Source organism: Berryella intestinalis (genome assembly GCF_000814825.1).
GTDB classification, from domain to species: Bacteria; Actinomycetota; Coriobacteriia; order Coriobacteriales; family Eggerthellaceae; genus Berryella; species Berryella intestinalis.
This window is the reverse complement of the sequence record NZ_CP009302.1, coordinates 1,206,869-1,437,554: the sequence shown is the minus strand read 5'-3', so window position 1 is coordinate 1,437,554 and position 230,686 is coordinate 1,206,869. Positions and strand designations below refer to the sequence as shown.

The window sequence follows — 230,686 nt, the reverse complement described above, 5'->3', positions numbered from 1 at the left end:
TCCCAGAAGTACACGATCGGCAAAAGACCCAGGGGAAGGCGGATGCCGCGTGCGTCGGGGTCTTCCTGGGCGGTAACGAATCCTGTACGTTCGCTCTCCATTTTGCCGTCGATCTTCTCGTATATTCTTGCTTGCAGGAATATGTTAAACCCAGCGATGCAGACGACGAACAGTACGAGGGTGAGAGTAACGTTCTGGATGGCTACGCGCCAAATGGCACGACGGCTGAGCTTGGATTGCCGTTCAGAGCCCGCCGCGATTACGGCTGTAGAAGCTCTACTGTGCATCCGACTCTACCTTGAGCAGATAACCCACTCCGCGGACCGTTGCGATGAGCTCGGCGTCGGGCATCGCTTTCCGAAGCTTTTTTCTCAGGTTGTGCATGTGGACATCGAGAATATCGTATCCCAGATCAGTATCGCAGTCCCAAAGCCGTTCGATGATTTGGTCGCGTGTAAGGATGCGGCCGTTGTTGATTAGTAGATACTCAAACAGTTCGAATTCCTTCTGGGTCAAATGAACGGCAGTTCCGTTGATGTCGAGCTCATGGGAGCGCGTATTGAGCTCGAGGCAGCCGTATCGAAGGATGTGGGCGTTTTGCTGGACGCCCGACGTTCTTCTGAGGAGCGCTTGGACGCGGGCCACGAGTTCCGAAAGGGCATAGGGTTTCACCAAGTAGTCGTCGGCTCCCGAACCGAGTCCTACAACGCGGTCCCGAATGCTGTCCCGTGCGGTGGTGAATATGGCAGGTACGGCAAAATCGCGCTCTCTGATAGCGTGCAGGACGTCGAGTCCGGAAAGGGACGGCATGACGATGTCGAGGATTACCAGGTCGTATATCTCTTTTGTTGCCAGGTAAAGGGCCTCTTCGCCATCGCCCGTCCCGTCGACCTCGTATCCTTCGCGTCGTAGAGCAGTCGTCACGGCGGTTAGGACCTGGATATCGTCTTCGGCTACAAGGATTCGCACAGCGTTACTCCCCTCGGTATCGAGATGGGCGCTCAGCGGCACGTTGGCCCGGAAAACCCAAGCGCTGTGGCGTCGGCTATCACGACTTCCTTTGCGAGCAGGGAGAACCCACGGTAGAAATCGGTGCGGGCTAACGCAAACGCTTCGTCGCACATCTGCGGGACCCATTGTAGCGGATGAGTGACGAGAAAATCCCTGTATCGTGCCTGCGCCGATTCGATGCTTTTGTCTTGAGTCTGCTGGATGTCAGATCCGTCGTTTTCGTTTCGTCGAGCTCTTTCGAGCGCCGCGAGAACCTTGTTTGAGAAATGCGCGAGCAGTAAGAACTCGGTGGAGACGTGGTCTTCGGGCGAGAGGTCTATCTGAGTCGGTGTGAGACCTTCTTTGCGCAGTATCGACAAGAGTTCGTCATAGGGTTTTTCCATCAGAGATTTTCTTCCACTTCGATAATACGATTCGTAGGGAAAGGCCCCTGTCAGATCTTTCCCGAACCCAAGAAAGATGTTCACGTAATCGGCGTTCAGGTCGCTTGGGGAAGGATCGGTGGAGACGCTGCGGTTGATGAGGTCGAAAGCCCGTTGGACAAGATTGCCGTCGGAGTCGCGGTTGACGACCAAAGGGCTCTCTTTGCCGATCGAACCTAGCGCCGTCCTGAATGCATCGTCCGGCTCGTGGCTGAATGCTCGGGCGAGAAGCAGGTAGATATCTGCTCTATATCGGTAATCGATCGCAAGGGACGTGCTCTCGGTGCCGTTCATGAGGTTCTCCTCGAAATGATCGGTCCGGTCCGTCGAGTGTGTTTTTGACGGGCCGGACGCATGTAACGTGCTAGTAGATGAAGGACTGAACACTTGTGGCGATGGCATACATTACGATGCGCACGGTTACGGATCCTATGAAGATGCCGGTCAGTCCCAGCGCGGCCGCTCCGAGACCTGCAGTTGCGTGAGAGTCGGGTTTTGCAGCGCAGTGTGCTCCGAAGGGAACGACCATACCGGCAATCACCACCCCTCCCCAGAATAGAGGTGCCAGATCACCGGTTGCGATACGCGCCACCGAGCGGGAGTAGTCTGGTTCGTAGGCCACTCCGACTGCGGAGAGCCACACGACAACTGAACAGGCGAATGCAGCGATTCCCGCGAGGGCCCATAGATGAGAACGTCTCAGCTCATCCGCTCCGGATTGAAAGACGCGGGCGAGCAAGGCTGCTGCCGAAGCCCCCATCGCAAGAGCGTTGCAGAGGAACAGGAAGGGCAAGGCCCAGGTGTTCAGAGCTGGACGGGCTTCCATCAGATAGGCGTGTCCCATGATAGCGGGCAGTGCCAAGCTCGTTACCAGGGCGAAGGAGGCAACGATGCGGCGAGTCGATTCCGAAGAGCCTTTCTTCTTCAGGGTGTAGAGCAAAGCCAGGGAAGCGCAGGTTGCTATAGCGGTGGCGATGAGCTCCTGGGAGATACCGCTTTCCAGATTGCTGAGCACGTAGAGAGCTTTATCAGGGTGGCCCATATGGGAAGAAGAGCATGCGCCGCCGACGAAGAGCAGAGCCAGCGAGGCGATGACGCCCTTATCGTTCAGGGTGCTTTCCATGCGTGCGAGGACATGGATGGAAACGTAGGTCAGAATCCCCATTCCCATTCCGCCGAAAACGGCGAATAGCAGTAGTGACCATTGTGTCTCCATAGCTTAGCTCCTCCAGGCCTGTCGGGTCAGAATAAACGCCTCGCCGGGTTTGTTTCCCACATCTGCGAGATGATGAACGCTTCCGTCACCTGCGGAAGCGATAGCTTGCGCTGCTTCCGAGGAGGGATCGTCGAGGTCTCCGAATAATCGCGCATGGCCGGGACAGATATCCACGCACGCAGGGGTTTTGCCTGCGTCGATCAGGTGGGAGCACAGTGTGCATTTTTCGATGACGCCGGTGTCGTGGTTGTACGACCGAACCCCATAAGGGCAGGCCATAGCACAGTATTGGCAACCGATGCAACGAGTATGGTCGACTAGGGTGATTCCATCCCCGCGTTTGTACGATGCCTTGGTAGGGCACACGCGTACGCAGGGTGCGTTGAGGCAATGCTGACATTTCACGGGGAGGAAGTATCGCTGCGCATGGGGGAACTCTCCGTAAGGACCCACCTCGAGCACTTTGGTGTAGCGCCTTCCGAGATCGACCCGGTTCTCCTGCATACACGCCACAGTGCAGGAGTCGCACCCCATGCAGCGGTCCAGGTCGATGACGATCTTGTTGTTGGCCATCTATTCCGCTCCTTTCGAGATAAACGAGCTGATCTGCTGGTCGGTTGCTCTGAACCTTTCCTGGATATCCCGCGGATTCTCTGCAATTCCTCGAGGAGGCCCATCGGGTGATTTGCGGATGCGGGCCATAGTTCCGAAGCAGTTCGTTCCGATGGCGGGATCCTGCGGGTTTTCGTAGGAGAACAGTGCATTGGGATTGGAATCATGAGCGCCGTGCAGTCCGTCGGCCGCTCCTTTTTCGGGATACCAGAAGTCGTGCTCAAGATGGATAACGCGAGGGTCGATCCCCGGAGTGATCTTTGCTTTCTGCAGGCATGACCCGTGTTTGCTCTCTATCAGCACCCAATCTCCCTCGGTGATGTCGTTGTCGGCGGCAGTTTTTGGATTGAGCTCGACGAGCGGATAGGGATGCACGTCGCGCATGAAGGGAGACTCATGGTATTCGGAATGGAAGAACTGGTGGCATCGACCGCCCGATATCACGATGTAGGGATAGTCGTTTGCGAGTTCGGGCTCGCTGAAGGGGTTTTCCACCTGCTCCCGATATGAGGGGAGAGGCCCGTGCCCGAACTTCGACAGCTCCTCTGAAAACACGTTCACTTTACCGGTAGAGGTTTGGAATCCGGGACGCTTATCCTTGCGCAGCAGGCCTTTCTCGTGCTGTTTGAACGGTTGCGGCGCAGGTTCGACGATGGTTGCTTCGCGGAACTGCTCGAAGGTCATCCCCGTCTTCTCGAGTGCCTTGTCGTATATTTTGTACTTGTCGATTCCTCCGTAGTCGATTCCCATGCGTCGGGCCAGTTCGAGCAAGATATCAATGTCGTCTTTCGCTTCTCCTTGAGGGTCGGTGAACGGTTGGCGGATGGTGACGGTGGCATTTGCTGGATAACAATGTCCCGACTGGGCGAATTCGATTCGGTCAACTTCGTTGGGGTGTGCGGCGGGAAGCACCACGTCTGAAAGCTCGGTGGCTGGATCCATCAGCAAAGAGACGTGGACGATGAAGTCAAGGTCTCTCAGCCCTTTTTCGATGCTATGGGAGTCAGCCGAACTCATGATGGGATCGGCGGTTTGCCCCCAGTACATATGCATCTTCCAGGGCTCTTCGGTCAGCAGGGCGGCGGTGGTGGTTCTCGAGGTTGCCCCCGGGTTGCCGTACAGGTAGAACCTGCCTGGGTTGATGCTGTGTTTGTCGGGGTCGTCTGCTATTTCTGCGGCGATCGGGGTTAGGGGCGTGATGGGGAAACGCGGTTGGGCAACTTTTTTGTTGCTCTGGGCGACGCTGTTGCCACCGGGTACTTCGTAGTTTCCGGCTATGGCCATCATGATAGTGAATGCTTGGGAATTTGCCGACGTGTTGTCGGAAAAGTCGGTTTTCTGACCGCGACTGAAGCACGACCCAGGGCTCGAGGAAAGATAGAGCTCGATCATTTCTTCCAGTTTTTCCTCGGGTACCCAGGTGACTTCCGAGGTTTTGGCGATCGTCCACTGAGCTGTCGAGTCGGCCAGTACCTGCAAGGCGGTTTTATACGAGGTTCCATCGATCTCGTATGCGCCGAACAGTGCGGGAACATGGTCTTCGGTCGACCACGAAAGCTCCTTGACGTTCCAGTATCCGACGGTACCCAGGGATTCATCCCAATAGGCTAGATTGTCTGCCGATCCTCCGTCGAGCAGATCGCTTTCACGCAGAAGCCTTTTCCCGTCCTGAGCGACCAAGAAAGGAGCTGTCGTCCACTCCCTGGTGAAGTCCTGATCGAAGCGCTTCGAGGAGAGCATTGCGTTGATGATGGCCAAAACGAGCGCCGTATCGCTGTGGGGGCGTGGCGCGATCCACAGGTCGGCTTTGTCGGCCGCGTAGGATTCACGAGGGTCGATGACGAGGAATTTGGCACCCTTTTCCTGGGCTTCCTTGATGTAGAGCCAATCGTAAGCACCCCAGGCGAACAAGCCGCGCGCCCACCATATGATGAGTTTGCTATCGGTGGGATTCCACCCTGTGAATTGGCAAGCCGAACCGATGGTTGCCTTTTTCTGAACGAAGTCGCCACCGATTTTGCAGATGTTTCCTACGCCGAAAGTAGCGGTGGAGCCGATCTGGGTCCACACGTCGGAAACCGACCAGATGAGGAATTGGTCTCGTCCGGTGCCGAAGTTGTGGACGATGCTTTTGGCGCCGTGCTTTTCGATGATCTCCTTTGTTTTGGGAATGATGATATCCCAGGCTTCGTCCCAGCTGATCCGCTCCCATTTTCCTTCGCCGCGTTCGCCGACCCGCTTCATGGGATAGCGCACGCGCAGGGGGCTGTTGATTAGCTCGGGAATGCTGAACGCCTTCGAGCACAGCGTGCCGCGGGAAAACGTTCCCGGTCGTCCCTCGACCTTGGTCACCTTTCCGTTCTTCACCGTTCCAATGAGGGAGCAGCGACCGTAGCACTGGCGACAGGCGCTCGGTACCAGTCGGGTATCCGCATCCTTGGGGTCATTCGCCGCCCGAGCTTCAAGTGGCTCCCAATTCGCACTGATCGCATTGCCAACGGCGGCAAGCGCTCCTGCAGAGGCGACGGATTTCGCGAACGATCTTCGAGAAATCGATTTCACTGGCTCCTCCTTCTAATTGTTTTCTTTCGATTGGTTTCGGCAGCGGCCCTTATCGATCACCGAGCCGCGAGATCCGCGTGTCCTTCTCGCGTTTTGATACCGGCTCTGGTTTTCGAAATGCGTTGTGGGGGCAGCTTCCCAGGCAGTTCAGGCACAGGCTGCAGTCCTCGTCGTTTCTGAGTCCCGTATCGAGAGCGGATATGCCGCTAGGGCAGGTGTTTTCGCAGGCTCGACAGCCCTGAGCCGATTTGCAGGTCGAAGCTCTTTTCGATGGGGCGAAACGTATGGGGCTGAAACGGCCGATCAGACTCGCGAGCGCTCCTATCGGGCACACCAGGCTGCACCAGCGTCTGAACAGTTTGAATTCGGCGAACAGAATTGCAGGAAAGACCAGCAGGTCCCAGGTGGGGGTATAGGCCGTGAGCGACTTCACAGTCGCGTATGCGAAGCCGAAGATCAAACCTATCGGACAGAATAGGCAAAACACAGGAAAGCCGACGACAAACGAGGCGGCGATGGTTCCAAGGACGAGAATGGCGGCCCGTTTAGGGCTGCTGACCGCCAGCAAGCTCTTAGAGTCCGCCTTTCCTGCGGGGTCGTTTGCCGTGTGCGATCGAGGAACGCCTGCCTTGCTCCCCTTTGGTTTGAAGGGGAGCAAATTGGTCGGGCACAGCCACGAACACAAGAACCGCCCGAAGAGAAGGGCGATTCCGACGAACGCTGCCAACGAATATATGAGCAGGGGCGGTACAGTGCGCGATGCGGCGGCTATCTGCGAAAGCCCGACTGGGCAATATCCACATAGCGTCCCTATGTCGAAATTGAACGCGAAGGCGATGATCGTTATGCCGATGGTCAGGCACGATATCGTGACGATACGCAGGATGAACAGGTGCTTCGGTGACCTCTTGGATCGCGTCGAGGTGGGGGCTATCCGTTTCATCTACCGACCACTTCCGACGCGGAGTCCTCATTGAGAACCGAGTTCCTCGGACGCAGTACGATGCCTTTTCCGTTTCCCGAAAGTAGGCTTGAGTTGCCGATGGATACTGACGGGCACTCGAGCTCGCACCGACCGCATCCGTCGCATGCGTCGAAAACGATGCTTGGTCGACCGAAGTCGTCTGGCTCTATGGCGTGCTGCGGACACAGATCGATGCACACGCGGCAGGCATCGCCGCTGAAAGCGATGCAGTTTTCAGCGGAGACCTTTGGAAGGGCTGATACTGTCGGCTTTTCCTCGGCGCATGAGAGGGCTCCGGTAGGACAGGATAGAGCGCAGCGGGGAATGCCACCGTTTGCTTCCTCGCAGAAATCGCAATAGCCGTGCAAGAAGGAAACTTCTGGAGTGCCCATTGCGGCCAGACCGTCGGCAATCGATACCGTTTGGATGATGTGCGCGTGGCATACATTTATGCATCTCTGACAGCGGACGCATAGGGTGAGGAACTTCGATTCGTCCGCAACGGTCGGAGGACGCATGCGTTCTTCTGACTGCGCAGCCTTCGCTACGCTGCCGGTTGCAAACAAGCTGCATACGGCGCCCATGCTGATGAGAGCGCTTCGGCGCGAAATATCAACCATCGGTCCCCCCTCGGTTTCGTTGCATCACAACGGTAGGGGACGTTTCTTAAGATTTCCTAAAGACGACGTCCGTGCCAGAGCGGCCCCGCTGGCGCCGCGAGGGGCCCGAAGCGCGCTTTACCACGGGAAAGCGGCCCGTTCGAGGTATAATCCTCTCTCATTCGTCTGATCGAGGGGAGTTTGAGCGTCGATGGTTGAAAACGACTTCTTCGTGCTGCTCGCAATGCTTCTGTACTTTATCGTGGTGCTCACGATCGGGTTCGTGTATGCGAAGCGGTCGAACTCTTCGGCCTCCGAGTACTTCATCGGGGGGCGTGGCGTGGGCCCGTGGCTCACCGCGCTTTCGGCCGAGGCTTCCGACATGTCCGGTTGGCTGCTCATGGGCCTTCCCGGCGTCGCGTACTTCACCGGGGCCTCCGACGCGCTGTGGACCGGTTTGGGCCTTGCCATCGGCACGTACCTGAATTGGAAGTTCGTCGCCAAGCGTCTGCGCCTGTACTCCGAGCGCACCGATTCCATCACGCTTCCCGACTTCTACTCCAAGCGCTTCGGCGATCGGAAGAACATCATCTCGACCGTCGCCGCGATCATCATCGTGCTGTTCTTCAGCGTGTACGTGGGCAGCTGCTTCGTGACGGTGGGCAAGCTGTTCGCCACGCTGTTCGGCCTCGATTACGCCACGATGATGATCCTCGGGGCCATTATCGTGTTCCTCTACACCCTGGTGGGAGGCTACCTTTCGGTGGTGGTGACCGACTTCGTGCAGGGCATGCTGATGTTTTTCGCCCTCGCCGTCGTCGTGGTCGGCTCGATCGCCTGGGCGGGCGGCATCGACAACACCGTTGCCTTCATGCAGGCCATTCCGGGGTTCCTCAGCGGTTCGCAGATCGCGGTGCCCGCTCTTGACGAAACGGGCCGCCAGCTGGTCGCAGACGGCAGCCCGGTGTTCGGCCCCCCGGCCGAGTACGGTTTCGTCACCATGATCTCGATGCTCGCCTGGGGCCTGGGCTACTTCGGTATGCCCCAGGTGCTCGTGAGGTTCATGTCCATTCGGGACGCCGAGGAAGTGAGGAAGTCGCGCATCATCGCGACTACCTGGGTGGTTATCTCCATGGCCAGCGCGGTGATCATCGGGTTGGTCTCGCGCGTGATCCTTCCCACGTACTTCGGCACCCAGGCCGAGGCCGAAAACGCCTTCATCGTCCTTGCCCAGATGATGCTGCCGTCGTTCATCTGCGGCGTCGTGGTGTCGGGCATCTTCGCCGCTTCGATGTCGTCCTCTTCTTCGTACCTGCTCATCGCAAGCTCGTCGGTTGCGGAGAACATGTTCCGAGGCGTGTTCAAGCGCGACGCCAACGACCGCCAGGTCCTCATCGTGGCGCGCTTCACGCTGATCGTGGTGTTCCTGTTCGGCATTTTGGTGGCCTACGACGAGAATTCGTCCATCTTCTCGGTGGTGTCGTATGCGTGGGCCGGCCTGGGCGCTTCGTTCGGCCCGCTCACGCTCACCAGCCTCTACTGGCGTCGCACGACTATGCAGGGCGCTCTCAGCGGAATGGTGGCCGGCGCGCTGTCCGTCCTCGTGTGGCACAACCTCGTCAAGCCCCTCGGAGGCGTCTTCGGGATCTACGAGCTGCTTCCCGCGTTCGTCATCGCCTTGGCGGTGAATGTGGTGGTTTCGCTGCTCACCAAGCCGCCTACTGACGAAGTGCAAAAGCAGTTCGATACCTATATGCAGTCGGGGGAGGGGAGATAGCGCGTTTCCCTTCGGGGAAAGTTTTCGGGCTTTTCTCGGACGAGTTTCCTTGGATGCAGCGAAGCATCCGTGTCAACAGGGGAAACTTTGCTCCGAAAAAGACACGCCCGGTAGCGTGTAAACTGTTGACACGCTGAAATCCATAGCGTATTATTCATCTGCTCATGCGCGAGAAACGCCTTTCGAGCATGGCAGGCAGCTTGAAAAGTACACATGAATTTGAGCGAGTCCTTATGGGAGTGTGCCCGAGTGGTTAAAGGGGACGGGCTGTAAACCCGTTAGCTATGCTTACCAAGGTTCGAATCCTTGCGCTCCCACCATCTTGCCCGTGTAGCTCAGTCGGTAGAGCACTTCGTTGGTAACGAAGAGGTCACCGGTTCAAGTCCGGTCGCGGGCTCCATTCGGCGGTGTAGCTCAGTTGGTTAGAGCACACGGTTCATACCCGTGGCGTCACTGGTTCGAATCCAGTCACCGCTACCATTTCTAAATCAAGCATCCTCGTCGAGGGTGCTTCTTGTATATATCGGTTAAAATCGCTGAAAGCGATGGAAATAACTAGGAGGATGATTTTCATGGCAAAGGAAAAGTTTGACCGTTCTAAGCCGCATGTAAACATCGGTACCATCGGTCACGTTGACCATGGCAAGACTACTCTGACGGCTGCTATCTCCAAGACCCTGTCCGACAACGACGGCTCTCACGGCACCGCAACCGCCGACTTCACCGCTTTCGAGGACATCGACAAGGCTCCCGAAGAGCGCGAGCGCGGCATCACCATCTCCATCGCTCACATCGAGTATCAGTCCGATACCCGCCACTATGCTCACGTTGACTGCCCCGGCCATGCCGACTACGTCAAGAACATGATCACCGGTGCTGCCCAGATGGACGGCGCTATCCTGGTTATCGCCGCTACCGACGGCCCCATGGCCCAGACCCGCGAGCACATCCTGCTCGCCCGTCAGGTCGGCGTTCCCTACATCGTCGTCTTCCTGAACAAGTGCGACATGGTCGACGACGAGGAGCTCATCGACCTCGTCGAGATGGAGACCCGCGAGCTGCTCTCCAGCTACGAGTTCCCCGGAGACGATCTGCCCATCATCCGCGGCTCCGCGCTGAAGGCCCTCGAGGGCGACGCCGAGTGGCAGGGCAAGATCTGGGAGCTCATCGACGCCGTTGACGAGTACATCCCGACTCCCGAGCGCGACACCGACAAGCCCTTCCTGATGGCTGTCGAGGACACCATGACCATCACCGGCCGCGGCACCGTTGCCACCGGTCGCGTCGAGCGCGGTGTTCTCCACCTCAACGACCCGATGGAGATCGTCGGCATCCGCGAGACCCAGAGCACGGTTTGCACCGGCATCGAGATGTTCCGCAAGCTGCTCGACCAGGCCGAGGCCGGCGACAACATCGGCTGCCTGATGCGCGGCATCAAGCGCGAGGACATCGTCCGCGGCCAGGTTCTCTGCAAGCCCGGTTCGGTTACCCCGCACACCGAGTTCAAGGGTCAGGTCTACATCCTCACCAAGGAGGAGGGCGGCCGTCACACCCCGTTCTTCACCGGCTATCGTCCTCAGTTCTACTTCCGCACCACCGACGTTACCGGCGTTGCGAACCTGCCTGAGGGCACCGAGATGGTCATGCCCGGCGACAACGTCGAGATCACCGCTCAGCTCATCCACCCGATCGCTATGGAGCAGGGTCTCCGCTTCGCTATCCGCGAGGGCGGCCGCACCGTTGGCTCTGGTCAGGTTACCGAGATCATCAAGTAGTTCTCGTTCCTACTCGCTTGTTTCGGAGCCCGCTTTCAACGCGGGCTCCGTTATGAGATTCATGTGATACCCAAGCATTGCAATTGATGTAGAAAAACATAGAGGAGAATTCTATGCGTACCTTGGTCACCTTGGCATGCACCGAGTGCAAGCGCCGCAACTACACGACCAACAAAAACAAGCAGACCACTCCTGATCGTCTCGAGATGAAGAAGTACTGTAAGTGGTGCGGTAAGCACACGTTGCATCGCGAGACTCGATAGTTTAGGATGACAAGCATAGGCCAGTAGCTCCAATTGGTAGAGCGGCGGTCTCCAAAACCGCATGTTGGGGGTTCGAGTCCCTCCTGGCCTGCCAGCTTGTATAAGCAGCTTGCTTTCAGGTTACTTGCTTTATATAGCAACTTGAAGCCAGGCTGCTTGTTTGGTGTTTAATGGCATGTGTTTCCGTCTTTAGAATTAGGTAGTTTATGGCGCACAAATCGAAGACTCAGCGAGCGAAGGCATCCGCCGCCCGGTCCGCCAAGAAGGCAGAGCGGGCAGAGCAGAGCTCCGTCGCCTCTTCCGAGCCTATGGCTGCGGCAGAGAGCACCGAGGCACCCAAGAAGGGACTTTTCGCAAAGTCCGAGAAGAAAGAGGCCGCTGCTGCGCAGGATAAGCAGACGAAGGCCAAGAAGGTTGAGAAGGAGACTCCCAAGAAGTCTCGTTTTGCGTTTTTCAAGGACGTTAAAGCCGAGCTGAAGCGCGTCACGTGGCCTTCCCGCCAAGACGTCGTTCAGTGGAGCCTGGTCGTTGTGGCCGCGCTGCTGTTCTTCGGCCTGTACGTCGGCCTTCTCGACAACGTGATCATCACGCCGCTTCTGGTGGCGATTTCTGGGTTGGGGGCTTAGTCGTGGCTAAGAAATGGTACGTGCTCCATACGTATTCGGGATACGAGAACAAGGTCAAGCAGACGCTGCTTCAGCGCGTCGAGCTCATGGGGCTTGAGAACAACGTGTTCGCCATCGAGATCCCCACCGAAATGGTGACCGAGATCAAAGAGGGCGGCCGCCGCGTCGAGACCGAACGCAAGATCTTCCCGGGCTACGTGCTGGTTCGCATGGAGCTCGACTCGCGCAGCTGGGCCGCCGTGCGCAACACCCCCGGCGTCACCGGTTTCGTGGGAAGCCAGGGCAACCCCGAGCCGCTCACCCGCGCCGAGTACAACAAGATCATGGGCATCGGACGCAACGTCCCCGGCGCCCCGAAGAAGACCTCGACGGACATCGAGGAGGGGCAGGCGGTCAAGGTCGTCTCCGGTCCCCTCGCCGAGTTCGACGGCGTGGTGTCGGAAGTCCATCCCGACGCCGGCAAGGTCAAGGTTATGGTTTCTATCTTCGGTCGCGAGACCCCGGTGGAGCTTTCCTTCGACCAGGTTGCTAAACTGGACTAAGCGTTTTTCTGCTGGGTGCGCCCGCGTGGACCGGGGCTTCTCGTGCACAGCGTTTTCGATAGAGTTATTCAGCATTGAAGCATTTGAAAGGAATCGATCATGGCCCCTAAAGCTAAGAAGGTCACCGGTTTCGTGAAGCTGCAGATTCCTGCAGGCGCCGCTAACCCCGCTCCTCCCGTCGGCCCCGCGCTGGGTGCCCAGGGCGTCAACATCATGCAGTTCTGCCAGGCGTTCAACGCCCAGACGCAGGAGCAGTCCGGCACCATCATCCCCGTCGAGATCACGGTGTACGAGGACAAGTCCTTCACCTTCGTGTGCAAGACCCCTCCCGCGGCCGTCCTCATCAAGGAGAAGCTGGGCCTGAAGTCCGGCGCCGCCATCCCGCAGCTCCAGACCGTCGGCACGCTCTCCGAGGCTCAGCTGCGCGAGATCGCCGAGATCAAGATGCCCGACCTCAACGCCAATACCATCGAGGCGGCTATGGAGATCATCGCCGGAACCGCTCGCTCCATGGGCGTGCGCATCGAGGGCCGCGAGATGAAGAAGAAGTACGTCCCGTCCAAGAAGCTGGCCGAAGTCCTCAAGCAGATGGGCAATTAGTCGGGGCTTTCCCGCACGAACGGATCTTTCACGGCCCTCGCCGTGAGGATATAGGGTGGAAGAGCCGTCCAGGCTCGCTACGTACCACGAAAGGAAACAAGCATGGCTAAACTCACCAAGAAGTACCGCGCTGCGGTCGAGAAGATCGACAAGGAGCAGTACGCTCCCATCGAGGCCTTCACCCTGCTGAAGGAGCTCGCAAGCGCCAAGTTCGACGAGACCGTCGAGGTTCACTTCCGTCTGGGCATCGACACCCGCAAGGCCGACCAGCAGCTGCGCGGCACCGTGTCTCTGCCCAACGGTTCGGGCAAGACCGTCCGCGTTGCCGTCTTCGCCGAGGGCGACGCCGCGCGTGCGGCTGTCGAGGCCGGCGCCGACATCGTAGGCTCCGACGACCTGGTCGCCGACATCCTCGCCGGCAAGATCGAGTTCGACGCCGCCGTGTCCACGCCGGATCAGATGGCCAAGGTCGGCCGCCTGGGCAAGGTGCTGGGCCCCCGCGGCCTTATGCCCAACCCCAAGCTGGGCACCGTCACCCCCGACGTCGCCAAGGCCATCACCGAGCTCAAGGGCGGCCGCGTGGAGTACCGCGCCGACCGTTACGGCATCGCGCACGTCATTCTGGGCAAGGCCAGCTTCACCGCCGAGCAGCTCGCCGAGAACTACGGTGTCGTCTACGACGAGGTTCTGCGCATGAAGCCCTCCAGCGCCAAGGGCCGCTACGTGAAGAGCATCACCGTTGCTTCCACGATGAGCCCGGGCCTGAACGTCGATCCTTCCGTTCAGAAGGGTTATACTCAGCCTGTCGCTGAATAAGCGCTCACTCTATCGAATGAAAGGGCCTCGCTTGCTGAAGCGGGGCCCTTTTCGCTGTACGGCGCTGTGCGGTTCGGCCTGTGATGCGTATTCACCAGGTGTCCGACGGGGTGCGGCCGGGGAAGGAGGCTGCGGTGATCATCAAGAAATCGCCGGAACAGATAGAAGCCATGAAGAGATCGGGCGCTTTGTCGGCCCGGGTGCTCAGAGAGATCGGAGCGCGATGCCAGCCGGGGGTCTCTACCTGGGATCTCGACGTGTTCGCCGAAGCGTTCATACGCGATAACGGGGGCGTGCCCACGTTCAAGGGGTACTGCGGGTACCCGTGCTCGATCTGCGCGTCGGTAAACGACGAGATCGTCCACGGTATTCCCAGCAAGAAGCGCATCCTGCGGGAAGGCGATATTATCTCCATCGATACCGGGGCCACAGTCGATGGCTGGGCGGGGGACAATGCCTGGACGTTTGCGGTGGGGGAGGTCTCGGCGCAGGCGCAGCGCCTTCTCGAGGTCACCGAGGCGTGCATGTGGGCGGGAATCGAAGCGGCGCGCGCTGGCGGCAGGGTGGGCGATATCGGATATGCGGTGTCGAAGGTGGCCCGAGCGGCGGGAATGGGCGTGGTGCGGGAATACACCGGTCACGGGATCGGCAGGAGCATGCACGAGGACCCCGACGTCCCCAATTTCGGTCTCAGACGCACGGGTCCCCGGCTCGAAGCGGGGATGGTGCTCGCCATCGAGCCGATGATCACCCTCGGGTCGCACAAGACGCGCGACGGAAGCGACGGCTGGCTGGTCTCGACGCGTGATGGGAGCCTGGCGGCTCACTTCGAGAAGACGGTGGCTATCTCGAATGACGGCCCCGTGTTGGTTTCCGATTGATCTTCCGGCCCAGCTTCGCCAAAACGGGCTTGAGGCGATCCATCTCGGGCACGCGGAACAGGAACGCGAGGCCGAACGATACGACCAGGCCCACGAGGCCGCATATCACGAGCTTCACGAAGCCGTCGAGCATCGATCCTTCCCCCGCCAAGCCGGGCATAACCGTGCTGAGCGCATAGGCCGCAGCCGCCCCGATCAGCGAGGCGGGAAGGATGCGCAGCGTAGAGGAGAGGACGAGCCTGATGCCGAAGGACCCGATGTAGCGGCGCAGAAGCAGGGTGAGCACGATGCTGGTGACGCCGTAGTACACCAGATCGGCTATCGGCACCCCGTAGAGCCCCAGCACGTCGGGCGAGCACAGCAGGGCGTACATGCCGCATTGGACCGCGACCATGGCCGTGCAGATCAGCGCGAAGTGCAGGAACTTGCGCAGGCTGGCATACACGTTGTACATCAGCATGGTCACCGAGTAGAAGGGCAGGCTGATCACCCACAGCGCCAGGATGGAGGCGACGTAGTCGACATCTTGGGCGCTGAACGCACCGGCGCGAAACAAGCTGATGAGCGGCGTGGAAAGGCCGCATATCAGCCCGGTGAAGGGAACGGCCATCACCACGGTGACGGCGATGCCCGCGCGCGTGAGGCGGCGCATGGCGATCCGGTCGCGCTTCGCCACGGCGGCCGACATCTCGGTGAACAGCGGGCGCGAGAACGACACGATCAGCACGCCGTAGGGAAGCTGGTACCACGTCCACGCGTACAGCAGCGTCGCGGGGCCCTCGTCTCCCGCCTGGAGGGAGAAGGCGTTTCTGCACGAGAACGCGATCATGGTCCCAACCACGTAGATCAGCGTGGGGACGGCGATCCGTATGGCCTCGCGCAGGGCGGGATCTTTCAAATCGATCGAGAACCGCCATTTGAAGCCTTGCTTGACCAGGGCGGGAATCTGAATGAGAAACTGAAGGGCCACGCCGAGGGACGTGCCGAAGGCCAGCACGGCGATGGCGAGGTGGGGATCGACGTCTGACAGCGGTATGTAGACGAGGAACGCGACGATGACGGCCACGTTGTTCAGGGCGGGCGCGATCGCCGTGATGAAGTACACGCGGTTGGCGTTCAGGATTCCGGTAACCACCCCCCCGATCCCGTAGAACAGGATCTGGATGGCGAAGATGCGGAAGAATTCGACGGCCAGTTCGGTGACCTCGGCCGAGTTCCCCACGGTGAACGTCTGGGTGGCGATGACCTGCGGTGCGAACACGGCCGCTAGGACCGACATGGCGCCCAGCACCACGATGCCCAGATTCAGCAGGTTGTTCGCGAAGCGGTTGCCCGCCGCCTCGCCGCGGCGCTCCTTCTCGGAAAGGTAGGTGGGCAGAAACGCCGCAGCCAAAAGGCCCCCGGCCACCAGTTCGAAGATGACGTTGGGCATATTGTTCGCAACCTGGTACGACGAGGTGACGAACGTGTTTCCCAGGGCGAAGGCCATCACCCAGGTGCGGACGAGGCCCGTTGCGCGCGAGCCGAGGGTCGCAACCGTCATCAAAGCCGTGGAGCGCGCGATCGAGCCGCTCGATGTTCCTTCGCTCAAAGCGTTTCCTTTGTTCTTGAAGATAGGCGAAACGGGCGCCGTCTCGGGGGTCGAAAACGTACAATGCTTATAATGAACCATGTCGGGCAGGGCCTCGGCCATTTTCATTAGATGTACCAAGTGGATTCGCGCGCGGAATCGCTTGCGCGCGCTTGAAGGGATGCGGATCTCATGAGGATTCTGCTTGTCGGAAGCAAGAACAACCCCCAGGCGGTTGATGCGCGGTTCCAGCTGATGGCGTACTTCCAGTCGCAGGGGATCGGCTTCGAAAGCATCGACATCGACGATCTGCCCGATTGCACCTTCGTCTATTCGGGGCAGACCCTCGAACAGCTCGACCCGCGTTTCGCGGGAGGGTTCCAGATGGTCGTGGCCCTGGGAGGCGACGGCACCATCCTGCGCACGTCGCGGGTAACGGCGCTGCTCGACTGCCCGCTTTTGGGGTTGAACTTCGGCCATCTCGGCTTTCTGTGCAATACGGTGGAAGGTAACCTCATCGCCACGATGTCGGAGGCGCTGGCCGGCGAGATCGCTGAGGAAAAGCGCGAGAACCTGTATATCTCGGTGGAATGCGAGGGCGACGACGAGGGGCTGGCCATCGAGGGTCCGCGAACGCTTTTCGCCCTCAACGAGATCACCATCGCGCGCGGTGCGTCCGGGCGCATCTTCAACTTCGACATCGATGTGTCGGGCGATCGCGTGGCCCGCATGCGCGGCGACGGCGTGGTGGTGGCGTCGGCAACGGGATCGACGGCCTACGCGCTGTCTGCGGGAGGGCCGTTGGTGGCTTCGGGGTATCGGGGCATGGTAGTGGTTCCGGTTGCGCCCCATACGCTCAATTCGCGCGCCATCGTCACGGCTCACAGCGATGTGGTCGAGATATCCATCGCAGACGACCAACCCAACGGACACGACATCTCGTTTTTCGTGGATGGGGACGTGGTCGAGTTCGAGCGGCCGGTGAGAAGCGTCGTCGTCAGCGCGAGTGATCGTCCCACGCGGCTTTTGAAGTACCGCCGGGAGGGGTTCTACAAACTCATCGCAAAAACGTTCTTCAACATGAACGATTAATCTACCTGGTGTTATGAGGTTCCCTTTACAAACATCGCGGAAAAGGGCGGCGCTGTGCTAGCATAGGTGACCGTAGCGCTTGTATAAAGGCGATGTTCGCTCAGGAGGGATCTGGATGGATTTCACATCACCGATGCTCACTCGACGCGCATTCGCGGGTTCGGCCGTGCTGTTCGGCGCGGCGCTGGCCTTGGCGCCCTCTCGCGCTTTCGCGGTTTCCGCAGCGGAAAAGCAGGCTGAAGCCGATGCGGTGCGTGCGCAGCTCGTGTCGCTCCAGGCCGATTTGGAGCAGGCCGAAGCTAATTACCATCGCGCCATAGAAGAGCGCGACGCAGCGCGCGCGGCTATGGACGAGCAACAGGTTCTCATCGACGCTTCAACCCGTCGCATCTCCGATCTGCAGCAACGTTTGGGAGATCGTGCGGTCAGCATGTACCGCACCGGCCCCACGGGCTTTCTCGACTTCATGCTGGGTGCGAAATCGTTTGACGAGCTCGCCCAGAACTGGGACCTGCTGAACCGCATCAACGACGAGGACGCGCGTCTGATCGAGGAGACCAAGCAGGAAGAGGCGCGGCTGGAGGCGGCGCAGGAGGAATTCGCGCACCAGGAGCGGATTGCGGCCGATAAGGCGGCTGAAGCAGAACGCATCAGCGCCGATGCCAATGAACGGGTGGAAAAGGCCACGGTGCTGCTGAACACGCTGGATGCAGAAGCGCGCGAACTGCTGGAGCAAGAGCAGGCGGCTGCTGCAGCTGAAGAGGCGGCGCGCCGTCAAACGATCGAGGAGAGGGCACCTGCCCCCGTTGCCGGCCCGATCGATCGGGGAGGGCAGACGTCCGATAATTCCGCAGCGGCCGACTGGGCGCTGACGAAGATCGACTGTCCGTACGTCTTGGGTACCGCAGGGCCCGATACGTTCGATTGCTCCGGTTTGGTGGTGTGGGCCTACGCGCAGATAGGCATTCACCTTCCGCATTTCACCGAGTCGCTTTACGCAGCGGCAAAGCGCGTGGTTCCCATCTCGCAGGCGCGGCGCGGCGATGTGCTGTACCGTTACTGGCACTGCGGCATCGCGCTCGTTCCCGGCGGATCGAAGTACGTTCACGCTCCCACGCGCAACGCCAGGGTGCGCGATACCGACCCCCTCTCGTGGTCGGAGTTCACCTGCGCGCTCCAGTTCTAAGGGGCTTCGGGTTTTCAACGCGCCGGCTCTTTCATCGAAGCGTTCGCGCATGCGCGGTCTGCCGGCTGCTTTTTCTGCACTATGCATAGCTCGAGGCGAGGCGCACCCCGTATCTTGGGGTGCGCCTCGCGTTTGCACTCAATGCATGGTGGTTTTGCTTGATATTTCGGATATTTTTTGCTTCCGATCTGCGGAAACAGTATCCTGAATTGTGAAATTCGCGGCTCTGTCAACCCAAAATGGGAAAAAACGTCCGAAATTGGCCTTCGTTGACGAAATACCGCAAATTCAAGCGATCTACCAGGTGATATGAAGTGAAGAACAAAACACAAACCTGAAAAAGCACGCGTGTTAGTATAGAGCGTGCAACGTCTCGATATGTACCCAATTGTTCGATCAGGAGGTTTCTATGAGCGAACAAGTAACGAATCTGAGTAGACGCGTGTTCATCGGTGGCGCGGCGCTGTTCGGCACTGCACTCGTGATGAACCCGAATCGCGCGTTCGCTGTCTCTGCCGCCGAGAAGCAGGCCGAGGCCGACGAGGTCCGCAACCAGCTGGTTTCGCTTCAGGCTGATCTCGAGAAGGCATCGAACGATTACTATGCCGCCCTCGAGCAGCAGCAGGCTGCACAGTCTTCCATGGAAGAGCAGCAGACCCTCATCGATCAGGCGTCTTCCCGCATCGATGAGCTGCAGACGCGTGTTGATTCCCGTGCCGTCAGCATGTACCGCACCGGCCCCACGGGCTTCCTCGACTTCATCCTCGGGGCCTCTTCGTTCTCCCAGCTTACTCAGAACTGGGACATCCTCAACCAGATGAACGAGGACGACGCGCGCCTGGTGGAGGAGACCAAGACCCAGAAGGAGGCTCTCCAGACCGCAAAAGACGAGTATGCTCGTCAGGAGCAGATCGCTGCCGACAGGGCCGCAGAAGCGGATCAGGTGCAGCGTACCGTTTCTTCCAGGATTTCTGAAGCATCGGCGCTTTTGGAGTCGCTTGATGCGGAGACGCGTGAGCTTCTCGAACAGGAGCAAGCTGCCGCTGCAGCTGCAGCGGCTCTTGAAGCCGCCGCTGCTCAGCAGCAATCCTCTTCTGATTCGGGAGCTTCCGATTCTTCGTCTAGTGCGGGGTCGGGCACGAGTGGCAGCGGCGCGGGATCTCAGGTCGTTTCGAACACTTCTGCACCCTCTTACACCGCTCCTTCCACTCCGTCGTATTCGGGAGGCGGATCGGCTAGCGATAATTCTGCGGTCGTCGGCTATGCGATGTCTCGCATCGGCTGTCCTTATGTCTGGGCGGCTGAGGGTCCCAGCTCCTTCGACTGTTCGGGTCTCGTGGTGTGGGCTTATCGCCAGATCGGCATGAACCTTCCGCACTACACCGAATCGCTTTACGCGTGCGCCAAGAATGTTGTTCCGGTTTCTCAGGCGCGTCCGGGGGATGTTCTCTATCGTTACCAGCATGTTGGCATTGCCGTTGGCTATGGCGGCGTCCCCTATGTTCATGCACCAACGTTCGGAGCCCAAGTGCGAGACACCGACGCGCTCTCTTGGTCGGGTTTCACGGCTGCGTTGCAGTTCTAGGTTGGTTGAGGTGACTCGTAGCGGGTCGCCTCTCTTTTGATCAGCGCCAATAGCGCTTCCGCCATCGATGAGCTCATTGCGCCTCATTCTGCGGAGATCAAGAATGGTTATATTTTCGGAGGGACAGCTGCGGTTAGTTCTGCAGTCGAAGCAAAGCTCAGAGCGGCTTAGTTTCCAGAAAGTATCGAGGAAAACGTGCGGTTCTGATCAAGCGCGGCAACCCAAATCGAATTCGGACAACTGGATCGGAGCGAGATGTTCCGGTCCAGTTGCCTATTAAGCGACGGGAAGCGGATTTCGGCGTCTCGGCCGTTTCAGGTGCTTTCGATTCGATCGTGTATCTGTCAAAAAACGGCAGGTTTGCATCGGCGTGTACGAAAATCGTCCCTGTCTGTCAAAAAACGATGCGTTTGCATCGGCGCACCTGTCACATCGATTCGGTGTATCATTCTTCACCTGGTATTTTGCAGGCTTCTAGAAGAATCATGTGCTCGAAATGCTCTTCAGGCTTCGGATAGCGAATGCAAACCTGCCAATTCTTGACACGGAAACGGCTTTCGCGCGCACGCCGATGCAAACCTGCTGTTTTTTGGCCGAGGGTTGCTTTGGGTGGGAACTCGGCGAGCTCGATCTGCGCGTGCAGGGGTCCGGCTCGAACGGGGATAATGCGCACGACCGCGCGCGCCACCGCGGTGGTTGGCAGGTGCGGACTGCGTGTGCGTTGACCCGGAGAATGCAACCTGCGGATACTTGCCGATCAACGGGTATCCGGCTCTCGCGCAGCCTCTTTCAGTTCGTCTATCAGCATTCGCGCGGTCTCGTCTTCGAGGAAATCCTTGCGGTACAGCACGTAGAAGTCGGTCTCGAACGGAAAGTCGATCAGGTCGAACGTTCGGCATTCTCTGCGGTTATCGATCCCGAAACGGGGAACCAGGGTCTCGGGCACGATTCCCACCCCTTGATCGAAATTGCGCCCGAAGTAATCGAAGTGGCTTTCGATGGGAACCGACTTCAGCCGCACATGCGCACCAGCTGCGGAGAAACGTTCGACCACTTCGTCGCGGATGTACCCGTCGTAGATGTCGGGCGGCGCGATTATCGTCTTTCCGTCCAGGTCGGCGGCTTGTATCGTTTCCTTGTTGAACAGGTCGTTTCCCTCGGTGACGTAGAAGTGGATGGGCTCTCGGCGAACGAAGAATCCCGCAAGTTCCCTCTCGTCAAGAGAAGCCTCCGCCTCCGACTTCGGCACCCATGACTTGATTCCCGCGACCACCAGGTCGTTCGATCCGTCTTCGAGTGCGCGGATATTGCTGGCGGCGCTGGGAACGGTCGCTATCTCGATGGTTTTGCGCTCGCATGCCGCGCCGAGGCTGCGGCAAGCCCTATGGAGCAGGCTTTCGATCCACGGAAGGTTCGTCGCCGAGATCTTGACCAGGAGGAAGTTGCCTTCGAGAGATTGGTACTCCGACACGGTTCTCCGAACGCGCTGAACCAGCTCGTCGGCATCGCTGACGAACCTCTTGCCCAAAGGGGTGAGCACCAGGTTCCGCCCCTCCTTTCTGAACAGGCGGCATCCCAGCTCGGATTCGAGATCGGCCATATGCTCGGCAAGCGTCGCCCGTGCGACGTACGTTTTCTGGGCAGCGGACGACCAGTTCAGGTCGTGTGCCAGCGCAAGAAACTCTTCAAGATGACGGGTATCCATGGCGTTCCTTTCGCAGTCGTTCTTATCAGGATATCTGATTTGGCCCCGTTGCGCTGCTGTGCGCAAAAGCGCATCGGGTGTCGGCGTTCCAACAGAGCCGTCGGTTTTCCTGCATCGAGGTCGAACTTCGACCGTGCGTTTTCGGCTTCGCGTTCATACCATGGAACCGAAGAGGTCGCTTGGGTGCGAAGGGGGCGTCCAAGCGGCGAGGGATGGAAACGAGAAGGAGGGTTTCATATGGCTATGGATCGCAGGAGCTTCCTGAAGGGTGCCGCCCTGGCGACGGGCGCAGGCGCGCTCGCGGGATTGACGGGCTGCGCCCAGCCCAAGGCAAAGGGGGAGGCGCTCGATGCGGCGTCGAAGGAGAAGGCCGCTTTCGAGGAGGCCGCCGCTCCCATCGAACCCGTCTCCGAGCCCAGCTCGTGGGATGAGGAGTTCGAGGTCGTGGTGGTCGGGTCGGGCGCTGGTGGTACCAATGCGTCGATCCGCCTGGCCCAGGCGGGCTACAAGGTCGTTATGCTCGAGCGCAACGAAGACCTGGGCGGAAACTCCAAGCACTCCTCGGTATTCTCCAATTTCGGCGGCCACAAGCAGGCCGAAGACCGCAAATGGGCGTATCCCAGCTACCCGTACGACGTCGACAACATCGTCGAGTTCATGCTCGATTGCCAGCAGATGACGGGGGATCCCGAGCTCATGCGCGCCATGGCGATCGAAGGGCCCAAGTGCATCGACTGGATGAACGAGAAGGCGGGTGCGAAGTGGGTTCCCATGAACCCCTCTCCTGCGGGCGCGGGGCTGCTTGAATGGGAGGGCATGTCGACGCCCACCAACGGCATCAACGTGAACCTCATCCCGTTTAAGCAGCTGGCCGCGACTGCGGAGGGCGCCGGGGTCGACATTCGCACCAGCAGCCCTGTGACGGCCCTGGTGTTCGACGGCACCCGCGTCACGGGTGTGCGCATCTCGTCGGGCGGCCGCGACAGGTTCATCCGGGCGACGCGGGCGGTGGTTCTCACTGCCGGGGGCATGGAGGTGAACCGGGCCATGATGGCCAAGTACAGCGCGACCTGCCTCGAGGGAATCGCCAACATCGCCACGCCCCCGAACGGCACCGGCGAGTGCATCCGCATGGGCCAGGGGGTCGGTGCGGCTCTGAGCGGGTTCGATTCGACGGGCGCGTTCGACGGCGGCGTGTGGTGGCGCGACTACAACGAGTTCGACACCGAGATGGACTGCCACATCAACAAGGACGGCAATCAGGCGTTGCGTCAGCCCTGGCTCCGCATCAACAGCCTGGGCCAGCGCGTTCCGTACATCTCGACGTCGGCGCGCAGCTTCCCGTACACCACCGAGGCTTCCCCCTCGTCTGCCGGCTTGTGCGACACGGCCGGTATCGAGATGGCGCAGCCCGGGGGAAAGACCTTCGTGTGCTTCGATTCCAAGTTCGACGAGCTGGTGACGAAGAATTTCTTCGGCCAGGTGATCTGCCGCAAGGCGAAGATCGTGGCTGCCGACGATCCCTACATCGATCGCGTTCCCGAGTGGCTGCGCGACTGGCATACCGGATTCCAACAGATGATCGACGGGGGAGCCATCAAGAAATGCGATACCGTCGAGGAGCTGGAGGAGGCGCTGGGGCTTGAGGCGGGGACGCTGGTTTCGGCGGTCCGCGCATGGAACGACGCGTGCGAGGCGGGCGAAGACTACGCCCTGTCGTACAAGTACCCGAAAGAATGGCTGATCAAGATCGACGAACCGCCGTTTTACGGGGCGAAGCTGGGCGGCCACGTGTTCGGTTCGAAATGCGGCCTGCTGGTGAACGGCCGCATGCAGGTGATCTCGACGTCGGGAGCGACGCGGCCATTCCCGGGCTGTACGCCGGATGGCATACCGCCGGCGGATCGGCGGGCGACGGCAACGCTGCCGGTAAGCCCCTGACCGGCATGTACGCCGACCTTGGCCTCGCCTTCGTCGGCGGTTACATGGCCGCGGGCGGCATCATGGCCGAGGACGGGAAGAGCGACCCGCAGTAAAGGTCGTGGCTCGTATGCGCTGAGCGGACAAAGCGTTTTCGATTCCGGCTCGCCCCCTGCTTCTTGGATTCGGGAAGCAGGGGGCTTGTTTTTTGCCGGGATTCCTTCTCGAACCGTGGGGTTCGGCTTGTGCATCGACGCGTTGCGCGCATGGCTGCGGCTTTGCCATCGTTGCGGAATCCCCAAAATCCTGCAAGCGAGTTTTGCGCTGCGGATCCGCAACTATAATGGTTCGATAGAGTTACTCATGGTCAGGAGGGGGCCATGTACGAACCGCATTTCATCGCTTCTCACGGATTCGTGTTGAGCGGCGCCACTTTGGCCGAGCTGTCGCGTGCGGAGATGGAACTTTCTCGTTTGGAGGCGCGCGTAGAGCTCGATCGCTCCCGAGAAGCGCTCTCGCAAAACCTCGCCCGTCTTGAGGCGATAGCCACGTTGCGCATCGACGGTGAAAAACCGCTGATAGAAGATCTGCTGCGCATATCCAGCCGATACGAGATCATGAATCTTGAAAACATTGAGGATGGAGGCGAGGGTCTGCGGATCGATGAGTTTCTTGCATTGGGCCAGCATGGTTTCAGCAGATCGGCGATCGACGCGTTCAAATATCTCGAAACGATCAAATGGATTGTGCGTACGGTTGACGAATCTTTTAGATTCACCCCCGACTTCCTGCTCGATATCCATTCGATGTGCCTGTTCGGGAACAGAGCCGCGCAAAGCGGGATCGCGTTTCGGAGCCGCCCCCATTCTTGCGGCAAGGCATCGCAGACCGTTTCCATGTCGTATCTGCCTCCCGATCCGTCTCGGGTTCTCGATTTTATAGACGACCTGTGCCTTTTTGAGAACCGAAACCTGTACTCGCCGATCGCTCAAGCGGCGCTTGCTCATTTTCAATTCGAAGGCATCAAACCTTTCAAAACCGCCCTTGACCGTACCGGACGGGCGATGAGCCATGCGATCATGAGGCGGAGGGGGTTCTTTCGGAAAACGGTTGTTCCCATTGCGCTCATGCCCGCCATCGATACGCGGGCTCACGCTATCCGTCTCCTTCCGTATCAGCGAGGCTCTGAGATGCAGGGGAGGTCAAAGGCCCATGTTTTAGACGAGTGGGTGAGGTTTTGCGCCCACAGCTCCCATGTTGCCGCCATGGCTATGCGCACCCATCTTGAGACGTGCACGGCTCTGGAGAGGCATTGGCGCAACCGTATGGGGAAGATAAGCAAAGGATCGGCTGTTGAAGAGCTGATCTTGGCGTTTATCGGCAATCCCCTCATGACGGTGTCCCATGCGTCCCGGCTTATCGGACGGGGGATATCCGCTACGAACGACGCGATGAATCGCCTACTCCAAGAGGGGATCGTTCATTGCGAAGAGCTCCCCGGCGCAAGAAATCGGTTATTCGTTGCCGATGAGTCCATCGTTTTGCTCGATAGGATGGAGCGTTGCATGACCCAGAAGGATCCCATATCTCGAGACGATGCCCTTTTCGACTTTTCGGGTGCGGTTTAGTCGATAGGCTCATTACGGAATCGCTATTTATCTGCAAACAAGTTGTAGGGGCGCTATTCGATGAGTAAGGTGTGCCGTAGAGGCTGGGGATGCGAGGGGGCTGACCGGATCAGAGGCGATGTCGCCTGGGCGCTGACCTATAGATCGATCTACTGAAAAAGGGTATTCGAAACCCCATCGGGGCTCTAGCTTGTCGTGTCTTTTTGTTCGGGAACAGGAGGATGGGAATGCAAGGTGAGAAGAATCCGATCGAAAAAAGCGTCGGGATCGCATGCTCTAGCGTAAGTCGTCGTCGGTTCCTCAGGGCGGCCGCCATCGCGGCCGGTTCCGTTCCGTTCGCCGGGTCGCTTGCTTCGTGCGCGCCCCGTACGGGGGAGGATGCGAAAAAAGGAGAGGCATCGGTTCAGTCTCCTTCGTATGACAGGATCGCTCGTACCGTGTGCGCTCCTAACTGCGTGGGGAGCTGCGGCGTCAACGCATTCGTCAACGATGACGTGATCGAAAAAATCGAACCGGCCGATTTTCCGGACACAGCGTACAACCGTATCTGCCTGCGCGGGATTTCCAACGCCATGCAGCGCGTTTACTCTCCCGATAGAGTGAAGTACCCGATGAGGTGCGTGGGAGAGCGGGGTTCTGGAAACTGGGAGCGCATCTCCTGGGATCAGGCAATGGATCTGATCTACGAGAAGATGCAAGACAACATAAAGAATTACGGCCCCGAGTCGAATGCCTGGCTCGGTATGACCGGCAATTATGCAGCGGTTCCTCAGATCTTCGGGACGCTTATGGCGATGTCGTACGGGGGGACCTCCTTGACGAATTTCGGAATCATGGGCGATTTAGGTGTGAACCTGGGGTTTTTACCGACACTGGGAGTGCATCAGGATGCGAGCGCTTGGGAGGATCTTGTTGGTGCGAAGAGCATCATCATGTTCGGGTGCAACTATGCCGAGACGAATATGCAGGAAATGCACTTCGTCATCGATGCTCAAGAAGCAGGGTCCAAGCTGGTTGTGATAGACCCGCGTTTCTCGCGGACGGCGTCCAAAGCGGATTGGTGGATTCCCATTCGCCCCGGCACCGATTCGGCTCTCATTCTCTCGATGATGAACGTTATCGTTAATCGGAAAAAGCACGATGAAAGCTACCTGCGTTCGAACACCAACTCCGCTTTCCTCGTCAATGTCTCTACGGGCAAACTCGTGCGCCAGGGCGAGGATTACCTGGTATGGGATGGCGAGGAAAACGCCTCCGTACCGGTTGCCGCGCTCCCCGATGAAACGAAGCCGCAGTACCCTTCGGTAAAAGTCGAGGGAGAGGTGCCTGAAAAGTGCCAGGTTCCGTCTACGGCGGTTCTCGAGGGATCTTTCTCTGTTCAGATCGATGGTGAGTCCGTTGAGGTCAAACCCGCATTTCAGCTGATACTCGAGTCGCTTGCTGCATACAGCCCGGAAGCTGCGAGCGAGATTTGCGAGGTTCCATCCGAAGATATCGTCAAACTTGCGGAGCTATATCTCGATGCGCCGTCCAACTTGCGTATCAGTCAGGGTACCAATCGTTACTGGAACGGGCATCTTCCAACGCGCGCAGCTATTCAGCTGGCTGCTTTGTGCGGAAACATCGGAAAGCCCCATGCGAACGTAAACTGGGCTGGCGGATCTCTCATGAGGTTTCTGTTTTCCCTGCCTCCCGAGGCGGTCATGCCCGTTTCGGGGAAGGCTGCGAAACAGCTCCCGGGTACTCAGTGGATGGATATCGTTGCTTCCGGAGAGCCGTACCCCATCAAGATGCTGTGGATCAACAATTACGGATGGGGAACGCAGGGGCCCGAACGGGAGAAACTTTTAAGCGAAGTTCTCCCTAAACTCGACTTCGTTGTAGTAAGCGAGCAGATAATGAACGAGGGCGTGAATTTCGCCGATCTCGTTTTGCCGGTCACTACGTATTACGAGGAGCCTTTCGAGGTGGTCACAGCCTGGTCGTCGCTTTACGTTCAAGTTCGAGAGCAGGCGATTTCCCCAATGTACGAAGCTAAAACCGATTGGGAGATCGGCCAGATGCTCGCAGAGCGCTTCGGGATAAAGAAAGGGAGCCTTTGGGAGCTCGACATCAAGGATTATTACCGCGACTATGTTTTCGCCCGCAATCTTGCACCCGAGTTCAGAACGATGGATTTCGACGAGCTGTGCGAGAAGAAGGTTCTCCGCGCAAATTTTGCCGAACCGCATATCGCCTTTGAAAGCCAGCGGTTCATGACCCCTTCTGGAAAGGTGGAGATATACACCGAGAGCCTTGCGGATCTAGGGGAGGGTGTCGCAACGTTTTACGAACCCTATGAGAGCAACCGTAACGACAAGGCGAAGACATACCCTCTCACGTTCATGAACTGCCGAACCGTTTACACCACGCATTCTCAGCACGTGAACCTTCCTTGGATCAGAGAAGTTGTCGCTCCTGAGCCATGGTTGGAGATATCGGTTGCGGACGCTGCGGAACGCGATCTTTCAACGGGCGATATGGCACGCGTCTTCAATGATCGCGGCGAATATCGGGTGAAGGTCCTCGTTACCGAAGAAATCAAACCCGGGTGCATTAACCAGCGGCAAGGGTGGTGGCCCAAACATTTCCCGGATGGATCGCACTACAGCAGTTTGTTGCATATGGAGCTCAATCCTGCTCAGGATGCCGTTATGGAAACCAATTTCGCACCGTATGACAACTTGGTGCAGGTAGAGAAGGCTTAAGGGGGCGTCATGACGAAATATGGTTTTGCAATCAACCTTCATCGCTGCGTCGGTTGTCGAACCTGCACTATAGCCTGCAAGATGGAGAACTCGGTGCCCGAGGGGATTCAGCATATGCGTGTGCTTAACGATCAGGGCGATACGGTGTACGACGTGCCTTCGGGCTCATACCCCGCCCTGTCGTTCGAATGGACGCCCGTCCCCTGTATGCACTGCGATTCGTCTCCCTGCCTTCCAGTATGCCCAACGGGGGCGACGTCGAAGCGAGATGACGGGATAGTCCTTGTCGACGAGGAGAAATGCATCGGCTGTCGGATGTGCATGGAGGCCTGCCCTTACGATGCCCGGTCATTCGACGAGTCTTCAAAGACGGTGGTGAAATGCTCTTTGTGCGCACACCGCCTCGATGCGGGCCTATCGAGCACTATGTGCCAGCTCTGTTGTCCGAATCGCGCGATCGTTGTCGGTGATTTGGATGACCCGGATTCTGCCGTATCTCGGACGATAAGGGAAAACGAGACGATTCGTCTCCTTCTCGAGCAGGAAACCGGCCCGAACGTGCATTATTGGCGATCGGTCAATCAGGGATTGTAGGAGGTGCGGAGCGGCCGCGCGGCCGCTCCATTTCGTTGTGAAGGAGGTTGCGATGGAGCTTGCCGTTGATTCCGCTTTCGCGGATGCGCGCCTGCTTGGTTCGATCGCGCGCGGCTTTTACCGCCCCGATGCCTGTTTTTGCGCAGATGTCCGGTCGGGGTCGTATTTTCGCGAATTCGATATGCTGTTTCCGTCGTTCGGGGAATCGGCCGCAGGCGGGGTCTTTTCGCTGTTCGATGATTTCTCTTTCCAAATCGCAGGATTGCCGCTCGAAGACCTTCGTCTCGTTCTTGAAACGGACTACAACCACCTGTTCGTGGGTCCCGGTCAGGTTGCAGCGCCTCCTTACGAGTCGTTTTACCTTTCGGCCCAGCAAAGCGGCCGCAGAGGGATCTTGCGCGGCAGCTTCGAGCGGTGCGTTACTGACTATTATTCCGACCACGGCTTTCGCCTAGTCGATGATTCCGAATTCTTTTCAGATCACCTTGCTGTCGAGCTCGAGTTCTTGTCGCAGTTATCGCTTCGAGAAGCTCGGTATCTGCAGCAAGGCCTCAATGAAGATGCGGATTTGCTTCGGAACGTGGGCGATCGCTTCTGCAGAGAGCATCTTTCGCTATGGCTGCCGTTATTCGCGGATCGGGTGGATAAAGAAGCGCGAACTTCGTTTTATAGGGCCCTCGCACGATTGTGTTTGGGGTTCGTGAACGGGGGCGATGCATCGGATGAGGGTCGATAGGACCTTAGCCTCATGGTTTGACGAGGTTGCCTTCCGGTTGTGAGGATGGTGCCTGCAGGGATGTTCGGGGTATCGTTGCTCGCGAGCTGTTGCAGCCGCCTATTCTTTCAGCTGCTTGCCGTCGGTGTCCCAATAGAAGCGTTTGAATTTGCGGATCTGGTTGAGGTGCATGATGCTCGACCAGATCCCGTGCATCATGGAGTCGGGGCGGTAGTGCAGCGGGTAGGCGTCGCGGGTGAGCCCGAGGGTGTCGAGGGCGCGCTTCAGAAGACCTTCGTCGCGGATGCTGCGCTTCAGCACGTAGGCGGGCACGCAGCAGTACAGGAAGGGCTCGTAGGCCTCCTGATAGGGGATCTGCTCGCCCAGCACGAACTCGCGCACGATAAGGCTCGCGAAGTTCACGCCGCCGAGGCTCATGTAGTAGGTGTTTCGCCCGCAGCGGGTGTTCACCTCGAAGAAGCGGAACGACCCGTCGCGGCTGTCGTATTTGATGTCGAAGTTCGCCATGCCGCGATAACCGGTGCGTTTGAGGAACCGGGCGGCGGCGTCGATGATGTCTTGCTGGCGCTCTCCCATGATGGCCAGGGGGTTTCCCAGTGCGGTGGGGTCGTGGTCTTGCAGGCACACCTGCCCGCCCGACACGACCCGGATGTTGCCCTCGGCATCGGAGAACGTGGTGAGCGTGCGGATGGCGTCGTCTCCGCCGGGGACGAAATCCTGCAGCACCAGCTCGGCGTTGTAGTCCGAGGTGCGGATGTCGTGCCATACCTGCTGCATCTCGTCGGGCGATTCGATCTCGTATATCTTGCGCTTGCGCGGAATGGAGGCGTCCTGGAACTGGGCGGAGTTCGAGGGCTTGGCGATAAGCGGGTAGCCGAACGTGTCCACCGGCAAGTCGGCGGGACCGTTCGCGCAGTCGAAGTACCGGGTTTCGGGATAGGGGATGTCCAGCTCTTCGCACAACTCGTAGAAGCGGCGCTTCTGCGTGATCTCGTCGAGCAGGGAAAAATCGATGTAGGGAACCGAGAACCCGGCGGCTTCCAGGCGCTGCTTTCCCGACGATAGGAGGCGTGCGTGCACGTCGTCGCAGCCCAGCACCAGCAGGTGCGCTTGGGGGTCGGACGCGCGGGCCTCGCGGGCGATCGATTCCAGGGCGGGGTACAAGACGTCTTCGCGCGTGGTGACGCCCTCGATGAGGCGGTAGTCGGTGAACTTGCTGCTGGACAGCATCTTGATGTCGCGGCTGGCCAACACGATGGTGCGCGCGATGCCGTAGGCGCGGTGGAGCTCGCGCACGTAGCTGTAGGCGAGGATGTCGCCTCCCACGACGACGGGAACGAGGTGCTTCGAGATATCGTTTTGTTGCAGGTTAACGTTCGCGTCTGCGCTCATGGTAGACTTTGCTCCTCAACGTGGGATACTGCGTGCTTCGTGACGCAGTCATTATTCCATACCGCGGGCTTTTGGGTTCCAGCGCGCCGACGGAGATGCGCGAAACAACGCAAGCGCCCCAAAAACGCGCGCGTCTTCGCGTTAGACTATCGTAAAGAGGAAGGTATATCCGCATGTGTGGATTCGTAGGCTTCACCGCGGTCGATTTCGACGAGCGGGCCAACCGCGACGTCGTCAAGGACATGGCGGACCGCATCATCCATCGCGGCCCCGATGACGAGGGCTATTTCGTGAACGACGACATCGCGATGGGATTCAGGCGCCTGTCGATCATCGATCTGGAGGGAAGCCGTCAGCCCATGCAGAACGCAGACGCCACGGTGACGGTCACCTTCAACGGCGAGATCTATAATTTCCAGGAGCTGCGCTCCGAGCTCCAGGGCATGGGCTACACGTTCGTCACCAACGGCGACACCGAAACCATCGTTCACGGCTACGAGGCGTGGGGAACGGGCGTCTTCGAGCGGCTTCGCGGCATGTTCGCCATCGCTATCTGGGACGATGCGAAGAAGCGCCTGGTATGCGCGCGCGACATCTTCGGCATCAAGCCCTTCTACTACCAGCATGACGGCGAGCGGCTCATCTACGGGTCGGAGATCAAGGCGTTTCTGGCGCACCCGAAGTTCCGCAAGGCCGTGAACCGCGCGATGCTGCCCCAGTACCTGTGCTTCGAGTACATGAACGACTCCCAGACCATGTTCGAAGGGGTCCACAAGCTTCTGCCCGGCCACTTCATGGTGTTCGAGCAGGGGCGCCTCGACATCGAGTGCTTCTATCGCATCACGTACAAGATCGACGAGTCGAAGAGCCTCGACGAGTGGGCCGACATCGTGCGCGACACCTTCGACGAATCCGTCCGCGCCCACGAGATAGCCGACGTCGAGGTGGGCAGCTTTTTGTCGGGGGGCATCGACTCGTCGCTTGCCGCCTACGCGATGGGCCAGCACCATGCCGAGGGCGTCAAGACGTTTTCGGTCGGATACGAAATCGGGTGCGAGGACAAGCTGGCCGAAATCGCCGAGCAGTCCGATTTCGAGATCAAGCTCGACGAGCTGGCCGATTCCAGCAGTTTCGCGGCGTGGGCGGGCCTTCCCAATTTCGAGACGCGCGTGTCGGCCAAGGAGTTTCTGGATATCGTCCCCACCGAGCAGTACCACATGGACGAACCGTTGGGAGCTCCGAGCGCCATCCCCCTGTACTTCGTGTCGCAGCTGGCGCGCAAGCAGGTGAAGGTGGTGCAGTCGGGCGAGGGCGCCGACGAGCTGTTCGGCGGATACTGGATCTACCACGACCAGTACGAGTTCTCGAAGTACCTGTCCGTCCCGCGCCCCCTGCGCGCCCTGGCCGGCGCCGTGGCCGAGAAGCTGCCGCCTTTCCATGGGCGCAGGTTCCTCATGCGCGGATCGGGAGGCCCCGAGAAGTCGTATCAGCGCACGTCGATGAACTACATGTGGGACGAGATCCCCAGCGTTTTGAAGGGCTATGCGGGTCCGTGCAAGCCGTGGGAGTGGGCGCGTCCCCACTTCGAGGAGGCGGCCAAGCAGAACACCGACATCATCACGCAGACCCAGTACGTCGACATGGTGAGTTACATGCCTTTCGACATCTGCCTCAAGGCCGACAAGATGTCCATGGCGCATTCCATCGAGCTGCGCGTCCCCTTCCTCGACAAGAAGGTGCTGGATGTGGCGCTTCAGCTGCCCACCGTATGTCGCGTGGACGATACGCACTCCAAGTACGCCCTGCGCGTGGCCGCCAGCAAGCTGGGATTCCAGAAGAAGGTCGCCAACATGCCCAAGCAGCCCTTCATCACGCCCCTGACGGTGTGGCTGCAAACCGACCTGTTCTACGATCGCATCAAAGAGGCCTTCACGGGTGAGGCGGCTCACGAGTTCTTCAACGTGGACTACCTGATGCGGATGCTGGACGACCATAAGAGCGCGAGCTTTTCCACCACCGAGGGCCGAGGCAAGCTGAAGATGATGCGTATCTGGAACATCTACTGCTTCTTGTGCTGGTACGAGGTGTTCTTCGGCGAGTCCTCGAAGAAGCTGGCTCCGAAAACCCAGGTTGCTTAAGGTTTTCACTCCCAGTACGCAAAACGGGACCGGCGTCGTCGCCGGTCCCGTTTTCGTTCGGGCGATAGGAGGCGGCCCTTCGACGAAGGGCCGCCGCGCCGTTTAGGCGTGGTAGTAGCGTCCCTGCTCGAACTGGGGTTCGCAGCACACGTTGATGCCCAGCGTCCGCAGGAGCTGCTCGTCTTCCTCGTGGAGGATGAACGAGAAGTGGGCATCGCATCCGCGCAGCTCCTTGAGGTGCGAGATGGCCTTTTCGGCATCGGGGGAGTCGATGGAGCTGGTGGAAAGGGCGATCAGCATCTCGAGGGGATGAAGCTGGGGAGTGCGCTGGTTCAGCTGGTTTTCGCGCAGGCTGCAGATGGGCTCGAGCGCGCGGTTCGAGATCACCCACGTTTCGTCGGCGATGCCCGCCTGCGCCTTCATGGCGTTGATGAGCACCGAGGCGGCGGCCCCCAGAAGCTCCGAGGACTTCCCGGTGATCACGCGTCCGTCGTGCAGCTCGATCGCCCCGGCTGCGCGCCCGGTTTCGGCGGCGCGGGTCAGCGCGGCGGCGCGCGACGGGATGAGATCGGTGTCGATATGGGCCTTCTTCATGAGAAGCTTGACCTTGGCCGCGTCGACGGCTTCGGTTCCCATGCGGCGCGCGGCCTCGGCGGCCTTGAAGTAGCGGCGCACGATCTCGCGGTTCGCAGCCGCGCGCACGGCCTCGTCGTCGACGATGGCCTTGCCCGCCATGTTGACGCCCATGTCGGTGGGCGACTGATAGGGGCTTTCACCCTGAATGCTGTCCAGCATGGCCTTCAGCACGGGGAAGATCTCGATGTCGCGGTTGTAGTTGACGGTGGTCTGCCCGTAGGCCTCCAGGTGGAACGGGTCGATGGCGTTCACGTCGTCGAGGTCCACCGTAGCCGCCTCGTAGGCGATGTTGACGGGATGATCCAGCGGGATGTTCCAGATGGGGAAGGTCTCGAACTTCGCATACCCGGCGGTGATGCCGTGCCGGTGCTCGTTGAACAGCTGCGACAGGCAGGTGGCCATCTTGCCCGAACCCGGCCCGGGCGCGGTCACGACCACCAGCGGCCGCGAGGTCTCGATGAAGTCGTTTTTCCCGTAGCCCTCGTCGCTTACGATGTGGTCGATGTCGTAAGGGTAGCCGGCGATGGGATAGTGCAGGTAGGTGCGCAGGCCCAGGGCGTTCAGGCGCTCGCGGAACTGGTCTGCGTTGGGCTGGTTGCGGTACTGCGTGATGACGATGCTTCCCACGAAGAACCCGCGGTCGTTGAAGGCGTCGACCAGGCGCAGGACGTCCTCGTCGTAGGTGATGCCCAGATCTCCCCTGATCTTGTTGCGCTCGATGTCGTTCGCGTTGATGGCGATGACGATCTCGGCCTCGTCGGCCAGAGCCTGGAGCATGCGCAGCTTGGTGTCGGGTTCGAAGCCGGGGAGCACGCGCGCGGCGTGGTAGTCGTCGAACAGCTTGCCGCCGAATTCGAGGTAGAGCTTTCCGCCGAACTGGTTGATGCGCTCCCTGATGTGGGCCGCCTGCAGCTCGATGTACTTCTCGTTGTCGAATCCTTGTCGCATTCCATCCCTCCTGGTGAATAAGGTATTTCAGCCGTTTGCCGAAAAACGCTCGACGGTTTTCGGGCGGTTTTCGGCAATAGGGAACAGTATAGATCACCCGCAGCGCCGCGCTCGGCGGGAAACGCCGCCGTCCGCCGAAATCGATGCGGGCAGCCGTGCGCTGCGTCGTCTGGAAGAAGGCTCGCCCCCGCGCATCCTCGCTCTCGACCCGGCTTCGGGGCTCGTCGGCGAAGTGCTTCCACCTGCGATGAAACATGCTGGAAATCTGGGCGTGTTCTAATTGCGAATTACCAGCCGACGGGGTGTTGGATGCTAGAATCGAAAGACGTTTGCAAGGCTTTCTCGGCGTTGCAGGCGTTTTTTATTTTTCAGCGACGCGGCTGTTCGGGCTGCGGATTCGGGAGGCGGATAGCGCGATGGCAAAGTACATTTTCGTGACGGGCGGCGTGGTGTCGTCTCTGGGCAAGGGCATCACGGCGGCTTCCCTGGGCCACCTTCTCAAAGCGCGCGGGTACAAGGTGACCATGCAGAAGATGGATCCGTATCTCAACGTCGATCCCGGAACGATGTCGCCGTTCCAGCACGGCGAGGTGTTCGTCACCGAAGACGGTCACGAAGGCGATCTCGACCTGGGCCATTACGAGCGCTTCATCGACGAGAACCTTTCGCGCGAGTCGAACTTCACGCAGGGCTCGATTTACCAGACGCTGATCGCCCGAGAGCGGCGCGGCGACTTTCTAGGGGGGACCATGCAGGTCATTCCCCATGTGACCGATGCCATCAAGCAGCGTATCCGCCGTGCGGCCGATCAGTCCGGCGCCGATTTCGTGATCTCGGAGATCGGGGGCACGATCGGAGACATCGAAAGCCAGCCGTTCATCGAGGCCGCGCGCCAATTCAAAAAGGAGCTGCCCGCAGGTGACGCGGTGTTCGTCCACGTGACGCTCGTTCCCTACATCGCCGCTGCCCACGAGGTGAAGACCAAGCCCACCCAGCATTCGGTGAAGGAGATGCGCTCGCTGGGCGTGCAGCCCGACTTCATCGTGTGCCGCTCGGACCACGAGGTCGATGCGGCCGTGCGCGAGAAGATCGCGCTGTTCTGCGACGTCGATGCCGATGCGGTGCTGGGCTGCGAGGACTCCCCGTCGATCTACGAAGTGCCCTTCAAGCTGTTCGAGCAGGGATTCGACGTCAAGGTGTGCAAGCGGATGGGGGTCCAGGCCCCTCCGATCGACCTCGGACCGCTTTCCGGGTTCGTCCAGGCGGCTCGCGCGTGCGAGGAGTCGTGCGATATCGCGGTGGTGGGCAAGTACGTGAGCCTGCCCGACGCCTATCTGTCGGTTACCGAGGCGCTGCGCCATGCCGGGGTGGCGCTGGGAGTGAACGTGAACGTCTGCCTGGTCGACGGGGGAGAGCTGTCCGACGACAACGCAGCGGAGATTCTGGGCGGGGCCGACGGCATCCTGGTTCCGGGCGGTTTCGGCCAGCGCGCGTTCGAGGGCAAGATCGCCGCCGCCCGCTATGCGCGCGAGAACGGGGTGCCCTACTTCGGCATCTGCCTCGGCCTTCAGGCGGCTGTGTGCGAATTCGCCCGCAACGTCGCCCATCTGCCGGGCGCTTCTTCGGCCGAGTTCGAGGAGGATCTCGCGCATCCCGTGGTCGATCTTATGCCCGAACAGGAAGACGTCGAGGACAAGGGCGGCACGATGCGCCTCGGATCGTACCCGTGCAAGGTCGCCCCGGATAGCAAGGCGTTCGAGGCGTACGGGGAAGAGGTGGTCTACGAGCGGCATCGCCACCGTTTCGAGGTGAACAACGCCTACCGCGACCAGCTGGTCGAGGCCGGCCTGCGCATCTCGGGCGTGTCGCCCAGCGGGCGGTTGGTGGAGATGGTGGAAATCCCCGATCATCCGTGGTACGTTGCCAGCCAGGCGCACCCGGAGTTCAAAAGCCGTCCGACGCGCCCGCATCCGCTGTTCACCGGTTTCGTGAAGGCGGCCTGCGCGAAACGCGGCTAGGTCGGCTGCCGGAAGGGGGATGGTATGGCGTTCGAATCGGTTCGCGCAGAGTACCTCGCGTACCTGCGCGTCGAGCGCGGCGCGTCCCCCCTCACCGTCAGCGCGTACGAGTCCGATCTGGCGGACTATGCGCGGTTTCTGGATCATCGGGGCGTAACCGAGCTCTCATCGGTGAGCCGCAGCGACATCGTGGGATACGAAACGCATCTGCTCGAGCAGGGCTATGCGGTGACCAGCATCGATAGGCACCTTTCGGTGGTCAAGGGATTCCATCGGTTCCTGGTGCGCGAGGGTCGTCTCGAATCGAACCCCACCTCGACGGTGAAGCTTCCCAAACCGCCCTCGCGCCTACCCGACGTCGTGTCCATCGACATGATCGCGTCCATGCTCGACCTTATGGACGGGACCGACGCGATCTCTCTGCGCAACCGCGCCCTCCTCGAGGTGCTGTACGGGTGCGGGTTGCGCGTCAGCGAGGCGGTGGGCCTCGATATCGATCGGATCGATTTCGACGAGGGGTTCGTGCGGATCGTGGGCAAGGGCGGCAAGGAGCGGGTCGCTCCGCTGTCGGGATGCGCCGCTGCGGCGCTTTCGGACTACCTCGAGCGCGCGCGGCCTCAGCTGGCCAAGCCCGCGGCGCCGTCCGCATCGGCGGTGTTCCTGAACGCGCGTGGATCGCGTCTGTCCCGGCAGAGCGCCCACAAGATAGTCTCGGATGCGGGGATGCTGGTGGGCATCGGCAACCTCCATCCCCATACCCTGCGCCACTCGTTTGCCACCCATATGCTGGAAGGAGGCGCCGATCTGCGCGTCATCCAGGAGATCTTAGGCCACGCCGATATCTCCACCACCCAGATCTACACGCATGTGAACAGGTCGCATATCAGGGAAGAATACCTCGCCGCCCATCCGCGCGCCCGCGCATAACCCTGCCGTCCCGCGCCCGTTCGCGCGGCTGTGCCGCCTGCTTCTCCGTCCGGTCATCTACCCGAAGCCCCGCGCGTCTGCTTGTGAGAGCACGGCCGATCCGGGCGGCCCCGCCGCGACCCTTCCGCCGCCCTCGGCGGCTTCCCTGCGCTCTTTCCAGCGCCCGCCCGTAGGACGTGTGGCGAAATTGTGGCCGCGCGGGTCCGAAGGCGCGCCGCCGCACCGGGGCGATCCTCGTGTCCCACTTTGCCCCACCGTCCCTTTTCCAAGGTTGTTTTCCCTACTTGCATCCCTATATTGTGTTGGTTCCCGAAAGACGACACCACATGATGTGGGACTTCATCCTCATAAAGCACCTCGTTCAGACGACCGTAGATTCAGGCTGGCTATGAACACTTTTTCGATCAGCGATTATTTCCCCAAACTGCATGATTATGTTGAGAAGTGGGGCAAAGTGGGGTAGTATGTGACGCGTCGACAGTAACGAACGGAACGGAGCGGGGAATGGCGGAAGAGGTGGGAAACGTCGTCGATCTGAACGGCGAATATCGCTTCAAAGCCGATTCCAAGGGCCGCGTGTCTTTGCCCGCTAAGTTCCGCAAGGTGCTGTCGAACGATCTCGTGGTAACCAAAAGCCTCGATGACCAGTGCATCTACGCTTTCGAGGTTCCCGCCTTCAACGGCTGGGTCGCCCAGTTGTTCGAGGATCGGTTCGGCGGTTACTCCGCTTCCAATCGGGAGCACAGCCGCCTGAGGACCGCCCTTAAGGCTCGGGCCTTCGACGTTCAGGTCGACAGCGCCGGCCGCATCATGATCCCCGCGGATCAGCGTGCGACGGCGGGTATCGACAAGGACGTGGTCATCGTCGGCAACACCGGCTACTTCGAGATCTGGGACGCCCAGCGCTACGACGCCATGAATTCCGAGATCGACCTCGGCGTTCTGTTCAGCTCGTAGGGTGAGGCGATGACAAACGAATATCGGCATACCCCGGTCATGCTCGCCGAGTGCCTCGAATATCTGAAACTCGAACCGCAGCACACGTTCGTGGACGCAACGCTCGGCGGAGCAGGCCATTCCTTCGAAGCTGCCCAGCGCTTGGGCTCGGGCGGAACGCTCATCGGCATCGATCAGGACGAGGTCGCCCTCGCGGCGGCCCGCTTGAAACTCGAATCGATACCGAGCGATCGTCGTCCCCGCCTCGAGCTTTTGCGCGGCAACTTCGGAAACATGGATGAATTACTCGTTTCAGCCGAGGTCCCGGGAATCGACGCGGTCTTGTTCGACCTCGGGGTTTCCTCGGTGCAGATCGATACACCGTCTCGCGGCTTCTCCTTTAAGGAAGATGGCCCCCTTGATATGCGGATGGATCCGGGCAAACAAACCCTAACCGCAGAAGAGATCGTCAACACCTACAACGCATCTGATCTCACTCGGATCATCCGTGCCTACTCGGACGAGCGGTGGGCGAGCCGCATCGCGGACTTCATCGTGAAGCGCCGCGAGAGCGCGCCCATCACCACGAGCGGAGAGCTGGTCGAGGTTGTGAAAGCAGCCATACCGGCCTCGGCTCGCCGCGCGGGAGGGCATCCCGCGAAACGAACGTTCCAGGCTCTTCGGATCGAAGTCAACTCGGAGCTCACCGTGCTGAAGTCCGGTTTGGACGCAGCGGTGCGCTGGCTGAATCCCGGAGGGCGGATCGTCGTGATCTCGTATCACTCGCTGGAAGACCGCATCGTCAAAGAAACGTTCAATTCCCTTGCGAGGCGCTGCACGTGCCCTCCGGACCTTCCGGTGTGCGTGTGCGGCAAGCAGCCGATACTCGAAATCGTCACCCGCAAGCCCGTTCTCCCCTCGGCGGGGGAGGTCGAGCGCAACGCACGGGCGCGCAGCGCCAAAGTGCGCGTGGCAACCAAACTCTAACCGCCTTCGGAAACGAGGGCGGGATGCACTGAAAACGCGAACTAAACGGACCGAAAACGAACCAGAGGGCAAACGTACATGGCTAGCGCGCAGACCGCATATCGTCTCAACGACTTCGAATACGCGCCCCAGCGCGCGTCGCGGCCCGATGTGCGCGTCGTTGCCGGAACACGCACCGACGCCGGTTCGCTTCCCCCTTCCATTTTCCTCGCCGCCAAGGTGATCGCCGTCGCGATGGTTGTATTCGCCCTGGTCGCGATGGTCCGCATCGGCCTGCAGTCGGCCGCCGTCTCCAGCGCGGTCGAAGGCCAGGAGCTGTCCTCGCAGATAAAGGAAGCCCGCTCGTACGGCAACGACCTGGAGATCACCCAGACCTCCCTCACCAATAACTCGACGCTCAGGGCGGTTGCCGCCGGCATGGGCATGGAGGCACCCGAATACACCTCGTCGATCGTGCTGGAGAAAGACGTGGTGGCCACCGACGGGTCCGGCAACCTCTCGCTTTCCCAGAGCGTGCGAAACTCCGTGGACGTCCGGGGGTAGCCCATGGCACGCAAGACGACCCGAACCGGGCGCGAGAGCGAAGCTGCCGACAGGTCCCCCAAGGGGGGCCGTCTTGTTGTTCGGGACTCGTCGCGCACGTACTGGGCGATCGTTCCGTTCCTGGCCATAGCCGCGGTGTTCTTCCTTCGCCTGTTCTATCTCGACGTGATCGTGGCCGACGAGTACTCGAGGCAGGCCCAGGAGGCGCGCACGTCGAAGATCGTCGTCGAGGCCCCGCGCGGCACCATTTACGATCGCAACCATAACGTGCTTGCCATCAGCGTCGATGCCACGACGATCTATGCGAATCCCTCCGAGATCGACGACGTGCAGGCAACCGCCGCCCAGCTGGCGACGGTTCTGGGGGGCCAGGCTGACGACTACGCCGCGAAGATGGGAAACCGCAACCTCCAGTTCTCCTACATCAAGCAGAAGGCCGACGTGTCGGTGGCCGACAAGGTGAGGGAGCTGGGGCTCAAGGGGATCTACTTCCTCGCCGATTCCAAGCGCTCGTATCCTTACGGCCAGGTCGGAGGCCAGCTGGTGGGCGCGTGCAACACCGAGGTGGACGAGCAGACCAAAGAAGAGTACCTCACGGGCATCTCGGGCCTCGAGTACTACTACAACGACGTTCTATCGGGAAAACCCGGTTACTACGAGGCGGAATACGCCCAGAACGGATCGCCCATCCCCGGTGCGGTCCATCAGTCGGTGGCCGCCGAAGAGGGCCAAGACATCGTCACCTCCATCGACATCGAGATGCAGCGGACCCTCGAGCTGAAGCTCGCCTTGGGACTGTACCAGGTGGGCACCGAATCGGGCACGTCGGTGATCATGGACGGGGGCACGGGCGAGATCTACGCCGCCGCGTCGTACCCGCTGTTCAACCCCGCGGACCGCTCGACGGTGGCCGAGGGGTCGATGCAGCTCAAGGCGGTCTCGCATCTCATCGAGCCGGGCTCGGTGTTCAAAACCGCCACGGCCATGGCGATTCTGGAAACGGATACCATGACCCCGAGCGACACGGTGTACGCCCCCGCCTCGATCTCGGCGGACGGCTACGTGATATCCGACGCGCATGAGCGAGGCGACACGGTGTACAGCCTGCGCCAGATCATGCAGTACTCGTCCAACGTCGGCATCTCGCTGTCGGCCGAGAAGATGGGCTTCGACAAGTTGTACGACCACATAAAGAAGTACAACCTGAACTCCCCGACGGGCGTGGACTACCCGGGCGAGCAGACCGGCTATATGGTGGACTTCGCCGACTGGAGCCGCGTGGTGGGCTACAACGTCAGCTTCGGCCAGGGCATATCGCTCACCCCGCTGCAGATCACGCGGTTCTACGGCGCCCTGGTCAACGACGGCGTCGAGTGCACGCCGCACTTCCTCATCGGCATGTCGAACGCCGAGGACATGCCCGATTGGGAGGGCCAGAAGGAGAAGGTGATCGAGAACACGGCCGCGATCGCCGATATGACCAGCATGCTGAAGACCGTCGTCACGGACGGAACGGGCAAGCGCGCGGCCATAGAGGGCTACAACGTGGCCGGGAAAACCTCGACGGCCGAGATCTACGACGAGGTGAACGGCGGGTACCTCAAAGGGGTGTACAACCTGTGCTTCGCGGGCTACATCGCCGATTCTTCCAGCCAGTTGGTATGTTTTGTGGGAGCCGACAACGTGCCTTCCGATAGCGCCGTTACCTTCATCTTTCACGATATAATGACCGAGGCTATCAATCGCTACAACATCGTATCTGAGTGAGGCGGCGCTATATCATGACCAAAACGTGTTCCCAGTTGTTCGACGGTTTCGAGCACACCGTTCTAGGAAACGCAAACGAGGAGGTCGCAGGGCTCGCCTACAGCAGCGGCAAGGTTTCGCCGGGGGATGCGTTTTTCTGCATCGTCGGCCTGAAGGTGGACGGCCACTCGTTCGCGCAAGACGCCATCGACCACGGGGCGAAGGTCATCGTGTGCGAGCGCAAGGTGTATTTGGCCGACGCGACCGACGTCACCGAGATCATCGTCTCGGACACCCGCAAGGCCATGGCGCATGCGGCGGCCCGGTTCTACGACGACCCTTCGCGCAGCTTCTCGCTCGTGGGCATCACGGGTACGAACGGCAAGACCACTACGACCTACCTGGTCGAGCAGATCGCCAAGAGCGCGGGCAAGCGCACGGGCGTCATCGGCACGGTGGGCATCCGCGTCGGGGCCGACAGCTTCAAAGCCGAGCACACCACGCCCGAATCGTCCGACCTGCAAAAGACGTTCGCCCAGATGCGCGAGGCGCGGGCCGACGTCGTGGCGATGGAGGTCAGCTCGCACGCGCTCGATCTGCTGCGCACCTGGGAGACCAGTTTCGCCGTCACGGCATTTTCCAACCTCACGCAGGACCACCTGGACTACCATCACACGTTCGAGGCGTATTTCGAGGCCAAGGCGCTACTGTTCTCGAAGGACTATCCCGCCAAGCGCGTGGTGTGCATCGACGACAAGTGGGGCAAAGAGCTTTTGCGCCGCTGCAACGCAAACGACGACAACGTGGTTTCGACGGGCTTCGATCCGTCGGCCCAGATCCATCCGGTCGAGGTGACCTACGCGCCCACCCATACCGAGCTTCTGCTCGACGTGCGCGGCCAGCGCGTGCGGTTCAGCTACCCGCTTGTGGGCAAGTTCAACGTGAGCAACGTGATGTTGGCGTTCGGTATTGCCCTTCAACTGGGAATTCCGGTCGAAAGCATCGCGCGGGCGCTGGAAGACGCGCCGCAGGTTCCCGGCCGCCTCGAGCGCGTGAGCGTTCCCAACGACGGGGGCGTTTCGGTGTTCGTCGACTACGCCCACACTCCCGATGCGCTGGAAAAGGCCATGCGCTCCATCGCCAACATCACCGAGGGACGCACCATCGTGGTGTTCGGCTGCGGGGGAAACCGCGACTCAGCGAAGCGCTCCATCATGGGCAAAGAGGCTCTGCAGGCCGACTTCGCCGTGGTGACGTCGGACAACCCGCGCAACGAGGATCCGCTGGCCATCATCGAGGACATCGTGCAGGGGATGGGGTCGGACCCGTCCGCCTATGCGGTCGAGCCCGATCGCCGCGCGGCCATCGCGCTGGCCATCGCGCATGCGAAGCCGGGCGATTCCATCCTGGTGGCGGGGAAGGGACACGAGGACTACCAGCTGGTGGGCGATCAGGTTCTGTCGTTCGACGACCGCGTCGTGGCCGCCGAAGAGCTGAAGCGCGCGTTCGGCGCGGAGCAGGGCGAGGCGTAGGAGCGCTATGCGGTGCGATATCGAGCGCATAGCGAGCGCGACTGAGGGGCGGATCGTCGAGGGCTCGGCGCTTTCCGCCGAGGTCGTCGGGATCACCTGGGATTCGCGTGCCGTCACCAAGGGCTCGGCCTTCGTCGCCCTGGTGGGACAGCGCGTCGACGGGCACGACTTCCTCCCGCAAGCGTTTGCGGACGGGGCGGCGTGCGCGCTGGTCACGAAAGATCCGAGCGAAGAGGCCCTCGAGGCCGCCCGGCGCACAGGCGGCGCCATCGTCATGATCGAAGACGCTCACCGTGCTCTTTCCGACCTGGCCTCATGGTGGCGCACCCAGCTGTCGGGCCTGGTGATCGGCATTACCGGGTCGACGGGCAAGACCTCCACCAAGAACATGGTCGCGGCCGTCTGCTCGTCGTGCGGCCCAACCGTCGCCACGCGGGGAAACCAGAACAACGAGCTGGGGGTTCCCAATACGCTTCTGTCCGCCGAAGCCGATACGCGCTTCGTCGTCGTCGAGATGGGCATGCGCGGCCAGGGCCAGATAGCCCAGCTGTGCGCCATCGCGCGTCCCGATTGGGCGCTGGTCACCAACGTGGGGGAAAGCCACATCGAGCTCCTCGGCTCCCGCGACGCCATCGCCTGCGCGAAAGCCGAGATCTTCCAGGGCATCGCCGCGAACGGCCTCGCGTTCGTGAATGCGGCCGACCAGTACGCCGACCGCCTGATCGAGGTCGGGGGGCACGAGGGGCGCGGCGCGCGGACCGTTTTCTTCGACGGGTCGCCCGATGCGGCGGCGCGGCGCCTTCGCGCGGGCGGGGACGCTCCTTGCGTATGGGCCGAAAACGTCGCGCTCGACGAGAACGGGTGCGCCCGCTTCGACCTGTGCGCGACGGGGTTTCCCCAGGACGGGCGCGTTGCGTGCGCCCTGTCCGTCCCCGGGCTCCACAACGTCGGCAACGCCTGCTCGGCGGCGGCGATCGGCTTCGCGGCCGGCATGGCGCCCGCCGATATCGCCCGGGCCCTGTCCCGCGTCGAGGCCGAAAGCGGCCGTCAGGAAATGCTGCGGACGCCCCGGGGCTCGCTCGTGGTCAACGACGCGTATAACGCCAACCCCGACTCGATGCGCTCGTCGCTGGACATGTTCGCGGCGCTCGATCTGGAAGGTCGGCGCATGGCCGTTCTGGGCGATATGGGCGAACTCGGATCGTTTGCCGTCGAATGCCACCGGCGGGTCGGCGCGCATGCGGCGTCGTGCGGGCTCGACCTGCTCGTCTGCGTGGGCGAGCTCGCCCGTTTCATAGCGCAGGGAGCGATCGACGCCGGTTTCTCCGAAGACCGGGTGCGCTGCGTCGGCTCGGCCGACGAGGCGTCGTCGCTTGTCGAGGGGCTTCTCGAGCCCTCCGACGCGGTTCTGATCAAAGCATCTCATTTCATGGGTCTCGAGCGCATCGCTCGAAGATTGGTTGGCTAGCATGTTATCGGCTCTTTTCGCGCATTACCCCACGTTCCTCGTGTTTTTGGCGGTGTTCGTCTCCATGGTCCTCACCATGGTGTTCATGCCGCCGTGGATCCGCTTTCTGCAGGGGCGCAACATCGGGCAGCAGGTGCGCGACGACGGTCCCCAAACGCACCTGGTCAAGCAGGGCACTCCCACCATGGGGGGCATCGTCATGCTCGCTGCGGTGGTCGTGACCATCCTTTTGGTGGGCTACCCGACGGTTGAGACCTACGGCCTTCTGGTGGCGATCATCCTGACGGGCTTCCTGGGGCTGTTCGACGACGCCTCGAAGGTCATGCACGAGCGCTCGCTGGGCCTGACGCCCAAGGCGAAGCTGGTCGGGCAGTTCGTGATCGCCCTGCTGTTCGCCCTTCTGGCCGTGAACTTCCTCGGCATCGCGCCGACCGTCGAGATCCCCTTCGTCGTCACCGTCGATCTGGGCGTGCTGACGACGGTGGTCCCGATCGCCGGGGGGATCTCCATCCCGTGGCTCTACCTGATCTACGTGAGCGTCTTGCTGGTTGGACTGTGCAACGCGGTGAACCTCACCGACGGCCTGGACGGTTTGGCGTCGGGGACCGTCATGATCGTCATGATCGTGATGGCGGCCATCGCGTACCGCACCGACCTGCTCGAACCCGCCATACTCGCCGCCGCCCTCGCGGGGGTCTGCGTCGGCTTTCTGTGGTTCAACTCGTTTCCGGCCGACATCTTCATGGGCGACACCGGGTCGCTCGCTTTGGGCATGGGCCTTGGGTGCCTCGCGGTGGTCACGAAGACCGAGTTCGTCGCCATCATCATCGGCGGCCTGTTCGTGGCCGAGGCCCTGTCGGTCATGCTCCAGGTGGCGTGGTTCAAAAAGACCCGCCGCCGCATCTTCCTCATGGCCCCGCTCCATCACCATTTCGAGAAGAAGGGATGGAGCGAGACGAAGGTGGTTATTCGCTTCTGGATCATCTCGGGCGTGTTCGCGGCCATCGGGTTTTCGCTGTACTTTGCCGAATCGGTGATGGTGGGGTAGCTGTATGGAACGGACGGAATTCATCGAGGGGCGCAAAAGCGCCCCCGTTCATCTGGGCCGCGTTCTCGTCTTGGGTTTGGGCAAGTCGGGGATGTCGGTCGTGCGCTACTGCGCCGGCCTTTTGGGCGGCCGCGTTTCGGATCTCTACGTCGCGGCAGGCGGGGAAACCGAGGCGTCGAGGCGGTTCCTCGCCGATGTGGGCATCGACCCGTCGCACATAGCGTTCGGGGACGACGGGGTGTCGCAGCTGATGCGCTCGTGTGGCATCGAGCGCTTCGACCTGTGCATTGCGAGCCCCGGGATCCCGTATTTCGAGCGGCTCTACGTCGAGGGGTCTGCCCATAGCGCCGAGCTGATAAGCGAAGTCGAGTTCTCGTGGCGCGAGAGCCGGACGGAAAGCGCGTGGGTCGCCATCACGGGCACGAACGGCAAGACCACCACGACGGCATGCTGCGCCGAGCTGCTCGCGAAGGCGGGCCTGAGGGCGTCTGCCGTTGGAAACATCGGCACGGTGTGCCTGGACGCGGTTCTCGCGGACGAGACGGACGCGTACGTGGCGGAGGTCTCGTCGTACCAGCTGGCTTCGACGGCGCGCTTTGCGCCTAATGTCGCCGTCGTGCTGAACATCACGCCCGACCATCTCCACTGGCATCGCACGTTCGAGGCGTATCGCGATGCGAAGTTCAAGCTGCTCGACAACCTCGCGTCGTCGGACGGGGCAGTTGCGGTGCTCGACGCCGCCAACGACGTGGTCCGCGAAAAGGTGCGCGAGCTCGCGCGGCTAAGCGAGGACGAGCGCGGTTTCTCCTACATCCCCCTGGGAACGTCGGAAGGCGTTCGCGGCGATATGCGCCGCCGCTGCGGCTCGCGCGATGCGGCGTTCGTCGCGGAAGACGGCATGCTCACCGTTGCCTTCAAGGGGGTCGAGACGCCGATCTGCCGGGTGGACGAGCTGCTGGTCAAAGGCGGGCACAACGTGGGCAACGCGCTGGCCGCCGCCAGCGCGGCCGTCGCGCTGGGATGCGACGGGGCCCGCATCGGCGAGGCTCTGAAGGCGTTCGCCCCGCTTGCGCACCGCATCGAGCCGTGCGGGACGATAGCGGGCGCCATCTGCTACAACGATTCGAAGGCAACGAACGTCGACGCCTCGGTGAAGGCGGTCGCGTCGTTTGCCCCCGTGCGCCCCATCGTGCTTCTGGGCGGCGACGACAAGGGAACCGACCTTTCGGAGCTCGTGTCGGCCGTGCACGCCCATGCGCGCTGCGCGGTTCTGTTCGGAGCCGCGGCGGACCGGTTCGAGCGGGCGTTTTCCCAGTCCTCCGACGCCGCTCCGGAGCGTTTCGAGGTGAAGCGGGCCCGCGGTTTGGAGTCGGCGCTGGATGCGGCCCTTTCCGTAGCGGGGCAGGGCGACGTGATCCTCCTGTCGCCGGCCTGCGCCTCCTTCGACGAGTTCGGCTCGTTTGAAGAGCGCGGGGACGCGTTCAAGAAGATGGTGGCCGCTCGGGCCGCGCGGGCGTAAGGACGGGCCATGTCGCTTCTTCGCCCGCCCCAGGACACATCGGCCCATATCGCCGGCCCCCGTCTGGCCATCCTGATGCTGACCCTCGCTTTGACCCTCATCGGGCTGGTGATGGTGTACTCGGCTTCGGCGCCTTCGGCCATCAGCGAGCAGGCGTCGGCGGCATCGTACCTGAAAGACCAGCTGGTTTTCGCGGGCCTCGGCATCGCTGCGGGGTTCGTCTTCTGGCGCTTCGTCCCGTACGAGCTGTGGCGCTCGCCGCTGTTCTACGCGGTGTGGGGCGTCGCCGTCTTGATGCTGGTCGCGGTGGCGGTTTCGGGAACGGTCAGCTTGGGCGCCAAACGCTGGCTCTACATCGGGTCCCACAGCATCCAGCCCTCCGAGTTCGTCAAGTTCGTCCTGGTCATCGGCATGGCTCGTCTGCTGAGCCGCCTGCGTTCGGGCGATATCGACATGAGGAAGTTCGCGGTGCGCCTGGTTTTGGGCCTGCTCGTTCCGCTGCTGTTCCTCTACAGGACCCAGTCGGATCTGGGGACGACGGCCATCATCGCGGCCGGTATCATCGGGGTCCTTTGGTTGGGCGAGGTCCCGTGGAAGGTCATCGCGGCGACCGTGGTCGTGGGGGCCCTTTTGGTTGTCGCGTCCATCGTCACCACGCAGTACCGCTCCGGCCGCATGCTCTACCTCGATCCGTGGAACGACGGGGAGGGCGGCCGCGGCGCGGGCTACCAGATCATCCATTCGTACTACGCGTTTTCCCAAGGGGGCCTGTTCGGCTCGGGACTGGGCAACTCGCGCGAGAAGTTCCTCTACCTGCCCGAGTCCGAAACCGACTTCATCTTCGCGGTGATCGGCGAGGAGTTCGGCCTTCTGGGCTGCCTGATCGTCATCGGCCTGTTTTTGGGCCTTCTCTGGGCGGGCCTGCAGGTGGCGCGCCACGCGCCGGACGACTTCGCCTCGATGGTCGCCGGCAGCCTGACGATGATGCTGGTGGCTCAGGCGTTCTTGAACATCGGCTGCGTCATCGGGGTGTTCCCCACGACGGGAAAGCCGCTCCCGTTCATATCCTCGGGAGGATCGTCGCTCATCAGCTCGTTCATCATGGTGGGAATCATCCTGTCGGTCTCGCGCGCTTCGGGCGAGACCGTGTACTCCAAACGCCGCGACAACCTGCGTATCGTGAAGACGGGAGGGTCCGCCGAAGCCGGCGGCGGCCGCGGGGGCGCCGCGCTGTGGGACTCGGTTGCCCGTTCGGTCGATCGCGGCCGAGCAACCTGGTCGGGCAAGCGCCCTTCCGCCTCGGCGGCGCTTGGGGGCGCGGGCGCGCGGTCGGGTGAGGGAAGCGTTTCGCCGCGGCGGTCGCGGCGGTCGGATCGAAGGGGTCGTTAGATGCGTATCGTTTTATCGGGCGGGGGCACGGCGGGCCACATCAATCCCGCCCTCGCGCTGGCAGAAACGCTGGAGGTGCGCGGGCACGAGGTGTTCTTCGCCGGAACCCCCCGGGGAATCGAGGCCCGTCTGGCCGTCGAAGCGGGCCTTTCCTACGAGGCGTTCGAGGCCAGCGGGTTCGACCGGGCCCATCCCGCGTCGCTTCCCCAGGGCATAGCGCGCATAGCGCGCAGCACTAAACGGGCCGTTGCGTGGTTCGACCGGATCGATCCCGACGCGGTGGCGGTGTTCGGCGGCTACGTGTGCATTCCGGTGGGTCGCGCCGCCCTCAAGCGCCGCATCCCCCTCGTCGTCCACGAGCAGAACTCGGTGATGGGCCTGGCCAACCGCTATCTGGGCAAGCGGGCCGATGCGGTCTGCCTGACGTACGGGGAGGCGGCCGAAGGGGTCAGAGGGCTCGGACCGACCGTCGTGACCGGCAACCCCGTGCGCGCCTCGGTGCTGTCGGCGACGCGGGAAGAGGGCAGGGAGATGCTGGGCATTCCCGACGATGCGCTTGTCTTGCTCGTAACGGGGGGCAGTCTGGGAGCCCGGCACCTGAACGGCGCCGTCGCGGCCCTGAAAGACAGGCTGCTGTCCCATCCGTCTCTGCACGTGGTGCACGTGACCGGGCCCAAAGAGCTCGATGCGGTCGGGGAGCGCCTCGCGCTTACCCCGGACCAGGCGCAGCGCTGGCACCTGTTCGGATACCAGAACGAGATGGGCAAGTGCATGGCCGCCGCCGATGCGATCGTGTCGCGCGCGGGAGCCACATCGCTCGCCGAGATCTCGGCTCGCGCGATCCCCGCCGTGCTGGTGCCGTTTCCCCATGCGACGGCCGACCATCAGACGATGAACGCCCGCTCGTACGTGGATGCGGGCTGTGCGCTGTGCATCGCCGACGATCAGGTCGACACCCCGCAGTTCGAATCGGCGCTCTGCCGTCTGATCGAGGACGAATCGATGCGCGCGTCGATGACGGCGGCGGCTCGGGGGCTGAACGCCGCGGATGCGGCCTCGCTTCTGGCCGACGCGGTCGAGCGGGCGGCGGCATCGCGGGCGCGCACGCGCGGCGCCGAGGGCTGATCGGCGCCTGACCGCTGCGGATCCGAAACCGCGGGCTACCGCTATAATGGCGGGGGATTTTTCAACGGAACTCAGACGAGGAACCAGGACATGGACGAAAGACGTATCGAATCGGTTCACTTCATAGGCATCGGCGGCGTCGGCATGAGCGGCATCGCACTCGTTGCCCACGACCAGGGTATTCGCGTTACCGGATCCGACATCAAGGACAGCCGCTACACCAAGCAGCTGCGCGAGGCGGGCGTCGAGGTGTTCATCGGCCACGCCGAGGATAACGTCGCATCCGGCGAGGCGGCCCCCGACGTGGTAGTGGTCAGCACGGCAGTCATGGAGTCCAACCCCGAACTCGCCTCGGCACGCGCGCGCGGCATCGAGGTGTGGCACCGGGCCCGCATGCTGGCGTATCTGGGCGTGGGGCTGGACACCTTGGCGGTTGCCGGCACGCATGGCAAGACCACCACGTCGTCTATGCTGGCAAGCGCGCTGGACGACATGGGCATGGATCCCACGTTCCTCATCGGCGGCATCGTGCGCGCCTACGGAACCAACGCGCATTCGGGATCGGGCCGTTTCTACGTGGTCGAGGCGGACGAGAGCGACAAGTCGTTCACGTACCTGTCTCCCGCTGCCGTTCTGGTCACCAACATCGAGGCCGACCACCTCGACCACTACCGCGACCTCGAAGAGATCAAGGAGAAGTTCGCCGCGTTCATCGGATCGGTGCCTGCGGAAAGCGGCATCGCGGTGGTCTGCGGAGACGATGCCGAACTGGTGCGCATCGCCCGCGCGTCGGGACGCGCCACCATCACCTACGGTTTCTCGGAGTCCTGCGACGTGCGCATCGAGTCGTACGAGCCGCATGGGGTCGGCAGCGCCTACCGTCTGGCGTTTCCGGACGGCCGCGTGCTCGAGGGGTCCGTCCCCCAGAACCCGGGGGCTCATAACGTATCGAACGCCGCCGGGGTCGTCGTGCTCATCGACGCGCTGGGATACGACGCGGCCGCCGCGGTTTCGGCCCTGTCCGATTTCCGCGGCGTCAAGCGCCGCTTCGATTTGGTGGGCGAGGCTGCGGGCGTCACCGTGGTCGACGACTACGCCCATCATCCCACCGAGATCGCCGCGACGGTCAAAGCGGCGTCCCAGCTGGGGTACGGCAAGGTCCACGTCCTGTTCCAGCCGCACCGCTACTCGCGCATCGGCCTGTTCGCCGAGGTTCTCCACGACGAGTTCAGCGTCGCGTTCGACGCGGCCGACACCGTGACGTTCATGGACGTGTACTCCGCCGGAGAATCCCCGGTCCCGGGGGTGAACGGCAAGGCGTTCCTCAACGTCGTGCTGGACAACCCCTCCCATCCCGAGGCGAGCTACGTGCCGCGGCGCATCGACACGGTCGGCGAGATGGTGGGCAAGGTCTCGGCGGGCGATCTGGTGATCACCATGGGAGCCGGCGACGTCACGGCCATAGGCCCGCAGATCATCGAGGCCCTGAAAGCGCGTGAGGGCTAGTGGCGCGCCACGCAAGCGAACTGCAGTCCCTGCTCGTCGACGAGTCGTTCGACGGCGAGGTGTACCCCAACGAGCCCATGGCCCGTCACACGACGTACCGCATCGGGGGTCCGGCGCGCTTCTTCGTGCAGGTCGATTCGGTCGGAGCGCTCAGGGCGCTGCTGGGCGTGTGCGAGAGCTCGGGCGTTTCCTGGTACGTCGTGGGAAAGGGCAGCAACTTGCTCGTCTCCGACGAGGGGTTTCCCGGCGTCGTCGTCACGCTCGGACGCGATTTCCGCATGCTGAACCACGACGAGGCGGCGCAGGTCGTCGCCGTGGGCGCGGGCCATTCCCTGTCGGCTCTGATCCACGAGCTGTTCCGCCGCTCTCTGGGAGGCCTGGAGTTCGCGGTGGGCACGCCGGGCACCGTCGGCGGCGCGCTGAGGATGAACGCGGGCACCAGGCGGGAATGGATCGGATCGAGCGTTCGAAGCGTCACGACGGTCCATCCGAGCGAGGGGTTGAAGCGCTATGCTTCCGACCAGCTGTTCTGGGATTATCGGCGCAGCAGCATACCCGTCGACGAAGTCGTCGTCGAATGCGAACTTTCGGTAAAGCCCGTCGACCCCTTTTACATTCGGGGTAAGATGGAGGCGTCCCTGTCGCGTCGCAGCAAGGCGCAGCCGCTGTCGCTGCCTTCGTGCGGAAGCGTGTTCCGCAATCCCGAAGGGGCATCCGCAGCGCAGCTCATCGAGTCGTGCGGTCTGAAGGGATGCCGCGTCGGAGGCGCCGAGGTCTCGGGCGTCCACGCTAACTTCATCGTGAACGCCGACGGTGCGACCGCATACGATGTAGTCCGTCTTATCAAGCAGATCCAGGCGAAGGTGCACGAAGTCCATGGCGTCGAATTACAACCGGAAGTCAGATTCCTCGGCTTCGCGTAGGCCGCGCGGCTCCGCGGCGTCTTCCCGCAGCCGATCGGGTCGCTCCGATTACCAGGTGATACCCGGCGGACGCGCGGCGTCTTCCTCCCGTGCGCCCCGTTCCGGCCGCTCTGCGCGCAACGGCTACGACTCGGTGCGCGTGGGAGATGTGGCGCGCAGCGAGCGGATGATGCGCGCGCAAGAGCGCTCGCGCGCCTTCGTCTTGCGCATCGGAGCCGTCGCCGCCGTCATCGCGGTGATCATGGTTGCGTTCTTCATCCTGCGCTCGTCGAGCGTCTTTTCCATCGACCAGGTGAGCGTCGTCGGCGTCGAGCATCTGACCGCAGACGACATGGCCAAGCTCGCGAACGTTCCCGCGGGCTCGACCCTGCTCGATGTGGATACGGCCGCCATCGAGGAGCGCGTCAGGCGAAACGCCTGGGTTGCGGGGGTGTCCGTTTCCCGCAAGTTCCCCCATACGCTCGAGATCTCCGTAACCGAGAGAACCGTGTCGGCGGTCGTCGAGGTTCCCTCGACCGACGCGAAATCCATCAAACAGTGGGCGATCTCGTCCGATCATATCTGGCTCATGCCCATCCCCGAGAAGGGCAGCGCCGGGGCGAGCACCACCAGCTCGAAAGTGTACGAAGATGCCGACGCCGCGCTCCACATCACCGACGTCCCGTTCGGAACCAAGGCCGAGATCGGTCAGAAGTGCACCGACAGCAACGTTTTGAACGCGCTCGACATCGTGGGCGGGATGACCACCGAGCTTGCGGGCAAGGTGAAGACGGTTTCGGCTGCCGGAGAAGAGGAAACCACGCTGATCTTGGACGATGGCATCGAGATAGCCTTCGGCAAAGCCGAGGGGATCCGCGACAAAGAGCGCGTCGTCTTGAAGATCATCGAGGAGAACAAGGGCAAGGTCTCCTACATCAACGTGCGCTCCGTTTCCAACCCCACCTGGCGCGCCCTTTCGTAGCGTTTCCGCGTTTTCGTGTGTTCATGTGCGGTTCAACGGGCCCGTGTTCGTTGCAAATGCATGATCATCGTGTAAAATTGGTCAGCAACAAGGCGTCTTGCGGGATGTCGCTCTAAGGAAACGCAGCTCAAAAGCAATTTAGGTGTGGAGGATACAATGCCCAACAAGGTTGGCTCTGATAATCTGGCGGTCATCAAGGTCGTCGGCGTCGGCGGCGGTGGCACCAACGCCGTCAATCGTATGGTCGAAGCCGGTGTGCGCGGCGTTGAGTTCATCGCGGTGAATACCGATCACCAGGCGCTTTTGATGTCCGACGCCGATCGCACCATCCATATCGGCGAAGACCTCACCCGCGGCCTGGGTGCCGGCGCCAATCCCGAGGTGGGATGCCAGGCGGCCGAAGAGAGCCGCGAGGAGATCCGCGCGGCGCTGGCCGAGGCCGACATGGTCTTCGTCACGGCGGGCGAGGGCGGCGGAACCGGTACCGGTGCCGCACCGGTCGTGGCCGAGATCGCGCGCGAGGAGATCGGCGCGCTTACCGTGGGTATCGTGACCAAGCCCTTCTCGTTCGAAGGCCGCACCCGTCGCAACCAAGCCGAGCAGGGCGTCGAGCTGCTCTCCCAGAAGGTCGACACCCTCATCGTCATCCCCAACGACCGCCTGCTCGAGGTGGTCGACAAGAAGACCAGCATGCTCGATGCGTTCCGCATCGCCGACGACACGCTGCGCCAGGGTATCCAGGGCGTCACCGACCTCATCACCATCCCCGGTCTCATCAACCTCGACTTCGCCGACATCCGCACCGTCATGAAGGATGCGGGAACGGCCATGATGGGCATCGGCATCGCGTCGGGCGAGAACCGCGCCCTCGAAGCCGCCACCCAGGCGACCAACTCCAATCTGCTCGAGGCCTCCATCGCCGGAGCCTCGCGCGTGCTGTTCTCCATCGCCGGCGGCCCCGATCTGACCCTTACCGAGGTCGACGCTGCGGCGCGCACCGTCGAGGCCTGCGCCGACGAGAACGCCAACATCATCTACGGTCAGATCGTCGACGAGAAGATGGGCGACACCATCCGCATCACCGTCATCGCGACCGGGTTCAAGACCGTCGAGAGCCAGTCGGCGATCGACTTCGCCCGCAAGGATCTCTTCGCCTCCACCTCGCAGGAATCGGCGGCCAGCGCCTCGGTTTCCGCGTACTCGTCGGGCGCGTCGGCCTATTCCACGCCGGCCTCCCAGCGCGGGACGCAGGGTGCGGGTGCGAGTCGGTTTGCCGACGAGGACTACATTCCCGACTTCCTCAAGCGTCAGCGCTAACCGACGAGCATGGAAGTTCCCTTATCCGGCTTGCCTTCTCCAACGCTCGATGCGCGCCTTCAAGGCGCGCATCGCATTGATGCGCTCACCGATGACGCCCTGTACGGCGCCGTCGGTGTGCGCATTGCTTTTACCGGCCGCAAAGGCGGCGCCAGCACAGGGCCGTACGCCGCGCTCAACCTGGGGTCCCATGTTTCCGACGATCCGTGCGCGGTCGACGAGAACCGTGCGCGCCTCGCTTCGGCCCTGGGGTTTCCCGCGGCTTCGCTGGTCGTTCCCCATCAGGTTCACGGCGACCGTCTGGTGTGCGTAGACGACGTCGCGGTGCGCGACCTCGATGGCGTGCGGGCCGACCTCGAATCGGGTTGCGACGGGGTCGTGTGCACGGCCTGCGGCGTCCCCGTCCTGCTGAACTTCGCCGACTGCCTGCCCCTTGTGCTGGTGTCCCCGACAGGTGCCTTCTCCGTCGTCCATGCCGGGTGGCGCGGAGCGCTTGCGGGCATCGCCGGCGCAGCGGCGCGGCGCCTCGCGCGCGACGACGCCGCCCTGGCTGCGGTGCCGGAAGATGAGCGCTGTTCGCTTTTCAACGCCTATATCGGCCCGTACATCCACGCGGCGGCGTTCGAGACGTCTGCGGACGTGCGCGACGCGTTCGTCGCGAGGTTCGGGCCGTCTGTCGCGCCCGATGAGCGCCATATCGATCTGGGGCAAGCGGTGAGGGCCGACCTCGTTTCGGCGGGCGTCGATCCGAAGCGCGTTTGCGATGCGGGTATCTGCACGTTCGATCGTTCGGACGAGTATTTCTCTTACCGCCGTTCGGGCGGTGTCTGCGGACGGCACGGGGCCGTCGCCTATCGGGAAGAAAGGTGATAGAGGTGAGCGCTCGAGAACGCTATCGAAGCGTACGAGAGGAACTTGAATCGGTTTGCGAGGATGCGGGGCGACCCTTCGAAACCGTCCATCTGGTCGCGGTGTCGAAGACGGTCGGCACCGACGAGGTCGCGAGCGCCATCGAGGGAGGGGCGTCCGACTTCGGCGAGAACCGCCCCGAGGGGCTTATCGAGAAGGCCGACGCCTTCCCCGACAAGCGCTGGCACTTCATCGGCAACATCCAGTCCCGCCGCATCGTGGACATCGTGGGCCGCGCATCGCTCATCCACTCCCTTTACCAGTTCAAGCACGCGCAGAAGATAAACGACGTCGCGCAGGAGAAGGGTATCGTGCAAGACGTCCTCATCGAGGTGAACGTCTCGGGCGAGGAGTCGAAAAGCGGGCTGAACCCGCGCGAGGTGGTTGAGTTCGCCCAGCAGCTGGGCGAACTTGACCACGTGCGGCTGCGCGGGCTCATGACCATGGCTCCCCAGGGAGACCTCGACCGCGCGCGCGAGGTGTTCGAAGAGCTGGCCTACCTCAAAGAGCTTCTGTGCTCCCAGCTCGACGACAAGATGGCGGCCGAGGTCGATGAGCTTTCCATGGGTATGAGCGAGGACTGGAGGGAAGCGGTCTACGCCGGGGCTACCATAATACGGGTGGGCCGCGCCATCTTCAGCGAAGAATTCTGAGGCCTGCGCCGAAGATAACGGTCGATGAGCGCGCCAGCTGCGTTAGACTCGTTTCTATCGTGAAACGCGGGTAAACGCAGCATTGAAACGAAAGAGACAGGTGATGGCTATGGCAGGCTTCAACGCTTCGGACGGCGACGGGGGTTTCCTCGGAACCATCAAGTCCCGCCTTGGGTTCGGCGATGAACCCGCAGCTCCCGCCCGCTCGCGCACGCGGACGCGCACGGCACGGTCGGAGCGTCGCACCGACGACGCCGAGTTCGCAGCCGATGAGGCGGTTGCCGAGGAGTTCGCGGAATACGGGCCGGGCTACCGTTATTCGGAGGACGCCTACGAACGCAGCGCCAACGCGCCTACCAGCGAGTTTCCCCCGCTGGTGTCAAAAAAGGATATGAAGCGCCCCGCGAGCCGCCTCGGGCACGATCCGCTCAAAGAGGCGGAATCCGTGCCGTCGGTGTCGGCTTCCGGCCGCATGATGGTCGATAACGCCGCCCCGGCGGCCTCGTCTCCGCGCGATCGGGTCGAGCGCAGCTCGGAAGCGCGCGCGGCGGGCGGTTTGAACAATCTGTTCTCGTCCACGTCTTCAGACGCCGCAGACAGAAAACCCGCTTCCGAACGGGTGCCTTCTTCCGGGGAAGCCCCCCGCGCCCCCAAGCGCGGCATCTCGGTGCTGCGGCCTTCCAGCTACGGGGACGTCGAGCGGGTCGCCAAGATCGTCCGCTCGGGCGACGTGGTCGTCATCGCCCTCAAGAACACGCCCGACGATCTGTCAAAGCGCATCCTCGATTTCTCGTTCGGCGTCAGCAGCGCGCTCGAGGCCCAGGTCGAGTATCCCGGGGACAAGGTCTACGCTATCTGCAAGGGGGCTGCGCTCACGTTCGCCGAGCTCTCGGCGCTGCGCAAGCAGGGTGTGCTGTAATGGCCCTTTCGCACGACGCTCGCATCGCCATCGTCGGTGCGGGCAAAATGGGGGAGGCGCTCGTCTCCGGTTGGCTCGACTGCTCTAAACCCCCGGCCGGTACCATCGGAGCGCGAAACCTGCTTGCGGTCAATCGGAGCCAGGAGCGCTGCGATCAGCTTCGGCGCGCGTACGGCATCGCGTGCACGCTCGACCTGTCCGAGGCGCTTTCGGCAGACATCGTCGTCATCGGCGTGAAACCGCAGGTGGTTCCCTGTGTCTTGGCTGATTTGAAGCGTGCGGACCCGACGGGCGACCGCATGCGCTCATCTGTGTTCGTCTCGATCGCCGCGGGGCTGTCCACCGCCGCGATCGAAGGCATGTTGTTCGAAGGCGCGCGCGTGGTGAGGGTCATGCCGAACATGCCCCTTATGGTGGCGCAGGGTGCGTCGGGCGTGTGCGGAGGCGCGGCGTGCGCATCCGAGGACGTCGCGTTCGTGCGCGATCTGTTCGGCTGCCTGGGGGTAGCGCAGATCGTCCCCGAATCCGATATGGATGCCGTGTGCGCGCTCAGCGGCTCGGGTCCGGCCTACGTTGCGCTCATGGTCGAATCGATGCGCGACGCCGCCATCGGAGAGGGCCTCGACGCCGAAACCGCCGAGCGTTTCGCGCTGCAGACCGTGTACGGGACGGCGCGCTACATGCTCGAGCGCCGGATCGGCCCCGAACAGACGCGCGCATCGATCTGCAGCCCCAACGGCACGACCGTCGCTGCGCTCGATGCGATGGTGCAAGCGGGCTTTCCCGAAGCGGTGAGAGCCGCCGTCGCGGCCGCCGCCCGTCGTTCCAAAGAGTTAGGAAATGTTCAGTGATCTCTCTCAAGTACCTTTTGGTGTCGCTTGCCGACGCCTACAGCACGATCATCTTCATCTACGTCCTCATGTCCTGGATTCCCACGTCGTCGGGAATCATCGGCGACATCTACCGCGTTTTGGGGAAGGTGTGCGATCCGTACCTGAACCTGTTCCGCAGGCTCATTCCCCCCATTGGAGGAATGGTGGATGTGACGCCCATTGTCGCCCTGCTTGTATTACAATTCGGGGTACGTTTGATAATCAGGCTTTTTTAACGTAGTCACGCTCGCGCAAGGCGGGCCAAACGAAGGGACTTTCAGATGGCCATTACTTCGGAAGACATCCATAACCAGAGCTTCTCGATCGATCGCAAAGGTTACGACGTCGACGAAGTGGACGTGTTCCTCGAACATGTCGCCGACGAGATCGGCGCTTTGAACGCTCAGGTGGAAAGCCTGAAGCTCCAGCTCGAGCAGGCGCGCGAAGACGTGGCGGAGCCCGGCCTCACGCAAGCGGTCGCCCCGGTTGCCGCTTCGGCCGCCTCCGACGCCGACACCGTCGTGCTTCAGGAGCGCATCGCCGACCTCGAGCGCAAGCTGGCCGAGAAATCGGCCAACGACACCGCTATTTCGCAGGCGCTCATCGTCGCGCAGCGCTCCGCCGACGACATCGTGGCCAACGCTCGCTCGCAGGCTTCCACGATCGTCCAGGACGCCGACGCCGAGGCTGAGCGCATCGTCAGCAAGGCGGAGGCCGAGCGCCAGAAGGTCGTCGAGTCCACGCGCGCGCTCGAGAACGCCCGCGAGAACGTGCGCGCCGATTACCGCAACCTCCTCTCCGACTTCATCGGGGATGCTTCGCGCAAGCTCAACGAGATCGACGAGAACGCCCCCCGCAGCGCATCGAGCTTCACGAGCGAGGTGGCTCCCCTCATCACCCCCGGAGCGCCCGAGGTGGCGAGCCAGCGCGCTGCGTCTCCCGCGGCCACCGCGGCCGCTGCGTCGTTTGCCGCAGGCGGGGCGGCTACCGCAGCCGGCGGATCTTCCTCTTACTTCGAGAAGGACCTGTCCGGTTTCGGTGACGCCGACGACGACTTCGATTTCGATGACCCCGACTAAGCCGGTTCCGTCTTTCAGCCAACTTAACTTCCTCGTCACGCCCCGTTCGGGGCGTGACGAGGTTGTGGGGCTCGTCATTAGGGCAGACGGTTCCCCTGAGGTCCGTGTGCGCGTCACGGCTCCCCCCGACAAGGGCAGGGCGAACAAGGCGGTGTGCAATCTGGTGGCCAAGCAGCTGCGCATCGGAAAGACCCGCGTGAGCGTCGCCTCGGGGGAGACGTCGCGGCACAAGCGCCTGGACATCCAGGTCGACGCCGAGGCTCTGCAAGGTTGGTTGGAAGGGCTGCAGGTGCTCGAGGGTCGCTGAGCCGTCCTGCCAGGGATCGAGTGGGTCGGTAAGCCGGGTTCTGTCGTTGGACGGCCATTTATCTAGGACGTGCGTCACCGCACGTATCGAGCGCGCAACCCGAACGCACGGAAGGGCGGCCGTATCGCGTTCCTATTTGCGTTTGCTCCAGGTGGGGTTTGCCAAGCCGCGCCGTTACCGACGCGCTGGTGCGCTTTTACCGCACCGTTTCAGCTTGTCTCGCCGCAAAACGGCGGGAGTTTTCTTTTCTGTGGCACTTTCCGTCGGGTCGCCCCGCCCAGCTGTTAGCTGGCACCTTGCCCTTGGGAGCCCGGACTTTCCTCATGCGATGCATGCGACCGTCTGACCCACTCGAGTATGCTATTCTAGCAAACCGATGGCAGTGCGCGCGGGATGCGTCCGATCAGGCGCAAACCTCCATGTTGCGCGCGTCGAAACCGATCGATTGGACCGTCCCCTATGAGCGTATGCGCAGTCGTTGCCGCCTCGGATTTCAACGCCGACCACTTCAAATCGCTTGACGATCAGGGTTTCTTCGATGAAGTGTACGCGGTTGATGGCGGTTGGGCCCACCTCGTCTCCCTGGGGCGCAAGGCCGATATGGCGCTGGGCGACTTCGATTCGCTCGGATACGTTCCCGATTGCGCCCGCGTTTCCAAGCATCCGGTCATGAAGGACCAGAGCGATCTCGAGCTCGCCCTCGAGCGCGTGAAGACGCGCCGCTATTCCGAGGTGTTCGTGTACGGGGCTTTGGGCGGGCGCCTCGATCACACGCTCGCCAACCTCCAGCTGTTCGCCAAGTTCGCCGAAGAGGGTATGGACGTGGTGGCGATCGATCTCGGTTCGGCCCTGCGCGTTTTGGTCGGTCCCGATGCGTTCGACTTGCCGAACCTCCCGTCGGGCACCGTCTCGGTATTCTCCGCCAGCGACGAGGCTCATGGCGTCATCGAGCGCGGTCTGCGCTACGCCTTCAACGACGAGACGCTGACGAACCGGACTTCGCGCGGCCTCTCGAACGAGCTTATGGGCGAGCCCGCCATGGTGGGCTTGGAGAAGGGGAGCATCTTCGTCTTCTATCCGCTGGGCTGATTTTTCCCTCCTTCGGCGCCGATCTTTTCGACCGGTTGCCTATAATCGTTGCATCCGCCTCGGGCGGACAGGGGAGCTCGCGTGCGCGATGGCGGCGGCGGGCTGAGAGGAGGCCCGCGAAACGGCCTCGACCCTCGACCTGATATGGGTAATGCCAACGAAGGGAGCATTATGACGCAGCTTGAGGCCGCGCGCGCCGGGAACATAACCGAGCAGATGCGCATCGTCGCCCGCAAAGAGCACCGCAGCCCTGAATTCATCAGGGAAAAGGTCGCTCAGGGAAGGATCGCCATTCCCGCCAACGTGAACCATCGCACGCTCGATCCCGAGGGGGTGGGCGAGGGCCTGCGCACCAAGATCAACGTCAACCTGGGCGTATCCGGGGACAGGGCCGACTTTCCCGAGGAATGGGAGAAGGTCCGCATCGCGCTCGAAAACGGAGCCGAATCGATCATGGACCTTTCCAATTGCGGGAAGACCCATCCGTTCCGCTCGGCGCTCATCGAGAAATCGACGGCGATGATCGGGACGGTTCCCCTCTACGATGCGATCGGCCACCTCGACAAGCCGCTCGAGCGGATAACCGCCGACGATTTTCTGTCGGTGATCGAGGCGCATGCCGTCGATGGGGTGGACTTCATGACCATCCATGCGGGCTTGAACCGGCGCGCCCTCGAGTCGTTCAGGGAGACCGGGCGCTCTTTGAACATCGTGAGCAGGGGAGGCTCGCTGGTGTTCGCCTGGATGCAGGCGACGGGAAACGAGAACCCCTTCTTCGAGCATTACGACCGCCTGCTCGAGATCCTGCGCCGCTACGACGTGACCATCAGCCTGGGCGATGCGCTGCGCCCGGGATGCATCGACGATGCGACGGACGCCTCCCAGATATCCGAGCTCATCGAGCTGGGCAAGCTGACGAAGCGCGCGTGGGACGGCGGCGTGCAGGTTATCGTCGAGGGACCGGGCCATATGGCCATCGACGAGATCGAAGCGAACGTCAAGCTGCAGAAGAAGCTGTGCCACGGAGCGCCCTTCTACGTGCTCGGCCCCCTCGTCACCGACATCGCGCCCGGATACGACCACATCACCTCTGCGATCGGGGGAGCCGTAGCGGCTGCGAGCGGCGCCGACTTCCTGTGCTACGTGACGCCGGCCGAGCATCTGCGCCTGCCGGATGCAAACGACGTGCTCGAAGGGGTCATCGCCTCGAAGATCGCGGCCCATGCGGCCGATATCGCGAAGCGGACGCCCTTTGCCCGCGAAGCCGATGCGAAGATGGCGAGCGCCCGCCGCGCGCTCGATTGGGATGCGATGTTCGAAGTGGCGCTCGACCCCGTCAAACCGCGCCGGTACTTCGAGAGCGCCCCTCCCAAGGTCGAGGGAACCTGCACGATGTGCGGGGAGATGTGCGCGGTGCGCACGGTGAACCAGGCGCTTGCGAACATGGAGGAGTGCTCGGACCTGTAAGGTTCGCGCACCGTCTGTCCGAAGGAGGCGGCATGAAGTCAGTGCTCAGCATCGCGGGGTCCGACTCGAGCGGAGGGGCCGGCATACAGGCCGACATCAAGACCATCGAAAGCCTGCACCTGTTCGCCCAGACGGCCATCACGGCCCTCACGGCGCAGAACACCTTGGGGGTCGCATCGGTGGCCGAGGTGGCCCCCCGGTTCGTCGAAGAGCAGATCGATGCGGTGTTCGCCGACATCAGGCCCGATGCGGTGAAGATCGGGATGGTGTCGAGCGCACCCATCGCCGCGTCCATAGCGCGCGCTTTGCGGCGCGCCGGCGCGGGAAACGTCGTCGTCGATCCGGTGATGGTGGCCACCAGCGGCGCGCGCCTCATCGACGAGGACGCGGTCGGAACCCTGACGGCCGAACTGTTCTCGCTGGCAAGCGTCATCACCCCCAACATCCCCGAGGCCGAAGCGCTTCTGGGCCGTTCGATAGAGGATGAGGAAGGCCAGGAGGGCGCCGCCTGCGCCCTGGCCGATCGGTTCGGGTGCGCCGTGCTGGTGAAAGGGGGGCACGGTCTCAACGACGCCAACGACGTGTTGGCGCAGTTCGGCGGCGGTGTCCGCTGGTTTAAGGCCGCACGCGTCGACAACCCGAACACGCACGGCACGGGCTGCACGCTTTCTTCCGCGATCGCCTGCGGGTTGGCGTGCGGATGCTCGCTGGAAGAGTCGGTTGCCGCGGCCAAATCGTATCTGACCGGGGCGCTTGGGGCTGGTTTGGATTTGGGCAAGGGTTCGGGTCCGCTCGACCACATGTGGAACAACCGCCTTGTCGGATAGGCGACGGGGCGGTTGCTTTCGCCCGCAGCCTCGCAAACCCGCGACCTTGCGAGCCCGGCAACCCGGCAACCCGGCAACCTTGCGAGCCTGCGGCTTTGCAAGCCCGGCAACCCGTTCGTCCCTCTAGGCCCTGCTGTCCGCATCCCTGTTTTGGCCTATAGCCCCTGTTTTGAAATCTCTGTTCGGGACAGACCGCACGGGGAAAAGAAAAAGCCAGCTTATGAGTGGATACCATGCTGCATATGGGTTAAAACAAACCGTTCATGTAAAGCGTCCTATACAGTAAATACGATCCATCTAATAGATTAGAACATCGTTATTCAATATAAATTCTACTTGCATTATCTATTCGTGGTGTCAATGGCTGATGGTGCATGGTGCACCTGCCGATAGATTTACTTTGTGTTAAGCAATGCTACAGGAGCTATCCAGAATAACTGAAAGATCGATAGCCTGGTCTCTTCGCAGGATTTGTCCTATTTGTCGTCTTTTTTGGATGACGACTGAGTGGTAGACTCAAAGGTGCCAAACATTTACGCAGGGAATTAATCCTCGCGCTGAAAGTACATATGCCGGAGGGCATCTGTCCGACCAGTTGTGTACTTTCACGCTGTGTAAATGTTTGGCGACATGGTGGATGCCTTCCACAGCTTCTATCGCCTGTGTGACGTCCGCTTAAACTTCGATAAACGGAGGTCGTCTAGCATGGGTAGTCACCTTAACGGTATTTCCGATATCAGCCTTGATGGATATTCTCGTTCTGTTCGATGGAAGAAGCTCAAAGGCTACCTAAGGGAAATGGCTCGAACCGATGATTTCATTGGTGATAGGCTCGCGTCTCTTAGGGAGGAGGTCGAACAGATCCGAGAAGATAACCTCAAGTTATCTGAGATGCTGCAAACACTTAGCGATCTTTCTGGTGAAGAGGAGCAGCGCGAGATTTCCTTAACCCTAAATGACACGGGTTATGAAGTTGTCGTTGACACGGCTATGAACCCATCTCCTCTTTCGCTTGTGGAAGCAAAGGTGGGGATGGGTGTTTCTTGCAATTTGGTAGAGGAGTTGAAAAAGCTACCAGGTATAGGAGATACAACTGCGAAAAGAATCGTTGAATACTTTCAAGGATCCGAACAAGACAAGACGCAACAGTTGGCACTTTTACTCTCTGAAATCCATCGCGACAAAGAACACCAACAGTCTCTCCCTCTTGAAAGAGAGGGCGAATAGCATGAATGGAAATAGCTTAGCGTCTATATTCGATGCGAGAAGAGCCAACCAATCTGCCGATCACAGCCCTGTTAACCATGAGCAAATTCAGAATGTAGACACATCTTCTCTTGGTCGCGAGCAGAAAACCATGTTTGATGTCATGGAAAACACGAATAAGAATATGTTTATAACAGGGAAGGCTGGGACAGGGAAATCATATCTTTTGAATTTCTTCGTTAACTATTCGCGGAAGAGTGTAGTAGTTGTTGCTCCAACTGGTGTTGCAGCTATCAATGTCGGTGGACAGACGATTCACTCTTTTTTTCGACTGCCTTTTTATGCTCCATTTAGTGAGGGGGACTTGGCTAAAAGCTTAAGTAGAAGAGATCTCTATCGCAGTTTAGACACGATAGTGATCGATGAGGTTTCTATGGTTCGTGCCGATATCATGGATGCCATAGATAAGGTGATGCGCAAAGCAAACGAGACGGACGAACCTTTTGGCGGCAAGCAAATGCTGCTTTTTGGCGATCTATATCAGCTTCCTCCCGTTGTTGCAGACTCTAAAGTGAGACATTACTTACAGGATACATTCGAGGGGATATTCTTTTTCAATGCTCCCGTGATATTTCAATGCAATCTTGAGGTGCATGAGCTTACGCATGTATTTAGGCAGAAGGATCCCACGTTTATCAGTATACTTAATCAAGTGAGGGAAGGTGTCATATCTAAGGAAGGCCTTCAACTTCTCAATCAGAGGGCGGAAGCATCCATACCAACTGAAGACGATAAGATGGCAATAGTCATTGCTCCTACAAAGAGCGTTGTTGCTGAGATAAACAAGGCAAAGTTGGACAGCATTGAGGATGAGCCGTTGTTTACTTATGAAGCTCAAGTGGAAGGGAATTTTACGGAGGGGGAATTTCCTACGCAAAAGGAGCTTAGCCTCAAGGTTGGTGCTCGTGTGATGATGTTGGTGAATGATCCTTTTCGAAGGTGGGTAAACGGGACGCTCGGTCAAATTTCGAGATTGTCTAAAGATTCGATTTGGATCATGATCAACGGAACGTCCTATCAAGTAGGGCGAGCCAAGTGGCCGAAAATGCAATACTTTTATGATAAGGCAAGCAGAAAACTTACTCGTAAACAAGTTGCAGAGTTTGTGCAGTTCCCTGTCACACTATCTTGGGCCATTACGGTACACAAGGCTCAAGGGGCTACGTACCAATCGGTTGGCGTGGATATGGATAGAGGTATGTTTGAGGTGGGGCAAACCTATGTCGCGCTTTCACGTTGCGTAGATATGAGCCGGCTTTATTTAACTCGACCAATAAGTAAGAATGATATATTGACGAGCAATGAAGTAAAGGAGTTTCTTGCTACCTGCCTTGTTGATATGCCGGACGATGAGGGTTAGTGCGGGAAGTGATTGTTTACGGCTTAGGAACCCATCGAATGATGAGGCAATTCCTTGGTTTGGGAGGAAGGCGTTTAGGATTTGACCTCTGAAACCTTGCGCGAAAGCCCCTACCAAGAAAGCTTGGATTGAGCACTCTCCTGGTGAAGAGCGTGTATTGTAAGGTCTTTTTCGGAAAGGGAGTATTTTGGGATGCAGTTTCTGCGACGACTGTTCTGAATGTACTGTGGGAGGCAAAATTGATTGTGATGGCTGGAGCGAGGTGGAGCGTGGAGAAGGGGAATACGGCAATAGCGGGCGCTCTTACGATTGGGATTATCCGTCTAGTGTTGAGGAAGATGGCGAGGAGGGGAGTTTGAGGGTGAGCGGAAGTCTGTATTGTGTGGGCTGTGGGGAACCAGTGCAGGCAGCCTGGAAATACTGTTTCAGGTGCGGAACACCCGTTCCCGAGAAGCATTGCGTGAATTGCGGGAGAGCCTTAAGCGTTGATTGGCAGTATTGTCCGATATGCGGAAGATCGATTTCGGAGATTGATGATGAAGCGTCGAGCACTTCATCCAAGTTATCTTTGCCCGAGCATCCGCAACTGTATTATCCTAGACCTTCTCCATATGACGAAGAAATACCGTTTTAAGTGCAGTTTATTCAGAGAGCCACGCACAATTATAAGTCGAAAAGGGGATAAGGGCGCTTTTCTGGAGCAATCAACAGCATGTTACGGTGTTATGTATGGAAGTCGATACACCCACCTGTTATTGCCCCCGGGTCGTTCTCCCTCCTTCGTTTAGTCTTGTGGTGCATTTCGACTCTCATCCCGTCGAAGAAACCTTCGTAGGTTGCGTTGTTCTTGTGTGATGCGGACCCCACATCACCTCCTGTTTCCACTCGCTGATTTGCTTGCAGGTGGCGATGTTGTTGTTGGTTCCGAACCTTTGCGGCAATCTCTCTGCTGGCGTTGTCAGAATCTTCTCGGCGGCTGGTCTTTTCGGTTTCTTGTTGCGTTACTTTGTCGGTTGCTCTGCTCGTTTCAGTTTTGGTCCGGAGCCTTCGATTCGGTCAAACAGTACGCGTCGCACGGGCGGATAAGTGTCCGTGGCATTTTCGCGCACGATTCAGCTTTGCTCAGACTCCTTGTAATCTCGACCTTCAGTAACCGAATCGGTGCGGTTGGCCGAATCGAACAGACTTAGGCTCACTTTCGTCTGAACATGCGTCCGTCTCTGAACGTGTTGTGCTGCTGCGTGTCGATTGGGCTGGCCGGGGGAAAGAAGGAGCGGATCCGCTGCATCGCCGAGTCCCTTCGTGAGTGTTGTCTTGCGCTTCAGGCATTATCATCTCCACGATCCTGTCTCCGTTTTGCCGAAACGCCTGGCGTTTTCCTTGTAGTAAGGGTGCTTGACCTTTCCCCATCCCGTCGCTGTTTTCCTGTTTTAGGCCTAAAGAAATCAAAATGGCATGTTTTCTACCACCGACCTGCGGAAGTAAATAGAATCAATAACACACTTAGCTGGATGGCGGCAAATATAAATGGATCTTGAATGGATTGACCTACGATGACGTCTCAAAACAGCAACACGTTTGGGGGGTATCGGCAAGAATATGTGTCCGGTTTGCCCTTGACACTGCAGGCCGGGCAAGAAAAAGCCGCCCGTTAAATCCTGTTGTTCAATTGCAGGATGAAGAAGATCATGTGCCCTGCGTGCAGGGGCGAGACGAAGCGCAACGGGCGGACGAGATGGCTCTACAAGTTGTGCGGCGCATCCACCACGCAAAAGTACGACGACACCGCCAAGCTGCTCAAGCTGTTCGTCAGGTGGCTAAGCCGCAGTCGGAGCTCGGCATGCCCGCGAGGACCCTCCGGGATCTGACGGCGCGCTTCTGGGAGTTATGGTCAGTGCTGCCGGTCGCGTGCACCGGCGACTTCGCGGTCGGCTGCCGCCTCGCACGCTCCGAGAACTCCAGGGACCGGGACTGCCTGATGTCGCGCATCGCTCCGCCCGACGTGCTCGTGTGCGACGGGAGCGGCGGTATCGAGAAGGCGAGGCGCGCGTATTGGCCCGGCACGCGCGTCCAGAGATGCGCCCTCCACGCCTTCGAGCAGGTGAGGCGATGCACGACGACGCGCCCGAAGCTGCAGTCCGGGATCGAGTTCTACGGAATCGCGAAGGACCCGCCGCGCGTCGCCGACCAGGACGGGGCCGCCCGCTTGCTCGTGTCGCTCAACGACTGGTGCGCCGGGTGGGGCGAGTTTTTCAAGGGGCGGACCATCGTCGGCGGCGGGAAGCAGTACAAGCACAAGCGGCTCAGGAAGGCCAGGTGCTTCCCGGAGAAGCTGTGCCGAGAGGGCGCGTTGCCCGCCTTCCTGGAAGACGACGTTGCCGCTAGCGGGCCAGTCCCGTCCACCAGCAACAAGATCGAGAGCAGCAACGCGCGGATGCGCGAGGTCCTCCGCAACCACAGGGGCATGCTGACCGGCACATAAAGGCCGGGTCTGGCGTGCTGCATGAACTCCGAGGCCACCATGCCCTACGGCGAGATGGCGGGATCGTTCCCGGATGACGGGCTTATAATGGAATAGTGTGGACGTGCCGCCGGTACATACACAGTATCTGACCTGCGACGATAGCCTGGTTTACCAACACGTTTTGGCCTATAGCCCCTGTTTTGAGATCTCTGTTCGAGACACCGCACGGGAAAAGAAAAAGCCAGCCGACGAGCGGCTGGCTTGAAGTTCCTGGTAGCTCCGACCGGATTCGAACCGGCGACCTCCGCCTTGAGAGGGCGGCGTCCTAAACCGCTAGACGACGGAGCCACAGAGGCATTTGCGCTGTTTACCGAAGAATGGCTGGGGTGGAAGGAGTCGAACCCTCACATACGGCACCAGAAACCGCTGTCCTGCCATTAGACGACACCCCATCGATTTCTCGATGTGCACTTGAGAAAACTCAAGTTGCAAGCGCGGGTTGTAATATTACGCACTCATGCCGCATACGTCAAGCATCTTTTTCAGAATAATCCGAAGCGATGTTCTCGCCGCGGCGGGGCTACCGCGAGCTTACCCAGGACTCCACGAAAGCCACCAGCTCGTCGAGGGAATTGCCCACCTCTTCCTCGATCACGGCGTCGAGCGCGGCGTCGAGCGCACAGGCGACCTCGGGCCCGGGCGCAACCCCGAGGGCGATGACGTCGTTGCCGTTGATGGCAAGGCCCTCGCGCGTGAAGGGTTCCTCGGCCGCCAGGATCTCGTTGAGGATCTCGAGCAGGGACTCGCAGGTTTGGGCGCGCATCCGGTATTCGGGCGCCTTCGCCATGGCGTCGGCTCTTTTCAGTTGGCACAGGGCTATGAACAGAGCGGTATCCCCATCCAGATCGCGCAGGGCGCTCCTCACGGCTTTGCGCGTGGCGGCGATGCGGTCGTCGTGGCGCTTCACCAGGCTCAGAACCTGCTCGGTGAACTTCGAGGAGTAACCCAGCCGCTGAAGCAGGCCCCGGCCGATGATGATGCTGATTTCCGGATGCCCGCGGAAATGCCGCGCTCCGTCGGATTCGTAGCAGGCGGCCGGCTTCCCGATATCGTGAAGCAGGGCCGCCCATCTCACCAGCGGATGGGCGGGGGTGTTGTGGACGACCCAGGCGGTATGCTCCAAGACGTCGTAGCAATGGAACACCGACTTCTGGTCGAATCCTTTGAGGGCCACCAGCTCGGGAAGGACCGCGGCGAGCACGTCGATGCAGCGGAGCAGCGCATCGTGGACATGGCTGCCGGTTATGAATAGATCGATCTCGTGTGATACGCGCTCGCGGGACAGCGAAAGCGTTTTCGACTTCGCGGCGCACATGGCCTCGAACGTGACGGGGTCGAAATCGAATCCGAGCTGCGAGGCGAACCGGCACCCGCGCAGGATGCGCAGGGAGTCCTCGCCGAACCGGCGCAGGGGCTCGCCGACCGTTCTGAGGATCCCGTCCTCGATATCGGAGAAACCCCCGTAAGGGTCGATCAGCCCCCGCCGCGGATGGTAGGCGAGCGCGTTGACGGTGAAATCCCTTCGCGCGAGGTCATCTTCGATCGTGGAGGCGAGCGATACCGTGTCGGGATGGCGCGAGTCGGTGTACATGCCGTCGATGCGGTAGGTGGTTATCTCTATCGCATGCCCATCGACGACCACCGTGACCGTTCCGTGGTCCGTCCCCGTCTCATGAGCCGAGAAGCCGGCTTCCACGAAGGCCCGCTTGGTTTCCCTCCATGTCGCAGACGTCGCCATGTCGATGTCGCGCGCGTTGTCCGAGCGGCCCATGAGCGTGTCGCGGATGAACCCGCCGACGATCCACGCCTCGAATCCCGCGGATTCCAGAATTTCGAAGGCGGTTTGGGCGTACGGCGGGATATCGATGAACGTGTGGTCCAGTGACATAACATACCCTTCTTTTCCTGGGGAAAATGTAACATAAATCGAAGGCTTCGAATCCTCCTATATATAGAGGGGGAGGAATGAGCGCGGGGGCAAGGCTCGCTCGACTCGCCCCTCCCTCCCCCCGTTTGTGGAGAAGCCTCCACAAACGCCGGGACCCCGTTGCGCCCGGGCGGCGGGGGGCGTATAGTAGCAACCCGCGCTCGGGGAGGGCGCGCCCCGAGAGGGGGCCCGCAGGGCCCCGGCGAGGGGGAAGAGAGGGGTTGACGGCTCGCGCCGGATGCCCTAGAATCACTCCCCGCGCCGAACGCGGGAGCGGGAGGCGGGCCAGGGCCGGGAGGCCCCGGCCGGAACCTTGAGAACCGGATACTGGATACGGAAAGATCGAATCGAGAAAGATTCCGATGGATCAGACGGACCACGTCAGCCCGTCCCCCGCAGGGGGAGGGGCGGTTACTTTAGTTTAGAGCTTACTTCGAACGGAGAGTTCGATCCTGGCTCAGGATGAACGCTGGCGGCGTGCCTAACACATGCAAGTCGAACGGTTAAGACGGCTCCGGCCGTGAATAGAGTGGCGAACGGGTGAGTAACACGTGACCAACCTGCCCTCCGCACCGGGACAACCGGGGGAAACCCCGGCTAATACCGGACGATCCCGGGGCCCCGCATGGGGGCCCGGGCGAAGCCCAGGCGGCGGGGGATGGGGTCGCGGCCCATTAGGTAGACGGCGGGGCAACGGCCCACCGTGCCGACGATGGGTAGCCGGGTTGAGAGACCGACCGGCCACATTGGGACTGAGATACGGCCCAGACTCCTACGGGAGGCAGCAGTGGGGAATATTGCGCAATGGGGGCAACCCTGACGCAGCAACGCCGCGTGCGGGACGACGGCCTTCGGGTTGTAAACCGCTTTCAGCAGGGAAGATCGTGACGGTACCTGCAGAAGAAGCCCCGGCTAACTACGTGCCAGCAGCCGCGGTAATACGTAGGGGGCGAGCGTTATCCGGATTCATTGGGCGTAAAGCGCGCGCAGGCGGCCCGCCAAGCGGAACCTCTAACCCCGGGGCTCAACCTCGGGCCGGGTTCCGGACTGGCGGGCTCGAGTGCGGTAGAGGCAGGCGGAATTCCCGGTGTAGCGGTGGAATGCGCAGATATCGGGAAGAACACCGATGGCGAAGGCAGCCTGCTGGGCCGTTCACTGACGCTGAGGCGCGAAAGCTGGGGGAGCGAACAGGATTAGATACCCTGGTAGTCCCAGCCGTAAACGATGGGCGCTAGGTGTGGGGGGAACCGTCCCTCCGTGCCGCAGCCAACGCATTAAGCGCCCCGCCTGGGGAGTACGGCCGCAAGGCTAAAACTCAAAGGAATTGACGGGGGCCCGCACAAGCAGCGGAGCATGTGGCTTAATTCGAAGCAACGCGAAGAACCTTACCAGGGCTTGACATGCTAGTGAAGCGGCGGAAACGCCGTGGCCGGAAGGAGCTAGCGCAGGTGGTGCATGGCTGTCGTCAGCTCGTGTCGTGAGATGTTGGGTTAAGTCCCGCAACGAGCGCAACCCCTGCCCCGTGTTGCCAGCATTCAGTTGGGGACTCGCGGGGGACTGCCGGTGACAAACCGGAGGAAGGCGGGGACGACGTCAAGTCATCATGCCCCTTATGCCCTGGGCCGCACACGTGCTACAATGGCCGGCACAGCGGGCTGCCACCCAGCGATGGGGAGCGAATCCCGTAAAGCCGGCCCCAGTTCGGATCGGAGGCTGCAACCCGCCTCCGTGAAGCCGGAGTTGCTAGTAATCGCGGATCAGCACGCCGCGGTGAATGCGTTCCCGGGCCTTGTACACACCGCCCGTCACACCACCCGAGTCGTCTGCACCCGAAGCCGCCGGCCGAACCCCTCCTAGGGGGCGGAGGCGTCGAAGGTGTGGAGGGTAAGGGGGGTGAAGTCGTAACAAGGTAGCCGTACCGGAAGGTGCGGCTGGATCACCTCCTTTCTAGGGAGACGCGCGAGCGTCCGACGGGGCAGCGCCCCGCCTGGATAGACAGACAAGGGCCGCCGTCCGGCCCCCGTACCCAGCATCCGGCTCCGAGGGCTCCGGCCCTCGGCCGGCGCACGCGCCGGCGGAGAGCACCTTGACAGCTGCATAGCGTTTCATCGAGAGAAAGATGATACTTGTAACCATATTCATTTATGGTTCTCCAAAGATACAGGCCGCCGCCCCCTCGCGGGGCGCGGCGGCCGCATCTGCGATCGCGATTTCAAGCGCGATATGCGATACGAACCCATCACATTTTTCATGTCAGGGGAACTGACAAGCGGAACGAAGCGAAGATGTCATGGGCGCACGGCGGATGCCTTGGCACAGGAAGCCGAAGAAGGACGCGGTAAGCTGCGATAAGCTGCGGGGAGGCGCAAACGGCCCTCGATCCGCAGGTCTCCGAATGGGGGAACCCGAGCGGGGTCATGCCCGCTCGCCCCCGCCCGAACCCATAGGGCGGGGAGCGGCAACCCGGGGAACTGAAACATCTAAGTACCCGGAGGAAGAGAAATCAACCGAGATTGCGCGAGTAGCGGCGAGCGAAAGCGCACCAGCCCAAACCGAAGACAGCATACGCCCTGGGGGGTTCGCTGCTTCGGGGTTGCGGGGCGCGCGAGGGGGACCCCCCAGGGTCCCCGCGGAGTCACAAAGGGAGCGGGTAGCGGAACGGCCTGGGAAGGCCGGCCGTAGCGGGTGAGAGCCCCGTACGCGAAACCCCCTCCCCTCCGCCGGCGCGTCCCCGAGTAGGCCCGGGCACGTGAAACCCGGTCCGAAGCAGGGGGGACCACCCTCCAAGGCTGAACACTCTCCTGTGACCGATAGCGAACCAGTACCGTGAGGGAAAGGTGAAAAGCACCCCGAGAGGGGAGTGAAACAGCACCTGAAACCGTGCGCCCCCAAGCAGTCGGAGCGGCTGGAAATGCCGTGACGGCGTGCCTTTTGTAGAATGAGCCAGCGAGTGGCGGTATGCGGCGAGGTTAAGCTTAGAAGCGAGCCGCAGCGAAAGCGAGCCTTTAAGAGGGCGATGCAGTCGCATGCCGCCGACGCGAAGCCGGGTGAGCTATCCTTGGGCAGGCTGAAGCGGGGGTAAGACCCCGTGGAGGGCCGAACCCACTTCGGTTGAAAACGGAGGGGATGACCCGAGGATAGGGGTGAAAGGCCAATCAAACCCGGAGATATCTCGTTCTCCCCGAAATAGCTTTAGGGCTAGCCCGGCCCGTTCAGCCGCGGCGGTAGAGCACTGGATTCCCTAGGGGGCTTCACCGCCTGCCGAAGGAAACCAAACTCCGAATGCCGCGGCTCCAGAGGGCCGGAGTCAGAGCGCGTGGGCTAAGCTGCGCGCTCGAGAGGGAAACAGCCCAGACCGCCCGCCAAGGCCCCCAAGTCCGTGCCGAGTGGCAAAGGATGTGCGCTCGCCCAGACAGCCAGGATGTTGGCTTAGAAGCAGCCATGCATTCAAAGAGTGCGTAACAGCTCACTGGTCGAGTGGGAGCGCGCCGACAATACACGGGGCTAAGCACGGCGCCGAAGCGGCGGGCCGGACGCGCATCGCGTCCGGCGGTAGGGGAGCGTTCCCGGAGGGGCGAAGCGGCAGGGGCGACCCGCCGTGGACTTCCGGGAAGCGAGAATGCTGGCATGAGTAGCGAGAGACGAGCGAGAAACTCGTCCGCCGCAAGCCTAAGGTTTCCTGGGCGAGGCTAATCCCCCCAGGGTCAGTCGGGAGCTAAGGCGAGGCCGCGAGGCGTAGCCGATGCGCAACGGGCGGACATTCCCGTACCGCCCGCAGCGCGCCCGAGTCCCAGCGGCGACGGAGAAGGATACGCGGGCGTGGTTCTGGACGCCCACGTGAAAGCATGTAGGCCGGCCGGCAGCGAAGTTCGCCGGCCGCCAAGGCCGAGACGCGAGACGAAGCCCCTAGGGCGAAGCCGCGGATTCCATGCTCCCTAGAAAAACCGCGGGGACGAGCGCTGCGGGCGCCCGTACCAAAACCGACACAGGTGGGCAGGTAGAGCATACCGAGGCGATCGGGGGAACCGTGGTCAAGGAACTCGGCATAATGGCCCCGTAACTTCGGAAGAAGGGGTGCCGCCGGGGGTGGAGGGACGAGCTCCCCGAGCCCCTGGCGGCCGCAGCGGATTGGCCCAAGCGACTGTTTACCAAAAACACAGGACTCTGCCAAGCCGCAAGGCGACGTATAGGGTCTGACGCCTGCCCGGTGCCGGAAGGTTACGCGGACGCGTCAGCCGCAAGGCGAAGCGCCGAAGCCAAGCCCCGGTAAACGGCGGCCGTAACTATAACGGTCCTAAGGTAGCGAAATTCCTTGTCGGGTAAGTTCCGACCTGCACGAACGGCGTAACGACTTGGGCGCTGTCTCGACCACGGTCCCGGTGAAATTGCATTGTTCGTGAAGATGCGAGCTACCTGCGGAAGGACGGAAAGACCCCGTGAACCTTCACTGCAGCTTGGCATTGGCCGTTGGCCCGGAGCGTAGAGGATAGGCAGGAGGCTGAGAAGCCGGGGCGCCAGCCCCGGCGGAGCCGACCTTGGAATACTGCCCTCTTCGCGCCGGCGGCCTAACCCCCGGCCGTGATCCGGCGGGGGGACCGTGCCAGGCGGGCAGTTTGACTGGGGCGGTCGCCTCCCAAAGCGTAACGGAGGCGCGCGAAGGTCCGCTCAGGACGGTCGGCAACCGTCCCGAGAGCGCAAGAGTGCAAGCGGGCTTGACTGCGAGGCCAACAAGCCGAGCAGGTGCGAAAGCAGGTTCTAGTGATCCGGCGGCCCAGAGTGGAATGGCCGTCGCTCAACGGATAAAAGGTACTCCGGGGATAACAGGCTGATCTTGCCCAAGAGTCCACATCGACGGCAAGGTTTGGCACCTCGATGTCGGCTCATCGCATCCTGGGGCTGGAGTCGGTCCCAAGGGTTGGGCTGTTCGCCCATTAAAGCGGTACGCGAGCTGGGTTCAGAACGTCGTGAGACAGTTCGGTCCCTATCCTCCGCAGGCGCAAGAGGGTTGAGGAGACCCGCCCCTAGTACGAGAGGACCGGGGCGGACGGACCTCCGGTGCGGCAGTTGTCGACCAACGGCACGGCTGCTTAGCCGCGTCCGGCGCGGATAACCGCTGAAGGCATCTAAGCGGGAAGCCGCCTCCAAGATGAGCCCTCTCTTACGGTAAGGCCCCTCGTAGACCACGAGGTTGATAGGCCGCAGCTGCAAGCCCGGCGACGGGCTCAGGCGAGCGGTACTAATCGGCCGAGCTCTTCGCTTCACCAACGTCCCGCCGCGCATGCCGCGCCGCGGTCGCTCCCGATGGGCGCTGTGCAGCCGCCAGGGTGCCCTCCGGCACCGAACCGCCCGCGCCCTGCGCGAGCGCGGCCATGGAGGCGGGGATCACCCGATCCCGTTCCGAACTCGGCAGTTAAGCCCGCCGTCGCCGAAAGTACTGCAGCGCCAGGCTGCGGGAGGATAGGGAGCCGCGCTCGCGCAGGGCGCACCGGGAGGTGCGCCGGGGAGGGGCCCGCGAGGGCCCCTCTTCTCTTGCCCCGGGGTCGTTCGGCTGCCGGGGCTTTCTTTTGTCTCCGGCGAGCCCTCGGCCACCGGGGCTTTTTTTGTATAGAGGGGTGTGTTGGTTTCCGCTTTCACGGGCGGTTTCGTTTATTTCTTCCCAGTTAAGCCGTACAATGGGCATTCGGGTTTAACCCTTGTTGCATAGGATGACGTCGAAGTTCGACAAGGACTTGTTACTCATGGATATTAGATTCACCCGCCGCACGGCGGTTCTGATCTTCTGGGATATTGCAGCGACGTTCCTCGCTTACTATTTCGCCTCGCTGCTGACGGGGCTGGCCCACGAGGTCTTCGGTACGCACGAGATCTACTTCCTCCTAGGCGCGGCCGTCGTGGTCAATCTCTCGTTCTTCTTGGCGTTCCAGCTGTACAACAACTTATGGGAATACGCCTCAGTTGACGACGCTTTGAGAATCGTGGTTGCGGTGTCGATCAGCACGCTGGTCACAGCGGTCTTTTTGTGGCTCATGGGCCACTGGATCCCCATACGCGTCTACGTGGGCGCGTTGCTGCTCATGGTCTTCTTCACGGGCGGAACGCGCATGCTGTTCCGCGTCATGCGCTCGAAGAGCCGCGAGTTCGAATTGGTCAAGCACGCGGAGATGCGTCCGCGCACGCTGATCGTGGGCGCGGGCGAGACCGGGAGCCTTGCGATCATGCGCATGGCGTCGAAGGACCCCCTCATGCCCGGCGAGCCCATCGTTGCGGTCGACGACAACGTGAGCAAGCGCAAGCTCCGCGTTCACGGGGTTCCGGTGCTCGGAACCAGCGAAGATATAAAGAACCTCGTCGATCGATACGGGATCGAGCAGATCGTCGTCGCCATCCCGTCGGCTTCCCTCGAGCAGCGCCGGCGCATCTACCAGATCTGCACGCAGACGGACTGCCAGCTGCGCACGCTTCCCAACGTGCGCGAGCTGCGCGTCGACGAGATCGAGGACGTCTCCTTGCGCGAGGTGGACGTCGCCGACCTCCTCGGTCGCGAAGAAGTGGTGCTGAACACGCGCGTGGTATGCGGCTACATCTCCGGTAAAACGGTTCTGGTCACCGGCGGTGGCGGATCGATCGGGTCTGAGCTGTGCCGCCAGATGTGCACCGTCGCCCCGTGGCGCATCGTGGTGTTCGATATGTACGAGAACGACGCCTACCTTCTGCGCAACGAGCTGATGAGCCAGTACGACGACGTGGATGTGGTCGTCGAAATCGGCAGCATCTGCAATTTCGAGCGCTTGCGCGACGTGTTCGAGAAGTACCGTCCGTCGGTGGTCTTCCATGCTGCGGCGCACAAGCACGTGCCGCTCATGGAGATGTGCCCCCGCGAGGCCATTCTGAACAACGTGTTCGGAACGCTGAACACGGTGAAGCTCTCCGACGAGTTCGGGGTCGACCGCTTCATCTTCATCTCCACCGACAAGGCGGTGAACCCCACGTCGGTGATGGGTGCGACCAAGCGCATGGGCGAGATGGTGATCCAGCATTACGCGCAGGAATCCAAGACTGTGTTCGCCGCCGTGCGCTTCGGAAACGTGCTGGGAAGCAACGGGAGCGTCATTCCCATCTTCAAGAAGCAGATCGCCGAGGGCGGCCCGATCACCGTGACCCATCCCGATATCGAGCGCTTCTTCATGACCATCCCCGAGGCTTCCCGTCTGGTCATCCAGGCGGGCGGCATGGCGTCGGGCGGCGAGATCTTCATCCTCGACATGGGCGATCCGGTCAAGATCGTCGATCTTGCAAAGAGCCTCATCACGCTTTCGGGCCTGAAGGTGGACGAGGATGTGCGCATCGAGTTCACCGGCCTGCGCCCCGGCGAGAAGATGTACGAGGAGCTTCTGATGAACGAGGAGAACACTCTGCCCACCAAGATGAAGGGCATCATGATCTCCACGGGCAAGGAAGTAAGCTACAGCGAGGTCGGCTCGAAGCTCTCCGAGCTCGAAGCCATCCTCTCGGGAACCGACGAAGAGGCGGTCGAGGTGCTCGAGCGCGTCGTTCCCACCTATACGCTGACCAGAAACGTCGCTTGCGCGAACTGAGCGCTGCCGAACGGCGCAGCGCAGGGGAAAGGACCTGATATGGCACGATACGACTATCTGATCGTCGGTGCGGGGCTCACGGGGGCCATCTTCGCCCATGAGGCTCGTCAGCAGGGAAAATCCTGCCTCGTCATCGATCGCCGCAACCATGTGGGCGGAAACATCTACACCGAGGAGATCGAGGGCATCAACGTCCATGTGTACGGGGCGCATATCTTCCATACTTCGCTTCAGAACGTGTGGGAGTACGTGAACCTCTTCGCCGAGTTCAACAACTACGTGAACAGCCCGATCGCCTACTACAAGGGCGAGGTGTACAACATGCCCTTCAACATGAACACCTTCGCCCGGATGTGGGGCGTGGTGACGCCCGCTGAGGCCAAGGCGAAGATCGCCGAGCAGATCGCCGCCGAAAACATCGGGGAGCCGCAGAACCTCGAAGAGCAGGCGCTTTCCCTGGTCGGCCGCGACATCTTCGAGAAGCTGGTGAAGGGCTACACCGAGAAGCAGTGGGGGCGCGACTGCAAGGAGCTGCCCGCGTCGATCATCAAGCGCCTCCCGTGCCGGTTCACCTACGACAACAACTACTTCAACGATCGCTACCAGGGCATTCCCATGGGCGGCTATACCAAGATGATCGAGCGCATGCTGGAAGGCGTCGAGGTGCGCTGCGGCGTGGAGTACCGCGATCTTGTCGCCGAGCAGCCCGACATCGCCGAGCGTACCGTGTACTGCGGCCCGATCGACGGGTTCTACGACTACCGTCTGGGAACGCTGGAGTACCGCAGCCTGCGTTTCGAGAGCGAGACGCTGGACGAAGAAAACCACCAGGGCGTCGCGGTGGTCAACTACAACGAGCGCGAGGTGCCCTGGACGCGCATCATCGAGCACAAGCACTTCGAGTTCGGATCTCAGCCCAAGACTATCATCACGCGGGAGTACCCTGCTAATTGGCAGCCGGGGGACGAACCGTACTATCCCATCAACGACGAGCGCAACTCCGCGCTGTACGAGCGCTATCGCGAGCTCGCCGAGAACGAGGGCTCGGTGGTGTTCGCGGGCCGTCTGGGCGGGTACAAGTACTACGACATGGACAAGGCGATCGCCGCGGCGTTCGATCTGGTGAAAGACGAGCTGGGGGTTCAGCTGTAACGGGCGGGCGCGCAGCTGTGCGACGCGGCGGCCGCACAGAGGAAGGGCCCTGCATCTTCGGACGGATGCAGGGCCCTTTCCTTTGCTTTCGAAGCGGGCTGTTCGGGTTCCGGCGCCTTCGCTCTTAGGAGAAGCTCTCCTTCAGGATGTCGCGGATGCGCTCGGATGCGTGTCCGTCGCCGTAGGGGTTCACGGCGTTGGCCATGGCCTCGTAGGTTTCCCTATCGGATAGGATGCGGTGCGCCGTGTCGAACACCTGCTGTTTGCCGACGCCGGCGACCACCGCGGTGCCGGCGGCCACGGCCTCGGGGCGCTCGGTTTCGGTGCGCAGGACCACGACGGGCTTGCCGAGGTGCGGCGCCTCTTCCTGAAGCCCGCCCGAGTCGGTCATGACCATGACCGAACGCGACATGGCGTTGTGCATGTCCTCGACGTCCACGGGATCGGTGAGCGTGATCTGGGGATGGCCCTCGAGCTTGCCGAACACCGTCTCGCGGACGGCGGGGTTCAGGTGAACGGGGTAGACGAACGAGGTGTCGGGATGCGCATCGCACAGCTCGAGCACGGCGTCGCAGATGTTTTCGAGCGGCCGTCCCAGGTTCTCGCGGCGATGCGCCGTCATGAGGACGGTCGGCTTCGAGAAGTCGTGTCGGGCGAGGTCGGCGTTGGTGAAGCGGTAGCCGTCATGCGTGGTGTACTGGAACGCGTCGATGACGGTGTTTCCCGTGATGTAGACGTGCTCGGTCACGCCCTCGGCGGCCAGCGCGTCGAAGTTCGTCTGCGTCGGCGCGAAATGATAGGTGGCCAGGGCCGAGATGAGCTTGCGGTTCATCTCCTCGGGAAACGGCGAGTACCGATCGTAGGTGCGTAGGCCCGCCTCCACGTGGCCCACGGGGACCTTGCGGTAGAACGACCCGAGTGCGGCGGCCATGCTGGTGGTGGTGTCGCCGTGGACCAGCACGATATCGGGTTCCACCTGGTCGATGACGGAGCCGATCTTCTCGGTGACGGCCGTGGTGATTCCCTCGAGGGTCTGACCGGGCTTCATGATGTTCAGGTCGAAGTCGGGCTCGATGTCGAATATGGCCAGCACCTGGTCGAGCATCTCCCGGTGCTGCCCGGTAACGCAGACCCTCACATCGATTGCGGGGTCGGATTTCAAGGTGAGCACGAGCGGGCACATCTTGATTGCCTCGGGACGGGTTCCGAAAACGACGAGGGCTTTCACGTAGCGGCTCCTTTGTTCGCTTTGCTGTGGGCAAGATTCTACGACAGGCGGCTGGTTTATCAAGTTTACCAGCCAAAACAATAGAAGCAATGCAGATACAGGGTTTTGGTGTCATGCAAGGGGGCTTTTCTCGAATCTGGTATGCTTTGAACTCCAGGTGAAAACACGGAAAGGGACTCGATGAGCTCGTACGATTTGTTGGTAGTGGGAAGCGGACTGTTCGGTGCGATCATCGCGCATGAGGCGCGCGCCGAGGGAAAAACGGTTCTGGTGGTCGAGAAGCGCGACCATATCGGCGGGAACTGCTACACCGAAGAGGTGGACGGCATCCACGTGCATAAGTACGGGGCCCACATCTTCCGGACCAGCGATAAATCCATCTGGGAATACGTCGAGCAGTTCTGCGAGTTCAACAACTTCGTCAACTCGCCGGTGGCCAATTACAAAGGCGAGCTGTACAACATGCCCTTCAATATGAACACCTTCCATGCGCTGTGGGGGGTCGTTACTCCGGACGAGGCGCGCGCGAAGATAGAAGAGCAGCGCGTCGCCTGCGAAAACCCCCGCAACCTCGAAGAGCACGTGCTGTCCTTGGTGGGGCGCGACGTGTACGAGAAGCTGGTCAAGGGCTACACCGAGAAGCAGTGGGGCAAGCCCTGCACCGAGCTTCCGCCTTCGATCATGCGCCGCATCCCCTTGCGCATGATCTACGACAACAACTACTTCAACGACCGCTACCAGGGAATCCCGATCGGCGGCTACACCGCCGTGCTCGAGAAGATGCTCGAAGGGTGCGAGGTGCGCCTGTCCACCGACTATCTTGCGGACAAAGAGGCCCTCGACGCGCTTGCGTCCCAGGTGGTGTACACGGGCACGCTGGACTCGTACTTCGATTACCGCTTCGGGCCCCTCGAGTACCGCAGCCTGCGCTTCGAGCACGAGCGCCTCGACGTCGAGAACTACCAAGGCGTCGCCGTGATGAACTTCAACGATCGCGAGACCCCCTACACCCGCATCATCGAGCACAAGCACTTCGAGTTCGGCACGCAGCCGACCACGGTGATCTCGCGCGAGTACCCGCAGGAATGGACCGTGGGGATCGAGCCGTTCTACCCGATGGAAGACGCCGAGAACCGCGCCCGCTTCGAGCGTTACCGCGAGCTCGCCGAAGGCGAGGAGAAGGTGCGTTTCGGCGGCCGTTTGGGCGAGTACCGCTACTACGACATGCAGGATACGGTGAAGTCCGCTCTGGCGAAGTACGCCGCGTGGTTCGGTGGCAATGGCGTGCGCTAATCTGGCATACGGCCCCTGGGAGCGCGAGAGCGCGGGGACGATCTGCCAGGTGGGCGGGTCGGGCGCCCGCTTCGTGAACCCAACGGGGGACTACGCGTTCTTCCGCCTGCGGCTCGACGGGTCGCTAAGCGTTTCGAGCGGGCGCCTCGAAGTCGAAGGGGAGGTCGGTCCCGGCGTTGCCGGCTTCGTTTACGTGGTCGACAGGTTCAACCGCATCCTGGGCCAGGCGCCCCTGTCTTCGACGACCTACTTCGATTCCGAGGACGAAGGGGCGTGCAGCCTTTTGGTGAAAGTCGCCCCGGCATCCGAGATGAGGGTGTCTTCGCTGGTTGTGGAGGGAGGGGAAGGTTTCGGCCCGAACTTCGCTTTCGAAAGCGTTTGCAGCCGCCTGAGCGGGCGCGTTGCGGTGGTCGTGCCGTCGTACCCTTCGTCTGAGAGCCTGTACCCGTGCGCGTTCGTGCACGCTCGGGTGCGCGCCTACATCGAGGCCGGGCTGGAGTGCGAGGTGATCGTCGCGGCGGACTGCGCGGGGCTTTCGCTGTACGAGATCGACGGCGTGCGCGTGGTCCGGACGGATATGGACGGGTTCGAGCGCATCCTGCAGAGCAAGCGCTTCGATGCGGTCGCGCTTCACTTCTTCGACCCCGGTTTCGCCGAATCGCTTGATCGGGCCCTTCCCGAGAACACGCCGCTTATCCTCTGGTCCCATAACCCCGAGACCCGCTATTGGGACTGGCCCCTGTTCACGGCTCGGTACTTCCAGCCGACTCCCGAGCTTTCCGACGAGTGCCGCCTCGAGTTCGCACGGCGGGACGAGATCCTGGCGCGCTATAATCGCAAGGCCAACGTGAACTGGGTGTTCGTATCAGACGCGCTCAAGGCCCGAAGCGAGGAGCTGCTGGGGTTTTCCTTCGAGCGCGCCCATGTCATCCCGAACCTGGTCGACGAGCGGATGTTTCGGTATCGCGAGCGCGCGGGGCGCCGCGCAAGCCGCATCGTGTGCGTGCGAAGGTTCGACGACGTGGCGTCGTATGCGCTCGACATCGTCGCGCAGGTCATCGTCGAGCTCAGCGGAAGGCCCGTGTTCGAGGAGCTTGAGTTCGACATCTACGGGGCGGGTCCCTTGTTCGGCGAGCTGACCGAGCCCATCGCGGGGTTTGCGAACGTGAGGCTGCATCGCAGGTTCCTTTCGCGCGCCGAGCTTGCCGAAACGTTCTCGGATCACGACATCGCCCTGTTCCCGACGCGCTTCGATTCCCAGGGCGTGGCGATGGGGGAGGCGGCGATGACCGGCTTGGCGGTGGTGAGCTCGGATATCCCCGCTGCCCGCAATTTCCTTCCCGCCGACCGGGGGCTGCTGTGCGATGTGGAGGACCCCGTCCAGTACGCTGACGCGATCGAGCGGCTGCATCGCGACGGGGAGTATTTCGCATCGTGTGCGCGGGCGTGCCGCGAGCGCGTGTACGCGACGTGCCGTCGAGAGGTGACGGTTGACCGGGAGATCGAGCTCATCCGATCGCTCGCTTTGTGAGAGGGCGGCCCGGCCGGGGCTTCGCCGAGGGTTATACGAAAGGCAGGGTATGCAACCGCGTGTTTCCGTGATCGTCCCCGTGTACAACGTCGAGCGCTTCTTGGAGGAGTGCCTCGACAGCGTGCTGGCCCAGACGTTCCCCGATTTCGAGGTGGTGTGCGTGAATGACGGCTCGACCGACTCGTCGCCGCTGATCCTCGAGCAGTACCGCGCCCGCGACGAGCGCATCGTGGTCGTTTCGCAGGAAAACGCCGGCTTGTCCGCTGCGCGCAACACCGGCTTGCGCCATGCCATGCGCGCGGGGAATACGTCGCCTTCCTGGATAGCGACGACTACCTGGCGCCCTCGATGCTGGAGAAGACGGTGGCGAAGGCCGACGAGGCGGGCGCCCAGATCGTCGTCTTCGATTACTGGCTGTACTTCGACGGCACGGGGGACACCGGCACGTACCGGGACCAGGCCCTGTACGAGCGCCTGAACGGCTCGGTGTTCGATCTGGCCGCCGCACCCGAGATGGCGCGTTTCATCGGCGTGTGGGATCGCCTGTTCAGGCGCGATTTCATCGAGGAGAACGGGTTGCGCTACATCGAGGGGCGCATCTACGAGGACGTGTCGTTTTGCGTCGAGTCCCTGGTGCGGGCCGAGCGCATCGCGCTTCTGTCCGACCATCTGTACTACTATCGGCGCGACGTGGCGGGATCCATCACGCAAAACGAGGGGGCGTCTCGGCGACACAAGGAGGACTTCCTGTTCATGCAGGCGTTCGCCCAGCGCTGCTATGCGCAGGCCGGCGTAGGGGACGAGGTGTGGAGAAGCTACGCCTGGTACTTCGTCGAGTACGCCCTCATGCATCAGCGCCAGATCCACGACTACGAGTTTTTCCGCGAGTTCTTCTACCGGATCCTGCTGATGGCATCCCCGTCTGCGGCGCGCCGCGCCGCCGCGCGGACTTGGGCCGCCGGCTATGCGGGAGCCTATCCGCCTCCCGAGGGGAATCCGCCCGAGCTGTTCTCGATGGGCCAGGTGCGGACCAACCCCGAGCAGGCGGTGTATCGCTGGCTGGTGCGTGGCGCGCATCCTGCGGCGACCTGTGGGTATCTGAAGGCTATGAACGTCGCGCGCCGCTTGGCGTCGGCGGTTCTGTGGCGCGCGAAGCGCCTGATGAAAGGTTAGGGTATGAGCGAATTGCAATCGGCGGAGCCGAAGGTTTCGATTCTGGTGCCGTGCTACAACGTCGAGAGGTACCTTGTGCAGTGCCTGGGGTCGCTGAAGGCCCAGACGCTTCAGGATATCGAAGTGATCTGCATAAACGATGGTTCGACCGATTCCACGGCGGCCATCATCGACCGCTTCTGCGCAGAAGATGCGCGCTTCCGGGTCATCGAGAAGGAGAACTCCGGCTACGGTGCGTCGATGAACCGCGGCCTGGACGCCGCGCGGGGAACCTACGTGGGCATCCTCGAATCGGATGATTTCTGCGAGCTGGAGACGTTCGAGCGCTTGCACGCCGCAGCAGAGCGGACCGCAGCCGATGCGGTGAAGGCCAACTTCTTCTTCTACTGGAGCACCGAAGAGCCCCATAACCGGAAAAACGAGCTGATCGGCGCCCAGACGCCCGAGGTGGTCGAGCCGGCGTCGTACCCCGAGCTGTTCTGGTACATGCCCTCGATCTGGTCGGCGCTGTACCGCCGCGACTTCCTGCAGGAAAACGGGATCAGGTTCCTGGAGACGCCGGGGGCGAGCTACCAGGACCTCTCGTTCACCTTCAAAGTGTGGGCCTGCGCGTCGAAGGTGGCCCTCTTAAGCGATGCGTTCGTCCATTACCGCCAGGATAACGAGGCGTCCTCCATCCACGCTCCCGGCAAGGTGTTCTGCGTGTGCGACGAGTTCGACGAGATCGAGCGCTTTTTAGACGCCCATCCCGACAAAGACGCCCTGCGCACGGTCGAGACGCGTTTGAAGTTCGACAGCTACATATGGAACTACTGGCGCCTCGATGTGGATCTGCGGGCGCAGTTCATCGAGCGCTTCGAGGCGGACTTCAAGGCGGCCGAGGCCGCCGGCACGATCGACTTCGACCTGTTCCAGCCTTGGAGCGAGGCTGATTTGCGCCATATCCTGAAAAGCGCGTCGGACTTCCATACGTGGGCGACGATCACGCAGGGAAAGCAGACCGGCGTCGCCTCGCTTGTGCGCTACTGGGAGATGGGCGGCCTCGGTTTGGTGATGAAGCGCCTGAAGTACCGCGGGTAGGCCGCAAGCCGTGCCTACGATGCGGAGCGCCCCATGAGGCGGTCGAGCTTTTCCGCGTCGAATCCGAGGCGGTGCAGGATGCGCGCCTGGTAGTAGCGCATCCTCGAGCGCTTTTCGAAGGCGGGGTAGTCGCGGGTGAGGAAGTCTTTGAACCAGCGCGCCCGCTCGAGGCCGCGCTCGCGGTCCTCGTCGAATATGAGCGCGATGTTGTAATGGGTGTTCACCAGCAGATCGACGCGTGATTCGACGAAGCGCTTGCGGACGGCGCCGAGCGGGGTCCTCGTGGCGAACGCAAGCAGCTCGCTGCACACCCGATCGTGGTCGTCCCAGCGCCTCACGTAGTTGGCGGGGCTCACGCTCTGGGCGATGTTGCCCACGTAGTAGTTGCACACCTCGAGATCGAGGAAGCGCACGGTATCGGCCCAGGCGCTCACCTTCACGACCAGCTCGTAGTCGACGTAGAACGTGTGCTCGAGCAGCTTCACGGCGCGCTCGCGCAGAAAGTCGGTGCGCATCGAGAGGGTGTGGATCTGGAAGCTCGATTCGATGTCGGTGCGCAGGCAGATGTCCTCGAACGGCACGCTTTCGCCGCGCGGGAGGTTCGCGGGCAGGTCGAACCGCTGCGATTCCCCCGTCGAGAACGTGACCTCGCGCTTGACGTCGATGACCAGGTCGTCGGTGCAGGTTTCCAGCGCATCCAGCAGCGCGGGGATATTGGCCGAGCAGATGCGGTCGTCCCCGTCGATCACGCGGAAATAGCGCCCGGTTGCGAAATCGATGCCGGCGTTGACCGCCGAGCCGTGGCCTCCGTTGTCCTTCGATACGAGGCTGAACAGGCTGGGGAACCTCTGCACGTACTCGAGCGCGATCGCGGCGGTGGCGTCTGTGGAGCCGTCGTCGACGATGAGCACCTCCAGGCGCTCGTCTATCGGCTCGCAGCAGTAGCTGTCGAGGCTTGCGCGCAGGTACTGCTCGACGTTGTAACTGGGGATGGCAACGGTGAGGACCTTGTTCATCGTCCGGACTTCGCTTTCGAGTAGAGGGCGGTGGAACGGCTGCGAACCGCGTGGATGGCCTTTCCCAAAGCGAGCGCCGCGCCGACGTTGCGCGTCTTGAGCACGGCCAGGCACACTGCCAGGCTGCGGCTGTTGCGCGCCCGCCCGTTCATCACCAGATCTTCGAAGAGCCGGTCGGCGAACACCGAAGCGCACCACGCGCGCCTTCGCCTCGCGTCCATATGCGCCTGCTCGGCGTAGGTGCGCTCCAGCGCGGAGAGGATGTAGCGGGCGTACAGCGCTCCCAGCGTCTCGCGGGCCTTCCCGTCGAGGGCTCCCCGGTCGTCGAGCAAATCGCGCATCACCGCGATGCGGCGGCGGTGCAGCTCGTAGTAGTTGGGGATGAACTCGTTGGTGAGGTTTTTCCCCAGGCGCTTCGCGTAGAGGTAGTCGGCCGAACCGATGCAGGCAAGCGATCGGGCATGGCGGAAGAAGGCCGCCGCGAACAGGAAATCCTCGATGAGCGGGGCGTCGAACTCGAACCTGAGGACGAGGCGCTCGACGAGCTCGACACGGTAGGCCTTGTTCCAGGCGTATCCCAGGTGCGTTCCCTCTTCGAGGCCGATCAGCTGATGCGGCAGCTCATCTTCCGTCCAGAAACCCGGCGAAGGGGACATCTCGCTCTCGTAGAGAAACGACCCGTCCTCGTCGAAGTAGCGCTGCATGTGCCCGAAGACGACGACGTCGGGGTACCCGTGCCGCTTCAGCGCCTCCTCGATATGCTCGAGCATGGCGGGCTCGAATCGGTCGTCGGGATCGGGGAAGAAGATGTAGGCTCCCCGCGCGGCCTCGATGCCGGTGTTGCGCGCGCCCGAGATTCCCAGGTTGCGCTCGTGGGTGAGAAAGCGCACGCGCGGATCGCCCGAGGCGGCGGCGCGGGCCTGCTCGATCGAGTCGTCGGGCGTGCAGTCGTCCACCACGATGAGCTCCCAGTCGCCGCATGTCTGAGCCAGCACGTCGGACACGGCCGAAGCGATGTGGTCGCGCACGCCGTAGGTGGGCATGACCAAGGTGAAAAGCGGGGTCGAGGCGGGCGTTCCCGCGAGGGTGTCGGCAGCCATGGCTATTGCTGGAGGCCGCGATACGCCTCGCATACCTCTTTGACGTCCCCGTTCATGCGCATGACGCCCTTCTCGATCCACAGCGCCTTCTGGCAGACGCGTTCGACCTGGTCGATGCTGTGCGAGACGAACAGGAGGGTGGTTCCGTGGTCGTTGACAAGCTCGTTGATGCGCCGTTCGCACTTCTCTTGGAACAGGAAGTCGCCGACCGACAGCGCCTCGTCCACGACGAGGATGTCGGGGACCGTGGCGGTGGCGATGGCGAAGGCGATGCGGGCGGTCATGCCCGACGAGTAGTTCTTCAGGGGCATGTCCACGAAGTCGCGGATCTCGGCGAAGTCGATGATCGAGTCGAAATGCTCGTCGACGAACTGCCTGCTGTAGCCGAGCAGCGATCCGTTGAGGTACACGTTCTCGCGCGCGGTGAGCTCGGGGTCGAAACCGGCGCCCAGCTCGATGAGCGGCGCGATGGAGCCGTTGATGGTGCAGGTGCCCCGCGTCGGCTCGAGCACGCCCGCCACGATCTTCAGCAGCGTCGACTTGCCCGATCCGTTGGTACCCACGATGCCGTACACGTCGCCGCGGTTCACGGTGACCGAGATGTCCTGGAGCGCCTTGAATTCGCGGAAGAACAGCTCGCGCTTCATGGCCTTGATGAAGTACTCCTTCAGGCTGTTCAGCTGTTCGTTGGCGATGTTGAACACCATATCGACGTGGTCGACCACGATCATGGGCTCGGCTTTGCCGTCGGAAGGGGCGCTGTCGCGGTTGAAATCGAGTGCCATAGCGGATCCTTAGATGTACAGAATGAACTTGTTTTCGGACTTGCGGAACACGGCGAAGCCTATGAGGAAGGTGACGAGCGCGATGCCGAGGCACACGAGGTTCTCGGTGAGGTCGGGCATGGTGTCCCACATCACGATGCTGCGGAAATAGGTGACGTAGTGATACATGGGGTTGAACGACATGACCGTCTGCATCCATCCGTCCAGCATGTCGACCGGGTAGAACAGCGGCGTGGCGTAGGTCCAGGCGGTGATGACGACGCCCCAGAGGTGCATCACGTCGCGGAAGAACACGGCGAGCGCGGCCAAGAGCATGCCGAGGCCGAGCGAGAACACCAGGACGTAGAAGATGAGCAGCGGAAGCGCGAGGAGGTTCAGCGTGGGGGTGATGCGGAAGTACAGCATGACCAGGACGACCGCCACCAGCGAGATGACGAAGTTCACGATCTGGAACACCACCGACTCCAACGGGAAGATCAGCTTCTCGATGCGGATCTTCTTGATGAGCGGCGCAGCTCCGGTGATGGAGTACATGGCCGCGCTGGTCGAGTCGGCCATGAGGTTGAACAGGATCGTGCCCAAGATGAGGTACAGCGGGAAGTTCTCGATGGTGAAACGGAACATGAACGAGAACACCGCCGAGAGGACCACCATCATGAGCAGCGGGTTCAACACGCTCCAAAGCACGCCCAGGACGCTGCGGCGGTACTTCAGCTTGAAGTCCTTGGTAACGAGGGTGCGCAGGATGAAGAGGTTCTTCTTCATCTGGTTCTGTTCGATAGCCTGCATGAGAATCCTTTTATCGGGTCCCGAACGCCGGGAACAGTGTACCAACAACGACGGCGCCGACGGCTCTGTGCGCAGGCGCCGGTTCGGCGGGGCCTACCTCCGGAAGAACCGGTTCGAGATGGCCGCCGTCACGGGGTTGTAGGCGATCTTCTCGCCGACCGGGGTGGTCGCGATCGCGCGTGCGGCGCGCCGCAGCGAGTTGATCAGCGTGTCCTCGCCGAGATCGGTGTAGAGGCGCGCGCTGCGCGGATCGAAGTCGCATTTGCGCAGCGCCCTCACGGTGAGGAACTTCGCCCCCACGCGGCTGTGGAGGTCGGGATCGGTCTGCTTGAGGAACGCGTCGAAGTCGCGCGCCCGCGCGCAGCCGCGCTCCTTGTCGGTGTCCCAGATGAGGCTGAGCGTGTAGTGGCTGTTCAGCAGATGGCGCACGAAAAGCGACTCGGTGTAGGCGCGCTGGCCCTGGGACATCGCGGGCTTGTGGCTGCGGTAGTAGGACAGCATGCGGCGGATGACGCGGTCGTGGTGGTCGTAGCGCGCGGTGAACACGTCGCGGTTGATGCTCTGGTCGGCGTTGCCCACTGCATAGCGGTACACGAACTCGGGCGTGAACATGACGGTTTCCACGTAGGGGATGGGGAACAGGATGTACTCCACGTCCACGTAGAAGGTCTTCTCCTGGATCTTGAAGTTCGCCTTGCGCAGTATCTCGGTCTTCACCATGGTGGAGGCCATGGTGAAGTACTCCATGGTGAAATCCGACGAGGCGAAGTCGAAGATCCGGTAGTTCTCGACGCCGCTCACCTTCATCCAGGGGACGGTGTGGCCGTCCTCTCCGTACACCTGGTGGTAGTTCGTGGAGACGAGGTCGGCGTATTCGCCGAGGGATTCGACCTTGGAGAGCATGGCGGCGAGGTTCTTCCCGTCGACCCAGTCATCCCCGTCCACGACGCGGAAGTACAGCCCGCGGGCGCGTTCGAGCGCGGCGTTGATGGTGGAGCCGTGGCCTCCGTTTTCCTTGTCGATGAGCGATACGATGGAAGGGTAGCGCTTGCAGTACGCCTCGGCGATGGCGCGCCCGTTGTCGGGCGAACCGTCGTTGACCACGATGATGTCGAGCGCGTCGGCGGCGGGGCTGGACATAAACGAGTGCAGGCACCGGTCGAGGAAGCATTCGACGTTGTAGGCGGGCACGCAGACCGTCAGCAGCTTGTCGGTGCGCGTGCCGGCCCCTTCCACCTCGGGCCACCAGCTGCGTTCGAAGGGCGCGGCGTCCTTCGAAACGACCCGCTCGAGGGCGCGGTCGTATTCGGCGGCGACGGCGCGCGCGTCGTAGCGGTCGCGCCAGGCCCGATCGACGCTCGCCTGGATGCGGCCCTGCGCGATGTCGCTTAGGGCAGCCGCGATGCCGGAGACGTCGTCTTGGGTGAAGCAGAGCCCGCCGGCGTGGCGGACGATCTCGCAGGCGGGGGTGTGCTCTCCCGTGACGGCGAAGATGGGGGTGTCGGTTCCCAGGTAGTCGGCGATCTTGCCGGCGAAGTAGATGGAGCCGCCCGTCTCCTCGAGGATGTCGAAGTGCGCGTCGATGTGCAAAAGCCAGTCGACCTCGCCCATGATGCGCAGGCTGGTCTGGTAATCGACGCTGCTTTCGATGCGGATGCAGTCGTAGAGGTCGTAGTTGTACACGAGGCTGCGCACTTCCTCGGTCACGTTGCCGATGAAGCGCAGGCGCAGCTTGCCGAGCGCGTCGGCATCGAGCGTTTTCAGCCGCTGCATGGCGCGCACGAGGGGCTCGAGGGAGCGCACGTGGTCGGAGTGGCCCAGGAAGGCGAGCTCGATCACGCCGTCGCCTTTCCGCTCGCGCGGCTGCGGGTAGAGTGCGGTGTCGAACGAATGGGGGACGACGAGGTTGTTCTTGCGCCTTCTGGTGCCGAGCACGAAGTGTTGGAGCGTTTCATGGGGGAAGATCAGCGCGTCGGCGTGATGGATGGCGTAGTCTTCGACGTCTTTCAGCTCGCACATGGTGCGGATGCCCTCGGACTCGTGGTCCTTCCAGGCTTCGCAGCCCGCTTTGAGGGCCACCTGGAAATCCGCCTTGTCCTGCTTGCTGAGCGCCTGGTTCTCCAGCACCCATCCCTTGATGTGGTAGGGGGACTTGGCGATGGGGTCGGCAAGCGAGGCGATCCAGGGCAGGTCGGGATGCTTCTCTTTGATGCGCTTGGCCACCTCCACGCTTTCGGGCGGCATCGAGCGGGTCATGATCGCGTCGTAGGGGGACTGGGCGTGGCGCTGCTCGAACAGCTCGACCGCCGCATCGATCCAGGTGTCGAAATCGTCGGTGTCGATGGGAAACGACGCGATGTTGTCGGCATCGATGGGAAGCACCTGGTCGTAGCTCCAAAGGGTGCTCTGCGACGAGCAGACGTCGTAGTGGTGCGCCGAGTTCCTGAACAGCTTGTAGGTGACGATTCCCTCGCTCGACACCGACGGCGGGAAAAACCAGCTTGCAACGAAAATATTCATGCGAAGACTTCCTCCAGTGAGCATCGGTTCCGATGCGGCTTCGTATGCGTGTTTCACCGTGTCCGCCCGGGTTCGGGCGAGGCGCTTCCCGAGGGGAAACGCAGGCTTCTACACTTTAAACGAACTGCGCATATAGGAGCCAGATAACATAAAAAACGCCGTATCGCCGCTCAGTCGCCCTTCCGATCCTCGACGTAGATGCCCTCCTGCTTGAACACGGTGGAAAACGTCATGAGGAAGATCTTGAGGTCGAGGGGGAAGCTGACGCGGTCGACGTACTCGACGTCGAGCTTGAGCCGTTCGCGCCACGGCAGCGAGTTGCGCCCGAACACGGCGGCGTATCCGGTGATGCCGGGCTTCACTTCGAGCTTGCGCCCCTCGTCGCCGCGGTACAGCTCGGTTTCCCTCAGAAGGTCGGGGCGCGGCCCCACGACGCTCATGTTTCCGATGAGCACGTTGATGAACTGGGGAAACTCGTCAAGGCTGGTTTTGCGCATGAAGGCGCCCACGCGCGTCATACGGGGGTCGTCGGCGCCGTTGTAGGTGGAGCCGTCCTCCATGACCAGGTCGGGGGCGTTCACCTTCATCGAACGCAGCTTGTACATGGTGAACTCGCGCCCGTCTTTGCCCACGCGCGGCGCGTTGTAGAAGATGGGGCCGCGGTCCTCGAGCTTGATGGCGATGCCGAGCGCGCCGACGACGATGGCCACGACGGGCAGGGCGGCGATGCCGATGCCCAGGTCGCACAGGCGCTTTCCGTATGACCGGTAGAAGCTCATCGCACGCCCGACCTTTCGAGGGCGCCCAGGGTCTCTGCGAGCCGCTCGCACACGTAGTCGACGTCGTCGTCGGACAGCAGGGTGTGCAGGGGCAGGGTGATCTCGTTTTCGAACTGGGCGTAGGCGTTCGGGAATTCGGCGATGTCGAACCCGAGGTCGCGGTAGGCGCTGAGAAGCGGCAGGGGCTTGTAGTGGACGTTCGCGGCGATGCCGAGCTCGCCGAGCGCCTCGATCGTGCGATTGCGGAACTCCGTTGAGCGGCCCGTCAGGCGCGCGATCATGAGATGCCCGCTTGAGGCGTGCCCGTCGGGTGAGGCCGCCTCGCGCTTACGTACGGCGGCGGCTTCCTCGTCGGTGAGGATGCGGGGCGCGCATGCGTCGCCGTCGTGCTCGGCGTAGTGGCGGATCAGCTCGACGCCGCATTCGGCGAGGTTGGCCTCGTAGCGCGAGACGATCGCCCGACGGCGGGCGAGCAGGGACGGATAGCGCTTCGCCTGGGCGAGGCCGAGCGCGGCGGAAAGCTCGTTCATGTTGCATTTCCATCCGGGAAACGCGACGTCGTACTCCCAGGCCCCGACCTTCGTTTTCGCTAGCGCATCTTTGGTCTGGCCGTGCAGGGACCACAGCATGAGGCGGCGGTAGACCTCGTCGTCATCGAAGACGCCCGCGCGCCATGCCAGTGCGCCCCCTTCGGCGGTGGTCAGGTTCTTCACGGCATGGAACGACACGGCGGTGAAGTCGGCCGCCTCTCCCGAGGCCAGGCCGTGCCGGGCCGCTCCGAGAGAGTGGGCCCCGTCGGCGATAAGGGCGATGCGTCCCAGCTGCTCCTGAACGTCGTTTTTTGCCCGGAACCCGTCCGACGAGCTCTCGACGAGCGCGCGCAGCCCGTCGTAGTCGGCCATGATGCCGGCCAGGTCGACCGGGATGATGGCCTTCGTGCGGTCGGTTATGCGGGAAGCGAGCTGCTCGAGGTCCATCTCGAAGCTTCCCGGCGCCACGTCGCACAGAACGGGGGTCGCGCCGACATGGCAGATGCAGGAAGCCGACGCCGTGTAGGTGTAGGCGCTGGTGATGACCTCGTCGCCGGGGCCGATCCCCAGCACGCGCAGGGCGCATTCGAGCGCGGCGGTGGCCGAGCTCAGCGCGGCTGCGCGCGGGGCGTTGCAAAGCGCTGCGATGCGCCGCTCGAACTCCTTGGTTTTCGGGCCGGTGGTGATCCAGCCGCTTTTGAGCACTTCGACTACGCCGTCGATCTCCGCCTCGGTGATGTCGGGCGGGGAGAACGGGATGACGCGCTGGTCGCCCAAGGCGTCCTCCTTCCGCTTTCGTTTCGTTTCGCGTATCACGTAACCTACCCAGTATAGGATTCGCGCCGGCTAACGGCACAGATTGCGTACCATGTCCACGATTGCCCGGTACGACGTCGCCTGGTCGAAGCGCTCGAGCGCCACCGCGCGCCCTTTCGCGGCCATCTCGAGGCGCGCCCGATCGTCGCGTGCGAGGTCGGCGAGGACGCGTGCGAGGGCCTCGGGGTCTTGCGCCTCCACGTTCACGCCGACGCCCTCGGACTCCACCAGCGCGCGCATCTCGGGGCTCGACCCGGTGTTGACGAGCGCGCTTCTCGAGGCCAGGTAGTCGCCGATCTTCGTGACGATGCTCTGCGGCGCGGATTTGACGAGGGAGTTCACGACGATGTCGGACGCGCAGAGGTACGCGGCCATGAGGTCGTAGGGCGCGTAGCCCACGAAGTCGACGGGCGCCGACAGCCGTCGGGCGAGTTCTTCCAGGGACTGCCGATCGGGTCCGTCGCCGAGTATCTTCACCCGCAGCGTCCGGCCGTCGGCGGTTTCGGGCGTGCGTTCGTCGGTCGCGCAGATCGCGGCGGCCTTCACGAGCGTCGCGATGTCGTAGCTGGCGCCCAGGGTACCTGCGTAGGCCACCCACACCTCGCCGTCGGGCTTGGCGACCTCGCTCGCGCGCGATCGCGCTCCGAGGTCGAACTCGTCGATGCGGTTTCCCACGTAGACGGTGATGTGCGGGTAGTCGGTTTCGCGGTCGGCCCTCGGCCGCGCGGCGTATTCGTCGGAGGTGCCCACGGCGGCGGAGAGCAGCCGGTAGGTCTTCTTCGCATCGCGGGAGAAGGGGTAGAAGGCCGCGTCGCTGACGAGGGGGATGTCGAGCACCATCTTCATGGCCTCGGGCCACAGGTCGTTGATGTCGGCCACGAAGGGCACGTTGCGCTCGCAGGCGGCCTCGGCGCACGCGAGGGCGACGTCGTTGGGCGGGATCTCGGCGTATACGAGGTCGTACCCGCGCCCCTCCTCGAACTCCCGCGCGAAATGCGCGCGGAGGTTGCGCGCGGCGACGCGGTGGCTGAGGATGCGCTTGAGGTCGAGGTTCTTGGTGTACCCCGGCTCGTCGATGAACACCACGCGGTAGGGGAGGTTCGCGTAGCAGGGCTTCGTCGTGTCCCGCTGCGCCTTGTCCCAGTGCTGGAACGACGAGGTGACGAGGTCGACCTCGAACCCTGCATCCGCAAGCATCTCCGCGATCACTCTGAAGCGCGTGTAACCGCGCGTCTCGTCGCCGAGCTTGACCCCCATGGTGACGACCGCGACGCGCTTGGCGCGATCGGCGGGCGCGTCGTCGACGCGGCTTTTCTCTGTATCCATGCGGGAGATTATAGCAAAGGAGCTAGCTGCGGTGGTCTATCTTGCGCGCCGTGAAGTCGCCCAGCATCTGGAAGGCCTGGACGATGGCCACGCACAGCACGACGGCTGCGAGCATGACGTCGGTCTGGTAGCGCTGGTAGCCGTAGCGGATCGCGATGTCTCCCAGGCCTCCCGCTCCGACGGCGCCTGCCATGGCGGCGAACCCGAACAGGGTGACGAAGGTAAGCGATGCGCCCCTCACGAGGGAGGGCACGCTTTCGCGCAGGAGGACCTTGACGACGATCGCGAAGGTGCCCGCCCCGAAGCTCTGCGCGGCCTCGACGAGCCCGCCGTCCACTTCGGACAGGCTCTGCTCGACCACGCGGGCCACGAAGGGCGCGGCGGTGATGGTGAGCGGCACGATGGCGCCCGGAACGCCCAGCGACGTGCCCACGATGAGGCGGGTGAGGGGGATGATGGCCACGAGCAGGATGATGAAGGGCACCGAGCGCACCAGGTTGACGATCCATCCGAGGACCGTGTAGACGGCGCGGTTCTCCTTGAGTCCCCCGGGGGCCGTGACGACGAGGGCGACGCCTGCGACGAGGCCTATCGCATAGGCGATGAGGGTGGCGATACCGGTCATGACGATGGACTCGACCGTCCCCTGGGCGAGGAGCGAACCGTATTTGTCGAAGAATCCCGAAGCCTGGGCGCTAAGCGCCTGCCAGGTGCCGGGGAGGTCGGAGAGGAATTCCATCTAGCAGCCCTCCTGGTCCGGAGCCGGAAAGGCGCGTCCGTGCACCTGCCGGCTGTTCTCGATGAGCTCGCGCAGAGCCTGGCTCTGCGGGTTGGCGAACAGCTCCTCGGTCGTTCCCTGCTCGACGATGCGCCCGCCGTCGATGACGGCGATGCGGTTGCACACCGATTCAGCGACGGTGAGCGCGTGGGTGATGATCACGATGGTGACCCCCATCTCGCGGTTGATCTTCCTCAGAAGCTCGAGGATGGAGACGGTGGTTTTGGTGTCGAGCGCGCTGGTCGCCTCGTCGCACAGCATGATCTTGGCGCGGTTGGCCAAAGCCCGCGCGATGGCGACGCGCTGCTGCTGGCCGCCCGAGAGCTGGCTGGGATAGCGCTCGGACAGGCCCGAGAGGCCCACGACGTCCAGAAGCTCGAGCGCGCGCCGGTCCCGTTCCGGTTTCGGCATGCCGACGAGCTCGAGGGGAAACGTGACGTTTCGCAGGACCGTGCGCTGCTGGAACAGGCTGAAGTTCTGGAAGATCATGCCCACCGAGCCGCGCAGGCGCGCCAGGTCGCGCCCCGCGTACCCCGTGACGTCAACCCCGTCGATCGAGATGGTGCCGCTCGTGGGCGTCTCGAGCAGGTTGATGCAGCGGACCAGGGTCGACTTTCCGGCCCCGGACGAGCCGAGGATGCCGAATATGTCGCCGCGGCCGATGTCGAGGGTCACGTCGTCGAGGGCGCGATGGCCCCCTTCGGCGTCCCCGTAGGTTTTCGAGAGGTTCCGTATCGATATCATAAGGCGTCGCTCCTGAGGGCGTCTGTACGCGGTCTGTGAAGGCAGTCCGTTGATTATCGGGCCATCATAGGCTCTTTGCAAGGGCGCACCCGCGCGGCCCTCCGGTGCAGAACCCCTCTGTTTTGCCAGTTCGCAGCCGTGTATTGATTCAATCGCTAACTGTTGTTCTGAAAGACCTGTGATAGAAGTTGCGTCGGCCCCCGACGTTTTATAATCGTTTGTAGTAAAAAAGAGGGGCCGCTTCGAGCGCCCTTCGCCCGGCTTCCCATAAGGATCGAGGACCAGACATGTCGATGACCCCCCAGCAGGACTTTGTGATGAAGACCATCGAAAGCCGCGATATCCATTTCGTGCGCTTCTGGTTCACCGACGTCCTGGGGAACATGAAGTCGTTCGCGGTGAGCCCCTCCGAGCTCGAAGGGGCGTTTTCCGACGGTATGGGCTTCGACGGCAGCTGCATCGCCGGCTTCGGCGTGACGCAGGAGTCCGACATGCTGGCCTACCCGGACGCTTCCACGTTCCAGATCCTTCCCTGGCGTCCCTCTTCCAATGCCGTGGCCCGCATGTTCTGCTCGGTGAAGCGGCCCGACGGGCGCGAGTTCGAAGGCGATCCGCGCCTGGTCCTGCAGCGCATGGTGCAGAAGGCCGCCGACGCCGGGTTCACGTTCAACGTCGGCCCCGAGCTGGAGTACTACTACTTCGAGAGCTCCGAGGGCACCAAGGTGCTCGATCGGGGCGGCTACTTCGATCTGACCACGCTCGACTCGGGCACCGATCTCAGGCGCGACACGGTCCTCACGCTCGAGGGGATGGGGATCCCCGTCGAATACTCCCACCACGAGAACGGCCCCTCGCAAAACGAGATCGACCTGCGCTACACCGATGCGCTGTCGATGGCGGATGCGGTGATGACCTACAAGCAGGTGGTCAAGGAGATCGCCCGCAAATACGGCGTGTACGCCTCGTTCATGCCCAAGCCCCTCGAAGACGAGCCGGGAAGCGGGATGCACGTCCACCAGAGCCTCTTCTCGTCCGATGGGAAAAACGCGTTTTTCGACCAGGGCGATCCTTTGGGGTACAACCTGTCGATGACGGCGAAGCGCTACATCGCGGGCCTGCTGAAGTACGCCCCCGAGTTCTCGCTGCTCACCAACCAGTACGTCAACTCCTACAAGCGCCTCACCACGGGAGCCGAGGTGCCGGCGTACCTGTCCTGGGGCCACAAGAACCGCTCCACCCTCATCCGCATTCCGGGCTACCGTCCGAACCGGGCCGAGGCGTGCCGCGTGGAGCTGCGCAGCCCCGATTCGGCGGCCAACCCCTACCTGGCGTTCTCCGCGATGCTCGCCGCGGGCCTGGCGGGCATCGAGCAGGAGCTCGACATTCCGGATCCCATCGAGGAGACCAACCTGTTCGAGCATTCCCGCTGGTGCCTCGAGGGCAAGGGGCTCGAGCCCCTGCCCCTGAACCTGGGCGAGGCCATCGAGCGGTTCAAATCCTCCGAGCTCATGCGCTCGGTTCTGGGGGATTACCTCCATTCCTACCTGGTCAGAGCCAAAACGGAGGAATGGGAAGAGTATCAGAAGCACGTGTCTCGCTGGGAGCTCGACAAGCTCCTGCCGATCCTGTAGGAAGGGGGCGGTTCAATTGAGGAAGAGAGTGGCGTTCATCGCCGACAGCCTCGACAACGCGCATCGCTTCCAGCAGGTGTTCTCCCAGGTGGGTGTCGATGTGTCGGCGGGCTCGACCGTTCAGATAGACAAGCTTTTGGCCGTGGGGTCCCCGTGCGACGCGGTGGTGTTCGAATCGCGCGGGCACGCGCGCGGCTGCCTTGCGCGCATCAAGTCGATCGCCGAGGACCGCAACCTGCCCCTTCTTTTGATTGTGGACGAACCGGATCTCGATGCGGTGGCGCCTCCGTACCTTGCGAACTGCGACTACGTCGTCCACGGGGCGTCGAGCGCGGAGTGCGCCATGCGGCTGCGCCGTCTGATGTGGTCGGAGGGCTCGGACTCGTCGGCAGACCTCATCTCCATCGACGCACTGTCGATCAACCTCGCCACCTACCAGGTGACCGTCGCCGGCGATCCGGTGGACTTCACGTACCTCGAATACGCCCTGCTCGCGTTTTTGGCGAAGCATCCCGGGCGCACGTTCTCGCGCGACGCGCTGCTGCAGCGCGTCTGGGGCTTCGACTACTACGGGGGCTCGCGCACCGTCGATGTCCACGTGCGCCGCATCCGCGCCAAGCTGGGCCCCGAGATCTCCCAGCGCCTCGAAACCGTGCGCGGGGTGGGCTATCTCTGGAACGCCTAGCTTTCGGCGGCGGGGCGCATCCGTTCGCCCCGCCTTCGCCTCCCGGCTTCCGCCCTTCGTTTCCGAACCTCTTTGCAAGGAGATGCGCATGTCCAAGAAAATAGCGGTTATCGACGGCAATTCGCTCATGCACCGGGCGTTCCATGCGGTGCCGCCCACGATGGCCGCACCCGACGGGACCCCCACCAACGCGGTGTTCGGGTTCATGTCCATGCTGCTGAAATTCATCGAGACGATGAGGCCCGACGCCATCGTCTGCGCCTTCGACGCGGGCAAGCCCCAGTTCCGAATCGAGGCGATGGAGCAGTACAAAGCTCAGCGCCCTCCCATGGACGACGATCTGCGCGCCCAGTTCCCGCTGATCGAGGGGCTGCTCGAGGCCATGGACGTCCCGGTGGTGAAGGTGCGCGGCTGGGAGGGAGACGACATCCTGGGCACGGTTGCCGCCCGAAACGAGCGACTGGGGTTCGAGACGCTGCTGGTTACGGGCGATAAGGACGCCTACCAGCTGGTGAGCGCGGCTACCAGCGTGGTCACCACGAAGAAGGGCGTGACCGACATCGTGGTGTACACCCCGGCCGAGGTCGAGGAGCGCTACGGCGTCACGCCGGCCCAGTTCCCCGACTTTCTGGGCTTCATGGGCGACTCGTCCGACAACATCCCCGGGGTTCCCGGCATCGGAGCGAAGACCGCGGCCAAGCTGCTGCAGCGCTTCGGGTCGATGGAGGGCGTCTACGACAACCTCGACCAGCTCAAAGGCAAGCAGCTCGAGAACATCAGGGACAACCGCGACGGGGCGTTTCTCAGCCGCACGATCGCGACCATCGTCACCGACCTGGACTTCGAGCTCGATCTGGAGGGGGTTTCGTTTCCCTCCTACGACGCGGAGAGGGTCGCGTCGGCGTTCGGCGCCCTGCGGTTCAACACGCATCTGGACCGCCTGGTGAAGGTGTGCGGACTTGCGGCGGCGCCGATCGGGTCGGCGTTTTCCCCCTTCGTCCCCTTGGAGGGCGCCGAAGCCGAGGCGTTCGTGCGCGACGCGATCGAGGCGGGGGAGCGCCTGGGCGTTTCGTTTGTCTGCCCCGACCAGCAAAGCCTGCTCCCCGAGCCCGCGACGGGCGCGTTTTCCACCAAGACGGCTGCGGCGCTCGTCGAGGGCGACGCCGCGCTCGCGCTGTTCGCCGACGTCGTGAGGAAAGGCGCGTTTTCCGCCCTCGACGCGAAGAGGTCGATCCAGGAGGTCTACCCGGCCGACTCGGCCCGCGCGGCGCTCGTGAGCGACGCCGAGGTGCTGGCGATGGATGCGTTCGACCTCGGGCTGGCCGGGTACCTCCTGAACTCGTCCACCTCGTCGTATTCGGCGGCCGAGCTGGCGCGCGACTACCTCGATGCGGTCGTTGCCGAGCCCGCCGACGATCGGGAGCGGTCGCTTGTCGAAGCGCAGATCGCCGCCGCGCTCGTGGAGCCTCTGTCCGAGCGGCTGGGAGAAGACGGGTCGGCCGGGGTGTTCTCCGACATCGATTCGCCGCTGGTGGCGGTGCTCGCCATCATGGAGCGCACGGGAGCGCCGATCGACTCCGCCGCGCTCAAGGCGATCGGCGACGTGACCCAGGTCGAGATCGACGAGCTGCGCCGCCGCATCATCGAGCTGGCGGGCGAGGACTTCAACGTCGATTCGCCCAAGCAGCTCGCCCGCATCCTGTTCGAGGTCCTGGAGCTTCCCCACGGCAAGAAGACCAAGAGCGGCTATTCCACCGATGCGAAGGTGCTCAAGCAGCTGGCCGGAACGCACGAGATGCCGGCGCTCGTCCTGCAGTACCGCGAGTACGCCAAGATCAAGTCGACCTATATAGATGCGCTTCCCCGCATCGCGGCGGACAGCGACGACGGGCGCGTCCATTCCAGCTTCAACCAGACGGTCACGACGACGGGGCGCCTGTCCTCCTCCGATCCGAACCTGCAGAACATCCCCGTCCGCACCGAGTTCGGGCGCAAGATCCGCTCGTGCTTCACCGGCATCGGGCCCGGCGATCTGTTCATGTCGGCCGACTACTCCCAGATCGAGCTGCGGCTACTGGCTCATCTGAGCGAGGATCCCCATCTCATCGAAGCGTTCAGGTCGGGCGAGGACTTCCACGCCTCGACGGCCGCCCGCGTCTTCGGCGTCGAGGTGGCCGACGTCACCCCCGAGATGCGTTCGCGCGCCAAGGCGGTCAACTTCGGCATCGTCTACGGCCAGCAGGCGTTCGGCCTGGCGCAGACGCTCGACATCCCCGTGTACGAGGCCCGCGAGATGATCGACCGGTACTTCGAGGCGTACCCGGGCGTGAGGAGCTACCTCGACGAGACCATCGAGCGCGCGCGGGCGTGCGGCTATGCCGAGACGATGTTCGGCCGCAAGCGGCACATCCCCGAGCTGGCTGCGAAAAACGCGGTCCAGCGCGGGTTCGGCGAGAGGACGGCCATGAACCATCCCATGCAGGGGAGTGCGGCCGACATCATCAAGCTCGCCATGGTCGGGGTCCAGCACCTGCTCGAGGAAAGCCGGACGAGCGCGCGGCTGCTGGTGCAGGTGCACGATGAACTGGACTTCTCCGTCCCCGCCGAGGAGGCGCCGTCTTTGGCGGCGGCCGTGAAAGAGGCGATGGAGGGCGTCGTTTCGCTGAAGGTCCCCCTGATCGCCGAGGTTTCGAGCGGGCGAACCTGGGCCGAGGCCCACTAGGCGCTCGAACCTGCGCAGCGGGGACCGCATATCGCCTGCGAAAAATGCACATATGGCGGTTGACTTTGAATTCGACCCCTGATAAAGTTCTTTTTCGCGTTTTGACACTTTCAAGGAGAAATTCATGTATGCAATTGTGAAAACAGGTGGCAAGCAGTACAAGGTTGCCCCGGGCGACGTTTTCAGCATCGAGAAGATCGAGGCCGAGGTCGGCGACAAGGTCGAGCTGGAGACCATCTGCGTGGTTGATGGCGACAAGGCCGAGTTCGATGCTTCCAAGGCTGCTGCGACCAAGGTTATCGCCGAGGTCATCGAGCAGTACAAGGGCAAGAAGCAGCTCGTGTTCAAGTTCAAGAAGCGCAAGAACTACAAGAAGCTCAACGGGCATCGTCAGAACTACACGCGCGTTCGCGTCGTGTCCGTCGGTTCCGAGAAGGCTGCGGCTCCCGCTGCGCGTGACGCCGAATAGCTAGAAAGAGGGAATTAGAATGGCACATAAGAAGGGTCTCGGCTCCAGCCGAAACGGTCGCGATTCCCGCGCACAGCGCCTCGGCGTCAAGATGTTCGCCGGCCAGCACATCAAGACCGGTCAGATCATCGTCCGCCAGCGCGGCACCCACTTCCACCCCGGCAACAACGTCGGCCGTGGCAAGGACGACACCTTGTTCGCGTTGTGCGAGGGCACGCTCGAGTTCACCCGCGGTGAGAAGCGTCGCGTGCACGTTCGCCCTATCGAAGTCGAGGCATAAGGCTCTCGTCTTTACGATACAACGATTGTCTAGTGCCTCCTGTGGTATAGCAGGGGGCGCTTTTTCTTTAAGGGGTAGGTCATGTTCGTAGACAAAGTACATGTGCACGTCAAGGGCGGCGACGGCGGGGCCGGATGCATGTCGTTTCGGCGCGAGGCGCACGTTCCCAAAGGGGGACCCGACGGCGGCGACGGCGGCCATGGCGGAGACATCGTGGTCGAAGCCGACGCGAGCCTTTCGTCTCTCATCGATTACCGGTTCAAGCATCATTTCAAGGCCGAGCGCGGGACCCACGGCAAGGGGTCGCGCATGCACGGAGCCCGCGGGACCGACCTGGTTCTGAAGGTGCCGGTGGGCACGATCGTGCGGGAATACGACGAGGAGTCGAAAGAGGCGGGCGAGGTGATCGCCGACCTCACGCACGACGGCGAGCGCGTGCGCGCGATGTCGGGCGGCGCGGGCGGGCGCGGCAACATTCACTTCGTGACGTCGACCAGGCGCGCCCCGGCCTTCGCCGAGCTGGGCGAGCCCGCCCAGGAGGGCTGGATCGAGTTCGAGATGAAGCTTATGGCCGATGCGGCGCTGGTGGGCATGCCCTCGGCGGGAAAATCATCGCTGATCTCGAAGATCTCGGCCGCCCGCCCCAAGATCGGCAACTACCCGTTCACCACGCTCGTACCCAACCTGGGGGTCGCCCGCTCGGGGGACCTCAGCTTCGTCGTCGCCGACGTCCCGGGCCTCATCGAGGGCGCGCACGAGGGGAAGGGGCTGGGACACGAGTTTTTGCGGCACATCGAGCGCACGGCGCTCATCGTCCACGTCGTCGATCTGACGGGGGACTGGGAGGGCCGCGACCCGCTCGACGACTACCGCATCATCAACAACGAGATCGCACTGCACGCCGAAGAGCTGGCGAGTCGTCCGCGCATCGTCGTGGCGAACAAGATCGACATGCCGGGCACCGAGGAGGCCTGCCGCAAGCTGGCCGACATGGTGCGCGCCGACTCCATCGCAGCGGCCGGGGGAGACGAGTTCGCGACGAGCCCGATCGACCCCAAGCTGTACCGCATCAGCGCGTTGACGGGCGAGGGGGTCGAAGGCCTGAAGGCCGCGATCGCGGTGAAGGTGCACGAGCTGCGCGAGGCGGCCCGCATCGAGGCTGAATCCCGCGAGGAATTCGAGTTCGTGTGGGAGCACCGCCGCGAGGTGCGCGATCGGCGCTTCGAGGTGATCCGCCTCTCGTCGGATGTGTACCGGGTGGTCGGCCCGCAGGTCGAGCGCATGGTGGTGCAAACCGACTGGGACAACGAGGAGGCCATCTCGTTTCTCCAGCATCGCCTGAAGAAGATCGGGGTCGATGCGGCGCTCGAAGCGGCGGGTGCGGTGGACGGCGACGAGATCCGCATCGTCGGGCGCGCATTCGAGTTCGAATCGGTCCGCACATCAGAAGACATGTTCAGCGAGCTCGATATATAAGGCAGGGAACCGGAGTCGTGGGAGGGCATATGGAAGCGGCTTTCTCCAAGGTCATGGTGGTGAAGATCGGGTCTTCGACGGTGACGCGCCCCGACGGGAGCGTGGATTGCGACTACCTCGCCAACCTCGCGCGCCAGGTGGCTTGCGTCCGCGCGCAGGGTTGGGCGGTGGTCATCGTGTCGTCGGGCGCGATCGCCTGCGGCCTTTCGCGCCTCGGGATCGAGCGGCGTCCGACCGATCTGCCCTCGCTGCAGGCGGCTGCGTCGGTCGGCCAGCCCCTGTTCTCCGCAGCGTACGACGAGGCGTTCGCCGCGGAGGGGATCGCAACCTCGCTTGTCCTCCTGACGAGGCGCGATACAGCCGACAGGACCTCGTACCTCCATGCGCGCGACACGCTGCGCCGACTCATCGACTTTCAGGTGGTTCCGATCGTCAACGAGAACGACACCGTCTCGGTCGAGCAGATCAAGTTCGGCGACAACGACACGCTGGGGGCCTTGGTCGCCTGCCTTCTGGGCGCCGATCTGTGCGTCGTCCTATCCGACGTGGAGGGGTTCTACGACGCGAACCCCGCAACCCATCCCGACGCGCGGCTCGTGCCCCGCATCGAGCGCATCGATGCGGAGGTCCTCGCAGCTGCGGGCGATGCCGGCTCGTCCAAGGGCACCGGGGGCATGGTCACCAAGCTGCGCGCGGCCCGCGCGCTTGCCGTGGCCGGCATCCCGCTGGTGATCTGCTCGGGCGCGGCCGCAGACCCCATCGTCTCCGTCGCGCGCGGCGACAGGATCGGCACGCTGTTTCCCGCCGCCCACCTTCCCCACGAGATCACGCCCCGCAAGCTGTGGATCGCCCTGGGGGATAGCTCGAAGGGCTCCGTCGTGGTCGACGAGGGGGCAAAGCGCGCCCTCATCGAACGCGGCAGCTCGCTTCTCTGCGTCGGGGTCGCGTGCGTGGAGGGGCGCTTCTCCCACGGAGACGTCGTGGATATCAAGGACCGTTCGGGTTACCTGTTCGCGCGCGGCCACGTTGCGTTCGACTCCGACGAGGTGGAGCTCGCCATCGGGAGGACGCGCGAGGAGCTGGCTGGAAACCGCCTGCTCAAAGCTCTGGCCGTCAAGGAATTGGTCCATCGGGACGAACTGGTCGTTTTCGAATAGGAGGTCGTTATGAGCGATTCGGACGCTGCGCGCAGGCAGGCTCGCCAAGCCGCCGAACGGGCGAAGGCCGCATCGAGGGGCCTTGCGCGGACAACCGATGCCCAGCGCAAGGCTGCCCTCTTCGCGATGGCTGCGGCCCTGCGGTCGCAAAGCGCGCGCATCGTGGGGGCCAACGAGCTCGATGTGGCCGAAGCGCGGTCTGCGGGAACGGCCGAGAGCCTGATCGATAGGCTGTTTCTCGATGAGGGGCGGGTCGAGTCGATGGCGCGCGCCATCGAGGAGGTGGCCAGGCTCGCCGATCCCCTGGGAGAAGTCCTCGAGCGCCGCGTCCTGCCCAACGGGATCGAGCTGTCGCGCGTGCGCTGCCCGCTGGGGGCCGTCGCGGTCATCTACGAGGCGCGGCCCAACGTCACGGCCGATGCGGCGGCGATCTGCCTGCGCTCGGGAAACGCCGCAGTGCTCAGGGGGGGAAGCATCGCCGCGCGCACCAACGCCCTCATCGCATCGGTGCTGTCGGACGCGGCAACCTCGTCGGGAATGCCGGCGGGATGCATCGAGTACGTGGGGGCGGGCGGCCACGAGGCGGCCGAAGAGCTGATGCGCGCTCGCGGCGTCATCGACGTCTTGGTTCCGCGCGGTTCCCGGCGCCTGATCGATGCCTGCGTCGAGAACTCGACGGTTCCGGTCATCGAGACCGGGACGGGCAACTGCCATGTTTACCTGCATCGCAGCGCCGATGCCCGTAAAGCGGCCGATATCGCGGTGAACTCGAAGTGTCGCCGATTCGGCGTGTGCAACGCCGCCGAAACGCTGCTGGTGGACGACGAGGCGGCCGAAGCGCTGTTGCCGGCGGTCCTTGCCGATCTGCGAAAACGGGGCGTGACCCTCCATGTCGACGAGCGCGCAGGGCTCATAGCCGAGCGCGCGGGCATCGCGACCGTCCGGGCCTCCGAGGCCGACTGGGAGTGCGAATACCTCGCGCCCGACATCGCGGTGCGCGTCGTGTCGGGCATCGGGGAGGCGCTCGAGCATATCGAGCGGTACGGGACGCGCCATTCCGAGTCGATCGTCTGCGAAGATCCCAACGCCGCCGACGAGTTCACGGCGTCGGTGGACGCGGCGGCCGTGTACGTGAACGCCTCGACCGGGTTCACGGACGGAGGCGAGTTCGGACTGAGGGCCGAGATCGGCATCTCGACCCAGAAGCTCCACGTGCGCGGGCCCTTCGCGCTCGAGGGCCTCACCACATACAAGTACGTTTTGCGCGGAGATGGGCAGGTGAGGGCGTGATCGCGTCGGTCAGCGAACGGTTCGACTGGATTGCGTCCGACAAGCGCCCGCGCCGCGTGGGCGTTCTCGGCGGGACGTTCGACCCCGTCCATGTCGGCCATCTCGCGATGGCCGACGCAGCGCGGATCGAACTCGGGCTCGATGCGGTCCTGTTCGTGCCGACGGCCGGATCGGCCTTCAAGGAAGGCGCGGTCGTCGCCTCGCCCGAGCAGCGCCTTTCCTGGTGCAGGGAGGCGGTGCGCGATAACGCCTACTTCGATGCGAGCGGCGTCGACATCGAGCGAGGGGGGCGGACCCGCACCGTCGATACCCTGCGGGACCTCCACGGGTTTTTCGGCGACCACGTGCGGCTGTTCTTCATCATGGGGTCGGACGCGGCCCGCGAGCTTCATCGCTGGGCGGACTCGCCGACGCTTTCGTCGCTCGCCTCCTTCGCGGTGGTTCCGCGGGCGGGCCATCCGTTCGGTGCGCGCGAGATCTCCGAGCGCGGGCTCGATGCATTCGACTTCGTCCTGCTCGAGGATGCGGTCATGGACGTGTCGAGCACGATGGTGCGCAAGCGGCTGGCGAGCGGCGGATCGATGCGCTACTTCGTTCCCGCCGCGGTCGCCGAGCTCATCGGGCGCGACGATCCGTACCGGCCGGTCGAACAGGCGCATCCGTCCGACGAGGTGTTCGGCCCCGAGTTCGAGCTTCGCATCGTGTCAGAGCTCGAACGGCGCGTATCCCCGCGCCGCCTGCGGCATATCAGGGGCGTGGCCGATATGGCCGAGCGGCTGGCCCGCACGTACGGGGTGGATCCCCGCCGCGCGCGGCTTGCCGGCCTCCTGCACGACTGGGATAAGGGCCTCGACGACGACGGCGTGCGCAGGCGGGTCTTCGATCTCGGCCTCGACATCGACGGGCGGATGGTGTTCGACATGCCGGCGCTGCTGCACGGCCCCACAGCCGCCGAGGCGCTGCGCCGCGCGTACCCGGGCGTTCCTAGCGACGTGCTGCAGGCGGTGGGGCGGCATACGGCGGGGGCCTGCGGCATGTCCGACCTCGACATGGTGGTGTACGTGGCCGACGCCATCGAGGAGAATCGCAGCTTTGCCGGCGTCCAGGATCTGCGCGACCTCATCGGTGAGGTTTCGCTGGAAAAATTGTTTTTCAGGACGTATCGTCATATACTTGCAGACCTTATAGCCCGACGTAAGCGCATCCATCCGCGCACCGTCGAGGTTTGGAACAGCTACGTTTTGGACAACCGGGACTAAGCCCGGCTCCATCGAGGATTCAGGTGATTCAGTGAGCGATCAGATCGAAAGCGCATCCGGCGAACAGTTCGAGAAGGGCCCCGTTTCGTCTCGGGAAGCCGCCCTTCTCGCGGCCCGTGCGGCCGACGGCAAGAAGGCGACCGACATCATCGTCCAGGACGTGAGCGAGCTGGTGGGGATCACGGACTACTTCGTGATCGTCACGGCGGCGAACAGCCGCCAGGTAAGCGCCATCGTGGACGCCATCGAGGAGGCTATGCGCAAGCGCACCGGCGAGCATCCCGTTCATCGGGAGGAGACGCGCGACGGGTCGTGGGAGCTGCTGGACTACGGGTACATGGTGGCCCATGTGTTCCAGCCCGAGACGCGCGAGTTCTACCGCCTCGAGGCGCTGTGGAACGACGCTCCCGTCATCGACCTTTCCGCCGAAGGGTTCTCGGGCATCGAGTACTCCGACCGCATCGCCGAGATGCTGGGATCGAAGCGGGCGGACGCCGCGTCCGATGAGACTTCGGGGTCCGACGGGGAGTAACCGTCGGATCGGCACCGGTTTTTCGCGAAGGGGAGCTTTGACGGCTCCCCTTCATGCGTTAAAAGGCGCTTCGCCGCCTGTTCGGGCCGATCGGGTTGCGTAGGATCGACAACGCTTGGTTTTCGGCCTCTCTTAACGGAGGGGACATATCATGAGGGGTTTCATCTCTCAGTCGGCGTGCCGCGGCTCTCGTCCGGCTTCGCTTGCGGGAAGACGCTATCGCAGCCGACCCGACCTGATCGCGCTGTTGCTCAAGGAGCGGCGCGTCGTGCGCTTCCTGGTGGCTCCCGACAGTTTCGGGAAAACCGACCTCGCGCTCGAATACGCCGAAACCATGTTCGAGTTCAAACATGTGATCTGGATCAACGGGGCGAGCCCGTGCTTTTTGCGCGACCTGGATTCGGGCGGCCTGTTCGAGCTGGTGTGCGGGGCCGATCCCGAGGCGGCCCTCGTGGTGATCGACGATGCGCCGGAGCTGTCCCCCGAGCGCGCCGAACTGCTTTCGAGCTGCTTCGACGCCCTGCTCGATCGCGGGGTCGAAGTGCTGGTCACCTGTTGTCCCGCAGCCGACATCCTCGGCCACCTGCAAAGGGACCGCCTGAAGCTGTCGGCGTCCGAGCTGCTTTTGTCGGATGCCGAGATCGACGCGTCCCGCAGCGCCGAGGAGCGGTCGAAGCGCCCGAGCAGCGCCATCCTTCCCGCCCAGCGCGTCGCCTCCCTCGTGTGGTCGGCAGACGGCGAGGCGCCCCGGACCTTCCTCGCCGGCATCGCGCGCGAACGGCGCCCCCTCGACTGCACGCTCGCGATCCTCACGGCCCTCGTCATGGTTCGGGGCTCGGTGTCGGATCTCGAAGGGGCGTGCGCGGCCGAATCCGAGATCGTCGGGCGCATTGCGCTCGAATACCCCTTCACGGGCATCGACGTCGGAGCCGGACGGTTCTCCTGCGTCGAGCTGCCCGTCGAGCGGATAGCGGCGGCGTTTCGCGCCCAGCTCGATGCGCTCGGGTCGCACTCTCCCTTCGGGAACCGGGTCGGGCTCGTCCGGTACTGGGCGAACGGGCTTTTGGCGCAAGGGGCCGCGTCGCGCGCGTGCGAGGTGATCGCCCTGTCGGGGTCCGACGAGCGGATATGCGCATGGTTCGCGGAAAACGACGGGGCCATCGTGCGCACCGGCGAGCTGGTCGCCGGGTTGGAGCTGCTCGAGCGGATGCGCCCGCGAGGACCGAAGGCGCGTGCGACGATCGACGCGTGCCGAGCCGAGCGATTGTTCGCCCTGGGGGACGGCGAGGGCGCGGTTCGGCTGGCCAAGCGAGCGGCGTTCGATGCGTCTGCGGGCAAGCGCGAGCGGACGGTGTGCCTGATCATCCTGGTCATGCGCGCCTCGAAGACGATGGCGGCCCGTGCGCGCGACGTCCTCGAGTCGATGGTCGCTTCCGAGATGGGGCCGGGCTCGCCCGAGGGGGCTGCGCGTTCGGGAGCCCGACGGGATCGCCCCCTCGACCCCGTCGAGTGCGCGGGGCGGCTCGCCCGTCTCGATGGGTCGCAGCGCTCGTGGCTGCCGCTGGCGATCGCCTGCTGCGCCTGGAGCCGGGGAGTCGAGGCGGGCGCCGAGGCGTGCCTGCTCCTCGCGCGGGCGCATGCGCCGTCGGAGGCGGTCTGCCTTCTCGCGCGGGTCCTGCTCGACGAGGCGGCTCGCCGTTCGGGATCGGTGCTGTGCGCCGGGTCGGGCCTCGAGCGCGTATGCGATCTGGTGAGGGGCATGCTGGTCGAATCCGAGCAGCCCCGCTCGCTTTATCGGACGGCTGCGGGACTGGGCCTCGAGCGCGCCCGCGCGAAGGGGCTTTTCCGCGAGTCCGAGCCCCTGGCGGCCGATCTGATGATGGAGCTGCGCGAGGCTGAGATAGCGCTGCATGCGCAGAGGAAGGAGTACCGGGCGGGGCTGGCGCGCCGCTCGATCGAGCGAGCCGGAAAGGCGGCCACCCACCCCGACGCCTACCTGGCGGTTCCCGCCCGCGACCTCGATGCCGGCCCGTCGGCCCCGATACTGCGGGTGAGGCTGTTCGGCAAGGTCGAAGCGCGCATCGGGACGGATGACCGCGATGTCTTGGCAAACGTCCGCCACAAGGCGAAGGTGCTGCTCGCGATGCTGGTCCTGAATTCCGGGCGCGAGCTTTCCCGCGACTTCGTCGTGGAGTCGCTGTGGCCGGGCAGCGACATCGACACGGCGCGCAAGAATTTCTACACGGTGTGGTCCCAGCTCAAGGGGGCTTTGACGCTGGAGGACAGGACGTGCCCGTACCTGGTGCGCCACCAGCGCTCGTGCGGGATCGATCGGCGGTTGCTGGCGGCCGACGTGGCGAGGTTCAACCAGCTCTGCCGGGAGCTGCTGTTCGGGGATTTCGACCTGGCGCGGTGGTCCGAGATATACAACCAGGTGGAAGGGGAGTTCGGCGACGACCTCATGGCTGCCGAACTGGAAAACGAGGTCGTCGGGGCGGCCCGCGCCGAGTGCCGGGCTCGGATGGTCGACGCGCTGGTGGTGGCGTCGGGCCGCCTCGTCGCATCGGGGGCGCCGCAGCAGGGGCTGTGGTTCGCTCGGTTGGCGCTGAGGCGCGACCGGACGAGGGAGGACGCCTATCTGGCTTTGATAAAGGCCCAGATCTCCGCCGGCCAGCGAACCTCGGCGCTCACAAGCTACCTTCGCTGCCGCAAGGTTCTCTCAGAGGAGCTGGGGATCGACCCGTCGCTCGAGCTCGAAGGGCTCTACCGCTCCCTCATCGACGCGGCGTCGCAGCGCGCGGCCGAGGAGCGCTGAAAACAGGAGTGTGCGTTAGGAGTGTCGCCCGCGCCGCCGCCTTGGGCTTCGGTATGTTAAGGTGGTCGGGAATAACGTCCGAACCCGAAAGGGCAGTGTTTCAATGGCAGGTTTTCTCTCCAGGCTCCTCACCTTGGGCGAGGGGCGTCAGCTTAAGAACTTCCAGGCTCTCGCTTCAAAAGTAAACGATCTCGAGCCCTCGATGCAGGCGCTCGGCGATGACGAGCTGCGCGCGCTCACGGCGGCTTTCCGCGAGCGCGTCTCGAACGGCGAGTCCGTCGACGACCTGATGGTCGAGGCGTTCGCCGCCGTGCGCGAAGCCAGCGTGCGCACGCTGGGCCTGCGTCATTTCGACGTGCAGCTCATCGGCGGCATGGCCTTGAACGCCGGGCAGATCGCCGAGATGCGCACCGGCGAGGGCAAAACGCTCGTATCCACCCTCGCCGGCTACCTCAACGCGCTTTCCGGCCAGAACGTCCATATCGTGACGGTCAACGACTACCTGGCGCGTCGCGACAGCGAGTGGATGGGCCGTGTCTACCGGTTCCTCGGCATGAACGTCGGGCTCATCCAAAACGGCATGCGCCCCGAGCTGAAGCGCCCGGCCTACCTTGCCGACATCACGTACGGCACCAACTCCGAGTTCGGCTTCGACTACCTGCGCGACAACATGGTCACGCGGGCCGAGGGCCGCGTGCAGCGGGGGCACCATTTCGCCATCGTCGACGAGGTGGACTCCATCCTCATCGACGAGGCGCGCACGCCGCTTATCATCTCGGGCGCCGGGACCGAGGCGGCCGAGACCTACAACCGCTTCGCCCGCGTCATGCCCGGCCTGCAGGTCGACGTCGATTTCGAGATGGACGAGGCCAAGCGCACCATCAACGCGACCGAGACGGGCCTCGAGCGCATCGAGGGCATGCTGGGGATCGACGACATCTACTCCGACCCCTCCGGCCAGCTGGCGAACCATCTTCAGCAGGCGCTGAAAGCCCAGTTCCTGTTCAAGCGCGATGTCGACTACGTCGTCACGCGCGAGGGCGAGGTGAAGATCGTCGACGAGTTCACCGGGCGCATCATGGAGGGCCGCCGCTATTCCGAGGGCCTTCACCAGGCGCTCGAGGCCAAAGAGCACGTTCGGGTGCGCGAGGAGAACCAGACCCTCGCGACCATCACGCTGCAGAACTACTTCCGCCTGTACGGGAAGCTTTCGGGCATGACCGGCACGGCCATGACCGAGGACAGCGAGTTCCGCGAGATCTACAAGCTGCCGGTGATGGCCATCCCGCCGAATCGCGAGACCCGCCGCATCGACCAGAACGACCAGATCTACCGCACGGTCGACGCGAAGTTCAACGCGGTCGCCGACACCATCGCCCAGCGCAACGCCCAAGGCCAGCCGGTTTTGGTGGGCACCGTGTCCATCGAGAGCTCCGAGCGCCTTTCGCGGCTTCTGGACAAGCGCGGCATCGCGCACGAGACCCTCAACGCGAAGAACCACGAGCGCGAGGCCCATATCGTGGCCCAGGCGGGCCGCGTCGGGGCGGTCACCATCGCGACGAACATGGCGGGCCGCGGAACCGACATCCTTCTGGGCGGCAACGCCGAGGTGCTGGCCGACGACGCCCTGCGTGCGCGCGGGCTCGACCCCGCGCTTCCCGAAGACGCCGAGGTCGGCGAAGGGGATCTGCGCCCCGCTACCGCCCGGGAGCGCGAAGAGGCGCTCTCGGAGGCGAAGGCGACGTGCGCCGACGAGGCCCAGCGCGTTTTGGCGGCGGGCGGCCTGCTCGTCATCGGCACCGAGCGCCACGAGTCGCGCCGTATCGACAACCAGCTGCGCGGCCGCGCGGGGCGCCAGGGAGATCCCGGCGAGACCCAGTTCTACCTCTCGCTCGAAGACGACCTGCTGCGCAAGTTCGGCGGGGACCGCATGGACCGCATCTCCGCCATGATGCAGCGCACCCAGATGCCCGATGACGAGCCCATCCAGGCCGGCCTGGTGTCGAAGGCCATCGAGAACGCGCAGCGCCAGGTCGAGACGATGCACTTCGCCGCACGCAAGAACGTGCTCGAGTACGACGACGTCATGAACCTCCAGCGCACGGCCATCTACGAAGAGCGCAACGCCATACTCGACGGCAAGCAGATGACCGACCGCATTCCGGAGATCATCGCGGATGTGGTCGATGCCCAGGTCCAGGATCTGTGTCCCGACCGGGCCCCCAGCGACGACTGGGATCTGCACGGGCTCGACGTCTGGTTGACGTCGATGACCGGCGAGACCGGTTACTCGGCGGCCGACATCGACTGCGACGACGATGCCTCCGTGCTTTCCGAGAAGCTCTCCGAGCATCTGGGGGAGATCCACCGCAGGAAGTCCGAGCTGGTGGGCGAGGAGGTCATGAAGACCCTCGAGACCCAGATCATGCTGCGCATCATGGACAACCGCTGGATGGCGCATCTGCACGATATGGACTACCTGCGCACCGGCATCGGCCTGCGGGCGATGGGCCAGCGCGATCCGCTCACCGAGTACCGCGAGGAAGCGTACCGGGCCTTCCAGAGCCTGACGGCCGGCATGTACGAGGACTACCTGCGCACGCTTCTGCGCCTCCAGGTCGCGGAGCGCAGCGTCCCCGAGGTGCTCCCCGAAAACGCGAGCCCCCTTTCGGGACGGGTCACCTACTCGTCGCCCGAGGCCGCGCTCGAGGGCCGCAGCGCCCAGCCCCAGCCCCGCCCGACGTCGGCGACGTCGCCGCAGGCGGCCCGCAAGGTCACCACGTACCAGAAGGACAAAGACGATCCCTTCGCCAACGTGGGCAGGAACGATCCCTGCCCGTGCGGATCGGGGCTCAAGTTCAAGAAGTGCCATGGGAAGAACCGGGACTAACCCGGGCTTTCCCCAGACGAACCAGGTTAAGGCGGTTTTCAGCACGTGGGTGCAGTTGAAGAAGTGGACGAGAGGCTGCTTGCGAGGCTTGCCGAGCGCGTTTCCGACGCGCACTCGTACCTGCATATCGAAGAGAAGAGCGCCGAGCTCGCGCGGCTCGACGAGGAGACGGCGCGCCCGGGGTTCTGGGACGACGTCCCCCGAGCCCAGCGCATATCCAAGCAGGCGGGCAACCTGCGCGACACGCTGAAGGAGTACGCCGCGGCGTGCGGGGCGCTCGACGACGCCCGCGCGGCCTTCGAGTTGTCCTCCGAAGACGAGGCGTTTTCCGAAGAGGCGCGGATCGCGGCCGCTTCGCTCGACGACATGCTCGACGCCCTCGAGCTGTCGTCATGGTTCTCGGGCCGCTTCGACGAGGGCGACGCCATCCTTACCATCAACCCCGGGCAAGGGGGGCTCGAAGCCAACGACTGGTGCGAGATGCTGTTCCAGATGTACACGCGCTACGCGGGTTCCAAGGGCTGGAAGGCGACGGTGCTCGACGCGGTTCCCGCCGAGGTCATGGGGCTCGATCGGGCGACCATCCAGATCGAGGGCCGCAACGCCTACGGCATGCTTTCCAGCGAGGTCGGCGTCCATCGGCTCGTGCGCATCTCTCCCACCGACGAGAAGGAGCGCCGCCACACGACGTTTGCCAGTGTGGAGGTGCTTCCGGTCCTTCCCGACGACATCGAGGTCGACCTCAACCCCGCCGACGTGCGCGTCGACGTGTACCGCTCCAGCGGTCCGGGGGGCCAGTGCGTCAACACCACCGACTCGGCGGTGCGCCTCACCCATATCCCCACGGGGATCGTGGTCACGTGCCAGAACCAGAAAAGCCAGCTCCAGAACAAGGAGGCGGCGTTTCGGGTCCTCAAGGCGCGCCTGTTCGAGCTCGAGGAGGCCAAGCGCGCCGAGCAGATCGACGAGCTGCGCGGCGAGCGCAAGGAGATCTCGTTCGGCAGCCAGATCCGCAACTACGTCCTGTACCCCTACCAGCTTGTGAAGGATCTGCGCAGCGGGGTGGAGACGGGCAACGTCGACGCCGTTTTGGGCGGCGAGATCGACCAGCTCGTGATCGGGTACCACAAGTGGCGCGTCTCCCAGTAGCCGCGCCAGCGTCCAAACGGGCCCATCCTGCGCGCCTGCGGGGGCCCGCGGTTGTACAATGCTCTTTGTTCGTCCAGCAGCAGAGTCGAAAGGTTGTCAATGGATCTTAACCAGCTTCAGGAAGCTTCGAGGCAGATGCGCATCAGCATCCTGCGCAGCGTCGCCGAGGCGGGCAGCGGGCATCCGGGCGGATCCCTGTCCTGCACCGATATCCTGTCCGCGCTGTACTTCGGCGGGATTCTGAACCACGATCCCCGCAATCCCCGACTCGAATCGCGCGACCGGTTCATCTTGTCCAAGGGGCATGCCGCGCCCGCGCTGTACGCGGCGCTCGCTCATGCGGGGTACTTCCCCGTAGAAGAGCTGCTCACCCTGCGCAAGCTGGGCACGCGCCTGCAGGGCCATCCGGATTGCCGGCTCCTTCCCGGCATCGAGGTGTCCACTGGCTCTCTGGGACAGGGGCTTTCCATCGCCGCGGGCATGGCGGCCGGGCTTGTGCTCGACGGCTCCGACGCGACGGTGTTCACGCTTCTGGGAGACGGTGAGTGCCAGGAGGGCCAGGTCTGGGAGGCGGCGATGTTTTCCGCCCATCGAGGGCTCGACAACCTTGTGGCCGTAGTCGACCGCAACGGTCTTCAGATCGACGGGGCCACCGAAGACGTGTGCGACCCGGGCGACGTGGCGCTCAAGTTCTCCGCGTTCGGATGGAACGCGGTGGAGGTGGACGGCCACGACATCGAAGCCGTGATGGCCGCGCTCGCCTCGGCCAAGGCCGATCGATCCGGCAAACCCACCGCGATCGTGGCCCATACGGTGAAGGGCAAGGGCGTCTCGTTCATGGAGAACCAGGCCGGCTGGCACGGCAAGGCCCCCAACGCCGAGCAGCTCGCCGCGGCCCTGGCCGAACTGGACGCAACGGACCCGACGGAGGCTTAAATGGTGAAACTTGCAAATTCCGAAGAATCCCAGGTGAAAAAAGCCACGCGCGCGGCGTTCGGCGCGACGCTGGCCGAGCTCGCCGACAGCGGGGTCCCCGTGGTCGCGGTTGACGCCGACCTGTCCGGATCGACCACCACCAAGAAGTTCGCCGACGCCAAGCCCGAGTACGAGCGCCGTCTGTTCAACACCGGCATCGCCGAGCAGAACATGATCGACGTGGCCGCCGGCCTGGCGCTCACGGGAAAGGTCGCCTTTACCGGCTCGTTCGCCGTCTTCGGCACGGGACGCGTGTACGACCAGATCAGAAACACGGTGTGTTACAGCAACCTCGACGTCAAGATCGCCCCGACCCATGCGGGCGTGTCCGTGGGCCCCGACGGCGGAAGCCATCAGATGCTCGAGGACGTCTCGCTGATGCGCGGCCTTCCCAATATGCGCGTGCTGGTTCCCGCCGATTACGCGGCCGCCCGCAGCGCCCTCAAGATCGCCGCGGCAACCCCCGGTCCGGTGTACGTGCGCATGGGCCGCGCCTCGGTTCCCTCCGTCTACGCCGAGGGCGTCGAGCTGGAGATGGGCCGAGCCTACGTTCTGCGCGAAGGGACCGACGCGACCATCGTGGCGTGCGGCGTCGAGGTCGAGCAGGCCCTGAAAGCTGCCGATATCCTGGCCGACCAGGGCGTTTCCATCGAAGTGATCGATGCGTTCTCCATCAAGCCCCTCGATGTCGACACGATCGCCGCATCGGCCGCGAAGACGGGCCGCGTGGTGGTCGCCGAAGAGCACAGCATCTACGGCGGGCTGGCTTCGGCGGTGGCCGAGGCCCTTGCTCAGACCCGGCCCGTGCCCATGCGCTTCGTCGGGATGCGCGACGTGTTCGGCAAATCGGGCGAGTTCGAAGAGCTCCTCGGGTACTTCGGTCTCGACGCGGCCGCGATTGTCGAAGCTGTGAAGAGCCTGATGGCGTAATACGACGTCGGGTATAATAATCGATCGTCCCAGTACATCATCAATCGAACGGAGCATTCTGTGACAGAAACAACCAGCCAGGGGGCTGCGGGGCGCCATGCCGGACGCCATGCGGCAGCCGCATCCAGGCAGGTGACTTCGCAGCTTTCAGCGTCGCTTCCTGTTCTGGAAGTTGAGGACATCCCTCAGCAGACGGGAACCCCCGTCATCACGTTCGACCACGTGACCAAGGTCTACGCAGCGCAGCCGAACCGCCCCGCGCTCGATGATATCTCCCTTCAGATCTACGCAGGCGAGTTCGTCTTTCTGGTGGGCCATTCCGGCTCGGGCAAGACCACGATGATCCGCTCGCTCATCCGCGAGCTCAAGCCCACATCGGGCCGCATCATCATCGCCGACGAGGATCTGGGCAGCATGCGCAACTGGCGCGTGCCGTATCTGCGCCGCAACATCGGCTGCGTGTTCCAGGACTTCAAGCTGCTTCCCAACAAGACGGTGTTCGAGAACGTGTCGTTCGCCCTCGAGGTTATCGGGAAGAGCCGCCACGTCATCAAAACCCAGGTCCCCGAGGTTCTGCGCCTCGTCGGCCTGCAGGACAAGCTGAACAAGATGCCCGACCAGCTGTCGGGCGGCGAACAGCAGCGCGTCTCCATCGCGCGCGCAATCGTGAACCGGCCGCCCCTGCTGATCTGCGACGAGCCTACCGGCAACCTGGATCCGCAGACCTCGCGCGGCATCATGGACCTGCTCGAGCGAATCAACCGCACCGGCACGACGGTCCTGGTGGCCACGCACGATCGCGAGATGGTCGACAACATGCGCCGTCGCGTCATCGCGCTCGATCGCGGGCACCTCACGCGCGACCAGGACAGGGGGGTGTACGGCTTCAATGTCTAGTTTCGTCTACTTCTTCAAGGAATCGCTGCGCGGGTTCACCCGCAACCTTTCCACCACCCTCGGCTCCATCATCACCATCTTCCTGTCGCTGCTCATCATCGGCGTGTTTCTGGTGGGCGGCGCCATGGTCGACCGCATCGTCAGCTCGGTCGAGAAAGAGGTCTCGGTCACCGTTTACGTTGCCGACGAGGCCTCCACGAGCGACATCCAGTCCCTGCAGAGCTACATCAAGGGCCTGAGCGGCGTCGCTTCGGTCTCCTTCACGACGAAGGACCAGGCGCTCGAGAACTTCAAGCAGATGAATTCGGGCTCCAACATCGCCGAGCAGCTGGGCGACGAGAACCCGCTTCCCGCCTCCATCAACGTCGAACTGTCCGACCCCCAGTCGGTCGAATCGGTCGCCAAGCAGATCGAATCGAACTCGACCTTCAAGGCGATCTGCGATAATCCGTCGGATCCCGCGAAGTCCATCAACTACGGGCAGAAGACGGTCGAGCGCCTGTTCTCGGTCACCAACTATATCCGCTACGTCGGCGTCGCGCTCATCGCCCTGCTGATCTTCATCGCGCTGGTGTTCATCAACAACACCATCCGCCTGGCCATCCTGGCCCGCCGCAAGGAGATCGCCATCATGCGCCTCGTGGGCGCGTCCAACGGGTTCATCCGCGGGCCCTTCCTGATGGAAGGCGCGCTGCATGCGGTCATCGGCTCGCTTCTGGCCGTCGGCTCCATCGAGCTCATCCGCCAGCTGCTGATTCCCCGCCTGCAGTCCGCGCTGACGTTCCTGTCCATCGACGTGTCTATGACCACGTACCTGTTCGTGTATCTCGGCCTGGTCGTCGCGGGTCTCATCATCGGCCTTATCGGGTCTGCGCTCGCGATGCGCCGCTACTTGAAGGTGTAGTACTTAGGTGTAGGACTTTTCGGATCGGCGAATGCTATGAGGCAGGACAAAAACCAGAACCGCGTTGTTGCGCGCATGCGAAAGGAGCGTGCGCGCAACATTCGTTTAGCGAAGGCGTTCGCCTGCGTCGTCGTCGTGGCGCTCGTGTTCGTCGCGGGCTTCTCCCTGCGCGGCAACACCGCGCTTCTCGCCTCGCTGGGATTTCCCTCTTCGGTGACCGGTACCGAGCACGTTTCGTCGTCGTCCAAGAAGGGCGGCGAGTACCTGGGAGGGCTTGCCACGCGCGTGTCCGAGGTCGAGACCGTGCTTGCAGAGGAGAGCCTCGACTCATACGACCTCGATGCCGCGACCACGGCCTCGCTTGACGCGTTCGCGACATCCACGCGCGACCGCTACCTGCGCTATTACAGCCCCGAGCGCTTCCAGGCGCTTTCCAACTCCGACGCGTCGAACTACTCGGGCGTCGGGGTCCTGTTCTCCGAGTATAACGGCAAGGCGTACGCCGTCGATGTGTTCGAGGGATCGTCCGCCCAGCTCGAAGGCGTTATCGAGGGGGACTTCGTCGTCGCGGTCGACGGAGATCGCAGCCAGGCGTGGTCGCGCGCCGAGGTTACGGCGGCTCTGAACAAAGACGTCGGATCGTCGGTGGTCCTCACCTGGAGGCGCCCCGAATCGTTCGGCGCCGAGGGCGGGGAGGAGTTCACCACGACGCTCGTCTGTTCGGACAAGGCCGAGCCGAACATCTCCACCAACCTGGAAGACAAGGTCGGCTACATCAAGGTCTCCCAGATCACAGCCAATTCGACGTCGCTTGTGCAGGAGGCTCTCAGCGATCTGCAAAGCGACGGGGCCCGCGCGTTCGTCCTCGACCTGCGCAACAATCCCGGCGGGTACCTCAACCAGGCGGTCGGGCTCGTCAGCCTGTTCAGCGACATGGGCGCCGTGGTCCAGGTCCAAACCAACTCCGCGGTCATCTCCAAGTCGACGTCCAGCAACGTGGCGACGTCGGCGCCGCTCGTGGTTCTAGTGAACAAGAACACCTCGTCGGCCGCCGAAGTGGTGGCGATGGCCCTCCAAGAGTCCGATCGGGCGACCGTTGTCGGAGAGACGACGATGGGGAAGGGGTCGGTGCAGGTCACGCGCGAGCTCTCCTTCGGAGGGGCGCTGCGCTACACCGCCGCGTACTACCTCAGCCCCCGCGGGGCCAAGCTGGACGGGCTGGGCGTGTCTCCCGACGTCACCGTCGTCAACGACGATTCGGGCGACCGTCAGCTGTCGTTCGCCATCGATTCGGCCAACTCGTCGGTGAACGACTAGCCGTGGCACGCAAGAAACCCAGCACCCGCCGCAAGCCCCGCAGCAATCCGCGCGGACGGCTGTCCGTGCGCCCTGAGGGCTACGGGTTCGTTTCCACGGCGGAGGGGGAGTTCTTCATCCCCGAGTCGCGGATGCGCGGTGCGTTCGACGGGGACCTCGTCGAGATCTCGCCGCTGCCCGCAGAGGCGACGCGCGGCCGCTTCGCCCATCGGGAGACGGGTTCCCGAAAGCGCGCGGCGCGCATCGTGAGCGTGGTCGAGCGGGTTCACGACATCTTGGTCGGGCGCTACGAGGTGGCCGAGCCGTTCGGCGTGGTCGTGCCGGAAGACCGCCGCATCCCCTACGACATCTTCACGCTGAGGAGCGAATCCGCCCATGTTCCCGACGGTGCGGTGGTCAGCGTGCGCATCACGTCGTGGCCGACCCGCCATTCGGCGGCGACCGGCGTGGTGGAGCAGGTTCTGGGTTTCGACGACGACGAGCGCGTGATGATCGACCTCATCGTCGCCTCGCACAAGCTGGAGACGGAGTTCTCGGAAGCGTCGCTTGCGCAAGCCTCCCAAGCCGAGCTGGGGGAGGATAGCGCCCTGGCCGACGGGTACCGCGATCTGCGTTCCCGCTTCGTGTTCACGGTCGATCCGGCCGACGCCCGGGATTTCGACGATGCGCTGTCCTTCGAGGTCGTTGACGGTTCTCATTCGGCCGTCCCGCGCGGGGCGGTTGCGCGCGTCGGGGTCCACATCGCGGACGTGTCGCACTATGTGCCGTGGGCGAGCTCGATCGATCTGGATGCACGGCGTCGTGCCACCAGCGTTTACCTGGTCGATCGCGTGATCCCCATGCTTCCCGAGCGCTTGTCGAACGATCTGTGCTCCCTTCGCCCCGACGAGGACCGCCGCTGCATGACCATCGACCTGTTCATCGACGCGCGCGGCCGGGTGGTGTCAAGCGACGCGTACCCGGCGCTCATCCGATCGCGCGCGCGTCTTACCTACGACCAGGCGCAAACCCTGATCGACGGCGACCGGGAGAACGTGGCCGGCTTCTCCGGCATATCCGGCGATACCCTCGACCGGCTGCGGGTCTGCATCCCCGCGCTTTCCCGCATCGCGCAGCAGCGCGCCGTGCTGAGGACCGAGCGAGGAGGGCTCGATTTCGATACGGTCGAGGCGAGCGTCGTGTTGGACGACGAGGGATGCCCGATCGATGTGTCCCTGCGCCGCAAAACGGCGGCGACCCAGATGGTCGAGGAATCCATGATCATGGCGAACGAGGCTGCGGCGCGCCTGCTCAGCGGGCATGCGTTTCCCGGCATGTACCGGGTTCACGAGAAGCCCTCCGCCGACGATCTGGAGGGATTGCTTCCCATCTTCCAGGAATTCCCCTGGTTCGACGCCTCGCTGGAGGCTCCGGTGCTCGCAGGGGATCCGTTCGCGCTCGCCCGCGTGCTGGAGCTGTCGGACGGCCGTCCCGAGCACGAGCTGATCGTCGCGCTTGTTCTGCGCTCGATGAAGCGGGCGGTGTACTCGCCGGCCTGCGACGGGCACTTCGGTTTGGCAAGCGAGGCGTATACCCATTTCACATCGCCGATTAGGCGCTATCCCGACCTCGTGGTCCATCGCATGATGAAGGCGCTGCTGTTCGGTCGGGGCGAGCGCTTCGACCAGGAGGTGTCGAACATCCCCTGGTTGGCCGAGCATTCGTCGCGCATGGAGCGCACTGCCGAGCGGGCCTCCCGCGATTCGCAGGAAGCGAAGCTGGTCGAGCTTATGGAGTCGCAGGTGGGGAAGCGGTTCTCGGCGCTCATAGTCGGGGTGGCCACCTATGGGCTGTTCGTTCGCCTGCCCAATACGGCCGAGGGGCTGGTTCCGATCGATTCCCTGGGACGGGAGTACTTCGCGCTCGATCCCGTGCGGCACGTGCTCGCGGGGCAGGATACCGCCGTCAAGTACCGGTTGGGACAGCGTGTGGACGTGGTGCTGACGGTGGCCGATCGGCAGACCCGCAAGCTGACGTTCAAGCTGGTCCCCGTCGAGCAGGATCGTCCCAAGGGGCGCAAGAAGCCCCGGCAACGCGATATCGACCGGGCGCTCCGGCACCAGCAGGGGCTCGATCGCGGTTGATCGCAATCGGCCCGCATCGCTCCCCGTATCTTTCCTGCTCCCGAGATCATGTTCGCGCATGAAAAGAAAGCAGCCCCGAACGGTGGTCCCGTTCGGGGCTGCTGCGATTGTTGGTGGAGCCGAGGGGGAAGCAGTCGAACTCGACGGCTTCCCCTTTAACAAAAGGGGATTCGTCGGTCCAATACTCATCCAGCGAGAACCAGTCCCGCCACGTGATTTCCTGCTTGTCGTCCTCGGAGAACCACATGCTCACGACGAGCTTGTCGTCGTACAGGTAGACCTTGTCCACGAAATACTCGAAGACCTGGTCTCGAATCTCCGGGTCGTTCACGTCGGCGTGCAGGAACTTGTCGAAGTACGCCTGGATGCTGTGCCTGTCCTCGCACAGCGACACGCGGACGTTTTCTGTCCCTATGGCATCGTTCAGGGCGCTCTTCTGCTCTTCGAGCTGCGTGAGGCGTTGTGTCACCGTATCGCTGACCACGCCCTTCTCGATGACCTTCACGAGGTTCGCAAGGCTTTTTTCCACTTCCCTGCGCTTCGCCTCCAGCGCTTCGAGGTACGCGGTGTCATTGTGGTTCTTCTCGTAATACTCCGCCGCATCCAGGGCGAGCGCCGTCACGTTCTCCTCGTCGTCGACGATGTTGTGCAGGGCGAACAGCACCATGTCCTCCAAGTCCCGCTTGCGGGCCTTGTGCAGGTGGCACTCCTTCCTGCGCTGGGCGGAGCAATAGTAGTAGTAATACTTCCGCCCGGTCTTGCTCGTACCGGACACGCCCTGCATGGTGCTGCCGCACTCACCGCAATAGAGCTTGCCCGTGAGCCAATAGCGCGGAGCGTCGGCGTCGTCCATGCCGTGCGCCCTCTGGGAACCCTTGCGCTTGTTCTCGGCGAACCGCCTTTGCGCCCTATCGAAAGTCGCCTCGTCGACAAGGACGGGCATTCCGCCGGCGACCACGATGTCGCCGTGGTGGTACTCGCCGATGTAGGCGCGGTTCTTGAGCATCTTGTTCAGCATGTTCACGCTGAACTTCGCGTTCCTCGGCGTGCGCAGGCCCTGCGCGTTCATCTCCTCGGCAATGGTCTTCAGCGGCTTGCCCGACGCGTATTCCGTAAACGCCCACTGCACGAACGGCGCCGTGTTCGGGTCCGGGATGTACTTCTTCGTTGACCTGTCCACGTCGTAGCCGAACAGCTTGTGGCCGTTGTACAGGGCGTGCTGCGCGTTGTAGTCCATGCCGCGCTGGATGTTCTGCGACAGCTGGCGGCTGTAATACTCCGCCATGGCCTCCATCAGCCCCTCGATGAGGACGCCTTCGGGTCCCTCCGTCGGGATGTGCTCGGCCAACAGGTGAATCTCGCATCCCGCGTCGCGGATTTTCTTCTTCGCCATCGCCAGAACGTACTTGTCGCGTCCCAGGCGGTCGGTCTTCCACATGATGAGGGTATGGGGACGGATTTTTGCGACTTCCGACAGCATCTGCTGGAACCCCGGTCGTGCGTCCGTGGTGCCGGATATTGCCGCGTCCTCATACTCCTGCACGATTTTGAAGCCGTGCGCATCCGCCCATTCGTGGGCAAGCTCGCGCTGCTGGTCGATGCTCGCATCGTTCTGCGAGTGGGACGAGAAGCGATAGTACGCTATCGCGAGGTTGTTATCGTTCGGCGCGAATTTCTTCTTGCGTGCCATGGATTTACCACCCCCTGTAATTTCTGCTTATAGGTTTTCATGGTTCACTCCTTTGGAAATAAGCCCGCCGCCCAGATGGAACGGCGGGCTTCTAAATCATTTATTGTCGGACTCTCTGATAATTGCTTCGAAACCATTGTATGTGCTGAATCCGAGCATATACATGGACAGAATCATGGCCATATCTTCCGAAACGCCCTTGAAGCCCTTGGCCGTTTCTCGCATCTGGAGATATACGGTATCGTGCGGTGTTTTAACCTCGTTGTCGCTTTCTAACAACACCTCTTCGACAACATGAGGCAACGCCATACACACCTTGAAAAACGCATCGGCCTGCCCGGTGACAATCTCATAGAATTTATCAATACTCACGCGCCTTATGCGTTTATGCGACACTTTCTGCTTGTCAACCGTGGTCTTCCAGACGATGTTTTGCGAACGACGTGCTATTGCTTCCACCAAGAAGCAAACACAATCATCATCATTCAAGAGCTGGTTTTGCATCTTGATGTACGTCTTGCCAGATGCGGCAGAGTTCATCGTATTGTGCTTGTTCTTCATCTCAACATAGATTTTGTGAACGGTGTTTCCATCATCCAGCACATAGCCGTCAGGGACATCGTAAATAACGTCCCATCCGCCTTCCTGTCCATTAAGCGGTACATGACAATTCTTGACAAACTCAAACAAGCGCTGATGAAAATACCCGATTTCGTTTGTGTTTGACTTATCGCGCTGGCGGAAAATCTCATTCGAAATAAGGGTTGGCCAATCTTCGCCATAAACAGCCTTATCAAAAATCATCTTCACTGGGTCGATGATATTGCTATTAAACTTTTCGACATCATACGGTTCCAATTTCTCACCGTAATGAGCAATGGTATTGCGCACATGCTTCTTGAAATCCTCATACGAGATGAAATCTATATCCCAATCCACGTCACTTCCTCCTTTCAGTTATCGTTGCAACTCCGCAACGCCCGAACAATCTCCACCCCGACACGCCTCGCTAGCTCCACGGGCACGGCGTTGCCTATCTGCTTATACTGGTCGCCGATAGCGCCCTCGAACTGCCAGTCGTCGGGAAAGCTCTGGATGCGCGCATACTCCCGCACCGTAAACGGACGTGTCTCGTCGGGATGGCAGCGCTCCGTCTGCTTCTGCGACGGCGAGGTGGTCAAAGTCAAACACGGCTCATCCCAAGCGATGCGACGCGCCATCCCACGGCGGCCTCCGCCGGAGAAATAACTTTTGCCCATATACTCCCGCGCCACGTCATCGGGCAGGTCAACCCAGCATCCGCCGGGAGGCACCATCGCCATGACCTTGCGCTTCTTCTCGCTATACGGCTGATAAGGGCTGTCCGGCACGTTCTGCAGCACGTCGCGAAGCGTCGTCTGCTCCTTGTCGGGCTCGGGATATTCGAACACTGCTTTATCTGCCAGGTCGTTGCGGATGCCGATGACGATGAGACGTTCGCGCTTCTGCCCGACACCAAAATAGCAGGCATTCAAGACACGGTGCTGGACGGCGTATCCCAACCCCTCGAACGTGTGCTTGATGGTATCGAACGTCCGGCCCTTGTCGTGGCTCAGAAGCCCCCGCACGTTCTCGAACAGGAACATCTTCGGCGAAACCTCTTCAACGCAACGCGCAAACTCGGCAAACAACGTCCCGCGAGTGTCGCCGAACCCTAGTTTTTTACCAGCATACGAAAACGCTTGACAGGGAGCACCTCCACTTACCAGGTCAACCTTACCGTGATACTGCGTGAAATCCACTCCATGTACATCACCCTCGACAACATTCCAATTCGGGCGGTTTTTGCGCAATGTATCACAGGCGGCGTGATTGAACTCAACAAACTCAACACCCTCAATGCCTGCCTGTTCAAGGCCAAGGGCGAGTCCTCCAGCGCCTGCAAAAAGCTCGATATTCGTTATCTTATTCATGTAATTATTCAAGCCTCCTTTACCACTCATGGTTCGCGATGTACTCGTCGGCAGCCAGACGGAAAAACGCGGACAGGCTCAACCCGTGAGTCTTCGCAATCGCCGTCAGGCGCTCCTTATCGCTTTTCGTCATGGAGACCAACGACGTGGCGCGCTCCTCCGATGCATCGGCGGAAACGCTCGCCTTGGCCTCCTTCTTATCGTGTTCCTTCGCGGCGTCTGCTTCGAACTTGTCGAGCAATGCCGCCATATCTTGCTTCTTCGCCATATCCTACCTCCTCGCATAGATACTCATTATCTAACAGGTATCTAATGAGTATCTATCCTTTTCAACTGCTTCTTCTCGAACGGCAGGCCCGCTAGAATGCTGACCTTGCGGCACATCGTGCGGACCGCCTCGGCGGCGGCACCGTGCCTGTCCACGCTCACGACGGATTTCTGCATGCCCTGCGCCTGCACGATTGCCTCGGACTGCGGAACCTTGACGACGTTTTTCGCCCATGACTTCTTCTCAAGCCACGCCATGAACGACGCGCACATGCGAAAACGGTTCGTCCCGTTCACCACGATGACCAGCGGGGCATTCGTGTTCTTCGTCACGATAGAGACCGTTCGCGTGAACGGCTCGATGTCGTTCGGCGTCGGTCGAACGGGAATGACGATGACGTCTGCACCGGAAACGAGGTCGCTCAGATTGTCCGTCAGCACGCCCGGCGTATCGACAATGGCAACCTCGGCATCCTCGACCTTCTTCGAAGACGACGCGTCCTTATACTGACCGTCCAGAGAGTAGAGCGACGCGGGCACGCCCTGTCGCACATAGCTCTCGTAAAGCTCGTTGGCTATCACCGACTTACCGGTGCCGCCTTTCTCGCAAACGACTGCGATTGTCTTCATATCAGCACCTCCATCCTATCAAGAATATATACTCAATATCTATATTATAGCTACTGAGTAAATAAAAGTCAATATGCAGTAGCTATCGGAGCACGCCCTTTTGCAGACCAGAGCAGGGGCTTTATCGGGTCTTCATCTGGGCTTTTGCCGGTCTCCAAACGGGCTTCACGCCCTCGCTTCGCTCCGTCCGTCTCGCGCGTTTTCCGAATCCGTCTCATAAACGAGCGGACGGCGAAAACCCCGATTTTCCGCCCCTTGCACGTACGCCCATCAACAGCCCTTCTGAAGGTCTCTTTGTAGCCCGCGAGCGGACTGCACCCATGCAGGACGCCTGCGGCGTCGGGTGCCTCTGAAACGAAGATAAGGAGGTACACGATGGACAAGGAGCGTCTTGAACCCAGCAGCCCCCAGGAGGAGGCCATGTGGAGGGCGCAGGTGCTCAGGCGCACCGCCCGCATCTGCTCGGCGAAGGCCAAGGAGCTTGAGCGCATGGCCAAGGTCGACGGGAACACCCCCATGCGCGACAGCGGCACCCTGAAGGACGTCCTCAAGCGCATCGACAACGTGATGGAGTGGCGGTTCGTGAACGCTCTGGGCGAGGTCGTCCTCGACGGGGACATCCTCGCGGAGAGCATCGACTGCGAGGCCCTGCGCACCATGCGCTACTGCGTGGCGGAATACCTCAAGCGAATCGAGGAGCGGGAAGCGGAGGAGGAGGGCGATGAGTGACTACGGCATCAAGACCTACGCCGACCTCGCCGAGACGTGCGGCGGGATGGTGCTCGCGAACGAGATTGCCAGCCGCCCGCTCGAACCCGTGAGCGGGGACTGGGCACCGTGGGAGGAGATTTTCCAGTGGTACATCGTGCAGGACCCGTCGTTCCTCATGGAGCACACCGACGAGCCGGTGTTCCACGACGAGGAGCTTGACCTGTACGTGTGGGGAATCACGCACTTCGGGACCAGCTGGGACTACGTGCCAGCACCTGAAATCCATTGAGAAAGGGAGCAGCTTGACGCTGCTCCCTCATCTTTTCGGCTACTCACCGAACTGCGTGTCCTTGCCCGCCGACCTCGGCGTGCTTGGGCTGGCACTTCGCGCCCTGGCATAGCGCGCCCGCATGGTCTTGGCGTGTGCCTTGGTCTCGCGCTCGTCCTCGTTGGACAGCGCCTTCTCCGCCGCCTTGAGGCGCTTCTCGGCATCCCACATGCTCCTGCGGGACTCGTAGACGCGCCTCTCCGCCTCCTCGCGCTGCTGGCGGCGCTCCTCCGCGAGCGCCTCCTGAATCATCATGCGCAGCATCATGGCGGTCATGTCGGCCATCATGCGGGACACGGGGTCACGGGCGTCGCGCCCCGCCTTGGCGAACACGTGCATGCCGGCCAGAAGCCCCGGAAACGGGTGTTGCATGGTGTCGCGTGCCTCCTTGGAGGCATAGAACTCGCGCCTCGCGGCGTCCACGTCCTCGCGCAGCTTCGCCAGCTGCTCGTCCGGGTGGTTGCGCGCCTCCACGAGTCGTTCGTAGCGCTCGTCCATGAAGGACTCGCCCGCCTCGCGTGAGCGGTGGATGTGCGCCCTCTGAAGGTCGGACGCCATCTCCGACACGTACGCCCGGTCGAGGTCGTACACGTCGAGAGCGAAATCCGCAGAGGGCTGTTCTGCCGGTTCGGCCGTCTCGGGCACGTCGGGAAGGACTTCCGGTGCCGGGGCGTCCTGCTCGGGTGCCTCAAGCTCGCGCTGCTTCGCCTCGAAGTACGCCTCGATGCCCTCGCGGGTCAGGTCGTCGGCGAGGTTGGAGGCACGGCGCTTGCGGGTGCGGCGCTTCGGTCCCCACTCGTCCACAGCCTTGTAGGACCATCCCGTCGTGACCTCGCCGGTCTTCCCGTCGGTCTTCGCGGTCTCCTTCAGCGTCACGCCGCTCAACTCAAGATTGCGCCTGAACTCGTCCAGCGTGCTGGAGCGGTCGCGGGCATCCGCCACCTTGTCGCCGAGACGCCGGTCGAAAGAACCGGGCGAAAACGTCTCGCGCTTCTGCTCCCAGAGGGACATCTCCTTGTCCGCCCCGAGCACCGAGAAACCATTCTCACGGCTCAGCTCATCATTGACCGCCTTCACACGCGGAGCGTAGAGGCTCGTGTCCCCCTTGTTGATGACCTGACCGGTACGGGCGTCGTGGTTCGCAATGGTCGCGTGCGCGTGCACGCAGCCTCCCTCGCCGTCCACGTGCATGGTGACCCAGCACATGGAGTCGGGAGCAAGCTCGTGGCACAGCGTGTACGCGTACTCCATGCCACGCTGGATGTCGTCGGCCTTGCTTGGGTCAAGCTCGTCGGTCGCCCATGAGATGCGCAGCTCGTAGCCCTCGTTGACCGCGTTCGGGTGGCGATGCCTCTGCCCCTCGCAGTAGACAATGAAATCCCCTCTTGAGGCGGCGTCGCCCATCTGCGCGGCGATGCGGTCCGTGCCGTTTTCCAGATGAGCGCGTCTGCGCTTTCCCTCGCCGAACTCGGTGTACGACATACGCCCGCGCACGTTCGGAAGCGACTGCACATGCGTCGTTGACATCAGACATCACCTCCCGTCTCCACGTACGCCTGCAAATCCGCACGCAGTCCCTCGACTTGCGCCCGGAGCTTGTCCACCGAATCGCGGAACTCGCGGAACGCTTCCGCCTCGTCCTTCGTCCTCATTTCCTCACGCACCGCGTCGAGCACTCCCATGCCGCTCAAGCGCCGGTTGCGCGCACGGGCAATCTGATTCATGTTGACGCCGATGCGGTTCAGCTCGACACGGACACGGTCCAGGGCCGGGACGTCCAGAACCACCTCGCGGCTGGGCGGCGCGTACCGACTCGCGTACAGCTCACCGCGAAGAAAATTGGAACGCGAGCACGTCCCGCGCCGCTCGTCCAGCAGGGAAAGCTCCGCGTCGTTCATACGCACCTGAACCACCTTGTCACGGCGGTCTTTCACGTACTTCTGGCGCGTCGCCTTCCCGCTTCTTTTTTCATACGTTTCCGCCATGCGGAACACCTCCTTTGCTGCTATCCGAAACGCCCGCCTGCGGCGGACAATCCGAAATGCCGTTTTCGGCTAATCTCGCAACGTCTCTGCGCAAAGGGGAAAAGAGCAAGCATTGACTCCGTACGTACAAATTGCGATTCTCGCAATTTGTCCTACTCCGTCAGCTTGCGAGGGGGCGGCTGCGCCGTCCCCTTCGAACCCCCGCCTTTTGTCCACCGAGCCTCGCCCGTCCATGTCGGACACGGGAACGACTTCCCCTGTCCGACATGGAACCCGAATCCCTCGGTGGAACCCGGCACGGCTACCCTTGGTAGGCCGCGCCGGAAAAACCGCCGTGCGCTTCCGACGACTCTCCAGCTTCTGCGGTCAGAACATGACCGGAATCCGCAGCGCCAGCGGCGCGCGCAACCGGCGTTCCGTGTCCGGTGCCCGGCTTCAGCCCCTTGACGAAATCAAGGACCTCTTCCGCCGAACCCATGTCCTTCACTTCCGGGAAAACCGCCACGAGCGCGTCGGCGTAAGCCTTCGTCCTCGCGGCCTGCGCCTCGCGGCGCAGCTTCTTCGCCTGAGCCTCTAACGCACGTGCCTTCTCGGCCACGTCATCAAACCTCTTCGTTGCCATAATCTATTCCTCCTTAATCGTTGTCTTCTGTATCCGTCGCAAGGCCAAGCTGCTCCCTCACCGCCGCGTAACCGGCACCGAGGTCTGCGGGAGTCGTGCCATGGGCTGTGCAGTAATCGAGGACGACCGTGCGGAAAATCCCGCGACGTCTGCCCAGGAAGGGGACCCATCCGCCCGCGCCGCCAAAACCGGCAGCTCGCTTGCTGTATGCCTTCAAGCCGGGGCACCACTTCTCGCAGCTCGTCTTGAGGACGGACCCGCTCGCGTCCTTGCTCTGCGTCCATTCGCCGTCGGAGCACGCAAGCTCGACGATTCGGGCCGTGAACGCCTTGCGGCTCATCTGCATCCGCATGCCCTTGTGCTCCGCGTCCAGCCATTCGTCGTAGCGCATGGACAGGTAATCATTCGGCACGAAGTCGGCCGTAATCGAATCCTTGACGTCCTCCCAGAACTCAGCCACCGTGTCATTGCCGAGAACCCACTCGTGCTTCAGCTGCGCGGCCTCCTTAGGCTCGGGCAGCTCGTAATACCGGTCCCACTTCACCAGCGCCTGATAGGCCAGGTATTCGCAGAACTCGGGAGACACGACCCACTCGGAGCGGATGGTCTTGTCGTCGGCCTTGCCGACGAACTGCCCCGCGAACGGGACGTAGATGTTACGGGCCAGCCAAGCGTCCCCCTTGTCGCGGGTCTTCGGGATGTCGTTGGCGGCGCAGACAATCAGCGCGTGGGGCGTGTAGTCGAACATGCCCTTGTTCTTGCGCTCCACGCCTATCGCGTCATGCGAGATGATTGACTTCAGGCGCGAGTTGTCCTTCAGGTATGCACCCGAATCGGAGTCCTCGCACGTGATGAGGGAGACCCCCACGATGTTCGACACGCCGAACCGCCCGCCATCCCCGCCGCCGGCAAGCAGCGCGAGGCTTGAGGTCATGCACCCGTCGTAGCCGACGAGCGACTTGAGGCAGTCGAGGAAGGTGCTCTTCCCGTTGTGACCCGTGCTGTTGTGGAAGGTCACCATGACGCGCCAGTTGTGGTAGCTGCGCAGGGACGCCCCCGCCACCTTGACGAGCAAATCGCGCCCGCCGTCGTAGGGGGCGTAGGAGTCCAGCAGCTGCCAGAAGTCAATCTTCGAGCCATCCGGCATCGTGTGCTCGGGGACGGGCGGCTCCTTGTCGGGGAGGCGCGTGGCGCTCTTCCTGAGAGCAACGACCTCGGGGGAGAACTCGCGCAGGACGCGCTCCTCGTAATCCCAGATTCCGTTGGCCATGAAGACCAGAGACGGGTTGTCGCACTCGCACACGCGGTTCTCCCGACGCGATGCCATGTCGTGCAGCTTCTGGACGAAGTTCTTCTTCCAGTTGCCGTTCACGGCGCCCACGACCTCCTGACACCACAGGTCAATCTGCCCGTCGCCAATCTCGCGGTAAATCCCCTCGTCGGGGTCGTACATAGCGAACACGCCCTCCGAGGTCGGCTTGTCCACGGTCTCCTTGACGCAGACCATGCGGATGACCTCCTGCGCGAACACCAGCTCGGCGGCCTGCACGGGGTCGATGCTCTTGAGCCTCGGCCAGCGAAAGCCCCTGCCGTAAATCTTGCCCGCCTCCGGATTGGATGGCGGCTCGGACAGGTTGACCCACGCCACAAGGGCGTTCGTCACCTTGACCACGACGTCCGAGAGAGCGGACAGGCCATCGCCCGCGCAGCCGCGCAGCACATAGCTCACCACATCGCTGAGCGCCTTGTGATAGTTCTCCCCGCCGTACAGGTAGTCAGGGTTGTACGCCTCGCCCTGATTCCCCTCGTCATACGCACGCCCCCTCTTCATCTCATCCTTTGTCTGCGGGTCAGATACTTGAAAAATGGGCGGTAATGAGCTATAATATTTATAGTTAGACGGAGCGGTTCCCTTTGCTGTGGCGGCGGGGGAACTGCTCTTTTCTTTTGCCTCCATATTCCCACCTCCTTAATTCGTCAGCTCGACGTGCTTCACGTTCGCGTTCTTCCACGCCTCGACGTCGTCAATCTTGTAGCGAACCGCGTTTCCGACCTTGTAGTAGCTCGGACCCTTGCCCTGATAGCGCCAAGTGCAGAGCGTTCCCGCGCTCAAACCGAGGAACGCCGCCACCTCGCGCGTCGTCATGTAAGAGGGCTTTACCTCTTTTACCTGCTTCTTTCCTTTAGCCATAACCAGCCACCTCCATGTTCAAAGTCCTTTTCGCGAAACAAAAAAAGCTCCCGTGGAAACCGAAGAGGGACAGAGGCGCAAAGCCTTGCCTATCTCGGTTTCCACGGGAGCTTCGTGTTCGTTGTTTCGCCCGTGACGCACGGCCTATTCGACCGAGCGCTCGGCTCCTATTCCCGATAGCAACCCCGCATCGAGGACGGGACGGGTGCTGAGCCATTCATCTATATGCATTCCATTGTACACCATTGAGACAATTGAAGCAATATCAATTTTCCCGTCACCGCAGTTCAGAGCCTATTTCCGCTCATAAACGAATGGAAAAGGCTCGAAAAGCAACCCTCCGCACCGCCCGGAAAGCAGCGACTGCAACAAGAGGTACACGTGAGGGCTGACCACATGTGTGACCACATCAAAATGGCATCTGGTCAGCTCTTGAAATGAAAATCCCCTCTTTTATCAAGGGATTTTTTTCGTTCTGACCACATGACCAGATGACCAGATAAAATCCGACAAACTTTATTTATTTACGCGTATTACGTAGTCCTTTTCAATTTTTAAAAATAAGTCCTAAATTATGTGGTCATCTGGTCAGGAATTGCAAAAAGCCTGATGGCGCCTAGTGATTTGGCTGACCAGATGGTGACCACATCATTTTTTCTTCTGGTCATCTGGTCAGCATGTGGTCAGGCAAAACGCTCATAAACGAGGGGACGGGTGATTCTTCTGTCCTAAGCAGGTGCGCATTTCGGACGCTTCGCGTCCTCAATGCAGGCTAGTTACGCCTCGGGCTGCGCCCTCGGCTCGCCTCATCGCATATTGGGTACGCAAAAAAGCATGGAAACCATCCGATACGGTTTCGCATACCTCATGCGTACTTTCTCGAAGGCAACGGAGGCGCGAAGCGCCGTAGTTGCCGACCAGACGGGGATGTGCACGAACGACGGAGCGCACAAACGGGCATAACCTCCCAAGCCCATGCCGCACCCCTTCTGTACGTCCGCCCACATCCGACTGCCGCCCGCAGGGCGGCCACCCTTGCATCGAGCGGATGCGAGATGCGCAAAGGCGCTCGAATACCCTCAGACCGCTTCAGAGCCGTTTTAAGGCACGAAAAAAGCCCGTTGGGGACTCGTGTACCCCTCGGGCTTAAAACGCCTTAAAACGCAAAATACGGCGTTTCACGGCAACGAAAACGAAAAGGGGACGCCATCAGGCGTCCCCAAATCTATACACAAGCGCAAACTCATTCTTGTAAAAGAAGAGTTCGACGCTTCCTCTTTTGGTGGAGGCGCGGAGAATCGAACTCCGGTCCATACTAGATCCTCGGTCAGGCTCTACAAGCTTATTCAGCGATCGGATTTAAAAGCGGCTCGGTTCGTTGACAGACGTTGCCGATTCGAGTCGGTTTGATCTTAGCTTGCGCCATACCGGCTACATGCGCAAGAGCATTCCCCTGAAATGACGTCGCACTCGGAGCGGGGAAGATCCGAGGTTGACGGCCGCTAATTAATTAAGCAGCGAGGGCGTAACGCCCAGAGTAGTTCTTTTCGCCAATTAATTTGACTGTACCCCTGTTTAGCGTGGCGAGGAGACCACGGCCTGCTCCTCACGTCAGACCTACCATGTCGAAACCAGTCGCCCCCGTCGTTTCGGCGCAACGCCGTCGAGGGTGAAAAGCCCCACCTTGTCAAAGTGCCATCGGATACCCGATGCGGACTGCCCATTATAGGCGCTGCGAACGCTCTGTCAACAGCGGCGTTCGAGCTCGCACCTACTTGAGGAAGCTCTTGAAGTCGAGCATGCCCTTGATGTCGTCGTAGACTTCCTTCAGCTCGCCGACCGTTTCGCGGCCTTCTTTGTAGATGCCGTTGATGCCGGCCGTCGCAGCCTTGACCTCTTCTTTCGAGAACAGGGCCTCGCCGCTCGCCTTCGGTTTTGCAGCGGCCTTCTCGCTTTCGAGTTCGGCGGCCTCCTCCTCAGTGGCGTAATAGTATTCCAGCTCCTCGCCATTTTCTCCCGGCAGGACGAATCCGACGTCGTTGCCTTCTTCGTCGACCAGGTAGTAGAGGATGTCCTTCTCGTCGTATTCCAGCTCGAACACCTCGCACGTGTGCTCGTGTTCGGCCGTCGCCGCTTCCTGTTCGGCCTGGTCGGCTTTTGCGCTCTCGGTCTGCTCGGTCATGGAGAACCTCCTGGTTGCTCGTCTCGGTTTCTCGGGGGAAGCGCTCGGCCTGCGTTTCCTCTGCCACGCGGGCGGTGCAGGCGGGGCGCTTCGGGCGCTAGCGGCTGCGCTCCTTGAGCGCGCGGTCGATCTCGCGCTTGGTGTCGCGCTCGGCCATGCTTTTGCGCTTGTCGTACAGCTTCTTCCCGCGTGCAAGGGCCAACTCGACCTTCACCAGGGAATTCTCTTTGAAATACATCTGGGTGGGAACGAGCGCCAGACCTTTTTCGCTGATCTTCTGCTCCAGCATGCGGATCTCGTTGCGGTGCAGCAGCAGCTTGCGGCGCCGATCGGGGTCGGGGTTGGCGAGGTTTCCGTTTTTATACGGGGGGATATGCACGTTGTTCAACCATACCTCGCCCTTGCGGATGAGGGCGAAGCAATCGGTGAGCTGGCAGTTGTTCTCTCGCAGGGACCGCACCTCGGTGCCGGTGAGCTCGATGCCCGCTTCGAACCGGTCGAGGATCTCGTACTCGTGGAACGCGCGGCGGTTGCGCGCGATCAGCTTGCGCTCTCGCTTCATTCCTACCAGTACTCCTTCTTCGCCTTGCGCGGTTTCTTCTTCTCGGGGCGGAAGTCCAGCTCGAGCTGGCCGTCCAGCGCTTCGGTCGCGGCCTTCTTCTTTTCGATCCTGTCGATGCTCCACGATACGGCCTCTTTGCCGTACAGCTCGAGCATGCGCAGGCGCGCGTGGTTGGCGTTCTCGCGGGAGCCGCAGCGGGCGTCGCTCTCGAACTCGAAAAAGCCGGTGGCGCGGGAATCGGCGGCCGCCGGCGATTGGTAATGTGCAAGATACGTCGTCATGGTGTTCCTTGTCGTGCGAAAACGTAAAAGGCATGATAGCACGACGGCTCGGCGCCGGCTTCGCGCGCGGCGGGATCGCGGATCCTGCGTCGCGCATGCCGCGGGATCGGCTCGATTCGGCGGAAAGCGGGAACGGTCCTGCTCCTTCGCGATTACAAAATAATATCGCCGATGGTTACTTTTCTCCTCCACCACCGAGACGCAACGGTTTATCGCCGCTTATAATACTCATGGTGAATTTGCAAACTCAACAAAGGAGACGCGTTGCGAAGTAGGAAGATAGGCGCAGGGTTCTATTGCGCGCTGGCGCTTGCAGTGCTCGCCGTCGCCGTGGCCGTGTCGGCGTTTCTGCCGATCGGGTCGCAGGCGGCCAACGCTGCGGGATGGGCCAACACCGGACGGGCCGAGTCGCCCAACGGCGTGTACCACGTGCAGGACCCCGCCAACAAGCTGAGGGTGTACACCTCCGATTTCCAGGTGGCGGAGGACTGGGCCTTCTGCATAAACAACGGCCGCAGCTATCCGGGGTTCTATCTGCCCGGGGATCCGAACAATCCCAATGGGAACCAGCCCTATTTCGACGGTAAGTACTACTATGTCGGAAACGAGCTGAAAAACGTCGAGGACATGCTCTCGACGTTCCTTGCGTCCAGGCCCCTGAACAAAGAGCAGACCGCCAAGGCCATCCAGGAGCTGCTCTTCGTGTTCCATGAGGACCCCGAGGGCTGGCGCGAGCAGCTGGGTGCGCTGTTCCCCAGCACGCCCCAGGGCGACCAGCTGTGGTATTGGCAGATCCAACAGGCCATCTGGCATTTCAGTGATAACGCCACCATGCCGAACCTGCTTCCCGCTTCCTACGTGCAGCGCATCGAGCGCATTGCGAAGGGTGAAGAGCCCTCGATGATCCCCGCCTCGAAGAAGGTGGAGGTGCGCTCCTACGATGCCGCCGGCGGTTGGTGGCGCTTCGGCAAGCAGAATGTCGTGACCGCGCGCGTGACGAACAACGTCCAGCATTATCTGCGCGTGATAAAGCTCGACGGCAACACGTACGGAACCAAGTCCGACGCAGAGCTCGTCTCGGTTCTCGAGGGCAATACCGAGGGCCTGGCCGGGGCCAAGATGGGCATGTACTACGAGGAGGGCGTCGTCACGTTCACCGACAAGGACAACCCTTCGGCCCCTCCGTTCGAGGTGAAGTGGGATACCCAGAAATATGCCTGGCTCTTCCAGTTCTGGGAGGGCGACCACGCCTACCGGGTCGTTGAAGAGTCCGCGCCGAACGGGTATTCTTCCGCCGATCCCGTCGACTACACGTTCGATTCGAACGGCCGCGTCAAGCTGACCGGAACGGTGGACAGCGCCAACGCGCGCCTCATTTCCAAAGACGCGATCAATTGGAATAACTACAAGTGGGATGACAAGCTCCAGGAGATTCCCGCCGACGTGATCGTGGTGTTCGACTACAAGAGCCAGAACAACACGCATCCGATCAGCATCGAGAAGACCGGAAGCGTCATGAAGGACGGCGCCTTCTCGACGCAGGCGATCGCGGGAGCCAAGTTCAGGCTTCAGAAGACCCCCGCCGGGGTCAACGAGCCCATCGAGTGGACCTCCGAGGCGTTCGTCTCCAAGCAGCTGGACCTCGCTCCGGGCGAGTACGAGCTGACCGAGCTCGAGGCCCCCGCCGGGTATGTGAAGAACACCGGCTCGTTCGCCTTCCAGGTGGGATCCGACGGCGCCATCACGCCGATCAACGGGGTCTTCGGCGATGCGGTCACCGTGACCGGCAATAAGATCTCGCTGAACAACGCCAGCGAGAAGAGCGTGAAAACCACCGCATCCTGGAAGGACGCGGGTGGCAAGCGCCTGTTCTACGACGGATCCGAGTTCGATGCGGCACCCGTCTCGATGGCGGTTTCCGACCGCATCGAGTACCGCGGCTTCGAACCCGGCTGGTACGTCGCCTTTGCCACGTTCGTGAAGAACCACGAGGGCGAGCAGGTCTACTCCGACGGCTATGTCCAGTTCGAGGTTCCGGACGGCAAGCCGGACGGAACCGCCGATGTGGTGGTCAACATCGACAAGTCCCGCATCGACGTCAATGCGCAGACATCCTTCACCGTGATCGAGAAGATCTATCGGGAAGATCAAGTGAAGACCGATGGGGATGGAAAGCCCGTCCGCCCCGACGCCTCGGTGAGCCCGTATGCCGAGCACACGGATGCCCAGAGCTTCGATCAGACCGTTATGATCGATGTGACCAAGCCCCAGGGCGAAGTGGTTTTCAACAAGCACGACGCCAAGGGCGCCTCCCTGGAAGGAGCGGTGCTGTCGGTGCAGATCAAGCGCGGCAGCGATTGGGTGAACCTGCATGAGTGGACCGCTCCGGGCAAAGACGGCACGGTGCGCCTGCAGCTTCCCGAGGGTTCGTACCGTCTGGTCGAGGTTCGCGCGCCCCTCGGGTACGCCGCCCCGGCGAACGGCACGTTCTTCGAGTTCACCGTCGATGCTTCGGGCGTTAAGATCCCCGAAGGCGCCGGTTGGACCGCCTCGGTGGCGAACAGCGTCACCACGGTCAACGTGAGCAACGCCCCGATCGACTTCAAGGGCGAGCTGAAGACCACGGTCAAGGCCAACGGACTTACGTCGAGCGCTGCGGCTTCGGCCAAGACGACCCTCGACGAGCAGGGCAAGGTGTCGGTGTCCGATACTATCGAGTACAGCGGCCTTGCTCCCGAGCGCACGTATGCGGTGAGCGCGGAGCTGTACGAGGTTGCAGACGGCAAGACCGTCGGCGCGGCGAAGGCGAGCAAGACCGAAATGCTCGCCGCCGGCAAGGCGGGGGCCGACGGGTTCGCGTCGGGCACCTGGGAGATCAGCTTCGGCGACGTCTCCGGGCTCGAGGCCGGCAAGTCCTACGTTGTGTACGAGAGCGCGACTTCCATCGATAACTTGATCGTCCCCTCGACTGGCGGAAAACCCACCTCGCCTCACACGGTTTCGCACCAGAACCCCAACGACGTCTCCCAGACCTTCGTCGTGTCGGTCTCCTCGAAGAGCGTGATCTTCTCGAAGGTCGATCTGGGCGGCAAGGAGATCGCCGGAGCGAACATCGAGATCAAGAAGGGCTCCGACATCGTTGCGACGTGGGTCTCGGTTGCGGGGGAGAGCAAGAAGGTCGATCTGGGCCCCGGTTCGTACACCTTCCATGAGGTGGCGGCTCCCAGCGGCTACAAGGTTGTCACCGACTTCGAATTCGCGGTCGGAGACGACGGAAGCGTTGCCCTCTTCGGCACGCAGACCAGCGGCGACGTCATCGTCGAGGGCGACCGCATCACCGTTCTCGACCGGACGCATCCGGGTTCCGATTCCGGGGATCCCAGCGCTCCCCATCTTTCCACTACCGTCGAGGCCGGTGGGTCGACCGCCCAGGCCGACGCTCCCGCCAAGGTGAGCGCCGCCCAGGCCATGCCCGGCGTCGGCGTCGTGGACAAGGTTGCGTACAAGAACCTCGTCGGCGGCAAAACCTACGCGGTGACCGGGCGCCTGTTCGAGGTTGTCGACGGCAGCGTGGCCGCCGATGCCAAGCCGATCGTTGCCAAAACCGTCGAGATGGTGGCCGACGCCTCGGGTGCGGGGACGTGGGAAATCGATTTCGGCAAGGTGACCGGGCTGAAGCCTGGCGCTTCCTACGTCGTGTTCGAGAAGGCGGTTTCGATCGAGAAGCTCGTCGATGCGGATGGCGACAAGGTTGTGGACGCTCCCCAGTCGGCAACCCACGAGGATCCGACCGATCCTTCCCAGACGGTGACGGTCGAGACGCCCGATGCGTCCGCCCCCGCTCTGGCGACGACGGTGCGTGCGGCCGGCTCCACGGCGTCTGCGCAGGCTCCCGCATCGGTGAGCGCGCAAGACGCTGCCGCGGGCGTGGTCGTCGTCGACACGGTTTCCTACAAGAACCTGGTTCCCGGCAAGGCGTACCGCCTCTCGGGCAGCCTGGTCGAAGTCAAGGGCGGCCAGGTTGTGGGCAACATCGTCGATATGACGGTGGTGCGCACCGCCTCCGATACGGGAACCGGTACCTGGACGCTTGATTTCGGCGCAGTCGAGAAGCTCGAGCCCGGCAAAACCTATGTCGTGTTCGAGGAAGCGGTCTCGGTTGACAACCTCGTCGACGAGGACGGCAACGGCATCGCCGACAAGCCCCAGGTTGCAACCCATGACGATCCCACCGATACCGCCCAGACCGTGACGGTCGCTCCCGACCCGAACACGCCGGGCGGCGAGGATCCCTTCGTTCCCGGAAGCGGCGACACGCCCTCCCTCAAGACGACGGTGACCGCCGGCAAGGCAGCCGCATCTTCTGCGGCGCCCGCCCCCGTCCCCGCAAGCAGCGTTGCCGCGGGCGTGGCGGTGAGCGACACCGTCGAGTATTCGAACCTGCACGGCGGCAAGGCCTACAAGGTCACGGCGAAGCTCATGCGCATCACGGGCGGCGCCCTGTTCGAAAACCCCGTGCTCTCCACGACGGTGACGAAGGTGGCCGATAGCTCCGGCAGCGGAACCTGGACCATCGACCTGGGAGAGACGACCGATCTGTACGAGGGCGATTCCTACGTGGTGTTCGAGTACGCCGTTTCCCTCGAGAAGCTGGTCGACGGCAACGGCGACGGGGTCGCCGACGCTCCCCAGACCGCAAGGCACGACGATCCCACCGACAACTCCCAGACGTTCGTGGTGAACCCCGATCCGGGCACGCCGGGCGGCGGGGATCCCTTCGTCCCGGGCGGCGGCGACAAGCCGTCCCTGAAGACCACCGCGTCGGCTAACGGGGTCGCGGCGTCGGCCGGGTCTGTCGCCGTGGTCGCTGCAGCCGACGCCGGGGCGGGCGTGGCGGTAAGCGACACCGTCGCATACTCGAACCTGTTCGGCGGCAAGGAATACAAGGTTACGGCCACGCTCAAGCGCATCGAAGGCGGCCGGCCCGTCGAAGACGTGGCAACCGTGACCGTCCAGAAGGTCGCCGCCGCAACCGGCAGCGGAACGTGGACCATCGACCTGGGCACGGCCGCGCTCAAGCCCGGTGCCACCTATGTCGTGTACGAGCAGGCGGTTTCCGTCGAGAACCTGGTGGATGCGAACGGCGACAAGCAGCCCGACGCGCCCCAGTCCGCAAGTCACGAGGATCCCTCGGACAAGGCCCAGGCCGTGACCGTCTCCGATCCGAACAACCCGGGTGGGGAAGAGCCCTTCGTCCCGGGCAACGGCGACACCCCGTCTCTGAAGACCACTGTCAAGGCCGCCTCTTCGACGGCGTCTTCCGAGGCAGCTGCGAAGCTGACGGCATCGGAGGCGGCCAAGGGCGCAAGCGTGGTCGACACGATCGACTACGCCAACCTGTACGGCGGCAAGCAGTACGAGGTCACCGCGCGCCTCATGCCCGTGAAAGACGGTGTTGTGACCGGCGATCCGCTGGTGACGGTCACCGTGCGCCGCACGGCCGACCTGTCGGGCTCGGGTTCCTGGACGGTGCCTCTGGGCACGGTCGAGGGCCTGGAGAAGGACACGTCCTACGTCGTCTTCGAGAAGGCCGTCTCGATCGATAACCTCGTCGATCGCGACGGGGACGGCAACCCTGACGAGCTGCAGACGGGAAGCCACGAGGATCCGCGCGACAGCTCCCAGACGGTGACGGTTGCTTCCGACCCGAAGGAGGATCCGAAGGTTCCCGATCCGCCCAAGCCCGATAAACCCGTGACGCCCGACCCGTCCAAGCCGGGCGAGCCTGTCGATCCCGGCGAGAACGGCCCGAAGCGCTACGTGACGGTGATGCCCAGCACCGGCGATACCGTCTGGGGTTTCCTGGCGGCACTCGGTGCGGGGGCGGCGGCTGCCGGCGGTATGCTGGCGCTGCGCCGCCGACGCGGCTAGCCCTGATGCGCGGGTTCGCCCGGATGCCGGGTGAACCCGCCTTTTACCGGAAGGGTGCGTGAAAGCTCCCCTGATTGCTCACCGCCCCCCGAACCGCTTCTATCGAAGCTGTGTTCGGGGGGCGGTTTTGCTGTCAGGTTCTCAACGCGCGACAGCGGTGCGCCTAACAGTTGCTACAATGGTGCGAATACCTGAATGCGATCAAGGAGCCTGGATTTCTTTGAGGGGCCGCAGCAAGCATCCCAAGCATGGCAAGCACGCGAAGCCGTCTTTCGGTGCGCCGTCGAAGTCGTCCGCGAAACAGGACGCTTCGGCCTCTTCTGCCGAAGGCGCCTCCGCTGCCGCCTCTTACACCGAAACCGGCTCTGCCGACGCCGATGCGCCCGAATCTACCGGAGAGGAAAACGAGGTCGGCGCATCCAAGCAAGGTACTGTCGATGAGGGGCAGCCGCTCTTGGAAGGGGTCGTCCCCCTGTACGATCCTGCGACGGGCGGTAAAAAGAAGAAGGCTTCTGCGGGCCGCATCGCGGCGATCGTGCTCGGCTCTCTGCTCGGTTTGCTTCTGGTAGCGTATCTGGCGGGCGCCGCGGTGTTTTCGTACTGGTTTTACCCGGGCACCACGATCGGCACGATCGATGCGTCGCTTAAAACGCCCGATCAGGTTTCCGCTGCGATCGACTCCAGCCTCTCTTCGTACAAGGTGCGGGTGAAAGGCGACGGCTTTTCCTACGAGGCCGACTCCTCCGAGGCGGGCTTGAAGATCGATGCGGACGCCGTGGTCAAAAGCATGCACGAGCGTCTCAACCCGTTTGCGTGGCCGGTTTCCGTGTTCAAGCGCAACCACGACCTCAGTGACCTTTTGGTTGCGTCGTATAACTCCACTGATCTGGGGCAATCGGTGAAATCCGCTGTCGATGCCTTCAACGAGACCGCAACCGCCCCGACGAACGCCCAAGTGGTTTACGATACCGGGAAGAAATCGTTCGTGATCGAGCCCGAGAAGACGGGCACCAGGCTCGATGCGGATGCGGTTATGGAGGCGGTGGGCAAAGCCGTCGTCTCGATGCAGGATGCGGTATCGATCGGAGAAGCCCAGCTCGAGCAGCCCACCGTGCGCTCCGACGATCCGCGCGTCACCGAGGCGCTCGAAGAGGCGTCCACGATGTCGTCTGCCAGTTTGCGCTTGACCACCGAGGGCAAAGAGCTTCTGCGGATCGACTCGCAATCGATATCGAAGTCGGTTTCGATATCCGACGACTACGAGGTCGCCTTCAACGAAGACGATCTCAACCAGAGCATCGACGAGGTTCTGGCCGCTTACAACACGGTCGGGTCCGAGCGGCGCTACACCCGTCCCGACGGCAAGGAAGTGACCGTTTCAGGCGGCGTGTACGGGTGGCGGGTCGATACCGAGGACCTCTACGAGCAGATCGTCGAAGGGGTTAAGGAAGGCGCCCAGAAAGACATCGAGATCTCGTTTGCCAGCAAGGGAAGCCAGGCGTCGGTCAACGGAGGCCCCGACTGGGGTTCGCGCTACGTCGATGTGGACTTGTCGGAGCAGCACGCGCGGTTCTACGACGGAGGTTCGATCATCTGGGAGGCCGATATCGTTTCGGGCAAACCCGACGGGAAATACGATACGCCCCCGGGGGTATGGTGGGTGAACGCCAAGCAGAGCCCCTCGACGCTCGAGGGATACGAGGGCAAGAAGAAGATCTACACCACGAAGGTCCAGTACTGGATGCCCTTCGAGGGCAACGCCATAGGGTTCCACGACGCGCCGTGGCAGGCGGAGTTCGGCGGAACGCGGTACAAAGACGGCTTCGGCAGCCACGGTTGCATCAACCTCGCCCCCTCGAAGGCGGCCGAGCTCTACGGAATCATCCAGTCGGGCGACTGCGTCGTGGTCCATTACTAGCCTCGGCGCGCACCCTCACCGAGGCCCGAATCCCGCGTAAGGCGGAGGTTTTCCCGGCGAGGGAATCGGTTCTGGCCGCTTGCGCCGGACGTCGGGGCGTCGGCCGCCCGCGCGTGGCCCGGAAGCGCCTTACGCGATGATGTCCGCGAACGAGAGGCTGATCAGCTTCGCGAGGTCGTCGGCCGCCATCTCGATCTGCGCTCCGCGCCGTCCGCCCGAGAACACGATGCGGTCGAACAGCAGCGCGGTTTCGTCGGCGACCGCAGGGAACTCCCTTTTCATGCCCAGCGGGGAGCAGCCTCCGTGCACGTAGCCGGTAAGCGGGTAAAGCTCGCGCTCCCGTATCATCTGGACAGCCTTCTCGCCAACGGCGCGCGCCGCCTTCTTCAGATCAAGCTCGCATCCCACGGGCACCATGAACACGTAGTGGGCGCCCGATTTAGCCCGGGTGACCAGCGTCTTGAATACCTGGTCGGGGTTTTGGCCCAGCTCGGCGGCTACTTCCGTTCCCGACAGGGCGCGTTCGGGGTTGTACGTGTGGAAGGCGAAGGAGCAGCCGCTCGCCTCCACTTCGCGCTGTGCGTTGGTCTTTTTCTCAACGGAGTGCTTTCCCATATCGGCGCCTTAGCGGTAGACCGTTTCGAGTCGGCTCCTCAGGTCCCTCAGGGCGTTTCCGCGATGCGACACCGCAGTCTTCTCGTTCTGGGGCACCTCCGCCAGGGTCTTCTTCCCGTCGAACACATCGGGCCAGAACAACGGGTCGTATCCGAACCCCCCATCGCCTCGGGGCGTCCGCCCGATACGGCCCTCCACGGTTCCGCGGGCGACGTGCTCGCTGCCGTCCTCGTCGATGAACACCAGCGTGCACACGAAACGCGCAGTGCGTTTCTCATCTGAAACTTCGGCGAGCTCGGCGAGTAGCTTGTCGTTGTTGTCCTTGTCGGATGCGTGCTCGCCGGCGTAGCGGGCGGAAAACACGCCCGGCGCGCCGCCGAGGGCGTCCACCTCGAGCCCCGAGTCGTCTGCGAGCACGGCTACCCCTCCGCTTGCCGCGCGCGCGGCAAGCGCCTTGATGCGCGCGTTGCCCTCGAAGGTGGTTTCGGTCTCGTCGGGGTCCGATGCGATGCCCATCTCGCCGAGGGTTTTGAACTCCCAGGACTCGAAGGGGAGGGCGGCGGCGATCTCGGAAGCCTTGTGCGCGTTGTTCGTGGCGATGACGACGGTTTTCATGACGTTCCTTTCCCCGAAAAGACAGAAAGCCAACCGAGCGGCTGGCCTTCGAGAGATCGTGGAGCGGGTGACGGGAATCGAACCCGCGTTATCAGCTTGGAAGGCTGGAGTTCTACCATTGAACTACACCCGCGTTGCAAAGCGTAGGTCATTGTACCCTAAATGCCGTTTACAGCAAGGACAATTACCTGAAATGCAAAACTGCCGTAATGGTCGGGATGACAGGATTCGAACCTGCGACATCCTGCTCCCAAAGCAGGCGCGCTACCAGACTGCGCCACATCCCGACGAATTCAGCCGAACCAGTATAGCAGAGTTCGCCTGCGCGCCGACGGACCCTGCGCGGCTTCGACGCCCGCTCTGTCCGCACCGTGCCGAACCGACACGCGAACCGCAGGGCTGGCGGGGCGGTTCGCGCGCTGCTCTTAGGCGTGCTGTGCGCAGTGCTCGATGATATCGGATGACTCGTACAGCGCCCGTCCCTCGATCACGAGGCAGGGGATCTGCCGTTTTCCGCCGATAACGACGAGGTCGTCGTAGGCGGTCGGGTCTTCCAGCACGTTGCGCATGTCGCATTCGATGCCGTGTTCGTCCAGGTAGTTTACGACGCGCACGCAAAACGGGCACGTGGGCCGCCAATACAGGACGTGGTTCTCGAGTTTGGCCATAGTCGCCGTCCTTTCCGAAAAAGCCGTATCTCCAAGCGCCTGCCCATCAGGCGGATTCGAGTGTATCACGGCGTTTTCCCAGACGGTCCCCCGTGCAGGCTACGGTTGTCCGACTGTTGGCCGGCCGTAGCGCGAAGGGGTGCGGCGGCTTCCGAGGCCGAGTCCGCCGAGCCTTGCCTTTCGGAACTTCGGTGTCGCTATCGGCATCCCGGGCCGACCGGTTAGCGGGACGCGTGCACGCAGCCGGCCGCGTCACGCACGTAGGAGCGCACCGATTCGGGGCCTTCTTCCAACATGCGCTCGGTGACCTCAGCGTTGACGACCAACCCATCGGCGATGGCGGCCAAGCTGCCCGCCTGGGAGGGGCTCGCGTTCTCATGCGCCACGGCAACCGGGATCGATGCGTGCTCCCGCATGGTCTCGACGAGTGCGCGCGCCTGCTGCTCGGGCAGTCCCGGCGGACATACGAGCTGGACGAACCCTTCGGATGCCCGGGCGATCGCCCTCAAGCGATCCTCCGAGACGGGGTAGGCCACGCTGGGGATGCAGATGCCGTGCTCGGCTGCGGGCCCGGCGAACTCCGATCGCTCCTCCAGCGGGACGTCCAGGAACATGACCGCATCTGCGCCCGCTTCGGCGCACGCTCGCATGAAGCGGTCGGTTCCGTAGGAGAACACCACGTTGGCGTACGACACTAAGGCGATGGGGCAGGATACGCCGGCCGAGCGGGCCGAACGCACGAGGTGGAACACGTCGTCGGGAGAGGTGCCCCGCTCCAAGGCGCGCAGGCCCGCCCGCTTGGTGGCTTCCCCCTCCGCGGTGGGATCGGAAAACGGCACGGCCACCTCGATGAGGTCGGCTCCGCTCTCGGCGGCGTCCGCAACGAGGCGCACCGACTCTTCCAAGGTCGGCTCCCCTGCGACCACGTAGGGGACGAAGGCCCTGCCGTTTGCGCGCAAGGCCCGCTCGATGCGGTCTTCGGCTGCGCGCAGCGCGCGGTCGGGCGCGGCGGCGCAGGTGGTTTCGATGCTAGTCATGGATGTCCTCCCCCCGGTAGCGGGCGATGGCGGCGACGTCTTTGTCTCCGCGTCCTGAAACGGTTACGACGAGGATTTCGTCGGGGCGCATGGTCGGAGCGATCTTCAGGGCGCCGGCGATGGCATGCGAGCTTTCGATGGCGGGTATGATGCCCTCGGTGCGGCCGAGGTACTCGAAGGCGCTCACGGCCTCCTCGTCGGTGATGGCGAGGTACTGGGCGCGCCCCGAGTCCTTCAGCATCGAGTGCTCGGGGCCGATGCCGGGGTAGTCCAACCCGGCGCTGATCGAATATACGGGTGCGATCTGGCCGTTCTCGTCTTGGCAGAAGTAGCTCTTCATCCCGTGGAAGATGCCGGTGCGCCCTGTGGTCAGCGTCGCCGCGGTGTCGGGGGAGCCGACCCCGCGTCCGGCCCCCTCGCATCCGATGAGGCGCACGGACGGTTCGTCGATGAAGTGGTAGAACGAACCGATGGCGTTGCTCCCGCCGCCCAAACAGGCCATCACTGCGTCGGGAAGCCTCCCTTCTCGCCGCAAGAGCTCGTCTTTCACCTCGCGCGATATGACCGATTGGAAGTCGCGGACGACCAGCGGGAAGGGGTGGGGGCCCACCGCCGATCCGACCAGGTAGTGGGTATCGTCGATGCGCTTGACCCACTCGCCGAACGCCACGTTCACGGCGTCTTTCAGCGTGGCCGTCCCCTCGGTCACGGGCACCACCTCGGCGCCTAGAAGGCGCATGCGGTACACGTTGAGCGCTTGCCGCTCGGTGTCTTCCTTGCCCATGTAGATAGCGCATTCCATACCCAGAAGAGCGGCGACGGTGGCCGTGGCCACGCCGTGCTGGCCGGCGCCCGTCTCGGCGATGAGGCGCGTCTTTCCCATGCGCTTGGCGACGAGGGCCTGGCCGATGGCGTTGTTGATCTTGTGCGCTCCTGTGTGGTTGAGGTCCTCGCGCTTGAGGTAGACCTTCGCGCCGCCCAGGTCGCGCGTCATGTTCTCGGCGAAATACAGGCGGCTGGGACGCCCCGTGTATTGGTTGAACAGGTATTCGAGCTCCGAGTTGAACTCTGGATCGCGCGTGCAGCGATCGTAGGCGCAGGCGAACTCGTTCAGCGCGCTTACGATCGCCTCGGGGACGTATTGCCCCCCGTGGATTCCGAACCGCCCGTTTTCCATGGGTGGACCTGCCTTTCCGGGGCATAAAAAAACGCCCCTAACGATGGATACGTCAAGGACGAGTGATATACCCGCGGTGCCACCTTGATTCACGGTTCGACCCGTGCTCTTTTCGGAGCGCCAACACGCTCCAGAACCGTCACGCCGTTCTCGCGTCGCAGCATTTGACTGCGCCCTCAGTGGCCCATTTGCCGATCCGCTGCGATCCGGTTCTCAGCATCCCGGAATCTCTGTACGCCCGATCTTCGACGTTACTTCCACGTCACAGGTTATGGTTGGGGATCATAAACCTCCCGGGCGCCTCGCGCAAGGGAGAAATCGGCGGGATTCGGGATAGATGGTAGAATCCTTATGCATCCGTAGGGGGATGACGTGCGGGCCGTCGCTTTTCGTGCGGCGCAACGAGAGGGGTGGAAGATACAGGTGGGGTACGGTGGCTATAGGGGAAAACTCGGTCTTGATCTCTCGCTTTCCCGCCGCGGTGCCCTGGCCGCCTCGGCGCTTGCGCTGCTTTCGGTCGGAACGCAGGCCCCTCTCCCCGCTTGGGCCGACGAGGCGGGGCACCTCATCGACGTTCGGCTGGGCGATCAGCGGTCCTGGTTCGATCTGGTAAGCGGGCCCAAAGACGTGAAATTCGCGGCGGAGGTGACGGTCGACGGGGAAACGTTCGAGGGCGCCTCCATCAAGGGCAGGGGCAATTCGACCTGGAACGTCGACGCTTCCTTGAAAAAGCCCTACCAGATCGGCTTTTCCAAGAAGACGGACCTCCTCGGCATCGGATCGCCCACCAAGAAGTGGGTGGCGCTGGCGAACCTATTCGATCCGTCGCACCTTCGCAATCGCTTGGGTTTGTGGATCGCCCGCGAGATGGGAGTGCCGGGAAACCAGTGCGATACCGCGTTCGCGTGGCTGGTCGGCAACGGAAGCGATCTGGGACTGTACCTCATCGCCCACAAAGTGGAGAACTCCAAGGGCTCCCTCGCTCTGAGGAGCGAAGACGGCATCATGTGCGAGATCTCCAATATCCATTCGGAGCAAGACGACGTGCTGGTGGCAAGCGACGGCTGCCGCTTCCTGGTGAAGGACGCTCCCAGCGACGATGACCCCGTCCGGACGCAGTCGGCGCGCCGCCGCCTCGTCGATGCATACGATCAGCTGCTCGATGCCTGCGGTCGTGGCGACTGGGAGGGCGTTTGCAGCCTTGCCGACGTCGACTCCATCGCCCGGTACTGGCTGGTGCGCGAGTTCGCGGCCGACGTCGATGCATGCGTGTCGAACGTGTACCTTTACCAGGACGGAGAAAACGATCGGCTGCACGCCGCCTGCGTATGGGATCTCGATCTGGCGTTCGGCAACGGCGCAGGCATCGTGGCGTCGGGTTCCGAAACGACGTCTCCGTTCCGCTCGTGGGCGCGCACCAACCAGCGCGAACTCGTCTACGATGAGGCTCCTGGCGAGAGAGACGTCGTGATCTGCCGGCTTTTCGCGCGATTGTGCGATATCCCGCAGTTCTGGGAGCTGCTGTGCACGACGTACCACGACGTTCTCGCGCCCGTCCTTTCCCGAGCGAACGGCTTCATTACCGACGAAGCGATGCGGGTGCGGGCCGATGCGCTGAAGGATGCGCGCATATGGTCGGAGCCGTGGCGCAGGGCGGGCGGTGCCCGGCGCGACGAATTCGATGCCGCGGTCGCGTCGCTTGCGTCCTGGGTCTCCGCTCGTGCACGCTTCATGTCCAAGTGGTGCTCGCTTCGTGCGGCTTCGGCTCCGAAGTCCCTGGTAAGCTTGAAAAACGGGCGGGCGATCCTCTCTGTATCCTCGAAGGGAGCGCGCCTCGAAGATTCTTCGTTCGATACGTTTTCCCTTATCGACTGCTCTGATGGGTCGTATCGCATTCGCAATCGACAGGGAATGGACGTGTACGCGCCGTCTCCCCAGTCGAAGGGGGGCGTGGCGCTTTGCCCCGCCGATTCCGTCGCTGACGGGAGCGCGCAGTGGTTCCTGTACGACGACGGCTCGATTTCCAACAAGAAGACAAGCCTGTTTCTTACCGTGCAGGACGACGGTTCGGTGACGTGCGATGCGTGGAGCCCTTCGGGAGCCGGGGCGTCTGATCTGACGAGCGCTGATGGCCAGCGCTTCTCCATCGAACCGCGCACATGGGTGCGTCTGGGCGGGATCGATGCGCTGGAGACGAACTACCTGGTGGTATCCGAGGGTTGGCAGACCTCCGATGTGGTGCTGCTCAGTTCGAACGACGGCTTCTACGATGCGCTGTCGGCGGCGGCGCTGGCGGGTGCGTACCGGGCTCCCATCGTGACCACGTCCCACGACGGGCTCTCCGACGCCGCGCGCGCGTCGCTTTCGCGCCTCAAGCCCTCCAAGGTGCTGATCATGGGAGGGGAGGCGGCTATTCACCCGGCGGTCGAGCGGGCAGTGGCGCGCCTGGGCGCCTCGGTCGAGCGCGTGGCGGGAGAAGACGCCGCCATGACGTCGCTCGAATCGGCTAAACGGGTCGTGTCGTCGGGTTCGTGGTCGAAGGACCTGATCATCGCAACGGGCGGGTCGTTTTACGACGCTTTGGCGTCATCACCGGTGGCCAGCGCGACCAAGACGCCCATTCTGCTTGCCAACCGCAACGGCGGGCTCGACCTGCGGGCCGAGATAATCGAGTTCATCGCGCAGGCGAAGCCGGATAGGGCGTTCATCATGGGCGGTACGGCGGCGGTGGGCCCCTCGGTCGAGCGGGTCTTGGCCGAATGCGGCGTGGGGTCCGTGCGCAGGATAGCCGGCGAGGTCGCGGTCGAGACGTCTTTGCGGATCGCCGAATGGGCGGTTGTCGAGTGCGGCATGGGCGCCAACGGCATGGGGGCTGCGGTGGCCCAGGGATGGCACGATGCGCTTTCGGCCGGCCCTCTGTTGGGACTTCGCCGCGCCCCGCTCATCCTCGTCGCTACAGAGCGGGACGGTTGGGCCTACGATGCGCGCTGCATCGATGCGTTCGTGGCTCGCCATGCGGCCGACATCGATTTCGGATACGTGTTCGGGGGAGAGGCCGCCATGACGCCGCGGGCGATGGAAGACCTCGTGTCGGCCACGGCTTAGCGCCCGCATCGCCGACGCGGCTTTTCGGGGGGATGCGCATCTCGCGCTGATGGGCTCCCGCGAACGCGCGACGGGAGCCGTCGTGCTAGACTTGCCCGGATAGGCAGTGCGCCTTGCAGGCGCCCGAACGAACGAAAGGCACCGCACCTTATGGCCGACTATATCGAGGGAAAACGTCCGATCATCGAGGCGCTGCGCACCGACGTGCCCCTGCGCCGCATCTTCATGGCAGACAACGCGAAGCGCGACCCTCTGATCGAAGATATCCTGCGCAAGGCCCGTCGGCGCGAGGTGAACGTGAAGATGGTTCCCCAGTCCAAGCTCGACGAGATCTCGGTGCGCGGCAGCCACCAGGGCGTCATCGCCGAGGCGCGCCGGTTCGAATACCTGGGCGTGGGCGACCTCATCGACGCGGCCGAGACGTATGCGGCCGAGCACGGGGGCCGCGCGCTCATCGTGCTGCTCGACCACATCACCGACGCCGGCAACCTCGGCGCCGTCATCCGCAGCGCCGAGAGCGTGGGCGCCGTCGGGATCATCATCCCCAACAAGCGCAGCGCCCATGTCGACGCCTCGACCTACAAGAGCTCGGCGGGGGCGGTGGCTCACCTGGGCATCGCGCAGACCTCGAACATCGTCCAGGCCATCAAGCGCCTTCAGGAGAACGGCTTCTGGATCGCCGCGGCCAGCGAGCACGCGCGCGATCAGGTTTGGGATGTGAACCTGAAGGGCAAGATAGGCCTCGTCATGGGAAACGAGGCCGACGGCGTGTCGCGCCTCGTGCTCGAGAAGTGCGACCTTCTGGGAAAGCTCCCCATGATGGGCAAGGTGTCCTCGCTCAACGTCGCCCAGGCCTCGACCGCCTTCATGTACGAGTGGCTGCGTCAGAACCGCCCCCTTGGCCGGGAGCTTTCCGCAGGCGACGCCGGGAAGTAGGTTTTCCCATGCACGGCTCTCTCTCGGCTGCGTGCGCCGTGTCTCCCATTATCGGAGAAGGGGGTTCGGCCCATGCCGCGCGATCGTAAGCGCATCCTCGTGGTGGACGGGTACAACGTGCTGCGCTCGGGCAGCCGCTACCGACTCGTGCCCGACCCCGACTACACCGACGACGCCTTCAACCGAGCGCGCGAGACCCTGATCAACGACGTGGTTCACTTCGCGGGGCGCGAGTGGCGCGCGACCGTCGTGTTCGACGGCGGGGGAAACCGCTTCTCGAAGGGGAACCCCGATTTCGTAGGCGGCGTGCGCGTGGTGTTCTCTCCCGCGGGGAGCTCGGCCGACCGGATCATCGAGAAGATCGCCCGCGAGGGGCGCGAGAACGGGTTCGAGGTGATGGTGGTCACAAGCGACGCCACCATCCAAGACACGGTGTTCGGCTTGGGCGTCGACCGGATGAGCGCCGAGGGGTTCTGTCGCGACGTGGGACGCTACTTCGAGGAAGCGCGCCTGGACGAAGCTCCCCGCGTCGCGAAGAAGAACACGGTGGCCGGGCGTATCGACGCTGCGACGCTAGCCAAGCTGAAGGCTCTGCGCGACGGACGTTAAGGGTGCGCTCCGGCTCGGACGTCGGGCGCGCCTAGCAGTTTGCCTCCCGGCTCTCGCGCGTCGAAGCGGCCGGTCCCCGGCCCGCTTAGCGCCGCACGTTCCTCCTGATTTTCAGCACGAGGGCGGCGATGGCGCAGAGGATCCCCCCGATGGGCCAGGCCATCCAGAAGATGTTGTCCGAGTCGGGATAGCCGCCGACCCACAGCATGGTCAGGCCGACGATGGTGGCCGCAAGCATGATGATCCCGCAGACCGGCCCCAGAAGGGGGTCTGACTGCTCTTCGATCTCGTCGGAGCGCTCCTTGTTGTAATTGTCCACCCTCGAGGCCCAGTACAGGATCCCGAAGCGCACGATGAGCCACACCCCCGCAGCGATGGCGAGCAGCAGGCCGGAACCCGCGATGTTTTCCAGCGGCGTGCCGTCGAACGCGCCCGCGAACGCGCAGCCCAGCAGGATGAGCCCGATTCCGCCCGCGAGCCCGCGCGTGAAGGAGCGGCGCACGGCGTCCTTTTCCCCTTCGGTGTAGAAGTCCTCGACGAAGGGATGGTTGCGGTTGAAGGCCCCGTGCTCGATGCCGGCGGGGACGATCACGACGATGCCGACGGCGACGCACATGAGAACGACGACGCCGGGCAGGTTGTGGTTCCAGGGGAGAAGGGCCTCGCACAGGACGGCCAAAGCCGCAGAGGCGATGATGATCGCGGTCCCGGTTGCGACCGAGAGGGAAAACGAGCGGAAGTGCCGGTCGTATCCGCATGTGTCCTGGGGTTTCGCATCAGACGGCAGGATCTCGGCGGCCCGGACGGCGCGCCCCGAGAGATCCCCGTTCACCAGCTCGTCGAGCGAGCATTCGAACAGATCGGCCATGCGCATGAGCTTGTCGACTTCGGGGGTGGACTGACCCGCCTCCCATTTCGCCACCGATTGGCGCGAGACGCCGAGCAGCATGGCCAGCTGCTCTTGGGTCATGTTGCGCTGCTGGCGGAGGTGGAGCAGATTGTCTCTGAATTTCATGAGTTCGCCTTTCATGATGGGCATTGTAGCGTATGCGGACAGGGCGAGTATGCGGTTGCACCGGTGCCGAAGCCACCAACCAGACGCGGCAAAACCGGCCGATCGGGCGCAACCGGCGGTTGCAGGCCCAGGTGAAGCGCCTGTGCGGGGGCGCTTGCTCGCCGGTTCGCCCCCGCCGAGGGGAACCCGCGCCCGCCGCCGCGCGCCCCGATCGACCGATCGCTCGTTTTCCGCGCCCCGCCCGGCGGGGCGGACGGGTTTCGCCGATCCGACCCGTTTTCGGACCGCTCGCATCTCTCGGCGGTTGGGAAAAGTTGGGGAGAGGCGGTTTTTATTCATCAAAAAGCCTGATAAATGGCATAAAAACACAGCAAACTTACATAGTTGCTAAAAATAATCCTTGACCTTCCTATAGGTACAGAATATTCTGTAAAACTGTACTTTTTTGCAGTTTTACAGGTGTGACCTAAGGAGGAACAACCTCGTGGCTCAAGGACAAAATCCTACTTCCACCAGCCGTTACAGGGACCGCCGAAGCTTCGCTAAGATTCCGGGCGTCATGGACGTCCCCAATCTTATCGCCATCCAGACCGACAGTTTCGACTGGTTCATGACTGAAGGTCTCGACAAGGCGTTCGCGAGCATCAGCCCCATCGAGAACTCCACTAAGGATATGTGCGTGGAGTTCGGCGGGCACAGCTTCGGAGATCCGAAGTACTCGGTCGACGAGTGCAAGGAGAAGGACGTCTCGTACCAGGCACCGCTCTTCGTCAACATCCGCTTCATCAACAAGGAGACGGGCGAGATCAAAGAGCAGGAAGTGTTCATGGGCGATTTCCCGCTCATGACGCCGCGCGGCACCTTCATCATCAACGGCACCGAGCGCGTGGTCGTTTCCCAGCTCGTGCGTTCCCCCGGCGTGTACTTCTCCGCCGAGGCCGACAAGACCTCCGCGCGCACTATCTACAACGCGAAGGTCATCCCCAGCCGCGGCGCCTGGCTCGAGTTCGAAACCGACAAGCGCGACGTTCTGCACGTCCGCATCGACCGCAAGCGCAAGCAGCCCGCCACGCTGCTCGTGCGCGCCCTCGGCCTGGCCGAGACCCGCGAGGAGATCATCGAGCTGCTCGGTTCCTCCGAGATGGTCCTGCGCACCCTCGACCGCGACCCCGCCACCACCCGCGAGGAATCGCTCATCGAGCTGTACAAGCGCTTCCGTCCCGGCGAGCCGCCCACGCTCGATTCCGCCCGCACGCTGCTCGACGGCCTGTTCTTCAACCCGCAGCGCTACGACCTGGCAGCCGTGGGCCGCTACAAGATCAACAAGAAGCTCGGCATCGACGCCTCCGAAGACTCCTCCACGCTCACCGACGAGGACATCACGCGCACGATGCGCTACATCCTCGCGCTCCACAACGAGCAGGAGGGCTTCGGCGTCGACGACATCGACCACTTCGGCAACCGTCGCATCCGCACGGTGGGCGAGCTCATCCAGAACCAGTTCCGCATCGGCCTGTCGCGCATGGAGCGCGTCGTGCGCGAGCGCATGGGCATGCAGGAGCCCGACGACATCACGCCGCAGTCGCTGGTGAACATCCGCCCCATCGTCGCCTCCATCAAGGAGTTCTTCGGCTCCTCGCAGCTGTCCCAGTTCATGGACCAGACCAACCCCGCCGCCGGCATCACGCACAAGCGCCGCCTGTCGGCCCTGGGCCCCGGGGGCCTGTCGCGCGAGCGCGCGGGCTTCGAGGTGCGCGACGTCCACAACTCCCACTACGGGCGCATGTGCCCCATCGAGACGCCCGAAGGCCCCAACATCGGCCTCATCGGCTCGCTGGCCACCTATGCCCGCGTCAACCCCTACGGCTTCATCGAGACCCCGTACCGCCGCGTGGTGGACGGCAAGGTCACCGATGAGATCGACTACCTCACGGCCGACGAGGAGGAGAACTACGTCATCGCCCAGGCCAACGAGTCGTTCAACGCCGAGACCCGCGTGTTCGGGCACACCGACGCCCAGGGCAACTTCGTCGCGGCCAAGCGCGTGCTCTGCCGCATGAAGGACGCCGCCGGCACCTTCGGCGAGCCGGGCGAGGTCATCCCCGAGAACGTGAACTACATGGACGTCTCTCCCCGTCAGATGACCTCGGTCGCGACCTCGCTCATCCCGTTCCTCGAGCACGACGACGCGAACCGCGCGCTCATGGGATCGAACATGCAGCGCCAGGCCGTGCCCCTGCTGCGCCCCACCGCGCCCTTGGTCGGAACCGGCATCGAGCACCGCATCGCGGTCGACTCCGGCGAGATCCTCGTCGCGCAGAACTCCGGCGTGGTCGATTACGTTGACGGCCAGACCATCATCATCCTGAACAACGACGGCGAGTACGACGAGTACCTCGTTCCCAAGTTCCAGCGCTCCAACCAGAGCGGCTGCATCAACCACCGCCCCCTCGTCCGCAAGGGCGACGAGGTGCATGCGGGCGACGTCCTGGCCGACGGCCCTTCGTGCGACTGCGGCGAGCTGGCGCTGGGCCAGAACCTCATGGTCGCCTACATGCCCTGGGAAGGCTACAACTACGAGGACGCCACCATCATCGTGTCCGAGCGCGTCGTGTCCGAAGATCTCCTCACCTCCATCCACATCTCCGAGTACGAGGTGGACGCCCGCGACACCAAGCTGGGCCCCGAGGAGATCACCCGCGAGATCCCCAACATCTCCGACGACCTGACCGCCGACCTCGATGCCGACGGCATCATCCGCATCGGCGCCGAGGTCACTCCGGGAGACGTCCTGGTCGGCAAGGTCACGCCCAAGGGCGAGACCGAGCTCACGGCCGAGGAGCGCCTGCTGCGCGCCATCTTCGGCGAGAAGGCCCGCGAGGTGCGCGACACGTCGCTCAAGGTGCCCCACGGCTCCGGCGGCCGCGTGATCGGCGTCAGCCGCTTCACCCGCGACAACGGCGACGAGCTCGCTCCGGGCGTTAACGAGCTGGTGCGCATCTACATCGCGCAGAAGCGCAAGGTCCAGCAGGGCGACAAGCTCTCCGGCCGCCACGGCAACAAGGGCGTCATCTCCCGCGTGCTGCCGGTCGAGGACATGCCCTACATGACCGACGGCACCCCGATCGACGTCATCCTCAACCCGCTGGGCGTTCCCTCCCGTATGAACGTCGGCCAGCTGCTCGAGAACCACCTCGGCTGGGCGGCGAAGTGGGGCTGGTCCGACGCCGCGCAGACCGACGAGGTCGTCGAGGGCCCCATGTTCGTCTCCACCCCGGTGTTCGACGGCGCCCACGAAGACGAGATCTCCGACGCCATCGAGCATGCCAACCGCAACCTCATCAACCGCAACCACGCCCTCTACGGCGACCTGGCGCGCGACGAGTTCGTGCCCCAGCTGTCCCGCACGGGCAAGACCTGGCTCTACGACGGGCGCACGGGCGAGAAGTTCCGCGAGCCCATCACCTGCGGCCAGACCTATATCCTCAAGCTGGGCCACATGGTCGACGACAAGATCCACGCCCGCTCGACCGGCCCCTACAGCCTGATCACGCAGCAGCCCCTGGGCGGCAAGGCCCAGTTCGGCGGCCAGCGCTTCGGCGAGATGGAAGTGTGGGCGCTCTACGCCTACGGCGCCTCGAACGTGCTTCAGGAGATCCTCACCGTCAAGTCCGACGACACGGCGGGACGCGTTCAGTCCTACGAGGCCATCGTCAAGGGCGAGAACATCCCGGCGGCCGAGGTTCCCGAGTCCTTCAAGGTTCTGGTCAAAGAGATGCGCTCTTTGTGCCTCAACGTCGAGCTGGAGGGCAGCGAGGTCGCGGCCGAGTCTGCGCAAGAAGACGAAGACCAGGCGATGTTCGACGAGCTGACCAGCGCAGCCGCCCAAACCGAGGCGGACGAGGCCAGCGCGCTCGACAGCATCGCCGCAGGAATGGATGATTTGATGAACGACCTTGGTTCCACTGAAACCAACGAACTTCTCGGTGAAGGGGAGGAGCGATAAATGGCCACCGAATTCGACGTCACCAATTTCGACGCAATCCGCATTTCGCTCGCCAGCGCCGAGGATATCCGTGCGTGGTCGCGCGGCGAAGTGAAGAAGCCCGAGACCATCAACTACCGTACCCTCAAGCCCGAGAAAGACGGCCTGTACTGCGAGAAGATCTTCGGTCCCACCAAGGACTGGGAGTGCGCCTGCGGCAAGTACAAGCGCGTGCGCTTCAAGGGCATCGTCTGCGAGCGCTGCGGCGTCGAGGTCACGCGCTCGAAGGTTCGCCGCGAGCGCATGGGCCACATCGAGCTCGCGGCTCCCGTGAGCCACATCTGGTACTTCAAGGGCTCTCCCAGCCGCTTGGGCTACCTGCTGGACATCTCTCCCAAGGACCTCGAGAAGGTGCTGTACTTCGCGAGCTCCATCATCACGTCGGTCGATAAGGAGGCCCGCGAGGAAGACCTCGACGAGCTGCGCGACGAGCTGGCCGCCGACCTCGAGGAACTCGACGCCGAGCGCGATCGCCTGATCGCGTCGACCCGTCGTCTGTCCACGGCCTACGTGCCCGAGGAAGACGAGTTCGTCGACGACATCGACGATGACGAGCGCATGACCCCCGAAGAGGTCGAGGAAGAGATCGCCGACATCTACGAGGAGTTCAACGACCGCAAGGCGCTGCGCCAGGAGGCCTTCGAGGTCTTCCAGAAGATCGAGCCCAAGCAGCTGCTCTCCGACGAGGCGCTCTACCGCGAGATGCGCGCCAACTACCGCGACTACTTCAACGGCGGCATGGGCGCCGAGGCCGTGCGCGACCTGCTGGACGCCATCGACCTCGACGAGACCTCGGTCGAGCTGGCCGACACCATCGCCAACGGCAAGGGCCAGAAGCGCGCCAAGGCCATCAAGCGCCTCAAGGTCGTCGACGCCTTCATGAAGTCGGCCAACAAGCCCTCCGACATGATCCTCGACGTGATCCCGGTCATCCCGCCCGACCTGCGCCCCATGGTGCAGCTCGACGGCGGCCGCTTCGCGACGTCTGACCTGAACGACCTGTACCGTCGCGTCATCAACCGCAACAACCGCCTGAAGCGCCTGCTCGACCTGGGCGCTCCCGAGATCATCATCAACAACGAGAAGCGCATGCTGCAAGAGGCCGTCGACTCGCTGTTCGACAACGGCCGCCGCGGACGCCCCGTCACCGGGCCGGGTAACCGCCCCCTGAAGTCGCTGTCCGACATGCTCAAGGGCAAGCAGGGCCGTTTCCGCCAGAACCTCCTGGGCAAGCGCGTCGACTACTCCGGCCGTTCGGTCATCGTCGTCGGCCCCGAGCTGCAGATGCACCAGTGCGGCCTTCCCTCCAAGATGGCGCTCGAGCTGTTCAAGCCCTTCGTTATGAAGCGCCTGGTCGAGCTCGAGTACTCCAACAACATCAAGGCAGCCAAGCGCGCGGTCGACCGCGGCGCCAGCTACGTGTGGGACGTCCTCGAAGAGGTCATCCGCGAGCACCCCGTGCTGCTCAACCGCGCACCCACCCTGCACCGCCTCGGCATCCAGGCCTTCGAGCCCATCCTGGTCGAGGGCAAGGCCATCAAGCTGCATCCGCTGGTCTGCACCGCCTTCAACGCCGACTTCGACGGCGACCAGATGGCCGTTCACGTGCCGCTGTCCGCTGCCGCCCAGGCCGAGGCCCGCATCCTCATGCTGTCCACCAACAACATCAAGTCGCCCGCCCACGGCCGCCCGCTCACCGTCCCCACGCAGGACATGATCATCGGCCTGTACTACCTCACGGCCGCCCGCGACGGGTTCCCGGGAGAGGGCCGCGCCTTCATCGACTTCGCCGACGCCCGCGCCGCCTACGACGCCCGCGCCGATGTCGACCTGCAGGCCAAGGTGTTCATCCGCCTGGCCGAGGACACCCGTGTGGCCAGCTCGTTCAACGACGTGAAGCTGTGCCGCGCCGGCGAGCGCATCGAGACCACCATCGGCCGCGTGACGTTCAACGACGTGCTTCCCGCCGACTACCCGTTCCTCAACTACGAGATGAACAAGGGCGAGATCAGCCGCCTGGTCGAGGACGTGTGCAACACCTATCCCGACTCGCAGGTCCCGCCGATCCTCGACGGCCTGAAGAGCGCCGGCTTCCACTACGCGACCCGCGCGGGCGTCACCGTGTCGGTGTACGACGCCACCATCCCGCCGTCGAAGGCCGACATCCTGGCCGCCGCCGACGAGAAGGTCGCCGTCATCGACGAAGAGTACGAGATGGGACTCATGTCCTATGACGAGCGCCACCGCCAGATCGTCGACATCTGGAACGAGGCCAACGAAGAGGTCGGCGATGCGATGGCCGAGAACTTCGACAAGTTCAACCCCATCTACATGATGGCGTTCTCCGGCGCTCGAGGAAACATCAAGCAGATCCGCCAGCTGGCCGGTATGCGCGGCCTTATGTCCGACCCGAAGGGCGAGATCATCGACCGCCCCATCAAGGCGAACTTCCGCGAAGGCCTGACGGTTCTCGAGTACTTCATCTCCACCCACGGCGCCCGCAAGGGCCTGGCCGACACCGCGCTGCGCACGGCCGACTCGGGTTACCTGACCCGCCGTCTGGTCGACGTCGCGCAAGACGTCATCATCCGCGAGATCGACTGCGGTACCGTCGACGGCGTGCCCTACAAGATCGCCACCGACAAGGGAGCGCTCGACGAGAACCTCATCGGCCGCTGCCTGCTCGAGGCCGCCGTGTCTCCCGAAGGCGAGGTGCTCCTCGAGGCGGGTTCCTACATCTCGTCCATGAAGGAGCTCAAGCGCCTGGCCGACGCGGGCCTCGACGAGGTCATCATCCGCACGGTCATGACCTGCCACGCGCATGACGGCGTCTGCCAGAAGTGCTACGGCTGGGATTTGGCCACGGCGCGCCCGGTCAACATCGGCACGGCGGTCGGCATCATCGCCGCCCAGTCCATCGGCGAGCCCGGCACGCAGCTCACCATGCGTACGTTCCACACCGGCGGCGTCGCGGGCGACGACATCACCCACGGTCTGCCCCGCGTCCAGGAGCTGTTCGAGGCGCGCAAGCCCAAGGGCCTCGCGGTTCTCGCCGAGATCGCCGGCACGCTGCAGATCTCGGGTGACAAGAACCAGAAGATCCTCACCATCCACGACCAGGAGGGCAATTTCCGCGAGTACGAGGTTTCCGCGCGCGCCCAGATGCAGCCCGGCGTGGTCGATGGGTGCGAGGTCAAGGTGGGCCAGCAGCTCACGCGCGGTTCGGTGAACCCGCACGACCTTCTGCGCCTCACCGACCCGAACACCACGCTGCGCTACATCGTCAGCCAGGTCCAGGGCGTCTACGTGTCCCAGGGCGTCGACATCAACGACAAGCACATCGAGGTCATCGCGCGTCAGATGCTGCGCAAGCTCACGGTGCTCGATTCGGGCGATTCCAACTACCTGCCCGGTCGCCAGGTCAACCGCTACGAGTTCCAGGACGAGGCCAACCAGCTCATCGCCGAGGGGAAAGAGCCCCCGGTGGGCCAGCCTCTGCTGCTGGGCATCACCAAGGCGTCGCTGGCCACCGACTCGTGGATGTCGGCCGCATCGTTCCAGGAGACCACCAAGGTGCTCACCGACGCCGCCATCGAGGGTAAGGTGGACAACCTGCGCGGCCTGAAGGAAAACGTCATCATCGGCAAGCCCATCCCCGCGGGCACCGGCCTGAAGCGCTACCGCAACTCCGCGCTCACCTACAAGGGCCGTCCCGTCGGCGCGCCTTCGGGCGACGCCCTGCCCGAGTACGCTCCCGACGCCTTGCGCGACATCGAGGAGATGCTTCCCCAGCCTCAGGACTGGTCGCTTGACAGCGAGGGCTACCTCATGGGCGGCGGTTACGGCGGCTACTACGGCGGTTTGGGCGGCCATCGCGGCGTTCAGCTCACCGACGAGGAGGCCCGCCTGTACATCTACGACGATCTGGGCGTGTCCCAGCGTTGGGCAAACAAGTTCTCCGAGGCGGGCATCGAGACCGTGGCCGATCTGGTGGGCCGCACCGAAGACGACCTGCTGCGCATCGAGGGCATCGGCGCCAAGGCGATCGAGGAGCTGAAGGAAGGCCTTGCCCAGCACGACCTTTCCAGCGTGATCGAGGAGGAGCTGGCCGCTACGAGCGACGACATGAGCCAGCTGCTCGACATGGTGTTCTCGCCCGACGACAACATCCTCATCGGCGGCGATTCGCCCGCGACGTTCTCCACCGAAGGGGAGGACATGCTGGGCGAGGCCCTGCCGCCGCGCTCGTACACGCGCAACCTCGAAGAGCTCGACGCGCTTCTGGGGTCGATGGATTCCTACGGGTTCGGAATCACCAGCCGCGAGGACGAAGAGGCGTCTAACGCCGAACAGTCCCAGGCCGCCGGCTCCGAAGAGGAATAAGGCGCTTGACGGCATAGCATACGGGGGTGTCCGCAAGGGCGCCCCCGCTGTTTTACGGGATGCGGGCACCGAGGAAAGCGAGGAGCGACGATGTCTGCGAAAACCTACATTCCCCAAGGAGAGCAATCGGCTCCGTCGCAGATAGGCGCGACACTCGAAGCGCTCGCGTCCTCCATAGCCGAGCGCCATCGCGCCGCCGATGCGGGCAGCTACACCTACCGGCTGCTGTCGGGCGGGGTCGACGAGGTGCTGAAGAAGGTTATGGAGGAGGCGGGGGAGGTCGCGCTTGCGGCCAAAGACGCCCAGGCGGCCGCATCGGCGGTGCGCGCGCACGAGGGCGCGGCGTCGGTTCCCGATCGGATGAAGGGCGCTCTGGCCGACTCGGCGGACGCCGCATGCGATCATCTGCGCTACGAGGCCGCCGACGTCGTGTATCATCTTTTGGTCGTGCTCGAGCGCTTCGGCATCGGCCTGGACGAGTTCGCAGCCGAGCTGAACAGCCGCATGACCGAATCGGAGCGTCCGCGCGGCGGCGCCCTGATCATGCCCGACCATGTCAAAAGGGGGAAGTAATGGCGCGTTTGTTTGGAACCGACGGCGTGCGAGGTGTCGCGAACACCGAGCTCACCTGCGATCTGGCGTTCAAGCTGGGTCAGGCGGCCGCGGTGTTTCTGGGCGGCAGCATCGTGATCGGCAAGGATACCCGCCTGTCGGGCGATATGCTCGAGGCCGCGGCGGCGGCCGGCATCATGAGCGGGGGGGGTACGGCGCTTCTGGCGGGAGTCATCCCCACGCCGGGCGTCGCGCTGCTCGTGCGCGAGCTGAGGGCCGACGGCGGTATCGTGATCTCGGCTTCCCACAACCCGCCCGAGTACAACGGCATCAAGCTGTTCGATGCTCAGGGCTACAAGCTTCCCGACGAGGTGGAGGACCGCATCGAGGCCTTCATCGCCGCCGGCGGGATCTCGCCCGAGACCGCATCAGACGACCTGCCGCTTCCCGCGGGGGACCGCGTGGGGGTCGCGGTCCGCGTCGACGAGGCCCTCGAGATCTACGTGAACCATGCGGTCGACAGCGTGCGCAGCCAGGGGATCGACTTTTCCGGGATGCACATCGCGCTCGATGCGGGCCACGGCGCGTCTGCGCTGACGAGCGCGCTGGCCTTCGAGCGCCTGGGTGCGCGCGTGACGGTGATCAACGACGACTTCAACGGCGTCGACATCAACGTGGGATGCGGGTCGACGCACCTCGAACCCCTCCGCGCACTTCTGGCGGAGTCGGGCGCCGACATCGGGGTCGCCCACGACGGGGACGCCGACCGCGTGATGCTCATGGCTCCCGACGGTTTCGAGATCGACGGCGATTTCGTCGAGGCGGTGTGCGCGCTCGACATGCGCGAACGCGGGATCCTGGCGCGCAACACCGTGGTTTCCACCGTGATGTGCAACCTCGGGTTCGTCCGGGCCATGGAGGCAAACGGCATCGAGGTGGTCCAGACCGCGGTGGGCGACCGGTACGTGCTCGAGGAGATGCGCGCGCAGGGCTACAGCATCGGCGGCGAGCAGTCGGGCCATATGATCCTGCTCGACCACAACACCACCGGCGACGGCCTCATGACGGCCTGCCAGTTCATCGCGGCGGTGATCAGGTCGGGCAAGCCGGTTTCCGAGGCGGTCAAGGTCATGGAGCGCTATCCCCAGGCGCTGGTGAACGTGCGCGTGCGCGACAAGCATGCGCTCGCGGGCAACGAAGCGGTGCGCCGCGAGATCGAGGCGGTCGAGTCCGAGCTGGGAGATACCGGCCGGGTGCTGGTGCGCACGAGCGGCACCGAGCCGCTGGTGCGCGTGATGGTCGAGGCCGCCGACGCCGGGGCCGCCGACGATGCGGCCAACCGCATCGCCGCGGTGGTTGAACGCGAGCTGTAGACGCGGTAATCTGGGACAAGGCGTTTCAAACGGGAAGGGGGAGAAGTGGTCACGATCTTTTGGTTCGAGGTTCCGATGACGGTGCTCTGGGTGATCTCGTTCGCGGTCGTGCTGCTGATCGTCCTTTTCATCATCAAGGGGTTCATCGAGGAGATGAGGCGCTAGGAAGCGGGCCCCTTGGCTGTTGCATGTCGTCGAACGCCCTCGGTCCTGAGGGCGTTCGCTTCTGATGGAGAAGGCGTTTCACCCCGTTCAGAGCCCATGCGGCAGGTAAAATCCAGGTAGTGTTTCGCAGCGGACGCGCGTTTCCGCTGAACGATATTGAGCGAGGTAGCATGCCCTTCGATGGTCCGAATTCCGAAGACCGGTTCCGCCGCGCCCCGGCCTCGCGCGCAAACCGTTCGCGCGCGGCGGCCCGTGCGCCCTTCGATGCGCCCTCCCATGCCGCGATCGAGGTTCGCAAGAAGCGCAACGCGTGGAACTACGTGTTCTACATCGCCTTGGTGGTGTTCGTTATCTCCGCCGTCGCGCTGGGCGCGCTGGTGTTCAGCTATTGGCAGGGCCAGCAGGTCTACCGCGGCGTGGCCGAGGCGTCGGGGCTCGAGGCGAGCGACATCACCGAGCAGACCGAGATCGAGCGGATCGAAGTGGACTGGGATCGGCTGCTGGCCATCAATCCCGACACCGTCGCCTGGATCTACATCCCCGGAACCAACGTGAACTACCCGGTGGTCCAGGGCAAGGACAACGATTTCTGGCTGAACCACGACTTCGAGGGCAAAAACGGCTGGCTGGCCCAGTTCGGCACCATCTTCCAGGAGTACCGCAACTCGAAGAACTTCGCTGACGAGGCCAACTTCATGTTCGGGCACCATCTCAACGACGGCTCGATGTTCTCGGCGATCGACGCGATGAAGGACAGGGAGAAGTTCGAGTCCTCGCGCACCGTCTACATCCTCACCCCGCAGGGCAACTACCGGCTGCGCACGTTCGCGCTCCTGCATGTGGATGCCGACGACCTGCTGGTGCAGCCGACGTTCGAGTCGCCGCAGCTTTTCGCCGATTACATCCAGGACAAGATGAACCGCTCGCTGTTCTCGCCGCGCGACGTCGCGGCTCCCAGCGAGATGCGCAAGGTGTTCGCGTTCTCCACGTGCGACAACCTTCCCCAAAACGGGCGCTACGTCCTGTACGCCTATGTTGAGGAGTCGACGGTGGCCGGCGCGAGTGCCGGAAGCGGCGATGGGGACGCGGCGGCGTTCGACGAGGCCTCCGCGGCGGCTTCGGCGGCGGCCGGTCAAAGGGCCGAGGCCGCGTAAGGCGGCGTTTCCGGATCGAGGGGAGAGGAACGGCAGCATGAGCACAGCGGTGTTTCCCGGGGAGCGCCCCGATCGTCTCGAGGAGGAGTGCGCCGTCTTCGGCGTGTACGCTCCCTGCGACGACGTGGCGCGCATGACGTGCTTCGGCCTCCAGGCCCTGCAGCATCGCGGGCAGGAGAGCGCCGGCATCGCGGTGGGAGACGGCGAGACCATCACGGTCGAGAAGGACCTCGGCCTGGTGACCCAGGTATTCAGCGAGTCGAGCCTCGCGGCCCTCCAGGGGAAGGTCGCAGTCGGGCACGTCCGCTACTCCACCAGCGGCGGAACGAACTGGGAGGCCGCCCAGCCCCATATCTCCGCCATCGACGATGTGCTCATCGCGATGGCGCACAATGGCACGCTGGTGAACACGAAGCGCCTGCGCGCCCAGATCGTGGACGCGGGCATCCAGCTGAGGGCGGGCACCGACAGCGAGGCCGCCGCCAAGCTCATCGGCAAGTTCACCCAGGAAACCCATCATCTGCGCGAAGGCATCCGCAAGACGATGGAGATGATCGAGGGCGCCTACGCCATGGTGCTCGCGAGCCCTGACACCCTCTACGCCTGGCGCGATCCCAGCGGCATCCGCCCTCTGTGCCTGGGCGAGCTTCCCGACGGGCGCGGCTGGGTGGTCGCGAGCGAAACCTGCGGTTTGGACATCGTGGGGGCCCGCTACGTGCGCGACGTGGAGCCCGGCGAGATCATCCGCATCAACGACGAGGGCGTCTTCAGCGAGCGCGGCGTCGAGCCGCGCGCGTATGCGGCCTGCATCTTCGAGTACGTGTACTTCGCCCGTCCCGACTCGGTCCTCGACGGACAGAGCGTCTACCAGGCGCGCCGCAACATGGGCCGCGTTCTGGCCCGCGAGGCCCCCGTCGAGGCCGACCTCGTGCTGGGCGTGCCCGACTCGGGCATCCCCTCGGCCATGGGGTACGCGGCCGAAAGCGGCATCGAGTACGCCGACGGCATCATCAAGAACCGCTACGTGGGCCGCACCTTCATCGCCCCCACCCAAGAGCTTCGCCAGCTGGGCATCCGGCTGAAACTCAACCCGCTGCCCTCGGTGATAGCCGGCAAGCGCCTGGTGGTGATCGACGACAGCATCGTGAGGGGGAACACGTCGAAGAAGCTGGTGGCGATGCTGCGCGACGCGGGCGCGGCCGAGGTGCACCTGCGCATCGTCTCCCCCGAGGTCCTGTGGCCCTGCTTCTACGGCATCGACACCGATACGCGCGAGCAGCTCATCGCGGCGAACATGTCGCACGAGGAGATGCGCTCGTTCATCGGGTGCGATTCTCTGGCGTTCATATCCGTCGAGGGCCTGCGCGCCTCCATTCCCGACGTCAGGACGCCGGGCTTCTGCGAGGCGTGCTTCACGGGGGACTACCCCGTCGAGATACCCGCCTCGACCGCGCGCGACTCGTTCAAGACCAAAGCCGATTTCGCCCGGGATTTCGAGAGGGAGGATGCCGCCCGCCCGCTTGCGCTGGGCTAGCGCGGGGAAGGAGGCGCGCTTCTCGGCCCCGCTCGCAGCGCCCACGAGATCCGATCGCATAAGAGTCCATTTTCGTCGACGAGGAGAACAGATGACCGAAACGAATCCCGCAGCGACTTCGACCACGTACGCCGATGCCGGCGTCGACATCGAAGAGGGCGCCCGCGCGGTCGACGCCATCAAAGGATACGTGCACGAAACCTACCGCCCTGAGGTCATCGGCGACATCGGCGGATTCGGCGGGCTGTTTTCCATAGCCGCCGCCAAGAGCATGGCCGATCCGGTGCTGGTCTCGGGCACCGACGGCGTAGGAACCAAGCTGAAGGTCGCCCAACGCCTGGGAAGGCACGACACGGTGGGCATCGACCTGGTGGCCATGTGCGCCAACGACATCCTCGCCACCGGCGCCGAGCCGCTGTTCTTCTTGGACTACGTCGCGGTCGGGAAGCTCGATTCGGCTGCGATGGCGCAGATCGTTTCCGGTATCGCCGAAGGATGCAAGCAGGCGGGCTGCGCGCTTGTCGGCGGCGAGATGGCCGAGCATCCCGGCGTGATGGACCCGGACGACTACGACCTGTCGGGATTCTGCGTGGGCATCGTCGACCGACCCTCGATGCTCGATCCCGAATCGGTTGCGCCGGGCGACGCTTTGGTGGGCATCCCCTCGACGGGGATCCACTCCAACGGCTACTCGCTCGCGCGCAAGGTGTGCATCGAGGGCGCAAGCGACGAGGAGCTGCGCGCGCCGCTCGACGAGCTGGGCGGCATGAGCCTGCTCGAGGCGCTCCTCGTTCCCACGCGCATGTACGTGAAGGCCGTGAGGTCCGTCCTGGAGGCGTGCCCGGGCGCGGTCCGCGCGCTCGCCCACATCACCGGCGGCGGCATCACCGAGAACCTGAACCGCGCGCTGAACGGGCGCACCGATGCGTCGGTCGCCCTGGGTTCCTGGGAGGTTCCGCCTATCGTGCGCTACGTCTGCAAACGGGCCGGCCTCGGCGAGGACGAGGCGCTCAAGACCTTCAACATGGGCCTGGGGATGATCCTCATCGTCGATCCGGAGCGCGTGGCCGACGTGAAGGCCGCGCTGAAGCGGGCCGGGGAAGAGGGCTTCGAGGTCGGATCGGTCGTCGAGGGCGCCGGCGTGGTTCGCTACGAGAACCGCGGCGCGCTGCTCCCGTAGAGGCGCGCCCGCGAACGCGCGAGCCTGCCATGTGCAATGGAAAACGGCGGAAAGGGGATTGCAGTGTCTGAGAAACTCAAGATCGGCGTCCTGGTTTCGGGAAGCGGCACCAATTTGCAGGCCATCCTGGACGAGTCGAGTGACGGCCTTCCCGTCGAGGTGGTGAAGGTGGTGTCGTCCCGCCCCGACGCCTACGGCATCGAGCGCGCACGGGCGGCGGGCATACCCGTGGTATGGCTTAACCGCGAGGCCTATGCCGATCCCATCGCCGCCGACCGCTTCATCGCCAAGGAGCTGGCCGACGCGGGTGCGCAGTACGTGGTCATGGCCGGCTACATGCGCAAGGTGACGCCCGTGCTGCTGGAGGCGTTTCCCAACCGCGTGGTGAACCTCCATCCCGCGCTGCTGCCTGCGTTCAAGGGGGCGCACGCCATCCAGGACGCGTTCGACGCCGGCGTCAAGGTGACGGGCGTCACCGTTCATTTCGCAAACGAGGATTACGATCGCGGGCCCATCATCGCGCAGCGGCCCGTCGCGGTGCGCGAGGGCGACACGGTAGACGACCTCGCCGCGCGCATCCACGACATGGAGCACCTGCTGTACCCCGAGGTCCTGGGGATGATCGCGCAGGGCCGCGTGCACGTCACCCCCGAAGGGAAGGTGAGCGTCGATGCGTAGGGAAGCCCTCGAATCCGTTATCGCCTCCCTTGAGCGGGGCGAGGCGCCCGCGCTTGCGCTCGAGGACGTCCCGGCGTTCTCGAAAGGACGCCCCCATATCGACGCTGCGGCGCTCGAAGGGCTGGTCGGTTCGCTGACCGAAGACGACCTCCCCACGTTTCGCCGGGCGCTTCGGGCCATCGACGAGGGCGACCTGGCCTGGCTGGGCTTCAAGCTGGTGTTCGACGGGGATGCCGCGGTGTCCAACGTCGATAACGAGGTCACCAAGAAGTACGGCGAGCAGGGTTCGGCCGACGGGCGGCCCCTCGTGTTCTTCTGCAACGACGCGAAAGAGGTCGTCTGCTCGCGCGCGTACTCGCCGCGCGATCTGTTCCAGATGAAGGACGTCACCCGGGGCCCGTCGATGCATACCGAGCAGTTCGACGGCCTCACCTGGGCAAGCGTCCCTCTGTTCGACGCTGTGCGCGTGTGGCTTCTGGGTGCTTCCGACGTCGCCAGCTATCTGGCGCGTTACGCGGGCCAGGTGGGCTTCGACGTGACGGTGGTCGACTACGATCCCGCGTTCATCTCGGCCGAGCGCTTCCCCGACGCCCACCGCATCGTGCTGGAGGGGGAGGGCTTCTCCCAGATCGAGAGCCTTGAAGCCGATCCCGCCGACTACGTCTGCGTGCTGACGCGCGGGCATATGCACGATCCCGAGAGCTGCGTGTGGGCGCTGCGGCACGGCGTGCACTACGTGGGCATGATGGGCTGCAAGGGGAAGAACGAGACCGTCCACGACCTGGTGATCGCGGGCGGCGCGACCGAGGCGCAGTGGGAGTCGGTCAAGCGGCCCATCGGGTTGAGCTTCGGGGCGAAGACCCCCGCCGAGCTGGCCATCGCCATCGTCGCCGAGCTGATCGACGTTCGGTATCGGCAGCGCTACAGCGAGGAGGCGCGCGAGAGGCACGAGCGCAGCCTCGGGCGGCTCTAGGCAGCCGCAAGCATTGGTTTTCCGCCCGCGGTTGCGCGGGTGAATCGTATCGGTTGAGCAGGATGACGCAGGGGAAAGAGGGAACAGTGAGCGATCCTCAAGTGAAGCGGGTGCTGATGTCGGTGACCGACAAGACGGGCGCGGCGGAGTTCGCCCGCGCGCTGTCCGATGAGTTCGGGGCGCAGATCGTCTCGACGGGCGGAACGGCCCGCGTTCTGGCCGAGGCCGGGGTGCCGGTTACCGAGATCGACGAGGTCACCAAGTTTCCCGAGATGATGGGCGGGCGCGTGAAGACGCTGCATCCGGCGGTCCACGGCGGCTTGCTCGCACGGCGCGACGATGCCCAGCATATGGCCCAGGCGGCCGAGCACGGCATCGAGATGATCGACATGGTGGTCGTGAACCTCTATGCGTTCGAGAAGACCGTGGCTTCGGGCGCCGATTTCGCCACCTGCATCGAGAACATCGACATCGGGGGGCCGTCCATGCTGCGCTCCGCCGCCAAGAACTTCGCGAGCGTCGCGGTGGTCACCGACCCGGCAAGCTACGGCGATATCCTGGAGGAGATGCGCGCGAACGGCGGTGCGACGACGCTTGCCACGCGCCGCGCGCTCGCGCTGAAGGTGTTCCAGACCACGAGCGTCTACGACGGCGCGATCTGCGCGTGGATGGAGGGCCGCATCGCGCGGGAGGAGGGCGCATCCGGGTTCTCCGCACCCGACGCCATCAGCCTGTCCGCCCCCAAGCAGCAGGATCTGCGCTACGGCGAGAACCCCCATCAGGCCGCGGCGTTCTACCGCATGCCCACCGCATCGCCCCACTCGCTGGCAAACGCCCGCCAGCTCAACGGGAAGCCGCTTTCCTACAACAACATCCTCGACACCGATGCGTGCTGGGCGCTCGCGCGCGAGTTCGACGAGCCCGCGGTCGTCATCCTCAAGCATCAGAACCCCTGTGGATCGGCGACGGCGACAGACGCCACCGAGGCCTACGACCGCGCGTTCGCATGCGACCCGAAAAGCGCGTACGGCGGCATCATAGCGGTCAACGTCGAAGTGCCCGCGTCTTTGGTCGAGCACATCAACCTGAACAAGCAGTTCGTCGAGGTCATCATCGCCCCCTCGTTCTCGGAGGGCGCGCTGGAGCTCCTGCGCGCGAAGGCGAACCTGCGCGTGCTCGAAACCGGCGGCATCGACGCGACCGACGATATCGAGATGCGCACCGTGGACGGCGGCCTGCTGGTGCAAGACGTCGACCGCGTGACCGAGGACCCCGCTTCGTTCACCGTTGCGACCAAGCGCAAGCCCACCGACCGGGAGCTCGACGACCTTCTGTTCGCCTGGCGCGTGGTGAAGGGCGTGAAGTCCAACGCCATCTTGGTGGCGAAGGACCGCGCGGGCCTGGGCATGGGTCCCGGTCAGCCCAATCGCGTCGATTCGGCGCAGCTGGCGTGCGATCGGGCGCACGAGGCATGCGGGCGGCTGGGGATATCCCCGGAGGGTCTCGTGGCGGCTTCGGACGCGTTTCTTCCCTTTGCCGATAACGTAGAGACGTTCCATGCGCGCGGCATCACCGCTATCATCCAACCGGGCGGATCTATTCGCGACGACGAATGCGTCGAGGCGTGCGATCGGCTCGGCATCGCCATGGTGTTCACGGGGCGGCGCCACTTCAAGCATTAGGAACGAGAGGTCGGCTTTGAAGCCAAACGTCAGCATCCGCACGCTCTTGATGGGCGTCGTCATCATAATCGTGCTCGCTGTGGTCCTGCTGCGCGGCGACCAGCTGGTCGAGCTTGCCGAGACCATGAAACAGGGCTCCATGATCCCCCTGGTGGTCGCGCTCGCCATCCAGCTGGGCAAGTACTTCCTCCAGTCCATCGCCTACACCTACGCGTTCGACGCGGTGGGCGAGAAGTACTCGGCCAGAAACACGCTTCCCTTGGTGTTCGGCACGTTTTTCATGAACACGGTGGCGCCCTCGGCCAACCTCGCGGGCATCACGCTCGTGGTCGACGACGCCCGCCGGCGCGGCATCGATTCGGGCAAGGCGGGTTCGGCGGCGCTGCTCATGCAGATCACCATCGACACGGGTTTCGCCGTCATCATCCTCGTGGGCTTCAGCGCCGTGGCGCTGACGGTGGGCATCCCCCTGGGGTGGTTCGCGCTGGTGCTGATCGACTTGGCCGTGGTGTCGGCCATGGTGGGCGTCTTGTTTTTAGGGCGTATCAACATCGATCTGCTGAAGGGTATTCTGGGAAGGGCCGACAGGCTGGTGACCAAGCTGCGCGCCCTTATGAAGCGCGACCCCCTCAAGCCCTGGGTCGATCGGACCGCCGAGTCGTTTGCCGAGGCGGCCGGCCTCATCGTGGCCAACCCGAAGCCCACGCTCATGTCGCTGGTCTGCTCGATCGGGGCCAGCGTGTGCGAGCTGGCGTGCTTCGTGCTGGTGGGGATCGGGTTCGGCGTGGACAGCATCCAGGCTCTGGTGTGCGGATACGTGGTGGCGACCCTGTTCGCCATGTTCTCGCTCACGCCCCAGGGCGTGGGTTTCGTCGAGACCGCGGTGACGGTGGCGTTCACGACGTTCGGCGAGTCCTCGGCGGCGGGCCTGTCGATCGGTTTGGTCTACCGTTCCATCGTGTTCTGGATGCCCTTCCTCATCGGCGCGGTCCTGATACAGATGACCTCGACGTTCAAGGGCGAGAAGGTGCTCACGGCATCGAAGGACGTCGATCTTATCCCCGAGCTCATAGACGACGTTTTCGAAGGATCGGGATCCGCGCCGTCCGAGGACGCCGCCCCTCCTTCCTCTCCGAAGCGATAACCTGCGTCGCACGCGGCCTCCCTCAAAACTCTACTTTCAACCCCCGTGCTCATGTGCTATCATTTCAGCCGCTGTTAATCGGCACAACGGGTTGTGGCTCAGCTTGGTAGAGCGCTGCGTTCGGGACGCAGAGGCCGCAGGTTCAAATCCTGTCAACCCGACCATGGTTATGGAAGGGGATGTTGTTACACGTGCAGCATCCCTTTTTCTATAGCAGGTGCGTCGCATCCCATCGAGCGGCGCGCATCGTGAAAGGCTATTGGAGGCTATCGTGAAACTTTTTGGTCTGGGTGTGCCCGAGCTGGTCATCATCCTTCTGGTCGTGCTCCTCATCTTCGGCCCCAAGCAGCTCCCCAAGCTGGGCAGCGCGATCGGCAAATCCGTCAAGGGACTCCGATCAGGTATGAAGGAGGTCCAAGAGGAGATCTCCGAGGATCTGGACGACGAGAAGCCCGAGGTTGACGAGGCGGTCGAAGAGGCCCCCAAGAAGACGGTGAAGAAGGTCGTCAAGTCCAAGGAATCTACCGAAGCGTAGTTCCCGGTACGAACCATCTGCGGTGCGCGCCGAAGGGTACGCACCGTTTTTTCATGTAGGCTCCGCTGCGGCGGAACACGGCCGCGCGGCCGTTCATCGAAAGCAGGACATCATGGCTAGCGAGAATCTGATCCTCACGCCCGAAGGACGCGCGAAGCTCGAAGACGAGCTGCATTACCTCGAAACCGAGAAGCGCGCCGAGATCGGCGAGCGCATCAAGGTCGCCCGCGAGTTCGGCGACATCTCCGAGAACTCCGAGTACGACGACGCCAAAAACGAGCAGGGCATGGTCGAGGCGCGCATTTCCGAGATCAACCACATCCTGTCGGAGGCCACGGTCGTCGACGCGCCGAAGCGCTCCAACAAGGTGAACATCGGATCGACCGTCCACGTCAGCTTGAACGGCTCCGAGCGCGTGTTCACCATCGTGGGCGCAGCCGAAGCCTCCGTCGCCGACGGGCGCATCTCCAACGAGTCCCCGGTCGGCTCTGCGCTCATCGGCCGCAAAAAGGGCGATTCGGTCACCACCGTCGGCCCCACCGGCCGCGAGATCGTGATGGAGATCGTCAAGATCGAGCATTAAACCGTCGGGGCGCGGGCCGCTCCGAAGCACTTCCACACGGCGGCGCGGCTTTTCCAGCTCGCGCCGTCGCGTCGTTTTGAACCGAGAGGGAACACCATGGCTGAATTTGAGAACGCTTCGCCCGAGGGAACGGATCAGGCCGCCGGCCCGGATGGGGCCGCCGGCTCCGCGCAGGATGCCCAGAGTGCCTGCCAGGTTATCGAGGACGATCCCGTCGAGGTTCGCAAGAACAAGCGCTCCGCCCTCATCGCGGCGGGCGAAAACCCCTACGGCCACGCCTTCGACTACACCGATCACGTCGCCGATCTCGAGGGACGTTACGGCCACCTGGGCGACGGGGATTCCACCGAGGATGCGGTGGCGGTCGCGGGCCGCGTGATGGCCAAGCGCGTGCAGGGCAAGATCACGTTTCTCACCCTGCGCGATACGACCGGTGACATCCAGCTGTTCTGCCGGATCAACGCGCTGGGCGACGAGGCGTACGCCGAACTCAAGGACCTCGACCTGGGCGACTGGATGGGCGCGTTCGGCACGGTCATGCGCACCCGCCGCGGCCAGCTCTCGGTTGCCGTCGAGCGCTTCGAGCTGCTCAGCAAGTCGATCCGCCCGCTTCCCGAGAAGTTCCACGGGCTTTCCAACAAAGAGGTGCGCTACCGTCAGCGCTACGTCGACCTCGTGGTGAACCCCGAGGTGCGCTCGACGTTCGAGAAGCGCTTCAAGATCATATCGGCCATCCGCCGCTACATGGAGGACAACGGTTTCTACGAGGTCGAGACCCCCATCCTCCACGCCATTCCCGGCGGTGCCAACGCGCGCCCCTTCGAGACGCACCATAACGCGCTCGATCGCGAGTTCTACCTGCGCATCGCCACCGAACTGCACCTGAAGCGCCTTCTGGTGGGCGGGTTCGAGCGCGTGTTCGAGATCGGGCGGCAGTTCCGCAACGAGGGCATGGATCCGTACCACAACCCCGAGTTCACCACGATGGAGGCCTATCAGGCGTTCACGGACCTCGAGGGCATGAAGCGGCTCACCCGCGGCTTCGTGCAGGCGGCCGCGCTCGCTGCGTGCGGGACGCTGAAGGTGAGCTACCAGGGTCAGGAGATCGACCTGGGAGGGGAGTGGCGCGACGCGAGCATGACCGAGCTCATCAACGAGCGCATCGCCGAGCCCGTCGACGTTTCCATGGACCGCGCCGAACTGGTGCGCATCGCGCGGGCCAACGGCGTGGGCCAGATCGAAGACGCGTGGGGCAACGGCAAGATCATCGGCGAGCTGTTCGAAGCCGTGGTCGAGGATACGCTCGTGCAGCCCACCTTCGTGTGCGATCACCCGCTCGAGGTGTCCCCGCTTGCGAAGAAGAAAGAGGACGACCCCGCCCTCACCCAGCGCTTCGAGCTGTTCATCTGCGGTCACGAGTACGCCAACGCCTTCAACGAGCTGAACGACCCGATCGACCAGGCCGAGCGGTTCCGCGCCCAGGTGGAGGCGAAGGATCTGGGAGACGACGAGGCCATGGGCTACGACGCGGACTACATCCGCGCCCTCGAGTACGGGATGCCGCCCGCAGGCGGCGTCGGCATCGGCATCGACCGTTTGGTCATGCTGCTCACCGACTCGGAATCCATCCGCGACGTGCTGCTGTTCCCCCATATGAGGAACGAAGCGCTCTAAATTGCCCGACGACGGGTCGGCCGCCTCGCCGATCGGGCGGCCGACCCGGGTTTGAAAAGCTGCGGGAAGGCGGTTTTTCCGCGCTACCGGTTCTCGATGTTCGAGATGTTCTTCACTTCGATCGAGATCAGGCCGTTCGGTTCGCTGCTGAACTCGATGAAGTCCGAGTTGCGGCTGTATTCGGCGGGAAACGAGATCTCGATGCCGGTGTCGGTGCGGATCTTGTGGGTCTTGGCGACGCGGCGCGCCGTATCCCTTCCCAGGTCGATGCGCGCGGGCAGGTTGCCCTCCTCGGCCGCTTCCCTGAAACGGCGCTTCATCTCGGCGTTGTCGCCGAACGCCTCCTCACCCAGCTTGTCGAGGTCGAACCCGTCGCCATCGCCGGACCCTTCCTGCACGCAGGCCTTCGCCTTCGACACGGCGAGCGCGGCGTTCGAGCCGTACTCTTTCGCCACCGCCTCGACCGTTTCGGTCACCTGGGAGAAGGTTTCCCTTCCCGATGCCGCGGTCGAGCACTGCAAAAGGCCGTCGGCCAGAAGCCAGCGGTCCTCTCCGGCGATCCGGCGCTTCCTGTCCGAGATCTCGATCTTGCCGCTTCGCAGGTCGATCAGGGCGTATGACTGCACTTTCTGCGAAGGGTTGGGAAGGATCGCGTAGCGCCGCGCGATGTCGGTGCGCCCGCCGCCTCCCACCTCGTGCATGTAGGCCTGCTTGATCTCGAAGAGGAAGATGCCGAAGAAGCGCCGCGCACGCCCGCTGAACGCGGCCGCCGCCTCGGCCTCGCTCGCATCGGCGGCGGGCTGGTCGGGCTCCTCTTCGAAGTCGGCCACCAGCAGGTCGGTCGAGGCGGGGCTGGCCGCGTTCCCAAGCTCCGTTCCCAGGAAGTCCGCTATCTGGGCGGATAGCTCCACGAAGCCGCGCTGGCCGTTCGCATAGCCTTGCAGCTCGTCTGAAAACGCGCTGTCCTCGTAGAAGGTCCCGTGCTGGTTGTCGATGCTTCCCAGCGCCTTTCTCATATGCTTTTCGATGAAGCTGCGCGCGGTTTTCCCCTCGAGGTCGATTTCCTCGCGCGCGATCACGTTGACGGCGGAATCGAAGTCGAATACGTGGATGATCGCGTGGTTGATCTTCATAGCGGACGGCTCTCCTTTTGAAGGCGATGACGGAATGCGGCTCTGAGCGGACAAGCATAGCACGCAACGGCGGCTTGCCGCCCCACCGCGGCGCTGTGGTTTTGCCTTGTTCTCTGGTGTCGGGAAGGTGTCGAATTGGCACTCAAAAATGAAGAGTGCTAGGATTGCAGAAACCTGAAACGACAGAAAGGCAGGTTGCCTGTGTCATTCGAGAAATTCACGGACAAGGCGCGCAAGGTCCTCGTCCTCGCTCAGGACGAGGCGCGCGTCCTTCACCAGCCCTACGTGGGCACCGAGCACCTTCTTTTGGGGCTCATACAGGAAAAAGACGGCCTGGCCGCCCAGGCGCTCCAGAGGCTCAACGTTCAGCACGAGGCGGTGGTCCAGGGCATTCGCCAGGTAGTCACCATCGACGCCGACGCCGACGTGTCCGGGCACCTCTCGTTCACGCCGCGCGTCAAGCGGGTCCTCGAAAACGCGCTGCGCGAGGCCATGCAGATGGGTCAGAGCTACATCTCCACCGAGCACCTGCTGCTGGGCATCGTGCGCGAGGGAGAGGGCACGGCGCTCAGCGTGCTGTCCCGCCTGAACGTTTCGGGCGACGACATCCGCGGCGCCCTGAACGACCTGGTGGGCCAAAGCCCGGTGTATGCCGGGCGCAACCCCTTCGTGCAAGATCCCCAGAAGGGCGATTCCCCGTTGAAGGAGTTCGGCACCGACCTCACCAAGAAGGCGCGCGAGGGAAAGCTCGACCCGGTCATCGGGCGCGCCGGCGAGATCGAGCGCATCATGCAGACGCTCTCGCGGCGCCAGAAGAACAACCCGCTGCTGATCGGCGAGCCCGGCGTGGGCAAAACCGCCGCAGTCGAGGGCTTGGCGCAGCTCATCGTATCGAACCAGGTGCCCGATATCCTGCGGGACAAGCGCGTGGTGACGCTCGACCTCTCTGCGCTCGTGGCGGGGTCGAAGTACCGTGGCGAGTTCGAGGACCGTTTGAAGAAGGTCGTGCGCGAGGTCGCCGATGCGGGCGACATCATCCTGTTCATCGACGAGATCCACACGCTCATCGGAGCGGGTTCGGCCGAAGGGTCCATCGACGCCGCAGCCATCCTCAAGCCGCCCCTGTCCCGCGGCGAGATCCAGGTGATCGGCGCCACCACCATCGACGAGTACCGCAAGCACTTCGAGAAGGACTCGGCCCTCAACCGCCGATTCCAGCCGCTTACGGTGGGCGAGCCCAACGAAGAGCAGGCCATCCGCATCATGGAGGGGCTGCGCGACCGCTACGAGGCCCATCACCGCGTGCACTTCACCGACGAGTCGCTCCATGCGGCGGTCAAGCTGTCGAACCGCTACATCCAGGACCGCTTCCTTCCCGACAAGGCCATCGACGTGCTCGACGAGGCCGGCGCGCGCATGCGCATCCGCAACATGACGCTTCCCCCCGAGCTGCACGAGCTGGACGAGGAGCTGCGCTCGGTCAAGGCGCGCAAGGAAGAGGCGATCGCCGCCCAGGATTTCGAGGAGGCGGCGCGCCTGCGCGATGAAGAGGGCCAGCTCAAGCAGAAGCGCGACGAAGCGCGGCAGAGGTGGGAGGACGAGTCCTCCAAAACCGTGCAGGAGGTTACGGTCGAAGACATCGCCGACATCGTCTCCCAATCCACCGGCGTGCCCGTGTCGAACCTCACGGAAGCCGAGACCGAGAAGCTCCTGCGCATGGAGTCGGTGCTGCACGAACGCGTCATCGGCCAGGACGAGGCCGTTACGGCGCTGTCCAAGGCCATCCGCCGCAGCCGCGCGGGCCTGAAGGACCCCAAGCGCCCCAGCGGCTCGTTCATCTTCCTGGGCCCGTCGGGCGTGGGCAAGACCGAGCTCGCCAAGACGCTCGCCGAGTTCCTGTTCAACAGCGAAGAGGCGCTGCTGAGCTTCGATATGTCCGAGTACATGGAGAAGCATACGGTGTCGCGCCTGGTCGGCTCGCCCCCCGGTTACGTCGGCTACGACGAGGGCGGCCAGCTCACCACGGCGGTTCGCCAGAGGCCCTATTCGGTGCTGCTGTTCGACGAGATCGAGAAGGCCCATCCCGACGTGTTCAACATCCTGCTCCAGATCCTCGAAGAGGGTCGCCTGACCGACGGGCAGGGGCGCACGGTCGATTTCCGCAACACCGTCATCATCATGACGTCGAACGTGGGCGCGCGCGAGATCGCCTCCACGCAAACGCTCGGCTTCAGCGCCGACGCGGGGGCCGGCTTGTCGGACAAGGAGATCCAAGGCCGCGTTATGAGCGAGCTCAAGAAGCTGTTCAGACCCGAATTCCTGAACCGTCTGGACGAGATCATCGTCTTCAAGTCGCTTACCGAAGACCAGATCGTCCGCATCGTCCGCCTCATGATCGACGATCTGCGCGAGCGCATGATCGCGCAGGGGATGTCCGTCAACCTCAGCGACGAGGCGTGCAGGCTCATCGCCAAGGAGGGTACCGACAAGACGTTCGGGGCGCGTCCCTTGCGCCGCGCCATCCAGCGCATGCTGGAAGACCGTCTTTCCGAGGAGATCCTCGAAGGCGTCTGGGCTCCGGGCGATATCGTGGAGGTCGATGCCGAGGGCGGAGAGCTGGTCTTTGCGCGCGGTACCGGCGAGATTCCCGCCCCTCGGAAGCGCGACAGCATCGCGCGGGAGGCAGAGACGCTGCTCAAGGGCTACAACCTGGGCAACGCGAGCGTCCCTTCGGGCGGCCTGCTCTCCGGCGGTGCGGCTGACTAGGCAATATGAGGCGCTTCGACGCGGGGTCGGCGCGCATGGAGGCGGGAAAGCTTCCGCTTGCAGGCCGATACCTCGAACGGATGGTGCGCTGAGCAGCGGTTTTCAGTACGGAGACCGGGGGCGGGAAGCTCTCGGCCTCCGTCTTTCGATTCATGGCTTTAGCCTGCGCTGCGCGATGCGGGTGGCCATGATTCGCCATGTCCGCCGGAAGCGCCGTCACCGACCGGTGTTGTGAGATAATCTCTATCAAACGTCGTTTTCGCTGGATGCCGGCCGTGCGCGGTCGGTTCCGGCGTGTGAGAAAAAGGGGCTGGTATGGCGAACACGGTCGATCCGGTTTATGCGCCGCAGGGTCTCCGCGAGCCGCACATCGTTTCCTCAGGTCTGAGAAGCGACCTGTTCACCGAGGCCATGTCCGGTCTCGAGGGGAAAATGGACAAAAACCCCCGAACCGCCGCGATCATCTTGGCGGGGGGAACGGGGGAGCGCTTCGGCCAGATAGGCGGAAAGCAGCTGGTCGAAATCGCCGGAAAGCCGGTTCTTACCTGGTCGGCGGAATCGTTCGACGCGGTAGGGGACATCGGGCTCATCGTCGTGGTGTGCCCGCAGGACCGCATCGACGAGTACCTGCGCCGCGCCATCGATCCCTTCCCGTTCGTCACGCCGGTCGTGATCGCCCCTGCGGGGGCGACGCGCCAGGAAAGCGCTTTTTCGGGGCTGGAGCTGGTTCCCGACGACTTCGAGTACGTTGTTCTGCACGACGGGGCCAGACCCCTGGTCACACCCGATCTCATCGAGCACACCATCGCCACGGTGAAGGGCAACATCGACTGCGATGGGGCCGTGGTGGCCCATCCGTCGGTCGACACGCTGAAGATCGTGGAGAACGGCGTCATCGTGGGGACGCCCGATCGCACGGTGTTCTGGAACGCTCAGACCCCCCAGGTTTTCCGCACGGGGATCTATCGCCGCGCCCATTCGGCGGCGCTGTCAGAAGGGTTCGTCGGCACCGACGATTCGTCGCTCATCGAGCGCTTGGGCGGTCACATACTGGTGGTCGAGGGGACGCGCGACAACATCAAGCTCACCGTTCCCGAAGACTACGAGCTGCTCAGCGCTGCGGTGATGCGCCTGTTTGGGATGAAGGGGTGACCATGTCCGATTTCAGCTGCCTGCGCATCGGCCAGGGGATGGACGTCCATGCGCTCGTCGAAGGCCGCAAGTGCATCATCGGCGGCGTCGACATCCCCTTCGACAAGGGGCTGCTCGGCCATTCGGATGCCGACGTGCTGGCCCATGCGGTAAGCGACGCGCTTTTGGGCGGCGTGCGCGGCGGGGACGTGGGAAAGCTCTTTCCCGATACCGATCCCGCCTACGAAGGGGCGGATTCCATGGTCCTGCTTGCCCGCGTTGCGCGCTACGTGAGCGAACAGGGCTACGACATCCTCGACGTCGATTCCGTCATCGCGGCCCAAGCCCCTAAGATGGCGCCGCATCGCGAGGCCATGCGGCGCAACCTCGCCCAGGCGATGGGCATCCCGGTCGAAAACGTCGGGGTCAAGGCCACTACCACCGAACATCTGGGGTTCGAGGGCCGGGGAGAGGGGATATCCGCCACGGCGGTCGCCTTGCTGTGCAAAACGTCTTCCCAGCGGTAATGGATAATTTAACGGGTATAATCACAGGGGTGTTTTACGCTTCGGGGTTTTCTTCCCGATCCGCCCTGTGAAACGGCCGGACGAGGTTTCATTCGGCCTGCGCTCGGGCGGGTCGTTCGGTACGGGCGTGAGCTCGTTGCGCGGAGGTCTCGGGGCGTCGTATGCGATCCGACGATCAACGAGGTGAAGTGTCTATGAAGCTCGCTCGAGATACGCAGAGCCGCGGCAGCCTTCCGGTGTTCGGCGAGGTCCTCGCCGATGCCCTTCCGTGGATCAAAGAGGCTACCGGCAAGACCATCGTCATCAAGTACGGTGGGTCGGCTATGAGTGATCCCGAATTATGTTCCCAGGTCATGAGTGATATCGTTCTGCTGAAGATCATCGGTATCAACCTCATCATCGTCCATGGCGGCGGCAAGGACATCAGCGCCGCTATGGAGCGGGCCGCCATCCCGGTCGAATTCAAAGACGGGCAGCGCGTCACCACGCCCGAAGCGATGGATATCGTGCGTTCGGTCATGGTGGGCACGGTCAACCAGAACCTCGTGCGGGAGATCAACCGCCACGGGAACCTCGCGGTCGGGGTGTCCGGATGCGACGGCGGGACGCTCATCGCCGATCAGGTTTGCGAGGAGCTGGGGCGCGTCGGGCATATCACGGCGGTCAACACCGAGTACCTCAACGCGATCATCGAGAACGACTTCATTCCCGTCATAGCCGGCGTGGCGCTGGGCGAAGACGGCGGTTACTTCAACATCAACGCCGACGTTGCGGCGGGCGCGATCGCGGGTGCGGTGGGGGCTCACAAGCTCATCTATCTCACCGATGTGGACGGGCTCTACACGAATTTCGAGGACAAGACGTCGCTCATCTCGAACATCACGCGCGACGAGGCCTACCGTATCGTCGATGAGAAGCGCATTTCGTCCGGTATGATCCCCAAGCTCAAAAGCTGCGTCGCCGCCATCGACCGCGGTGTCCTGCGCGCCCATATCATCAACGGCACAACGCCCCATGCGTTGCTCATCGAGCTGCTCACCTCCTCCGGCGTCGGCACGGTGATCCACCGCACGCAGGAAAGCTATATCAACGATATGCATCCCATAGGGGGGTTCGCGGAGAAGCTCTCCGAGAACCGCGTGCTCAGGCAGGCCGAGGGGTCGCAGATCAGCATCGACATGGATCTGTAGGCAGGCATCCGCACCTCGACGATAAAAAAGGAGGCGAGCCGAGTGGGCTCGCCTCCTTTTGTTTCACGCGGGGCTGCTAGACACGCTTGAAATGCCGCTTGAGCTCCAGAAGGCGCTGTTTGACGAACTTGGCGTCCTCGGGGCTGTACGCGATGATGAGGATGGTGTTGTCGCCCGCGACGGTTCCCAGAAGGCCCTCGATATGGACGTTGTCGATGGCGTCGGCGACGCCCGGGGCGATGCCGGGATTGGTGCGCACCACCACGCTGTGGCCCGCAACATGGATCTCTCCGACGATTTCCGACAGCATGTGGTAGAGGCGCATGTCCTCGGGGAGGACGTACAGGCCATCTTGCGACTTCAGAAGGCCGATGTTTGCGATGTCGCGCGACACGGTAGCCTGCGTGCATTCGTACCCGAGCTCTTGGAGTTTCGCGACGAGATCGCGCTGGGTATGGATCGCTTCTCGTCGGACGATGTCTCGAATCACGTCGTGGCGGTGGACGCTTTTTTTCATAGGATGCTCCCGAACCTCGTATCCAATATTCTGCATTGATATGAAAAAACAAAACCAGTGGACAGCTTCTTTCCACTGGAGGGAATTCTAACATAAAAGCAGGTTAATAGTCATTCCAATGCATAAAGAAGAGCGCCGTTGCCGACGCTCTTCTTATTACAAACTTCGGAGCAGTTCTGCATAAAAGCAGCAGCTACGCGCCTCTTACTCGGTTGTTGCGACGTTGAGCTTCGCTTCCTTATGAGCAGCGCGCATGCCCTTGATAGCAGGGATGGCGCCGGCGCCGATGATGAGGACCGTGCCGATCGCGGAGTTGATGGTGAACGGCTCGGAGAAGATCACCAGGCCGATGAACAGCGCGACGGGAACCTCCCAGTAGGCGATGGTGGAGTAGTCGGCTGCGGGCAGGTTGCGGCCGGCGACCAGCAAGAAGCCCAGGGCGATGGGGCCGCAGATGATCCACAGCAGCACCGCGCCGATCCAGTTGGCGTTGGTCAGGTGCAGGTCGAGCGCCCAGTTGGGGGGAACGACGCCGGAGGTGCCCAGCGTGTTGAGGACGAGGGTCAGAGAACCCGCCGCCAGGGCAGCGAAGATGAAGTTCCAAACGCCGCGAGCGGTGGTGTCGGCGTCTTTGCGATAGCCGTTGAAGAACATGCTGGAACCATAGAACACACCGGACAGCAGGCCGAAGATGTCGCCCAGACCCTTCTGCGGGAACTCGGGCGTAGAGGTTTCAAGGCTGAAGTCGACCATGAAGCCGCCGTCGGAGAAACCGACAAGGCCTTCTGCGAACAGCATGCCGAAGAACACGACGAACAGGCAGATCCACTGCAGGCCCGACATCGGTTCCTTTCTGAAGATACGTGCCATAAGCACGCAGAAGACCGGTCCGGTGTAGATGAAGAGAACGGCGTTTGCGACAGACGTCAGAAGCGTGGAGGTGACGTAGCAGGCAAGGGACAGGCCGATCATCACGCCGCCCAGTGCGATAGCGGGGGTGAGCTTGAGTTTCTTGAACACGCCGGTCTTGTGCGTGGCGAACATCAAGATCACGAAGAACAGGATGCCCATGCTCATGCGACCGGTCGCCATCAGGGCGCCTACGCTGTCGCCGGCATTCAGACCCATTTTGCCGTCAAGGAACTCGGTGCGCGTAGCCATGCGGCTAAACAGGGGAACGAGACCCATGCCGGTAGCGGAAATGAACATCGCGATAGTGCCCCATCGGCGATCCATCTGGTAATCGCCGCTTCCCGACGAAGCCTCGGGCGATACGGCAGTCTCCGTAACGTTATCAGCCATTGTAACCCTCCTTTTTAAGACAGAGATCCCCTTAAGGGATCGTTTACCCCCCAGTTATGTTGATATATACGTGAAAAGTGCGAAGAAAAAAGGAGACCCAGCTTCCGTTAAAGAAAACCAGGCCTCCTTTTCAAAGTTATCTGGAATCAGCGGATGATTCGCAGAACGCTCGACGAGGGACTAGTCCCACATCTCCGGGTGGATCAGCGTGGGATCGGCAACCCTGTTGGGGAAGTAATCCTCGCAGGTCCCCTCACGATAGACGTCAGCGGTGGAGCAGTGCAGGCCGCCGCCGAACGGATACGCGTCACGCAGGTCGCAGGGCAGGACGTTCATGCCGAGCTTGTCCATCTGCTCCTGCTGATAGACCTCGGAAGCCTCGACGATAACCGTCTTCGGGTCGAGAACCAGGCAGTTCATGGACAGCCAGACAGAGCTGTAGCAGAGCGCGGGAGGCTCGGTGTGAGCGGGCTGCGCCGCGTCGACGATCTGCCAGTCGTTGGCCTCGAAGATAGCGCGCTGCTCTTCGGGCAGGTGACGCTGCGGGTTGTTGATGATCAGGCCCGGACGCAGCGGCACGAAGGTGGCGTCGATGTGGATGGGATAGGGGTCGCCGGGGAAGTTGACGGCGTGGACGCGCAGCTCGGGATAGTAGCGCTGGAACCACTCCATGGCGGTACGGTTGGTGGTCAGACCGTGCTGGATGAAGAGGTCCTTGCCCATGCGCATAACGTCGGCGGCATCCCACATCGGCTCGACTTCAGTGGTCACGAAGTCCTTGTTGGCCGTGCGGACGAGGCGCTCCTCGAGGGAGATCTTCTCGTCATAGTAGTTGTGCTTGTAGGAAGCGTCGGTCAGGCGAGGACGGGGAGCCTGGGTCCACTTGAACTCGGGATCCTCATCGAAGTACTGCTTCATCAGCGGCCAGTACGCGAGGTACTCGAAGTAACGGCAGCGGAAGGAGTTAGCGGAAGCCATGATCTCGTTGCCGATGGTGAGCAGGATGTCACGGGGAGGCATGCAGGTCATCATGGAGTCGTTGCGGAAATCAGGCGTGCCGATGGCCTGGTTCCACTGCAGCGGGGTGGGACGGTCGACAACGACGCCGTGATCCTCGAGGATCTTGACGAGGTTCTCGAGGCACTCGTTGCCGCGCTCGACGGTGGCGAGGGGACGCAGGCCCCACATGCCGCGCATCTCGGAGTCAACGGGCACCTTCTCAGAGGTAGCGGGCTCCTCGGGCGGAATCATCGAGTTGTCGCAGCGACCAACGATGACGCGCTTCAGGGGGTCCCAGTCGTTCCAGGAGCTGACGATCTTTGCCATGTAGATCTCCTTTCGTTGGGGGGAACCTTTTGTTCCCCTCTTGACCACACAAAACGACATAAGCTCTGGGAAAGTCTGGAGATCGTAAAGACGGTAGAAAACGAACAGGTCCGGCTCGCTATCTGCATCTTCGATCAAACTTGCCGTTTCGCTTACGATATGCATACTAGGCTTTTTATTCTGCATATTCAAGGAAAAATTTAAACTTATTGTTTATTTTTATATTGATTAAATCCTAAAAAACAGAAGCGGTGCGCCGGGGGCGGGGATCATGCGGGGCAAAGGTGCTGTAGAAAGGCTCCGCACCCTGTTATTTTGATGGTGCATACCTAATCGGAGGCTTTATTCATCTGAAGTTAACTCAAGTTAAGATACCAAGTAGATGCCCTGTTTCAAGATAGTCTGAATATCCATCCTGTTCCCGCGGCACTTCGGCGGGCGCCGTCGGGCGCGGGGGCGCCCCGGCTCGCGCCCCGACCTTTCCCCGCCCGCGTGCACGCGCCTTCCCTCGGGTTTTTCCAACAGGAAAGGCCCCCCGCGCGGGCGGAGGGCCTTTCTGTATATAGTTGCGTGTTAGAAGCGCTTCTATACTTCGCTTAGGTCCTTGCCGGTCTGCTCGTGGGACAAGAACATGGCGACCAGGGCGATGAGGGCGAGGGCGACCATGTAGTAACCGGGAGCGAAGTTGTCTCCGGTCATATTGATGAGCTGGAAGGAGATGTACGAAGCCGATCCGCCGAACAGGGCGTTGGCCAGGTTGAAGCTGAAGGCGAATCCCGAATACCTGATCTTGGTGGGGAAGGTTTCGGTCAGGTAGCTGGAAAGCGTTCCGTCGTTGACCGTGAGGATGAGGCACATCACCAGCTCGACGAACAAGATGGTGGTGAAGTCCTTGGTGGCCAGCAGATGGAAGGCGGGGACGGTGAAGATGACGAATCCCAGGCAGGCGCCGATGAGCATCTTCTTGCGCCCGACGCGGTCGGATATGAGGCCGGACAGGAAGATGAACCCGATGTAGGCCACGAGGGCGATGGTGGTGATGACGGAGGCGGACGCCGCGTCGTACCCGATGGTCACTTCGAGGTAGTTGGGCAGGTAGGTGAGCACCGTGTAGAAGCCGACCGCGTTGAGCATGCAGGCGCCGAACGCGAGGATGGTCTGGCGGCGGTAGTTCTTCAGCAGGGAGCGGACGGGAGTGGCTTCCGTCTCGCGGTTGCCTTTCTCGATGGCCTCGCGCATCTTCACGTACACGGGGGAGTCCTCGAGGTGGTTACGGATGTAGTGGGTGATGTAACCCAGCGGCAGGGCGAACAGGAAGGGGATGCGCCAGCCCCAGTCGGTCACGAAAGACGAGTCGGACCCCCAGACGTTGAACATGAAGGTCACGAACAGAGAGCCGATGAGAAGCCCGCACGCGGTCGATGCCGGGACGAACGAGCAGTAGAAGCCGCGGTGGTCTTTGGGTGCGTATTCGGCCAGGAAGGTGGCCGCTCCCGCGTATTCTCCCGATGCGGAGAAGCTCTGGACCATGCGGAGCAGGAGGAGCAGGATAACGGCGCCGACGCCGAGCGTGGAGTATCCCGGAAGGCACCCGATGAGGAACGTCGCGCCGCTCATGAGCAGAATCGACGTGGACAGGGCCCATTTCCTGCCCTTCTTGTCGCCCATGTTCCCCCAGAAGACCGCGCCGATGGGTCGGACGAGGAACGCGAGTGCGAACACGGCGAACGCGCTCATAGTGGCGACGGTTTTGTCCTCGCTGGGGAAGAACACAACCGCGATGACGGTTGCCAGGTACGAATAGCTGGCGTAGTCGAACCACTCGATGAAGTTGCCCAAGAAGGATGAAACAGCGACTCGCTTGAGTGTCTTGTGTTTCTCATGATCGCTGATTTCAACTAGATCGGGCGATGGGGTAGAGCTCATGGAGACCTCCCTTCTTGCCGAAGGCAGAAGAACCCTTGTCTTGGATCAACTAGCAAGACAAACGCTCTTAGCGCTCCGGCTATGCAACAAGACTGTACACACTATAAGGCAAACGGGCGCTTTTTGCTTGAGCTTCGAGGCGCATCGAGGCGGTCTTTATTTCAAATTATGCATAAAAATGCAACACGATGCATTTTGTTGCAAACGCTGACAGGTGGCTCAAAGAAAATTAGATCGAATAATACTAAAATAATTAACCTGGGATAATTTAGTAAAACACCAGTTGAGGGACTTAACTAAAGATAGTCAAAACTACGAGGTGAAAAAGTTCCCGCAAGGGAGCGGTTCGATCGGGGGTTCTGGAGGCAATAATTATTTTTAAAAAAAATTTCATCAAATCAGTTATTTGTTGCATTTTTCGGCTTGTAATTTAACCTTAAAGATGCGATAGTTCACCTGAGACGTTTACGTTGGTCGTCGCCGTTTGCTGAAAACGGTGCGAAAACAGGGATTCCTTTTTCGGTTTGATTCAATCTAAGAGAAAGGGCACGTATGTTCAAAGTGAACGTAAAGAGCGAGATCGGGAACTTGAAGAAGGTTCTTCTTCATCGTCCCGGCAACGAGCTTCTGAACCTCACCCCGGATACGCTCGAGCGCCTGCTGTTCGACGATATCCCCTTCCTGGAGGTCGCTCAGAAAGAACACGACGCCTTCGCCCAGGCCATGCGCGATCGCGGCATCGAGGTCGTGTACCTGGAGGACCTCATGGCCGATGTCGTCGCGGACCCCGAGGTGCGCGCGCAGTTCATCGACGAGTGGGCCACCGAGGCGGGCGTCTACGCCCCCGCATGGCGCAAGATCGTCGCGGACTTCCTCAACAGCGAGTACAAAGATCCCAAGGCGCTGGTCGAAAAGACCATGACCGGCATCACCATGTCCGAGATCGAGTACGACCGCCATGCCAGCCTGGCCGATTACGTGGCGGATCCCACCAGCATGCTGGTCGATCCCATGCCGAACCTCTACTTCACGCGCGACCCGTTCGCCATGATCGGCAACGGCGTGAGCATCAACCATATGTACTCGGTCACGCGCAACCGCGAGACGCTGTACGGCAAGTACATCTTCGAGAAGCACCCCGATCTGACCGGCACGCCCGTGTACTACGACCGCGCCAGCCACTTCGCCATCGAGGGCGGCGACATCCTCAACATCAACGACCACGTGCTGGCGATCGGCATTTCGCAGCGCACGCGCCCCGCGGCCATCGACGAGCTCGCGCACAACGTGTTCGGCGACGAGACCAGCACCATCGACACCATCCTGGCGTTCGATATCCCGAACAGCCGCGCGTTCATGCACCTCGACACGGTGTTCACGCAGATCGACCATGACAAGTTCACCATCCATCCGGGCATCCTCGGACCTCTCACGGTCTACGAGCTCACTCCCGACGGGAAGGGCGGCGTGCGTGTCAACCGCAACGATTCCAGCCTCGAAGAGATCCTTTCCCACTATGTGGGCCAGTCCGTCGAGCTGCTGCAGTGCGGCGCGGGCGACCGCATCGCCGCCGAGCGCGAGCAGTGGAACGACGGCAGCAACACGCTGTGCATCGCTCCGGGCTCGATCGTGGTGTACCAGCGCAACAACGTCACCAACGACTTCCTGTACAAGAAGGGCCTCGACCTCATCGAGGTTCCCAGTGCGGAGCTGTCACGCGGACGCGGAGGCCCCCGCTGCATGAGCATGCCGCTGTGGCGCGAGGCCCTGTAGGCTCCGCTGTTTCGGCACGGTCCTCAGACGGGCCGTTCATCAGGTGCGAATCGCACGTAACGTGCGTAAGCAAAGGTAAAGCAGTACCTTGTATTTAGAGAAAGGAACCACCATGGGCGTCAACCTCAGCGGCCGCAGCTTCATCCGCCTGCTCGACTTCTCCACCGAGGAGATCGAGTACCTGCTGAAGCTCTCGAAGAACTTCAAGGACATGAAGCGCGCCGGCGTGCCCCACCGCTACCTGGAGGGCAAGAACATCGTGCTGCTGTTCCAGAAGACCTCCACCCGCACCCGCTGCGCCTTCGAGGTCGGCGGCATGGACCTGGGCATGGGCGTGACCTACCTCGACCCGGGCAGCTCGCAGATGGGCAAGAAGGAGTCCATCGAGGACACCGCCCGCGTGCTCGGGCGCATGTACGACGGCATCGAGTTCCGCGGCTTCGCCCAGGAGGACGTCGAGGAGCTCGCCGCCAAGGCCGGCGTGCCGGTGTGGAACGGCCTGACCGACCTGTGGCACCCCACCCAGATGCTCGCCGACGTGCTGACCATGCAGGAGAACTTCAACTACGACCTCAAGGGCCGCACGGTCGTGTTCATGGCCGACGCCGCCAACAACGTCGCCCGCTCGATGATGGTCGTGTGCGCCAAGCTCGGCATGAACTTCGTGGGCTGCGCGCCGAAGACCAACTGGCCCGACCCCGCCCTCGTCGAGGAGTGCTCGGCCATCGCCGCCGAGAACGGCTGCACCGTCAAGCTGACCGAGGACCCCAGGGAGGCCTGCACCGGCGCCGACGTGATCTACGCCGACGTGTGGGTGTCGATGGGCGAGCCCGACGAGGTCTGGGCCGAGCGCATCAGGAACCTCGAGCCCTACCGCGTGACCGAGGAGGTCATGGGCTACGCCAGCGACGACGCCATCTTCCTGCACTGCCTGCCCGCCTTCCACGACACCAACACCACCGTCGGTGCCGAGAAGGCCGAGCAGTTCGGCATCACCGAGATGGAGGTCTCCGACGAGGTGTTCGAGTCCAAGCGCTCCAAGGTCTTCGACGAGGCCGAGAACCGCATGCACACCATCAAGGCCGTCATGTACGCGACCCTCAAGTAGACCGCCCTTTCGACAACGCTACTGCGCCAGGCGGCGATGGGCCGCCCGGGCATTTAGGAGGATTACCATGCCCTACGAGAAGGGAGACGGCCAGACGGTCGTCATCGCGCTGGGCGGCAACGCCCTGGGCGACACCCCCGCCGAGCAGCTCGAGCTCGTGCGCCACACCGCCGCCTGCATCGTCGACCTGGTCGCCGAGGGCGTCAACGTCGTCGTCAGCCACGGCAACGGCCCGCAGGTCGGCATGATCAAGAACGCCTGCGACTTCGCCGCCGCCCGCGACGGCAAGACCCCCGACATCCCGTTCCCCGAGGCCGGCGCCATGAGCCAGGGCTACATCGGCTACCACCTGTCCCAGGCGATCCTCAACGAGCTGCGCCGCCGCGGCATCGACCGCTCGACGGCCAACGTCGTCACCCAGACGGTGGTCTCGGCCGACGACCCGGCCTTCGAGAACCCCACCAAGCCGGTGGGCGCCTTCCTCACCGAGGGGGAGGCCCGCGCCAAGGCCGCCGAGACGGGGTACGCCTACAGGGAGGACGCCGGGCGCGGCTGGCGCCAGGTCGTCGCCTCGCCCCGCCCCGTGCGCATCGTCGAGTTCGACGCGGTGCGCGACCTGGTCGAGGCCGGCTACATCGTGGTGGCCGCCGGCGGCGGCGGGGTCCCCGTGTTCGACCGGGGGTCCGGCTACGAGGGCGTTCCCGCCGTCATCGACAAGGACCGCTCCAGCGCCCGCATGGCCGCCGACTTCGGGGCCGACGCCCTCATCATCCTCACGGCCGTCGAGAAGGTCTGCGTGAACTTCAACACGCCCGAGCAGGAGGCCCTCGACCATATGTCGGTCGCCGAGGCCGAGCGCCACATCGCCGACGGCCAGTTCGCCCCCGGCTCGATGCTGCCCAAGGTCCAGGCCTGCCTGGAGTACCTGGCCGACTGCCCCTCGGGCAGGGCGGTCATCACCTCGCTGGAGAGGGCCAAGGACGCCATCGGCGGGAGGACCGGCACGGTCATCACGGTGGACTAAACCCTCTTTTCGGTTTGCGAAATCCGACAGGATGCGCGGTTGCTATCGAATGCAGCTTCGCCGTGCGAACCGGATGGCTTTTCTTTGCGGGACGCTCGATCGGGCGTCCCGCTTTTTGCATTCTGCGCGTGCGTCGCAATTCTGCAAGCAGTGGCGCTATGCTAGAATTTCCCCTATTCGCCTACTGATTGCGCGTGCATTGGCATGCGGAGATTCGGGGACATCATGATCAAGATCTACGATAGCGAAGGTCGCGCGAAACGCGATTTCGAAACGAGCGGATTCGGCCGTGTCAAGATGTACGTGTGCGGACCGACCGTGTACAACTACGTCCACATCGGAAACGCCCGTACGTTCATGAGCTTCGACGTTGTGCGCCGGTACCTGCAGTGGCGCGGGTTCGAGGTGATCTACGTGTCCAACATCACCGACGTCGACGACAAGATCATCGCGCGCGCGAACGAGGAGGGGCGCTCGGCAGCCGAGGTGGCCGCCGAGTACACCGCGGCGTTCATCGAGGACATGCATGCCATCAACGTGCTCGACCCCACGATCCGACCGAAGGCAACGCAAGAGATCCCCGAGATGATCGAGCTGGTCGAAACCCTCATCGAGAAGGGTTACGCGTACGAGGTCGATGGCGACGTGTACTTCAGCGTCCGCGCGCTTCCCGCGTACGGGGGGCTTTCCGGGCGCAACCTCGACGAGATGGAAACCGGCCATCGCGAGCTGCGCACCGAGGGTATCGCCGATCGCAAGCGCGACCCTCAGGATTTCGCGGTGTGGAAGGCCGCCAAACCGGGCGAGCCTTCGTGGGACTCGCCTTGGGGGCAGGGGCGCCCCGGCTGGCATCTCGAATGCACGGCCATGTCGAAGAAGTACCTGGGATACCCCTTCGACATCCACGGCGGCGGCTGCGACCTCATCTTCCCCCATCACGAGAACGAACGCGCCCAGGCGATGGCAGCCACGGGCACCGAGTTCGCCAATTACTGGATGCATGCGGGCATGCTGCAGGTGAATTCCGAGAAGATGAGCAAGTCGCTGGGCAACTTCAAACTGCTGCGCGACGTGCTGAAAACGGTCGATCCTTGGAACCTGCGCTTCCTCATGCTGCAAACCCACTACCGCTCGTCGCTCGACTTCTCCGAAGAGCGCCTGGAGGAGGCGGCGGTTGCGTTCGCGCGCATCAAGACCACGGTGAAGAACGCCCGTTGGGCGCTCGAAAACGCGTCGGGAGACGGTTCGATCCTCGATGAAGAGCAGGTCAAAGGTCTTATCCGCGGCTTCAGGTTCAACTTCTTGGTGGCGATGGATGACGACTTCAACACCAGCAAGGGCCTCGGCGCCATCTTCGATTACTGCTCCGATGTGAACTCGCTCCTTGACGGCCGCTCCCTCGGCTCAGCCGATGCGGCTCTGGCTACCCAGCTCATCGACATCCTGGAAGAGGTCATGGGTGTTTTGGGCATCGATCTGAAACGGGCGCTCGAGTCGGATGCGGCGGGTTCGTCCGAGGAATACCCCGCCGAACTGGTTGAGCTTGCCCGCGAGATCGCGGGATTCGAGGGCGGGAACGGAGCCGAGGCCGCCGACGCGCTGATCGCGGCCCGCGCTGCCGCTCGTGCCGAGAAGAACTGGGCCGTTGCCGACGCCGTGCGCGACCGCATGTCCGCACTCGGTTTCGTGATCGAGGACACCCCCCAGGGAGCGCGCGTTTCCCGTGCGTAGCGACCTCGGCTCCCAGGAAGCGGCCCGAAGCCGCGCCCAGCGCCCCGGGCCTGAGCTGCTGGCGCCTGCGGGCGGGCCGTCCCAGCTCGACGCCGCTATCCGTTTCGGCGCCGATGCCGTGTTTCTGGCTGCCGACCGATACGGCATGCGCGCCCGCGCCGACAACTTCTCCCTCGACGAGATTCCCTCGGCGGTGAGCAGGGCCCATGAAGCCGGCGTCAAGGTCCATGTCACCCTCAACGTCCTCATGAACGATCGGGATCTCGACGGCCTGCCCGCGTACTGCGAGGCTCTGGACGCCGCAGGAGTCGACGCGTTCATCGTGGGCGACATGGGGGCCTTCGCGGTCGCTCAGCGGCATGCGCCCCGGGTCGACCTGCATATAAGCACCCAGGCAAGCGTCTCCAACGCACAAGCCGCCTCTCTGTGGCACTCCCTCGGCGCCAAGCGCATCGTGTGCGCGCGCGAGATGAGCATGGACCAGATCTCCGAGATGCGCGCGAAGGTGCCGCGCGACCTCGAAATCGAGGCGTTCGTCCACGGGGCCATGTGCATGGCCTATTCGGGACGCTGCCTCCTGAGTTCGGCCATGACGGGCCGTTCGGGCAACAAGGGGGCCTGCGCCCAGTCGTGCCGGTGGAACTACGCGCTGGTGGAAGAGAAGCGCCCGGGCGAATACTTTCCCATCGAGGAAGACGGGCGCGGAACCTACATCATGAACGCCGAAGATCTGTGCATGATCCGTCATCTTGACGAGCTGCGCTCCATAGGGGTTGATTCCCTGAAGATCGAAGGCCGCAACAAGCGCGCGTTCTACGTGGCCACCGTTGTGGGGGCGTACCGCAGCACGCTCGACGGGGGAGACGTCGATGCGGCCGAGCGGGAGCTGTTCACCATATCCCACCGTCCCTACGGAACCGGGTTCTACTTCGGGCGCCCGAACCAGAGCCGCGAGCGCGACGGGTACGTGAAGGAATGCCTGCACGTTGCAACGGTCGAGCGTTCGGAGCGCGTGAGCGCGGGGCCTCGGGCGGGGAAGTGGCGCGTAACGGCGCTGTGCCAGAACCGCTTCTTCGAAGGCGATCGGCTGGAGGCGATCTCGCCGCACAGGCCCTCGCTCTCGCTCACCGCGAGCTCTTTGGCCCTTTTGTCCCCCGCAGACGGGGGCTTGCCGTTCGTGGAGCGAAAACTTCCGCTTGACGAGGTGCTTTCCCTTGCTCGACCCGAGCCTTGCAGCGTCGCGAACCGCGCTGGCGAGCACTACGTGTTCCACAGCGACGCCGAGCTTTCCCCCGGCGACTTCGTGCGCCGCCGCATCGAGGGGCAAACGCTTCGGCTTTCCCAATAGGGTAGTGTGAAGACCCTTCGTTCTTGCTATCATAAGCTCAGGTTTGATAGCTGTGTTCGGAAAGGAGTCGCAATGGGAATGAAAGCCGGAGATGCTCTTGACGTATCATTCGAGGAGCTGTCGACGTACCTGCTCGCAAAGCATTCTGTGTACATGGACGTCGACGGCTCCAGCTATTACCTCACCGACGTGAACGACAACTACTGGCGCGTTCAGGACACGTCGAAGCTGAACGAGAAGGGACACTACACCGATTGCAGCGAGTTGGTTCCCTCCGTGTTCGACTTTCTCAACGCCCCGTTCGGCGGGGGAGCCGATACCATCGCGTCGGTGTTCGACCGCGCCGTGTTCTATCCTTCGGTTAAACCTGCGTAGGCTGCAGAACCGAAGGTTTTTTTGTTTCCCGTTCCGAACGCTTCGCCTGAAAGCGGATGCCCGCAGGGCGTGCAGGGATGCTTGAAGAATCGCATCGACAGAAGAGCCGCATGGGAAAGGCGGCGTTCGGACATTCGCAAAGGCTCGCTTTACGGCAGAGTGTGCGTGTAAAGCGAGCCGTCCACCCAGGTCCGCTCGAGGAAATCCCTGAGCGCGAAGTCGATGCGGTCGCTGTAGACCGTGATCAGCCATCCGAAGGCCCCGTTGTAGCTTCGCGTATCGGGCACGCGCTGTCCGGTTGCGACCGCTCCGTCGTTCACGAAGAGGGGTCCTGTGCCGTCGATCTGCTGGATATCGGGGTAGGCGTGCGAATGTCCCGATACGTACACGGTGCGCGGGTACCGGTCGATGACCGCGCGCAGTTCGGCGTCGTTTGCTACGATGCCGTGCGCGAACTGTCCCTCGAGAGAGCCCCTTACGGTGTTCGAGAGCGGTTCGTGCATTACCACCAGCGTGGGAACGTTGCGTTGGGCGTCTTCGGCAAGCTTGGATTCCAGCCAATCCAGTTGGGTCTGCGAGATCTTGAACGAGATCCACCCCAAACCTTCCTGATCGTCCGGTCCCAGCACGACGATGTGCTGTCCCGATACCGTTCGATCGTAGTACACGTTCTGCTCGGTTGCGAAACGGGCGAACAGCCGGCGGTACGGCTCGAAGTCGGCGTCGGAGGTCGACTCCGTGTTGTCCTGGTCGTGGTTGCCCATGACTAAGACGAGGTTGTCCTCTGGGGTGAAGCCGTAGGAGGCGGCGATATCGACCGCGCCCTGGTATTGGCGCTCTTCGCTGGTGTAGGTGATGTCGCCTGCTATGACGACGGCGTCGGGCTTCGGGTCCATTGCCCCGATGTCGGCGAATGCCGCCCGGTAATGAGCGTTGTTCTGCTCGACTTCGGGATCGAAGTGGGTGTCGCTCATAACTATGATGCGCGCGATGGGGTCCTGCGATTCCGCATCTCCCGGAGCGCCTTGGCTTGCGGACCGAGGGGGCGCCTCGACCGGCGAGGTGCTCATCGTCGGGGCGGGAGCGCACGAGCCGAGCCCGGCGGCGATGCATCCTGCGGAAAGAACCGAAAGCTTGATGAAGGATCGGCGTTCCATGTCCATAAGGTACCTCCGTATTGCGGTAGCGAGGATACCCGCCAGTCTATCCGTTGGAGCGAAGTCGAAGTTCCGCTGGTTTTTCGAAAACAACGCAACCTACATCGACGGTGCGAATCAGCTTCGCTTGTTCCGCTCGGGGAATCGGTTCAGGTGCGGAGGTGCCAACCGTCACGCTGGGAAAGCCCGCAAGATCGGGGGAGGGGCCGGTTCAGGTCAGGGAACCAGCTGCTTTGCTTCGGGTCGCGGTCTATCTTTTCCCAAGGTCGTAGTGAAGAACGTACCCTCTGCGGCTCCCCTCGTCGAACTCCCTCATGGCGGCACGCGTGAAAAGCGCGAGCCGACCCTTCAGCTGCTTGCGGGCATCTGTGAAGAACGGTTCCTGCGCGATCAGGCGGATCCCGCTTTCCTTGGCGAATGCCGACGGATCGTTCACCCAGAAACGCATCTCGGCGTTTTTGTTCCCGGTCTTTCTCACGTACTTGTTCGCATACGAGATCGCTTTTTCGTTCATGGCGTCGAAGACCAGCTCGGCGCGGTCGAAGATCTTTCTCGCATCGGATATGAACGCGCGGATCCGCTTCTCATCGAAGTATTGGAACACTCCCAGCGAGGTCAGCAGGGTGGGCAGCGAAGCGTCGACTTCGTTCGCCCATGACAGGTCGAACAGGTCCCCACCGATCAGAACGTCGTTGTCCCGTTCGCCGAGGATATCCTTGCGCATTTTCACGACATCCGGCAAATCCATCTCATAGAACTTGGCGGTCTTCGGTTTCAGCCGGAAAAAGGACGTTTCGAGCCCCGCGCCCAGGTTGACCACGTTGCAATTCTCGTGGTGCGACATGAAATCCAGCGTTATCGAGTCGGTTACGCGGTATCGGCACGCAGAGGCTATGTAGGAATACTCGTTGGAGTTTTTCTCGATGCTGCTTTCGGGCAGATCGCATTCGAGGGACAGGGCCGTCTCGTCGTAGAAGAACTCCGGGAACCTTTTCGATGCCTGGATCCGTGCTGTCAGCGGAATGTAGAGGGTGTCCGCTACCCCTTTCAGTTCTCCCATAGGGCCACTTTCGCGCGCTGCTAGTTAGATTAAGGTAACTAGCATGCTATCACACATGTCCCAAGGGCGCGCCTTCCGGCTTTGCCCGTTGGCCGCAGCGGAAGCGATGCTTTTGGAAGCGAGGGAGGGCTGGGAGACGGATGCTTCCTTCTAGAGCCCAGGGGGAGCTTCATCTTATGGGTTGCAGCTTTGAGGGGACGTGCGTTTTTTCTAGAACCTAAGGGAGCTTTGCCGTTGGAGCGAAAAAAAAGGATGCCTGAAGGCATCCTTTTGAAGTTTATGGTGGAGCCTAGGGGGATCGAACCCCTGACCTCATGGCTGCCAGCCATGCGCTCTCCCAGCTGAGCTAAGGCCCCGAAAACGTGCAAGGGATACTTTAGCAGAACGGCGGCTATGGTCAAGAAGATTTTTGAAAAACATCCGAGGCCTTCCCGCAAAGCTCTTTTGCGCCGCCGCCCCGCGCACTTCTCGTCCAAGGGCTCCCTTCTCGTTTCGCCGGGGATGGGCGATCCGACTCATTCGGGAGGTGGATCGCCCATCGGCATGTCCGATTAAGCTTCAATTAAGTAATGCAAAGATTTTCTGGCAAAAACTGTAATGAAAACAATTGTAGTTATACTGCTGCCCGTACTGAGAAAGTCATACTCAAAACCCCTTATGGCTTGGCCCTTTCCGCTACGGAAAGGCGCTGAAGCGCTGTTTCGCTCGGGGTTTTGCGAACGAAGGAGGACACATCATGAAGAATGCGGGCAGATTGTTCAGCGCAGCGGCTGTCGCCGGGGGCGCTGCTTTGGGAATGGGCGCCGTGCCCGCTTTCGCCGTCGACATGGTACAGCCCGCCGGGACGCAGCCTGCCGGGAAGGCCGAGACGGGGGCCGAAGCCGCAACCGAGGGAATGGGAGCTTCGCCGTATCCCGCCACCCAAGCGGGAGTCGACGCCGCCAAGGCCGACGCGGATGCCGCTCGCACGAAGTCCGACGAGGCCAACGCCGCACTCGGTGCTGCCCAGAAAAAGGTCGGCGAAACCGCGCGCGCCGAGGAGGCGGCCAAGAAGGCAAGCGATGACGCCGCAAGCAGCGCCGCCAGTGCCAAGGACGCGAGCCAGACCGATATCGATCGAGCCAAGGTCGAGCTCGATCATGCGAAATCCACCCTCGACGAGGAGACGAAAAGGAAGAACGTCGCTCAGAAGGAGGCGGACGCCGCTAAAACCACCGCTGACGAAGATGCGGCGAGCAGGGATGCGGCGCAGTCCGATTTCAACGCCACGGAGAAGAAGGTCGCCGACGCGCAGACGGACAGGATCGACAGGGAAAGAGACAAGGTTCGGATACTGGAAGATATCCAGAGGGCCGAGGAAGCGGAAAGGCTGCTGAAGGACAGGCAAGGCGGCATGAAGCGGCCTTTCGACGATGAGCGATCGATCGACAAGCTCAAGGCAGACCTCGCCGCAACCGAGAAGGCCATAGCCGAGCTGACGGAGATCCTGAACGGCGGCGATGCGATGATCGAGCGCACGTACCGGGCCTTCGAGGCCGCATCGGCCAAGGCGGCGGCGAGCAAGGAGAAGCTCGACGAGGCTCTGCGCAAGCTGGACGTCGCGCGTCGATCGTGGAGCGACGCCGAGGCGGACTACAAGGACAAGGAAAGAGCCCACGACTCCCTCGTTTCCCAGCATCGGGCATACGTGGATGCCCAGGAGCGCGCGAGGAGCGCAGGAGCCGCCTACGATCGTGCCCGAGCTGATACCGAAGCGGCGAAACGCGCCCTTGAGGATGCTCGCGTCGCAGCTCAGCGCGCGAGCGCTGCGGCGACCGATGCGCTTGACGCCTATGCCAAGGTGCTTGCCGAGTTCTCGATGAAGCAGTCCGACGAGCAGAAGACGCCGGATGTCCAGAAGAAGGCTGACGATCAGAAGACGCCGGGTACCCAGAAGAAGATGGATGAGCAGCGAACGCCAGACACTCAGAAGAAAGTGGGGAAGCACTCGGCCGAGGGGATAGCGGAGAGGCATGCGTCGCAGACCGAGGGAGCTTCGGGCAATGCGAAAGCCTCCGATGCTGCTGCTGGCCCTGAGCGCCAAAGCACGATGGCGGCCATCCGGAACGACATGGGCCGAAACATGGGCCGAAGCGCAGGATCTGTCTCAGGGGGAACCATGCGCGCCTCGGCGTCCCTCCCGCAGACCGGCGATGAAGCCGGGGGCTTCGCGCTTGCGGCCGCTTTGGGAGCCTCGGCCTTCGCCGCGGCTGCGGCAAGCCGTTTCCGCGGACGCCTGCGCAAGGGCGACCGATAAGAACCCGACCGAATCGAACGCCGGTGCCTCTAGTGCACCGGCGTTCTTCGTTTCGGGATACCTTCAAGCGATGGTTCTGATAGATCAATCATATAGATATCTTATTTATCGATACTATCAATAAAAGCTATATCTAAAACATACATTATGAAGATATATTCGGTAGAATAGATTGCTTAAATAATAGTTTTACAGATAGCGTGTTAAAAACCTATCGCTCACCTATCGTTTAATCGGATATACCCGTCAATATTAATAGGTTCTCCAGTTCAGTAGAATAAAAGGGTCCTTACATCTGCTGAATGGGGGAGGAATAATGGGAAGTAGGAAAAGGAGCATGAAGCTCCAAATCACCGTTGCGGCGTTCGTTGCGGTGATGGTCGTCGTCGGCGTCATGGGATGCGCCCCGAAGGCCAACGAAGGGAATCCGACTCCTGTGGGCAAGGCGCCCACGGTGGTGCCGGTCGACCAGAAGAACAAGTTCGGGCTCATCGGAACCGAGGCGTGGAAAGATCAGTACCCCGATCAGTACACCTCGTATTTCGAGAACGAGAAGAACGAATGGCCCGAGGAGGACGGCAACCGTAACGCCAGGTGCCCCGAAATGGTCACGCTCGGCAAGGGATACGGCTATGCCAAGTTCTTCTATGATGCCGGTGGGCACACCAGCTCGATGTACACCGTGACCCACAACGGCCGCGTGGGCGAGAAGACCAAGGCGCAGTGCCTGGCCTGCAAGACGCCCGACATCAGCGAAATGGTGGCCCAGCAGGGCGAATCGGCGTGGAAGTCGAACTTCTTCGAGGTCGCCGAGCAGTGCGAGGACGGCATCACGTGCGCGATGTGCCACGAGAACGAGAACCCCTCCGCGCTGCGCATCGAGCGCGCCGATTGGAAGCGCGCGCTGGGCGATAACGCCGACAAGCGCCACCTGTCCAGCGAGGTGTGCGGCCAGTGCCACTGCGACTATTCGATGAACGCGACCACCGGTGAGCCCACCAGCCCCTACGACGACGTGACCACCATGACGCCCGAAAACGCCCTGAAGTGGTACGACGAGCATGGGTATGTGGACTGGACCTATCCCGAGACGGGCGCCAAGATGATCGCAGTGCGCCACTCCGAGTTCGAGTACACCAACGGAGGCATGGGCAACCACATGGTTCAGCTCGGTTACGACTGCGCCGACTGCCACATGGCTGTTAAGACCAACGCCGACGGCGAGGCCTATCACAGCCACTACTGGACCAGCCCGCTTCAGAACGAAGAGCTGATCAAGAACGATTGCTCCAAGTGCCATGCGGACCTCAAGTCCGAGATGAAGGCCATCATGGAGAAGTACGACGACGCCATCCACCAGAACGGCATGCGCAACGCCAGCTTCGTCCAGAACTTCGTGAAGGCCGTTCAGGCCGGCACGCTCACCGACGAGCAGCTCGAGCGCCTGCGCACCATCCAGCGCGAGTCCACGTTCTACTGGAACTCCGCTTACGCAGAGAACTCCAACGGCTGCCATAACCCCGCCCTGTTCGACGAGGTTCTGGCCAAGTCCGAGGCGCTGCTGGACGAGGGCGACCAGATCCTGGGCGAGGAGTCGTCGCCCGACAAGTTCGTGAGCGAATACGATCCGAGCAAGGACTACCAGCTCGAGGAGACTTCCGAAGAGTACTACGCGAAACACGATCAGCGGTAATCGGAGGTAATCGACATGGCTGAGAACAAGATCGAAACGGGAGAGGCTGCCGAGGTCGCCTCTCCCCGAAAGAAGGCGCCCAAAGGCCGCCGGTTCGCGATCATCGGCGTTGCCGCCGTGCTGGTCGCCGCGGTGGGCATCGGGTTCTGGGAATGGCACGAGACTCCGGGATTCTGCGCTTCCATCTGCCACAACATGGATCCGTACTTGGAAACCTACCTCCAGGACGAAGGCGTTGCCGGCGTCGACAAGTACGGCAACGCCGTATCCGACACCACGGCCCTGCTTTCGACGCGCCATCGCGAGACCAACGCGACGGGCAAGCCCGAGATCCGCTGCATGGGTTGCCATCATCCCGTGGTGAAGCAGCAGATCAGCGAAGCGGTTCAACAGACCACGGGCGGGTACGAGTTCCCGCAGACCGAGCCCACGCTCAGTCAGCTGACCGCCTGGGAGGGAACCGAGGGGACGCAGTTCTGCGTGAACTCGGGATGCCATTCGTACCTGCGCGGTTCCGACGGGTTGGTCGACCGCAAGAAGCTCGAGGAGTCCACGTCGTGGATGGACTTCAACCCGCATGCCCAGCACCACGAGAACCTGCAGGTTGAGTGCGGGGAGTGCCACAAGGGCCATCGCGCCAGCGTGATGGTCTGCACGGGTTGCCACCAGCACGAGAACGTCTCGATGCCGTCCGGTTGGGTGACCAAGGCCGAGGGAGATCGCATCCTGGCTGACGCGAAGGCCAACGCGCATGCTGCGCTGAGCTAGCTTTGCGCCGCGGCTGCCCAAGCCGACGCTTCCGCCTACGAAACGGCCCCCGTTATCTTGCCGATAACGGGGGCCGTCGTTCGTTGGGCACAAGGTGCGCTGCGCATCGGCTTGCGGCCGGTTGCGCGGCACGGGGTGCGGCGGGCGTCTAACCCTGGGCCTGTTCGCCCTCTTTCTTCGCGTCGGCCAGACGCGATGCGATCTCGATCTGCTCGATGATGGGATCGAGCTTGTCGGCGACGTCGTAATCCTCGACCTTTCCCATGTCGCACAGGCGCGCGAACTCGGGGTCGATGGGCAGGGTGGAGTACGCCGGGATCTGGTAGCGCTTCGCCACGAAGCGTCCCTGGGGCTCTCCGAATATGAAGTGCTCCTTGTCGCATTCGTCGCACTTGAAGTACGCCATGTTCTCGACCAGGCCTATGACCGGGACGTTCATGTCGTGCGCCAGGTTCACGGCCTTGCCCACAATCATGGCGACCAGCTCCTGGGGGGCGGACACGGTGACGATGCCTTCGAGGGGGAAGGACTGCATGACGGTGAGGAAGATGTCGGAGGTTCCCGGAGGCATGTCGACGAACAGGTAATCGACGTCTTCCCAGTTGGTTTCCTCCCAGAACTGCTTCAGGAGGCCGGTGATGACCGGACCGCGCCAGGCAACCGCCATATCTTCCTGGGGAAGCATGAGGTTGACGGACATCACCTTGATGCCGCTTTCCGTCATGCCGGGGTTGATGCCGTCGTTATCGGCGGTCAGGCGTCCGCTCATACCGAAGGCCTTGGGGATGGAGGGCCCGGTGATGTCGGCGTCCAAGATGCCCACCTTGAAGCCGCGCTTGTGCATCTGGCTGGCGAGCAGGCTGGTGACCAGCGACTTGCCGACGCCTCCCTTGCCGGAAACGACGCCGATGACGTGCTTGACGTTGGCGCGGGCCGTCTTGGGCTTCTCCTCGGGCGCCTTGCGGGACCCGCAGCCGGATACGCCGCAGCTCGAGCAGCTCGAAGCGCTGCATTCTTCAGACATGGTTACCTCTTTTCATGCGCGCGAAACGCGAATCGTCCGACCCGTCTGCGTTTTTAAGCGGGCCGTCTCTCGTCGAACTGCCAGCATGATAGCACAAGGCCCGCGGCGCCCCCGGGCTCTGAAACTCTTCTTGCGCTTGGGAAACGCATTGTGAACGACATGTTGCCACATGGTATTCTTGTCAGGTTAGACAGGGGCGCACGCGCCCGTTTTCCCAGAGAGGACCGATAAGCATGAGCGATCTTTCAACCGTCACCGCGTCCGACGTCTCCGCCGCTTCCGAGGCCTTCTTCGGCCAGCGTGCCAACGTCGTGGCGAAAAACGCCGTCACCGCCAAGGGCGTGCGCGCCGTCGCGCGCGTTCCGGAGGCGGCCGCCCTCAACACCACGACCTTCGACATCGAGGTGAAGCAGGGCGCGCGCACCGACCAGAAGCGCTCGGGGCGCTGCTGGATGTTCGCATCGCTGAACACCATGCGCATGCGCGTCATCGAGTCGTACAAGCTGAAGGACTTCGAGCTCTCTCAGGCCTACCCGCTGTTCTGGGACAAGCTGGAGAAGAGCAACTACTTCTTCGAGAACATCATCGACACCGCCGACCAGCCGGTCAACGGGCGCCTCGTGTCGTTCCTGCTGACCGATCCGGTCAGCGACGGCGGGCAGTGGGATATGTTCAAGGCGCTGGTGAAGAAGTACGGCGTGGTTCCCAAAGAGGCCATGCCCGAGTCGGCCTCGTCTTCCAACACGCGCGATCTGGACGGCTACCTCACCCGTTACCTGCGGTCGAGCGCCCACAAGCTGAGGGCCGCGTTCGAGGGGGGCGCTTCGGTCGAAGAGCTGCGCGCGCGGAAAAAGGAGATGATGGCCAACGTCTACGCGCTTCTGGTCACCTGCCTGGGCGAGCCGCCAGCGTCGTTTTCGGTGCGCCTGCGCGACAAAGACGACAACATGGCGCTGTCGGGAACCTTCACCCCGCACGAGTTCTACGAGCGGGCGGTGGGGCTGGATCTGGACGACTACGTGTCGCTGATCTCGGCTCCCACGGCCGATAAGCCCTTCGGCCGCACCTACACCGTGTCCCGTCTGGGAAACGTCGTGGAAGCCGGGGGAGTGCGCTACCTCAACCTCGAGCCCGCCGAGCTGAAGCGGGCGGCGATCAAGCAGCTCGAAGACGGCCTGCCGGTGTGGTTCGGCTGCGACGTCGACCAGTCCTTCATCCAGGAAGAGGGCATCATGGACCTCGACGCCCTGGCGATCGACGAGCTGTTCGGGTTTCCGATCGTGGGTGATTTCGACAAGGCCGCGCGCCTCGATTACGGTGAGTCGCTCATGACCCATGCGATGGTGCTCGAAGGCGTCAACCTTGACGAAGGGGGGCGGTCCACGCTGTGGAAGGTGGAGAACAGCTGGGGCAAAGACCATGCGAAAGACGGGTTCGACACCTTGACCGACGCCTGGTTCGACGAGTACGTGTACCAGGTGGTGGTCGATAAGAAGTACCTGACCGATCAGCAGCGCGAGGTATTCGAGACCATGGAGCCCATCGAGCTGAGCCCCTGGGACCCCATGGGCGCGCTTGCATAGAAGCCGCGTAAGAGAAGAAACCCGAAAGGACCTACGTGACCGAGAACAAACAGAACGAAGAGATCGTGCAAAGCGCCGGATCCGCATCAGCGGACGGGAGGGACGCGGCCGAGACGGAAGCCTCGCGCCGCAACGCCGCCCGATCCCGCTCGGCGCGCCAAATCGCCAGCTGGACGCGCATCGTCGCCGCCATCCCGTCGTTCGGGCTGCTGATAATCGCCGTCGCGCTGTCGCTGAACACGCTTATCGAGGCGGTGGCGACCACGGTGGGCGCCGTCGTTTTGGGCGACGAGTCGATCCTGCGCCTGGCGGCCCTCTATGTCGAGTACGCCGACCTGTTTTTGCTGTCGGTGGCCCTGTACCTGCTGTCGCTTGGATTGTTCACCCTGTTCATCAGCGACAACATCCCGCTTCCGAAATGGTTGACGTTCAGGGACTTCGACGACCTCAAAGAGCGCCTGGTCGCCGTCATCTGCGTGATGATCGGCGTGTCGTTTCTCGGGAAGATTCTCGAGGATGCGGTCAAGGGGCTCGACTTGCTGTGGCTCGGGCTGTCCTCGGGGGTCATCATCCTCACGCTGACGCTGTTCGTGAAGCTGGTCATCAACCACAAGGGGGAGGATTCTGGCCATCGCGAAGACGAAGGGCTGTTCTAAACCCGGTTTTTGCAGCGAGCGGTCCGGGGGTTTCGGGTCCGCTATCGCGCGTCATAGTCCTGCTCGCGCCCCTCTCCGTACCGAGAGGGGCGCTTCGTTACGCCGCGTCGCCTTTATTTTTTGAAAAAAGCACTTGCTCGTAACGCAACGTGAGGGTGTTCCATGCGAGGTGAAGGAGGTGACGTCCATGTCGCAAGAAGAGAAAGGAAAGCTCTTCACTACCGGCGAGGTCGCCGAGATGTGCGGGGTTTCGGTAAGGACGGTCCAATACTACGACGATCGCGGCCTCGTCTCTCCGAGCGGGCGCTCCGAAGGGGGCCGACGGCTCTACAACGAGGAGGCTATCGGCGTCCTGAGGACCGTGTGCCTTCTGAAATCGATGGGGCTGAGCCTGAGGACGATACGCGAGGTCCTCGCTCGGCCCGATGACACGGCCGCCCTTGAATGCATCCTGGACGAGCAGGAGAAAGCGATCGCTGCGGATCTGGATGCGAGGCGGGCGATGATCCGCTCGATCGCGGCCGTTCGGGCCAGCCTGAGCGAACAAGGCCGCATGCCGGAGGTATCCGAGACGTGCATGGACAACATCATGGCGAAGCAGGCATCTGAGAAGACGAGGCTCTACCGGATGAAGCGCAGGATGATCGTCGAGGGCCTCGCGGTCGATGCGGTGCTGATCTCGGCGGTGGTGCTGGGTGTGACGAGGGGCGAATGGCTTGTATTCGCCCTGGTGCTTCCCCTGGCTCTGATCGTCGCTTGGCAGTTGGCGGAGGCGTATCATCGCGATGCGCGCTACGTCTGCCCGCATTGCCGCGAGGTGTTTAGCCCGAGCCTTCGGGAGTTCATGTTCTCGGGGCATACCCCGGTTGCGCGCAAGCTTTCGTGTCCCTGCTGCGGAACGCGCGATTGGTGCGCCGAGGCGAGCGTCGATTCGGTCGAATCGGCGGCGTCGTAGGCTCGTGGCCGCCCCGGCATCGGTCCGCAAGGGCCGACCCGGGGCGGCCCTTGCCGCGGATGCCGCTGGGTTCGGGCGCCGAGGGCTTGAGGGCACGGTCGGGCCGTCGACGGCAAGGAGCGGGAAATCGCCTGGGCCGATGCGAAATGCAAGCTAGGTTTAAGGTTCCCGTAAGGATGGCGAAGGTGCTCTTTGATAAGATAATCTTGTTAGTTTGCGTTTGCTTAGCTGGGTTGCACGAACCAGAGGAAAGGAACCGGAATGAACTCACCGACCCCCCAACACGGCAAGCTGCCGGTCATGCCTCCGTCTGCCAAGACTGCGAACACCACGGTCGAACTGAACAGCTTCACCCCTCTGACCAGCGCTTCGCAGGCGAAGAAGAAGGGTCCGAGGAAGGCCGTCATCATCGTAGGGGTCGTCATCGCCCTCGTCGCAGTGATCGCGATCGCCGTCAACAGCATCCTGAACGCCACTGCGTCGAAGCCGTTGGAGACGGTGGATGTCACCGAGGGGGCCTTCGAGGACGTGGTGCAGGGCAAGGCGTCGCTGCAGCCGGTTCGCACCATGGTCGCTTCGTCCGAGGTCGAGGGCATCGTCTCCGAGCTCAAGGTTTCCGAAGGCCAGCAGGTCCAGGAGGGAGACGTTCTCTACACCGTTAAGAACGACGACCTCGACACCGCGGTCGCCCAGGCCAGATCGGCCCTCCAGACCGCCAAAGACGGCGTCACCCAAGCTCAGAACCGCCTGAACACGGCAAAGGCGGCGCCTTCGGTGACCCAGTCGATGGACGCCCAGGGCAACCCCATCCTCGTCGACAGCACCGCGGTTCAGATCTCCGACGCCCAAGCCCAACTGAATACGGCGAACGCCACCCTCACCTCGGCCCAGCAGGCCTACGACGCCGCTGTCGAGAAGGCGGACAAGCGCACGGTGCGCGCCACGGTGTCCGGAACGGTCATCGAGTGCAACATCACCGAGGGAACTTCGCTCGCGTCGCTTTCCACCCAGGGCAAGGCTCCGCTGCGCGTGGCCGACATGACGTCGCTCGAGGTGAAAGTGCCCGTTTCCGAGATCGATATCGCGAAGGTGAAGGAGGGCCAGAAGGGCAAGGTGACCTTCGACGCGTACCCCGACCTCGTCTCCGAGGCAACCGTCACCCACATCTCCCAGACGAGCTCGAACGATGCGGCTGCTTCCGCGGCGGGTGCGGCTGCGGGTGCGGCGGCGTCTTCTTCGACGGTCCGCTACGAGGTCACGCTGCAGATCGATTCTCCCGACGAGCGCCTGAAAAGCGGCATGACGGCTCATGTGGACATCTCCACGCTCAGCCTTGAAAAGACGCTCATCGTTCCCGCCATCGCGCTCACCGACTCCGACGGCGATCCCGCTGTGGCCAAGGTCCCCGCCGATTCCCAGCTCGCCACGATCGAAGACGTCGAATACGTCAAGGTCAAGGTGATCGCCCAGAGCGCCAGCCAGGCCGCCATCGAAGTGGTTGACGGGACCCTCTCTGCGGGAGACAAGCTGGCCATCGTCTCCGGGAAATCGACGACGGAAGGCTCTGCGCCCGCTAGCGTGACGGTGGGTGCCTGATGAACGCGCAGCCGGTTATCCAGGTGGAGAACATCCACCGTGTGTATGAAACCGCCGCAGGGCAGACCCATGCCCTGCGCGGGGTCAGCTTCTCCATCATGCCCGGCGAGTTCGTCGCCATCATGGGGCCGTCGGGCTCGGGTAAATCGACCCTCATGCATACGCTGGGATGCCTTGATTCGCCCACCAGCGGAAGGTACCTGCTCGAGGGAAGCGACATAGCCCGATGCACCCAAGACGAGCTGGCCGATATCAGGGCGACGCGCATCGGCTTCGTGTTCCAGGCGTTCAACCTGCTGCCGCGCACGACGGTGCTGCGCAACGTGATGCTGCCCCTGATGTACACCTCGTGCCCCGCATCCGAGCGCGAGGCGCGCGCGAGGGCGGCTCTGGCGGCGGTTGCGCTGCCCGAGGAATACTTCGCCCATAAGAGCAACGAGATATCGGGAGGCCAGATGCAGCGCGTGGCTATCGCCCGCGCGCTGGTGAACAGCCCGGCCCTCATCCTGGCCGACGAGCCGACGGGCAACCTGGACACCGCGACGGGAGACCAGGTCCTCGATACGTTCTCGCGCCTGCGCGATGCGGGCAAGACCATCGTGCTCATCACGCATGAGCCCGACGTCGCCGAGCATGCCGACCGGACGCTCTACATCCGCGACGGCCTGCTGTACGAAAGCTACGAGGGCATGCGCCGCGCCGGGAAGGTGATCACCACATGAAGCTGAAGGATTTGCTGTACGAGGCGTACCATGCGCTGTCGGTGAACCGCATGCGGTCGGTCCTCACCATTTTGGGCATCGTGATCGGCATCGCCTCGGTTATCACCATGAACGCGCTCATCGGCGGCGTGGGCAAGTCGCTGACTGCCAGCATCGGGGGCAACCAGATGCGCGTCGTCACCATGTACCCCTTCGTCGAGAGCAAGCGAAGCGATTTCGAGGCGCTCCAGCAGCAGATGCCCGAATACGAGCGCATCGTCTTGTCGCAAACCGTCGCGGGCGGCGAGCTGTCGTACAAGTCCAAGGCCTTCACGCCCACGGTGACGGGCGCTGAAAGCGCGTATTCCGATGCGATGTCGCTGAAGCTGAGCGCGGGCAAGTTCTTCACGTCCGCCGAGGAAGAGCGCGGCGACCGGGTTATCGTCGTGGGCCGAGGGACGCTTAAGAACCTGTTCGGCGACGAAGACGCCAAGGTGCTGGGCCGCGAGGTGTTCCTGAACGGGGACAGCTATGTGATCTGCGGCATTCTGGAAGGAAACGCGAGCTCCAGCAACTATAACGCGGCCTACGTGCCCCTGAAGACCGCCGAGACGCGCCTGGGTGCCAGCGGGCTTTACCAAGCGGTGGGCGTGGCGAAAGGCGAGCCTTCCAAAGAGGAGATGAGCGAGCTGTCGAAGAAGACGGGCAAGGTTCTGACCAAGATCCTGGGAGGCAACAAGCCCGAAGAGACGGTCTCGGTGTATTCGATGTCGGACCTCTTGGATACGATGTCGGCGGTTCTGGGCGGCTTCAACCTGCTTTTGGGAGGCGTGGCGGCCATCAGCCTTCTGGTCGGCGGCATCGGCATCATGAACATGATGCTCACCAACGTGAGCGAGCGCATCCGCGAGATCGGGCTGCGCAAGGCCCTGGGAGCCCATGCGCGCGATATCGTGAGGCAGTTCCTGCTGGAGGCCGTGGCGCTCACGGTGATAGGCGGCGTCGTGGGAATCGTGTGCGGATACGCCGGATCCTACGGGCTGACGGTGCTCATCGGCGCGCTCAACCCGGCCCTGGCGTTCTCTCCGGCCATCGATCCCGTGGCGGTTATGGTTGCGGTAGGTGTATCGGTGCTGATCGGAGTCGTGTTCGGGTACTATCCCGCCTCGCGCGCGGCGCGGCTCGACCCGATCGAGGCGCTGAGGTACCAGTAAGCCGGTCCCGAACGACCCCCTGTTATGAGCGAAGGCCCCGACAGCGTCGGGGCCTTCATCGTGCGTCTCCGCTTTTCTTTCCCGATCGCGTGCGGCGCGCCTACCCGATTCCTCCGAGGATGGAGCCCAGCGCCAGAACCAGGATCGAGACTCCGACGAAGACGTATTTCGCCAGAGGGTAGAACCAGCTTCCCAAGGGCTTCGCGCGGCCCTTGTTCACCTGCTCCAAGACCCATTCCTTATCGGACAGCCAGAAGAACATGATGGCTGCGAGGCAGGCGCCGATGGGGCAGAGGTACACCGAGCAGACGTCCATCCACGACGAGACGATCCCCTGGATGGCGATGCCCACCGCCAACCCGACGCCCCCGATGGCAAGGCATGCCGTGCGGCGGCTCATCCCCAGCATCTCTTCGAGGGTGGCGATAGGCGCCTCGAACAGGTTGATGAGCGACGTCAAACCGCCGAACAGGACTGCCACGAAGAACACGGCCATGAAAAGCGCCCCTCCGGGCATGGTGGAAAACAGGTTGGGCAGGTAGATGAACAAGAGCCCCGGGCCGCCTTGGGACAGCTGCTGACCGGCGAATGCCATGGCGGGGATGATCACGAGCGAGGCGACGACCGCGGCGATCGTGTCGAACAGCGCCACGTACTTCGCGCTGTTGGGGACGTCCTCGGCGTCGGACAGGTACGAGCCGTAGATGAGCGTCCCGCTTCCGGCGATGGACAGCGAGAAGAACGCCTGGCCCAATGCGTACACCCACACGATCGGGTCGGCCAGGCCGGCCGGATCGAGCAGGAAGATGTAGCGGTAGCCCTCGGACGACCCCGGCAGGGTCGCCACGTAGACGGCCAAGCCCACGAACAGGCAGAAGAACAGCGGCATCATCACCTTGTTGGCTTTTTCGATGCCCTTGCTCACGCCGAACACGAGGATGCCGATGGCGGCCAGCATGCCGATGGTCTGCCACAGGGCGTTTCCGGATGCGACCGAGCCGAATTGCGCCGCGAACTGCTCGGCACCCTGGATGCTTGCGGCCCCGCCGGTAAGCGAGTCGAAGGTGTATTTGAATATCCACCCCACGACGACCGAGTAGCCGATGGCCATGGCGAGCGAGGTGACGACGGGGACGAGCCCGAGCGCGGCTCCGACCTTGCCGGTGCCCAGGCGTTTTTTCGTGACGCTCGCGAACGCCGCGATCGGGCCGCCCTTGGCCGCGCGCCCGAACGACATCTCCTCGATGATGCCGGTGGATGCGATGAGGACGACGAATACGAGGTAGGGGATGATGAACGTCGCCCCGCCGTAGGCGGAGACGCGCGTGGGGAACAGCCAGATGTTTCCCATTCCCACTGCGGATCCGATGCAGGCGAGGATGAATCCCCGCTTCGAGATGAAGCTGTCGCGCTTCGATGATCTGCCTTTGGCTTGAGCGTCCACGTTTCTCCTTATGATCGAGCGTCGTGGTCGCTATTGTAGCGAAAACTTCGCTCGCGGCGCGCTCGCCGCCCCATCGTTTCGGCGCATCGCCGCTTCTCGGATGGAAACGCGCCCGCTTCCTTGGTTTTCATGAGAAGATAGGCGCGGAGTCGAACCGAACGGGATGGAGTGGTGAATGAGGGCCGACGATGCGATGAATGCCGAAGAGGTCGCCGCTTACCTGGGTATCGGCAAGAACTCGGTGTATCTGATGGCGAAAGAGGGCACGCTTCCCTCGTATCGGGTGGGGCGCAAACTCCGTTTCACCCTCGAGGGGATCCATTCGTACCTGGATTCCACCCGGACCGGCCCGGCCGATTCGCCTTCGAAGGCCGGCTCTCCTGCGGGCGGGTCCTTTTCGACGGCCTCCCCGTTTGCGTCCGCGCGGTTCTCGGCAACGGACCGCGAAACCCCGTCTTGCGAGATCGCGCGCGCTGCTGCGCTTTTCCGGGCGGCCGATTCCCCCTTCATCGTCGCAGGCGAGGTCAACTCGTGCGCGGCGGTCGCATCGTATCTGAATGCCGAGGGGGTTTTCGCGCAGCACGTCTCCATGACCGATTACTCGGCGCTCGTCTCGCTGTATGCGGGCACCGCCGATGTCGCCCTCACCGGTTTGTACGACCTGAAGACGAACGCTTACAACGTCCCCTTCGTCCAGCGCCTCGTTCCGGGCGTGTCGGCGGTGGTTTTTCGCCTTTTGTCCCGCAGGGTCGGGTTCGCGGTTTCCCCTGGCAATCCGAAGGGGCTGAACGGATGGGGCGCGCTTTTGCGGGCGGGGGTGCGTTTGGCGAACCGCGAACCGGGGTGCGGGCATCGCGTGCTGCTTGACCAGAAGCTGCGATCGATGGAGGCCCGCGCGGACAACATCGACGGGTATGCCGAGCCCCGTTTCGGCGAGGCTGCGGCCGCGCGCCTGGTCGCACAGGGAGCCGCCGACGTTGCGGTTATCAGGTCCGGTCTGGCGCGTTGCGAGGACGGGCTCGAGTTCATCGATATGCAGCGCGAATGGATCGATATGACGGTGGTGAAAAACGAGCGCACCCGGCCCCTTCTCCGGTCGCTTCGCGCGATGGTGTCGGACGGAGGGTTTTTCGAGGGGGTCGCGCGCGCCGACGACGCCGACGCCTCGGGCGGCGGGGCGATCCTATACGAAGTCTGATCGAGTGCGGGAAACCCCGCCCGCGTTGGCGGGGCGCAAACGGGACCGTCCGGTGCGCATCGGGGCCGGCTGCGGGGAGCGCGCGGCCCTTCGGAGCGGTTAATGCTCGGCGTGCTTGCAGCTGATCAGCCGTTTGAAGCCCGCCAGTACGAGTGCGATCCCGCCGGCGATGAGGACGAGCCCGGGGCCGGGCAGGACGAGCAGCGGAATGCCGATGAGCACGGCTATGACGCCGAACACCATCATCACCAGCCCTCTGATGCGCCAGAAGAAACAGCGCGGACAGGCCGCTCCCGCAACGCCGCCTTCGGCCTTGCACGGGGCGGCTCCCTCAAGGGGGGCGCTCGCGTCGGTGATGCGCGTGGACGAACTCTCCACGGGGGTGACGTCTATGATGTCGTCGGATCGGTTCACAGTGCTCCTTTTCTTGTACCGGCTATTCTAAAAGAGGAGCGCCGCGCCCGCGTGGTTCGGGTGCCGTTTCGTAATGCGCCGTTGATGTTCGGTAACCCGGAGCGCAAACGCGCGTGCGCATCGAAGGGCCGGCGCGCAAACGGCCGGGCATGCTTCCTTGTGCGCACCGTGGGTGCGGCGCTATACTTTTTCCTGTGAGTTTTTGCGTTTTTGATTCGTCTTCGTTGGGTATTGGCTCGATTGCGGTGCGTGCCCCTCGGAAATGGTGCCGATCGGCGCGGCCGCTCAACAGGAAAGTTGGTGGTCAATATGGCAGCTCCTGCTACCGAACACGTCAGAAACATCGTGCTGGTCGGCCAAGACGGCGCCGGCAAAACATCGCTCGCTGAGGCGATGCTGCACGTCTCGGGTCGAACGCCGCGCATGGGGACGACCCACGACGGGAAATCTTACCTCGATTACGACGCGGAAGAGATCCGGCGCAAATTCACGATCAGCACCTCCATCGCCCCCGTTCCCTACAAGGACTACAAGATCAACCTGCTGGACACCTCGGGGCATCCCGATTTCATCGGGGACACCATTGCGACCATGAACGCGGCGGAGACGGCTTTGTTCGTGGTCGATGCCGTTGCGGGTCCGCAGGTCATGACCACCAAGCTTTGGCGCGAAGCGGAAAACCTCCGTTTGTCCCGCGCCGTGTTCATCAACCACATCGACCGCGAGAACGCGGATTTCGACATCTCGATGGCCCAGCTGCATGCCCGGTTCGGGTCCCGTCTGGGCGCGGTCACCATACCCATCGGCGTCGACAAGGACTTCGCCGGCGTCATCGACATCCTGCGCATGAAGGCCCGGTACTTCGACAAGGACGGGGGAGCCGAGCGGGTCGAAGACATTCCCGCCGAATACGTCGACGCGGCGGAAAACGCGCGCGACAAGCTGTGCGACCTGGTTGCCGAAGCCGATGACGAGCTGATGATGAAGTACCTGGAAGGGGAGGACCGGCTCACCCAAGAAGAGCTCGAGTCGCTTCTGGGCAAGGCCATCACGCAGGAGATGATCATCCCGGTGTTCGTCGGGTCGACCATCATCGAGCAGGGCATCAAGGGCGTGATGGAAGATATCTGCACCTATTTCCCGCACCCGCGCGACCACGGGGCGTTTCCCTTGGCCGACGGCGCCGAAATGCATATCGACGAGCTGGGACAGCCCGCCGGCTTCGTGTTCAAGGCGGTGGCCGACCCGTTCGTCGGGCGCCTCAGCTACGTGAAGGTGCTCTCGGGCGTGCTCGAGCCCGGCCAGGAGCTGATGAACGCGCGTACGGGCAAGCGCGAGCGCATCGGGCATCTGTACGTGATGATGGGCAAAGAGGCTGCGGATGTGAAAAGCGCCAAGGCGGGCGACATCATCGTCATCCCCAAGCTTGCCGAGACGCGCCTGGGCGACACGCTTTCGGTTGCCGGCACGCTGGAAGTGGCTCCGCTGCCCCTGCCCGAGCCGCAGTACCCGGTGGCCATCGAGGCCGTCAACAAGAAGGAAGAGGACAAGCTGGGGACCTTCTTCGCCCGCGCGGCTGAAAACGATCCGACGCTGCGCATATCCCGCAACGAGGAAACCCATCAGACCGTCATCACCGCCATGGGCGACGAGCAGGTGAACACGCTGATGATTCGCCTGAAAGAGCAGGCCAAGGTGGAGGCTCGCCTGGTCGCTGTGCGCATCCCGTACCGCGAGACCATCACGAAGACGGCGCAGGCCCAGGGCCGCCATAAGAAGCAGACGGGCGGATCGGGCCAGTTCGGCGACTGCTGGCTGCGCCTCGAGCCCAATCCCGGCGCGGGGTACGAGTTCGTCGACGAGATCGTCGGCGGGAAGATCCCCCGTTCGTACATCCCCGCGGTCGACAAGGGGGTGTGCGAGGCGATGGAGGAAGGCGTCTTGGCGGGTTATCCCATGGTCGATGTGAAATGCGCCGTGTACGATGGCAGCTACCATCCGGTCGATTCCAACGAGATGGCGTTCAAGACCGCCGCGCGCATCGGCTTTCGGGCGGCGTGCGAGCAGGCGGGGATGGTGCTGCTCGAGCCGATGGCGTCGCTCGAGGTGTGCGTTCCCGAAGAATATGCCGGTGCCGTCATGGGCGATGTGTCCACCAGGCGCGGGCGCATCGTGGGCACCGATTCCAACGACGCGGGCGACACGATCATCATCGTGCGCGTGCCCTATGCCGAGGTGATCGGCTACACGCGCGACCTGCGCGCGCTGTCGCACGGCGCGGGCGAGTACTCCATCGTTCTGGAAGGCTACGAGCAGGCTCCCGCCAACGTCTCCCAGAAGCTGGTGGAGGAGTACAAAGCGTCCAGAGCGTAAGGGAAGATTTCGAGCCGGCATCCTCGGCTCGACCGTACGGTTGCGATGCGCGGGACCGATCTCCCTCGCTGCATCGCCGATCGGGAAGGGCCGCCTTCGCGCGGCCCTCCTTTTCGTGCGCTCCGCACAGAAACGGGTCCTGCGCCCTTAGGCTTCGAGGAACGAGCCTGTCTGGCGGTCCCACAGCTGCGCGTAGATCCCGTCTTCTTTGGTCAGCTGGTCGTGCGTGCCGTCTTCGATCACGCGCCCCTCGCTCATCACGACGATGCGGTCGAGCGAGGCCACGGTTGACAGGCGATGGGCGACGACGATGCAGGTTCGACCCTTCATCAGGTTGTTCAGGGCGTCTTGCACCAGATGCTCGCTTTCGGAGTCGAGCGCGCTGGTCGCTTCGTCCAGCACGAGGATGGGGCAGTCGGCAAGGATCGCCCGCGCGATCGCGATGCGTTGGCGCTGCCCTCCCGACAGCTTCACGCCGCGCTCGCCGGTTTGCGTGTCCATGCCCGCGGGCAGCTTCTCGATGAATTCCAGCGCGTTGGCGTCGCGGGCGGCGGCGAGGATCTCGTCTTCGCTCGCATCCGGTCGGCCGTAGGCTATGTTCTCGCGGATGGTGCGGTGGAACAGCAGCGGCTCTTGCGGAACGTAGCCGATCTGGCTGCGCAGGCTGACCTGCTCGACCTGGCTGATGTCCTGGCCGTCGATGCGGATGGCGCCCGACTGTATATCGGCGAGGCGCAGCAGCAGGCTGGTGAGCGTCGTTTTCCCCGAGCCGCTGCGGCCGACCAGCCCGACGCGCTGTCCCGCGGGGATGTGCAGGTTGAAGTGGTCCAGCGCGAACCCGTCTTTCCGGGCGTCTGCGTAGGAGAAGGTGAGGTCGTCGATGTCGATCGCGCCTTCGCGCACGGAAAGCGGCAGGGCGTCGGGGGCGTCTTGCACCAGCTTGGGCTCGTCGAGGATGACGGTCATGTCATGGGCGTCGCCCAAGGCCGCGTTCACGTTCTGAAACACGATGTTGATGAAGTTGAACTGCTGGGTGAGCGTGTAGGTGTAGGTGAACATCATGATGAGGTTGCCGGGCGTGATGTTGAACCAGGCGTTTCCACCTGCGGTGAACACCGAGGCGGTCGCCATGATCACCACGATGATACCGGCGGTCACCACGCCGCGGTTCATGCTGGCGCGCATGCGGGCCGACTCGGCCAGGCGAACCTGCTCGTTAGCGGCGTCGAACAGCTGGCGCTCGAATTCCTCGCGTCCGCAGGTCTTCACGGCGAGGATGTTCGTGACGCTGTCGGAAAGCTCGCCCGAAAGGCGGCTCTGCGCGCTTGCGGCCCCGGCGTTCAGGGGAAGGACCCGCTTGTACATCAGATACGCGGCGACGAGGTAGACGACGAGCAGCGCTCCCAGCACACCGGCGTAGGCGGGCACCACGCTTCCGAGGATCGACATGGTGAAGAACACGCTTGCGCAGGTGGGAACGATGCTGAACAGAAACGAGCGGCACAGGTCCCGGTACCCGCTCATGAACTTCGAGGTCTGCGCCACGAGGCTTCCCCCGAAGCGGTTCGTGTGGAAGGTCATCGATTGGTTCGACAAGGTGTCGAAGCACAGGCGCGCCAGATCGTAGGCCGCTCCGATCTGCAGCTTCCAGTTCGTGTAATCTTGCAGCTTGCTGCAGATCTGCCCGAGCAGGTTGGTGAGGATAAGGGCGGCCACCAAGGGGCCGAAGGTGGGCAGGACCTGGTCGGGAGAGACGCGCTCGACGCTTACCAGATCGACGATGCGCCCCATGAAGTAGGGGTTGCCGTAGCTGAGGAACAGCGAGTAGCCCATCGACACCAGGATGGCCGCCGCGAACATGCCTTTTCGGTTCGCCGTCACCTGCATGAAATAATGCAGCGTGCGCCGCGTGACCGACTGCCCGCTCGCCGTCGTGTCCGTCTTCTTTCCCATGTTCCCACCTCGCCTTGACCGCGCTTTGCGACGAACGCAAAAAAGAAGCGCCCGACAAGGGGCGCTTCTTGGATTGCCTCTGCGGCCATTATACGCCCCGCATCGAACGGGGGCGTACGTTATGCCTGATCGTTACCCTTCTCCGACACAACTTCCTTAAGGGAGGCGGCCAACCCCGCGATTCCCTGGATGTCGGAAGGGATGATGAGCTTGGTGGCCTGGCCCTTCGAAACTTCCTTGAGCGCCTCGAAGGACTGCAGGGTGAGCACCGCGTTGTCGGCTCCGGCCTCGCGCACCATGGTGATGCCGGCGGCGGTTGCCTGCTGGACGCTGCGGATGGCTTCGGCCTGGCCCTCGGCTTCGCGGATCTGGCGCTCCTTCTCGGCTTCGGCTGCGAGGATGATGGCTTCCTTCTCTGCTTCGGCGGCGAGGATCTGGGCCTGCTTGTTGCCCTCTGCGATGGTGATGGCGCTTTGCTTCTGGCCTTCGGCGAGCAGGACGGCTTCGCGCTTCTCACGCTCGGCCTTCATCTGCTTTTCCATCGCCTGCTGGATGGCGGCCGGCGGCGTGATGTTTTTCACCTCGACGCGGTTGACCTTGATGCCCCAGGCGTCGGTGGCCTCGTCGAGGATGGAGCGCATCTGCGCGTTGATGGTGTCGCGCGACACGAGCGTGGTGTCGAGGTCCAGGTCGCCGATGATGTTGCGCAGCGTGGTGGCGGTGAGGTTCTCGATAGCCACCATGGGGTTCTCGACGCCGTAGCAGAACAGGCGCGGATCCATGACCTTGAAGTAGATGACCGAGTCGATGGACATGGTGACGTTGTCCTTGGTGATGACGGGCTGCGGCGGGAAGTCGGCCACCTGCTCTTTGACGCTGACGTGCGCGCGGATGCGGTCGATGAAGGGGATTTTGACGTGCAGGCCGTTATCCCAGGTGGTGAGATACGATCCCAGGCGTTCGATGACCACGCGCTCGGCTTGGGGCACTACCTTTATGCAGGTGATCGAGAAGACCACGAGCAGTACGATGATGACGAGGATGAGTTCCATGCGAGATCCTTTCTCCGGTGGTGTGCCGTGTCGATGGTTGCGAGGGCGGTTCGGTCTGCCGTGGTCAGGATGCGTCGGGTTCGCACGGTTGCACGACGAGCTTGACGCTTCTCTGCTCGGTTATGCGCACCTTGGTTCCGACGGGGATGGTCGATCCGTCGTGGGAATCGGCCGACCAGGACATATGGTCGGGCGTTTCGACGCGCCCGGTATGGGATGCGCCGTCGATGGCTTCGGTGACGATGCCGGATTGGCCCACCGGGGTGGGGTCGGACGCTTTCTTCGACGCGAGCCGCTTCAAGACCAGCGGCCTGAAAGCGAGCAGGCACGCGACCGAGACGACGACGAATACGACCGCCTGGACGATGCGGTCGGCTCCGAACCACGAGGCCACGTAGGCGGCAAGCGCCCCGATGACGAACCATACGGTGATGATGCTGATCGTTCCCGCTTCGATGACGCCCATGATGAGGGCGACGCCGAGCCACAGGTTGTTGGGATCCATAGGCGCCTCCTTCGGTCCCCCTCATTGTACCAAAGAGAAAATAACTTTGATTATCCGGGGACGGGCCGCACGTTATGCGCATACGACCCGCGAGGTGGCCAAGTCGTTTTCGGATCACGAGAGGGCCCGGTTTCCATGTCGGGCGAAGGCGGGCGACATTCCGTTGCCCTGAAAACCAGATTCTGCTCAATCTAGCTCCGGACCTGGTTATTTGCGATTAGGTTTTACTACTACCGAAAAAAGTAAAGTAACTGGCGATTAACAGACGGTGATCGGTGATCATGCTTGAATTACCAGTTCAAATCTATTTTTTAGCGTCGCTCTCCATTAAATGGTTACAAAAACCTCTTCGATCGGTGATTTCCCGTTACGCGGGCGTAAAACCACCTCGAAAACCCATCCTCTAGTATCGAATCCGGAGCTAGGGAGAGCTCTGGAAAAAGCGCGTATGACGCGCGTGAACACGATCGGGCGGGTGGGATGCGCCCGATCGGAGGCACGACGAGAGGAGTGCGAGAGCGTATGGAAATCACACGAAGGGGCTTCGTCAGAACAGCTGGTCTGGCAGCGGTCGGATCGCTGGCATTCGAGCTTTCCAACCAATCCGAGGCGTTCGCGTTCAACGCCGTTAAGGACGACTGGAAGCTGGTGAACACCGAGGAGCACACCAACATCTGCTGCTACTGCTCGGGCGGCTGCGGCGTCATCTGCTCGGTGCGCGACGGCGAGCTGGTGGGCCTGGAGGGCGACCCCGACCACGTCATCAACGAGGGAACCCTTTGCCCGAAGGGCGCCACCATGTTCCAGCTGCGCAACGTGGTCGATCCGGCCACGGGAAAGCTGATGCACAACCCCAACCGCATCACATCGCCCAAGGTCCGTCGACCCGGCGCTTCCGACTGGGAGGATATCACCTGGGATCGCGCTGCAGCCGAGATCGCCGCCCATGTGAAGAAGACCCGCGACGAGTCCTTCGTCACCGAGCGCAACGGCGTGACGGTGAACTACACCCCGGCCATCGGCTCGATGGGCGGTTCCCAGCAGAACTGCGAGGAGGACTACCTCATCCTCAAGCTGATGAGGTCGCTGGGGGTGGTCGCCCTCGACAACCAGGCGCGCGTTTGACACAGCTCCACGGTCGTCGGTCTGGCGCCTTCATTCGGTCGCGGCTCCATGACGGGGCATTGGTGCGACTTCCAAAACGCCGACGTCATCCTGACGTGCGGCTCCAACAACCTCGAGAACCATCCGATCAGCTCGCATTGGACGCATCGCGCTCAGGACAGGGGGGCGAAGTGGATCGTGGTCGACCCCCGCTTCACGCGCACGGCCCAGATGGCCGATCTGTACTGTCCCATCCGCTCGGGCACCGACATCGCGTTTTACGGCGGCATGATCAACTACATCATAGAAAACGACCTATGGCAGCACGACTACGTCTTGGATTACACCAATGCGAGCTACCTGATCGATCCCGCCTACCGCTTCGACGTGGAGACCGGCCTGTTCTCCGGTTGGAACGAGGCTAAGGGAAAGTACGAAACCACCACCTGGGGATACCAGGTCGACTCGACGTCTTCGTGGGACACGTCCGAAAAAGGCGAGTTCTCCTGGGTCTCCCAGGACGGAGTGCCGGCATTCGATACGCCGAAGGTCAAGCATGCGAAGACCGATCCGACGCTTCAGGATCCGAACTGCGTGTTCCAGCTGATGAAGAAGCACTACGAACGCTACACCATCGAGAAGGTGTGCTCGGTGTGCGGCATGGATGAAGCCACGCTCGAAGAGGTCTACTCCATCTTCTGCTCGACCGGAGCGCCCGACAAAGCGGGGACCATCCTGTACGCCCTCGGGCAGACCCAGCACCACTACGGCGCCCAGAACACCCGCATCATGGCCATGATCCAGATGCTTCTGGGCAACGCCGGCGTGGCAGGCGGCGGCCTGAACGCCCTGCGCGGCGAGCCCAACGTCCAGGGAGCCACCGACATGGGCATGACCGTGTTCGACGCCCCGGGCTATCTGAAATGGCCCCACGTCACGGCGAGCCCCGATCTGAAAACGTGGTGCGAGCACGAGACCTACGCGGCGGGCTACTACACCAACAAGCCCAAGTTCATGGTGTCGTTTTTGAAGGAGTTCTTCGGCGAGCGCGCTACGGCCGACAACGACTACGGTTACGACTGGCTGCCCAAGATTCCCGAGAACGGGGACGATTTCACCACCATGGGGACGTTCCACCGTATGGACGAGGGGACGATGAAGGGGTACTTCGCCTGGGGTCAGAACCCCGTCCACTCCGATCCGAACGCGAAGTTCTCGCGCAACGCGATGTGCAAGCTGGACTGGCTGGTGGTGGCCGACTGGTTCGAAACGGAAACGGCGACGTTCTGGAAGGCGCCGGACATGGACGCCTCCAAGATCGACACCGAGTGCTACTTCCTTCCCGCAGCTTTGATATTCGAGAAGTCGGGCACCATCCTGAACTCGGGCCGCTGGATGCAGCAGCGCTACAAGGCGGTCGAGCCTCTGGGCGACGCGAAGCCCGACTACGAGATCGCCGACCTGCTGCATGCGGCGATCGTCGAAGCGTACCGAGCCGGCGGCGTGCGCCCCGAGCCCATCCTGAACGCGAAGTGGGACTACTACATCGACGGCAAGATCGATCCGCGCGCGGTGGACTGGGCCCTCAACGGCTACGACGTGCGCACCGGAAAGCTGCTGAAGAACTTCGGCGAGCTCAAGGCCGACGGTTCGACCTCGAACGCCATCTGGATATATTCGGGCTTCTACAACAACGACGGGGCGAAGCTCGACCCCAGCGCCCAGCCCACCGGAAGGCGCGGGCACGAGGATCCGGGCAACCTGGGCCTGTATCCCAACTGGACGTTCTCGTGGCCCGCGAATCGCCGCGTGCTGTACAATCGCGCCTCGGCCGATGCCCAGGGCAGGCCGTGGAACCCGGAGCGTGCCCTCGTATGGTGGGACGGCGAGAAGTGGCAGCACAACGACGTTCCCGACTTCGGCATCGAGAAGAAAGACGGGGAGGGTAACGCCGTTCCCATCCCGCCCAACACCACCGCCTTCATCATGAAGTGGGAGGGCAAGGGCAACCTCATGACCACCGGCATGAAAGACGCGCCGTTCCCCGAGTTCTACGAGCCCTTCGAAACGCCGATCGGGGTGAACCAGCTGAACAAACGCGAGAACTCTCCCATGATCAAGTTCGCCGACCACCCGTCGGTCAAGCGCGGCGACAAGGAGCGCTACCCGATCGTGGCCACCACGTACTCCATCACCGAGCATTGGCAGTCCGGAACCCAGACGCGCAGCATCCCTGCGCTCAACGAGGCGGCCCCCCGCCAGTTCATCGAGATATCCACCGAGCTGGCCGCCGAGAAGGGCATTGCGAACGGGGACGCGGTCCGCGTGTTCAACAACCGCGGGTCGGTGAAGCTCAACGCCATGGTCACGCGGCGCTTGCGGCCCCTGACGGTGAACGGGCAGACCGTCCATCAGGTGGGCATGGTGCATCACTGGGGCTGGGCGGGCATGTTCTCCACCGGCGACGTCGTGAACGACCTGACGCCGAACGTGGGCGACCCGAACAGCTACATCCCGGAGTACAAGGCGTTCCTCGTGGACGTCGAGAAGGCTTAGAAGGAAGGAGGCTGCCATGTCCGGAGTTGCCATTTACTACGATGCGTCCCGCTGCACCGCATGCAAGGGCTGCCAGGTTTCGTGCAAGGTGTGGAACGAGCTTCCTTCGCCGATGGAGAAGAACTCCCAGGAGTGGAGCGGTTCTTTGCAAAACCCTCCCGACCTGAACGGCGACACGCGCCTCGTCATGACCTTCAGGGAGGCTGACAACGATACCGCCTGGGGCATCGACTGGGCGTTCGGCCGCCGCTCGTGCATGCACTGCGACGATGCGGCCTGCGTGGTCGCATGCCCCACGGGATGCCTCACCAAAGACGAGGAGACGGGCTTCACGATCCTCGACCACGACAAGTGCATCGGGTGCCAGTACTGCCGCTCGGCCTGCCCCTTCGACATCCCGCGCCACACCGGTGTGGGGCTCGACGGCATGGGGATCAAGATCAACAAGTGCACGGGGTGCATCGACCGGGTGCGTGCGGGGCGCGCTCCCGCCTGCGTCACCTCGTGCCAGCCCGAAGCGCTCGATTTCGGCGACCGCGACGAGATGATCGCGAAAGCCGAGGCCCGCGTCGAGGAGCTGCATGCCAAGGGCTTTTCCAAGGCGCGCGTCTACGGGAAGGACGAGTGCGGGGGCTGCCATACCATCCATGTGCTCAAATACGGCATGGAGATGTACGAACTGCCCGAGAACCCCGAGGTTCCCCAGATGACGCGCGTGGAGGATACGACGATGAAGATCCTTGCGGGCGTGGGCGCCGCGGGAGTCGTCGCAGGTCTGGGTCTGTCGTTCGCGACCGGCATCGGGTACCGCCGCGACGAGATGCGCTACGACGAGAAGACCGGAGACATCGTCGACGTCGACACCGGCGAGGTCGTCCGCCACATCGACAAGGAAGCGGGGGAGCGATAATGGCCGTCAAACGAGAGATCAAAAGGCATTCCCTCCAGACGCGCATCACGCACGGGGTGGTTGCGTTCAGCGTCGTGTGGCTGTCGATCACCGGCCTGTTCGTCATGATCCCGGGATTGGGAGCCGCGGTGGGCACCGACCTCACCCAGTTCTTCCGCTTCTCCCACCGCGTGGTGGGCGCGGTGCTGATTTTGGCCCCCATCGTGAGCGCGATCCTTTCACCCAAGGGGGTTGCGCGCATGTGGAGGAAGTACGTCACGGCATGGACGAGGGAAGACTTCGAGTTCATGGTGAAGTTCGTTCCCTACATGCTGGGCCCCAAACGCGTGCACATGCCCGACCAGGACGAGGTGAAGTCGGGACAGAGGATCGCCGACGGCCTGCTGATGGTCAGCGCTCTGGCGATGGCGGTGTCGGGGGCGATTATGTGGCTGGGCACGAGCGCGTTTCGCGCCGACCCGCAGCTGCTGATCGCGATGCGCTTCATCCACCAGCTGTTCTTCATCCTGCTGATCGTGTTCGTGATCGCGCATGCCTACCTGGGCGGCGGCGTGTTCCAGCCGTACAAGGGAACCGTCCGCCTGATGTTCGGAAACGGGCGCGTCAGCGAGTCGAACGCCTTGTACCACTGGGGCTTCTGGGCCCGCGAAGAGCTCGAGCGCGGTGAGAACGTCGTCGAGGTCGAGGTGCCCGACGACGACAAGAAGCCCGGCGAGGTGAAAGGGCCGCTCGCGAAGGCGGAGTCCCGCTAGAGCGCGGCGGCCTCGCGCGACTCGCTGGAACTTTGCGCGACGGGGCGGTCTGTCGTGCCTCGTGCAACGGGGCGGTCGGTTATGCTTCGGGCGACGGTGCGATCCTCCGATCGTGCCGTCGCGGAGCTGCTTAGCCAAAAAACGGCCGGTTTGCATTGGCGTGCGCGAAAAGAGGCCGTCCGTGTCAGAAAACCGCAGGTTTGCATTCGCTATCCGCTTCGATGGGGGCGCGGTTCTGGCCGTGTGGGGTTCAGTGCCTGAGAAAAGCCAGTTCAGCGGTTTTCCCTTCATGAGCTTTCGCGTACATACCGATGCAAACCTCCCGTTTTTTGGCGCCAGAGGGCTTGCTTCTTACGCGCCGATGCAAACCTGCGGTTTTTTGACCGAACGGCGCAACCTTGACTGCATGAGGGGCCGTTCGGAGAGTCCGGCTAGCTGAGTCGGCTTTTAGGGTCAGGGGAAGCCGGGCGGAGCGAAGGGGGCCGGGAAATAGAACGAGCCGGGCGAGAGGGCCGTTCGGAAAGTCGGGCAAAGCCGAAGGGGCCAAGGGAGATAGGGAGGCAGGGCGAAAGGAAGGGAGCGCGAAACCCAAAAGCGCGCTACTTTCTGCGATACGAAAATAACAGCACCCTATAAGGTGTGATGCAATCGAGTTGGCACTTTAAAAGCCAAGATGCCAACTTCTGTTGAATTATGACAACGGATCAACTTACTCGTGAAGAAACCATGTGTACGTAACACTGATTTGCTTGGAATAACATCGACGATCGCCGCCCGCGGCATCACCAGAAATTGATGATGCTTTTCAGAGAACGATTTCGACCTTAAAGAATAAGCGGTGCTGACGGGATTGCGGGGCCGCCGAGGCTCCGCTCCCGCCCCCGACCCCTTCGTTACCCTTGCGTTACCGAAGCCGTTCTTTTCCTTGAAGTTAACATAATCGCAGGTCTTTGGGGTTTCACCCGTACAGTGGAGCGCACGGGCGCGTATGTGGGCACAACCTGCCCGCGCCCGCGCGCCTTTCGTGCGTTTCCCCAAGGCCGAAAGACAGCTGCGCGGTGCGATGCCGCTGCTGTGTTTCGCGAAGGAAGTCCGGAGAGGGGACGCGGCGCCGAGCCTGCGTTTTGTGGGAGCGCCTCGACGGACGGCAAGGGTAGCCTTCGCGAAGCGCACGAGCCTTGTCGCGCCTATGCGCAGGCGGATCACGGGAACCTGAGGGGGTTCGGCGGTTGTTCGCACGCAGATGCGAACCCGTCTCGCGCGATCCGCGCCAACGAGAGAGGAGTGCGTATGAGTATTACGAGAAGGGGGTTCCTCAAGGCGACGGGCCTGGCGGCAGCTGGATCGTTCGCCTACGAGCTCTCACGTCAGTCCGAGGCGTTCGCGTTCAACGCCGTTAAGGACGACTGGAAGCTGGTGAACACCGAGGAGCACACCAACATCTGCTGCTACTGCTCGGGCGGCTGCGGCGTCATCTGCTCGGTGCGCGACGGCGAGCTGGTGGGCCTGGAGGGCGACCCCGACCACGTCATCAACGAGGGTGCGCTCTGCCCCAAGGGTGCGGCGATGTTCCAGCTGCGCAACGTGGTCGATCCGGCTACGGGCAAGACCATCCACAACCCCAACCGCGTGACCAAGCCCCAGGTCCGACGCGCAGGGTCGTCTAAGTGGGAAGACATCACGTGGGACCAGGCGATGGATGAGATCGCCGCCCATGTGAAGAAGACCCGCGACGAGTCCTTCGTCACCGAGCACAACGGCGTGACGGTGAACTACACCCCGGCCATCGGCTCGATGGGCGGTTCCCAGCAGAATTCCGAGGAGCAGTTCCTCATCCTCAAGGCCATGCGCATGCTGGGCCTCGTGGCCATCGACAACCAGGCGCGCGTTTGACACAGCTCCACGGTTGTCGGTCTGGCACCCACATTCGGTCGCGGCTCTATGACGGGTCATTATTGCGACTTCAAGAACACGGACGTCATCTTGTCCTGCGGTTCGAACAATCTTGAAAACCATCCGGTCAGCTCGAAATGGACGCAGCGCGCGCTGGACAACGGAGCGAAGTGGATCGTGGTCGACCCCCGCTTCACGCGCACGGCTGCGAAGGCGGACATCTACTGTCCCATCCGTTCGGGCACCGACATCGTCTTTTACGGCGGCATGATCAACTACATGATCGAGAACGATCTGTGGCATCGCGAGTTCGTCATGGCGTATTCCAACATGAGCTACCTGATCAACCCCGATTTCAACTTCGACGTCGAAACGGGCCTGTTCAGCGGATTCGATCCGGAAAAACGCAAGTACGACACCACCACCTGGGGATACCAGGTCGAATCGACCACCGAATGGGACACCTCCGAGGGCGGCGCGTACGCCTGGGTGAAGGGCGAGGGCGTTCCCTCGTTCACCACGCCGACGGTCAAGGTTCCCAAAAAAGACGAGACGCTTCAGGATCCGAACTGCGTGTATCAGATCATGAAGAAGCATTACTCCCGCTATACGCTCGACAAGGTGTGCGAGGTCTGCGGTATGGACAAAGAGACCCTCAAAGAGGTCTACGATCTGTACTGCTCGACCAGCGCCACCGATAAGACGGGAACCATCCTCTACGCCCTCGGGCAGACTCAGCACCACTACGGCGCTCAGAACACGCGCATGATGGCCATGATCCAGCTTCTGCTGGGCAACGTGGGCAATCCCGGCGGCGGCCTGAACGCCCTGCGCGGCGAGCCCAACGTCCAGGGAGCCACCGACATGGGCATGACCGTGTTCGACCTGCCGGGCTATCTGAAGTGGCCCAGCATCTCCGGAAGCCCCAGTTTGCGCGCCTGGTGCGAGCACGAGACCTACGCGGCGGGCTACTACACCAACAAGCCCAAGTTCATGGTGTCGTTCCTCAAAGAGTTCTTCGGCGAGCACGCCACGGCCGACAACGACTACGGCTACGACTGGCTTCCCAAAGTGCCCGAAAACGGCGAGACCTTCACCACCACCGGCACGTTCGAGCTGATGGACCAGGGCATCATGAAGGGGTACTTCGCCTGGGGCCAGAACCCTGCGCATTCCGATGCCAACACCAAGTTCATCCGCAACGCGATGTGCAACCTGGACTGGCTGGTGGTGGCCGACTGGTCTTACACCGAGACGGCGACGTTCTGGAAGGCGCCGGACATGGACGCCTCCAAGATCGACACCGAGTGCTACTTCCTTCCCGCGGCCCTCATCTACGAGAAGTCGGGCACCATCCTGAACTCGGGCCGCTGGCTGCAGCAGCGCTACAAGGCGGTCGACCCGGTGGGCGACGCGAAGCCCGACTACGAGATCGCCGACATGCTGCGCACCCGCATCGTCGAGTTGTACAAGGCCGAGGGCGGCGTGTGCCCCGAGCCCATCCTGAACGCGAAGTGGGACTACTACATCAACGGAAAGATCGACCCGCGCCCGGTGGCTTGGGCCCTCAACGGCTACGATGCCAAGACGGGCAAGCTTCTGTCCGGATACGGCGACCTGAAGGCCGACGGATCGACGGCCATCGGCATGTGGATCTATTCGGGCTTCTACAACAACGACGCCGAGAAGATGAACCCCAGCGCCCAGCCCACCGGCCGGCGCAGCCATGAGGATCCGGGCAACCTGGGCGTTTATCCCAACTGGGCGTTCGCCTGGCCGAACAACCGCCGTCACCTGTACAACCGCTGCTCGGCCGACCCGAGCGGCAAGCCCTGGAACGAGAAGAAGAAGCTCGTGTGGTGGGACGGCCAGAAGTGGGGCCACTACGACACCCCCGACTTCACCTTCGAGAAGAAGGACGCCGAGGGCAAGACGGTCCCGGTCGCACCCGACTCCAAGGCCTTCATCATGAAGTGGGAGGGCGCCGGCAACCTCATCACCACCGGCATGAAGGACGCACCTTTGCCCGAGCATTACGAGCCTTTCGAGTCGCCGACGCACAACGTGATGAACGGCGCCGAGCATTCGCCCATGATCCGCTTCGCCGAGAACAAGTCGGTGAACAAGGGCGATCGCTCGCAGTACCCGATCGTGGCCACCACGTACTCCATCACCGAGCACTGGCAAACCGGCGGGCAGACCCGCGCCTGCCCCGCCCTCGACGAGATCGCTCCCAAGCAGTTTATCGAGATCTCGCCCGAGCTAGCTGCCGAGAAGGGCATCGAGAACGGCGACGCGGTCCGCGTGTTCAACAACCGCGGTTCGGTGAACGTGCACGCGATGGTGACCAAGCGCATCCGCCCGTTCACCATCAACGGCGAGACGGTCCACCAGATCGGCATGCTCCATCACTGGGGCTGGGCGAACATCTACTCCACCGGCGACGTCGTGAACGACCTGACGCCGAACGTGGGCGACCCGAACAGCTACATCCCGGAGTACAAGGCGTTCCTCGTGGACGTTGAGAAGGCTTAAGGGGAGGAGGAGAAGATATGACTGAAATGGCAATGCTGTACGATTCGTCCGTCTGCACCGCATGCAAGGGCTGCCAGGTAGCCTGCAAGGTGTGGAACGAGCTTCCCTCTCCTTTGGTGAAGAACTCCCAGGAGTGGAGCGGTTCTTTGCAAAACCCCGCCGACGTCAACGACACCACGCGCATGATCATCACCTTCAACGAGGCCGACAACGACAAGCGCTGGGGCATCGACTGGACGTTCGGCCGCCGCTCGTGCATGCACTGCACGAACGCGGGCTGCGTCGACGTGTGCCCGACCGGGTGTTTGTCGCATGACGAGCACGGGTTCGTCGTCGCCGACGACGACAAGTGCATCGGGTGCCAGTACTGCCGCTCGGCCTGCCCCTTCGACATCCCGCGCCACACCGGCGTGGGGCTCGACGGCATGGGCATCAAGCTGAACAAGTGCACCATGTGCTCCGACCGCGTCGAAAACGGCCGCGAGCCCGCCTGCGTGTCCACCTGCCAGCCCGGCGCGCTTCTGTTCGGCACGCGCGAGGAGATGCTGGCCAAGGCCGCCGAGAAGGTCGCCAAGCTCAAGGAGCGCGGCTATGCCGACGCGTCGGTGTACGGCGCCGAGGAAGTGGGCGGCACGCACATCATCCACGTGCTGCACCGCGGCCTCGATCGGTACGAGCTGCCCGAGAACCCGCAGGTCCACGGCATGATCGAAACCGAGAACCTCATGAAGACGCTGACGGCGGTCGGAGCCGTGGGCGTGGTGGCCGGCCTGGGCCTGTCGTTTGCGACCGGCATCGGGTACCGCCGCGACGAGCAGCGCTACGACGAGGCGTCCCACGACGTTATCGACGTCGACACCGGCGAGATCGTCAAGCACATCGACAAGGAAGCGGGGGAGCGCTAATGGCAGTCAAACGCGAGATTCAGAGGCATTCCCTCCAGACGCGCATCACGCACGGCATCGTGGTGTTCTCGATCCTGTGGCTCTCGATCACCGGCCTGTTCGTCATGATCCCGGGCGCCGGGGCCGCGATCGGATCCGACGTCACCCAGTTCTTCCGCTTCTCCCACCGCGTGGTGGGCGCGGTGCTGATCCTGGCCCCCATCGTGAGCGCGATCCTGGCGCCCAAAGGCGTCGTGCGCCTGTGGAAGAAGTACATCACGGCCTGGACCAAGGAAGACGTCGAGTTCGTCATCAAGTTCGTTCCTTACATGTTGGGACCGAAACGGGTACATATGCCCGACCAGGACGAGGTCAAGTCGGGCCAGCGCTTCGCCGATGGTATGCTGATCGTAAGCTCGCTGGCGATGGCGGTGTCGGGCGTGGTCCTGTGGCTGGGCACGAGCGCGTTTCGCGCCGACCCGCAGCTGCTGATCGCGATGCGCTTCGTCCACCAGCTGTTCTTCCTGTTGCTGGTGGTGTTCGTGATCGCGCACGCCTACCTGGGCGCCGGCGTGTTCCAGCCGTACCGCGGCCTGGTGACGCTGATGTTCGGCAACGGGCGCGTGAAGGAGTCCGACGCTCTGTACCACTGGGGCTTCTGGGCGCGTGAAGAGATCGAAGAGGGCAAAAACGTCATCGAGTACGAGGTGGCCGACGACGACAAGAAGCCTGGCGAGGTCAAGGGCGGCCTGAAAAAGGCCTAGTCGGGAACCGGGTTCCCGTATGATCGCAGTCGCCCTCGAGCGTTTACGTTCGGGGGCGACTGCCATGGAAGGACGAGATGTCATGGATCTGAAGAGAATCGACCGCGCGGTCGGGGCGTACCTGCAGGATGCCGAGCCCTCCGACGCGGCGCGGCTGAGGTTTTTCCGCGGCCTGTTCGAGCTGCAGCAGGAGCGCTGCGACGAGCTTTCGGGCGACGGCGGCGCGGCGGCCACAGCCGTCGAGGGGCTCGACGAGGCGTATCTGTCCGCACGCCCGCTTCTTCAGCTTTGCCCCGTTGCGATCGAAGCGGGGGATTTCGCCGCGACGTGCCGCAGGATAGCCGCCTATATGGCCGCCGAGGCCGGCCTGGCCGAAGATGTCGCCCAGGCGCTGGGCGCTATCGACTGGGACGAGTTTTCCCGTCGCGCCGACCTCGTCTTGGCGGGCACCGATCCGTCCGGGTTCGTCGAGGCCGTTCGAGCAGACGAGGGCATGGCCGAACCGTTCGGGGCGGCAGCCGGCGCCGCGGTGCTGGTGCTGGCCTTCGCGGTGAGGACCCATGTCCAGGCGGCGGCTGAAAGCCTGATGGACGCCGTGTCTGCGGACGCAAAGGAAGGCAATCACGCGCGTCCGCTGCACTGCCCGGTGTGCGGCGCCCCCGCAAGCCTGTCGCATGTGGGCGTCCAGGATACCCTCCAGGGCGGCGCTCGTTCCCAGTTCTGCTCGGCTTGCGGAACCACCTGGAATTTCGAGCGCATCCGCTGCGGTTCGTGCGGTTCGCAGGATCAGGGCGACCTGCATTACCATCACGTGGAAGGCGATCCGGCGCACAGGCTGCAGACCTGCGATGCGTGCGGAAGCTACCAGCGCGTGGTGTTCCAGGACGATCTGCGCGTTCCCGCCTGCCTCGATGTCGAGGACGTGGTGATGGCGAAGCTCGATCGCGTCGCCCTCGACCCGCGTTTTCACAGGGGCTGATCCGCCGCGCACCCGCGCCGGTCTCGGAGTTTCCGCGCATCATCTGCGCTTATCCGGCTGAGGTCGGACAGAGCGCGTCGAAGCGGCCTTTTCGGGTTTCGGGCGAGATCGTATAATTTCCGGGTTTGGGCGATCGGTCGTATAGAATAATGGGCATCGGCTTGGGTTATGTACCGAGCCGGTGCCTTTCAGCGTTGTGGAGGTCGAGAGAAACGAGGGAACGCGTGGCACAGGACAACCAGAAGCGCGGAAAGCATGCGCGTCTGCCCGAGCAGCCCGATTCGAATCGTCAGACGCCCCCGACGGGAGCATCGCGCCCCGAGTTCAACAGGCAGCCCGGCATCCGGCCGGTGGTCATGCCCCAGCAAAGGGGCGGGCGCGCTTCGAGCGCGCAGAGCTACGATCGGTCGCTGTACGGTTCCGGCCAGGGGGCGGCCCGCCCGAAGAAGAAGAAGGGGTCGCGCGCCCGCAAGGTGCTGCTGGGGATCCTCGCGGCCTTCCTCGTGCTCGTCATCGGAGCCGCCGCAGCCGTGGCGCTGTACCTGAACTCCCTGAACAGCACCATTTCCATCAAAGACAGCGACGAGGCCATGGAGATCAAAGAGGCGCTGCAGGCGCCCGTCGCCTCGTCGAATCCCAACGAGGCGGATGCGTACTACACGCTGCTCATCGGATCCGATGCGCGCAGCGGCGATACGGCGTCTCGATCCGACGTGCTCATCCTGGCCCGCGTCGTCCCCTCCGAGGGCAAGGTCACCATGGTGTCCATCCCGCGCGACACCAAGGTCGAGATCCCCGGCTACGGAACCCAGAAGATCAACGCCGCCTACGCCTACGGGGGCGTGGCCGGCGCGGTGAAGGCCGTGTCCGAGTTCGCCGGCGTCCCCATCACCCATTACGCCGAGGTGCATTTCCAAGAGCTCGAGGATCTGGTCGATATCCTGGGCGGCGTGTACGTCGACGTGCCCGTGTCCAACGACCAGACGGGCGCGAGCAACACCGGCGTCCAGCTGAGCGCCGGCTACCAGCTCCTCAACGGCGAGCAGGCCCTCGCGCTTGCCCGCGAGCGCTACGGGTACGCGCGCGGCGACTTCCAGCGCGCCGACAACCAGCGCCTCGTGGCCACGGCCATCATGAAGCAGGTTCTGCAGACCCCCGCGCTCGAGATGCCCTCCACGATCCAGCGCCTCGCGGCCTGCGTGACCACCGATATGTCCGTGACCGACATCATCGGCCTTGCGCAAGCGTACCGGTCTGCCGGCGACCTCACCGTCTACTCGGCGCTCGCCCCGTCGAGCACGGCCACGATCGACGGCGTCAGCTACGTCATCACCGACGAGGCGGCGTGGAAGACCATGATGCAGAAGGTCGACGCGGGCGAGGAC

General features: G+C 62.9%; 179 protein-coding genes, 10 tRNA genes, 3 rRNA genes, 2 other RNA genes and 2 pseudogenes (2 of these 196 cut by a window edge). 132 read left to right on the top strand and 64 right to left on the bottom strand.

Features of this window, described 5'->3' with window-relative positions; all coding sequences use genetic code 11:
• The 8 genes from JI75_RS06335 to JI75_RS09460 all read right to left on the bottom strand — a co-directional run.
• Nucleotides 1-101, bottom strand: partial view of a sensor histidine kinase gene (locus JI75_RS06335; RefSeq protein WP_158407631.1) — the start only. 1,030 nt of this gene lie to the left of the window's left edge; only the first 101 of its 1,131 coding nucleotides appear in the window; it begins with the start codon at nt 99-101; the stop codon falls past the left edge of the window.
• A 175-nt stretch (nt 102-276) separates the two neighbouring features.
• Complete coding sequence (locus JI75_RS06330; protein WP_039689609.1) at nt 277-969, bottom strand: response regulator transcription factor; 693 nt, start codon at nt 967-969, stop codon at nt 277-279.
• Between the two features lie 32 nt (nt 970-1,001).
• Nucleotides 1,002-1,727 (bottom strand): TorD/DmsD family molecular chaperone, encoded by a 726-nt coding sequence (locus JI75_RS06325; RefSeq protein WP_039689607.1) that lies wholly within the window; start codon nt 1,725-1,727, stop codon nt 1,002-1,004.
• 70 nt (nt 1,728-1,797) lie between these two features.
• The gene (locus JI75_RS06320) at nt 1,798-2,649 is read right to left on the bottom strand and encodes a DmsC/YnfH family molybdoenzyme membrane anchor subunit (RefSeq protein WP_039689605.1); all 852 of its coding nucleotides are present in this window, start codon (nt 2,647-2,649) and stop codon (nt 1,798-1,800) included.
• Nucleotides 2,650-2,652: 3 nt separating this feature from the next.
• The gene (locus JI75_RS06315; protein ID WP_039689603.1) at nt 2,653-3,222 is read right to left on the bottom strand and encodes a 4Fe-4S dicluster domain-containing protein; all 570 of its coding nucleotides are present in this window, start codon (nt 3,220-3,222) and stop codon (nt 2,653-2,655) included.
• Complete coding sequence (locus JI75_RS06310; protein ID WP_082019793.1) at nt 3,223-5,823, bottom strand: molybdopterin-containing oxidoreductase family protein; 2,601 nt, start codon at nt 5,821-5,823, stop codon at nt 3,223-3,225.
• A 49-nt stretch (nt 5,824-5,872) separates the two neighbouring features.
• Nucleotides 5,873-6,766: a 4Fe-4S binding protein gene (locus JI75_RS08965; protein ID WP_082019792.1), complete on the bottom strand. Its 894-nt coding sequence runs from the start codon at nt 6,764-6,766 to the stop codon at nt 5,873-5,875.
• The gene (locus JI75_RS09460) at nt 6,763-7,179 is read right to left on the bottom strand and encodes a 4Fe-4S binding protein (protein WP_476693219.1); all 417 of its coding nucleotides are present in this window, start codon (nt 7,177-7,179) and stop codon (nt 6,763-6,765) included. The genes JI75_RS08965 and JI75_RS09460 overlap by 4 nt, the downstream gene beginning before the upstream one ends.
• A gap of 418 nt (nt 7,180-7,597) precedes the next feature.
• Here JI75_RS09460 and JI75_RS06300 point away from each other — a divergent pair, with 418 nt between their 5' ends.
• The 12 genes from JI75_RS06300 to map all read left to right on the top strand — a co-directional run bounded on the left by JI75_RS06300 (nt 7,598) and on the right by map (nt 14,666).
• Nucleotides 7,598-9,163 carry a sodium/proline symporter gene (locus JI75_RS06300; RefSeq protein ID WP_039689599.1) on the top strand — a complete coding sequence of 522 codons (1,566 nt, stop codon included), beginning with the start codon at nt 7,598-7,600 and terminating at the stop codon, nt 9,161-9,163.
• A 235-nt stretch (nt 9,164-9,398) separates the two neighbouring features.
• Nucleotides 9,399-9,483: transfer RNA gene (locus JI75_RS06295), tRNA-Tyr, on the top strand.
• A gap of 4 nt (nt 9,484-9,487) precedes the next feature.
• A tRNA-Thr gene (locus tag JI75_RS06290) sits at nt 9,488-9,563 on the top strand.
• A 3-nt stretch (nt 9,564-9,566) separates the two neighbouring features.
• A tRNA-Met gene (locus JI75_RS06285) sits at nt 9,567-9,643 on the top strand.
• Between the two features lie 92 nt (nt 9,644-9,735).
• Nucleotides 9,736-10,938: an elongation factor Tu gene (tuf, locus tag JI75_RS06280; protein WP_039690697.1), complete on the top strand. Its 1,203-nt coding sequence runs from the start codon at nt 9,736-9,738 to the stop codon at nt 10,936-10,938.
• A 113-nt stretch (nt 10,939-11,051) separates the two neighbouring features.
• Nucleotides 11,052-11,201: a 50S ribosomal protein L33 gene (gene rpmG / locus JI75_RS06275; RefSeq protein ID WP_039689597.1), complete on the top strand. Its 150-nt coding sequence runs from the start codon at nt 11,052-11,054 to the stop codon at nt 11,199-11,201.
• A 17-nt stretch (nt 11,202-11,218) separates the two neighbouring features.
• Nucleotides 11,219-11,295, top strand: a tRNA-Trp gene (locus tag JI75_RS06270).
• A gap of 112 nt (nt 11,296-11,407) precedes the next feature.
• Nucleotides 11,408-11,827 (top strand): preprotein translocase subunit SecE, encoded by a 420-nt coding sequence (gene secE / locus JI75_RS06265; protein ID WP_039689595.1) that lies wholly within the window; start codon nt 11,408-11,410, stop codon nt 11,825-11,827.
• 2 nt (nt 11,828-11,829) lie between these two features.
• Nucleotides 11,830-12,369 carry a transcription termination/antitermination protein NusG gene (gene nusG, locus JI75_RS06260; protein ID WP_039689593.1) on the top strand — a complete coding sequence of 180 codons (540 nt, stop codon included), beginning with the start codon at nt 11,830-11,832 and terminating at the stop codon, nt 12,367-12,369.
• A gap of 99 nt (nt 12,370-12,468) precedes the next feature.
• Nucleotides 12,469-12,969: a 50S ribosomal protein L11 gene (gene rplK / locus JI75_RS06255; protein ID WP_039689591.1), complete on the top strand. Its 501-nt coding sequence runs from the start codon at nt 12,469-12,471 to the stop codon at nt 12,967-12,969.
• A 102-nt stretch (nt 12,970-13,071) separates the two neighbouring features.
• The gene (rplA, locus tag JI75_RS06250) at nt 13,072-13,785 is read left to right on the top strand and encodes a 50S ribosomal protein L1 (RefSeq protein WP_039689589.1); all 714 of its coding nucleotides are present in this window, start codon (nt 13,072-13,074) and stop codon (nt 13,783-13,785) included.
• 134 nt (nt 13,786-13,919) lie between these two features.
• The gene (gene map, locus JI75_RS06245) at nt 13,920-14,666 is read left to right on the top strand and encodes a type I methionyl aminopeptidase (protein ID WP_039689587.1); all 747 of its coding nucleotides are present in this window, start codon (nt 13,920-13,922) and stop codon (nt 14,664-14,666) included.
• Here the strand turns inward: map and murJ are convergent.
• Nucleotides 14,629-16,257, bottom strand: a complete 1,629-nt coding sequence (gene murJ, locus JI75_RS06240; RefSeq protein ID WP_039690696.1) for a murein biosynthesis integral membrane protein MurJ — start codon at nt 16,255-16,257, stop codon at nt 14,629-14,631. The genes map and murJ overlap by 38 nt on opposite strands.
• A 171-nt stretch (nt 16,258-16,428) precedes the next feature.
• On the opposite strand from murJ, the gene JI75_RS06235 reads away from it, so the two are divergent.
• The 3 genes from JI75_RS06235 to JI75_RS06225 all read left to right on the top strand — a co-directional run bounded on the left by JI75_RS06235 (nt 16,429) and on the right by JI75_RS06225 (nt 20,099).
• Nucleotides 16,429-17,328: an NAD(+)/NADH kinase gene (locus JI75_RS06235; RefSeq protein ID WP_039689585.1), complete on the top strand. Its 900-nt coding sequence runs from the start codon at nt 16,429-16,431 to the stop codon at nt 17,326-17,328.
• Nucleotides 17,329-17,443: 115 nt separating this feature from the next.
• On the top strand, nt 17,444-18,514 hold the full coding sequence (locus tag JI75_RS06230; protein ID WP_039689582.1) for a C40 family peptidase: 1,071 nt from the start codon (nt 17,444-17,446) through the stop codon (nt 18,512-18,514).
• 409 nt (nt 18,515-18,923) lie between these two features.
• Nucleotides 18,924-20,099 carry a C40 family peptidase gene (locus JI75_RS06225; RefSeq protein WP_039689580.1) on the top strand — a complete coding sequence of 392 codons (1,176 nt, stop codon included), beginning with the start codon at nt 18,924-18,926 and terminating at the stop codon, nt 20,097-20,099.
• A 445-nt stretch (nt 20,100-20,544) separates the two neighbouring features.
• On the opposite strand, the gene JI75_RS09180 is transcribed toward JI75_RS06225, so the two are convergent.
• Nucleotides 20,545-20,787 (bottom strand): hypothetical protein, encoded by a 243-nt coding sequence (locus JI75_RS09180; RefSeq protein ID WP_158407630.1) that lies wholly within the window; start codon nt 20,785-20,787, stop codon nt 20,545-20,547.
• A 69-nt stretch (nt 20,788-20,856) separates the two neighbouring features.
• Entirely contained in the window at nt 20,857-21,804 is a 948-nt protein-coding gene (locus JI75_RS06220; RefSeq protein WP_039689578.1) for a LysR family transcriptional regulator, read from the bottom strand.
• Between the two features lie 237 nt (nt 21,805-22,041).
• Here JI75_RS06220 and JI75_RS06215 point away from each other — a divergent pair, with 237 nt between their 5' ends.
• The 5 genes from JI75_RS06215 to JI75_RS06195 all read left to right on the top strand — a co-directional run bounded on the left by JI75_RS06215 (nt 22,042) and on the right by JI75_RS06195 (nt 29,429).
• Nucleotides 22,042-23,745: an FAD-binding protein gene (locus tag JI75_RS06215; protein WP_240993142.1), complete on the top strand. Its 1,704-nt coding sequence runs from the start codon at nt 22,042-22,044 to the stop codon at nt 23,743-23,745.
• Nucleotides 23,746-24,104: 359 nt separating this feature from the next.
• On the top strand, nt 24,105-25,352 hold the full coding sequence (locus tag JI75_RS06210; RefSeq protein WP_039689576.1) for a Fic family protein: 1,248 nt from the start codon (nt 24,105-24,107) through the stop codon (nt 25,350-25,352).
• A 227-nt stretch (nt 25,353-25,579) separates the two neighbouring features.
• On the top strand, nt 25,580-28,099 hold the full coding sequence (locus JI75_RS06205; RefSeq protein ID WP_052241653.1) for a molybdopterin-containing oxidoreductase family protein: 2,520 nt from the start codon (nt 25,580-25,582) through the stop codon (nt 28,097-28,099).
• A 9-nt stretch (nt 28,100-28,108) separates the two neighbouring features.
• The gene (locus tag JI75_RS06200; protein ID WP_039689574.1) at nt 28,109-28,693 is read left to right on the top strand and encodes a 4Fe-4S dicluster domain-containing protein; all 585 of its coding nucleotides are present in this window, start codon (nt 28,109-28,111) and stop codon (nt 28,691-28,693) included.
• Nucleotides 28,694-28,745: 52 nt separating this feature from the next.
• The gene (locus JI75_RS06195; RefSeq protein ID WP_052241652.1) at nt 28,746-29,429 is read left to right on the top strand and encodes a TorD/DmsD family molecular chaperone; all 684 of its coding nucleotides are present in this window, start codon (nt 28,746-28,748) and stop codon (nt 29,427-29,429) included.
• 99 nt (nt 29,430-29,528) lie between these two features.
• Here JI75_RS06195 and JI75_RS06190 read toward each other — a convergent pair whose 3' ends face one another.
• The gene (locus tag JI75_RS06190; protein ID WP_052241651.1) at nt 29,529-30,821 is read right to left on the bottom strand and encodes a carboxylate--amine ligase; all 1,293 of its coding nucleotides are present in this window, start codon (nt 30,819-30,821) and stop codon (nt 29,529-29,531) included.
• A 173-nt stretch (nt 30,822-30,994) separates the two neighbouring features.
• On the opposite strand from JI75_RS06190, the gene asnB reads away from it, so the two are divergent.
• Nucleotides 30,995-32,959 (top strand): asparagine synthase (glutamine-hydrolyzing), encoded by a 1,965-nt coding sequence (gene asnB, locus JI75_RS06185; RefSeq protein WP_039689571.1) that lies wholly within the window; start codon nt 30,995-30,997, stop codon nt 32,957-32,959.
• A 102-nt stretch (nt 32,960-33,061) separates the two neighbouring features.
• Here asnB and JI75_RS06180 read toward each other — a convergent pair whose 3' ends face one another.
• Nucleotides 33,062-34,543 (bottom strand): DUF1846 domain-containing protein, encoded by a 1,482-nt coding sequence (locus JI75_RS06180; RefSeq protein WP_039689569.1) that lies wholly within the window; start codon nt 34,541-34,543, stop codon nt 33,062-33,064.
• A gap of 13 nt (nt 34,544-34,556) precedes the next feature.
• Between JI75_RS06180 and JI75_RS09175 the strand changes: the two genes are divergently transcribed.
• The 24 genes from JI75_RS09175 to JI75_RS06065 all read left to right on the top strand — a co-directional run bounded on the left by JI75_RS09175 (nt 34,557) and on the right by JI75_RS06065 (nt 59,227).
• Nucleotides 34,557-34,823, top strand: coding sequence for a hypothetical protein (locus JI75_RS09175; RefSeq protein ID WP_158407629.1), 267 nt, complete (start codon nt 34,557-34,559; stop codon nt 34,821-34,823).
• 136 nt (nt 34,824-34,959) lie between these two features.
• Complete coding sequence (locus JI75_RS06175) at nt 34,960-36,561, top strand: CTP synthase (RefSeq protein WP_039689567.1); 1,602 nt, start codon at nt 34,960-34,962, stop codon at nt 36,559-36,561.
• Nucleotides 36,562-36,585: 24 nt separating this feature from the next.
• Complete coding sequence (gene xerD, locus JI75_RS06170) at nt 36,586-37,488, top strand: site-specific tyrosine recombinase XerD (RefSeq protein ID WP_039689564.1); 903 nt, start codon at nt 36,586-36,588, stop codon at nt 37,486-37,488.
• A gap of 504 nt (nt 37,489-37,992) precedes the next feature.
• Nucleotides 37,993-38,445 (top strand): division/cell wall cluster transcriptional repressor MraZ, encoded by a 453-nt coding sequence (locus JI75_RS06165; protein ID WP_039689563.1) that lies wholly within the window; start codon nt 37,993-37,995, stop codon nt 38,443-38,445.
• 9 nt (nt 38,446-38,454) lie between these two features.
• Nucleotides 38,455-39,411 carry a 16S rRNA (cytosine(1402)-N(4))-methyltransferase RsmH gene (gene rsmH, locus JI75_RS06160; RefSeq protein ID WP_039689561.1) on the top strand — a complete coding sequence of 319 codons (957 nt, stop codon included), beginning with the start codon at nt 38,455-38,457 and terminating at the stop codon, nt 39,409-39,411.
• A 78-nt stretch (nt 39,412-39,489) separates the two neighbouring features.
• Nucleotides 39,490-39,954 carry a hypothetical protein gene (locus JI75_RS06155; protein ID WP_039689559.1) on the top strand — a complete coding sequence of 155 codons (465 nt, stop codon included), beginning with the start codon at nt 39,490-39,492 and terminating at the stop codon, nt 39,952-39,954.
• 3 nt (nt 39,955-39,957) lie between these two features.
• The gene (locus JI75_RS06150) at nt 39,958-41,721 is read left to right on the top strand and encodes a peptidoglycan D,D-transpeptidase FtsI family protein (protein ID WP_082019790.1); all 1,764 of its coding nucleotides are present in this window, start codon (nt 39,958-39,960) and stop codon (nt 41,719-41,721) included.
• Between the two features lie 14 nt (nt 41,722-41,735).
• On the top strand, nt 41,736-43,232 hold the full coding sequence (locus JI75_RS06145; RefSeq protein WP_039689557.1) for a UDP-N-acetylmuramoyl-L-alanyl-D-glutamate--2,6-diaminopimelate ligase: 1,497 nt from the start codon (nt 41,736-41,738) through the stop codon (nt 43,230-43,232).
• A 7-nt stretch (nt 43,233-43,239) separates the two neighbouring features.
• On the top strand, nt 43,240-44,700 hold the full coding sequence (locus JI75_RS06140; protein WP_039689555.1) for a UDP-N-acetylmuramoyl-tripeptide--D-alanyl-D-alanine ligase: 1,461 nt from the start codon (nt 43,240-43,242) through the stop codon (nt 44,698-44,700).
• A gap of 1 nt (nt 44,701) precedes the next feature.
• Nucleotides 44,702-45,748 (top strand): phospho-N-acetylmuramoyl-pentapeptide-transferase, encoded by a 1,047-nt coding sequence (gene mraY / locus JI75_RS06135; protein WP_039689553.1) that lies wholly within the window; start codon nt 44,702-44,704, stop codon nt 45,746-45,748.
• Nucleotides 45,749-45,752: 4 nt separating this feature from the next.
• Entirely contained in the window at nt 45,753-47,267 is a 1,515-nt protein-coding gene (murD, locus tag JI75_RS06130) for a UDP-N-acetylmuramoyl-L-alanine--D-glutamate ligase (protein WP_039689551.1), read from the top strand.
• A gap of 9 nt (nt 47,268-47,276) precedes the next feature.
• Nucleotides 47,277-48,656, top strand: a complete 1,380-nt coding sequence (locus JI75_RS06125; RefSeq protein WP_082019789.1) for an FtsW/RodA/SpoVE family cell cycle protein — start codon at nt 47,277-47,279, stop codon at nt 48,654-48,656.
• Nucleotides 48,657-49,781 carry an undecaprenyldiphospho-muramoylpentapeptide beta-N-acetylglucosaminyltransferase gene (gene murG / locus JI75_RS06120; RefSeq protein ID WP_039689549.1) on the top strand — a complete coding sequence of 375 codons (1,125 nt, stop codon included), beginning with the start codon at nt 48,657-48,659 and terminating at the stop codon, nt 49,779-49,781.
• Nucleotides 49,782-49,871: 90 nt separating this feature from the next.
• On the top strand, nt 49,872-51,287 hold the full coding sequence (gene murC, locus JI75_RS06115; RefSeq protein WP_039689547.1) for a UDP-N-acetylmuramate--L-alanine ligase: 1,416 nt from the start codon (nt 49,872-49,874) through the stop codon (nt 51,285-51,287).
• Nucleotides 51,287-52,210: a UDP-N-acetylmuramate dehydrogenase gene (gene murB / locus JI75_RS06110; protein ID WP_240993141.1), complete on the top strand. Its 924-nt coding sequence runs from the start codon at nt 51,287-51,289 to the stop codon at nt 52,208-52,210. Before murC ends, murB begins: the two co-directional genes overlap by 1 nt.
• The gene (locus JI75_RS06105) at nt 52,164-53,171 is read left to right on the top strand and encodes a cell division protein FtsQ/DivIB (RefSeq protein ID WP_039689545.1); all 1,008 of its coding nucleotides are present in this window, start codon (nt 52,164-52,166) and stop codon (nt 53,169-53,171) included. Before murB ends, JI75_RS06105 begins: the two co-directional genes overlap by 47 nt.
• Before the next feature lie 156 nt (nt 53,172-53,327).
• Nucleotides 53,328-54,488 (top strand): cell division protein FtsZ, encoded by a 1,161-nt coding sequence (gene ftsZ, locus JI75_RS06100; protein WP_039689543.1) that lies wholly within the window; start codon nt 53,328-53,330, stop codon nt 54,486-54,488.
• Between the two features lie 9 nt (nt 54,489-54,497).
• Complete coding sequence (locus tag JI75_RS06095) at nt 54,498-55,358, top strand: purine nucleoside phosphorylase YfiH/LACC1 family protein (protein ID WP_039689541.1); 861 nt, start codon at nt 54,498-54,500, stop codon at nt 55,356-55,358.
• 5 nt (nt 55,359-55,363) lie between these two features.
• Nucleotides 55,364-56,050 carry a YggS family pyridoxal phosphate-dependent enzyme gene (locus JI75_RS06090; protein ID WP_039690686.1) on the top strand — a complete coding sequence of 229 codons (687 nt, stop codon included), beginning with the start codon at nt 55,364-55,366 and terminating at the stop codon, nt 56,048-56,050.
• 109 nt (nt 56,051-56,159) lie between these two features.
• Nucleotides 56,160-56,969 (top strand): cell division protein SepF, encoded by an 810-nt coding sequence (locus JI75_RS08825; RefSeq protein ID WP_158407628.1) that lies wholly within the window; start codon nt 56,160-56,162, stop codon nt 56,967-56,969.
• Nucleotides 56,969-57,820 (top strand): pyrroline-5-carboxylate reductase, encoded by an 852-nt coding sequence (proC, locus tag JI75_RS06080; RefSeq protein ID WP_039689538.1) that lies wholly within the window; start codon nt 56,969-56,971, stop codon nt 57,818-57,820. Before JI75_RS08825 ends, proC begins: the two co-directional genes overlap by 1 nt.
• Nucleotides 57,817-58,077: a YggT family protein gene (locus JI75_RS06075; protein ID WP_039689537.1), complete on the top strand. Its 261-nt coding sequence runs from the start codon at nt 57,817-57,819 to the stop codon at nt 58,075-58,077. Before proC ends, JI75_RS06075 begins: the two co-directional genes overlap by 4 nt.
• A 45-nt stretch (nt 58,078-58,122) precedes the next feature.
• Complete coding sequence (locus tag JI75_RS06070; RefSeq protein ID WP_039689535.1) at nt 58,123-58,920, top strand: DivIVA domain-containing protein; 798 nt, start codon at nt 58,123-58,125, stop codon at nt 58,918-58,920.
• Entirely contained in the window at nt 58,907-59,227 is a 321-nt protein-coding gene (locus JI75_RS06065) for a DUF167 family protein (protein WP_039689533.1), read from the top strand. The genes JI75_RS06070 and JI75_RS06065 overlap by 14 nt, the downstream gene beginning before the upstream one ends.
• A 13-nt stretch (nt 59,228-59,240) precedes the next feature.
• Here the strand turns inward: JI75_RS06065 and rnpB are convergent.
• Nucleotides 59,241-59,581, bottom strand: an RNA gene (gene rnpB / locus JI75_RS08875) — RNase P RNA component class A.
• Nucleotides 59,582-59,686: 105 nt separating this feature from the next.
• Here rnpB and JI75_RS06060 point away from each other — a divergent pair.
• From JI75_RS06060 to JI75_RS06030, 7 genes are all read left to right on the top strand, one after another.
• Nucleotides 59,687-60,316 carry a thiamine diphosphokinase gene (locus JI75_RS06060; protein ID WP_039689531.1) on the top strand — a complete coding sequence of 210 codons (630 nt, stop codon included), beginning with the start codon at nt 59,687-59,689 and terminating at the stop codon, nt 60,314-60,316.
• Nucleotides 60,317-60,487: 171 nt separating this feature from the next.
• Nucleotides 60,488-61,783: a phosphomethylpyrimidine synthase ThiC gene (gene thiC, locus JI75_RS06055; RefSeq protein WP_082019788.1), complete on the top strand. Its 1,296-nt coding sequence runs from the start codon at nt 60,488-60,490 to the stop codon at nt 61,781-61,783.
• Between the two features lie 32 nt (nt 61,784-61,815).
• A complete protein-coding gene (gene thiD, locus JI75_RS06050) occupies nt 61,816-62,610 on the top strand; it encodes a bifunctional hydroxymethylpyrimidine kinase/phosphomethylpyrimidine kinase (protein WP_039689528.1) in 795 nt (264 codons plus the stop codon).
• Between the two features lie 705 nt (nt 62,611-63,315).
• Nucleotides 63,316-63,837 (top strand): hypothetical protein, encoded by a 522-nt coding sequence (locus JI75_RS06045; protein WP_144299279.1) that lies wholly within the window; start codon nt 63,316-63,318, stop codon nt 63,835-63,837.
• Between the two features lies 1 nt (nt 63,838).
• A complete protein-coding gene (locus JI75_RS06040; RefSeq protein ID WP_082019787.1) occupies nt 63,839-65,236 on the top strand; it encodes an ATP-dependent DNA helicase in 1,398 nt (465 codons plus the stop codon).
• Nucleotides 65,237-65,462: 226 nt separating this feature from the next.
• Nucleotides 65,463-65,870 (top strand): zinc ribbon domain-containing protein, encoded by a 408-nt coding sequence (locus JI75_RS09445; RefSeq protein ID WP_420804819.1) that lies wholly within the window; start codon nt 65,463-65,465, stop codon nt 65,868-65,870.
• Between the two features lie 1,179 nt (nt 65,871-67,049).
• Nucleotides 67,050-67,718, top strand: a complete 669-nt coding sequence (locus JI75_RS06030) for a hypothetical protein (RefSeq protein WP_158407626.1) — start codon at nt 67,050-67,052, stop codon at nt 67,716-67,718.
• Nucleotides 67,719-67,971: 253 nt separating this feature from the next.
• On the opposite strand, the gene JI75_RS06025 is transcribed toward JI75_RS06030, so the two are convergent.
• The 3 genes from JI75_RS06025 to JI75_RS06015 form a co-directional block, all read right to left on the bottom strand.
• Nucleotides 67,972-68,048, bottom strand: a tRNA-Glu gene (locus JI75_RS06025).
• A 30-nt stretch (nt 68,049-68,078) separates the two neighbouring features.
• Nucleotides 68,079-68,152 (bottom strand) — tRNA-Gln (locus JI75_RS06020).
• A gap of 128 nt (nt 68,153-68,280) precedes the next feature.
• The gene (locus JI75_RS06015) at nt 68,281-69,648 is read right to left on the bottom strand and encodes a CCA tRNA nucleotidyltransferase (RefSeq protein ID WP_052241647.1); all 1,368 of its coding nucleotides are present in this window, start codon (nt 69,646-69,648) and stop codon (nt 68,281-68,283) included.
• 473 nt (nt 69,649-70,121) lie between these two features.
• Between JI75_RS06015 and JI75_RS06010 the strand changes: the two genes are divergently transcribed.
• The 5 genes from JI75_RS06010 (at nt 70,122) to glf (JI75_RS05990) (ending at nt 78,434) form a co-directional block, all read left to right on the top strand.
• Nucleotides 70,122-71,634, top strand: a 16S ribosomal RNA gene (locus JI75_RS06010).
• Nucleotides 71,635-71,965: 331 nt separating this feature from the next.
• Nucleotides 71,966-74,947, top strand: a 23S ribosomal RNA gene (locus JI75_RS06005).
• Between the two features lie 99 nt (nt 74,948-75,046).
• Nucleotides 75,047-75,161: ribosomal RNA gene (rrf, locus tag JI75_RS06000) — 5S ribosomal RNA — on the top strand.
• Together the 16S, 23S and 5S rRNA genes form the textbook arrangement of a ribosomal RNA operon.
• A 264-nt stretch (nt 75,162-75,425) precedes the next feature.
• Nucleotides 75,426-77,282: a polysaccharide biosynthesis protein gene (locus JI75_RS05995; protein ID WP_039689524.1), complete on the top strand. Its 1,857-nt coding sequence runs from the start codon at nt 75,426-75,428 to the stop codon at nt 77,280-77,282.
• Nucleotides 77,283-77,321: 39 nt separating this feature from the next.
• The gene (gene glf / locus JI75_RS05990; protein ID WP_039689522.1) at nt 77,322-78,434 is read left to right on the top strand and encodes a UDP-galactopyranose mutase; all 1,113 of its coding nucleotides are present in this window, start codon (nt 77,322-77,324) and stop codon (nt 78,432-78,434) included.
• A gap of 124 nt (nt 78,435-78,558) precedes the next feature.
• On the opposite strand, the gene wecB is transcribed toward glf (JI75_RS05990), so the two are convergent.
• Nucleotides 78,559-79,662 carry a non-hydrolyzing UDP-N-acetylglucosamine 2-epimerase gene (gene wecB, locus JI75_RS05985; protein WP_039689520.1) on the bottom strand — a complete coding sequence of 368 codons (1,104 nt, stop codon included), beginning with the start codon at nt 79,660-79,662 and terminating at the stop codon, nt 78,559-78,561.
• A gap of 180 nt (nt 79,663-79,842) precedes the next feature.
• On the opposite strand from wecB, the gene glf (JI75_RS05980) reads away from it, so the two are divergent.
• From glf (JI75_RS05980) to JI75_RS05960, 5 genes and pseudogenes are all read left to right on the top strand, one after another.
• The gene (gene glf, locus JI75_RS05980) at nt 79,843-80,955 is read left to right on the top strand and encodes a UDP-galactopyranose mutase (protein WP_039689519.1); all 1,113 of its coding nucleotides are present in this window, start codon (nt 79,843-79,845) and stop codon (nt 80,953-80,955) included.
• Nucleotides 80,942-82,486 (top strand): glycosyltransferase family 4 protein, encoded by a 1,545-nt coding sequence (locus JI75_RS05975; protein ID WP_039689518.1) that lies wholly within the window; start codon nt 80,942-80,944, stop codon nt 82,484-82,486. Before glf (JI75_RS05980) ends, JI75_RS05975 begins: the two co-directional genes overlap by 14 nt.
• A 49-nt stretch (nt 82,487-82,535) precedes the next feature.
• Nucleotides 82,536-82,775 (top strand): annotated as a pseudogene (locus JI75_RS09440) (glycosyltransferase family 2 protein); the annotation flags it as partial.
• Between the two features lie 20 nt (nt 82,776-82,795).
• Nucleotides 82,796-83,659 (top strand): annotated as a pseudogene (locus JI75_RS09335) (glycosyltransferase); the annotation flags it as partial.
• A gap of 3 nt (nt 83,660-83,662) precedes the next feature.
• Nucleotides 83,663-84,739 (top strand): glycosyltransferase family 2 protein, encoded by a 1,077-nt coding sequence (locus tag JI75_RS05960; protein ID WP_052241646.1) that lies wholly within the window; start codon nt 83,663-83,665, stop codon nt 84,737-84,739.
• 14 nt (nt 84,740-84,753) lie between these two features.
• Here the strand turns inward: JI75_RS05960 and JI75_RS05955 are convergent, their stop codons facing one another.
• The 10 genes from JI75_RS05955 to JI75_RS05910 all read right to left on the bottom strand — a co-directional run bounded on the left by JI75_RS05955 (nt 84,754) and on the right by JI75_RS05910 (nt 95,922).
• Nucleotides 84,754-85,755, bottom strand: a complete 1,002-nt coding sequence (locus tag JI75_RS05955) for a glycosyltransferase family 2 protein (protein ID WP_039689514.1) — start codon at nt 85,753-85,755, stop codon at nt 84,754-84,756.
• The gene (locus JI75_RS05950) at nt 85,752-86,855 is read right to left on the bottom strand and encodes a glycosyltransferase family 2 protein (protein ID WP_039689513.1); all 1,104 of its coding nucleotides are present in this window, start codon (nt 86,853-86,855) and stop codon (nt 85,752-85,754) included. The genes JI75_RS05955 and JI75_RS05950 overlap by 4 nt, the downstream gene beginning before the upstream one ends.
• Nucleotides 86,856-86,857: 2 nt before the next feature.
• On the bottom strand, nt 86,858-87,640 hold the full coding sequence (locus JI75_RS05945; RefSeq protein WP_039689512.1) for an ABC transporter ATP-binding protein: 783 nt from the start codon (nt 87,638-87,640) through the stop codon (nt 86,858-86,860).
• 9 nt (nt 87,641-87,649) lie between these two features.
• On the bottom strand, nt 87,650-88,429 hold the full coding sequence (locus JI75_RS05940) for an ABC transporter permease (protein ID WP_039689511.1): 780 nt from the start codon (nt 88,427-88,429) through the stop codon (nt 87,650-87,652).
• 93 nt (nt 88,430-88,522) lie between these two features.
• Nucleotides 88,523-90,949 (bottom strand): glycosyltransferase, encoded by a 2,427-nt coding sequence (locus tag JI75_RS08820; protein WP_052241645.1) that lies wholly within the window; start codon nt 90,947-90,949, stop codon nt 88,523-88,525.
• Between the two features lie 170 nt (nt 90,950-91,119).
• On the bottom strand, nt 91,120-91,728 hold the full coding sequence (locus JI75_RS05930; RefSeq protein ID WP_039689510.1) for a sugar transferase: 609 nt from the start codon (nt 91,726-91,728) through the stop codon (nt 91,120-91,122).
• Nucleotides 91,725-93,035 (bottom strand): DegT/DnrJ/EryC1/StrS family aminotransferase, encoded by a 1,311-nt coding sequence (locus JI75_RS05925; RefSeq protein ID WP_039689509.1) that lies wholly within the window; start codon nt 93,033-93,035, stop codon nt 91,725-91,727. Before JI75_RS05925 ends, JI75_RS05930 begins: the two co-directional genes overlap by 4 nt.
• Nucleotides 93,036-93,104: 69 nt before the next feature.
• On the bottom strand, nt 93,105-94,400 hold the full coding sequence (locus JI75_RS05920; protein ID WP_052241644.1) for a glycosyltransferase: 1,296 nt from the start codon (nt 94,398-94,400) through the stop codon (nt 93,105-93,107).
• A gap of 22 nt (nt 94,401-94,422) precedes the next feature.
• Nucleotides 94,423-95,139, bottom strand: coding sequence for a methionine ABC transporter permease (locus tag JI75_RS05915; protein WP_052241643.1), 717 nt, complete (start codon nt 95,137-95,139; stop codon nt 94,423-94,425).
• Entirely contained in the window at nt 95,140-95,922 is a 783-nt protein-coding gene (locus JI75_RS05910; protein ID WP_039689508.1) for a methionine ABC transporter ATP-binding protein, read from the bottom strand.
• A gap of 287 nt (nt 95,923-96,209) precedes the next feature.
• Here JI75_RS05910 and JI75_RS05905 point away from each other — a divergent pair, with 287 nt between their 5' ends.
• From JI75_RS05905 to rnr, 19 genes are all read left to right on the top strand, one after another.
• Nucleotides 96,210-97,553, top strand: coding sequence for a glutamine synthetase family protein (locus tag JI75_RS05905; protein WP_039689507.1), 1,344 nt, complete (start codon nt 96,210-96,212; stop codon nt 97,551-97,553).
• Between the two features lie 16 nt (nt 97,554-97,569).
• A complete protein-coding gene (locus JI75_RS09330) occupies nt 97,570-98,238 on the top strand; it encodes a winged helix-turn-helix transcriptional regulator (protein ID WP_039689505.1) in 669 nt (222 codons plus the stop codon).
• Between the two features lie 88 nt (nt 98,239-98,326).
• Complete coding sequence (gene polA / locus JI75_RS05895) at nt 98,327-100,960, top strand: DNA polymerase I (RefSeq protein WP_039689503.1); 2,634 nt, start codon at nt 98,327-98,329, stop codon at nt 100,958-100,960.
• Between the two features lie 124 nt (nt 100,961-101,084).
• On the top strand, nt 101,085-101,429 hold the full coding sequence (gene rplU / locus JI75_RS05890; RefSeq protein ID WP_039689501.1) for a 50S ribosomal protein L21: 345 nt from the start codon (nt 101,085-101,087) through the stop codon (nt 101,427-101,429).
• Nucleotides 101,430-101,448: 19 nt separating this feature from the next.
• Entirely contained in the window at nt 101,449-101,709 is a 261-nt protein-coding gene (gene rpmA / locus JI75_RS05885; protein ID WP_039689499.1) for a 50S ribosomal protein L27, read from the top strand.
• An 81-nt stretch (nt 101,710-101,790) separates the two neighbouring features.
• The gene (gene obgE, locus JI75_RS05880) at nt 101,791-103,185 is read left to right on the top strand and encodes a GTPase ObgE (RefSeq protein ID WP_039689497.1); all 1,395 of its coding nucleotides are present in this window, start codon (nt 101,791-101,793) and stop codon (nt 103,183-103,185) included.
• Nucleotides 103,186-103,214: 29 nt separating this feature from the next.
• Nucleotides 103,215-104,342 carry a glutamate 5-kinase gene (gene proB, locus JI75_RS05875; RefSeq protein ID WP_039689495.1) on the top strand — a complete coding sequence of 376 codons (1,128 nt, stop codon included), beginning with the start codon at nt 103,215-103,217 and terminating at the stop codon, nt 104,340-104,342.
• 9 nt (nt 104,343-104,351) lie between these two features.
• Nucleotides 104,352-105,632 (top strand): glutamate-5-semialdehyde dehydrogenase, encoded by a 1,281-nt coding sequence (locus tag JI75_RS05870; RefSeq protein WP_039689493.1) that lies wholly within the window; start codon nt 104,352-104,354, stop codon nt 105,630-105,632.
• Nucleotides 105,629-106,891 (top strand): nicotinate-nucleotide adenylyltransferase, encoded by a 1,263-nt coding sequence (gene nadD / locus JI75_RS09325; RefSeq protein WP_240993140.1) that lies wholly within the window; start codon nt 105,629-105,631, stop codon nt 106,889-106,891. Before JI75_RS05870 ends, nadD begins: the two co-directional genes overlap by 4 nt.
• 31 nt (nt 106,892-106,922) lie before the next feature.
• Nucleotides 106,923-107,423, top strand: coding sequence for a ribosome silencing factor (gene rsfS, locus JI75_RS05855; RefSeq protein ID WP_240993139.1), 501 nt, complete (start codon nt 106,923-106,925; stop codon nt 107,421-107,423).
• Between the two features lie 151 nt (nt 107,424-107,574).
• Nucleotides 107,575-110,238 carry an AfsR/SARP family transcriptional regulator gene (locus JI75_RS05850; protein ID WP_039689491.1) on the top strand — a complete coding sequence of 888 codons (2,664 nt, stop codon included), beginning with the start codon at nt 107,575-107,577 and terminating at the stop codon, nt 110,236-110,238.
• A gap of 103 nt (nt 110,239-110,341) precedes the next feature.
• A complete protein-coding gene (gene secA, locus JI75_RS05845; RefSeq protein WP_039689488.1) occupies nt 110,342-113,128 on the top strand; it encodes a preprotein translocase subunit SecA in 2,787 nt (928 codons plus the stop codon).
• Nucleotides 113,129-113,191: 63 nt separating this feature from the next.
• Nucleotides 113,192-114,277, top strand: a complete 1,086-nt coding sequence (gene prfB / locus JI75_RS05840; protein WP_039689486.1) for a peptide chain release factor 2 — start codon at nt 113,192-113,194, stop codon at nt 114,275-114,277.
• Nucleotides 114,278-114,376: 99 nt separating this feature from the next.
• A complete protein-coding gene (locus JI75_RS05835) occupies nt 114,377-115,213 on the top strand; it encodes a transketolase (RefSeq protein ID WP_039689485.1) in 837 nt (278 codons plus the stop codon).
• Entirely contained in the window at nt 115,214-116,182 is a 969-nt protein-coding gene (locus JI75_RS05830) for a transketolase family protein (RefSeq protein ID WP_039689482.1), read from the top strand.
• 60 nt (nt 116,183-116,242) lie between these two features.
• The gene (gene ftsE / locus JI75_RS05825) at nt 116,243-117,079 is read left to right on the top strand and encodes a cell division ATP-binding protein FtsE (protein ID WP_039689480.1); all 837 of its coding nucleotides are present in this window, start codon (nt 116,243-116,245) and stop codon (nt 117,077-117,079) included.
• Nucleotides 117,072-117,983: a permease-like cell division protein FtsX gene (gene ftsX, locus JI75_RS05820; RefSeq protein ID WP_039689478.1), complete on the top strand. Its 912-nt coding sequence runs from the start codon at nt 117,072-117,074 to the stop codon at nt 117,981-117,983. The genes ftsE and ftsX overlap by 8 nt, the downstream gene beginning before the upstream one ends.
• A 36-nt stretch (nt 117,984-118,019) precedes the next feature.
• On the top strand, nt 118,020-119,300 hold the full coding sequence (locus tag JI75_RS09320) for a S41 family peptidase (protein WP_039689476.1): 1,281 nt from the start codon (nt 118,020-118,022) through the stop codon (nt 119,298-119,300).
• 2 nt (nt 119,301-119,302) lie between these two features.
• A complete protein-coding gene (rnr, locus tag JI75_RS05810) occupies nt 119,303-121,423 on the top strand; it encodes a ribonuclease R (protein WP_240993138.1) in 2,121 nt (706 codons plus the stop codon).
• A gap of 46 nt (nt 121,424-121,469) precedes the next feature.
• Here rnr and JI75_RS05805 read toward each other — a convergent pair whose 3' ends face one another.
• The 5 genes from JI75_RS05805 to JI75_RS05785 form a co-directional block, all read right to left on the bottom strand.
• The gene (locus tag JI75_RS05805; RefSeq protein ID WP_052241642.1) at nt 121,470-123,113 is read right to left on the bottom strand and encodes a recombinase family protein; all 1,644 of its coding nucleotides are present in this window, start codon (nt 123,111-123,113) and stop codon (nt 121,470-121,472) included.
• 96 nt (nt 123,114-123,209) lie between these two features.
• Nucleotides 123,210-124,052: an Eco47II family restriction endonuclease gene (locus JI75_RS05800; RefSeq protein WP_039689474.1), complete on the bottom strand. Its 843-nt coding sequence runs from the start codon at nt 124,050-124,052 to the stop codon at nt 123,210-123,212.
• A gap of 14 nt (nt 124,053-124,066) precedes the next feature.
• A complete protein-coding gene (locus JI75_RS05795) occupies nt 124,067-125,065 on the bottom strand; it encodes a DNA cytosine methyltransferase (RefSeq protein WP_205911721.1) in 999 nt (332 codons plus the stop codon).
• Nucleotides 125,066-125,084: 19 nt separating this feature from the next.
• Nucleotides 125,085-125,333 carry a ribbon-helix-helix protein, CopG family gene (locus JI75_RS05790; protein ID WP_039689472.1) on the bottom strand — a complete coding sequence of 83 codons (249 nt, stop codon included), beginning with the start codon at nt 125,331-125,333 and terminating at the stop codon, nt 125,085-125,087.
• Between the two features lie 41 nt (nt 125,334-125,374).
• Nucleotides 125,375-125,962 carry a ParA family protein gene (locus tag JI75_RS05785; protein ID WP_039689470.1) on the bottom strand — a complete coding sequence of 196 codons (588 nt, stop codon included), beginning with the start codon at nt 125,960-125,962 and terminating at the stop codon, nt 125,375-125,377.
• Nucleotides 125,963-126,337: 375 nt separating this feature from the next.
• Between JI75_RS05785 and JI75_RS05780 the strand changes: the two genes are divergently transcribed.
• Complete coding sequence (locus tag JI75_RS05780) at nt 126,338-126,691, top strand: hypothetical protein (protein ID WP_052241641.1); 354 nt, start codon at nt 126,338-126,340, stop codon at nt 126,689-126,691.
• Nucleotides 126,684-126,962: a hypothetical protein gene (locus JI75_RS05775; protein ID WP_022542938.1), complete on the top strand. Its 279-nt coding sequence runs from the start codon at nt 126,684-126,686 to the stop codon at nt 126,960-126,962. The genes JI75_RS05780 and JI75_RS05775 overlap by 8 nt, the downstream gene beginning before the upstream one ends.
• 39 nt (nt 126,963-127,001) lie before the next feature.
• Here JI75_RS05775 and JI75_RS05770 read toward each other — a convergent pair whose 3' ends face one another.
• The 9 genes from JI75_RS05770 to JI75_RS05735 all read right to left on the bottom strand — a co-directional run bounded on the left by JI75_RS05770 (nt 127,002) and on the right by JI75_RS05735 (nt 134,824).
• A complete protein-coding gene (locus JI75_RS05770) occupies nt 127,002-128,528 on the bottom strand; it encodes a relaxase/mobilization nuclease domain-containing protein (RefSeq protein ID WP_039689467.1) in 1,527 nt (508 codons plus the stop codon).
• Nucleotides 128,528-128,986: a plasmid mobilization relaxosome protein MobC gene (mobC, locus tag JI75_RS05765; protein ID WP_039689466.1), complete on the bottom strand. Its 459-nt coding sequence runs from the start codon at nt 128,984-128,986 to the stop codon at nt 128,528-128,530. Before mobC ends, JI75_RS05770 begins: the two co-directional genes overlap by 1 nt.
• A 301-nt stretch (nt 128,987-129,287) precedes the next feature.
• A complete protein-coding gene (locus JI75_RS09240; protein ID WP_205911720.1) occupies nt 129,288-129,608 on the bottom strand; it encodes a hypothetical protein in 321 nt (106 codons plus the stop codon).
• Between the two features lie 13 nt (nt 129,609-129,621).
• On the bottom strand, nt 129,622-131,439 hold the full coding sequence (locus tag JI75_RS05755) for a phage/plasmid primase, P4 family (RefSeq protein WP_039689463.1): 1,818 nt from the start codon (nt 131,437-131,439) through the stop codon (nt 129,622-129,624).
• 138 nt (nt 131,440-131,577) lie between these two features.
• On the bottom strand, nt 131,578-131,799 hold the full coding sequence (locus JI75_RS05750) for a helix-turn-helix transcriptional regulator (protein ID WP_039689461.1): 222 nt from the start codon (nt 131,797-131,799) through the stop codon (nt 131,578-131,580).
• A gap of 1,280 nt (nt 131,800-133,079) precedes the next feature.
• Nucleotides 133,080-133,442: a transfer-messenger RNA gene (gene ssrA, locus JI75_RS08945) on the bottom strand.
• Between the two features lie 128 nt (nt 133,443-133,570).
• The gene (locus JI75_RS05745) at nt 133,571-133,981 is read right to left on the bottom strand and encodes a hypothetical protein (protein ID WP_052241640.1); all 411 of its coding nucleotides are present in this window, start codon (nt 133,979-133,981) and stop codon (nt 133,571-133,573) included.
• Between the two features lie 97 nt (nt 133,982-134,078).
• Nucleotides 134,079-134,543, bottom strand: coding sequence for an SsrA-binding protein SmpB (smpB, locus tag JI75_RS05740; protein WP_039689459.1), 465 nt, complete (start codon nt 134,541-134,543; stop codon nt 134,079-134,081).
• Between the two features lie 2 nt (nt 134,544-134,545).
• The gene (locus JI75_RS05735) at nt 134,546-134,824 is read right to left on the bottom strand and encodes a hypothetical protein (RefSeq protein WP_039689456.1); all 279 of its coding nucleotides are present in this window, start codon (nt 134,822-134,824) and stop codon (nt 134,546-134,548) included.
• A gap of 264 nt (nt 134,825-135,088) precedes the next feature.
• Between JI75_RS05735 and JI75_RS08815 the strand changes: the two genes are divergently transcribed.
• Both JI75_RS08815 and JI75_RS05725 read left to right on the top strand, forming a co-directional pair.
• Complete coding sequence (locus tag JI75_RS08815) at nt 135,089-140,755, top strand: VaFE repeat-containing surface-anchored protein (RefSeq protein WP_052241639.1); 5,667 nt, start codon at nt 135,089-135,091, stop codon at nt 140,753-140,755.
• A 220-nt stretch (nt 140,756-140,975) separates the two neighbouring features.
• Nucleotides 140,976-142,673 (top strand): L,D-transpeptidase family protein, encoded by a 1,698-nt coding sequence (locus JI75_RS05725; RefSeq protein ID WP_052241638.1) that lies wholly within the window; start codon nt 140,976-140,978, stop codon nt 142,671-142,673.
• A 129-nt stretch (nt 142,674-142,802) separates the two neighbouring features.
• On the opposite strand, the gene ybaK is transcribed toward JI75_RS05725, so the two are convergent.
• The 7 genes from ybaK to trpB all read right to left on the bottom strand — a co-directional run bounded on the left by ybaK (nt 142,803) and on the right by trpB (nt 146,785).
• Nucleotides 142,803-143,288: a Cys-tRNA(Pro) deacylase gene (gene ybaK / locus JI75_RS05720; RefSeq protein ID WP_039689454.1), complete on the bottom strand. Its 486-nt coding sequence runs from the start codon at nt 143,286-143,288 to the stop codon at nt 142,803-142,805.
• A gap of 9 nt (nt 143,289-143,297) precedes the next feature.
• Entirely contained in the window at nt 143,298-143,903 is a 606-nt protein-coding gene (rdgB, locus tag JI75_RS05715) for an RdgB/HAM1 family non-canonical purine NTP pyrophosphatase (RefSeq protein ID WP_039689452.1), read from the bottom strand.
• A 59-nt stretch (nt 143,904-143,962) separates the two neighbouring features.
• Nucleotides 143,963-144,036, bottom strand: a tRNA-Gly gene (locus JI75_RS05710).
• A 77-nt stretch (nt 144,037-144,113) separates the two neighbouring features.
• Nucleotides 144,114-144,190, bottom strand: a tRNA-Pro gene (locus JI75_RS05705).
• A gap of 138 nt (nt 144,191-144,328) precedes the next feature.
• Nucleotides 144,329-144,571: a glutaredoxin family protein gene (locus JI75_RS05700; RefSeq protein WP_039689450.1), complete on the bottom strand. Its 243-nt coding sequence runs from the start codon at nt 144,569-144,571 to the stop codon at nt 144,329-144,331.
• A gap of 221 nt (nt 144,572-144,792) precedes the next feature.
• Nucleotides 144,793-145,608, bottom strand: a complete 816-nt coding sequence (gene trpA / locus JI75_RS05695; protein WP_052241637.1) for a tryptophan synthase subunit alpha — start codon at nt 145,606-145,608, stop codon at nt 144,793-144,795.
• Nucleotides 145,601-146,785 (bottom strand): tryptophan synthase subunit beta, encoded by a 1,185-nt coding sequence (trpB, locus tag JI75_RS05690; protein ID WP_039689448.1) that lies wholly within the window; start codon nt 146,783-146,785, stop codon nt 145,601-145,603. Before trpB ends, trpA begins: the two co-directional genes overlap by 8 nt.
• A gap of 423 nt (nt 146,786-147,208) precedes the next feature.
• On the opposite strand from trpB, the gene JI75_RS05685 reads away from it, so the two are divergent.
• The 3 genes from JI75_RS05685 to JI75_RS05675 all read left to right on the top strand — a co-directional run bounded on the left by JI75_RS05685 (nt 147,209) and on the right by JI75_RS05675 (nt 151,435).
• Nucleotides 147,209-149,890: a cell wall-binding repeat-containing protein gene (locus JI75_RS05685; protein ID WP_039689446.1), complete on the top strand. Its 2,682-nt coding sequence runs from the start codon at nt 147,209-147,211 to the stop codon at nt 149,888-149,890.
• 150 nt (nt 149,891-150,040) lie between these two features.
• On the top strand, nt 150,041-150,826 hold the full coding sequence (gene rlmB / locus JI75_RS05680; RefSeq protein ID WP_039689444.1) for a 23S rRNA (guanosine(2251)-2'-O)-methyltransferase RlmB: 786 nt from the start codon (nt 150,041-150,043) through the stop codon (nt 150,824-150,826).
• A 72-nt stretch (nt 150,827-150,898) separates the two neighbouring features.
• Complete coding sequence (locus JI75_RS05675) at nt 150,899-151,435, top strand: NYN domain-containing protein (protein WP_039689442.1); 537 nt, start codon at nt 150,899-150,901, stop codon at nt 151,433-151,435.
• An 85-nt stretch (nt 151,436-151,520) separates the two neighbouring features.
• Here JI75_RS05675 and JI75_RS05670 read toward each other — a convergent pair whose 3' ends face one another.
• Entirely contained in the window at nt 151,521-152,450 is a 930-nt protein-coding gene (locus JI75_RS05670; protein WP_039689440.1) for a helix-turn-helix transcriptional regulator, read from the bottom strand.
• 484 nt (nt 152,451-152,934) lie between these two features.
• On the opposite strand from JI75_RS05670, the gene rpoB reads away from it, so the two are divergent.
• The 15 genes from rpoB to lysS all read left to right on the top strand — a co-directional run bounded on the left by rpoB (nt 152,935) and on the right by lysS (nt 174,105).
• Complete coding sequence (rpoB, locus tag JI75_RS05665) at nt 152,935-156,456, top strand: DNA-directed RNA polymerase subunit beta (protein WP_039689438.1); 3,522 nt, start codon at nt 152,935-152,937, stop codon at nt 156,454-156,456.
• On the top strand, nt 156,457-160,878 hold the full coding sequence (locus JI75_RS05660; protein ID WP_039689436.1) for a DNA-directed RNA polymerase subunit beta': 4,422 nt from the start codon (nt 156,457-156,459) through the stop codon (nt 160,876-160,878).
• Nucleotides 160,879-160,968: 90 nt separating this feature from the next.
• Nucleotides 160,969-161,451 carry a phosphoribosyl-ATP diphosphatase gene (hisE, locus tag JI75_RS05655; protein WP_039689434.1) on the top strand — a complete coding sequence of 161 codons (483 nt, stop codon included), beginning with the start codon at nt 160,969-160,971 and terminating at the stop codon, nt 161,449-161,451.
• Complete coding sequence (gene glmM, locus JI75_RS05650; RefSeq protein WP_039689432.1) at nt 161,451-162,803, top strand: phosphoglucosamine mutase; 1,353 nt, start codon at nt 161,451-161,453, stop codon at nt 162,801-162,803. Before hisE ends, glmM begins: the two co-directional genes overlap by 1 nt.
• Nucleotides 162,804-163,138: 335 nt before the next feature.
• Nucleotides 163,139-164,122, top strand: a complete 984-nt coding sequence (srtB, locus tag JI75_RS05645; RefSeq protein WP_082019775.1) for a class B sortase — start codon at nt 163,139-163,141, stop codon at nt 164,120-164,122.
• Between the two features lie 37 nt (nt 164,123-164,159).
• Nucleotides 164,160-165,656 (top strand): amidophosphoribosyltransferase, encoded by a 1,497-nt coding sequence (purF, locus tag JI75_RS05640; protein ID WP_052241636.1) that lies wholly within the window; start codon nt 164,160-164,162, stop codon nt 165,654-165,656.
• Nucleotides 165,657-165,747: 91 nt separating this feature from the next.
• Nucleotides 165,748-166,836: a phosphoribosylformylglycinamidine cyclo-ligase gene (gene purM, locus JI75_RS05635; protein WP_039689430.1), complete on the top strand. Its 1,089-nt coding sequence runs from the start codon at nt 165,748-165,750 to the stop codon at nt 166,834-166,836.
• A 63-nt stretch (nt 166,837-166,899) separates the two neighbouring features.
• Nucleotides 166,900-167,514: a phosphoribosylglycinamide formyltransferase gene (gene purN / locus JI75_RS05630; RefSeq protein ID WP_039689428.1), complete on the top strand. Its 615-nt coding sequence runs from the start codon at nt 166,900-166,902 to the stop codon at nt 167,512-167,514.
• Complete coding sequence (locus JI75_RS05625) at nt 167,507-168,487, top strand: XdhC family protein (protein ID WP_039689426.1); 981 nt, start codon at nt 167,507-167,509, stop codon at nt 168,485-168,487. Before purN ends, JI75_RS05625 begins: the two co-directional genes overlap by 8 nt.
• 86 nt (nt 168,488-168,573) lie before the next feature.
• Nucleotides 168,574-170,169 carry a bifunctional phosphoribosylaminoimidazolecarboxamide formyltransferase/IMP cyclohydrolase gene (gene purH, locus JI75_RS05620; protein WP_039689423.1) on the top strand — a complete coding sequence of 532 codons (1,596 nt, stop codon included), beginning with the start codon at nt 168,574-168,576 and terminating at the stop codon, nt 170,167-170,169.
• 16 nt (nt 170,170-170,185) lie between these two features.
• Nucleotides 170,186-171,313 (top strand): lysylphosphatidylglycerol synthase transmembrane domain-containing protein, encoded by a 1,128-nt coding sequence (locus JI75_RS05615; RefSeq protein WP_240993137.1) that lies wholly within the window; start codon nt 170,186-170,188, stop codon nt 171,311-171,313.
• 87 nt (nt 171,314-171,400) lie between these two features.
• Nucleotides 171,401-171,477 (top strand) — tRNA-Pro (locus JI75_RS05610).
• 107 nt (nt 171,478-171,584) lie between these two features.
• Nucleotides 171,585-171,848 (top strand): twin-arginine translocase TatA/TatE family subunit, encoded by a 264-nt coding sequence (tatA, locus tag JI75_RS05605; RefSeq protein WP_039690642.1) that lies wholly within the window; start codon nt 171,585-171,587, stop codon nt 171,846-171,848.
• 112 nt (nt 171,849-171,960) lie between these two features.
• Complete coding sequence (gene greA, locus JI75_RS05600; protein ID WP_039689421.1) at nt 171,961-172,431, top strand: transcription elongation factor GreA; 471 nt, start codon at nt 171,961-171,963, stop codon at nt 172,429-172,431.
• Between the two features lie 96 nt (nt 172,432-172,527).
• Entirely contained in the window at nt 172,528-174,105 is a 1,578-nt protein-coding gene (lysS, locus tag JI75_RS05595; protein ID WP_082019774.1) for a lysine--tRNA ligase, read from the top strand.
• 83 nt (nt 174,106-174,188) lie between these two features.
• Here lysS and JI75_RS05590 read toward each other — a convergent pair whose 3' ends face one another.
• The gene (locus JI75_RS05590; protein ID WP_039689419.1) at nt 174,189-175,238 is read right to left on the bottom strand and encodes a nucleoid-associated protein; all 1,050 of its coding nucleotides are present in this window, start codon (nt 175,236-175,238) and stop codon (nt 174,189-174,191) included.
• Between the two features lie 201 nt (nt 175,239-175,439).
• Here JI75_RS05590 and JI75_RS05585 point away from each other — a divergent pair, with 201 nt between their 5' ends.
• The 4 genes from JI75_RS05585 (at nt 175,440) to argB (ending at nt 180,852) form a co-directional block, all read left to right on the top strand.
• Nucleotides 175,440-178,004: an ATP-dependent Clp protease ATP-binding subunit gene (locus JI75_RS05585; RefSeq protein ID WP_039689417.1), complete on the top strand. Its 2,565-nt coding sequence runs from the start codon at nt 175,440-175,442 to the stop codon at nt 178,002-178,004.
• A 315-nt stretch (nt 178,005-178,319) separates the two neighbouring features.
• Nucleotides 178,320-179,156 (top strand): 2-C-methyl-D-erythritol 4-phosphate cytidylyltransferase, encoded by an 837-nt coding sequence (gene ispD, locus JI75_RS05580; RefSeq protein ID WP_039689415.1) that lies wholly within the window; start codon nt 178,320-178,322, stop codon nt 179,154-179,156.
• Between the two features lie 2 nt (nt 179,157-179,158).
• Nucleotides 179,159-179,662, top strand: a complete 504-nt coding sequence (gene ispF / locus JI75_RS05575; RefSeq protein ID WP_039689413.1) for a 2-C-methyl-D-erythritol 2,4-cyclodiphosphate synthase — start codon at nt 179,159-179,161, stop codon at nt 179,660-179,662.
• Nucleotides 179,663-179,856: 194 nt separating this feature from the next.
• A complete protein-coding gene (gene argB, locus JI75_RS05570; RefSeq protein WP_039689410.1) occupies nt 179,857-180,852 on the top strand; it encodes an acetylglutamate kinase in 996 nt (331 codons plus the stop codon).
• A 76-nt stretch (nt 180,853-180,928) separates the two neighbouring features.
• Here the strand turns inward: argB and JI75_RS05565 are convergent, their stop codons facing one another.
• The 4 genes from JI75_RS05565 to JI75_RS05550 all read right to left on the bottom strand — a co-directional run bounded on the left by JI75_RS05565 (nt 180,929) and on the right by JI75_RS05550 (nt 185,923).
• Nucleotides 180,929-181,369 (bottom strand): arginine repressor, encoded by a 441-nt coding sequence (locus JI75_RS05565; RefSeq protein ID WP_039690638.1) that lies wholly within the window; start codon nt 181,367-181,369, stop codon nt 180,929-180,931.
• 204 nt (nt 181,370-181,573) lie between these two features.
• Nucleotides 181,574-182,671 carry a DMT family transporter gene (locus JI75_RS05560; RefSeq protein ID WP_052241635.1) on the bottom strand — a complete coding sequence of 366 codons (1,098 nt, stop codon included), beginning with the start codon at nt 182,669-182,671 and terminating at the stop codon, nt 181,574-181,576.
• Between the two features lie 180 nt (nt 182,672-182,851).
• Nucleotides 182,852-183,997 (bottom strand): serine/threonine protein kinase, encoded by a 1,146-nt coding sequence (locus JI75_RS05555; protein ID WP_039689408.1) that lies wholly within the window; start codon nt 183,995-183,997, stop codon nt 182,852-182,854.
• Nucleotides 183,998-184,582: 585 nt separating this feature from the next.
• Nucleotides 184,583-185,923 (bottom strand): MFS transporter, encoded by a 1,341-nt coding sequence (locus tag JI75_RS05550; RefSeq protein ID WP_039689406.1) that lies wholly within the window; start codon nt 185,921-185,923, stop codon nt 184,583-184,585.
• 552 nt (nt 185,924-186,475) lie between these two features.
• Between JI75_RS05550 and arcA the strand changes: the two genes are divergently transcribed.
• The 6 genes from arcA (at nt 186,476) to JI75_RS05520 (ending at nt 193,282) form a co-directional block, all read left to right on the top strand.
• Nucleotides 186,476-187,696: an arginine deiminase gene (gene arcA, locus JI75_RS05545; protein WP_039689404.1), complete on the top strand. Its 1,221-nt coding sequence runs from the start codon at nt 186,476-186,478 to the stop codon at nt 187,694-187,696.
• Between the two features lie 112 nt (nt 187,697-187,808).
• Entirely contained in the window at nt 187,809-188,804 is a 996-nt protein-coding gene (gene argF, locus JI75_RS05540; protein ID WP_039689402.1) for an ornithine carbamoyltransferase, read from the top strand.
• A 67-nt stretch (nt 188,805-188,871) separates the two neighbouring features.
• Nucleotides 188,872-189,828 (top strand): carbamate kinase, encoded by a 957-nt coding sequence (arcC, locus tag JI75_RS05535; protein WP_039689401.1) that lies wholly within the window; start codon nt 188,872-188,874, stop codon nt 189,826-189,828.
• Between the two features lie 225 nt (nt 189,829-190,053).
• Nucleotides 190,054-191,559 carry a cysteine--tRNA ligase gene (cysS, locus tag JI75_RS05530; RefSeq protein WP_039689398.1) on the top strand — a complete coding sequence of 502 codons (1,506 nt, stop codon included), beginning with the start codon at nt 190,054-190,056 and terminating at the stop codon, nt 191,557-191,559.
• Nucleotides 191,552-192,907, top strand: coding sequence for a peptidase U32 family protein (locus JI75_RS05525; protein WP_082019773.1), 1,356 nt, complete (start codon nt 191,552-191,554; stop codon nt 192,905-192,907). Before cysS ends, JI75_RS05525 begins: the two co-directional genes overlap by 8 nt.
• 72 nt (nt 192,908-192,979) lie before the next feature.
• Nucleotides 192,980-193,282, top strand: a complete 303-nt coding sequence (locus JI75_RS05520) for a hypothetical protein (RefSeq protein ID WP_039689396.1) — start codon at nt 192,980-192,982, stop codon at nt 193,280-193,282.
• Between the two features lie 149 nt (nt 193,283-193,431).
• Here the strand turns inward: JI75_RS05520 and JI75_RS08810 are convergent, their stop codons facing one another.
• The 3 genes from JI75_RS08810 to JI75_RS05505 all read right to left on the bottom strand — a co-directional run bounded on the left by JI75_RS08810 (nt 193,432) and on the right by JI75_RS05505 (nt 195,855).
• Nucleotides 193,432-194,439 (bottom strand): metallophosphoesterase family protein, encoded by a 1,008-nt coding sequence (locus tag JI75_RS08810; RefSeq protein WP_158407625.1) that lies wholly within the window; start codon nt 194,437-194,439, stop codon nt 193,432-193,434.
• Nucleotides 194,440-194,689: 250 nt separating this feature from the next.
• On the bottom strand, nt 194,690-195,499 hold the full coding sequence (locus JI75_RS05510) for a class I SAM-dependent methyltransferase (protein WP_039689394.1): 810 nt from the start codon (nt 195,497-195,499) through the stop codon (nt 194,690-194,692).
• A gap of 280 nt (nt 195,500-195,779) precedes the next feature.
• Nucleotides 195,780-195,855, bottom strand: a tRNA-Ala gene (locus JI75_RS05505).
• A gap of 380 nt (nt 195,856-196,235) precedes the next feature.
• On the opposite strand from JI75_RS05505, the gene JI75_RS05500 reads away from it, so the two are divergent.
• The 3 genes from JI75_RS05500 (at nt 196,236) to JI75_RS05490 (ending at nt 200,256) form a co-directional block, all read left to right on the top strand.
• On the top strand, nt 196,236-197,795 hold the full coding sequence (locus JI75_RS05500) for a coiled-coil domain-containing protein (protein WP_039689392.1): 1,560 nt from the start codon (nt 196,236-196,238) through the stop codon (nt 197,793-197,795).
• Nucleotides 197,796-198,132: 337 nt separating this feature from the next.
• Nucleotides 198,133-199,488 (top strand): ammonia-forming cytochrome c nitrite reductase subunit c552, encoded by a 1,356-nt coding sequence (locus JI75_RS05495; RefSeq protein ID WP_052241633.1) that lies wholly within the window; start codon nt 198,133-198,135, stop codon nt 199,486-199,488.
• Nucleotides 199,489-199,503: 15 nt separating this feature from the next.
• A complete protein-coding gene (locus tag JI75_RS05490) occupies nt 199,504-200,256 on the top strand; it encodes a cytochrome c3 family protein (protein WP_052241632.1) in 753 nt (250 codons plus the stop codon).
• 148 nt (nt 200,257-200,404) lie between these two features.
• Here JI75_RS05490 and JI75_RS05485 read toward each other — a convergent pair whose 3' ends face one another.
• Nucleotides 200,405-201,280: an Mrp/NBP35 family ATP-binding protein gene (locus JI75_RS05485; RefSeq protein ID WP_039689390.1), complete on the bottom strand. Its 876-nt coding sequence runs from the start codon at nt 201,278-201,280 to the stop codon at nt 200,405-200,407.
• Nucleotides 201,281-201,513: 233 nt separating this feature from the next.
• On the opposite strand from JI75_RS05485, the gene JI75_RS05480 reads away from it, so the two are divergent.
• The 6 genes from JI75_RS05480 (at nt 201,514) to JI75_RS05455 (ending at nt 207,985) form a co-directional block, all read left to right on the top strand.
• The gene (locus tag JI75_RS05480) at nt 201,514-202,863 is read left to right on the top strand and encodes a C1 family peptidase (protein ID WP_039689389.1); all 1,350 of its coding nucleotides are present in this window, start codon (nt 201,514-201,516) and stop codon (nt 202,861-202,863) included.
• Between the two features lie 35 nt (nt 202,864-202,898).
• Nucleotides 202,899-203,519, top strand: coding sequence for a YqhA family protein (locus tag JI75_RS08805; protein ID WP_240993136.1), 621 nt, complete (start codon nt 202,899-202,901; stop codon nt 203,517-203,519).
• Nucleotides 203,520-203,706: 187 nt separating this feature from the next.
• Entirely contained in the window at nt 203,707-204,474 is a 768-nt protein-coding gene (locus JI75_RS05470) for a MerR family transcriptional regulator (RefSeq protein WP_039689387.1), read from the top strand.
• A gap of 261 nt (nt 204,475-204,735) precedes the next feature.
• Nucleotides 204,736-206,070: an efflux RND transporter periplasmic adaptor subunit gene (locus JI75_RS05465; RefSeq protein ID WP_039689385.1), complete on the top strand. Its 1,335-nt coding sequence runs from the start codon at nt 204,736-204,738 to the stop codon at nt 206,068-206,070.
• The gene (locus tag JI75_RS05460; protein WP_039689384.1) at nt 206,070-206,792 is read left to right on the top strand and encodes an ABC transporter ATP-binding protein; all 723 of its coding nucleotides are present in this window, start codon (nt 206,070-206,072) and stop codon (nt 206,790-206,792) included. Before JI75_RS05465 ends, JI75_RS05460 begins: the two co-directional genes overlap by 1 nt.
• Nucleotides 206,789-207,985: an ABC transporter permease gene (locus JI75_RS05455; RefSeq protein ID WP_039689383.1), complete on the top strand. Its 1,197-nt coding sequence runs from the start codon at nt 206,789-206,791 to the stop codon at nt 207,983-207,985. Before JI75_RS05460 ends, JI75_RS05455 begins: the two co-directional genes overlap by 4 nt.
• Nucleotides 207,986-208,085: 100 nt before the next feature.
• Here the strand turns inward: JI75_RS05455 and JI75_RS05450 are convergent, their stop codons facing one another.
• Nucleotides 208,086-209,429 (bottom strand): sodium-dependent transporter, encoded by a 1,344-nt coding sequence (locus JI75_RS05450; RefSeq protein WP_039689382.1) that lies wholly within the window; start codon nt 209,427-209,429, stop codon nt 208,086-208,088.
• A gap of 175 nt (nt 209,430-209,604) precedes the next feature.
• Between JI75_RS05450 and JI75_RS05445 the strand changes: the two genes are divergently transcribed.
• Nucleotides 209,605-210,627 carry a helix-turn-helix transcriptional regulator gene (locus JI75_RS05445; RefSeq protein ID WP_052241631.1) on the top strand — a complete coding sequence of 341 codons (1,023 nt, stop codon included), beginning with the start codon at nt 209,605-209,607 and terminating at the stop codon, nt 210,625-210,627.
• A 99-nt stretch (nt 210,628-210,726) separates the two neighbouring features.
• Here the strand turns inward: JI75_RS05445 and JI75_RS05440 are convergent, their stop codons facing one another.
• Nucleotides 210,727-211,041 carry a hypothetical protein gene (locus tag JI75_RS05440; RefSeq protein ID WP_039689380.1) on the bottom strand — a complete coding sequence of 105 codons (315 nt, stop codon included), beginning with the start codon at nt 211,039-211,041 and terminating at the stop codon, nt 210,727-210,729.
• Between the two features lie 309 nt (nt 211,042-211,350).
• Here JI75_RS05440 and JI75_RS05435 point away from each other — a divergent pair, with 309 nt between their 5' ends.
• Nucleotides 211,351-213,414: an elongation factor G gene (locus tag JI75_RS05435; RefSeq protein ID WP_039689378.1), complete on the top strand. Its 2,064-nt coding sequence runs from the start codon at nt 211,351-211,353 to the stop codon at nt 213,412-213,414.
• A gap of 147 nt (nt 213,415-213,561) precedes the next feature.
• Here JI75_RS05435 and JI75_RS05430 read toward each other — a convergent pair whose 3' ends face one another.
• From JI75_RS05430 to JI75_RS05420, 3 genes are all read right to left on the bottom strand, one after another.
• Nucleotides 213,562-215,367 (bottom strand): ABC transporter ATP-binding protein, encoded by a 1,806-nt coding sequence (locus JI75_RS05430; RefSeq protein ID WP_039689376.1) that lies wholly within the window; start codon nt 215,365-215,367, stop codon nt 213,562-213,564.
• A gap of 119 nt (nt 215,368-215,486) precedes the next feature.
• Nucleotides 215,487-216,419: an SPFH domain-containing protein gene (locus tag JI75_RS05425; protein WP_039689374.1), complete on the bottom strand. Its 933-nt coding sequence runs from the start codon at nt 216,417-216,419 to the stop codon at nt 215,487-215,489.
• 64 nt (nt 216,420-216,483) lie between these two features.
• Nucleotides 216,484-216,924 (bottom strand): NfeD family protein, encoded by a 441-nt coding sequence (locus tag JI75_RS05420; protein WP_039689372.1) that lies wholly within the window; start codon nt 216,922-216,924, stop codon nt 216,484-216,486.
• A gap of 522 nt (nt 216,925-217,446) precedes the next feature.
• Between JI75_RS05420 and JI75_RS05410 the strand changes: the two genes are divergently transcribed.
• From JI75_RS05410 to JI75_RS05370, 8 genes are all read left to right on the top strand, one after another.
• Nucleotides 217,447-220,584, top strand: a complete 3,138-nt coding sequence (locus tag JI75_RS05410; RefSeq protein WP_144299276.1) for a molybdopterin-dependent oxidoreductase — start codon at nt 217,447-217,449, stop codon at nt 220,582-220,584.
• A gap of 16 nt (nt 220,585-220,600) precedes the next feature.
• Nucleotides 220,601-221,494 carry a 4Fe-4S dicluster domain-containing protein gene (locus JI75_RS05405; RefSeq protein ID WP_039689366.1) on the top strand — a complete coding sequence of 298 codons (894 nt, stop codon included), beginning with the start codon at nt 220,601-220,603 and terminating at the stop codon, nt 221,492-221,494.
• Nucleotides 221,494-222,246 (top strand): cytochrome b/b6 domain-containing protein, encoded by a 753-nt coding sequence (locus JI75_RS05400; protein WP_082019772.1) that lies wholly within the window; start codon nt 221,494-221,496, stop codon nt 222,244-222,246. Before JI75_RS05405 ends, JI75_RS05400 begins: the two co-directional genes overlap by 1 nt.
• 1,290 nt (nt 222,247-223,536) lie before the next feature.
• Nucleotides 223,537-226,674, top strand: coding sequence for a molybdopterin-dependent oxidoreductase (locus JI75_RS05390; protein WP_144299275.1), 3,138 nt, complete (start codon nt 223,537-223,539; stop codon nt 226,672-226,674).
• A 17-nt stretch (nt 226,675-226,691) separates the two neighbouring features.
• Nucleotides 226,692-227,579: a 4Fe-4S dicluster domain-containing protein gene (locus JI75_RS05385; protein WP_039689360.1), complete on the top strand. Its 888-nt coding sequence runs from the start codon at nt 226,692-226,694 to the stop codon at nt 227,577-227,579.
• Entirely contained in the window at nt 227,579-228,322 is a 744-nt protein-coding gene (locus tag JI75_RS05380; protein ID WP_039689358.1) for a cytochrome b/b6 domain-containing protein, read from the top strand. The genes JI75_RS05385 and JI75_RS05380 overlap by 1 nt, the downstream gene beginning before the upstream one ends.
• A gap of 82 nt (nt 228,323-228,404) precedes the next feature.
• Nucleotides 228,405-229,301, top strand: a complete 897-nt coding sequence (locus JI75_RS05375) for a formate dehydrogenase accessory protein FdhE (protein WP_039689356.1) — start codon at nt 228,405-228,407, stop codon at nt 229,299-229,301.
• 224 nt (nt 229,302-229,525) lie between these two features.
• Nucleotides 229,526-230,686: the 5' portion of an LCP family protein gene (locus tag JI75_RS05370; RefSeq protein ID WP_240993135.1), read on the top strand. Its footprint extends 12 nt past the window's final position; 1,161 of the gene's 1,173 nt are visible here — the first part of the coding sequence; its start codon is at nt 229,526-229,528; the stop codon falls past the right edge of the window.

Bases quoted from the DNA above. Each gene is read 5' to 3' on its own strand.
- JI75_RS06325 (WP_039689607.1), bottom strand. From the start codon at position 1,727: ATGAACGGCACCGAGAGCACGTCCCTTGCGATCGATTACCGATATAGA.
- JI75_RS06320 (WP_039689605.1), bottom strand. From the start codon at position 2,649: ATGGAGACACAATGGTCACTACTGCTATTCGCCGTTTTCGGCGGAATG.
- JI75_RS06315 (WP_039689603.1), bottom strand. From the start codon at position 3,222: ATGGCCAACAACAAGATCGTCATCGACCTGGACCGCTGCATGGGGTGC.
- JI75_RS08965 (WP_082019792.1), bottom strand. From the start codon at position 6,766: ATGAAACGGATAGCCCCCACCTCGACGCGATCCAAGAGGTCACCGAAG.
- JI75_RS09460 (WP_476693219.1), bottom strand. From the start codon at position 7,179: ATGGGCACTCCAGAAGTTTCCTTCTTGCACGGCTATTGCGATTTCTGC.
- JI75_RS06300 (WP_039689599.1), top strand. From the start codon at position 7,598: ATGGTTGAAAACGACTTCTTCGTGCTGCTCGCAATGCTTCTGTACTTT.
- tuf (WP_039690697.1), top strand. From the start codon at position 9,736: ATGGCAAAGGAAAAGTTTGACCGTTCTAAGCCGCATGTAAACATCGGT.
- rpmG (WP_039689597.1), top strand. From the start codon at position 11,052: ATGCGTACCTTGGTCACCTTGGCATGCACCGAGTGCAAGCGCCGCAAC.
- secE (WP_039689595.1), top strand. From the start codon at position 11,408: ATGGCGCACAAATCGAAGACTCAGCGAGCGAAGGCATCCGCCGCCCGG.
- rplK (WP_039689591.1), top strand. From the start codon at position 12,469: ATGGCCCCTAAAGCTAAGAAGGTCACCGGTTTCGTGAAGCTGCAGATT.
- rplA (WP_039689589.1), top strand. From the start codon at position 13,072: ATGGCTAAACTCACCAAGAAGTACCGCGCTGCGGTCGAGAAGATCGAC.
- JI75_RS06235 (WP_039689585.1), top strand. From the start codon at position 16,429: ATGAGGATTCTGCTTGTCGGAAGCAAGAACAACCCCCAGGCGGTTGAT.
- JI75_RS06230 (WP_039689582.1), top strand. From the start codon at position 17,444: ATGGATTTCACATCACCGATGCTCACTCGACGCGCATTCGCGGGTTCG.
- JI75_RS06225 (WP_039689580.1), top strand. From the start codon at position 18,924: ATGAGCGAACAAGTAACGAATCTGAGTAGACGCGTGTTCATCGGTGGC.
- JI75_RS06220 (WP_039689578.1), bottom strand. From the start codon at position 21,804: ATGGATACCCGTCATCTTGAAGAGTTTCTTGCGCTGGCACACGACCTG.
- JI75_RS06215 (WP_240993142.1), top strand. From the start codon at position 22,042: ATGGCTATGGATCGCAGGAGCTTCCTGAAGGGTGCCGCCCTGGCGACG.
- JI75_RS06210 (WP_039689576.1), top strand. From the start codon at position 24,105: ATGTACGAACCGCATTTCATCGCTTCTCACGGATTCGTGTTGAGCGGC.
- JI75_RS06205 (WP_052241653.1), top strand. From the start codon at position 25,580: ATGCAAGGTGAGAAGAATCCGATCGAAAAAAGCGTCGGGATCGCATGC.
- JI75_RS06200 (WP_039689574.1), top strand. From the start codon at position 28,109: ATGACGAAATATGGTTTTGCAATCAACCTTCATCGCTGCGTCGGTTGT.
- JI75_RS06195 (WP_052241652.1), top strand. From the start codon at position 28,746: ATGGAGCTTGCCGTTGATTCCGCTTTCGCGGATGCGCGCCTGCTTGGT.
- JI75_RS06190 (WP_052241651.1), bottom strand. From the start codon at position 30,821: ATGAGCGCAGACGCGAACGTTAACCTGCAACAAAACGATATCTCGAAG.
- asnB (WP_039689571.1), top strand. From the start codon at position 30,995: ATGTGTGGATTCGTAGGCTTCACCGCGGTCGATTTCGACGAGCGGGCC.
- JI75_RS06180 (WP_039689569.1), bottom strand. From the start codon at position 34,543: ATGCGACAAGGATTCGACAACGAGAAGTACATCGAGCTGCAGGCGGCC.
- JI75_RS06175 (WP_039689567.1), top strand. From the start codon at position 34,960: ATGGCAAAGTACATTTTCGTGACGGGCGGCGTGGTGTCGTCTCTGGGC.
- xerD (WP_039689564.1), top strand. From the start codon at position 36,586: ATGGCGTTCGAATCGGTTCGCGCAGAGTACCTCGCGTACCTGCGCGTC.
- JI75_RS06165 (WP_039689563.1), top strand. From the start codon at position 37,993: ATGGCGGAAGAGGTGGGAAACGTCGTCGATCTGAACGGCGAATATCGC.
- rsmH (WP_039689561.1), top strand. From the start codon at position 38,455: ATGACAAACGAATATCGGCATACCCCGGTCATGCTCGCCGAGTGCCTC.
- JI75_RS06155 (WP_039689559.1), top strand. From the start codon at position 39,490: ATGGCTAGCGCGCAGACCGCATATCGTCTCAACGACTTCGAATACGCG.
- JI75_RS06150 (WP_082019790.1), top strand. From the start codon at position 39,958: ATGGCACGCAAGACGACCCGAACCGGGCGCGAGAGCGAAGCTGCCGAC.
- JI75_RS06145 (WP_039689557.1), top strand. From the start codon at position 41,736: ATGACCAAAACGTGTTCCCAGTTGTTCGACGGTTTCGAGCACACCGTT.
- JI75_RS06140 (WP_039689555.1), top strand. From the start codon at position 43,240: ATGCGGTGCGATATCGAGCGCATAGCGAGCGCGACTGAGGGGCGGATC.
- mraY (WP_039689553.1), top strand. From the start codon at position 44,702: ATGTTATCGGCTCTTTTCGCGCATTACCCCACGTTCCTCGTGTTTTTG.
- murD (WP_039689551.1), top strand. From the start codon at position 45,753: ATGGAACGGACGGAATTCATCGAGGGGCGCAAAAGCGCCCCCGTTCAT.
- JI75_RS06125 (WP_082019789.1), top strand. From the start codon at position 47,277: ATGTCGCTTCTTCGCCCGCCCCAGGACACATCGGCCCATATCGCCGGC.
- murG (WP_039689549.1), top strand. From the start codon at position 48,657: ATGCGTATCGTTTTATCGGGCGGGGGCACGGCGGGCCACATCAATCCC.
- murC (WP_039689547.1), top strand. From the start codon at position 49,872: ATGGACGAAAGACGTATCGAATCGGTTCACTTCATAGGCATCGGCGGC.
- JI75_RS06105 (WP_039689545.1), top strand. From the start codon at position 52,164: ATGGCGTCGAATTACAACCGGAAGTCAGATTCCTCGGCTTCGCGTAGG.
- ftsZ (WP_039689543.1), top strand. From the start codon at position 53,328: ATGCCCAACAAGGTTGGCTCTGATAATCTGGCGGTCATCAAGGTCGTC.
- JI75_RS06095 (WP_039689541.1), top strand. From the start codon at position 54,498: ATGGAAGTTCCCTTATCCGGCTTGCCTTCTCCAACGCTCGATGCGCGC.
- JI75_RS08825 (WP_158407628.1), top strand. From the start codon at position 56,160: ATGGCAGGCTTCAACGCTTCGGACGGCGACGGGGGTTTCCTCGGAACC.
- proC (WP_039689538.1), top strand. From the start codon at position 56,969: ATGGCCCTTTCGCACGACGCTCGCATCGCCATCGTCGGTGCGGGCAAA.
- JI75_RS06070 (WP_039689535.1), top strand. From the start codon at position 58,123: ATGGCCATTACTTCGGAAGACATCCATAACCAGAGCTTCTCGATCGAT.
- JI75_RS06065 (WP_039689533.1), top strand. From the start codon at position 58,907: ATGACCCCGACTAAGCCGGTTCCGTCTTTCAGCCAACTTAACTTCCTC.
- JI75_RS06060 (WP_039689531.1), top strand. From the start codon at position 59,687: ATGAGCGTATGCGCAGTCGTTGCCGCCTCGGATTTCAACGCCGACCAC.
- thiC (WP_082019788.1), top strand. From the start codon at position 60,488: ATGACGCAGCTTGAGGCCGCGCGCGCCGGGAACATAACCGAGCAGATG.
- thiD (WP_039689528.1), top strand. From the start codon at position 61,816: ATGAAGTCAGTGCTCAGCATCGCGGGGTCCGACTCGAGCGGAGGGGCC.
- JI75_RS06045 (WP_144299279.1), top strand. From the start codon at position 63,316: ATGGGTAGTCACCTTAACGGTATTTCCGATATCAGCCTTGATGGATAT.
- JI75_RS06040 (WP_082019787.1), top strand. From the start codon at position 63,839: ATGAATGGAAATAGCTTAGCGTCTATATTCGATGCGAGAAGAGCCAAC.
- JI75_RS06015 (WP_052241647.1), bottom strand. From the start codon at position 69,648: ATGTCACTGGACCACACGTTCATCGATATCCCGCCGTACGCCCAAACC.
- JI75_RS05995 (WP_039689524.1), top strand. From the start codon at position 75,426: ATGGATATTAGATTCACCCGCCGCACGGCGGTTCTGATCTTCTGGGAT.
- glf (WP_039689522.1), top strand. From the start codon at position 77,322: ATGGCACGATACGACTATCTGATCGTCGGTGCGGGGCTCACGGGGGCC.
- glf (WP_039689519.1), top strand. From the start codon at position 79,843: ATGAGCTCGTACGATTTGTTGGTAGTGGGAAGCGGACTGTTCGGTGCG.
- JI75_RS05975 (WP_039689518.1), top strand. From the start codon at position 80,942: ATGGCGTGCGCTAATCTGGCATACGGCCCCTGGGAGCGCGAGAGCGCG.
- JI75_RS05960 (WP_052241646.1), top strand. From the start codon at position 83,663: ATGAGCGAATTGCAATCGGCGGAGCCGAAGGTTTCGATTCTGGTGCCG.
- JI75_RS05955 (WP_039689514.1), bottom strand. From the start codon at position 85,755: ATGAACAAGGTCCTCACCGTTGCCATCCCCAGTTACAACGTCGAGCAG.
- JI75_RS05950 (WP_039689513.1), bottom strand. From the start codon at position 86,855: ATGGCTGCCGACACCCTCGCGGGAACGCCCGCCTCGACCCCGCTTTTC.
- JI75_RS05945 (WP_039689512.1), bottom strand. From the start codon at position 87,640: ATGGCACTCGATTTCAACCGCGACAGCGCCCCTTCCGACGGCAAAGCC.
- JI75_RS05940 (WP_039689511.1), bottom strand. From the start codon at position 88,429: ATGCAGGCTATCGAACAGAACCAGATGAAGAAGAACCTCTTCATCCTG.
- JI75_RS08820 (WP_052241645.1), bottom strand. From the start codon at position 90,949: ATGAATATTTTCGTTGCAAGCTGGTTTTTCCCGCCGTCGGTGTCGAGC.
- JI75_RS05930 (WP_039689510.1), bottom strand. From the start codon at position 91,728: ATGAGCTTCTACCGGTCATACGGAAAGCGCCTGTGCGACCTGGGCATC.
- JI75_RS05920 (WP_052241644.1), bottom strand. From the start codon at position 94,400: ATGGATACAGAGAAAAGCCGCGTCGACGACGCGCCCGCCGATCGCGCC.
- JI75_RS05915 (WP_052241643.1), bottom strand. From the start codon at position 95,139: ATGGAATTCCTCTCCGACCTCCCCGGCACCTGGCAGGCGCTTAGCGCC.
- JI75_RS05910 (WP_039689508.1), bottom strand. From the start codon at position 95,922: ATGATATCGATACGGAACCTCTCGAAAACCTACGGGGACGCCGAAGGG.
- JI75_RS05905 (WP_039689507.1), top strand. From the start codon at position 96,210: ATGTCGATGACCCCCCAGCAGGACTTTGTGATGAAGACCATCGAAAGC.
- polA (WP_039689503.1), top strand. From the start codon at position 98,327: ATGTCCAAGAAAATAGCGGTTATCGACGGCAATTCGCTCATGCACCGG.
- rplU (WP_039689501.1), top strand. From the start codon at position 101,085: ATGTATGCAATTGTGAAAACAGGTGGCAAGCAGTACAAGGTTGCCCCG.
- rpmA (WP_039689499.1), top strand. From the start codon at position 101,449: ATGGCACATAAGAAGGGTCTCGGCTCCAGCCGAAACGGTCGCGATTCC.
- obgE (WP_039689497.1), top strand. From the start codon at position 101,791: ATGTTCGTAGACAAAGTACATGTGCACGTCAAGGGCGGCGACGGCGGG.
- proB (WP_039689495.1), top strand. From the start codon at position 103,215: ATGGAAGCGGCTTTCTCCAAGGTCATGGTGGTGAAGATCGGGTCTTCG.
- JI75_RS05870 (WP_039689493.1), top strand. From the start codon at position 104,352: ATGAGCGATTCGGACGCTGCGCGCAGGCAGGCTCGCCAAGCCGCCGAA.
- JI75_RS05850 (WP_039689491.1), top strand. From the start codon at position 107,575: ATGAGGGGTTTCATCTCTCAGTCGGCGTGCCGCGGCTCTCGTCCGGCT.
- secA (WP_039689488.1), top strand. From the start codon at position 110,342: ATGGCAGGTTTTCTCTCCAGGCTCCTCACCTTGGGCGAGGGGCGTCAG.
- JI75_RS05835 (WP_039689485.1), top strand. From the start codon at position 114,377: ATGGATCTTAACCAGCTTCAGGAAGCTTCGAGGCAGATGCGCATCAGC.
- JI75_RS05830 (WP_039689482.1), top strand. From the start codon at position 115,214: ATGGTGAAACTTGCAAATTCCGAAGAATCCCAGGTGAAAAAAGCCACG.
- ftsX (WP_039689478.1), top strand. From the start codon at position 117,072: ATGTCTAGTTTCGTCTACTTCTTCAAGGAATCGCTGCGCGGGTTCACC.
- JI75_RS09320 (WP_039689476.1), top strand. From the start codon at position 118,020: ATGAGGCAGGACAAAAACCAGAACCGCGTTGTTGCGCGCATGCGAAAG.
- JI75_RS05805 (WP_052241642.1), bottom strand. From the start codon at position 123,113: ATGGCACGCAAGAAGAAATTCGCGCCGAACGATAACAACCTCGCGATA.
- JI75_RS05795 (WP_205911721.1), bottom strand. From the start codon at position 125,065: ATGAATAAGATAACGAATATCGAGCTTTTTGCAGGCGCTGGAGGACTC.
- JI75_RS05790 (WP_039689472.1), bottom strand. From the start codon at position 125,333: ATGGCGAAGAAGCAAGATATGGCGGCATTGCTCGACAAGTTCGAAGCA.
- JI75_RS05785 (WP_039689470.1), bottom strand. From the start codon at position 125,962: ATGAAGACAATCGCAGTCGTTTGCGAGAAAGGCGGCACCGGTAAGTCG.
- JI75_RS05780 (WP_052241641.1), top strand. From the start codon at position 126,338: ATGGACAAGGAGCGTCTTGAACCCAGCAGCCCCCAGGAGGAGGCCATG.
- JI75_RS05775 (WP_022542938.1), top strand. From the start codon at position 126,684: ATGAGTGACTACGGCATCAAGACCTACGCCGACCTCGCCGAGACGTGC.
- JI75_RS05770 (WP_039689467.1), bottom strand. From the start codon at position 128,528: ATGTCAACGACGCATGTGCAGTCGCTTCCGAACGTGCGCGGGCGTATG.
- mobC (WP_039689466.1), bottom strand. From the start codon at position 128,986: ATGGCGGAAACGTATGAAAAAAGAAGCGGGAAGGCGACGCGCCAGAAG.
- JI75_RS09240 (WP_205911720.1), bottom strand. From the start codon at position 129,608: ATGGCAACGAAGAGGTTTGATGACGTGGCCGAGAAGGCACGTGCGTTA.
- JI75_RS05755 (WP_039689463.1), bottom strand. From the start codon at position 131,439: ATGAAGAGGGGGCGTGCGTATGACGAGGGGAATCAGGGCGAGGCGTAC.
- JI75_RS05750 (WP_039689461.1), bottom strand. From the start codon at position 131,799: ATGGCTAAAGGAAAGAAGCAGGTAAAAGAGGTAAAGCCCTCTTACATG.
- JI75_RS05745 (WP_052241640.1), bottom strand. From the start codon at position 133,981: ATGACCGAGCAGACCGAGAGCGCAAAAGCCGACCAGGCCGAACAGGAA.
- smpB (WP_039689459.1), bottom strand. From the start codon at position 134,543: ATGAAGCGAGAGCGCAAGCTGATCGCGCGCAACCGCCGCGCGTTCCAC.
- JI75_RS05735 (WP_039689456.1), bottom strand. From the start codon at position 134,824: ATGACGACGTATCTTGCACATTACCAATCGCCGGCGGCCGCCGATTCC.
- ybaK (WP_039689454.1), bottom strand. From the start codon at position 143,288: ATGGGAAAGCACTCCGTTGAGAAAAAGACCAACGCACAGCGCGAAGTG.
- rdgB (WP_039689452.1), bottom strand. From the start codon at position 143,903: ATGAAAACCGTCGTCATCGCCACGAACAACGCGCACAAGGCTTCCGAG.
- JI75_RS05700 (WP_039689450.1), bottom strand. From the start codon at position 144,571: ATGGCCAAACTCGAGAACCACGTCCTGTATTGGCGGCCCACGTGCCCG.
- trpA (WP_052241637.1), bottom strand. From the start codon at position 145,608: ATGACTAGCATCGAAACCACCTGCGCCGCCGCGCCCGACCGCGCGCTG.
- trpB (WP_039689448.1), bottom strand. From the start codon at position 146,785: ATGGAAAACGGGCGGTTCGGAATCCACGGGGGGCAATACGTCCCCGAG.
- rlmB (WP_039689444.1), top strand. From the start codon at position 150,041: ATGGCCGACTATATCGAGGGAAAACGTCCGATCATCGAGGCGCTGCGC.
- JI75_RS05675 (WP_039689442.1), top strand. From the start codon at position 150,899: ATGCCGCGCGATCGTAAGCGCATCCTCGTGGTGGACGGGTACAACGTG.
- JI75_RS05670 (WP_039689440.1), bottom strand. From the start codon at position 152,450: ATGAAATTCAGAGACAATCTGCTCCACCTCCGCCAGCAGCGCAACATG.
- JI75_RS05660 (WP_039689436.1), top strand. From the start codon at position 156,457: ATGGCCACCGAATTCGACGTCACCAATTTCGACGCAATCCGCATTTCG.
- hisE (WP_039689434.1), top strand. From the start codon at position 160,969: ATGTCTGCGAAAACCTACATTCCCCAAGGAGAGCAATCGGCTCCGTCG.
- glmM (WP_039689432.1), top strand. From the start codon at position 161,451: ATGGCGCGTTTGTTTGGAACCGACGGCGTGCGAGGTGTCGCGAACACC.
- srtB (WP_082019775.1), top strand. From the start codon at position 163,139: ATGCCCTTCGATGGTCCGAATTCCGAAGACCGGTTCCGCCGCGCCCCG.
- purF (WP_052241636.1), top strand. From the start codon at position 164,160: ATGAGCACAGCGGTGTTTCCCGGGGAGCGCCCCGATCGTCTCGAGGAG.
- purM (WP_039689430.1), top strand. From the start codon at position 165,748: ATGACCGAAACGAATCCCGCAGCGACTTCGACCACGTACGCCGATGCC.
- JI75_RS05625 (WP_039689426.1), top strand. From the start codon at position 167,507: ATGCGTAGGGAAGCCCTCGAATCCGTTATCGCCTCCCTTGAGCGGGGC.
- greA (WP_039689421.1), top strand. From the start codon at position 171,961: ATGGCTAGCGAGAATCTGATCCTCACGCCCGAAGGACGCGCGAAGCTC.
- lysS (WP_082019774.1), top strand. From the start codon at position 172,528: ATGGCTGAATTTGAGAACGCTTCGCCCGAGGGAACGGATCAGGCCGCC.
- JI75_RS05590 (WP_039689419.1), bottom strand. From the start codon at position 175,238: ATGAAGATCAACCACGCGATCATCCACGTATTCGACTTCGATTCCGCC.
- ispD (WP_039689415.1), top strand. From the start codon at position 178,320: ATGGCGAACACGGTCGATCCGGTTTATGCGCCGCAGGGTCTCCGCGAG.
- ispF (WP_039689413.1), top strand. From the start codon at position 179,159: ATGTCCGATTTCAGCTGCCTGCGCATCGGCCAGGGGATGGACGTCCAT.
- argB (WP_039689410.1), top strand. From the start codon at position 179,857: ATGAAGCTCGCTCGAGATACGCAGAGCCGCGGCAGCCTTCCGGTGTTC.
- JI75_RS05565 (WP_039690638.1), bottom strand. From the start codon at position 181,369: ATGAAAAAAAGCGTCCACCGCCACGACGTGATTCGAGACATCGTCCGA.
- JI75_RS05560 (WP_052241635.1), bottom strand. From the start codon at position 182,671: ATGGCTGATAACGTTACGGAGACTGCCGTATCGCCCGAGGCTTCGTCG.
- JI75_RS05555 (WP_039689408.1), bottom strand. From the start codon at position 183,997: ATGGCAAAGATCGTCAGCTCCTGGAACGACTGGGACCCCCTGAAGCGC.
- JI75_RS05550 (WP_039689406.1), bottom strand. From the start codon at position 185,923: ATGAGCTCTACCCCATCGCCCGATCTAGTTGAAATCAGCGATCATGAG.
- arcA (WP_039689404.1), top strand. From the start codon at position 186,476: ATGTTCAAAGTGAACGTAAAGAGCGAGATCGGGAACTTGAAGAAGGTT.
- argF (WP_039689402.1), top strand. From the start codon at position 187,809: ATGGGCGTCAACCTCAGCGGCCGCAGCTTCATCCGCCTGCTCGACTTC.
- arcC (WP_039689401.1), top strand. From the start codon at position 188,872: ATGCCCTACGAGAAGGGAGACGGCCAGACGGTCGTCATCGCGCTGGGC.
- cysS (WP_039689398.1), top strand. From the start codon at position 190,054: ATGATCAAGATCTACGATAGCGAAGGTCGCGCGAAACGCGATTTCGAA.
- JI75_RS05520 (WP_039689396.1), top strand. From the start codon at position 192,980: ATGGGAATGAAAGCCGGAGATGCTCTTGACGTATCATTCGAGGAGCTG.
- JI75_RS08810 (WP_158407625.1), bottom strand. From the start codon at position 194,439: ATGGAACGCCGATCCTTCATCAAGCTTTCGGTTCTTTCCGCAGGATGC.
- JI75_RS05510 (WP_039689394.1), bottom strand. From the start codon at position 195,499: ATGGGAGAACTGAAAGGGGTAGCGGACACCCTCTACATTCCGCTGACA.
- JI75_RS05500 (WP_039689392.1), top strand. From the start codon at position 196,236: ATGAAGAATGCGGGCAGATTGTTCAGCGCAGCGGCTGTCGCCGGGGGC.
- JI75_RS05495 (WP_052241633.1), top strand. From the start codon at position 198,133: ATGAAGCTCCAAATCACCGTTGCGGCGTTCGTTGCGGTGATGGTCGTC.
- JI75_RS05490 (WP_052241632.1), top strand. From the start codon at position 199,504: ATGGCTGAGAACAAGATCGAAACGGGAGAGGCTGCCGAGGTCGCCTCT.
- JI75_RS05485 (WP_039689390.1), bottom strand. From the start codon at position 201,280: ATGTCTGAAGAATGCAGCGCTTCGAGCTGCTCGAGCTGCGGCGTATCC.
- JI75_RS05480 (WP_039689389.1), top strand. From the start codon at position 201,514: ATGAGCGATCTTTCAACCGTCACCGCGTCCGACGTCTCCGCCGCTTCC.
- JI75_RS05470 (WP_039689387.1), top strand. From the start codon at position 203,707: ATGTCGCAAGAAGAGAAAGGAAAGCTCTTCACTACCGGCGAGGTCGCC.
- JI75_RS05465 (WP_039689385.1), top strand. From the start codon at position 204,736: ATGAACTCACCGACCCCCCAACACGGCAAGCTGCCGGTCATGCCTCCG.
- JI75_RS05460 (WP_039689384.1), top strand. From the start codon at position 206,070: ATGAACGCGCAGCCGGTTATCCAGGTGGAGAACATCCACCGTGTGTAT.
- JI75_RS05455 (WP_039689383.1), top strand. From the start codon at position 206,789: ATGAAGCTGAAGGATTTGCTGTACGAGGCGTACCATGCGCTGTCGGTG.
- JI75_RS05445 (WP_052241631.1), top strand. From the start codon at position 209,605: ATGAGGGCCGACGATGCGATGAATGCCGAAGAGGTCGCCGCTTACCTG.
- JI75_RS05435 (WP_039689378.1), top strand. From the start codon at position 211,351: ATGGCAGCTCCTGCTACCGAACACGTCAGAAACATCGTGCTGGTCGGC.
- JI75_RS05430 (WP_039689376.1), bottom strand. From the start codon at position 215,367: ATGGGAAAGAAGACGGACACGACGGCGAGCGGGCAGTCGGTCACGCGG.
- JI75_RS05425 (WP_039689374.1), bottom strand. From the start codon at position 216,419: ATGGAACTCATCCTCGTCATCATCGTACTGCTCGTGGTCTTCTCGATC.
- JI75_RS05420 (WP_039689372.1), bottom strand. From the start codon at position 216,924: ATGGATCCCAACAACCTGTGGCTCGGCGTCGCCCTCATCATGGGCGTC.
- JI75_RS05405 (WP_039689366.1), top strand. From the start codon at position 220,601: ATGTCCGGAGTTGCCATTTACTACGATGCGTCCCGCTGCACCGCATGC.
- JI75_RS05400 (WP_082019772.1), top strand. From the start codon at position 221,494: ATGGCCGTCAAACGAGAGATCAAAAGGCATTCCCTCCAGACGCGCATC.
- JI75_RS05385 (WP_039689360.1), top strand. From the start codon at position 226,692: ATGACTGAAATGGCAATGCTGTACGATTCGTCCGTCTGCACCGCATGC.
- JI75_RS05380 (WP_039689358.1), top strand. From the start codon at position 227,579: ATGGCAGTCAAACGCGAGATTCAGAGGCATTCCCTCCAGACGCGCATC.
- JI75_RS05375 (WP_039689356.1), top strand. From the start codon at position 228,405: ATGGATCTGAAGAGAATCGACCGCGCGGTCGGGGCGTACCTGCAGGAT.